The organism is Aminipila terrae, assembly GCF_010120715.1.
In the GTDB taxonomy this organism is placed as follows: Bacteria; Bacillota; Clostridia; order Peptostreptococcales; family Anaerovoracaceae; genus Aminipila; species Aminipila terrae.
The window spans coordinates 2,824,618-3,055,303 of the sequence record NZ_CP047591.1; the positions used below are offsets into that span (position 1 = coordinate 2,824,618).

The window sequence follows — 230,686 nt, forward strand, 5'->3', positions numbered from 1 at the left end:
TTTGTATATGGAAAATTTCCTACAGGTCCGTGCTACAAGAGCAAAATAATGAATTATAATGCAAATCCAAAGGCAGATGAACAGGATACTTTCCTTTCACTTGTTCTTGGATTTGCAGAAAAGCATAAAGATACCAAAATCCTTTTAATTGGTTGTGGAGACAGCTACGTACAGCTGATCAGCGAAAATAAGGACAGGCTTCCTGAAAATATTATCGCCCCTTATATTCACATTGATATGATGAATAACTTAATTCACAAAGAAAAATTCTATGACATGTGTGAAAAAATTGGTGTGGACTATCCAAACACTTTTGTGCATAAAAAGGAGCTGGGGCATAGTTTTGAACTTCCATTTGATGCACCATTCATAATAAAACCTTCCAATGGTATTGAGTACTGGAGACACCCTTTTACTACCCAGAAAAAGGTATATAAAGCAGACTCAAGAGAAGAACTGGATTCTGTTTTAGATGATATTTATGGGTCCGGTTACGAAGATTCTATTATAATCCAGGATTTTATCCCCGGAGATGACACTTTTATGCGGGTACTTACAAACTATTCCGATAAGAATGGTAAGGTTAAGATGATGTGTTTAGGACATGTTCTTCTGGAAGAGCATACACCTCATGGAATCGGTAATCATGCAGTTATCATAACTGAGCATAATGAAACGGTAGAAGCACAGTTTAAACAGCTTTTGGAAAGTATGAACTATATTGGATTTTCAAATTTTGATATAAAATATGATACAAGGGATGGCAAATATAAAGTATTTGAAATCAATACCAGACAGGGAAGAAGTAATTTTTATGTGACAGGAGCAGGGGCAAATGTGGCCAGATGCTTAGTAGAAGATTACATTGAGGACAGACCTCTTGAAGAGAACTTTGTAAGAAACAGAAATTTATGGCTGGTTGTACCGAAAAAGGTTGCCTTTACTTATATAAAGCCAGAAGAATACAAGAAAGAAATGCGGGAACTGTTTGCAGCAGGAAAATGGGTTAATCCATTATTTTATGCACCAGATAACAATTTAGGAAGAAAGCTGAAACTAATTAAGTCACAGATGGGACATTATGTTAAGTTTAAAAAATATCTTGGAAAATAAGGCAGACAGATACTTTAGGAGAATTTATACATGAGAGAAAAAGGACAAAAAGTTCTAGGTGTAATAGGCGGAATGGGGCCTCTTGCAACTCAGCTTTTTTATAAGATGATCATCGATAAAACAAAGGCCCATTGTGATCAGGACCATTTAAACATGATTATTTTAAATCATGCAAGTATGCCGGACAGAACAACAGCAATTAAAAGCGGAGATGTAGAGGAACTTTATCATAAACTTTTGCATGATGCAAAGTTTTTGGAAGTGGGTGGAGCAGATTACATAGCAATACCATGTAATACATCTCATCTTTTAGTAGACAGGCTTCAGAAGAGTTTAAAGATTCCCATTATCAATATGATAAAGGAAGCAGCTATGTCTTTATACTGCAGGCACGGTGAAAACTTTAAACTGGGGATACTTGCAACCGATGGCACTATTAAAACAAAACTATACCAAAATGAATGTAAGGCACTAGGTATAACAGCAGTGGTACCATCTGAAGAAAATCAGGCAAGGGTTATGAAAATAATTTATGATGGCATTAAAGACGGAAACCCTGTTGACATGAAAGATTTTTATGAAGTTGAAAAAGAAATGAAAGAAGCCGGATGCAAGTGTGTGCTGATGGCATGCACTGAACTTTCCTGCTTTAAAGAAATAAATAATCTTTCCGATTTTTATGTAGATGCAATGGAAGTCTTAGCAGAGAGAGCAATCGTATTGTGTGATAAAAGTTTAAAATAACTTTATAATTTGAAAAACAGAGGTGGTCAGGTGTCAAACAAAATACAGAATTTAAGAGAGTATATAAAATTATTAAAAGATCAGGATTTATTAGTTGAAACCAATGCAGAAGAAGATGCAATGGAAGAGCTGGTGAGATACGTATCCTATAACTCCATGGATGTGAAATATGGAACGCTTTTTATTTGTAAGGGTACGCATTTTACAGCAGAGTACCTGAAGAGTGCTATAAAAGAAGGAGCCTTTGCGTATATAAGCGAAGAAAAGTATGATATATCAGATTTAAAAACAGAACGCAATATACCTTATATTATTGTAAATGATATGAGAAAGACAATGGCTTATATATCAGACAAGTATTATAATCAGGTCTGGGATAAACTGAACCTTATTGGAATCACAGGAACAAAGGGGAAGTCTACCACCACTTATTTTATGAAGGCCATTCTGGATGATTATTTAAAAGACATGAAAAAACCTAAAAGTGCTGTTCTATCAGGAATTGATAATTATGACGGAGTAGTAAATGAAGAATCTCATCTGACCACTCCTGAAACTTTAGATCTCCATAGACATTTTAATAATGCGGTGAAAACAGATATAGAGTATTTATCTATGGAAGTTTCAAGCCAGGCTTTAAAATATCACAGGACCCTGGGAGTAAATTTTACAGTGGGATGCTTCCTAAACATTGGAGAGGACCATATAAGTGAGGCGGAACATTGTGACTTTGAGGATTATTTTCAGTCTAAGCTGAAACTGTTTAATCAGTGTGAAACAGCTTGTGTAAATATAGATTCTGACCATGTAGAACGTGTTCTTTATGAGGCAAAGAAATGCAAGAGAGTAGTTACATTCGGCCTGAATGAAAAGGCGGATATATATGGATACAATATTGCTACCAGTGGAAACAGTATTGTTTTTAATGTACGTTCTGACAGCTTTGACGAAGAATTTAAAATTAACATGCCTGGTTTATTTAATGTTTCCAATGCTCTGGCAGCGATTGCCATTTGTTATTCATTAAATATTCCCCTTAAAAACATACATGCAGGCTTGAAAAAAGCTCAGGTAAGCGGCAGAATGGAAGTCTATACAAATCTCAATAAAGATTTGTATGTAATTGTAGACTATGCTCACAATAAAATGAGTTTTGAGTCTTTATTTGCTTCTATGAAGAGGGAATTTCCTAACAAGAAAATAACAATTGTATTTGGCTGTCCAGGCAAAAAAGCTCTTGCAAGAAGACGTGAGCTTGGGGATATAGCGGGTAAATATTCTGATCATGTATTCATCACGGAAGAGGATGCAGGGGAAGAGCCACTGATGAAAATATGCCAGGAAATTGCAGAACATGTGGAAGAACATGAATGTAAATGTTCCATAATCCCAGACAGAAAAGAAGCTATCAGACAGGCCATTGCAGATGCAGACAGAGATACCGTAGTTCTTGTAACCGGAAAAGGCAGGGAAACAAGGCAAAAGAGGGGAACAAAGTATATTGATACTCCTTCTGATGTGGAATACGTACAGGAGTTTTTGAAGGACAAGTAGGATATGGGAAGTAAATGGACAGGCTTGATTAAAAAGGAGACCGTATTTGTAATTTCTGGGCTGGCAGCTATGCTGTCAGCCTTTTTCGTACCACCTTCTCTGTCATATAAAGGATACATAGATTTTAAAGTAATTGCATTACTATTTTCGCTGATGGTTGTAGTAGCAGGTCTCCAGAAAATCGGAACTTTTGAGATTATCTCCCAGGCACTTTTGAAAAAAGCAAGGTGTGTACGGATTGTATCCTTGATTCTGGTGACCCTGTGTTTTTTTATTGCTATGATGGTTACTAATGATGTTGCATTACTTACAATGGTTCCTTTTACATTAGCAGCCTTAGATTTTTTGAGCGAAAAAAGACTTATATTCATTGTAGTAATGGAAACCGTAGCAGCTAATCTGGGAAGTATGCTGACTCCTGTGGGTAATCCACAAAACTTATATTTGTTTTCATATTTTCATTTAACAGCAATAGAATTTTTAAAGATTACTTTTCCAATCACCCTGTTAAGTTTTATTCTGGTTGTTATAATGACATCAGTGGTACGGGGCCAGAAATTAAATATAGTATTTGATGTGGAAACTATGGTGGAGAGCAAGTTTAAACTTTGTTCCTATATTGGTTTATTTTTTATCTGTATTGCTTCTGTGGTGGGTATACTGGATTACCGGTTAATGTTTATTATAGTGCTTTTATCTATTATAGTGCTGGATTGGAAATTACTTAAAGAGGTAGATTATTTTCTACTGATAACTTTTATATTCTTCTTTATATTTGTTGGAAATGCAGGAAAGATGGATATTATAAGCCGAGTGATTTCACAGATGATACAGGGGAAGGTATTTTTTTCAGCTATAATACTGTCACAGTTTATAAGCAATGTACCCGCAGCTGTAATGCTGTCGTCTTTTACAGATAACTCCAGAGATCTGATTTTAGGAACAGATATAGGTGGATTGGGAACATTAATTGCATCTTTAGCCAGTTTAATATCCTTTAAAATTTATTCCCAGAGGAAGTCTGCAGATAAAGGACGATATCTGATTGTTTTTACGGCTATAAATTTTTTATATTTAATTATATTAATATTTGCATCAACTATTTTATGAAAAGTAAAAAGGGGGAAATGAAATGAACCACATGGAATTAACTCCAGGCGATGTAGAAAAAATTCTGGAGTATCAACGTAACTACTTTAATACTAACATTACAAAAAATACGGAATTCCGGATAAAACAGCTGAGAAATTTAAAAAAGGGAATAAAGAAACATGAAAATGAGATTTCTGAGGCATTGCACAAAGATCTGGGAAAGCATAAAAATGAAGCCTATATAACAGAAATAGGATTTGTATATGCCAGCATTTCCTATATGATCAAAAATCTTGCAAAGTGGGCAAAGCCGGAGAAAAGGCATACCCCTTTATATCTGTTACCATCCAGGAGCTATGTGCAGAGCGAACCCTATGGAACCGTGCTGATTCTGGGGCCTATAATTATCCTGTCCAGCTACTGCTGGAACCGCTTATTGGAGCTATAGCCGCAGGTAATACTGCGGTGGTAAAAACATCAGAAATGGCAGTTAACACTTCAGAAGCTATAAAAAATATGATAGAGGATACCTTTGAAAGCTGCTATATAACGTGCGTAGAAGGTACATTGGAGACTAGCACATCCTTAATAAATTCAAAATTTGATTATATTTTTTTTACAGGCAGCCCTGCAGTAGGAAAAATTGTAATGGAGGCAGCCGCAAAAAATCTGGTACCGGTTACTCTTGAACTGGGAGGGAAGAGTCCTGCAATAGTTGATGAAAGTGCAAACATTAAAGAGGCAGCGAGGAGAATTATATGGGGTAAAATGTTAAATGCAGGGCAGACCTGCGTTGCACCAGATTATGTACTAGTTCATGAATCGGTGGAAGAGGAAATGCTTCTTCAAATGAAAAAGGCTGTAAAAAGATATTATGGAAAAGACGTGGAAAAAAGCAGTGATTATGGCTGCATCATAAACGACAAACATTTTAATAGGATACTTAACTTGATGGAACAGGAGAGAGATTCTATTGTTTTCGGAGGGCATAGTAATGCTGAAACCAGGTATATAGAGCCAACAGTGCTTAGGACGAGTCAATGGAATGCTTCCATAATGCAGGAAGAGATTTTTGGACCAGTGCTTCCCGTTATAAAGTATACTGATCTAGATACAGCTCTTAAGAATATTAAAGAATTACCAAAACCTTTGGCTTTATATCTTTTTACACGAAAAAGGAAGGTTGAAAGAAGAGTACTAAGAGATGTTTCCTCTGGAAATGCGTGTATAAATGATACCATTATGCATATTGCCAATCACTGGTTACCTTTTGGCGGTGTTGGGGGAGCAGGTATGGGAAGTTATCATGGACAGCAGAGCTTTGTAGCTTTTTCTCATAAAAAGGGAGTACTAAAAAAGTCAGCAAGATTTAATAATACGCTGGTTTATCCACCATTTAGCGAGAATAAATTATGGATAGTCAAGAAATTTTTAAAATAGGAAAAATACTAAGAAAAGTACGCCTTTAAGGTTGAGATAAATTAATCTGATCCTTGAGGGTGTTTTTTTATGCCTAGTATTCATATACAGGCTGTTTTAACAAAACATCAAGACATTATATACTTTTTCTTAATGAATTGACAAGCATATATTAAGACATAGATTTTCCTCCTTTGATACTATTAATATAACAAAGTCATCAACTTATATTTTGAAGAAAGGAAATATGATGGGGAAAAAGGGATTAACTATTTATGGATGTGAAAAAGATGAAGCAATGCTTTTTCAAAAATATTCAAAGTCATATGATTTGAAACTGAAAATAGTGAGAGATGCAGTCACTCTTGAGAACGCTTCACTGGCAGGGGGAAACAAATGTATAAGTGTCAGCCATAAAACAGAGATTACACTACCTGTATTAAAAGCACTTGAAAAAAAAGGAGTAAGGTATATTTCTACCAGGAGCATTGGGTTGAACCATATAGATGTAAAGGCAGCCCAAAGGCTGGGGATTTGCATTGATAATGTGGTATATTCGCCAAACGGTGTGGCGGATTATACCCTGATGCTGATGCTGATGGGGTTAAGAAATACAGAGGATGTTTTGAGGCGTGCGGATGAACAGAACTTTAGACTGGCAGCAAGGGGAAAAGAGCTTAGTGATATGACAGTGGGGGTATTGGGAACTGGGCGGATTGGACAAGCTGTTATCAAACGTTTAACTGGGTTTGGATGTAAGGTACTGGCCTATGACCATGAGAAAACCGCAGAGGTTAATTATGCAAATTTGGATGATGTGCTGGAACAAAGTGATATTGTGACCTTACATATGCCCCTGGATGTGGAAACCAGACATATGCTGGATGACAGCAGCATTGCAAAGATGAAGAAAGATGCTTTAATTGTTAACACAGGACGAGGGGCACTGATTGATACAGAAGCGTTAGTCCAGGCCCTGGAAAGTGGCAGGCTGGGTGGAGCTGTTCTGGATGTGATAGAAGGAGAAGAAGGAATTTTTTATCACAATTGCAAGGATGAAATCATCCCAAATGAGCTTTTTCTCCGCCTCCGAAAATTAAGTAATGTGACAATTACACCACACATTGCTTTTTATACAGAACATGCGTTAAAAGATGTTGTAGAAAATACAATAAAAAACTGTTTAGAATATGAGAGGAGAATTGAGAAATGGATCGATTAAAAATTGCTGTTTTATTTGGTGGCTGTTCAGATGAATATTTTATTTCCATCAAGTCAGCTCAGGAAATTGCCCGTAATATTAATATAGAAAAATATGAACCAGTTTATGTAGGAATTAACAGAGAGGGACAATGGAAAATCTGCGAGCAACCTGAGGTAAACTGGGAAAAAGGCAGGTGTATTCCTGCAATCATTTCTCCAGATCGAAGTTTTCACGGATTATTAGCTTTGGAAGATGGCAGATATAAGTCCATAGAGATAGATGTTGTTTTTCCGGTATTGCACGGAAAAATGGGTGAAGATGGTGCAATTCAAGGTCTTTTGGAACTTTCGGGAATCCCGTATATTGGATGTGATATACAAAGTTCTGTGCTGGGTATGGATAAGTCCCTTACAAATATAATGGCTAAAGACTCAGGGGTCAGGGTACCTGAGTTCTGGGTGGTAAATTTAGATGAAGAATTTGGCAGTTTGGAGTTAAAGTACCCTGTGTTTGTAAAACCTGCACGGTCTGGCTCCTCTTTTGGAGTTAGTAAAGTTTACAATGGGGAACAGCTATCTTCAGCTGTAGAAAATGCGAGACAGTATGACACAAAGGTATTGATTGAAGAGGCTATTTCTGGTTACGAGGTAGGGTGCGCTGTAATGGGCAGTGGAAAAGAGCTGGTTGTGGGAGAAGTAGATCAAATAGAAGTATCTCACGGATTTTTCAGAATTCATCAGGAAAAAAATCCTGAAAAAGGATCTGACAATTCCACCATAAAAGTACCTGCTGATATTAGTGAAAAGGATCGCAGATGTGTGCAAGAAACGGCAAAACGTATTTATAATACATTAGGCTGCAAAGGCCTGGCACGGGTGGATATGTTTCTGCAAGAAGATGGAAGGGTAGTTTTAAATGAAGTAAACACCATGCCGGGCTGTACTTCATACAGCAGATATCCCCGAATGATGGCGGCAGCAGGATTAACCATGTCTGAACTGATTGATAATATTGTTGAACTGGCATTGAAAGGATGAATGAGTATGAGTAGGGATTTTGTTTATATGGATGAGGTAATATGTGGCATTCGATGGGAAGCAAAATATTTTACCAGTAATAATTTTACTGGGGTTCCAGTGAAAGGTTATGGTGCAAACCGTATAATGGGTACGAAGGCATTGGCAGAAGCTCTTGACAAAGTGCAGCATAAAGCCCGAGCCTTGGGATATGGGTTATTTCTCTGGGATGGATATCGGCCGCAGAGGGCAGTAGAGTGTTTCCTCAATTGGGCAAGACTACCTGATGATGGAATTCATAAGAAAAGATATTATCCTAATATTGACAGAGCAGAAATGATCCAGAAGGGGTATGTGGCTACCCAGTCAAGTCATAGTCGGGGGAGTGCCATAGACTTAACCCTGTATATATTGAAAACAGGAAAGTTACTTCCCATGGGAGGTCATTTTGATTTAATGGATAAAAAATCTCATCATGATGCAAAAAATATTAAGCCCATAGAGTCAGAAAACCGTCATTTACTCCGTTCCATAATGGAAAACTGTGGTTTTGAGGCCTATGAAAACGAATGGTGGCATTACATGTTAAAGGATGAACCTTATCCTGACACATACTTTGATTTTCCAATTTAAATAATAAATTACTGAAATCCCGATCAAAATAGCTGGTCGGGATTTGTCTGTTTTTGTCAGTAAAATGAATATTTATAAAAAAATTATCAGAAAAAATAAATTATTATGTGAAGCGAATTGAAGATTTTTGAAAAAAGTAGCTATAGTTAAAAAAATTAAAATAAGACAAAGGAGAAAGAAAAATGGCAGTTAATCTTAAAGGAAGAAGTTTTTTAACACTAATGGATTTTACTCCGGAAGAAATCAGGTATATGCTTGATTTAGCCCATGACTTGAAGGCAAAGAAACGTGCTGGAATGGAAGGTACTGCTCTGAAAGGAAAGAACATCGTTCTTCTTTTCGAGAAGACTTCAACCAGAACAAGATGTGCTTTTGAAGTTGCCTGCTTAGATGAGGGGGCCCATGTTACTTTTCTTGACTCAAACAGTTCACAATTTGGCAAAAAAGAATCGGTTGAGGATTCAGCTAAAGTTTTTGGAAGGTTTTTTGATGGTATCGAGTACAGAGGTTTTAAGCAGTCATTAGTTGAAGATCTAGCAAAATATTCAGGTATTCCAGTATGGAATGGATTAACAGATGTTGACCATCCTACGCAGATACTGGCGGATCTTTTAACCATTGAAGAACATGTAGCGAAGCCACTGAACAAAGTGAAGGTAGTTTTCTGTGGTGATGTAAGAAACAACATGAGTTATGCGTGGATGTACGGATGCGCAAAGATGGGCATGCACTATGTGGCCTATGGACCACAGGTACTGCTGGACGAAATTGATAAAGGTATGCTGGAAAAAGTAAATGAAGTAGCCAGGAAGACCGGGGCAAAGATTGAACTGTGCAGCACAGCTGAATGCCTAAAGGGTGCGGATGTATTATACACCGATGTATGGGCATCCATGGGAGAAGAAGCACAGATACCAGAGAAGGTTAAGATGCTGACTCCATATAAAGTAACAGAAGAGATGATTGAAGCAACAGGAAATGAAGACGTTATCTTCCTGCACTGTTTACCTTCATTCCACGACTTTGAAACCGTTATGGCAAAATCCCAGAAGGAATTAGGATACGACATCAGAGAAGTAACGGATGAAGTATTCAGAAGCAAATATTCCAAGGTATTTGATGAAGCAGAGAATCGTATGCACACAATTAAAGCAGTTATGGTAGCAACTATAGGCAGATAAATCCATAATTTTGAGGCAAAATGAGAGTTGATTTTTTATTTGGGGAAATTTGAAAATAAAATAATAGAATTACAAATGATTACAATTAAGTAATTTAATTGATCAACTGGAGGAAAACAATATGGAAAGTAGTGCAAAACAATTAAATGAAGTCACAGAAGCTATTGATAAATCAAAAGGTCTTGAACGTAATTTCTCCAACAGGCATATCCAGATGTATGCCATTGGTTCGACAATTGGTACAGGTATATTTCTTGCTTCTGGAAATGTTATACATAATGCAGGACCAGGGGGAGCCGTGGTTGCATATTTAATCGCTTCACTGATTATGTTCCTGATGATGTCCTGTCTGGGAGAACTTACGGCAGCAATGCCTGTAGCTGGTAATGTCCAGGCCTATGCAACAGAATTTATTGGAAACGCCATGGGCTTTACCACTGGATGGGTAAAATGGATTAACTGTGCGATTACCGTTACAGCACAGATTGTCGCTTCTGCTATTATTATGAAAAATATTTTTCCGGATGTAAACTCTTTAGTCTGGGTTGTGTCCTTTACTATTTTACTGGTTATACTCAACGTACTTCCTTCCAAGCATTATGGAGAAGTGGAATTTTGGTTTGCAAGTATCAAAGTTATCGCAGTAATTTTATTTATTATTACTGGTATCGGAATTATTACAGGTGTTATAGGTGGGGATCGCATTGGATTCACCAATTTTGTAAATGATGGCGGCGCATTCCCAAATGGGTTTACAGCAATTTTAGCATCCATGTTATCTGCAATCTTTGCTTTTGGGGGCTCAGATCTTATTGCAACAGCAGCAGGTGAAACGAAAAACCCTGGTGTAGAAATGCCTAAAGCCATCAAGGGATTTTTAATCAGCATAACTTCCTGCTATGTAGTTTGTGTTGTATTAATCGGATGTGTAATTCCTTGGAGAGAGGCTAATCTTGCTGGTAGTCCCTTTGCTTACATGTTCCAGAATGCAGGGATTCATTCAGCAGCTCTTGTTGTCAATATAATCGTGGTGACTTCTGCATTGTCTTCTGCTAACGGCTTTTTATATGCCAGCACAAGAACCCTCTGGTCCCTTTCAAAACATGGTCAGGCTCCTAAAATATTGGCAAAGACAAATGAAAGGAAGGTTCCTGTGTATTCACTTGCTATTTCTATAATGTTTGCAGCATTTGCTATAGTATCCAGCTTTATTGCTGCGGATACAGTTTACCTTTTCTTAATCTCTCTTTTGGCAAGTATAGATGTATTTGTTTATGGAGTTGACTGCATTTGCCAGATGCGTTTCAGAAAACGATATGTTGCTGCAGGAAACAAAGTAGAAGATTTACCATATAGAACTCCGTTTTACCCGGTAACACCAATAGCAGCAATTGTTATTTATTGCGTTATTATCGTTGCCATGATTATGGATCCTACAGAAAGATTAGCTATTATTTGCGGATTTCCTTTGATATTCATTTTATATGCAGGATATAAGTTATTTGCTCCTAAATTAAAAACTAGTGCAAAACAGTAATGCAAAAAGAAAATTAATTAAAAAAACGTACCAATTTAAAGGTACGTTTTTTTAATTATCAGAAAAAATGAATAATTCTGCGAAGTTTATTGAATTTTTTTGAAGCAGCCGGCTATAGTAAAAAAATAATAACTTAACTAAAAACAAGACAAAGGAGAAAGAAAAATGGCAGTTAATCTTAAAGGAAGAAGTTTTTTAACACTAATGGATTTTACTCCGGAAGAAATCAGGTATATGCTTGATTTAGCCCATGACTTGAAGGCAAAGAAACGTGCTGGAATGGAAGGTACTGCTCTGAAAGGAAAGAACATCGTTCTTCTTTTCGAGAAGACTTCAACCAGAACAAGATGTGCTTTTGAAGTTGCCTGCTTAGATGAGGGGGCCCATGTTACTTTTCTTGACTCAAACAGTTCACAATTTGGCAAAAAAGAATCGGTTGAGGATTCAGCTAAAGTTTTTGGAAGGTTTTTTGATGGTATCGAGTACAGAGGTTTTAAGCAGTCATTAGTTGAAGATCTAGCAAAATATTCAGGTATTCCAGTATGGAATGGATTAACAGATGTTGACCATCCTACGCAGATACTGGCGGATCTTTTAACCATTGAAGAACATGTAGCGAAGCCACTGAACAAAGTGAAGGTAGTTTTCTGTGGTGATGTAAGAAACAACATGAGTTATGCGTGGATGTACGGATGCGCAAAGATGGGCATGCACTATGTGGCCTATGGACCACAGGTACTGCTGGACGAAATTGATAAAGGTATGCTGGAAAAAGTAAATGAAGTAGCCAGGAAGACCGGGGCAAAGATTGAACTGTGCAGCACAGCTGAATGCCTAAAGGGTGCGGATGTATTATACACCGATGTATGGGCATCCATGGGAGAAGAAGCACAGATACCAGAGAAGGTTAAGATGCTGACTCCATATAAAGTAACAGAAGAGATGATTGAAGCAACAGGAAATGAAGACGTTATCTTCCTGCACTGTTTACCTTCATTCCACGACTTTGAAACCGTTATGGCAAAATCCCAGAAGGAATTAGGATACGACATCAGAGAAGTAACGGATGAAGTATTCAGAAGCAAATATTCCAAGGTATTTGATGAAGCAGAGAATCGTATGCACACAATTAAAGCAGTTATGGTAGCAACTATAGGCAGATAAAAAGGAGAAAACAGTCATGGAAAATGCAACGAAATTAGTCATTGCTTTAGGGGGAAATGCACTGCAGTCCGGAAAGGGACCTGCAACTGCTGAAGCCCAGCTGCAGGTGGTAAAAAAGACCTGTGAACATATAGCGGAGATAAGCTGCAGAGGTTATGAGATTGCTGTGGTTCATGGAAACGGACCACAGGTAGGAAGAATCCTGCAGGCTTATGAGACTGCAAAGGAGGTTACACCTGTAATGCCCTTTGATGTATGCGGAGCCATGTCACAGGGATATATAGGTTATCATATACAGCAGGGATTAAAGTACGCATTGAATCTCAGAAACAAAAATATTCCAGTTGTTACCCTGGCAACTCAGATGATTGTGGATGAGGCAGACCCGGCTTTTCAGAAACCTTCCAAGCCTATAGGACAATTCTATAGTGAGGAAGAGGCCAAAAACCTTGAAAAAGAAAAGGGATATGTAATGAAGGAAGATGCAGGCCGGGGATGGAGAAGAGTAGTGCCATCACCGCTTCCGAAAAAAATAGTAGAAATCGATGCTGTTAAAAAATTGTGGGATTCTACTGTTGTAATTACCTGTGGCGGCGGAGGAATTCCTGTTATTGAAAATGATACCGGATTACTGGAGGGGGTTGCTGCAGTAATCGATAAAGACTTTGCAGCAGAGCTTTTGGCAGAACAAGTGAAAGCGGACTGTCTGATGATTCTCACAGAAGTTGAAAAGGTTGCCATTAATTTTAACACCCCTCGGCAGGAGAATCTCAGCCAGATGACTTTAGAAGATGCTTCTAAATATATAGAAGAAGGACAATTTGCACCAGGCAGCATGTTGCCTAAAGTGCAGGCTGCTATGAAGTTTGTGAGAGCAAATCCTTCGAAGAAAGCAATTATAACATCCCTTGATAAATCTTTAGAAGCTTTGGAAGGAAAGACAGGTACTATCATTACTTTTGCCTGATTAAAAAGTTAATAAAAAAAAAGCTTGCGTGTTAATATCTTAAGGAGGACAGGATTATGAACTTAGTAGATATAACTAATGTCATTAATAGCTACTTATGGAGTGTGGCAATGATTGGTCTTTGTCTGGGAGTGGGGATTTTTTTCTCAATCAGACTGGGTTTTTTTCAGATAAGACTTATAAAGGATATGGTGAAACACCTTTTGGGTGGAGAAAGCTCGGATAATGGAATTTCCTCTTTTCAGGGATTTTCCATGGCTCTTGGGGGAAGAATCGGCGTAGGAAACATTGCTGGCGTTGCTACTGCCATATGTTTTGGGGGCCCCGGAGCGGTATTCTGGATGTGGGTGTATGCGTTCTTAGGTGCGGGAGCCGCTTTTGCGGAATCTGTATTGGCACAGACATGGAAACAGGAGATTGACGGAGAGTACAGAGGTGGTCCGGCATATTACATAGAAAAGGGGACCGGTATAAAAGCACTGGCTATACTTTTCGCCATTGCGGGTGTTATTGCAAATGCATTTACAGGCCCGACTATTCAGGCTTTTAATATTGCTGAGGCTACAAAAAATGCATTTGGCGTTCCTGCTCTTGCTTCAGGGATTGTGGTAGCGGCTATTTTTGCCATCATCATATTTGGCGGAGTAAAGAGAATCGGATCTTTTGCAGAAAAAGTAGTTCCTGTTATGGCAGGAGTTTATATCCTTCTTATGTTCATTATTTTAGCTGTTAATATTAAAAATGTTCCAAGTATGTTTGCATTAATTTTTAAATCTGCTTTCAATATGGAAGCGGTGTTCGGGGCTATTTGGGGCCAGACCATTATGTGGGGGGTAAAACGTGCGGTATACTCCAGTGAAGCTGGCATGGGCTCCGGTGCTCAGGCTTCTGCTGCAGCTGAGGTTTCCCATCCTGCAAAGCAAGGCCTGGCACAGTCATTTTCTGTTTACTGTGATACGCTGTTTGTATGTACAGCAACAGCCCTTATGGTTTTATCCACAGGAATGTACAATGTAGCAGGTCCAAAAGAAGGAACGTTTATTATCCAGAATTTACCTGGTGTAGATGCTGGTACCGGTTATACACAGGCAGCTATTGATACTTTGATTCCAGGGCTTGGGCCAGCATTTATAGCAGTTGCAATTTTCTTCTTTGCATTTACTACTATTTTATCCTTTGGATTTTATGCAGACTGTAATATTGCATTCTTATTTAGAAAGAATAAGCATCTGAAACAAATACAGGTGGCTATTAAACTGTTGCTGACTGCAATGATTGTATTCGGAAGTGTTAAATCTTCAGCAGTTGCATGGAACTTAGCTGATGTAGGCGTAGGCTTCATGGCATGGGTAAACTTAATTGCATTAATTCTTCTGTATAAGCCTGTTATAAAGATTCTAAAGGATTATGAATACCAGAAAAAGTTAGGTATAGACCCGGTATTTGAACCCGAAAAATTGGGAATTAAGAATGCAGAGTTATGGAGTGATATTGTAAAACGAAGATATGCTGCTTTATTAGAGCAAAAGAAAAAAATCATGGGAGAAAAAGACCAGAATGTTGCAAGCTGAAAAACATAAAGGTATAATGAATCGTGGTGGGGCTGGAAAGTTCCTCCACGATTTGTTATGTTTAAAAGAAAAGAAAAAAGCAGATCAGGAAAGGCTTTATATGAAAAAGATTAAGAGGCCCTTATTAACTGCAGTGTGCGTATCTATTGGATCGCAATTATATATCAATGTTTTAACGGATGGATTTATCATTGCTCTGGCAGTGGTAATATTTGGGGTTTGTCTTCATATATTCCCTGAACTAAATCCCATCAAGTTGTCATTTTTAACGGGATTTTGTTCTCCGGTTTTCAGGTGTATGGTGCTTTGGACCACATCAGGAAATCTGGCTCGTTCAGCGGAAGTGGCTTTGCCAGATATGATCTTCTATTTTATCTTTGGATTTATCTACTATTTTCTGTATTATAAAAACTCAAATAAAAACTATACTTCATTTTGGACAACTTTAGTGGTTTGTGATGCTCTCTCAAATACTGCGGAATTAGCTTTTATGAATGGGCTAACTTATGTAAATCCGACTGTTATCGGGACCCTGTTTACTATTGCCATGGTCCGGGCGGTGATGATATTAACGGTTTGCCTTACAGTGGATTATTATAAATCCCTGCTGAAAAAAGAAGAACACGAGTTGCGGTATAAAAAGTTAATGGTTATGGCATCTGTTTTCGACAGTGAAGTTTATTTTATGAAGAAAGGCATTGCTGAAATAGAAGATGTTATGAAAAAAGCTTATCTGCTTTATCAGAAAATGAATAATGAAGCTTTTCCAAAAGAACTTCATGTTCTTACTTTAGATATTGCTAAAGATGTACATGAAATAAAAAAGGGCTATATACGGGTAATTAAAGGCCTCCAGGATAATTTTTTAACGGATATAAAAATTACGAGTTTAAACATCAGGGATTTAATTAATATACTTGCTACGGATATAGAAGATTTAGTAAAACATAAAAATAAGCAAATTCAATTTGTTACGAAGGTCTATAGCAACTTTATAGTGCAGGAACATTATTATTTAATGTCTATTCTGAGAAATATTGTTGTTAATGCTGTGGATGCTATTCCCTATGAAAAAGAAGGTACAATTACTTTAGAATTACTTAAATTAGATGGGCAGTTTTACGATTTCAGAATTACTGATAATGGCTCTGGTATAAAGAAAGACGATATGGATATTATTTTTGCTCCAGGATATTCAACCAAGTTTGATGAGGCAACAGGAGATATTAACAGGGGTTTAGGACTGACTTTAGTAAAAGATCTGGTGGAAGAACAGTTTAATGGGAGTATTACGGTGGAATCACAGGAAAACATATATACAAGATTTGATATATTAATTCCTGTAACGTGCTTTGAGGAGAACTAAAATGAAATATTATATTATTGATGATTCTTTAAGTGTAGTTAAAGTATTGAATCGAATTGTTGAAGAACATGAAATCGGAGAAGTGGTGGGTATTTCTACAGATCCGGAAGAAGCAGCAAGCGAAATAATATTAGAAGAGCCGGATATTGTCCTGGTTGATTATCTTATGCCGCAGAAAGATGGTATTTCTTTGGTGCGTCAGGTCAGGGAAGTTAAACCTAAGATTAATTTTATAATGATTTCTCAGGTTTCGGATAAAGAAATGGTTGCAGCAGCATATAAGGAAGGTGTTCAGTTTTTTATCCATAAACCCATCAATCTTATAGAAGTGATTAGCGTACTTAAAAATGTCAATGATAAAGTCCAGTTAGAAAATACCCTGGGGGTATACGTGAAATGATTCAGGCTAAATCTATTTCCGAGGAAAAAAACAAGGTGAACAAAAAAGATAAAGGGCAAAGGTTAAAAGAAATTAAGTATCTGCTTGGAATCTTAGGAATGCTGGGAGAAAGTGGCACCGCCGATATCATTGCCGTATGTGAAGAAAGACTATTAAATAATACTACAGATATAAAAGAAGGAATCTCTCTCTATTGCAGTCAGAAAGCAGAGGACCCAAAGATGGTAAAGCAGCGAATAAGAAGAGCGGTAAAAAGAGGTCTGACGAATATTGCTTCCATGGGGGTAGAAGATTACTATAATGAAATCTTCCAGAATTATCATTACGTTGTTTTTGACTTTGAAAGTATTCGTGCTGAAATGGATTATATAAGAGGAAAGAGAAAAGATGGCGGAAAGACCAATATAGAAAAGTTTATTGAAGGATTGCTTGTATTTAGTGAAGTTAAATAATAACTATATATAAACCCACTTATAAATAAAATATATGATATACTTATAAGTGGGTATACTATTTATATTTTGTTAGTGCCTATAACAACATGACCTATGACATTGAGTCTGATTACAATTTTTATACACAAAATATAGGACAAGCCAGCAATAAGGATGACACATAACAGCACCTCCTTTTGTGGTTGTTATATGTTATGCGGAAAACAAAAAAACGTACCTGATTAAGTATAAGGAATATTTTATATTTTTGTACATTTCGACAGTAGCTGTTAAAAAATTTGTAATTTTTACAAAAATCGATATATGAGCACAATTCTCAATAAAGTATGATATAATATACCTGTATTTTTAAAAAACTGAATAAAGGAGGGGCGAGTTAATTTTTTTTTATGTAATTTTTTAATTTTTTAAAAGAATATTTCCGTAGCATAGAAAGGGAGGCCTTTAAATGAGTGAAGAAAAAGAAGGTTTAAAAAGATCGTTAAAAGCCAGACACTTAAATATGATCGCTATAGGCGGTGCAATTGGTACTGGTTTATTTGTAGCTTCTGGAGCATCAATTAGTACAGCAGGTCCAGGAGGCGCACTTGTAGCTTACGCATTAATTGGCGTTATGGTTTATTTCCTTATGACAAGCTTGGGAGAAATGGCTACTTTAATGCCTGTTTCCGGCTCTTTCGAAACATACGCAACTAGATTCGTTGACCCGGCTCTAGGATTTGCTCTTGGTTGGAATTATTGGTATAACTGGGCTATTACTGTTGCATGTGAACTTGTTGCAGGAGCTCTTGTAATGAAATTCTGGTTCCCAGATGTTCCTGGTGTAATCTGGAGTGCATTATTCTTGGTATTATTATTTGCTCTTAACTTTACTTCTGCTAAAATGTACGGTGAAGCTGAATTCTGGTTTGCTGGCATAAAAGTAGTTACAATTTTTATTTTCCTTGCAGTAGGTGTTCTGATGATCTTTGGTATCATGGGAGGACATAATACTGGATTCCAGAACTGGACAATCGAAGATGCACCTTTCAGTGGTGGATTTGCAACAATTTTCTCAATTGCAATGGTAGCAGGGTTCTCATTCCAGGGAACAGAACTTGTAGGTATTGCAGCTGGAGAATCTGAAAATCCAGAAAAGAATGTTCCAAAAGCTATCAATACTGTATTCTGGAGAATACTTATCTTCTATATTGGTGCATTAACAATAATTGGATTTGTTCTTCCTTACACAGATCCAAACCTGCTTAAGGCTGGAACTGACAACATCGCAATGAGTCCATTCACTCTTATCTTTGAAAGAGCTGGACTTGGAATTGCTGCTGCAGTTATGAATGCAGTAATTCTGACATCTGTACTTTCATGTGGTAACTCAGGACTTTATGCATCTTCAAGAATGTTATATGCTATGGCACAGGAAGGAAAAGCTCCTGCATTCTTGAAAAAGGTTAGTAAGTCAGGCGTTCCAGTTAACTGCCTATACTTTACTACTGCAATATCCTTAATTGCATTTTTAGGTTATTTGGTTGGAGAAAATACAGTTTATCTATGGCTTGTAAATGCTTCCGGTATGGCTGGATTTATTGCTTGGTTAGGAATTGCAATCAGCCATTACAGATTTAGAAAAGCATATCTGCTACAGGGTGGAGACTTAAAAGACTTAAAGTATAGATCAAAGTTGTTCCCATTAGGACCAATTATTGCTCTTGTTCTTTGTACAATTGTTATTGTTGGACAGGATTATCAGGATATAATTAAAGGAAACTTCCTTGGAGCTCTTCCAATTTATATCGGTCTAATTGTTTTCCTTGTATTCTATGTTGGTTATAAAGTTGTAAAGAAAACAAAGGTTGTTGATCTTGCTCATGCAGATTTTTCTGTTGACTACCACCACGAAGAAAAATAAAAAACTCTGCTTAAGTGAATTTAAAATCTAAATAATAAGATGTTTAATTAAGCACTTTGAGGGCTGAATCTGATAAACAGATTCAGTCCTTTTTTGCATTTTTATGCAAAGTGTCATACTCTTATTGATTATATTGATTACTATTAGTGTTTCTTGTAGATTAAATGAAAAAGAAGTATCACAAAAAATAAAAAAACATTTGTTCTTTGTGTTATACTATTGTTAGTGCTACTAGAGAAACGGTAGGCGGTTATATGCCCTTTTAGGGGGTGATGCTATGTCTACAACGGAAACAATGGCCTTATTAGCGTTACTTGTTAATGTTGTATTAGTTACATATACAATCACAAAAAAGAAATAATCGCCCCCGTCTGGAAAACTAGGCGATTATTATAATCTTCTTTTATTTCGGGCATTACCGCTTATCGGTAGCACACGTATATATTTATTATACGCTAAACAAAGGATAAAATGCAAGAGTATTTCATTTAAGTACATGAAAATGCTTCAAAGATTAGTTCCAAGCCCTATAAAAAGGATGCACCACATTTTAGTGCTTTTAAAAACTCACACAAAGAGCAAATTATTCAATCTCTAATACATCAATTAATAGTTTGCTTGTTAATTCAGCATTTGCTGCAAATACACTGGTGATTAAATCCATAAGCAATTCTTCTTTTGTTTTGCCGTTGGATGTGCCAGTTAATTTAGCTAACGCGTTACCGGAAAAATTATTGGCAATGACTTCAAAGTAAGTCTCTTTAAATACTTTATCAAATTCATCTTTTGACATGATAATACTACCTCCATTTAATTTAAGTTAATATTATAATGACGAATAGGTACCACAAATATTCACAATTTTAACAAAAGCCTGTTCCGGGAGATTATTTAATTTTCAGCAATTTCTTTTAGTCTCATTTCCAATAAGTTGCTAGCTGTTACAAGAATAAAAACAAAGAATATAGAATAGTTACAGAGAATATTGGTTAAAGTGTTAAAAATCTGAAGAAACACAAACAATGTGACAGCTATAATTCTTATAAAAAGAATATAAAGACTGATATATGCATCATCGTAAGTTTCATAATTTTTTGACTTGGTCAAAATGATGAAGTAAGAAACGGAAAATATTTCAAATAATATGTTAAATGTTATATTCAGTAAATGATTGGATGGGGTCATAACAAACCAGGTTAATAAAATAATGATTAAGTAAAGAAGTGTATACCTTATAGTTTTCATACTTATCCCCCTTGAATGCCTCTTGTCAAAATACCACTGCGTTTGCAGTGGTATTTTGCACATGGCATAAAGATAGATTCGCTGAAAAATTACAGCGTTACAAGTTATTCATTAAGCAAAATATGTATGCTTTACCTTCCATTTTTCAAGGGATATCCCAAGCCAGAAACTATATATACCAAGTGTTATAATACATAACAACCACCATTTTATCCAGTTTCCAAATAAGCCTACAGCAGTTCCGTCAAATTTTAATCTTCTTCCTTCAATGACAGTGTGATTGATTTTCCAACCATAGTACATACAAAGTGCCCAGGGATAGCAAATACCCAGGGTAAATACAGTCACTAATATACCCAGGATAGTCCAGCCTAATAATTCTAAGAGGCCTCCGTCAAAGTAAGATTTTTCTACGTTGTCCATTTCCAGTTCTCCTTCTTTTGTTATGAAATAAAGTATTTATAAATTCAGTTGTAATTATAACATATATTTATGGACAATTATGTCAAATGATGTCGAATATACTCCTTTTTTTGAAGGGTGTATTAGCAAAAGGGGATTTACTTTGGAAAAACTGCCAGACAGAGCTGGTATAAAAAAGCGCCCATATTTAATGGACGCATAAAATTTTATTTAACACCAGGTTTCATCACAATTGTTCCAAACACACCAGCGGTTGCAATGGCTGCACCAGCAACAATTGGAGCAGCACCAACAATTGCAACAGCACCAGCAGTGCCCGTGGCGGCAGTGGCATCTAGTGAGATTAATTAAATCAGTCATAATTAATACCTCCCTTCAAAAAGGTAAGTACTGTTATTATGTTATTCTTTAGAGACCAGATAGGTGATAATGTGGCTTTGCAAAACTTGCTATTCCTTTTTAAGCTATTTAAAGTTTGATACTTAGTATTTTTAAATAATTAACCCTTATCTTCCTTTGTTTTGTAGTAAATAAATGTTTCTAATAATATATTATATTAAATGAATAAAGGAGGCTACTAAATGAAATCAATTAAGACGCTTCAAGGTGCTTGCATCCCAGAAAGTCAGATGAATTTAGTTTTTGAATCCAGATTAATATGGAGAGATTTAGCCACTTGGATTGAGGTTTATCTTATAAGTGTTTTCGCCGGATTTGGTAATTATGATTCTGTAGAAGAAAAGTTAAGAACAGTTATCATAAAATTTAGTAATATTTTAAGTACGGTTTTTGGGGGAGAGGTAGCAGATCAATTTGTTACCCTGATATCAAATTATATTAGTACTTTTAAATCCCTAGTAGCATCACAGGTAAATGGTGATACGGAAGACATAAAAAAATATACAGACCAGTTGTCTGTTGACACAGGCCAGATTGCAGCCTTTTTATCTGGAATTAATCCTTTTTGGACAGAAAGAGATTGGAACGCTTTGTTTGATAAATTTAATCAAATGATAATTGATGAGTCACTTGCATTTTTAGATAAAGAATATACTGAAAATATAGAATCATTTGATAGAATTTTAAATTTAACTTCTGTAATGGGTAATTATTATTCTAAAGGTTTACTTAACTATTTGACTTATGCAAGTTAATATTAAAGGGTGAATATATATGTGTAGGGGTGCGTAAGATGATAAAAAATTGCCAAATAACTAAGGCTCAGCAAGATGTAAATAACATAGTTTATAGAGGAAGGATTATATGGAGAGATATATCTACGTGGATAAGCACATATCTAATGGTAAAAACTTTACAGGGAGACACTGAACTACTAGAGAAGATTAAAGAAAAGCTTCTCAGAATAGTAGAAGACTTTGGAGGTCTCATGAGAACGTTTTTCGGTGACAAAGCTGCTGCTGATTATATTAATTTATTTTCTGAATACATAATGCACATCACTAGTTTAATCGATGCCCTTGTGGAAGGTAATTCAAATGCAGCGGATGAAATTGTAAAGCAAATATATGAAAGTGCTGGTAAAAGGATTGAATTACTTACAGAGATTAATCCATATTGGGACAAAAATACTTTGGAGAATTATATATATACTTTTACTGATATGACCATTAAAGAAATAATTGCATTTACATCAAAACAATATGAAAGCAGCATAAATATTTACGAGAGAATTTTATCTTATTCAACAGGCCTTGGAGACTTTTTAGCACAGGGAATTAAGAATTATTTGATGTATAATTTAGAACCACCTACAAATGTAGGATCGCCACCAACTGTTGAATAAAAGGGAAATCAAAGAAGTAACATAATTACTATATATTTTTTAAAATAATAAACAAAATATTAGGACTTATGCCCCATAACCAAATAAAAATATCTGAATACAATAACAATAGGGGGTGCGTAAAATGATAGAATATTGTCAAACAACTAATCCGGAACAAGATATAGATAATATTGTATTTAGAGCAAGAATTATATGGAGAGACATAGTTACATGGTTAGGTCAATATCTGATCACAAAAACTTTAAATGCAGATGCCGAATTGGAGAAAGAGATAATAAATATGCTCTTTAGTCGTGTAGCGGATTTTGGAGGTTTAATAAGAACTTTCTTCGGTGATAAAGCTGCTGATGATTATACTAAGCTATTTTCAGAATACATTACGCAGTTGATAAGTTTAATTGACGCACTATCGGAAGGTAACTCTAGTAATGCTAATGAAATTATACAGCAAATATATCAAAATGATGGCCAAAGAATTGAATTTCTTACCCAAATAAACCCATACTGGGACAAAAGTACTTTGGAAAATTATATTTATATTTTTACCGACATGATAATCCGAGAAATAATGGCTTTTACATCAAAACAATATAAGGACAGCATTAGTATTTATGAGAGAATTTTATCCTATTCAACTAGCCTTGGGGATTTTATGGCACAAGGGATTAAAAATTATTTAATATATAATTTCCTCCCACCTGCTGGACCACCATCTGTTGAATAAAAAGGTAATCGAAGAAGTACTATTATTTCTTTGATTAATAATAAAAGGTACAAGCATTACATAAAAAATGTAACAGGACAGGCTGTGCCCCAGGAAAGGGAAAGGATTTAAGATAAGGACAGAAGAAAATAACGGAAAAGGGCACATAAAGTGCCCAGACAAATTAATTCTTTGCATATTGCATATCTCTTTCCATGATGTGTTGTAATAGCCAATCGTTTAAAAAATGCATAACCTGCATCGCAAGAGTTATATTTCCTTTTTCTAATTCGGATTCAAATTCATTAATTTTATCAGTAAAAGCTGCATGTTGTTTTTTTTGATCATTTAAAGTAGGGTGATTAATTTGTGCCAGATAGCTTTCCTCATTCTTAAAATGAGTTAGGGTATAGTTTTTTAAATTAGATATAAGCTGTGCTATCATGACTTTGCTCTGTCCAATAGACATTGCTTTGTGAAGCTGGTTAATCATTTCTAGAAGTTTTTGATGGTCAAAATCTAGTTGGGATACTCCAACACTGTAGGAGCTATTCCAAGATTTGAGAACTATATTTGACATAATATATCTCCCTTCCAAAATTTCAAATAAGACTAATTTACCTAATAAATTACAAAGATTATATAACTGTTTGAAAATTCAGTCAACTATAAATTGGCAATAAATGTGAATATTGAAAAACAGTAGCTTTATCAAGAATAATTATTTCATAGTTCTTATTCCTCAGAAAGCGGCGATTATTTTCGTTTATCTTATGTCATATAAAGCAATGTAGGTGCATCAATAATTGTAGATAAAATTATTGAAATTAGGGAGCAAGTTCCTGCTGAAACACATAACACTAATGGTTTATGTTTGTTTTCATTTGCAAATCTATAAATATTTATAATATTTATTAAGTTGAACAATATCAATAATATTATTAATTTGAATTCAAAATCAATAAAAACACTTTGAGTATATAATTGTGAATCTAACTGGTTTCGATGTAATATAGAGCAAATTAGTAGAGTAATTGATGAAAGTGCAATCAATATTGAAAAAATAGGAATTATAATTTTTTTCATTTCATGTGTTCCCTAGATAGAAAATGTCTTGGTACTGTTATTATTAATATAACTTTAATTTTAGTCAAAGTAAATTAAATCTGAAAACATAAATTTGATTGATGTTTCGAGGAAAATAATAAGACCACTGCGTTTGCAGTGGTCTTTGGCGAGGCACGAGGGACTCGAACCCCCAACCGACAGATTCGAAGTCTGCGACTCTATCCATTGAGCTAGTGCCCCATATCTGGTGAACACTAAATATTATATAACACTATTCAGTTAAAATCAAACCTTTTTTAACCAAATTTAAGTATACATGTTGCATAATGCGACATAGATTGTAGTAATTCGACAAATATGATAACATCCATATAAGGGTATGTAAAATATTTAAGGGTATGCAAATATTATAGAAAGTTGGGTTTAATGAAGAAAGGAAGTAGCATTAAATGAATAGCATCAAGAAAAAAGTTTTAGCAATTACTCTAGTTTTGTTATTATTATCGCTGTCTGTTGTCTCAATTATATTTGCAGCATTAAGTTTTAATGGAACACTTACTACAGTTGAAACAATTATGGGAGAAACAGCAAAAACTGCAGCCAAAAATGTAGCGAATAAATTAGTCTCTACAGAAAACATTATCCAGGAATTAGGTACGATTAGTAGATTGACCAATCCGGATAGCACCCTTGAAAGCAAACAGGAAATACTAAACAGTAAAATTAAAAAGTTTAATTTTATTGATTTAACCGTAACGGATGTAAAGGGAATCTCTCTTCAAAATACTGATTATTCAGGTGAAGAATATTTCCAGAAAGCCGTAAAAGGAGAAGTCTTTGCTGGTGAACCAGAGAAGAGTTCTGATGGAAATATGGTCATGCATCTGGCGGCGCCTCTATGGAAAGATGGATTATATGATACTGAAATCGCAGGAACCATTATTGTTACACTGGATGGAAAGTATCTGTCAAATATTACAAACAATATAACCGTTGGTAAATCGGGTCACTGTTATATACTAGACAAACAGGGCACAACGATTGCATATACAGATTTTGAAAGTGTAAAAGCTCAGGACAATAGTATAAATGATGCTAAAAGCGATTCATCACTAAAGGATCTGGCCAGCCTTGAACAGCGTGCCATAAAAGGTGAGGAGTGCTTTGGAACCATGGAATTTAGTGGGATTAAAAAAATAGTATTCTATACACCAGTACCTGGTACAAATGGATGGTCATTGGGTATCTCTGTTGCAAAAAATGAATTCATGAAAACTATTTATAGGGCGGTTGCTGTCAGTACGGGCATTTCAGTGATTGCGTTGATTTTAGCAGGAATTATCATGGTTGCATTTGCAACAAAGCTTGTAAGACCAATAAAAGAAATGGAAAACGTTGTTTATGAAATATCCCAGGGCAACTTTGATGTGGACATAACTTATCAATCCAATGATGAAATCGGCAAGATGGCTGAGAGCATGAGGAGCATGATATCGTCTACAAAAGAGATTATTGATGACACCGCAAGAGCTCTTGGGGAAATGGCACAGTGCAATTTTGATGTATATTCAGAGGTAGAGTATGTGGGTGTATATAAGAACATAAAATCTGCTATGCATAACATTATAACTGAATTAAATCAAACGCTTAGTAACATCAAAATATCTGCAGAGCAGGTTAATTTAGGGGCAGAGCAGGTGGCTTCAGGATCACAGTCTCTGGCTCAGGGTTCAGTAGAACAGACCAGTTCTATTGAGAAACTGTCGGAATCCGTAAGTCTGATTTCTGACCAGATAAAGCAAAATGCTCAAAATGCAGAAAGTGCCAATAGTCAGTCAGCGAAAGTAGAATCTGAATTAGAACACAGTAACATGCAGATGAATAAAATGATGGATGCAATGGGTGATATTTCCGGCAAATCAACGGAAATCAGCAAGATTATTAAGGCAATCGAAGATATTGCATTTCAGACAAACATCCTGGCGTTAAATGCTGCTGTAGAAGCGGCAAGAGCTGGTACAGCGGGTAAAGGGTTCGCTGTGGTGGCAGATGAAGTAAGAAATCTTGCTGGAAAATCTGCAGAAGCTGCGAAAAATACAACTTCTTTGATAGAGGACACCGTTAGTGCAGTTGAAGATGGAACCAGTATCGCAGCGGAGACTGCAGAGGTGATAAATACAGTTGTTCAAAGCACCAAGCAGGTTGTTTCGGCTATAACTGAAATAGCCAGAGCTTCTGCGGAGCAGGCAGATTCCATTTCACAGATAACCGTGGGATTAGATGAGATTTCTGCTGTAGTTCAGTCCAATTCTGCAACGGCAGAAGAAAGTGCGGCAGCAAGTGAAGAATTATCAGGGCAGGCTAACCTGCTTCAAGATTCAGTAAGAAAATTTAAACTTAAATAAATAAAAAATAAAAAATTTTCTAAAAAGTAGCAGAAATTATTCTGCTACTTTTTCTTTTATTGTATTTTCAAAACAGGTTTAAAATAGTATAATTAAATATGTCGATTATTGGCTTCAGATGAGAATTAAGCAAGAAAAAAGGGGAAGAAAATGAAAAAAATAATAGTTATAGTAGCAATGATAATAACGCTAATTGCATTAACCTCGGGGATGGTTTATGCTGGGACAAATATTGCACAATCAGATATAAATGAGGGACTGAAGTTTTGTGAAGCTTATCCAGTCAGCCTGGCTTTAGACGGACAGAAGATTGCATTTTCACAAAAAGATGTTCCTCCAGTCATAATAAAAGAAAAAACGTTGATACCAGCCAGGGCATTATTTGAAAAAATGGGAGGAAAAGTTACATGGCAGAATGATACCCAGACTGTACATGTTGCATATGATAACACGGAGGTAGTACTTACTATTGGATCAGATAAAGCTTTGGTTAATGGAAAAACAGAAACACTGGATGTTCCTGCACTGATAATTGATAATGACGGTGATTATTATGGAAGTACCATGATACCTGTTCGATTTACAGCCGAGGCTTTGGGTTGTGGGGTTGCGTGGCAGGATTCAACTAGAAGTGTATTAATTTCTTCACCAGCAAAGGTAGATATACCGGTCGTTGATTCAAATACAGGAAATAATAATCAAAATAACAATACAAACAATAACACAAATTCAAATCCTAACTCAAATATAACGTGGCAGTTTGAGCAGCTAAATGAAGCGGCAAAAGGCAAAATAGTTGCTATCGATATGGGACATGGAGGTCATGATAGTGGATCGATTGGTCATAAAGGTCAGCCTGATCAGTTGAACGAGAAGGATGTGAATCTTCCGATTGGACTTAGATTGAATGAATATTTAAAAAGTGCAGGAGTAAGTACATATATGATTCGTGAATCGGATGTTTATTACACTTTATTAGAAAGAGCACAAAAGGCCAATGATGCTGGTGCAACTATATTTATCTCAGTACACAATAATTCAAGCGAGACTTCTGCTGCTCATGGAACAGAAGTATTATATAATAGTAAGATAAATGCTGATGGTAAGAGTGAAATGGATCTTTATGGAATACAAAGCAAAGATATTGCAAAAAATGTAGAAAGTGAAATGGTACAATCCTTAGGGACTTTAGAAAGGGGCATAAAAAACAGCCCTGAAATGGCTGTTCTTAATAAAACTACTATGCCGGCCATAATTGTGGAGGGAGCTTTTCTTTCAAATGAAAGTGAGCTGTCCATGATGAGAAAAGATGACTATGCAGATAAATATGCTCTTGGTGTAGCAAAAGGTATAGTCAAATCTTTAAATGAAGCGTATAAATAGTAGAACTCAGAAAGCGAGCGTAACGTGAAACTTTTAATACTATACTTAGGAATGGCATTGGCAGGTTATTTTGTTGGTGCCAGATTTACTGATAAGGAAAAAAGCTATAACTGGATTAATAAAATTACCATGGGGAGTCTTATCATTTTAATCTTTACCATGGGGGCAAGAATTGGTTCAGATAAAAGGGTTATCAGTTCTCTTCAGACTATTGGAATTAAGGCAGCTGTAATTACTGTTTTTGCATTTGCAGGAAGTATTACAGCCTGTTTTATTGTAAGGAAGATATTCCGTATTGACAGAAAGGGTGTTAAAATAGATGACTAAGCTGATTATAACATTTTTGACACTTGGAGTGGTATCGGGATATTTCTTTATTCCAGATTTCATCATAACACATGTTTCAGGCAATCTTTTAATTGTGGGGCTTTGTGTTATGCTGTTTTTTGTGGGTATGGATTTGGGAAGAACGGGAACTGTAGTAGAGAATTTTAAAAAAGTTGGCATAAGAATTCTGGTATTCCCCCTTGCTTCTATTATTGGCTGCCTTACTTTTGCTGCCGTAGGATCTTTATTTTTGCCCATGACTGCAAAAGAAACCATGGCAGTTGCCTCTGGATTTGGGTGGTATACTCTGGCACCAGTAATGCTGGCTGACTGCTCTGCAGAATTAAGTGCCATATCTTTTTTACATAATGTTATGAGAGAAATGGTTGGAATTATGATTATTCCCATTGTTGCAAAATATATAGGCTATATTGAATCATGCAGTGTGCCCGGAGCCGCTGCTGCGGATGTGTGTCTGCCCATTATAGAAAAATCCACAGATAGTGATACAACAGTGTATGCTTTTGTAATGGGTGTTGTACTTAGTACGACTGTTCCAGTTTTGGTGGGTGCTTTCATATCTATGGGCTTATAATTTCTATGAATTAAAAATGAGTATCAGAGAGGTTAAAGGAAAAAAATGAAAAATAAATTAAATAAATTTACTGGCAGCAACGATTATGTAGTGTCAAAAGAACTGATGAATGCGGTAAACGTTGCCATTGCGTTAAAAAAACCTTTACTAATTAAAGGAGAACCGGGAACCGGCAAAACCATGCTGGCAGAGTCTATAGCCAAGGCTATGAACATGAAGCTGTTGGTTTGGAGTATTAAATCCACTACCAAGGCGCAGGAAGGACTTTATGTGTATGATACAGTCCAGAGACTCTATGACAGTCAATTTGGTGAGGGGGATGTCTCTGATATAAAACAGTATATTAAGCTTGGAAAAATGGGTGAGGCTTTTGATTCAGAAGAGCAGGTGGTTTTGTTAATTGATGAAATTGATAAAGCAGATTTAGAGTTTCCAAATGACCTTCTATGGGAGTTGGATAAAATGGAGTTTTATATTAATGAAACAAAAGAAACCATTAAAACTAAGAACAGACCAATCGTTATTATTACTTCAAATGCGGAAAAGGAACTGCCGGATGCTTTTTTAAGAAGGTGTATATTTCATTATATAGAATTTCCTACGAAGGATAAAATGGAAGAAATAATAAAGGTTCACTTTGGTGATATAGATAAAAATCTGGCAGAGGCAGCCATGAATGCGTTCTATCAGATCAGGGAAATGAAGGATATTCAGAAAAAACCCAGCACCTCTGAGCTTCTTGACTGGTTACAGGCTCTTATGATAAGTGGTATTTCAATAGATAAAATCACAAAGGAAATACCTTATGTTGGTGTACTATTAAAAAAGAATCAGGACATTGATATAATGTATGAGATTAAGGAAAGAGGATACTCACTAAAAAGGTGGTAATAAGATGTTTTTGGAATTTTTCTATTTATTAAGAGCAAGAGGGCTTGCAGTATCCCTGAATGAATGGATGTCTCTTGTAGAGGCATTGGATTTAGGATTAGCAGAATGCAGCCTGATGAGTTTTTACCATCTGTGCAGAAGTGTTTTGATAAAAAGTGAAGCAGATTATGACAAATTTGATGCAGTTTTCGCAGAGTATTTTAAGGGCATTGAAAGCCCAGAGGAATTGCCAGAAGAATTCTGGAGGTGGCTTCATGAAGATACAAGAGAACGGGACCTGAATGACAGGCCTGTGCCAGAGGAAGCTTTAATGGAGCTTGAAGAACTGTTAAAAAGATTCCAGGAAAGAATTCAAGAGCAAAAAGAACAGCACAATGGTGGAAACTATTGGATTGGCACTGGCGGAACCTCCCGAATGGGGCATGGAGGGTATAATAACCAGGGAATCCGCACTGGAGGCACAGGCCGGCACAAGTCCGCAGTGCAAGTGGCTGGAGAACGGAATTTTAAAGATTTCAGGCAGGATAACATTTTAGACATCAGACAGTTTCAGATGGCATTCAGAAAGCTGAGGCAGTTTTCTGCCCGGGTAGAAGGTGCTAAAACGGAACTAGATGTAGACGGAACTATTGACGAGACCTGTCATAATGCGGGAAGGTTGAAGCTGGTATTTGATAAACCAAGAAAGAACACAATAAAACTGTTACTGCTCTTTGATTCGGATGGTTCTATGATGCCTTACGGAAGATTGTGCAACAGGCTGTTTCAGGCGGTAAGTAAATCCAGTCATTTTAAGGATTTAAAAGTGTATTATTTTCATAACTGTATATATGATCAGCTCTATACTACGCCATACTGCCGAAAAGGAGAATGGGTAAATACTGACTGGGTTCTTGCTAATCTGGACAGTGAGTATAAAGTAATTCTTGTAGGTGATGGGACAATGGCGCCCTCTGAATTGTTACGGCCTGGTGGAAATTCAGTTTTTAGCCTGTATAATGAGGAACCTGGTATAGAGTGGTTAAAGAAATTTAAAAGGCGCTATAAGAAACAGATTTGGTTGAATCCAATACAAAAGGAAGATTGGGAATTTGTATATGGGAGTTATACCCTTGGAATCATAAAAGAGGTTTTTCCTATGTTTGAACTTACTATAGATGGTCTTGAAGAAGGAATCAGAAGACTTTTAGTAAGGTAGAAGAAATTTTTCACATTTTAAAATTGGAGCAATATAATGCTGCTTTGGTGCATCGCTATATTGCTTTTTATTTTATTGACTATTTACAAGATATAGAACATAATTTCAGAACACATGTTTACAGAACACAATATCTGTGCTATACTACATAAAGAATTGGTCTGAAGTTTATTGAAACTTAAATTTATAAATAATGGAGGCGGAAATATGGAACAGCTAAAAGAGAGAGAACAGCGAATACTTGAGTATATGAAAAAAGAAATCAGTCAAAAAGGATATCCACCTACAGTAAGAGAAATCTGCTCCGCCTTGAATATTAAATCAACGTCTACAGTTCACAAGGATATTGAAAACCTGGAGCTGAAAGGCTTCCTAAAAAAAGACCCATCTAAGCCCCGTGCATTGATGATAGTAGATTCGGAGTCAAGTGAAAAAATCAAATCGGATAATCATGAAATAAAAGATACAGTTTACCATGATACAGAAAGAATTGATGTTATTGATATACCGGTAGTGGGAAGGATAGCAGCAGGTACCCCCATACTGGCAGAACAAAATATCGAAGAGTCCTTTCCAATCCCCTCCAGATTTGCAGGCAAAGGCACCAATTTCATGCTGACAGTAAAGGGTGAAAGTATGATAGAAGCAGGTATTTTTGACGGAGATTATATATTGGTTGAGCAGCAAAATACTGCGAAAAATGGAGAAATCGTAGTAGCCATGATAGATGGATTTGAGAGTGAAGCCACTGTTAAAACTTTTTATAAAGAAACAGATCATATCAGGCTGCAGCCAGAGAACTCCAGTATGAGTCCTATTATTGTCAAGGAAGTGAAGATATTGGGCAAAGTAAAAGGTGTATTTCGATATTTTTAATATATTCAATTATTTTCTTGACATAGTTAAGGATAAATGGTATAGTGTTTTAGTAATAAAGAAGAAGTTATCCGCTTCTCACCTTATTGGTCTGGCTGATAGGGTTAATAAAACAACTGTAACACTTATGTGTTTTGTGGAGCGGGTACTGTAGTATCCGCTTATTTTATTTGCAGGAGGTGCAAGAACATTAGCAAGGAAAATCTGATCAACGAAGAAATTCGTGACAAGGAATTAAGAGTTATCGACAATGATGGAACGCAGCTTGGAATTATAAGTCTTGAAGAAGCCTTAGCGTTAGCTAATGAAAAAAAGCTTGACTTAGTAAATATTTCACCAAATGCTAACCCGCCAGTTTGTAAGATTCTTGATTACGGTAAGTACCGTTATGAACTTCAAAAAAGAGAAAAGGAAGCAAAGAAGAAGCAGAAGATTACTTCAGTAAAAGAAATTCGTTTAAGTACATTTATTGAGGTGCATGACATTCAGGTTAAAGCTAATACTGCGATAAAGTTCCTTAAGGACGGAGACAGGGTTAAAGTCAGTTTGAGGTTTAAAGGAAGAGAAAAGGATTATGCAAGCAAGGGTTTAGATGTTATGAACCGGTTTGCGGATTCAGTGGCTTCTGTAGGTACAATTGAGAAAAAGCCTGAGTTTGAAGGCAGAAGTTTGATTATGATTGTTGCACCTAAAACAGATAAATAGATAGTAGATAACAGAAATAAATTTTACGTAGGAGGAACATTACCATGGCTAAAAATAAGATGAAATCTCATAGAGGCGCAAGCAAGAGATTTAAATTAACAGGTACAGGAAAAGTAAAGAGAAATAAGGCATACAAGAGCCATATTCTTACTAAGAAATGTGCAAAGAGAAAAAGAGGATTAAGAAAGGCAACTCTTCTTGGTAGCGCAGATCACAAGAGAATTAAAGCTGTATTAGATAAATAGTATTAGGAGGTTTGAATAATGGCAAGAGTAAAAAAGGGCGTTAATGCTCATAAAAGACATAAGAAAATATTAAAGTTAGCAAGAGGTTTCTACGGACAGAAGAGCAAGGTATTTAGAGCTGCAAATCCTGCAGTTATGCGTTCACTTCGTTCTGCATATATTGGAAGAAAGAACAAAAAGAGAGAATACAGAAGACTTTGGATCGCAAGAATCAATGCTGGTGCAAGAATGAATGATATTTCATACAGCAGATTAATGGACGGTCTGAAGAAGTCAGGTGTTGAAATCAACAGAAAAATGCTTTCTGAAATGGCTATCTATGACGCAGCTGCATTTACACAGTTATGTGACACTGCAAAGAAGGCAGTAAAATAATTAAAATTAAATTTATTATTCGACATTTGAATATGACAATTTTTCCCCTTTGTGAGGTCTATAATCATTTATGATATAGCTTGCAAGGGGGTTTTTTATGTGGAGATATACGGAGAATACTTATTTGCCGAGAACTTTCTTATGGGAATTCTTATTTTATACTTATCAAGTAAAATAGCTAACTTACCAACTAGTAAGAAGAGGTTAATTGCAGGAGGCATGCTATGTGGTGTCTTTTCCTTTATAATATTTGTCCAAAACATAGGTATCCTGTTAGGAATCTTAGTTAAAGTTTTGTTTTCGCTGCTTTTGGCTTATGTAGCATTTGACAGGAAGATATTTAAAGGAACAATACTTATATATATCGTATCGGCTTTCATGGGTGGAATGACCATTATAATATTGTACATAATCAGAATAAGAGGAATGACTAATAATGCAGTTCTTTATGTAGGGGATATAACCTATATGAATGTTGTTTTTGGTGCAGTAGTATCGTACATCATTATCATGGCATTTTCTAAAATTATTACGGCAAAACAACTTAAAGAACGAATATTTACTGATATTACAATAGAAATAGAGGGACATACCGTAACCCATAGAGCACTTATTGATTCCGGAAATTTTCTGAAAGAGCCGTTATCAGGGAAAGCAGTTGCTATTATCAGCAAGTCTGCGGCAGCAAAGCTTAAAAGTATGGAAAACATTGATTTCAGTAAAAGATATTGCTTAGTACCGTATAACAGCATTGGCATGAAAAACGGAATTTTGGAGGGATACAGAGTGGATAATGCATATGTAAACAACAAAGCTCTGGGGAGTATTATAGTAGCTGTATATAATATGGAATTTTGTAAGCTGGGAGAAGAAGAATATCAGATGCTGTTAAGTAAAGACTTTTTATTGGGAGGAGTAGCATAATGAACTGGAATATAAAACAATGGGTGTTAGAACAAATTTCGACACTGATTAAAAGACTGAGTATCACTAAGTCGGACGAAATTTTCTATATTGGAGGGACTGAGGTATTACCGCCACCACTCAACAGTGATGAAGAGAAGAACCTGTTGGAAGAGTTTTCTAAGGGCAGTGAGGATGCAAGAGCCATACTGATTGAAAGAAATTTAAGATTAGTGGTTTATATAGCAAAGAAATTTGAAGGGTCCAAGATAAATATTGAAGATCTCATATCAATTGGCACAATTGGTCTGATAAAAGCTGTTAATACATTTAACGCTGATAAAAATATAAAGCTGGCTACATATGCTTCAAGATGCATCGAAAATGAAATACTGATGTATATCAGAAGGAATAATAAAATAAAAAGTGAAGTATCCTTTGATGAACCTTTAAATGTGGACTGGGATGGAAACGAATTACTTTTATCCGATATTTTAGGAACAGAGAATGATGTAGTATATGGACATATAGAAGAGGAAGTTAACCGTAAGCTTTTAATATATGCACTGAAAAAGTTAAATAACAGGGAGAAACAGATTATGGAAATGAGGTTTGGGCTGATTAGCGGCAGGGAAATGACCCAGAAAGAAGTAGCTGATAAAATGGGAATTTCCCAATCCTATATATCCAGGCTTGAAAAAAAGATAATTAACAGGCTGAGAAGGGAAATAAAGAAATTAGGTTAAATATGAATTTCGCATAAAGTCATAAAGGTGATTAATCATACATAAAGTGCCTTTATGACTTTCCTTTTAATGTTCATACATTTTTAAAATTTTTTCGGCTATTTTTTTCTTTGACATTCGTCTTTCCATTGCCTGCTGTTCAATGTATTTGTGGGCCTGGCCTTCGGTCATATTAAGATATTGGATTAAAACCCATTTTGCTCTGTTTACCAGTTTCATCTGGACAATTTTATCCTGAAGCTTCAGGTTTTCTTCATTTAGGGTCATTACTCTGTTTTTAGAGAGTTCAGCGAATTTTATCGCCTGATTAAGAACTACTTTTAAAACAGGTTTATTAATAACAATGATTCCGTGTTTTTCCAGACGTTCAGACAGTGCATCGATTTCCCTACTTTTTAAAAGTGCTATAACTCCAGCAGAAGTACTTTGGGCGCAGTAGATAGAAAAAGAAGCATCGGTGTTGGAATCAAGAGGATAATTTACTATGATTAAATCAAAGGTGGACTCAGACAGTTTCTGCTTTCCAGATTCAACACTATCGGCAGTTTCTACAGTTTGATTTAAATCATTTACCAGATAATCTAATAGGGCATCTTTACTTTTGGTATTTCTTGTAACAAGCAATATTTTTTCCAATACTGGCACCACCTTTCTTATAATATAGTGTTTGAAAAAATAATTCTAGCATACATTTAACCGGCCAGCAATTAAAATTTCAAGATTTAAATGAAAGAATCTATGCATTTGCATAGATTCTTTCATTCTTTTCTTAAGTTGAGTTATATATTAAGTAAAAAGAAGCGAACCATAAGTTGGCATAGGCCAGTATTTTGCTGCAGTAATTGTTTCAAGTTCGTCAGTTATAGCACGTAACTCGTTCATGGCCGGAAGTACTTTAGCACAGAAATAATTTGCAGCATCACTTATTTCTTCAATAGTATTTACTTCAAGTAAATACTGGTCCAGAGTGCCGGCTTTTGCATATAAACAGTCACAGGCTGAGGACAGATTAACAATCAGGTTTTTTTCCATTTCGCATGGAACATCTTCTGAAATAGCCTTTTTACTCATTACTACATCAGATAAATCTTTTACATAAGATGAAACAGCAGGAAGAATATCTTTGTTAATCATGTCAAGCATGGTAAGTGCTTCGATGTTAACTAATTTACAGTATTCTTCATATAAGATTTCCTGTCTGGCTGTAGCTTCAATTTCGTTGAAAATGTGGTGCCTTTTAAATAATTCAAGATTCTTTTTGTCAGTAAAATGTGGGTATGCTTCAACTGCTGATTTTAAGTTTAGAAGGCCTCTGCTCTCAGCTTCTTTAACCCACTCGTCAGAATAGTTATTACCATTGAAGACAATCCGTTTATGTTTTATATATATTTCCTTGACAAGATTAATAGCATCCGTTTTAATATCGGAAGAATCAGCAAGCTTGTTGGCTATTTCCATCAGGGCATCTGCTACAATCGTGTTTAACATATAAGAAGGGCACGCAACAGATGTGGTGGAACCTGGCATACGGAACTCAAAACGACTGCCTGTAAAGGCAAAAGGAGAAGTTCTGTTCCTGTCTGTAGTGTCTTTTTTAAAGTCAGGAAGAACCTGAACACCAATACCCATTTTACGGTTTCTTGCAGGTACTTCTGATTTTCCTTCAGTTATTGCATCCAGAACCTCTTTCAAATCATCCCCCAGGAACATGGAAATAATAGCAGGAGGAGCTTCATGCCCCCAAGACGGTGGTCGTTACTTGGACTGGCCACAGACACTCTTAGTAGATCCTGATATTCATCCACGGCTTTAATCACGGCACTTAGGAATAGTAAAAACTGGATATTTTCAATAGGATTTTTTCCCGGTTTTAACAGGTTTTCGCCCATGTCTGTTGCAAGTGACCAGTTAATATGCTTACCGCTGCCATTGATCCCTGCAAAAGGCTTTTCATGTAATAAACACACAAGACCGTGTTTGCCTGCGATTTTTTTCATTAATTCCATGGTTAACTGGTTATGGTCTGCCGCAACATTTAAACTTGAGAAGATTGGAGCCAGTTCGTGCTGTGCAGGAGCAACTTCATTATGTTCAGTATTTGCAAGAACACCAAGCTTCCAAAGCTCCTGGTCCAGCTCTTCCATAAATTCGTTTACTTTTGGTTTAATCGCTCCAAAATAATGATCTTCCAGTTCCTGTCTTTTTGGAGGTTTTGCACCAAGTAGTGTTCTGCCGCAATAGATTAAATCTTTACGTTTTTCATAAAGTTCTTTTGAAACAAGGAAATATTCCTGTTCTGGTCCTACAGTAGTAATAACTCTTCTTACAGAATTATTTCCAAGTAGCTGGAGAATTCTTAGTGCCTGCTTTTCAATAGCTTCCATGGAACGCAGCAATGGAGTTTTCTTATCCAGGGCTTCGCCACCATAAGAACAGAATGCAGTTGGTATGCAAAGGGTATTTTCTTTAATAAAAGCATATGAACTTGGATCCCAGTTTGTATAACCTCTTGCTTCAAAAGTAGCACGGATACCGCCAGAAGGGAAACTTGATGCATCCGGTTCACCTTTAATTAATTCTTTACCAGAGAAATTCATCACAATTCCTCCGCCTTCTGTAGGGGAAATAAAACTATCGTGCTTTTCAGCAGTTATGCCTGTCATGGGTTGGAACCAATGGGTAAAATGAGTGGCACCATGTTCTAAGGCCCAATCTTTCATGGCACTTGCGATAACATTAGCAGTCTCCATTGATAAAGGTGTTCCTTTATCAATATGGGACTGAAGAGCTTTATAAGTATCTTTTGGTAATTTTTCTCTCATAACAGCATCATTGAAAACCATGCTGCCAAATAGTTCTGAAATCTTATTCATATATGTCCTCCTCTGTCTATCTTTAGTAAAAACTGTACTACCTGTAGTAAAAATATTATAAAAAAAGGCACTACGAGTAAGAAAACTCATAGCGCCTTTGCTAATCAATGATGTGAGTATACTAGAAAAAATTATATCTGTCAATAACTTTTTGTATTTTTTTTTGTTTGCAAAAACAAAGCTCATTTTTAAAATAAAATCAAAAAAATTTCCAGTATCGAAACGGTATTTGAAATGATATAGTAATTTATAGTATGCAGAAATATACATGAAAGACACAATATAAAATACATTGCATTTGTTCAATAGTGGGAGTATAGATTAGAGAAATATATTTGTCAAGGTTACAATTTTCAAAATTGTTTTACAAAACAAAAATGCTTGACTAAATTGGGCATTCGGTATAAAATATCAAAGTGTTTTAAGAATTGTCTGAAAATTGTATATGCACTTTATTGCATATACAATTCTAGATATGAAAGATTATGCACTAATATGCATATAAAAGGAGGACTTTAATAAAAATGAAACATGTACATCAACCAGATTTGAAAATAACAGGAAGTTTATATGATAAAAATTTTGAACATGACAATTGCGGTATTGGAGCTGTTGTAAACATAAAGGGAATAAAATCTCATAAAACAGTAGAGGATGCACTGACAATAGTTGAAAAACTTGAGCACAGAGCAGGTAAGGATTCCACAGGAGAAACCGGAGATGGTGTGGGAATTCTGACGCAAATTCCTCACAGCTATTTTATTAAACACGTAAAGAATATTGAATTTCCTTCCAATGGAGATTTTGCTGTGGGTATGTTTTTTCTGCCACAGCAGGAGCTGCTTAGAAATCAGATAAAGAAACGATTTGAAGTTATCATAGAAAAAGAAGGATTAAATTTCCTTGGCTGGCGGGAAGTGCCTACCCGTAATGATGTCCTGGGAAATCGCGCTTTGGAGTGCAAGCCTGCCATCTATCAGGCTTTCGTAGGCAGACCAAGAAATTTAAAACCTGGCATTGAGTTTGACAGGAAATTATATGTTGCCAGAAGAATATTTGAGAATAGTAACGATAACGAGTCTAACGACACCTATGTATGTTCTCTTTCAAGCAGAACTATTGTATATAAGGGCATGTTTCTTGTAAAACAGCTAAGAATGTTTTATCTGGATTTACAGGAAAAAGATTATATCTCGGCTATTGCTATTGTTCATTCCAGATTCTCTACAAATACCATGCCTTCTTGGGAAAAGGCACATCCAAACCGTTACATTGTGCACAATGGAGAAATAAATACCATTCGTGGAAATGTAAATAAAATGCTGTCCAGAGAAGAAAATATGCATTCAGATGCCTTAGGACAGGATTTTTACAGAGTTCTTCCAGTAGTACCAAAGTGGGGTTCAGACTCCGCCATGCTAGACAATACTTTAGAATTTTTATATATGTCCGGTATGGATTTCCCAAAGGCAGTAATGCTATGCATTCCAGAGCCTTGGTGCAATGACAGAAACATGCGTCAGAAGAAGAAAGATTTTTATTTATATCATGGAACCATGATGGAGCCTTGGGATGGACCGGCTTCTATTGTCTTCAGTGATGGAGATATTGTAGGGGCTGTTCTGGACAGAAATGGATTAAGACCATCCAGATACTACATAACCAAGGATGGAAACTTAATTCTGTCTTCGGAGGTAGGGGTTTTGGATATTCTGCCGGAAGAAATCGAAGTGAAAGAGCGACTGAGACCTGGCAGAATGCTACTTGTAGACACAAAATCAGGAAAATTAATAAATGATAAAGATTTGAAAGATTATTATGCAGGAAGTCAGCCTTATGGTGAATGGCTGGAAAATAATTTAGTGCATCTAAAGGAATTACAGATTCCGAATCAGAGAGTTCCCTTTTATAAAAACCAGGAACTTGCCAAAATGCAAAAAGCTTTCGGTTATTCATACGAAGATGTTATAGATTACTTAAAGCCGATGGCTTTAACTGGAAATGAGCCTGTAATCGCCATGGGTGCAGACACCCCATTGGCTGCGTTGTCTGAAAAGCATCCTCCGCTTTTCAACTATTTTAAGCAACTTTTTGCCCAGGTTACTAATCCGCCTATTGATGCCATCAGGGAAGAAATCGTAACATCAACATACAGCTATTTAGGGAAGGACGGCAATTTGCTGAATGATGTTCCAGAGAATTGCAGGCTTCTTTCTGTGAGAAACCCTATTTTAACCAATACTGACTTACTGAAAATTAAAAATATGAAGGCAGAAGGCTTTAAAGTGGCCACGGTTTCAATAAATTATTATAAGGGAACTTCTTTGGAAAAAGCTGTGAATAATGTGTTCATACAAATCGACAGAGCTTTAAAAGATGGTGCTAATATAATCATTTTATCAGACCGAGATGTGGATGAATTCAGTGTACCAATTCCATCTCTTCTGGCTGTTTCTGCAGTACAGCAGTACTTAGTAAGAAACAGAAAGCGTATGTCTTTATCTCTGGTGCTTGAAAGTGGTGAACCTAGAGAAGTTCATCATTTCGCAACATTACTTGGTTATGGAGCAAGTGCCATTAACCCTTATCTGGCTCAGGATACAATCAAACAAATGATAGAGGATAATATCCTGGAAAAAGATTATTATGCGGCCGTGAATGATTATGCAGAAGGTATTCTTCACGGAATAGTAAAGATTGCTTCTAAAATGGGTATTTCTACTATTCAATCCTATCAGGGATCACAAATATTTGAAGCTGTAGGCATTAGTAAAGAAGTGATTAATAAATATTTTACCAATACTGTAAGCAGAGTGGGTGGAATCACCTTAAAGGAAATAGAGGAACAGATTAATACAAGACATTCCAGGGCTTTTGATCCCCTAGGATTAAACCAGGATTATGTTCTGGATAGTCTGGGGGACATAAAGTACGAAGCGGAGAAGAAGAGCACTTATATAACCCTCAAACGATTCATTTACTTCAGATGGCGACGAGAACTGGTGATTACAAGCTGTTTAAAGAATATACCAGAATGATAAATGAAGAAATGGGTGCTACTCATTTAAGAAATTTAATGGAATTTGATCCAAAGAATAAATCCATTCCTATTGAGCAGGTAGAAAGTGTTGATTCTATTGTCAGAAGATTTAAAACAGGGGCGATGTCTTATGGATCCATATCCAAAGAGGCACATGAGACTATGGCCATAGCCATGAATAAATTACAGGGAAAATCCAATAGTGGTGAAGGTGGAGAAGACTCTGAGAGATTTAAGCCAGATGCAGATGGAGTGAACAGATGCAGCAAAATAAAGCAGGTTGCGTCCGGCAGATTCGGAGTAACCTCTGAATATCTGGTAAGCGCGGAAGAAATCCAGATAAAACTGGCCCAGGGAGCCAAGCCAGGAGAAGGAGGTCAGTTACCTGCCGATAAAGTATATCCATGGATTGCTAAGACTAGACATAGCACCACAGGTGTGGGCCTGATTTCACCACCACCTCATCACGATATATATTCCATAGAAGATCTGGCACAGTTAATTTATGATTGCAAGTGTGCAAATTCAGATGCCAGAATCTCAGTGAAATTAGTTTCTGAAGCAGGTGTAGGTACGATTGCAGCGGGAGTAGCCAAAGCGGGAGCACAAGTTATCCTGATTTCCGGGTATGATGGTGGTACAGGAGCAGCTCCGAAAAATTCGGTATATAATGCAGGACTTCCATGGGAGCTGGGATTGGCAGAAGCTCATCAGACTCTACTGATGAATGGACTGAGAAGCAGAGTTATTCTGGAAACCGACGGAAAATTAATGAGCGGCAGAGAAGTGGCAATAGCAGCATTACTAGGAGCAGAAGAATTTGGATTTGCCACCGCTCCACTTATTTCCATGGGTTGCGTTATGATGAGAGTATGTAATCTGGACACTTGCCCTGTGGGAATTGCAACACAAAATCCGGAACTCAGAAAACGATTTTCAGGAAAGCCTGAATATGTAATGAACTTTATGAGATTTGTTGCAGAAGAACTGAGAGAATATATGGCTTTACTGGGCTTTAAGACTGTAGATGAAATGGTTGGCAGAACTGATGTATTAAAACCAAAGAATTTAAAAAGTGCAGAGAAAAAACTGTTAGATATCAGATGCATTTTAAACAATGGAATCGAAGATGGAATGCTCAACAGTATTCATACAAAAGGGGATGACTTTGACTTTAAACTGAGTGATAGTAAAGACATGACCATTTTATACAAAAATCTGAAAGATTCTATAGAAAAAAGTGAAAGAAAATCCATAGAAGTTCAGGTAAACAATCAGGACAGAACCTTCGGAACTGTACTGGGATCCATATTAACTAAAAAGTTTGGAAATAAACTGGGAGATGATACCTATCACATCAAATGTACTGGATACGGGGGACAGAGTTTTGGTGCCTTTATACCAAAAGGTCTGACTCTGGAACTGGAAGGGGACAGTAATGACTATATTGGAAAAGGGCTGTCTGGTGGTAAAATTATCGTTTATCCAAATAAGAAGTCAACCTTTAAACATGATGAAAACATTATCATAGGAAATGTGGCACTTTACGGGGCTACTTCAGGAAAAGCCTTTTTCAGCGGTGTGGCAGGTGAAAGATTCTGTGTAAGAAATTCAGGTGCAGATGCTGTAGTTGAAGGCGTTGGAGATCATGGGCTTGAGTATATGACAGGGGGCAGGGTAGTCATCCTTGGTTCCACAGGTAATAATTTAGCAGCTGGTATGTCTGGCGGTATAGCTTATGTTCTTGATGAAAAAGGGGATTTATACTCAAAATTAAACAAAGAAATTATTTCCCTGGAAAACGTAAGTAAAAGTGAAGATGTACTTGAATTAAACGAACTGATTAAGGAACATGTTAAAGCTACAAACTCCATTAAAGGAAAAGAAATACTGAAGAAATTTACAGAATATCTGCCTATGTTTAAGAAAATAATGCCTTATGATTATAAAAATGTTCTTAATCTGATTACGAAGTATGAAGAAATGGGTGTAGATGAGAAGACGGCACAAATAAAGGCTTTCTATGAAATAAAAGGAGGTATGCATTAATGGGAATGTCAACAGGCTTTTTAAAATATGAAAAGCGGACCAGTGAGGCACTGGAACCCTTAGAAAGAATAAAGAATTTTAATGAGTTTCATATCGCTCTTTCCAAAGAAGAGCAAATGGAACAGGGAGCACGATGTATGGACTGTGGTGTACCATTCTGCCAGTCAGGAATGATGATTGGTGGTATGGTATCTGGCTGCCCATTAAATAATTTAATACCTGAATGGAATGACCTGGTTTATCATGGAAATTACAGAGCTGCACTAACAAGGCTATTGAAACGAAATAATTTCCCTGAATTTACAGCAAGAGTATGTCCTGCACTCTGCGAAAAAGCGTGTACCTGCTCTTTACATGGTGATAGTGTCTCTGTAAGAGAAAATGAGCTGGCAATCATTGAAGAAGGTTATGATAACAGGATTATGCAGCCAAGAAAAATACTTAACCGTTCCGGTAAAAAAATTGCAGTGATTGGTTCAGGTCCCGCTGGGCTTGCAGCAGCAGACCAATTAAATTCCAGGGGACATCAGGTAACTGTTTTTGAAAAAGATGACAGGGCTGGCGGGCTTCTCATGTATGGGATTCCCAGCATGAAACTGGAAAAGCATATCATTAAAAGAAGAATAGATTTAATGAGAACTGAAGGTGTTGAATTCAGGATGAATGAAGGAATATCCGGGAAAAAACAGGCAGAAAAACTCTTAAAGGACTATGATGCTGTTGTTCTTGCATGTGGCGCAGCTCATCCACGAGATATCAACGTACCAGGCAGAAACGGAAAAGGAATCTATTATGCTGTAGATTTTTTAACTTCAACAACCAAAGCTCTTCTTGACAACTTCTTAGAGGAGGGTACGTATATTTCAGCCAAGGATAAAAATGTAATTGTACTTGGGGTGGAGACACCGGAAATGATTGTGTGGGTACAGCTATAAGACATGGTGCAAAATCTGTGATACAGCTGGAAATGATGCCAAAACCTTCTGAAGAGAGACTTGACAGTAATCCCTGGCCCAATGGCCTAAAACCCTTAAAACAGATTATGGGCAGGAAGAAGCCATTGCAGTTTTTGGAAAGGATCCTAGAGAATACCAGACGACAATAAAAGAGTTCATCTGTGATAAGGAAGGAAATGTGAAACAGGCCGTGCTTGTTAAACTGGAACAGAGAGTGGACAAAGAAACAGGAAAGATGCTCATGAAAGAGGTTCCAAAATCAGAAAAGACAGTTCCGGCGGATTTGGTTCTGATTGCTGCAGGGTTCTTAGGATGTGATATAGAAGTTGCTAAAACCTTTGGTGTTGAAGCAAATGACCAACTTAATGTCAGAACAGAGAATCAAGGGGAATATAATTATATGACCACCAGAGATAAAATCTTTGTGGCAGGAGACATGAGAAGAGGCCCCTCTTTGGTAGTATGGGCCATAAGAGAAGGCAGAGAAGTAGCAAGAGAAGTAGATAAATACCTGATGGGGTATACGAATCTGTAATATGGCAAAAATGACGTATTAAGCGTCATTTTTGTTTTTTACACATAAAAAACTAGATGAAAATAGTGAATTATCACTAAAAAATATTGCAAAATGAAATTAAAGATGATATGCTATAACGTATGTTTTTTAGGGAATATTATTATTCAGCAAATATTTAGGATGGAAGGAAAGAGGTCTAATTATGATTATTACGGATAGTCTGATTGATTATATCAGTGATTTATCCAGACTGGAACTGGAGGAAGAAGAAAAACAAAGAGCCAAAAAGGATTTGACTGATATATTAAATTACATGGACAAACTCAATGAACTTGATACAAAAGGCATGAGTGAAATGTCACATCCATTTGATAACCTAAACTGCTTTAGGGAAGATGATGTGACCAATAGGGATAAACGGGAAGAGATGCTTATGAATGCTCCTGATTGTAAAGGAGATTATTTCAAGGTACACAAAACAGTTGAGTAGAAAGAAGGTGTAGAAATGGCAGTAAAAGAGCTTAAGACTTTGTCTGCAGTTGAAATTGGCAGACTTATTAAGAACAGAGAAGTAAGTTGTAAAGAAGTAACCCATTATTATTTAGGAGAGATAAATAATAATAACAATAATATCAATGCGGTTTTAACTGTTAATGAAGAAAAAGCTGTTAAAACTGCAGAATCTATACAAAAAAGAATAAATAGCGGTGAAAATATATCCATCCTTGCAGGCGTTCCAGTAATCATAAAAGACAATATCTGTACAAAAGACATCAGAACTACGGCTGCATCAAGGATGCTTGAAAACTTTATTCCTCCATACAGTGCCGGAGTTGTAGAAAAGCTGAATCAGGCAGGTGCGGTTGTTATAGGAAAAGCGAATATGGATGAATTTGCTATGGGTGGCTCCACAGAAACTTCTTATTTTGGAATAACGAAGAATCCATGGAATGAGGCCTATGTACCGGGAGGATCCTCAGGAGGTTCTGCGGCAGCTGTTGCAGCAGATATGTCCCCTATGCTATCGGTTCTGATACCGGTGGATCTATCAGGCAGCCCTGTGCTTTTTGCAATTTAACAGGGATAAAGCCATCTTATGGAAGCGTATCCAGATATGGACTCATGGCCTATGCATCTTCCTTAGATCAGATTGGACCCATAGGAAAAAATGTTGAAGATTGCGCAGAAGCACTTGCTCTTATTTCCGGTCCGGACAACAGAGACAGTACATCTGTTATGAATAAGCCTTTTGATTTCACCGAATCTTATAAAGAAAATCTGAAAGGCATTAAAATTGGTATTCCAAAGAATTATTTTGGAAATGGATTAGATACCCAGGTAGCAGAAAAGGTTTTATCCGGGGCAGGGGTTTTAAAAGGTCTGGGTGCTGAACTGGAAGAATTTGAGATGCCGGGGATTGATTACGCTGTTCCGGCATATTACATTATAGCATGTGCTGAAGCCAGCTCCAATCTGTCAAGGTATGACGGAATAAAATATGGCTTTCGTTCAGAAAAGGCAAAGGACTTACTGGAAACCTATTATAAATCCAGAAGTGAGGGTTTTGGCTCTGAAGTGAAAAGAAGGATTATGCTGGGCTCTTTTGTTTTAAGTTCAGGATATTTTGATGCATATTATAAGAAAGCGTTACAGGTAAGAGCTATGATAAAGGAAAGCTTTAATAAAGCTTTTCAGAGATATGATATGATTTTAAGTCCTGTAAGCCCTACTACAGCTTATAAAATCGGAGAACAGATTTCAGATCCCATAGCCATGTATATGGCTGACATCTATACGGTTTCTGTAAATCTGGCAGGAGTGCCGGCTGTTGCTCTGCCCTGCGGTATTTCGGCAGATAATCATATGCCGGTGGGAATGCAGCTGATTGGTAATAGCTTTTCTGAACCTGTATTGGTAAAAGCGGCCTATGCATATCAGAAGGTAACAGATTTCCATAAGAGAGGAGGGATTTTGTAATGAATTATGAAATAGTAATGGGACTAGAAGTTCATGTAGAACTCGCTACAAAAACCAAAATCTTTTGTGGATGCAGCACTGAATTTGGAGGAGAACCGAACTCGCATGTTTGTCCTGTATGTATGGGCTTACCTGGAAGTCTTCCTGTTTTAAATAAAGAGGTTGTAAACTGTGCTATTAAGGCAGGGCTTGCATTGAACTGTAATATACAAAAAGAGAACCGGTTTGACAGAAAGAATTATTTTTATCCTGATTTACCAAAAGATTATCAGATTTCACAGCTTTATCATCCAATATGCAGAAATGGGTATATGGATATTAATGTGGATGGGGAGTCCAGCAGAATCACTCTTTGCGAGATTCACATGGAAGAAGATGCAGGTAAACTGGTTCATGATGCAGGAGGAACTTTAGTAGATTACAATCGATGCGGAGTGCCTCTTATTGAAATTGTTACCAATCCGGATTTTAGAAATGCAAAGCAAGTAGTGGCATTTCTGGAAAATCTTCAGCAAATGTTGCGGTATTTAGATGTTTCAGACTGTAAGATGCAAGAGGGTTCCATGCGTGCAGATGTGAATCTGTCAGTGCGACCTATAGGTGCGGAACAGTTTGGTACCCGGACGGAAATGAAAAACCTCAATTCCTTTAAAGCCATACAAAGAGCCATAGAATTTGAGAGTAAAAGGCAGATGGAACTTGTGGAGGCGGGTGGCATTGTTACACAGGAAACCAGAAGATGGGATGATGAAACCGGGGAAAGCTATGCTATGCGTTCCAAAGAAAATGCTCAGGATTACAGATACTTCCCTGATCCTGATTTACTTCCAGTTTTGCTTCAGGAAGAGTGGATTTGCCGCTTAAGGAATCGTATGCCTGAACTTCCTATGGAAAAAAAGGAAAGATATCAAAAACAACTGGGACTTTCTGAAGATATAGCAAAGACAATTATTGCCGTAAAGCAAATTGCAGAGCTGTTTGAATCCGCTGCAGCAAAGTCTGGGGAGGCAAAGCTTGCTGCTAACTTTATTGTAGGTGATGTACTAAGACTTCTAAAGGAAAGAGGGGTTGAACCTGAAAATATTTCCATAGATCCTAAGAAACTGGCAGCAGTAATCACTATGACTGAAGAGGGAAAAATTAACAGGAATGTTGCAAAACAAGTAATTGAAGAAGTTTTTGATCATAACACTGACCCGGTACAATACGTAAGAGAAAAAGGATTATTAGCCATTGAAAATCTGGAAATGATTCAAAAGGCCGTTGATGAAGCTATCTCAGAAAATCCTAAATCCATTGAAGATTATAAGTCAGGAAAACAAAAAGCGTTTGGCTTTTTAGTTGGGCAGGCTATGAGGAAGCTTTCTGGAAAGGCAAGCCCTCAGACTATTAATAAACTTGTCCAGGAAAAGTTGCAGAAGATACAATACGTTGCAATAGAGGAACAGGAAAAAAGGAAGAGGCAAAAAAAGCAGCTGAAGCTAAGAAATATGATGTTAAAGAATGGAATATTGCAATTGATGATAGTGAATCGGACGGATGTTACAGAACGGTAAACTGTAACCAGCTGAATGTTTCTAATGTTCATATGGAAGTTAAACTGGCAGGATGGGTAAGAAACATCAGAAATCATGGTGGCATTGCTTTTATAGACTTGCGAGATCATTATGGCGTTACACAAATTGTGGTTACGGAGAGTATGGTAGACAGACTGAATAAGGAAACGGTTATTTCTGTAACAGGTACGGTTTTAAAGAGAGATGAGGATACAGTAAATCCTAAGATTGATACTGGCGAAGTGGAAGTAAAAGCTTCTTCCATAAGAATTCTGGGTGCAGCACAGAACAATCTGCCTTTTGAAATTGATAATTCAGTGGATACGAGGGAAGATGTAAGGCTTAAGTATAGATTCCTCGACCTGAGAAATCCTAAAGTTCATGATAAAATGATATTGCGGTCACAGGTTATAAAGTATCTGCGAAATCAAATGGAAGAGCTGGGTTTTATGGAGATACAGACACCTATACTGGGAAATTCTTCACCAGAAGGAGCCAGGGACTATCTGGTACCCAGCAGAAAGCACAGAGGAACATTTTATGCATTACCTCAGGCACCTCAGCAGTTTAAACAGATGCTGATGGCGTCTGGGTTTGATAAATACTTTCAGATTGCTCCATGCTTCAGGGATGAAGATGCCAGAGCAGACCGTTCTCCGGGAGAATTTTATCAATTAGATTTTGAAATGGCCTTTGCCAACCAGGAGGATGTATTTGAAGTAGCCGAGAAGGTGCTTTACGCTACATTTAAACAATTTTCTGATTTGGAAGTGTCAAAACCCCCTTTCAGAAAGATTACCTTTGAAGAATCGATGTTGAAATACGGAAATGATAAACCAGATCTTAGAAATCCATTGATTATCACGGATTTGAGCGATTTTTTCAGGAATGTTGACTTTGCACCTTTTAAAGGGAAAACCGTAAGAGCAATCAGGGTTCCGGGAAAAGCCAGGATGCCGAAATCTTTTTTTGAGAAAATGGAGATTTATGCAAGGAGCATTGGCATGAAAGGACTGGGTTATATTACTGTGAATGAAGACATGTCCTACAAGGGACCAATAGACAAGTTCTTTACAGATGAACAGAGAATGATTCTGGCTGAAAGAGAAAAACTTCAGCCCGAAGATATCTTATATTTCATCAGTGATGAAAAAAGTGTAGTAGCCAGATATGCTGGATTAATCAGAACAGAAGTTGCAAGTCGTCTGAATCTGATTGATAAGGAAAAGTTTGAATTTTGCTATATCATAGATTTTCCTATGTATGAATTTAACGAAGAGCTGGGTAAGATAGACTTCACCCATAATCCATTTTCAATGCCTCAGGGAGAAATGAAAGCTCTGGTGGAAATGAATCCTCTGGATATTAAGGCATATCAGTATGATATTGTAGTAAATGGAGTTGAACTTTCCTCTGGAGCTGTCAGAAATCACAGACCTGATATAATGGTTAAGGCTTTTGAGATTGCAGGATATACGGAAGAAGATGTGAAAAGTAAATTTGGAGCATTGTATAAGGCATTTCAGTATGGGGCACCACCGCATGCAGGAATGGCTCCTGGTGTTGACAGAATGATTATGCTGCTTTCTCAGGAAGAAAGTATCAGGGAAGTTATACCATTTCCACTTGCTGCAAATGGACAGGATATGCTGTTTAATTCTCCAGGTTCGGTAGAAGAAACACAGCTGAGAGAAGTTCATATTAAATTAAGATAAAAAATAAAGTCGAGGATTTCAAGACACGGACTGTGAATTGAATGTTCTCGACTTTTTTTATAAACTCAATTTATAATTATAACAATTCTGCCCGGAGATCTTCAATAGACTGTGCAGACAAGTAAGCAGGAGGAATTTCTAAAACAGTTTTTGCACCATATATGCCTTCTGAAGAAAGCCTGTAAGCAGCTCTGGCATAGCATATTAAAACATTAGAAGTAAATTCCGGATTAGAATCAAGATTTAAAGAAAATTCAAATACATGATTATTTTCCTGGTTTATGCCTGTTTTTCCACTTCTTTGAACAAAACCTCCATGTGGCATGGCGTGATGATTTTTATTAATTCTTCATCACTGATAAAATGAACAGTTGTGTTATAATCAGAAAAATAATTAGGCATATTAACTATTTCTGAATATACTTTATCCATATCTGCATCTGGCTTAAGTGAAACATAGCATTCTCTGGTGTGCATTTCTCTTGCAGTATAAACGGGATGAGTCCCTTTTCTCACCTCATTGACTGCAGATTCCACGGGAATTGTATATTGTATGGCATTGGAAACCCCTTCTATACGTCTTAGTGCATCTGAATGCCCCTGACTGACTCCTTTTCCCCAGAATGTATAACTGTTGCCTTCAGGTAATATGGATTCCGCCAAAAGCCTGTTGATAGAGAATAATCCGGGATCCCAGCCAGCGGAAAGAACAGCAGCATGGTTAGTCAGCAGTGCAGAAGTGTTTACTGATTTAAAATGCTCGGAAATTTTTGCATGGGTGTCAAAACTGTCAACAATATTAAAATGTGAAGCAAATGCGGGACTCTGACTGATCAAATCCGTAGAACTGCCGCCGCAAAGTACCATAACATCAATTTCTTTTTTGTGATTTAATGCCTCTTTTACATTATATACTTTAGCCCCGTTGGTAAGAGGTTGAACGGCAGATGGATTACGGCGGGTAAAGATGGCAGCCAGTTCAAAATCAGGATTCTGATTAACAGCCAATTCTACGCCGCGTCCTAAATTCCCATATCCCAGAATACCTATTCTTATTTTTCCCATTCTTTTTTCTCCTATCAAATATAAATTTAATTATGTGCACAGCAATATTTCAATCTTATATTATATTAAATCTGTCATAAAGAATAGAACTTTATTTTTGATTCTCATAAAAGGAACTGCTTTGAGGAGACAAAGCAGCTTTAGTAACTGCACTATTATCATTCTATAGATATTATAATTTAAAAATTGTGCAAAGTAAACAAAAAATAATACAAAAAGCATATAAAATTGTTAATTTAAACAAAAAATCCTTTTCTAAAATAATGTAGTTTTTAGTAATATTTTTTTTAGAACCAGTATAAATTTAACCAATTTTGCACATAAATAATATAGGTCACAGATAGTCCTTTTAGGACATGAAACGAATTGCTAAAGGGGAGCAAGCAGGGATTCGGAGGACCTTATTTATGACGAACAAGGTTGAAATCTGCGGTGTAAACACAGCAAAGCTGCCAGTTTATAAAGATGCAGAAATGATGAAAATGATAGAGGCTGTCAAAGGGGAGATAAAGAGGTTAGAGAAGAATTCATTAAAGGGAATCTCAGATTAGTGCTTAGTGTAATACAGAGATTCAATAACCGGGGAGAGAACCCCGATGATCTATTTCAGGTAGGATGTATTGGATTGATTAAGGCATTAGAGAATTTTGATACTTCACATGGAGTGAAATTTTCCACTTATGCAGTGCCAATGATTATTGGAGAAATCAGAAGATATCTCAGAGATAATAATCCTATCAGAGTTTCCAGATCGCTGAGGGACACGGCGTATAAAGCATTACAGGCCAGAGAAAAGCTTTCAAGGGACCTCCAGAGAGAGCCAACTATAGCTGAAATTGCAAAGGAAACGGAAATGGAAAGAGAAGATGTAGTACTTGCGCTTGAGTCCATTCAAGAGCCTATTTCTTTATTTGAACCAGTATTTCATGATGACGGTGATGCCATTTATGTAATGGATCAGGTAAAGGATACAAAAAATACGGACACAAGGTGGATTGAAAATTTATCGCTTTCCGAAGCAATGAAAAAATTATCCCCGAGAGAGCGTCATATTCTGACCATGAGGTTTTTTGAAGGCAAAACTCAAATGGAAGTTGCAGAAGAAATTTCTATTAGTCAGGCACAAGTAAGCAGATTAGAGAAAAATGCTCTTAAGTATATGCGAAAATATGTTTAAGTGAGTATCCACAAAGCATATACAAATTATGAAAAATATAAATTTAAATTGAGCCCGGTTAGTAAACCGGGCTTTTGAATTAAATGACTTTTATTTTAGTACATTATGTAATATAATTATCAGATACGGGCTATGTATTAGTCAATAAATTTAAGAAAGGCATGGATGAAATGATTAAAAGAAACAACGGTAAAACAAAAATTGTGGCTTTACTGCTAGTATCATGTTTAACTCTATCGCTTGCAGCATGTGGTAACAAGTATGTGGTACCATATTCGAACTACGATTTATCAGAATATGTAAAACTGGGGGATTACAAGGGTATTGAGGTTACAGAAACAAAAGTCAGCGTGACTGACGATGAAGTTCAGGCAGAAATACAGAGCAGAATTAAAGCGGCCAGCAAGCAGGTTGAAAAGAAAGAAGGTACCGCTGCAAAGGGCGACAGCGTAAAGATTGTTTATGCTGGCAAGATGAATGGAAAAGCCTTTGAGGGAGGAAGCACCGGTCCGGAAGGAACTACTATAACCTTGGGCAGCAGCGGATATATCCCAGGTTTTGATGATGGTGTAATCGGCATGAAAGTCGGAGAAATGAAGACTCTGAACCTGAAATTCCCAAAGGATTATGGTAAGGAAGATTTAAATGGTAAGGATGTTGCTTTTGATGTGACTTTAGGTGCTATCATGGTTACGGAAACTCCTAAGTATGATTTGGCTTTTGTAAAAGCACATAGTAAGGAAACCACTTTAAATGGATATGAAAAAAGCGTAAAAAAGGAGCTGTATGCTAAGAAGAAGTCTTCTGCTGAAGAAGAAATGAGAAATAAGCTCTGGTCCAAAATAATGGACAATTCTAAAGTGCTAAAATATCCGGATAAAGAGATTCAGGCTTGTAAAGAAACAAATGAAAAGTATTATGAATCTTATGCAAAACAGTATGGTATGGAGTTAAAAGACTTTGTTAAGCAATATGCAGGAATGGATGATAAAGCTTACCAAGAATACCTGGAGAAGTATGCAAAGGCAATCGTATCACAGGAAATGGTGATGTATTCCATAGCAAAGAAAGAAAATATTACGGTATCCGATAAAGAATATAAAGAGAAGCTTGAAAAGTTTAAGAAGGAACAGGGCGTTACTGATGACGCTGCTTTCAAAAAACAGTATGGAAAGTCTTTTGAGGAATATGCTGGAAAAGATAATCTTATGAAGAGCTTCTTACTTGAAAAGGTCATCCAGTTTGCTTTAGATAATGCTAAAATAGTACCTGCAGATAAAGTTGCAGAGAAAAAGGCTTAAATTTAACAGTTTAGAAGGATAATTTAATAACTAACTGTAAAAAGATATCATCAAAATGCTATGGAATAATTCCATAGCATTTTTCATATATTGTAAAAGTACAGGCCTGGTGGTCTTAAATTACATGTATGAAGGGGGAAATAAAAGTGACAAGTACTGAAGATATTAAGAATAAAGAAGTAATAAACATCTTTGATGGCAGGAGTATGGGCTACGTAAGCGATATAGAAATAAACCTGGAAGAAGGGACTATTGAGGGCATTATTATTCCTTCACCAAAGAACTTTTTTAATATATTCGGCAGGAGTGAAGATGATTATGTAATCAAATGGGAAAACATTAAAACCATAGGTGATGATGTAATCTTAGTTAATATTGAAACTTTTATTGAATAATTGTATGAAATTACAGTCTCATGCAATAATTTCTTTTCAAAATACACAATATATAGTAAAATATACAATATGGCTATGTTGATTTGGTTGCAAGAATAATACTAGTATGAGTTTTTATATTGATGGGGGTGACATGATGAGATGTCCATTTTGCGAAAATCCAGATACAAAAGTTATTGACTCACGACCTACAGAAGAAGGACATGCTATTAGAAGAAGAAGAGAATGTGAGAATTGTAATAAGAGATTTACTACTTATGAAAAAGTTGAAGAAATGCTTCTTATGGTAGTCAAGAAAGATGGAAGAAGGGAAGCCTTTGACCGGAATAAGGTTTTGAATGGTATTATCAAGGCCTGTGAAAAAAGACCAGTGCCAATGTTGGAAATTGAAAAAGTTGTAAATGAAATTGAACGTGGCCTGAACAACCTGATGGAAAAGGAAGTTCAAAGTGAATTTATAGGGGAGCTTATCATGGAACAATTGAAGAAACTAGATGAAGTGGCTTATGTCAGATTTGCATCTGTATATAGGCAGTTTACCGATGTAAATACTTTTGTTTCAGAAATAGAAAAATTACTTGAGAACGGGAAGAGGCCTAAATAAACCAATGATAAATATAAACACTGCTAATGACAAATTTAATATTGCAATTGACGGCCCCAGTGGAGCCGGTAAAAGTACTATTGCAAAAGAAGTAGCAAGAATTCTGGCTATTGATTATATAGACACAGGTGCTATGTACAGAGCTATAGGCTACAAATTGGAACGAGAAGGAATAAATCTGTCGGATAGAGACAGACTTAAACAGATTCTTGACAGCACAGAAATTGATTTTGAAGAAGGAAATACCATTTTAGATGGAGTTGTGGTTAATGATCAAATTCGGACCCCGGAGGCTTCAAAAATGGCATCCGTCTGTTCTGCTTTGCCTGAGGTAAGGGAAAAGCTGGTGGCCCTTCAGAGAAAAATGGCACATACAAAGAGTGTTGTTATGGATGGCAGAGATATTGGAACCAATGTCCTGACTGATGCAAATTTTAAGATATTTATGACTGCTTCTGCAGAAGAGAGGGCTGAACGAAGACATAAAGAACTTATACAGAGAGGCCAGCAGATAACTTATGATCAGGTCCTCCAGGATATTATTCAAAGAGATTATAGCGACACAACAAGAAAATTAAATCCTCTCAGAAAAGCACAAGATGCTGTAGAACTTGATACTACAGGTATGAACATTTCAGAAGTTACAGAGAAAATAATTAATTTAGTAAGGTGTGGAAGATAATTTCACACCTTAAATATATATTTAAACTGGAGGTAAAAAGGTGGCAATTGTTAGACCATTTAAGGCGATAAGACCAGATAAAAAATATGCAGATAAGGTAGTATCATTACCCTATGATGTGATGAACAGAGAAGAAGCCGCTAATATGGCGGATGGAAATCCTTATAGTTTTTTACACATCTGCAGATCAGAAATTGATATGCCAGAACAGGACAACCCCTATGAGCTTTGTGTTTATGAAAGAGCAAAGGAAAATATTTCACAAAATTTGGAGGATGGTGTATTCGTTCAGGAAAGCAAACCTGTACTATATTTATATAAACAGGTTATGGATGGCAGAGCACAGGTGGGAATTGTAGGATGTGTTGCTGTAGATGATTATATTAATAATGTTATAAAGAAACATGAATTTACAAGAGTAGAAAAAGAAATCGACAGGATTAATCATTTTGATATTTGTAATGCAAATACAGAACCTGTTTTTCTCACTTACAGAGACAATAAAAAGGTGAGAAGCATTGTAGAAGGATGGATTTCAAACCATGATTCTCTTTATGACATTAAGACTTCTGATGGGATAGAACATGTACTTTGGACTGTGGATGATGATAAAACTATTCAGGCACTAACTGAAATCTTTGGAGAGATTCCTGCATTATATATTGCAGATGGTCATCATCGAAGTGCATCCGCATGTAAAGTGGGTTTAAAAAGAAGAGAGGAAAACCCAGACTATACAGGAGAGGAAGAGTTTAACTTCTTTATGGCGGTTATATTTCCAGACAATGACTTAAAAATCTTTGACTATAACAGAGTTGTAAAAGATTTGAATGGAAATACTCCGGAACAATTTATAGAAAAAGTAAAGAATGCAGGTTTTGATGTAGCTGAAAAAGGTAAGGAAGTCTATAAACCTGCCGGAAAGCATATCTTTGGCATGTATCTGGAAGAAAAGTGGTATGAAATTACTGCTAAACCAGAAATTATACCAGACCATGTGATCGATTCTCTTGATGTATCCATTCTTCAAAATAATCTGCTTGGACCTGTTCTGGGGATAGAAGATCCTAGAACGGATAAGAGAATAGATTTCGTAGGAGGCATCAGAGGTTTAAAAGAGTTAGAAAGAAGGGTAAAAACAGATATGACGGTTGCTTTTGCAGTGTACCCAGTAGAAATATCTGATTTACTTTCTGTATCTGACAATGACATGGTCATGCCGCCTAAGTCCACCTGGTTTGAACCAAAGCTGGGAAGCGGATTATTTATGCACAAGCTATAAATTTCACATCAGAATAAAATAAACACTCCTCCATTTTAGCAGATGCTTTTGGAGGAGTGCTTTTAATTAGGGCTTGAGGTAATCTCTAAGTTTACCGACAGCCTTTTTCTCTATGCGGCTCACATAGGAACGGCTGATACCCAGCTTTTTGGCAAGCTCACGCTGGGTAAGGGCTCTTCACCTGATATGCCATATCGTTTCATGACTATTAATTGTTCCCGCTTGGTTAATATGTGTGAAATTGCATTGTAAAGAGATTTTACCTGCAATTTTAAATGTATGTCATTTAAAATTGCATCTGGATCAGAACCAAGTATATCATTGAAATTAATTTCATTACCGTCCTTATCTGTACCAATAGGCTCTGTTAAGGGGATAATAAAGATAACAATATAGATTATAATAGATAACAAAAAATCGGAGAAACAAATTTAGCTTATTTAGGAGGCAGAAAAATGAATTATGTAACACATGGGTTAGGAGGCGTGGCTGCAGGGTTAGCTATGATTTCAGCTGTAAATGCAACAGATCATATTCAGCAGACTACTATTATGACAGGAGCAGTGCTTGGATCTCTCTTTCCGGACATAGACCATAGAAAAAGTTGGATAAGTCATAAGATTCCTATAGCATCAAATATAATATCAGGACTGTTTAAGCATAGAGGAGTAATACATACACCAGTATTTGTATTGGCAATCAGTGTGGTTTTAAGCATGTTGAATTGGGGGTGGCTCCATGAATTTAATAGTCAGGCGATTTATTTTATATGGGGATTTATACCTGGAATGTTTTCACATTTGATTTTAGATACTTTAAATGTACAGGGAATCATGTGGTTCTGGCCTCTATCGGCTAAGAGATTTCATATATTAAAAATCAGGACAAACAGTGCAATGGAAGCAGTGGTCTGCCTTGTGCTGGGAGCATGCCTGTATGGACAATATAGCGCATGGTTTTAACTTCAGGTTGAGTATAGGATAAAATAAAAGAAGAGGCAAACTTTGTTTTGCCTCTTCTTTTATTTTATCTTTTATTCTATTCTATTCATTCATTTAACGGACTAATTAATCCAGGTACTTTTTTATCAGTTGGATAGTTTCATTTGTACTAAGAACATCACAATATATAATATTCATTATTTTCAGTTCTGCATCATGAAGTTCCTGACTACCAGATGCGCATGCATCTTCAACACAGATTACTTTTAACCCCTCATCAGCGAGTCCTCTGACGGTTGAAGCAACGCATTGATCTGTTACGATACCTGTAACCACTACAGTTTCTATACCCATGAATCTTAAAAGCTGAAGGTAATTGGTTCCAGTAGTAACGCTGTCTGTTGTTTTGTTAACAACAATTTCATTTTTTTCAGGAGTCAATGGTTCAACCATTTGAGCAGCAAAGCTATCTGTATGAATGAGCATATTATTCCAACCTTCTGATTTCTGAACGGGAGACCGATCTTCACCATCTTCCCTTTGGCATGCAATTCTTCCGAAACTAACTGTCATATTATTTTCACGGAAAAAATCCAACAGTTTCTTGTTGTTCGGAATAACTATGTCATCTAATCTGTCATGGAAAGGAATCCATCTTTCCCATTCACCTGCTTTCTTAAAGGCAAGAGCTTCTCCAAAATCCCGCAAAACAAATTCGTTTTGAAGGTCGACAATACATAGAGCGGTCTTCTTTGGATCCAGACTGATATCTGGAAATTCTTCAGTTGTCTCATAATAAAAAGACAAATATTTTCTATCGCGTTTCATGATAGAACCTCCTCACTTTGTTTTAGTAACCAATGGTTTGATAAATGTAATAGCACGATTTATGCCAACAAAACTGAGATTCACTATGACAAATAAAAGAAAACACTAAAAAATATAATAAAATTTGACCAATTTTTAAAATAATTTTTACTTGGAATTAAAAAAGTGTAATTTACAGACTTAATACATTTATAATTGTTACCCTGTGGTAACAAAGGGATAGAAAAGTAACAAGGTACTATAAGGTATTGCTGGGATTTTGTTACCAAAAGGTAAATGAAGAAAAGAATCATAATCGTGTTGGACGAGGAAAGCCTGCATTTTTAAAAGTTTTATAGGAAAATCAGGTTGGTACACTATTTGCAGAATATTCGTATAAAGGAAGAAATCCTTAAAACTATAAAAGAAAGTGAGGATATAAAAATGTCTCAACAAATGGAAACAGCAGCTCATACCCTGGAGGATTTTGGGTACAAGCAGGAATTGAAAAGGAGTTTAAAGCCTTGGCAGATGGCTATATTTGGTCTGGTGTTTATGATTCCTATAGCACCATTCGGAATCTATGGCTTTTTAGCAGAAGCATCCAATAATATGGTACCTTTGGTTTATGCTATTGGGATGTTCGCAATGATTTTTACAGCTTTCAGTTACGGAAGGATGGCAGAGGCTTTCCCAATCGCAGGCTCCGTATATGCTTATACTTCAAGAGGAATCAATAAACATCTGGGCTTTATGACTGGATGGGCAATTTTACTGGATTATATTCTGATGCCTACTTTGATTTATGTAGTATGCGGAGCCTCTATGAATGCCATTTTTCCGGAAGTCTCTATTCTTGTATGGGCTTTCATTTTTCTCGCAATCGTTACTTTTTTTAATATTAAAGGTATTGAAGCATCTGCCAAGTTAAGTGTCGTTGCACTTGCTTTTGAAATGGTTGTTTATGTTGCCTTTGTTATTTTTGCTGTTATGGCCATACTAAAAGGAACAAATGATACACATTTTACGGTGGATCCAATTTTCAATGCAAAGAATTTTAGTCTTGCAATGGTTATGAATGGAGTATCTATCGCGGTTCTAAGCTTTTTAGGGTTTGATGCAATCAGTACACTTGCAGAAGAAACTAAGGGGGGAGGAAAAGCAGTTGGACGAGCTACCATATCTGCCCTTCTGATACTGGGAGGTCTCTTTATTTTCCTGACCTGGATTGCAGGATGTCTGTGGCCGGATTTTAAGGCATTTAATAGTATTGATACTGCCTTTTATGAAATTGCCAATCTTGCTGGAGGAAAGACTCTGTTAACTCTGTGTTCAACAGCCACAGCACTTTCCTGGGGATTTGCAGCCTTAACAGCGCAAGTTGCAGTTTCTCGTGTGCTGTTTAGCATGTCTCGTGACGGAAATTTTCCAAAAGCCTTTTCTAAAGTGCACCCCAAGTATCAAACACCTTACGTGGCCACTTGGTTTATTGCAGGGGTTTCCCTTATAATGTGTGTTCTATTTCAAAGTAAAATCAACGAGCTTACGATACTGGTTAATTTTGGTGCATTAACCTCCTTCTTTATTCTTAACCTGGCCGTAATCTATTACTATAAAATCAGAATAAAAGCAGAAGGAATCTTTAAATATGTTATTACGCCGTTGATTGGAGCTGTTATAGTGGGATACGTATGGTTCAGTCTGAGTAACCAGGCTAAAGTGCTTGGATTGGTTTGGCTGGCCTGTGGGATTGTTTACTATATTATATTAATTAAAATTTTTAAAAAATCTGCAGAGCTTGAACTATAAATAATCTGGATTAATAAGTACATTGTGGCATTTAAATTAGATGCCACAATATTACTTTTTAGAGACTACTGGCATTTTTCGACAAAAAATGATAAAGTGATAAAAAGAACTATGTAAAGGATTTGGATTTATGAAATTACTTGACAGAAAATCCCTTGTATCACAAATAATGATTATATTCTTACTGTTTAACATTGTTGTGGTCACAGTGTTTACAGCGTATATTACAAATCAGGACAGAAGAGAAACGGTAAAGAATGTACAAGATTCCATGCAGGCAATTGCTTCTGAAAAGGCAAATACCTTATCTTTAATCATAGGCCAAATTCAACAAGAGACAGAAGGATTTGCAGACTTTGCAACAGAATATATCGGAAAAGAAACTAATACGAAGCTTTCTGATGATTATGTCAGGGAAAGTGATAATACACTCCACAGAAATCTTAATGATAGTGACAATTCTGATATGTCCTCTTCTATTTTTTTCCCTGCCATTGATGAGCTAAGTCTTAATACCATAAGGACAATTAATGCCACTGAAAAACTAGACAAGATGATGGGGTATATGATAAAACGAAATCCTTATATTCAATGGGTTTACATAGCCACGGAAGATGGATTCCTAAGGTTGTTTCCTTATTCTTCAATCGATATATATGATCCTGGTCATCTTCAAAAAAATGATCCTTTTTATCTGGCTGCAAATCAAAAGAATAATCCCCAAAGAAAAACCGTATGGACCAATCCTTATATGGATTATTTCGGGAAAGGATGGGTAATTACATGTTCGGTGCCATTATATCAGGGAGACAATTTTATAGGAGTGGCTTGCGTTGATGTATGTCTTGATACATTAAATGATCAGTTCCTGAAAGATTTCAGGCTTGGGGAGGGTGGAATTGTATATTTACTTCAGGATAATGGAAATGTAATTTATCATCCCGGCATAGTACCTAAAAACGGAACAAGAGGAAAAACGTTTTTAACAAATATAGTAAATCATAAGAATTTATTTTCACAATATCGAAATGCTTTAAAAAAAATACTTTGTAAAGAGAATGGCGTTATATCCTATAGAGATGAGAACGATAAGAATCATATGATTGCACATGCTAAAGTTGTAGGGCAGCCATGGATAGTGGGGGTAGAGATTGTTCAAAACCAGTATTTTGAGATTAATAATCTGGGGAAAAATAATTTATGGCACTTCAGTTTAACCCTTTTACTTGTTTATATTATCATTGCCGTATTTTTATACCGGCAGTATTCCAGACCATTTGACACTCTCGTTAGCCGTGCCAAAACCATAGCGGAAGGTAATTTTGAATATAAAGAGCCTATTTATAATTATACAGAAATTAAAATTCTTTCGGAGGCCTTCAATACTATGAGTGCTAAGATGAAAGACTATACGGAGAATTTAATCCATAAAAACATTGAAATACAAAGTGTGATTGACAGTATAGGGGGGATGCTGATGTTTGTGAGTCCCAACATGAGTATAACTAATATAAATAAGAAGGCTATGGTTGCGCTTGGTAAATCAAAAGAAGAATTGCAGGGGAAAAAATGTCATGAAATCTTAATGGGATGCGACAGAATATGTAATGCTTGTGCAATACAAAAAACAATCCGTACCAAATCAACACAATTTTCAAGAATTGTCCTTGGTGAAGATATTTTACAAAACATGTATTATCCAGTTATGAATGCCGACGGACAGGTAACTGAAATAATTGTGCAGAGCCAGAAAGTTACAAAACAGGTTCTTTTAGAAAAAGAACTTGCGCAAAAAGAGAAAATGTCAGAAATAGGACAGCTTACGGCAGCAATAGCTCATGAATTGAAGAATCCACTGGCCATTATCAAAGGGTCTTCTTATCTTATATCCGCATATGCCAAGGAGTATGAAAACAGAGAACTGGATGAAAGTGTGAATACTGTCATACAGTCAACACAAAATGCTGAAGATGTCATCTATAACCTGTTGAATTTCTCAAGCTCAGCACTAACGAAAACCACCCAGGGGAATATTACGAAAATAGTGGAGCAAGTTATATTACTGACAAAACGAAACAGCATTGCAAAAAATATTAAGTATATAACAGAATTCCAGCCAGATCCACTTATTTATGAAGGTAATGCAGAACCATTTAAGAGTATTATTATGAACCTCGTATCCAATGCTATTAATGCTATTGGTGAAGGAGGGACTATAACAATTCAGGGATATTATTATGAAGACCAAATGATTATATCTGTGAAGGATGATGGAAAAGGGGTTGAAGATAAATTTAAAACAAGGATTTTCGAACCATTTGTGACGGCGGATACATCTGGCTCCGGAACAGGTATGGGGCTTTGGATTACTAAAATAATGGTTGAGAAGATGCATGGCACTATCAAATTAAACAGTGAATTAGGAGAGAAAACCGAATTTATTATTTCAGTACCACTTAAGAATATGAAAGGAAGATAGTGTATGGCAGAATTCATGGATCATCTGCTTGTCGTTGATGATGATAAGGAATTACTAAGAGTCTACGAAAAAATATTCAAGTTGAATCATTTTGATGTGATAACTGCCAGTGATGGGCCCAGTGCGTTGGAACTTATTAAGAGAAAGCCTACAGGCGTTGTCATTGCTGATATCATTATGCCCAAAATGAATGGAATCCTTTTACTGCAGAAAATCAAAGAGATTAATCCTTCTATCCAGTTATTATGCTGACGGCAGAAGGCTCTGTAGCGGGGGCAGTGGAGGCTGTTAAATCAGGGGCTTTCACATATATATTAAAGCCTGCCGATATTGATAATCTCATACTGAACATTCAAAAAGCCTTTGAAATTTTCTTAATTAGTAATCAAAACAGGATTTTTAAAGATCAGATGCTTGAAAAAGCAGGAATGATGCAGTTGATTGGTCAAAACGGTAAGATAAAAGAAATTCGTCAAAAAATTGATACGTTTGCGGGATCAGATGCTACGGTTCTGATTACAGGGGAAAGTGGTACAGGAAAAGAGATTATTGCCAGCCAGATTCATTACAAAAGTAATCGGGCGGACCAGGTCTTCGTTAAAGTCAATTGTGCAGCTTTGACAGAAAATTTGTTAGAGAGTGAACTATTTGGACATGAGAAGGGCTCTTTTACGGGTGCTGACAAACTGCATCGGGGTAAATTTGAAATTGCTAATCAGGGTACTATCTTGTTAGATGAAATCGGAGAATTGCCCCTGGGTACTCAGGCCAAACTTTTAAGAGTCCTGCAGGAAAGAGAATTTGAACGGGTTGGCGGTAGTGGAACAATCAAGACAAATTTCAGACTTATTACATCTACCAATAAAAATTTAGCGGAGGAAGTCATAAAGGGAAGATTTAGAAATGATCTTTATTATCGTGTTAATGTTCTGCCAATTCATTTGCCTCCATTGCGTGAACGGAAAGATGATATAGAAATACTTGTAGATTACTTTGTCCATCAATTGTCTAAAGAGACCAATAAATGTATTTCTCCATTATCATCCGAGATAATCAATATACTGACTGCGTATAATTGGCCTGGAAATGTCAGAGAGCTGCGTAATATCATTGAACGTTTAGTAGTTATGGCAAATAATTCTGAAATCAGTCCGTGTGATTTGCCTGATGAGTTAAAGCAACACATGGGTTCTGATGTTATAAAAGAAAATGTTCTAAAAAGCCAAGTTCCTTTACTTGAGGCAAAAAAAGAATTTGAGAAGCAGTACATTACAAAAGTACTTTCACAATATCAGGGTAATGTGGGGAAGGCTGCCACTGAGCTACAATTAGCCAGAAAAAATTTATACAGAAAGATTAAAGAATACAACATTAATTTAGAATAAGGTAGTATACTGTAAGCTAGATATTTTTTTAAGGATTTGACGAGTAAAGGAGTAAGGATTTTGGAAAATAGATACAGAAACAGAAAATATATTTCCAGTATGGTTTTATCATCCATTATTTTTATTCTTTTACTTTCGTTTAATTTTAAATTATATAATGAACCATGTAATCCAGGAGATTTTAAAGAAATCTGGGTGGATCAGACAAAAGTATTAAATCACTGTATCCTTACAAATAGTTATAGTGGTGAAAATATTACAGAGTCCAGTTCCACAAACCATTTGCTGGAGGTCGTCTTTATCGGCATAACTGCTGATTTATTTTTATTATCTTTTAAACATTCCATTTTTTACAGGGGGAAAATGCTTTCCAGAGAAAAGCGTACTCTTGTGTCGCTATGCGTTCGCATGGATGAATAACTCCGTTTTAATCTGATTTTTATAGTAAGCCAGTGTTACTGGCTTTGTTTTAGTATGCAGATTTTCATAAGAAATGGAGAGGAAATATGAATAATTTAGAAATGAAAGACGTATGGAAAAGTTATAAACAAAGAAACAAAGAAGAAGTTACGGTGTTAAAAGGTATTAATATGCTGGTTAAGCAGGGAGATATGGTGGCCATCATGGGACCATCTGGAAGTGGCAAAACTACATTACTGAATATAGTAAGTGGAATTGATTGCTATGATAAAGGAGAAATCTACATTGAAGATAGTGATTTATCGGACTTGAATAAAGAAGAAGTGGCACTATTTCGAAGAAGAAGATTAGGAATGGTTTTCCAGGATTTTAATTTAATAGAAAGTCTTTCAGCTAAGGAAAACATTCTGCTCCCTATGATATTAGAAAAAAGGTTTGCGGATGAACAGGAAGAACAGGCTGAAAGAATATTAAAAATACTTAATATCCAGGATATACAGAATAAAAATATAGCGGAAATATCAGGAGGACAGAAACAGCGTGTAGCAATCGGCAGAGCATTAATTAACAATCCTGCCATTATATTGGCTGATGAGCCCACGGGAAATCTGGATTCCAGATCTACCAAAGAGGTTATGGATTACTTTACACTAATAAATCAAGAACTTACCACCAGTATTTTATTGGTTACCCATGACACCTTTGCGGCAAGCTATTGCAATAAAGTAGTTTTATTAAAAGATGGAGTATTTAAAAATGAAATAGACAAAAAAGGTTCCAGAAAACAATTTATTGATTCTATAACAGAGATGCTGGCAATCATTGGGGGTGAACAGGATGACATTCTTTGATATTTCCAGAAAAATGCTGATTGCCAATTTTCAACGTTACAGATTATATTTTTTATGTAATGTACTTTCAGTATCCCTTTTTTACTGTTTTGCTGCATTATTTACCAATAAATTATTTATGAATCCGGAAATAGTTCATAGTATGATTTCCAGTAACATTTACGCTCCCAGCGTTTTTGCTGGTGTTTTCCTGATGTTATTTATTCCATATTCAAACCAGGCTTTTTTAAAAAAGAGAAAATACGAATATGGTATTTTAATGACATTGGGAATGAATGAAAAGGAAGTACTGAAAAATATGCTTCTGGAAAATAGTTTTATGGCAGTACTGTCACTGGTTAGTGGCCTTCTGCTGGGAACCATACTTTCTTTTGTGTTCTATTTTGTAATCCAGCAGGTAATCGGTATAGCTGGTTTAACGTGGTACTTTAATACGGATTCTTATAAAGTGACAGCTATTCTTTATATCATTACAATATTTATTACATTAACAGTTGCTATTATTGGTTTCCTGAAGATGCAGATTGTTGAACTAATCAGAGAAAAATATAGAGCAGAGGGCATCAGACAGCATTAGTTGCTATATTAATAGTGGGGATAATGTCTATAATCTTTTCCATTATAATTATGATTAAGGGATATGGACAAAAAACCGAATATATTTGGTATGTAAGTTTATTCTTTATGTTTTCAGGGCTTTATATGCTTTTTTCCCAGTCAGAAAGGATAAAGTATTATTTTGGTAGACTATTTCCCTGTTACAGAAAGAAGCATATAATTGAAACTGCATTTATAAGACAGCATGACTCTTCACGGAAAAGAATTACACTGATAGCCGCCTGGTTAACAGGATTTTCAATATTTTTTGGAGGGCTATGTGGAACCCTGTATCCAACCATGCTACAAAATGCAGCCAGCTATAGCCCCTATGATTTAGTGTATTCTCAAATATTTGGAATGAACCAGGCAGAGGATTATAAAATCCAGAATTTATTAAAGCAGAATGGAATAGTGGTTAAAGAAGTAAAACAGGTGAATTATTTAAGAGATAGAGCTTTCAATATGCTTCCCGCATCTCAAGTTAATAAAGAATTTGGGTGTAATTATCAAATTGATCCAGGTCAATTCCTGAATATATTCCAATATGAGCTGGATGATGGCTACAATCATGAGATGATTCCAATGAAGCAGCTAAATTTTAATTGTGGCAGAGAAAATTTAAAACTGAAATCTGCGGGTAGTGATATAAGGATTTTATTTAATGGCAATCCCACTTTCGCTGATTATACTTTGGTTCTTAATGATACGGATTATAATAAGCTGGCTATTGACTATCATGAATGTTGGAAAGGCACCATAAAGTTATATGCATTTGACGAATGGAAGAATTCAGGTAAAGGTATACAAGCAGTTCAGAGATATTTATTTCAAAATAACCATATAAAGCAGCAAGAACAGAACCATTATTATAAAGCTTCATCGAAGATTGAGACCTTTACCATTGAAAAACAGTCAGCACAATTCCTGATTTTTTTAATGTCATTTATTATGGCCTTATTCTGTGGAGCTTCAAGCACCATGGTTTATTTTAAAATTAAGGGTGAAGCAGAAGAAGAGCAAAGAATGTTGTTCGGGCTATATAGAATTGGAATCACTCCAGAAGAAATGCTTAACATCATCCAGTATAAAAATATCTGTTATTTTATGCCCCAGAGTATTCTGGGAATTTGCATAGGGGTATTTTATAATTATACGGTTAGCAGGATTTATGGATACCAAATGACAGCGGTTGCTTTCAGTCTGATTATAGGTTTTGTACTGGCTGCAGTGCAATTGGCAGGAACGATAACATACTCTAGAAAGGAACTATACAGCTTTGGATTTTTAATTTAATACCGATGCAGATAAGTCTGTTCAATTATACGTTTATAAGGTATAATAATGAATATTTAAAGAAGTAAAGTACAATTAATTAGAAAAATGCTAATGATGCGCCAGGAGTTGGTATATGGAAAAACTTTTGTATACTCAGATTAATATAACAGGGATAATAATACTGGTTATTTTACTTTGTAATCAGAAGAAATCTGTAGGGATTACTATACAACAGCGGCTGTTTAATACAATAATTATTTCTGTTGTATGGATACTTGTACTGGATACTGGTATGTGGGTGGTGGATGGTAAAAGATTTTTATTAGCCAGAGAGGCTAATATTTTAATATCAATGGCGTATTACTTTTTTAATGTTTTTATACCATTTCTATGGCTGTTATATTGTGACTGTATATTAAATAATAGTACTCAATCTCTTAGAAAGCGAATGTGGCTATACTTCCTTCCAGTATTGGCAAATACCCTTATGATAATTATTAACTTATGGTATGGCTTTATATTTTACGTTGACACAAATAACATTTATCACAGAGGAAAAATCTTTTTACTCCCTGTGATGACGGCTTTTTCGTATCTGCTACTTTCGTCATATATGGCATTACATAAGGCACATAAAACAAAAATTGAAAGCGAAAAGGGTCAGTTATATTTAATGGCTTCTTTTATTCTTCCTCCATTGGTAGGAGGAATTCTACAAGCTCTGTTTTATGGACTGTCCCTGATCTGGGTAAATGTAGTTATTTCCCTTTTAATGATATTTGTTAATATTCAGAACCAGCAAATAAATACAGATTCTTTAACGGGATTAAATAACAGATTGCAGTTCGATAAATATCTTTTCTTCAAAACAAAGAGTGATAATGACAGAGATGTCATAGCACTGATTATGATTGACGTAGATAAGTTTAAGCAGATTAATGACTCCTATGGACATCTTTGCGGAGATAAAGCTTTGATTTCTGTAGCAAATGTATTGAAAAAGTCCTGCAAAAATAAAAATGCTTTTTTATCACGTTATGGTGGTGATGAATTCACTATTATTTATGAGACACGGAAGCTGACCAATATACAGAAATTAATAACTCAGATTGAGCAAAATGTAAATATATTTAATTCTGTAAGCAAAGAAAAGTTCTCCATATCTCTTAGTATAGGATATGCTGTGTGGGAAAAAAATTCTTCTGTTGATACTCTTATTGCACAGGCTGATTATAATATGTATCGGATAAAATACGCAAAAAAATTTTTTTGATTTTATTAATACCCTAACATATAAAAGAGAGACCATAGAAATTCTATGGTCTCTTTTTTAAAATGTATATGTAAAGTACACTTGACATATACGGATTTAAACAGTATACTAATAATGTAAAGCGTACTTTACATATGCTGCACAGAAAGGAGTTTTTCCAGTTGAAAAATAAAATAAAAGAACTCAGAGAACATTCTGGTTTTACACAGCAGGATTTAGCAGAGAAAGTAAACGTATCAAGGCAAACCATTATTTCTCTTGAAAACGGAAAATATAATCCATCAATTTTTTTAGCATTTAAAATAGCAAAGGTATTTAATCTTTCTATTGAAGAAATTTTTATGTTTGAGGAGGAATTGTTATGAATTTAAATAAGTATCTAAAAAAGGAATTACTGTATTCAAAAATTTTTATTTTAATCGGGGTAATTGCAGCGGTAACTGGACTTATTTTTGATTATCATAAAGAGGCTATGCTTGGGCTGACGGCAGGTTTTCTTCCAACCGGTATAGGAACAATGTTTATTTATAAACATGCGGGAAAAAGTCCAAAGATGGTAAAGAACATAGAACTTGAAAATGAGGAGAGAAATATATTTATCAATACGAAAGCAGGCTATACGGCTTTCTGGGTTTCCTATTGGTATATATTTGTGGCGGTTATTTTAAACTCTATAGTAAATATATCATCTCAGAATTTTCTGATTGCTACCCTGTTTTTTATGCCTACAGTATATTTCTTATTTGTATTTATATATCATAAAAAATACTGATGATTAGTTAAAAGCTGATATCTTCTTTTTAGTAAAAACTTTGATTCTTATTCGATGTCAAAAAATGTCGAAAATGAAAGGATGATGACCTAAAGAATATGCATAAAAAAATAGTATAATAAGAATAAATCTAATTAATTATTAATCTTTATGTTTTGTGTATCAAATTACGGAGGAGAATTATGAAAAGAAAGATAACAGTTGTACTTAGCTTAATATTTATTATAAGTTGTTTAGTTTTTACTGGATGCACCAGTGAAGTAAAAGATAAGAACATATCTATTAAATTCCAGGACAAGGACTATGCGGGCACATATACTGGAACATGTGAAAATGGTATACCAAATGGGCAAGGGAGCTTTAAATATAAAAAAGATAAAGAATATTTGAATTATAAAGGGAACTTTAAAGATGGACAGATTTCAGATAAAGGAACTTTAAAAACAAATCTTTTGTTGGTAAAATTTAAAGAAGTTAATAGAGTTGGAGAATACAAAGGTGATGTAATTAATGGAATACCAAATGGAAATGGTAATTTTGTAGCGACAAATGATGCAAAAGTAAAATACACATATGAGGGACAATGGAAAAATGGTATTTTTAATGGTATTGGAACACAGACGTTTGATGATGATAGTCTTACATATATAGGACAATGGAAAAATGGAAAATTTATACCAGATTTTAGAAATTTAATTATTACTTTTGGGACAGATACAAATATGCCATATACTATATCGGATAAAGCAAACGGTTTTCTGAAAAAACATCTTGAATTATTCCCTGCTGATAATTATGAACAATTGGCTCCATTTGTCAATAAAACTATAGAATATAAGCATATAAGTAAATCACCTAGTCAATATGGAGATCAGATCATGGTGATATCAGGAACAGTAAGTCAAATTTTTGAAGATGTGGTAGATGATGATGATTTCAAATATTCTGCTACAGAAATTTATGTGTATGATAATAATGATAATTATTATTGGATTTGCTATCCTGGCACATGTAACATCTATGAAGGGGACAATGTGACCATCTATGGACTACCACTTGATTCCAGCAGCTATGAAAATAATGGAGGCGGAACCACATTAGTTCAGGTCATAGCAGGATGCTATATTGAAAACAAATAAAAAGATTTTTACAAAGAAGGCATTTTGCAGATTTGCCTTCTTTGTTTTTGTAGTATTGGATATTATTACAAGATTATATGAAAGTTTAACGTATGATTTATAAAATAGAAAATATAATGATAAAAAAGTGAAAAGGAAGGTGGTGATTCAGAGTAAAAGGGGAAAAAGTACAAATCCAGAGAAAGCCTTGTAAGTCCAGACCGTTTGAAAAGTTATTTAAACTGGGCATATATAAGCAGTTATATACAGACGGTATTATCACGGAAAAGCAATATAAATCAATTCTCCAGAAAAATCAATGAAAGAATTTAAAAACCAGCTTCGCATAAGATAAAATGTCAGGCTGGTTTTATTGTGGAAAAGGGGAGATGAAATGTTGACTGTAGTTGGATATGGCAGAGTATCAACAGATGATGATGATCAATTAAACTCTTTACAAAATCAGACCACATTTTTTAAAGAATATATTCAAAGAAATCACGAATGGACGTTTGGGGGTATCTATGCGGATGAAGGAATAACAGGTACCAGTGTAAGAAAAAGAGAACAGTTTAAAGAAATGATTGGAGAGGCCCTGGAAGGCAGTATTGACTTGATTATAACCAAAGAGGTATCCAGATTTGCAAGAAATACAGTTGATACTTTGTATTATGTAAGATTATTAAAGTCAAAAAACGTAGGCGTAATTTTTATTAATGACAATATCGACTCCAGAGACAAGGATGGGGAATTTCGCCTTACTATTATGGCATCCGTAGCCCAGGAAGAAAGCCGGAAAACTTCTGAACGCGTAAAATGGGGACAGAAAAGACAAATGGAAAAGGGATTTGTCTTTGGTAGGGGACCATTCGGATATAAATGCAAGAAGGGTGTATTAGAAATAGTGGAAGAAGAAGCAGACATTGTAAGGGATATATTTAACCGGTATGTATACGAAAAAAAAGGAATCAGTGTTATTGCAAAAGAATTAATCGATGAAAAGGTAATGGTAGGGGGAGAATTGAAAGGTGGAGGCCCCAGACTATTGCCCGGATACTGTGCAATGAAAAATATGCAGGAGATTTAATAACTCAAAAAACAGTGATAACAGACTTTTTAGAGCATAAGCAGCAAAAGAATAAGGGACAGGAGAAACAATTATATTTCATGGATCATCATGAGCCTATTATAAACAGGGAAACCTGGGATATGGCAAGAGAAGAATATTCAAGACGTTCCATAATCGTTGATGAAAAATCAAAGTATTCAAACCGATATTGGTGCTCCGGTAAAGTCAAATGTGGCGTATGTGGAGCAAATTGTGTGACTAGGACATCTTTAACAAAAAACTACAGATGGCGAGCCTGGCAGTGCAGTCAGGCATACACTTACGGAAAACCGAAAACAGATGATACTGGGAATAAAAAGGGCTGCACAAATAAACTGATAAATGAAAAGAACCTGATTTCATGTGTTCATTTCGCTTTACAGCATATAACCTTTTTAAAAGAAGAAATATATGAAGAAATGCAGGAAGAAATTAATGGGTTTCAGGGTTACAACTGTAAAGAATTAATAAGCTCATTAAAAAAAGAGATAAAAGTTTTAGACGGGAAAAAAGAAAAACTTATTGATTTATACTTAGAAAAAAGAATAACACAAGAAGAGTTCGAAAAAATGAAAAGAAAATATACGAGTAGCATTGGAGAAAAGCAACATAATCTAAAAAAAATAGAAAAGAATAATGATATTAAATTTAATTCTGCTAATATTATGGAACAAATTAAAAAAATATTATTTTTGAATATGCCAGCACCAGAACTATATGCAGAAATAGTTGAAAAAATAATATTATATGAAAACCGTAATCTGGATATTTTTTTTATGTATATACCTGATCCGGTTTGTATACACTACGAGACAACAGGAAAAGGAGAAAGTTATAAAACAGAGTGTAATATACGAAATTAGAAATTAAATTATAAATTTTATCATAGTAGGCTCGTTAAGTGAAATTTCCAACTTACGTTTTTTGTCAGAACGAATTGACATTAGTATTTCATTCTCAATACATTTTGCTGCATATGTTGCCAGCCTGGTGGCACGTTTACTGCTATAGGTATTGATGGCCTTGATGAGCCCTATGGTGCCGATGGAAATTAAATCATCTGGATTGGTATTTCCACCGGAATATTTTTTGACTATATGCGCAACTAAACGGAGGTTACGCACAATTAATGTATTTTTTGCTTCTGAATCGCCTTCTTCAAAACGTTTAAGGTAATATTCCTCTTCCTTGCATGTAAGTGGTTTTGGAAAGGAACTGCCCATTTATGTAACCCCCTCTGTAGATTTTTACTATATGCAGAAAAGGGGCTTAAAGTGCATGACCTTATAAAAAAAGCATGAACTTATTTAACCTGGAAAGATTTACAATCTGTACATTGGTCTTGTGTTGGACTGTTTTCATGTGTTCCTACTGTTATGGAATCAAGGGAGCAATAATTTTTGCTCTGTGCATGGTTTTTACACTGATCTACTGTACATCTGATGCTTTCATTTACAAAAGAACTGTTCATAGTATTACCTCCTAAGTTTTATTTACTATTTTAGTATGCTTAAAATTTAAAAATTTATTAATAAAATTTAGCGGGTTTTTCTCTTGTATAAGCTTAATTAAAATGCTAAAATATAAGATACGAATAATTGGGGGTTAATAAATAAGGAGGCGAGATTTGGCACCATTAAGGGTGCAAGGGGGAAAATACATGATAATAAGGGAACTTCCAATAGATGAAAGACCTCAGGAGAAGCTGGTCATTTATGGCACTTCTGCATTGTCAAATGCAGAACTTTTGGCTGTTATTATCCGAACTGGTACGAGCAATAAGTCAGCAGTAGCTCTTGCAAATGAAGTTCTGACTTTTAAGGAAAATGGAATCAGATTTCTTGCAGAGTGTTTGCCTGAGGAATTAGCTGAAATACAAGGAATTGGGCAGGCAAAAGCCTGTCAGATTGTAGCGGCTATAGAACTTGGGAAAAGAATTGCTACAAAGCCAAAACAAATGAGAATCAATGTAAATAATCCGGAAGTTATCGCAGACCTTTTTATGGAAAAAATGAGATACTATAAAAAGGAATTTTTTAATGTTGTAATACTTAATACAAAAGGTGAAGTGATATCGGTAGAAAATGTTGCAGTTGGTGACTTGAACTGCACGATTATTCACCCAAGGGAAATATTTTGCAAAGCAGTTAAAAAGAGTGCATCAGCTGTTATTTTTGTACATAATCATCCAAGCGGAAATCCTGCTCCAAGCAGGGAAGATATTGATATTACAGAAAGACTTATTAAAGCTGGTGAGGTATTAGGAATCAGAGTAATCGATCACATAATAATTGGTGATGGCACTTTTTTGAGCTTTAAAAATAAAAATCTAATGTAATTGTCCAAGCTTATTTGAGGACAGTAGAACAATACGTAGTGGAGGATTTAGTATGTTTTTTAGAAATGATATGGGTATAGATTTAGGCACGGCTAATACTTTAATATATATGAAAGAAAAGGGAATAGTATTAAATGAGCCATCTGTAATAGCCATGGATAAGCTTACCAACTCTGTAATGGCAACAGGAACAGAAGCTAAGCGAATGATTGGTAAAACACCAGCGACCATTGAAGTTGTCAGACCACTCAGAGAAGGCGTTATATCCGACTTTGATATGACCGCAGAAATGATCAGAGTTTTTATAAGAAGAGCACTTGGAAATAAAAACTCAAGCAATTTACGTATTTCCATTGGTGTACCAAGTGGGGTTACGGAAGTAGAAAAAAGAGCTGTAGAAGAAGTTGTGCGTCAGATGGGTGCCAAGGAAGTTTATATTCTTGAAGAACCTATGGCGGCGGCAATTGGTTCAAATCTTGCTATTGATGATGCAGAAGGATGCATGATTTGTGATATTGGCGGTGGAACTACTGACATTGCTATTATTGCTTTAGGAGGCATTGTAACAAGTATTTCACTGAGATATGCGGGAGATAAATTAAATGATGCTATTGTGGCATATATGAGAAAAACGTTTAACCTGGCAATTGGAGATAAGACAGCAGAGGAATTAAAGATTAAAGTCGGCTGTGCTATGATGGAGACCGATGAACATGGTAATGAAGTTACAAGGACAGAACTGGCAAGGGGCAGAGACATCATATCCGGATTACCTGCAACTGTTGAAGTAACCAATAGAGACATGTTACTTGCCTTGGAGGAATCTGTAGAAATAATTATTGATGGTATAAAATCAACACTTGAGAAAGCACCTCCGGAAATAGCAGCAGATATTGTAAATAATGGGCTGGTATTATCTGGTGGTGGTGGTATGCTTTCACAACTGGATAAATTAATTTCCCAGAAAACCGGAATGAGCGTAGCAGTTGAAGAAAATGCCTTTGAAGCAGTTGCCTTAGGAACAGGTAAGAGCCTTGAAAATTTAGATAAACTAAAGAGATACGCTTGCGTTTCAAGAAGATAGGGAAATATTTAAAATGAGGTTTATTAGAGAACACAAATTATTTAGTCTTTTAATAACGGTGGTGCTTATTTTAAGCATTATAATGATAGTTTCATATAAAATGGGCGGGGCCCATAGTTTTATTGGAAATTTATTACAGACAGGGACTACATCTATTGAAAAACCTTTATCTAGCGGGAGTACTTCCGTTAAAAGTAATTTAAGAGGAATTTTTAAGTTCAGGCAGGTAGTAGATGAAAATGAACAACTAAGAAAAGAAGTAAGTGATTTACAGCAAAAAGTTATTAAACTTACACTAAAGAAAAATGAGCTGAAACAGTTAAAGGAATTGTCTAATGCACTTAATTATGAGAGTGTTAATGACAATCACAACCTGGTGTCAGCAAATATTATATCATTAGACGGTTCCAACTGGTTTAATCTTTTTACCATTGACAGGGGAACTGAAAGCGGTATTAAAAAAGACTGTATCGTTGTAAACGGAGACGGTCTTGTTGGTAAAGTAACTGAAACAGGTAAGGGCTGGTCTAAGGTTGTTTCCATTATTGACGAATCAAACAATGTAAGCTTTATGGTACTTAGAGATATGAGTTTAATCGGTGTAGTATCAGGAGACAGTAAGGGCTCATTATCAGGATTTATGCTTGACAATAAGGCAAGTGTAATTGAAGGTGATGTTTTGGTTACGTCAAATATGGGGTTATATCCTGCAGGAATTAAGATTGGTAAAATACGGTCTGTAGAATATAATAGCGATACACAGCTTAAAACAGTAAAGATTGAACCAAGTGTTTCCTTTAAAAGTTTACAGAAGGTGGCGGTCATAATATGAAAATGAGATTTGCTGTCATCATTTTTTTCGTTGCTTTTTTATTGCAGGGGACCGTGTTGAATTTATTTGCAATTAACGGAGCTACTCCAAATTTAATCTTATGCCTTGTTGTAGTTTTTTCATTTTTATATGAAGATTTCAACGGACTTATTTTAGGAGTAGTTTTTGGCCTGCTTACAGATTCATGTATGGCACAGTATGTAGGAGTAGCAGCCTTTTCTTATCTGATAGTTTGTTTAATCGTGATTAATATGAGAGAAACTATCAATAAAGAAAATATAGCTTCAATTATAATTGTTTCGGTAGGGTCAACGCTGATATATAATTTTATATATTATTTAATAAATGCTGGCTTTGGCAGTATTTATTCGTTAACTTATTGGCTAAAGTTGCAGCCAATATATATCCTCTACAATTCGGCAATTGTATTCCTATTGTACTTAATTTTCATAAAAAAAGTAATTAAATATAGAAATGACAGGTATCTAATATGGAAAAAGTACTAAAATCGAGATATGGTCAGATTGTTCTTGTTATAATTGTGCTGATGGTAATACTATTTCTCAGATTATTTATTCTGACAGTAATGCAGAATGAAGAATGGAAGGAGCAGGCTACAAATATCAGTACGAAAAGTATCTATACAAAAGCTCCGAGAGGAGAGATTCTTGACCGGTACGGAAGAGTTATAGCTGGAAATAAACAGGCCTTTACCCTGCAGATTAATGCAGGAGAATCAACGGATAAAGAATTAAACAGAGTATGTAGTGAAGTCGTTAAAATATTAGAAAAAAATAATGAAAAATATTTTGATAATCTTCCCATTATTATGCAGGGAAATAAATTCTCGTATACGTATGATAATGACGTAAAGGAATGGTTGTCTGAGCAGGAAATGCCAACTAATTTTACAGCTCAGGAAGCTTTTGATGAATTGAAGATTAGATACGAAATTGATGAATCTTTAGATAAATATGAAGCTCAGTCAGAACTTCAAAATGTGTATAAAATATATCCACCAATATCCGTAAAAAATATGGCGTTTTTAAAGGAACTGGATAAACAAAGTTTTCTGGGAAGATATAGTCTGGATAAAGAGACACTGACAGAAAAAAAAGAAAAGAAGACAGATCTTTCGGCCAAAGAAGCTTTCTATAGATTAAGAACATATTTTAAGATAGATCCTATGATTTCTAATGAACAGGCAAGAAAAATCATGGTGGTACGAAATGAGATTAAATCCATGGGATTCAGAAAGTATCTGCCTGCAGACATTGCTAAGGGCATATCTGATAAGACAATTGTTGAAATTGAAGAAAGAAGTGCTGAAATGCCACAGGTAAAGGTGGTTTCAGAAACCATGAGATTTTATCCAAATGCCAATACTGCAGCACATATCATCGGTTATCTCGGACAGATATCTGAAAGTGACAAAGAGTATTATGTAGACAAGTTAGGTTACAATTCCAATGACTTGATTGGTAAAGAGGGAATTGAAAGTGCTTATGAGACTACACTAAAAGGAAAAGATGGTATAAAAAATGTGCAGGTAAATGCAGTTGGAGAACTGGTAAGGACCATTAGTGAAACAGAACCAGAAAAAGGTAAAGATGTTTATCTGACTATAGATTTAGAATTACAAAAAACAGCTGAGGATGCTTTGGAACAGGCTCTGAAACAAATTCAGGTTGGTGGTACATTTAAAAGTCAGTATGGAAATTTTCATTATTCTAAAGCGTTTAAAAATGCTAATGTGGGAGCCGTAGTAGCAATTGAGGTTGAAACCGGAGATGTGCTTGCGATGGCCAGTGCTCCTGATTTTGATCCAAATTTATTTGCAACAGGTATCAGTAAAGAAGCATGGAATTCTCTTCAGAGCCAAAATCCCAGAGATTACATGGCTCCTGCCCCTTTATATAATGTGGCTACCATGACACCTGTTCAGCCGGGATCTACCTTTAAAATGGTAACTGCTACGGCAGCTCTGGAAAGTGGATTGGATCCAAACAGAAGACTTCACGATGGTGGACGCATAATGGTAGGAAACAGACCATACGCCTGTCTGATCTGGCATAAGAATGGTGGATCCCATGGAAACATCAATTTAGCTGAAGCACTGGAAGTGTCCTGCAACTACTATTTCTATGATGTAGCTACAGGGAAGGATTATTATAAGGGTGTAAGTCTGGGTTATCGTACACCTATAAGTATTGATATCATTACATCTTATGCTGAACAATATGGACTTGGCAAGCCAACTGGCATTGAAATTCCAGAGAGGGTTGTAGGGGTTCCAACTGCAGAGAAGAAGATGGAACAAATGAAATCAACCCTGAGGCTAGATTTAAAAAGTAAATCTGAAAAATTTTTCCGTAAGGACGTTGTTAAAAATGAAACCAAGCTGTCAAGAAGTATTGACACCATAGTAGGCTGGACAGAAGAAAATCCTACTAAAAATCAGATTGTTGACAGATTGACCAATATGAATCTGGGCGTAAAGGAAAATATGATTGATTCTTTGGCGGATTTATGTAAATATACTTACTTTAATTATGCAAATTGGACTTTAGGAGATGAATTTAATATTGCAATCGGTCAGGGTGAAAATTCTTATACACCGCTTCAAATGGCTAATTATCTTGCAACCATAGGAAATAAGGGTGTTCATAATAAGGTAAGTCTGATTCGAGCAATTGAGGGAACGAAACCGATTGAAAAAGAACCTGGAACCAAGGTTAAATTAAGTGATGACAGACATCTGAATGAGATAATTGCGGGAATGAAAATGGTAGCTACAGGACCTAAGGGAAGTCTGAAAGGTGTATTTGGAAATTTCCCTGTTCAAGTTGCTGGTAAATCAGGTACAGCTGAGAGGTCGGGTAAAATGCATCCCCCTGATGAAGTGGCTTATATAAAACAGCATCTGAGGCAGATTAATTCCAGACTTTCATTTGATCAGGTAGAAGCAGAAATGAATCGCTTGATGAAAGAAGAACCTGATACTTACAGAACTAAAGATGGAGCCATAAGGCAGGCTGTGATAAATTTAAGCAATGGCAGTGTTAATTATGAAAAGATAGATGCATATAAGAGTAATTATGATAACTTTGCCTGGGTTCTGGCAATGGCACCTGCGGATCATCCGAAAATTGCCGTAGCTGTTATGATTGTTCAGGGAGGTACTGCAGGATATGCTGGTCCTGTGGCTCGTGAAGTTATAGGCAAATATTTGCAATTAGATAAGACTTACGAGGATTTTAACTTAAATACAACAATACAATAAACTAGGAGGCAATAGGATATGGGCAAAGTTATTTTGATAGCATCAGGAAAAGGCGGTGTAGGAAAAACTGTTTTTACTACAAATGCTGGTGCTGCATTAGCACAAAAAGGATATAAAGTAGTTCTGATCGATATGGATATGGGACTACGTAATCTTGACTTGTGCCTGGGCCTTGAAAATAAAGTTGTCTATGATATAGCCGATGCCTTAACTGGGTTATGCCGGATTAAACAGGCACTGATAAGAGACCGCAGATTTGAGGAATTATATCTCATTTCAGCGGCTCACCATAAGGATAAGGGGGATTTAACCCCTTTACATATGAAAATACTTTGTGAAAAGCTAAAAGAAAGATTTGATTATATTCTCATTGATTCACCTGCGGGTATAGGTGATGGCTTGAAGCTAGCTGCTGCAGGAGCAGATATAGGTGTGATTATTACTGCTCCTGAGCATGTGGCTGTAAGGGATGCAGATACTCTGGACAGGATGTTGCTGGAACTGGGAATTAAGGAAAGAATGTATATTGTAAATAAAGTAAAAGCAGATTTAATGAGTTTGGGGGTTGTGCCTAATATCAGTGAAATAAATGATATACTGAAGCCACCTATGGCCGGAATTATTCAATATGATGATAATATTCATATTGCTGCCAATAACGGTATACCAGTAGTATTGAAAAAAGGAACCTACATAGAAGAAAATTTTAATAACATAGTAGAAAGAATTATTCACTTAGAACAATGCTAACTAAACAGCCATGCGTTAAATCGCATGGCTGTTTTTATATAATAAAAAACAGGGCTGTTTTACCCTGTTTTTTCATTCATGAAACTGTTATTTATCTGTTCAATCTTTTAGAAGTTAATGATTTTACTTCTGATTCCTACATTCAGAATTAAACCTAAGGCTATCATATTGGCTAATACTGATGAACCGCCATAGCTTATAAACGGAAGCGTAATACCTGTAACAGGCATAATGCCCATGGTCATAGCCATATTTTCAAAGACCTGAAAACCAAACATTCCAATAAATCCAACGGCAATAAGTGCTCCGAAATTATCTTTTGCATTATAGGCAATTTTTGCAATTCGGTATAAGAACAGAGTGTAGAGTATAACAATAACAGCGCCTCCAATCATGCCCAGTTCTTCTACTATTACTGAAAAGATAAAGTCCGATTTTTGTACCGGTAAAAACTTAAGTTCTTTTTGTGTACCCTGAAAGAGGCCTTTCCCCCAGAATCCCCCAGAACCAATAGCAACTTTAGACTGCCATACCTGATAATTTCCTCCAAGAGCAAGATTGGTAGGGTGTAAAAATGCATCAATTCTTTCCTTTTGATGGGAGGCCATAAACCTGTAGACAAGAGGAAGGGAAATGGCGAAAATGCATGCAAATTTGCCCAGTATTCGGTAATCAATCCCTGCATAAAATACCATGGCCAGCCAGATAAAGCAAAGAACAATAGCACCACCCAAGTCCTCTTTTAAAACGATAACGATAAAAGGTGAAGCATAAAGAGCTGACATTATAACTCCTTTATAACTCCATAAGGAATCATGGTTCCGGCAAAAATACAGTGCTAAAAGTATAACGAAGGTAATCTTTACAAATTCTGAAGGCTGTAAATACATGACTTTTAAGTCAATCCAGGCACGGGATCCATACTGTTCAACACCTAAACCAGGGACATATACCGTCAGCAAAAAAAATAACGAAAAAATATAGAGCGGTTGTTCCCAGTTCTCAAAGACTTTATAATCAATGAGAAGGATAAATCCGACTGCAATAAAACCTAGGAAATAGGCTAAAAGCTGTATCGTTACATATTTATCAAATACAAAATGCCCCTGGGATGCTGTGCTGCTGACCATAACCATGCTGATGGCACCAAAACACAAGGGTAAAAGTAGTAAAGTTTTGTCTATGTTCTTAAATAAATTCCAAAAATACTTCATAGTTTGCCTTTCATTAATCTTGACATTGAGTTGCATTAAACATTATAATAGTATTGTGTAATTATATCAATAATTAATTAATAGTAATGCAAAGATTTATTTCGCTGTTGGCATTGCCACAGCATAATTTTTTGTAGATCCGGGTAATTTATTCGGATTATGTTTTTACCCTGATTTTGTGTAAAATATGCAGAATGGGGACAAGTTGAAGTTATGTGTGAAATGATAGATATGATAAGAGGAGGTGTTTTATATTACAGAGATACTGATTACTGTATTAGTTGGGTTTATTGCCTTAGCCCTAGGGTTATTGGTTGGATATATAGTCAGAAAAACTGTTGGAGAGAAAGCCATTGGAAGTGCCGAACAGAAAGCAAGAAATCTGATTCTTGATGCTGAAAATAAATCAGAGACAATCAAGAAGGAAATCACTATAGAAGCCAAAGAAGAAGCTCACAAAATGAGAAATGAAATTGAGCGTGAGGTTCGTGAAAGAAGAGCAGAAATCCAGAGATCAGAAAAAAGATTAATTCAAAAAGAGGAAACTCTAGATAGAAAGATAGATAATCTGGAGAAGAAAGAAGAAGGCATTACACAAAAAGAGCAATCATTAATTGAAAAACAGACAGAACTGGATGGGTTTATTGAAAAACAAATGCAGGAACTGGAAAGGATTTCAGGATATACTGCTGATGATGCAAAAGAAATATTACTTGCTAACGTAGAAAAGGATATTCGAGTTGAAGCATCCATGATGATTAAAGACATTGAGTCAAAGGCAAAAGAAGAAGCAGATAAAAAAGCCAAAGAAATTATCACGGGAGCCATTCAGAGATGTGCTGCCGATCACGTAGCAGAGAGTACAGTCTCTGTAGTTGCACTGCCAAATGACGAAATGAAGGGAAGAATTATCGGCAGAGAAGGTAGAAATATCAGAGCAATTGAGACTTTAACGGGAATTGACCTAATTATTGATGATACACCGGAAGCCGTTATTTTATCAGGTTTTGATCCAGTTAAGAGAGAAGTTGCGAGAATCGCATTAGAAAAATTGATTGTAGATGGCAGGATACATCCAGCCAGAATTGAGGAAATGGTTGAAAAGGCTGAAAAAGAAGTTAATGCTATTATAAAAGAAGCAGGAGAACAGGCAACCTTTGAAATCGGTATTCATAATTTCCATCCAGAACTTATAAAATTATTAGGTAGATTAAAGTATAGAACTTCTTATGGACAAAATGTTTTAAACCACTCCATTGAGGTTGCCCATCTGGCAGGGTTAATGGCAAGTGAACTTGGAATGGATTCTAAGCTTGCAAAGAGAGCAGGTCTGTTGCATGACATTGGCAAAGCTCTTGACCATGAAATTGAAGGTACCCATGTAGACATTGGTATCGATGTTCTTAGAAAGTACAAAGAATCAGAAGCAGTTGTAAATGGAATGGCAGCTCATCATGGAGACTATGAACCAAAAAGTCTGGAAGCTGTACTTATTGCAGCAGCTGATGCACTTTCTGCAGCAAGACCTGGTGCAAGAAGAGAAACATTGGAATCATATATAAAAAGGCTTCAGAAGCTTGAAGAAATTGCAACAACTACTCCTGGAGTTGATAAAGCTTATGCTATTCAGGCAGGGCGTGAAATCAGGATTGTGGCAAAACCAGATGAGATAAAAGATGAAGAAATCGTATTTTTGGCTCGTGAGATATCCAAGAAAATCGAAAGTGAACTTGAATATCCTGGACAGATTAAAGTTAATGTAGTCCGAGAGACAAGAGCGATTGATTATGCAAAATAATTATTGAAAAGAACTTTAACTTAGACCCTGCAGAATTGACTGCGGGGTCTTTTGATGATTAAATACAAAAAGGTGATAGTTTGGAAAATTTATTAAACGCAGATAAAGCACAAAATTTAAATCATAAAAAGTCTTTTTATAAGAAGATGTGGTTAGTGGCAGTGCCAGTAGTAATACAGAATGTTATCAGTATCGGTCTGAATCTGGTAGATATTCTGATGATTGGCAGGCTGGGGGAGAAAGAATTGGCCGCGGTAGGTTCCGCTACACAGATTTTTTTTATTTTCAGTATGATTTGTTTTGGTTTATATAGTGGCGCAGCAGTATATGTAGCTCAATACTGGGGGATAAGAAATACCACCAATATAAAAAAAGTTATAGGAATAGATCTTACAGTTGGCGTTTCATTAGCTACTGCCACTTTTATTATCGCTCTGTTATTTGCACCTCAATTGATATGGATATTCTCAAGAGACAGAGAAGTGATTGCTCTAGGTGCTAAATTTCTGAGAACAGTTTGTTTTTCTTATATTTTAACCAGCATAACTTTTGCTATGGTATATAATTCCAGAGCAGTGCAAAGACTAAAGGCTGCAACCATAATAAATGGCACAGCTATCCTTATCAATACCCTTTTAAATTACTGCCTGATTTATGGGAAATGGGGTATGCCAGCCATGGGAGTAAGGGGTTCTGCTTTAGCCACTGTTATAGCAAGAATAGTAGAGCTTACCAGTATTATGGTTTATATCTATATAAATAAGGAACATCCATTCCATGGTCCTATTAAAGAGTTTTTATCCTTTGATAAAACAATGTTTAAACAGGTGATGAAAACAGCAGTACCGGTTATTTTTACTGAGGGAGGATGGGCAGCTGTGACTTCATTGACCTTCGTAGCTTATGGCATGTTGGGGGCTACTGCATTAGCAGTTATACAGATAGCAGAGGTAGTTGCAGACTTATCCCAGGCGGTTTATTTCGGACTGGGCAACGCTACAGCTGTTATTATAGGAGAATCCCTTGGGCAGAAAAATACTGAAGCGGCCTTTAATTATGGTGGTATGGCTATGAAAATAACCTGGGGACTGAACATTATAGTAACCTTATTTTTAATTGCTATCAGCAGACCTATAGCGGATGTTTATCATTTTAACAGCGAAACAACTCATTTACTCATACTGGTATTGACTGCATGGGCATTTACAATAACTCCTAAGATGCTTGCCTATGTTCTGATATGTGGTATTTTAAGAGCTGGAGGAGATACTTTATATAGTCTTGTTATAGACTTATCCTGCAATGTGATGATACAGCTTTCCATAGCATTTTTCAGTGTGCTTGTTCTTCATTTACCAATTTACTTTGTAGTTATTTTTGTATCTATAAGTGATATAGTAAAGACAATAATCTGCTATAGAAGGTATTACAGTAAAAAATGGATGAATATAGTTACCTGATATGATATACTAATATGATGCAGAATTATAAAGACCTGCCCACATCAATAATGTGGACCAGGCTTTATACAGAAATTTCAGCGGCTTTAGCTGTCGGAAATTTTCAGTTAACTATTTGACAGGTACATTTGATTTGAGAGGATTATGTAAGATGTTTGTATATTTGGACAACAGTGCAACCACTAAACAGTATGATGCTGTAACAGATAAAATGGTGGTATATATGAAAGAGGATTTTGGAAATCCATCTTCCCTGCATAAACTTGGGTTAACGGCAGAGAAAGCTGTAAAAAATGCCAGAAAGAACGTAGCGGAAGCAATTGGTGTCCGTGATGATGAAATTATTTTTACATCTGGAGGTACGGAGGCAGATAATACAGCGTTGCTCGGAGCAGCCTCTGCAAGAAAAAGGCGTGGTAAAAAAATTATTACATCTACAATAGAGCATCCGGCAGTTTTAGAAACAGCCAGCAAATTAGAGAATCTGGGTTTTACAGTAGAGTACCTTGATGTAGATGAAAATGGTTCAGTGAATCCTGAAGCATTACAGGAGGCCATGACAGAAGATACTATATTGATTTCGGTAATGGGTGTGAACAATGAAGTGGGTACCATTGAGCCGGTAAAGGAAATGGTTCAGATTAAAGATAAGTATAATAAAGAACATGGTACAGACATCCTGTTTCACATGGACGGGGTACAGTCTTTTGGAAAACTATCCCATATGATAAATGGTATAGATATGATTTCTGTTAGTGGTCATAAAATACACGGACCCAAAGGAATAGGGGCGTTATATGTCAGAAAAGGACTTATGATAGAACCTTATTTAATTGGTGGGGGCCAGGAAAAACACATGAGATCTGGGACAGAAAATGTTCCGGCTATTGCAGGATTTGGACAGGCAGCTAAATTAACAGATGATAATCTGGAATGCCGGATTAAAAATATGTCTGCTGCAAGGAATTATTTGATGGAAGGCATTAAAGCAGAAATTAAAGATATCAAAATAAACAGTGTGGAAAAAGACAGTTTTGTCTGGGATAGCGGAATGTGCTGTCCTTCCGTTTTAAATATATCCTTTTTGGGAACAAGAGGTGAAGTACTTCTTCATACACTTGAGCAGGAAGAAATATATGTGTCTACTGGTTCTGCATGTTCTTCCAATAAGAAAGGTCAGAGCCATGTACTTAAGGCAATGGGACTGAAAGACAAAGAAATTGAAGGTGCCATCCGGTTCAGTTTCAGTGAATTTAATACCATTGAGGAAATGGATTATGTATTGGGACATTTAAAAGATGCCGTCGCCAGATTTAGAAGGCTGGGTAGTTTCAGATAGTAAGATTAAAAAATTAACAGTGCAGAAAGGAACAGGATTAATGACTGATGACAGAAATATCTTTATAGTAAGATGTGGTGAAGTAGCTTTAAAAGGTATGAATAAGCCATATTTTGAGAGGATGCTCGTTGAAAGAATTAAAAAGATGTTAAAAAAATATGACGGGATTGAAGTAAAAAGGCACGAAGGTCTGATTTTTGTCAGAGCGGATAAGTCGATTCCTAAAGATGAAGTTATCAAACAGATATCCAAAGTCTTTGGGGTAGCTTCTATCAGCCCTGCAGTTGAAATTGAATCAGATATGGATAAAATAGGTGAAGCTGCAGTACAGGTAATGCTTGAACTGATTAAAGAAAAGGGAGTTCAGACCTTTAAAGTTGAAGCAAAGCGCGCAGATAAGACTTTCCCGATTACATCACCAGAGATTGGAAGAGTCATAGGAGCAAAGATTCTGATTGGATGTAAGGTACTGAAAGTGGATGTACATCACCCGGATTGTTTATTGTTTATTGATGTAAGAAGAGAAAAGTCTTATATTTATGAACAAAAGATTTCTGGATTTGGAGGGCTTCCACTTGGAACAAATGGTAAAGGCATGGTCCTGTTGTCAGGAGGTATTGATTCACCAGTAGCAGCCTGGATGATGGCTAAGAGGGGGATGCTTATTGAAGCAGTGCATTTCCATTCATATCCTTATACCAGCGAAAGGGCCCAGGAAAAGGTAGAACAGCTGGCAGGCATTGTTGCATCCTATTGCGGAAGATTTAAGATGCATGTGATTAATCTGCTTCCTATTCAGGAACAAATCGTACAACATTGTCCAGAAGAAGAAACAACTATCCTGGTAAGGCGTTTCATGATGAGGATAGCGGAGAGGGTTGCAGAAGAAAAGGGCTGTACAATGCTTATAACAGGTGAAAACTTAGGACAGGTTGCAAGTCAGACAGCAGAATCTCTTGTGGTAACGGATGCGTCTGTAAAAATGCCTGTGATGAGACCTCTTATTGCTATGGATAAAGTTGACATCATGGACAAAGCACAGGAAATAGGTACATTTGAGACTTCTATACAGCCATACGAAGATTGCTGCACTGTATTCCTTCCCAAGCATCCAACTACGAAACCGAAGCTGGAGAAAATATTAGAATCAGAAAGTCGTCTGGATGTAGAAAACCTGATTGAAACAGCAGTAGCATCAAAAGAAACCGTCAATATATTCCCACAAGATTAGTTTCGACAAAAATAGAATCAAACCCCCTTATTCTCTTAAGGACAAGTCATTTCACAAGTAATATAATGAAATTGTTGGAAATGCTTGCAGAGTGTGAGGGGGTTTTGTAATGCAGACATATTTGGATTTTCAAATGAAGGATGACGTTTTAATAGTAAGTATTGTAGGCGACCTGGATCATCACCAGGCAACGCAGGCCAGAGAGGAAATTGATAGAACTATTGAGGCATTTAGAAGTAAGAATCTTATTCTGGATTTTTCAAAAGTTGAATTTATGGACAGCTCTGGTATAGGGGTTGTGATGGGAAGATATAACAAAGTAAAAGAAAAGGGAGGAGAAATCCTCATAATCGGATGCTCTAAATATGTAAAACTTATACTTGAAATGGCCGGAATTTTTACTATTATAGGGTGTTACGAGGAACTCGGGGAAGCACTGGAAAAGTTTCAATTAATTGATGAGCAGATGGAGGTGTCAGGCAATGGTAAATAAGATAAAGATAGAATTTTTAAGCCTGTCTGTAAATGAAAGCTTTGCAAGAACTGCTGTAGCAGGGTTCTTTTCTGAGCTTGATCCAACGATTGAAGAAATTGCAGAAATAAAGACCAGTGTATCAGAGGCAGTTAGCAATGCAATTATACACGGATATAAAAACCAGCCTACAGGTATCGTTACATTGGAATGCAGTTATGATGAAGAGAGGAAAATCACTATTTCTGTTGAAGATACCGGGGTTGGCATAGAAGATATAGAAAAGGCAAGAGAGCCACTATTTACCACAGGAAGCCCTGAGGAGCGAGCAGGGATGGGGTTCACTGTGATGGAAAGCTTTACGGACCATGTCGAAGTAACATCAAATCTGGGGGAAGGAACCAGAGTTCTGATGATAAAGAAGTTGGATGCAGGGTATGAGTTATAGTTATACTGCAATAAAAAAAGAAGATACATACGCCCTGATAGAAAAAGCAAAATCAGGTGATGAAACTGCCAGGGAACTTTTGGTTTCACAAAATACCGGTCTGGTAAAAAGCCTGGCTTTAAAATATGCAGGGGCGGGATATGAGCTGGAAGATTTAATCCAGATAGGGTATATGGGTCTGCTTAAATCTATAGAACGTTTTGATTCAACGTATGATGTGATGTTTTCTACATACGCTGTACCAATGATTCTGGGAGAGATAAAAAGATATATCCGGGACGATGGGAGAATAAAAATAAGCAGACAGATGAAGATGGATATAAAAAGACTCAAGCAGGCCAGAGATGAACTTTATTATAAAATTGGCAGTTCACCTAAATTGAGTGAGCTTGCGGAAGAAATGGATATGCCAGTGGAAAGAGTCTTAGAGATAATGGAAGCAGATGATGCTTTATGCAATCTGCAAAGTATAGATGATCCAGAAAGTGTCCGGCAATATAGCTCGGAGAGCAGTGATAATTATGAATCGGCGGAAGAGAATATTGTAGATGTAATTTGTTTAAAAAATATCATAGGAAAACTTGAAGATAAGGAGAGGAAAATTATAGTTCTGAGATATTTCCGGGATATGACACAACAGCAAATTGCGAACTTATTAGGAATATCACAAGTACAGGTTTCTCGCATAGAAAAAAGGGTTCTGGAAAATATACGGTTAGTTTGTGAAAAATAGATATATTTAGCAGGGTAAACAAGATTTACCCTGTTATTTTTATGGTGATTTGTCAGAATTTTTAAATTATTATACAAAAATATATGAATTTGTATAAAAGCCATGAAAAGTGCTAAAAAGTGCTTGCAAATATAGACGAAGTGGTGTTAAATATATAGTATATGCTGTTATATATTTAACTAACATTAGCTTATGAAAAAAACGTATAGAACTAGAGTACATAAGCGAACGAAAGGTCACTTTTTCATATTAAAGTGCGCCATTATTATAATTTAAGGAGGCATTTACATGAACTTTCAACTAACGAAAGAACAAGAATTTGTAAGAAAAATGGTAAGAGAGTTTGCTGTTAATGAAGTTGAACCGTTAGCTGCTGAAATTGATCAGGAGCACAGATTCCCGGTTGAAACTGTTGAAAAAATGGCAAAGTATGGTCTGCTTGGTATTCCGTTCCCTACTGAATACGGTGGAGCGGGTGGAGACCACATCTCATATGCTATTACAGTAGAAGAATTATCAAGAGTATGCGCATCAACAGGTGTTATCTGTTCCGCTCATACTTCACTTTGTTGTTGGCCTATCTTTGCATGGGGTACAGAAGAACAGAAGAAAAAGTATTTACCTGACCTGTTATCAGGAAAGAAGTTAGGTGCTTTCGGTTTAACTGAACCAAATGCAGGTACAGATGCTGCTGGCCAGCAGACAAGAGCTGTAAAAGACGGCGACCATTATATTCTAAATGGAGCTAAAGTATTTATTACAAACGGTGGATATGCTGAAACATTTGTAGTAATGGCTATGACTGATAAATCAAAGGGAACCAGAGGCGGTATTTCTGCATTTATCGTAGAAAAAGACGATGAAGGTTTCTCAATTGGTAAGACTGAAGATAAGATGGGTATCTGCGCATCTTCAACTACAGAACTTATTATGCAGAATTGCAGAATTCCTGCTGACAGAATGTTAGGTGGTATTGGTGACGGATTTAAGGTTGCTATGTCCACTCTTGATGGCGGCCGTATCGGTATCGCTTCACAGGCTTTAGGTATTGCACAGGGAGCTTTTGATGTTACTGTTGAATACATGAAGGCTAGAAAACAGTTTGGTAAAAAATTATCTCAGATGGAAGCTCTTCAGTTTGAAATTGCTGATATGAAGACTCGTATTGAAGCTTCCAGACTTCTGATTTACCAGGCAGCAGACATGAAGGACAAACATCTTGCTTACGGACCTAAGTCTGCTATGGCTAAGTTATTTGCTGCAGAAACTGCTATGTACGTAACAACTAAGGCTGTTCAGTTACACGGTGGTTATGGTTACACGAAGGATTACCCAGTTGAAAGAATGATGAGAGACGCTAAGATTACTGAGATCTATGAAGGAACATCAGAAGTTCAGAAGATTGTAATCGCTGCATCAGTATTTGGTAAATAAAGAAGAGGGAGGAAATAGAAATGGCATTTAAGATTATCGTATGCGCAAAACAGGTTCCTGATACAAACGTTATTAAGATTAACCCTAAGACAGGAACTCTTATCAGAGACGGCGTACCTAGCATTTTAAATCATGACGATGCTAACGCTTTAGAAGAGGCTTTAAAAATTAAGGATCAATATCCTGATACACATATTACCGTTATCACTATGGGACCTCCACAGGCTAATGATCTTTTATTTGAATGTTTAGCTAAGGGAGCTGATGAAGGTATTCTGATTTCAGACAGAGCTGTTGGCGGTTCTGATACTTGGGCTACTTCAAATACGCTTGAAGCAGCAATCAAGAAAATTGGACATTTTGACCTTATGTTCGCTGGACGTCAGGCTATCGATGGAGATACAGCTCAGGTTGGACCTCAGCTTGCTGAAAAGTTAGGAATTCCTCAGGTAACTTATGTAGAAGAATTCAATATGGACAAGAACATGAAGGATATCACTGTTAAAAGACAGATGGAAGATGGTTATGAACTAATTAAGCTTCAGACTCCTTGCATGCTTACAACAATTAAAGAACTTAACAAGCCTAGATACATGTCAATGAAGGGTATCTTTGGACAAAAGGAAATGAAGGTTTGGAATGCAAAGGATATCGAAGTAGACTTAACTACAGTTGGTCTTGAAGCTTCTCCTACAAACGTATTCCGATCATTTACTCCTGCTCCAAAGGGCAAGGGTGTTACACTTGAAGGTGACACAAATAATGATATTGCAAAGAAGCTTTTAGTAAATCTAAAAGGCAAGCATGTAATCTAAAAGGAGGAGGAATTATATAATGGCTATTCGAGTAATTAATGATAAATGTAAAGGCTGCAAGCTTTGTATCAAAGCATGTCCGTTTGATGCTATTGACATGGACGGAAAGCTGGCTGTAATTAATGAAAAGTGTACAGCTTGTAAAGCTTGTATTTCAAAATGCCCATTCGATGCTATTGAAAATACAGGCGGTGATGAAGTCGTTGATTTAAGTGCTTACAAGCATATCTGGGTATTTGCTGAACAAAGAGAAGGCAAGTTAATGAACGTTGCTCTTGAACTAATTGGCGAAGGTTACAGACTTGCTAAGGAAATCAGCGAAGATACTAAAGTATGTGCTGTTTTAGTTGGTGACGGAGTGGGTCACTTGGCTGACGAATGCTATGCTTATGGTGCTGACGAAGTTGTTCTTATCGAACACCCACTTCTAAAGCAGTATACAACAGATGCTTATACAAAGGCTATTACAGACGCTATTGAAGTGTATAAGCCAGAAATCGTTCTTTATGGTGCTACTCACATTGGTAGAGACCTGGCTCCAAGAATTGCAGCTAGATGCAACACAGGTCTTACTGCTGACTGTACTAGACTTGATGTTAAAGTATCAAGCTATATTGATTACGCTAACAAGAACACTACATTAGATACATCCACATTAGACCCTAATGATACATCCACAGGAATCAAGCAGACTCGTCCTGCTTTCGGTGGTAACCTGATGGCTACAATCATTTGCCCAAGAACAAGACCTCAGATGTCAACTGTAAGACCTGGTGTAATGCAGAAGAGAGATAAGGTTGCTGGTGCAAAGGGTGTATTAACTGTATTCAAGCCTGAAATTGCTAAAGATGATATTCATGTTCAGATTGTAGAAATTGTTAAATCTGCTAAAGAAATGGTATCATTAACAGATGCTGATATTATCTGTTCAGGTGGTAGAGGTCTTGGTGACGCTTCCGGTTTCGAACTTATTAAAAAGTTTGCTGATAAAGTTGGCGGTGTTGTTGGTTCTTCAAGAGCTGCCGTTGACGCTGGATGGATTGATCATTCACATCAGGTTGGACAGACTGGTACTACTGTAAAGCCTAAGATTTACTTTGCTTGCGGTATTTCTGGAGCTATTCAGCATTTAGCTGGTATGCAGACTTCAGACATCATTGTTGCTATCAACAAAGATGCAGATGCTCCTATGATGGAAATGGCAGACTATGCAATTTGTGGAGACCTTTATAAGGTAATTCCTGAAATCATAGCTGAATGGGATAATGCTGAAGCTCTTTATGATGCATCAACAAAATAAATTTTCAGATTTATACCATATTTAAATAAAAAATCCGACAGTTCTCTGTCGGATTTTTTTTGTGTAAAAAGTCGATTGTCATTATTCTGGAAGGGTATATAATATAAAATAATAAATAGTAGGAGGAAAAAATATGGATATAAAAGAGACAGAAGGAAAAGCCAAAAACAAGCACATTGCAAACATAGATGGAAAAAAATGTATAGGATGTGGAGGATGCAAAAGGAACTGTAAATTTGATGCTATTTTCAGAGGAAAAGAATACTATATTGTAGATAGGGAAAAGTGTACAGGATGTAAAGTGTGCGTGGAAGTCTGTCCGGCAGAAGCCATCTCCTATGAGACAAAATAAACATAAAAAATAAAAAGGCTGTTTGGTCAGCCTTTTTATAAGTCAAATGAGCCTGATAGGGGCTTTTTTTATTTAAAAATATGATTAAATTCTAATTCGATTCTATCCCAGGGAAATCCTATTACATTATTTAAATCACCCTCAATGTGATCCACATATTGACCGAACTTTCCCTGTATAGCATAAGAACCTGCCTTATCATAAGGTTCCGATGTATCCAGATAGGCATTTAATTCCTGATCTGTAAAGTCTTTAAAAAAAACTTTTGTAATTTCGTAAAAGCAGTGTCGAATACTGGTTTCTGCCTGTAAGATACATACGCCTGTAGCAACAAAATGCTCTTTTGCTCTTAAAGACCACAAAGTATCATAGGCGTCTTGCCTGTCCTTTGGTTTCCCGATGATTTTATCTTTATAAACCACAGTATCTGCGGCAATAATAACGGGATGTTCATGATTTTCTTTTAAAACCATTTGCTCAACAAATAAAGCTTTTTTAAGTGCAAGATACATAACAGCATCTTCCATTCCTGCTCCTTCAGGAATGGTTTCATCAACATCTGCAGGGAATATGGCAGGATTGATACCATGTTGATGCATGATATCGATGCGTCTTTGTGATGAAGATGCTAAGATTATATTTTTTTTGTTCATTATTTAAATTCTCCTTAAAAGGTATATTACAGCAAAAATGCATTAATTATAATTATTATTATACCATAAAATGTGAAAGGTTCATCTATGTGTAAATTAAAAAATATGGGAAATACTATAACAGATAGTAAGGATTGTGGAGGAAAAATACATGGAGAACAAAGATGAACAAAAGAAGAAAGTAGCAAAAGCTTATGAAAAATATGCAGATCAATTCACACCTAAACCAAAATACTTTGGGAATTGTGTCAGAGCTTTTTTCTCAGGAGGAGCAGTCTGTCTCATAGCACTTTTTTTAAATAACTCTTTTTTAGGAAGTGGTATGAGTAAAGTGGCGGCAGGAAGTTTTGTTACAATTATCCTGGTATGTACGGCGCAGCTTTTAACAGGAATAGGAGTATTTGATACAATTGCAAAATTTGCTGGGGCTGGAGTAATTGTACCAATTACAGGGTTTGCAAACTCTATGGTTGCACCTGCCATTGAATATAAAAAAGAAGGTCTGGTTTTGGGCGTAGGTGCAAAACTTTTCAGTCTGGCGGGACCAGTTCTTGTAAGTGGAATAAGCACAGCTACCCTTATTGGATTAATATATTGGTTAATTGGTAGATTTTTTTAAGGAGATAAAATTAATGACAGGGAATAAAGCAAAAAATAAGTTAGGAAAACAGACTCTGGTTTTTCCCAATAAGCCTATTATTGCAAGTGGCGGAGCTATAGTTGGCGTTAAAGAAGGACAGGGCCCCCTTGGAAAATGGTTTGACACGGTTTTGGAGGAGGATACCTTCGGAGAGAAGACTTGGGAAAAATCAGAAAGTAAGATGCTGAAAGAAGCCGTGAAAATGGCTATAACTCGTGGGGGAAAAGCAGAATCTGAGATTGAGGCAATACTTACTGGAGATTTGTTAAATCAATTAATGTCATCTGCTTTTATGGCCCGTGATATGCAAATACCCTTTATAGGACTTTATGGTGCTTGTTCTACTATGGCGGAAAGCTTATTAGTAGGTAGTGTCTTAATTGATGGAGAGTATGGTAATAACATAATTGCAGGGGCATCCAGCCATTATTGTACTGCAGAAAGACAATTCCGGATGCCTCTTGAACACGGGAACCAGAGGCCACCTTCCGCACAGTGGACAGCTACCGCAGCAGGAGCAATTTTACTTGCTGCTAATGATAATCAGACGGCGAATGAACCAAAAACATTGATAGTAGACAACAGTACGGCTAATCCAATCACAGAAAAAACAGTATGTATTACTCATGGAACTTTTGGTAAAATCATAGACACAGGGCTTAAAGATGTAAATCAGATGGGTGCAGCCATGGCACCTGCCTTTGTAGATACTGTGCTTAATCATTTGGAGGATACTGGCAGAAAGTTTTCAGATTATGATATGATTTTAAGTGGTGATTTGGGACATATAGGAAAACAGATAGCCATGGATTTGTTAGCAGATGCCGGCATACCAGTTAAAGATCTGGTAAACTGTTATGATGATTGTGGAGCCATGATTTATGAAAAAGAACAGGATACCCATGCAGGTGGAAGCGGATGTGGGTGTTCAGCAAGTGTATTTACAGGGTATATATACAAAAGAATGAAGAAAGGCGAACTTAAAAGGGTACTTTTGATTTCTACAGGAGCTTTGCTTTCTACAATCAGCCCTGGACAGGGAGAATCGATACCAGGTATTGCCCATGCTGTGTGCATTGAGACCTGCTAGAAAGGAGATAAAGTATGGAATACTTTTATTGTTTTTGTATTGGCGGCATTATATGTGTTGTAGGTCAGATTTTACTGGATACAACTAAATTGACGGCTCCCAGAATATTAGTCATTTTTGTTGTTACTGGTGCAGTACTGCAGGCACTGAATTTATATCAGCCGCTAGTTGATTTAGCTGGGAATGGTGCTACGGTACCACTACCAGGATTCGGATATGCCCTGGCCAAGGGGCCATGGATGGAGCGAAAGACGGGTTCCTGGGCGCTTTGACCGGGGCTGTGAAAGACACTGCAGCTGGAGTTACTGTAGCAATAGTGTTTGGATATATTATAGCGGTAATATTTAATCCCAAATCGATTAGATAGATTTTGTACAAAAGACTGCTTCATAATAAATAATCTGACTTAAATGCTGATTTATTTATTTTGGGGCAGCTTTTTATTGAGATAAAATCTGGCTGCTCTCTAAAATTAATATAGTTACAAAGTCAACATATGGTGGTAATATATAACTAAATAAAAAGAATGAATTGAGGGATACAATGTTTGGATTTAAAAATGAGGAAGAAAGATTAAAAGCAGTAGAAAGTATCATAAAAGATGAATGGGAAATGTTTCAGAAAGTTAATAACATAGGGGAAGGGCATCCTGTCAGAATGACTTTAAAACCTTTCATATAATGCGCTTCAGCCAATATAGCGCATGGAATGATTTCATGATAAAAAGCTATGGACAAGACATAGAAGAGGCCATAAAACAGGGCAGAAACCTAGTTATGGAAAAATATGCGTTTATGATGGAATTTACAAATCCCCAATATTATAAAAGTGAGCTTGAGCCCCATTTGCCTGTTATAGACTTAGAAACCATGAATATGGTAGAAGAAATAGCATGGTATATGGTGGACTGTGAAAAAGAAATCGCCGCTAAATATCCTAAATTGGCTAATTCTGGAAGACCCATTGAAGCCAGAGGTGACATCACAGGATTTACGTCAGTTGAAACTTATGCAAAGGGTGAATTAAAAACTTATTCAAAAAATACTCTTAGGCTTTATTTAGATTATGTCAGAGAAAACAGAGCTGCAGGAAAAAACCTTGCTTTAAAGGTGCAGGAGGAAATGGTAAAAATGTATGGATATGCATCCATAGAAGATGCAGAAAATAAGTTGTAGATTTGATTAATGGATTGGATGATGATATGGATTTAAATTTGTTTTTTCAGGAACTGGATTTGATTTTTAAAACAGGGAACATTAAAGAAGCTGAGCAACTTGTATTAAGGTGGATGGAAAAGGCCCAGAAGGAAGGTAATATCCCTGCAATCCTTGCTATTTCTAATGAATTAGGTGGAATATACAGAGTAACAAGCAGGTTTGAAGAAGGTAAAAATGCGTATTCCATTGCTGTTCAAGCGGTTAAGCTGTTAAATTTGGAAAATACGGAGCAACATGGAACTACTCTGCTAAACCTGGCCAGTGTATATGCAGCTTCTAAAAACAATCATGAGGCCCTGAGGTTATACGAGCAGGCGGCAGGAATCTTTGAAAAATGTGGATTAAGCAATGATTACAGGCTGGCAGCATTATATAATAATATAAGCCATGTTTACGATGAGTTAAATGAATTGGATAAAGCAGAGCTTAATGCAGAAAAGTCTTTAAGAATTATAGAAACCCTGCCTGATTTTCCTGTGGAGATGGCTACTACGTGCACCTCACTAGCCTGTATATATTTAAAGCAGAAGCGATATCAGGAAGCTGAGCGCAACCTGTTTACCGCAGAGCAGATATTTAAAAAGCAGCAGGGAAAGTTAGATCCCCATTATGCAGCAACCTTAAGTGCTATGGGTGAGTTATATTATTATACCGGCAATTATGTTCTGTCAATTGATTATTTTGAGAAGGCCCTGGAAATGATACGGGTTAATTACGGAGAAAATATATCGTATGCTTCAACTTGCAGGAATATAGCACAAATATATGAGGCCATAGGTAATCCGTCCAAAAAAGATGAATATAACCTGCTTGCAGCACAGGTGGAAGAAAGGATAAATAAAATATGAGGATGACAGGATTGGAATTATCAAAGGCTTACTATGAGGCTTTTGGCAGAAGTATGATACACAATCAATTTCCTGAATATGAAAAGTATGCAGCGGTAGGACTCATTGGTGAGGGCTCTGAATGCCTGGGTTTTGATGATGAAGTGTCAGAGGACCATGATTTTGGACCTGGATTTTGTATTTGGCTTCCAGAAGAAATATATAAAGTCGTAGGCACTCAGATGCAGAAAGCATACGAAAATCTACCTAAAACTTTTGAAAACAAATATCGAATGGAAACCTTTGAGGGGAAAGGACGAGTTGGAGTATTCAGTATAAATGAATTTTATAAAAAATACACTGGCTGCTCTGGAACTCCTCAAAATAATGTTGAGTGGATGCTTATTCCTGAAACCAGTTTATGTACAGCAGTAAATGGAAAAGTCTTTGAAGATCCATTAGGACAGTTTTCAGTTATTAGAAATGAGTTATTGAACTTTTATCCAAAAGATATATTCCTGAAGAAAATTGTTGCCAGAATGGCAGTGATGTCTCAGGCAGGGCAGTATAATTATGGCCGCTGTATGAAGAGAGGGGAATTTGCTGCTGCTTATCTGGCTTGCAGCGAATTTATAAAGGCTGCAGTTTCAGCCGTTTATCTATTAAACAGGAAGTATATGCCCTTTTATAAATGGATGTTCAGAGGTATGATTAATCTTGAAAATCTTAGAGATGTAAAAGAAATGTCTGAACAACTCATATTGATTCCTGATGTCCCAGAGAATACTCTGAAGAAGCTGGAACTCATTGAAGATATATGTATTAAAATCAGAGAAGAATTAAACAGACAGGAAATTGTAAGAGGTACAGATAATTTCCTGCAGAATCACTGTTATGAAGTTATGAATTCAATTTCTGATGCTAAAATCAGAAGCTTACCTGTTATTTATGACTGCAGGTAATAGGTTCAGTTGATATACTAATTGTTAAAGTGAAATAATAATTATATAAAAAACGAGTCTTTTAAAATAAAGACTCGTTTTTGATTGTATTTTTTAATGAGGAATCAACCAGTCTGGAACTGTGCTGTTTCCATTTTCATCGGTATTTCCGTTGCCATTACCATTACCATTACCATTATTTCCATTACCGTTTCCTGGAGAGGTATTATTTGCAGGTGGTGTGGTAGTGCCATCCGGATTATTACCATTATTGCCTGTGTTGTCAGGTATTGTACCGTTTGAATCCGGATTATCCTGCGATGGCTGACCACCGTTAAAGTTGTAGTTCTTGCCACTGGAACTTACCGGGTATTTCGAAGGATCCGGATTATGAACAGGGCAATAGCTATGAGGTACTTCATAACTAATATCACCTACAACTGGATTAACTGTATAAGGACGTTTAACTCCTACTACTTTTCTGGTTGAAGGACAGGATGGTGTTGCCAGATATCCTGTGTCTGAGCATACTGTTACATAAGTATGAACGTTATCTGTAGATTTCGGCTCAGTTCCCTTAATGAAATATTCCGACCTTACCGTACCCCTAGGATCCAGTGAACTCAGGGAAGAAGGTAACTTGCCACTCTTTGTATCAATTGTAACACTGATTACATTGCTTGGTTTGGAGTGATATGTTCCTCTTGGAATATGTGCACATACCTTACCCATGATATTGCTCCAGAGTTTCGCAGCAGCTGCACTTCCCTGACTGAGCTCAATGTTCACATCATTACCAATCCACAATGCAGCAGAATACTGAGGAGTAAATCCAACAAACCAGGCATCGTAATTATCCGTTGTAGTACCGGTTTTACCGCCAACAGGCTGATTTGAAATAGCAGCTTTGGAACCAATACCATGGGTTACAACACTTTGCAGAAGATCACGCATGATAAAGGCTACACCTGGATCCATGACCTGCTTGGTCTTTGGAGAATTTTCTATCAGAACTTCACCTTTGTTATTGGTAACCTTTGTGAAGGCCATTGGTTCTGAGTATTTACCATCGTTTACAAAAGTGCTGTAAGCAGCTGACATTTCAAGAGGAGAAATACCCTTTGTCATACCACCAAGGGCCAGTGCTGCTGCATTTAAGTCATTGGCACCTCCAGATTCTACCACCGTGGAAATGCCGACATTCTTAAGGAAGGCCAGACTTTTTTGAACACCGAGCTGCTGGAATATCCTTACTGCATTGACGTTTATAGATTGCTCTATAGAAGTCCTTAATGTACATAAACCTTTGTAACCGGAATACCAGTTCTTCGGCCACTGCTTACCCTGAATCATAAGTGGAGAATCATCGATAACACTGGCGGCTGTGAAATAATCGCCAAATAGTTTCGAAACCCCCACACTATCACTGAACTTCATAGTTGTACCGTTTTTTACTGCATCGGCAGAAGCCTGAAGAGCAGGCCCATAAACGGATATAGGTTTAATAGAAGATCCAGGCTGTCTGGTGCCGGTTGTTGCTCTGTTAAACAGTAGTCTTCCAAGATTATTTCGCCCTCCTACCATAGCTTTAATCGCTCCATTGGATGGATCGGATATAACCATTGCTGACTGAGGCTGCACCACTTTTTCTCCTAGGGAATTGTAGTCGCTGGATATAACTAAACCCTTTGATGTGGATTTAAACACCTTTGGCATTTCTTCGAATAATTTACTGGAGATAACCAGATTACCGTCCTCATCTCTGGTTTTATATTTGGAAGGAATGGATACAACGCCACCTTTTATAATATAAAATACTCCGTCGTCAATAGTGTACATATTTTTAAACTGCAGGCTATGATCTGTCTTTCCCTGAGCTTCTATGTTACAGATAATTAATCGTTTGCCTTTATATATGGTTAAAGACCCATCTGAATTTCTTTTATATTCATCTGAATTAAGTACAAAACTGCCATCTGGCTTAATATAATTATTATAATTGTACAGCAGGATGTTTCTTGCATCATTTATGATATTTCCGCTGTTATCCTTTTTTAGATGGGCAACTCCTGGGAAATTGCTGTTTTTAGAGAATTCATTTTCTGCAATTTTCTGCATATCGGAATTCATGGTGGTATAAATCTGCAGACCGCCTGTATAAATCATCTGGTTTGCTTCTTCTTCTGATTTACCGGATTCATTAACAAGAGAATCTACTACCTGCTTAACAACATAATCCGCAAAATAAGAAGAAATATCTGATCCTGAACTTGGATTTGGTTTCAGGTGGTCTTTCAGATTTTCCGCTAAGGCATCTGAAAGTTCGGAATCTGAAATACGATCCTGTTCTTTCATAAGATCCAGACAAGTTTCTCGTCTGTTTTCCGATATGTCATTGTATACATAGTAAAAGACATCGCCTTTAAGCAGAATATCCTTGTCATTAGGATTAGCAATGTTTTCAGGATATATTTTCTTTATAAGTGCATAGGAATCTGGTGCCTGTGGCAGTGATGCCAGAGCAGCGCATTCTAATAAATCCAGATCGCTTACATCTTTTCCAAAATAGGCCTGTGAAGCTGCCTGAACTCCATAAGAATTATATCCCAGATATATTGTATTAAGGTATGCTTCAATAATCTCTTCCTTAGTTAAGTGCTTCTCTAATAATATGGTGTAATAGGCTTCTTTAATTTTTCGTGTCAAAGTACGTTCTGACTTTGTCTCCGATAAGTACAAATTTCTTGCCAGCTGTTGTGTAATAGTACTGGTTCCGCTTATTTTCCCTGTAGTGAAACTATCTTTAATAGCTCCGATTATACGAACAAAGTTAAAGCCATGATGGTCCCAGAAGGTTTTATCTTCAAGAGCTACAAAGGCATCTACCAAGTTCTTTGGTAGTTCACTGTACTCAACATTTGTTCTGGTACCCTCTGCAGAAAATGACGTCAGGTTATCGATGACTTTTCCCTGATCATCATACAGTGTGGAACTTTCACTCAGTAGGGAATAAATGTTGTTGGGATTAATTTTAGGGGCATCAATAATGATTGTAACTGTTAGAACACCTAAAACAATCGTACCTAATAAACATAATCCGGCTAAAAACAAAAAAAACTTTTTAAGATTCAGTCTATGTTTATGTTTCGTTTTTTTAACACCTGTATTTTTTCCATTATGTTTTCCTCATTATTTACATCGGATGAGGTCTTACGACTAAACGGAAACTCTTTTTCTTTTTAGATTTTTTTTCGTTCAGCCTGTCCATCCGGGTTTGCCGTCTGGCCTCAATCTCTGCTTTCTCTGCTTGTTGTTGTTTTTCCATTTCGTTAAATTTTGAAAGGAACTCTTCAATATTTGCAGAACCATCATTGGTTTTTTCTTCAAATTGATTAAAGAATTCATCTATTTTTCGTAATTTATCTTCATTGGTTTCATTGTTATTTTTAGATTCGTCTGACAAAATATCACCTGCCTTACATACAAAAACTCTATTATATTATAGCATAGATAGGATAAAAGGCAAAAGAATTAATATGTTCAGGGGCATTTTTAAGAATTTGTTTATAATTCTTAAATAAGATTTTTGCCATTTTTGCTGACATTATAATATATTTATGGCAATATATAAAATAGGTTTAGATGAGGAGGAGAAGAAAATGTATGACAGTGTAGACGTTGCCAGGGCTGCTATAGCATTAGCTATTACGCCAAACCGTACAGAAGAAGAAAAAATGATTGAAGAACTGGCTCAAAAGAATATTAAGGCTGCCGCTGTAGATATTGGTGGTGATATTATAAATGCTACACATATTGTTATAGAAAGAGCGATATTTATAGCAAGAAAATCAGGGATTATAAAAGAAGAGCATGTACAGGACGGTGCTGTTGCAGGAGCTGCAAGAGAAGCACAGGCACAAATTATTGCCAAGGCTGTGGGACTGAATGGCGGAGGAAAAATAGCCATATGCAGAAGTGACGAGCATGTTACAGTTTGTATATTTATGAGTATTGGAATGATGTATTTAAATGAAGTTGTAGTGGGGCTTGGTCATAGGACTATTCCTGCTATAAAAAATTGAAAAAAATTCTACCATTGACTATATGTAAAAATATGGTAAAATAATGTTGGGATTATAAATAATGGCTTTTACTTGGAGGTTAAACTTTGAGAAGGCCAGTAGCTTTTCTTTGTGGTGCTTACGTATCAGGCATTACAGTAGAATTTTTTTTAAAATTAAATAATGGTATGCTTTTTATTATGGGAGTCTGTGCTACAGGTACCATAATAGTTTCTGCGTATTTTTACAGGAATAACAGACTTAGATTGAATAAAAGACAACTATGTCTGTATTTTATTGCAATTATATTGGGAATATCGGGAGCAATACAATTTAGCTATCAGATGCATCAAGAAGGTGTATTAGAAAAAAATCAGGGAGAATATTTGCAAATCAGAGGGAAAGTAATTTCCATTACTGAGAAGGACGAGGAGAATCATAAAATGATTGTTCTGGTACGGAATCTTGAAGGAACAGGAAAACTAAGTGAAGAAGAACGTATATTGGTCAACATATATGGTGAGTGTCCGGAATATTATAAATATCAGGGGAAAATGGTACAAACTGCCGGCTTTATTGAACTGCCAACACCACGGAGGAACCCAAAAACCTTTGATTACAAAATGTATTTAAAGACAAAGAAGATTGCAGTACTTATGTCAGTAAAACCTGAGAATATCCAGGTCTCTGATAAGAGATACAATTATTATTTAAATTACATATCCAGGATTAAATATATTTTTAAGTGCAATATATCTGGTATATTGGAGGACAAAATCGCTGGACTGTTAATGGGCATGCTGTTTGGAGATAACAGCGGTGTAGAAGAAGAACTTTATGAAACTTTTCAGAAGAATGGAATCTGTCACGTTTTATCCGTAAGTGGTCTTCACGTAGGGTGTTTATATGCATGTATGAATGCTTTGCTGGGGGGGAAGCGCAATCTGAGATTCTACACAATAATTATTTTTGTGCTGTTTTTTTATGCATCTTTAGCTAATTTTTCACCTACTGTTATGAGAGCGCTCATAATGATTATTTTACATATTATTTCAAAGTATATGTATTGCAGATATGATATGTTTACATCTGGTGCAGTTACTATGGCAGTCATGCTGTTTTTTAACCCAATGTCCCTTTTAAATCTGGGATTTCAGTTATCATTTCTGGCTATATTTTCTTTGGCTGTTATTATCCCAGCGGCAGAAAGAATATGTAATAAAAGTGTGGCAGGGGTATTATCCATTCAGGCAGGCATGGCACCAATCTCAGCATTTGCCTTTAATTATTTTTCATTCAGCTCTTTTATAGCAAATATACCAGTAATTTTTGTATCAGGAATACTAATTCCATTAGGCATTTTATTATTGTTCCTTTCAACTATTGCCATGATTATACCTGAATTTTGGGGTTTTTATGATTTCCTCAGAAGTATTTTTCAGATAACAGGAATTTTAATAGAGTTTTTCTCAAAGCTGCTGCTTTTTATAAATGATTTGTCTTTTATTGATAAAGTCTCATATAAATATACTGTGAGTCCACCTTTATGGGCAATGATTTTATATTATTGTATATTATTTTTTATATCATCAGAAGCATTCAGAATTATGTGGCAGAGAAAGCATTATAAGAATATTATTAAGATTCTTATGGTAATAGTGTTTATCGCCCTTGTTTTTAGTAACGCTTTAAAAGATGGATTTGAACAGGTTCAGCTTACCTTCGTTGATGTTGGACAGGGAGATTGTTTATTAATTAAAACCAAGGAAGGAAAGACTGTTCTCATAGACAGTGGAGGCAGCAGTCAGTATGATGTGGGCAAAAAAGTGCTTCTTCCTTATCTATTAAAAAATGGTATAAAGCAAATTGATTTTGCTATTGTAACACATTTACATACGGATCACGTGGGAGGGCTTTATACATTAGCCAGAGAACTTCCAGTTAAAAAGTTGGGGGTATACGAAGGAAACAAGTTAATCGCTGATCGGATAAAAGAAAAATCAGGTATAGCAGAAAAAGATTTTGTCTATCTGACAAAAGGGCAGAATCTCAAAATTGGGAAAAGCCTTAAAATACAAATCTTATTTCCTGAGAAAAAGACCATGGAAGAATATTCAGAGTTTTTAAGCAATCAAAGAGATGAAAATGCCGGATGTTTAGTAATGAAAATAACCCTGGAAGGTGTTTCTGTCATCATGACTGGAGACATAGATACAACAGGGGAAAAACAAATAATAGAAAGCAATTCTGTTAACAACCTGAAAGCAGATGTACTGAAAGTTGCCCACCATGGAAGCAGATACGGAAGTTCTGCAGCATTCCTGCAAGCGGTCAGACCTCACATTGCAGTTATACAAGTAGGAAAAAACACCTATGGACATCCTAATGAGAAGACTTTACAAAACTTAAAGCAGCGTGTGCAGGGGTCTATAGAAATGATACAGATGGAGCTGTGGGCATAGAGATAAGTAAAGGTTCTAATATTAAAATACATACTATGATTCAGCATAAAAAAATGATATAATAGACATAAAAATTTATTATTTTATATGACCATTTCATTATAAATTAAATATATTCTGGGAGTTCTCAATGGCATATCAATATAAACAGACAGAAAAAGAACATGCATTTCAAACTATATCTAAAGACTTGAAATCAGATAAGGTGGGGCCAGTGGCTGCACTTTTTGGACGAGAACAGTATTTAGTCAGCTGGTCTTGTGAGCAGATTATTGATAAATATATTAATCCTGCATGTAAGGAGCTGGATTTATCTGTGCTGGAAGAAGAAAAAATCAGCGTGGATACTATAAAAGAAGCCTGCGAAACTTTTACGATGATGTCCGAAAAAAGGGTAGTGATCGTTAAAAACTTTCCTTTGCTGGAAGGAGTAAAAATGAAAGGCTTTACTGAAAGTCAGGAAGCAGAACTGGCTGAATATGTAAAAGGTATTCCAGAAAGCTGTATATTGATTTTTACGGGAAACAGCGCAGACAAAAGAAAAAAACTTTTTAAATCAATCAATGATAATGGACAGACTTATGAGTTTGAGGCTTTAAATGAAAAAGCACTAAAGTCCTTTGTGGAAAAGAGATTCAGGTCAGCGGGAAAAGTAACAAAGCCATCCATTATTAATGAATTTATACAAAATACCGGGTATTTTCATAAGGAAGCTGATTATACATTATACAATCTTGAAAATGATATTCGGAAAATAATTGCCTATAGTGAAGGGCAGGAAATCTTACTGTCAGATGTATTGGCTACCGTTTCAGGAAATCTTGAAACCAGCGTATTTGCTATGCTTGATGCCATCAGCATAGGAAGAAAAGATGAGGCTTACATTTTACTTAATGCCCTGTTAAGCGCAGGGGAGAATCTGTATATGATTCTTTCATTAATTGCTTCTCAGTTTGAAACTATTTTAGAAGTAAAGGAAATGCTGGAAGAAGGAAAAAATCAGAAACAGATACAGGGAATATTGAAAATTCATGAATTCAGAATTAAAAAAGCCATGTCTTTTGCTGGCAGATATTCTGTTAACAATCTGAGAAAAATATTGACAAAGGTTTATGAAATAGACCGGAATATCAAGACTGGAATACTTGAACAAAATTTAGCACTTGAACTTTTTATAGCACAGATTTAGGAGGAATGATGTAAATGTCAAAGCAGGTAAAAGCAGATTCGATGTTAATGTTGGTTACGTTATGCTGGGGTGTATCCTATTTAATGATGGATATCTGTCTGAAAGAAATAGGCCCGCTAACATTAAATGCCTATAGATTCTTGATTGCATTTTTTGCAGCCATTATATTGGTTTTTCCAAAGATGAAAACAGTAAATAAACATACGATAAAATATAGCGCATTGATTGGGCTTGCTTTAACAGTAGTTTATATTGGGGCAACCTATGGGTTATGTATACCACTTTATCCAATGCTGGATTTTTGTGTGCTTTAACAGTAGTTATTACCCCAATTCTGACATTTTTCATTAAAAAAGAAGCACCGAATAAAAAATTAATTCTGGTATTTATTTTATGTCTCGTTGGAATCGGATTAATGACTTTAAATGGGCAGTTTAAACCAGCTCTGGGGGATATACTCTGTATCATGGGTGCTTTTGCCTATGCTGTAGATTTAGTCATTACTGACAAAGCAGTACATAAGGAAGAAGTTAATGCTTTTCAGCTGGGGGTTTATCAGTTAGGGTTTACAGGTTTATATATGCTTGTTTTAGCTTTACTGCTGGAAAAACCCGTATTGCCAAGCAGCCCGGGGGTATGGGAATCTATGTTGTTTCTTTCTGTATTTTGCACAGGGGTTGCCTTTATTGTCCAGGTTGTGGCCCAGCAGTATACATCAGCCACCCACGTGGGGGTAATTTTTGCTATTGAACCTGTGTTTGCGGCTATAGCTGCCTTCCTTTTTGCAGGGGAAGTATTACTGCCAAGAGGATATTTAGGAGCAGCGCTGATGATGGCAGGTATTCTTATAATGGAAGTTGACTTTAAAAGTATTTTTACTAAAAAAGATACTCCGGAGGAGTTGAAATTGGAAAATTCTAAAGAGTGACTTCGTATTGCTATAAGGCCTTTTTTTAATTATAATTAGTTAAAACTAGTTATTGATATTGCAATATTAAATAGGAGGGTTATTATGTGTGAAAAGTGTGGTTCACAAGACCAAAACTATACTGCCGACTTTAAGGAGTTAGCTCCCGTGTTGGAGAAGTATGGTAAAGTGCCAGGAAGCTTGATAACAATCTTGCAGAAAGCACAGGACATTTACGGATATTTATCCATAGATGCAATCAATTATATCTCACAGCAGACTGGAATAAAGCCAGCCAAAATTTATGGGGTTGCGACATTCTATGCACAGTTCAGGCTGCAGCCAATTGGTAAGTATTTAATTATGCTTTGCAAGGGTACAGCATGTCATGTAAATGGTGCAGATCTAATAGAGGAAGCAATTTGTGAATACTTAAACATTCACGATGGAGAAACAACCGAAGATGGGTTGTTTACTTTAAATAATGTGGCATGTTTAGGCTGCTGCTCACTTGCACCTGTTATGATGGTTAAGAGTGCCGATGGGGATGAAACCTATGGTAACCTGACAAAGGACAGTGTAAAAAAAGTTCTTGCGGATATCCAGGCAAGGGCATAGGAGGATTTAACGATGAAGGTAATAGTTGGACAGGGAAGCTGTGGTGTAGCTACAGGAGCTAAAAAAACAGCTGATGAATTCGAAAGGCAGATTGCTGATAAGAATTTAAATATTAAAGTAGGAATCACGGGTTGTGTTGGTACTTGCTACTTGGAACCTATTGTTGATGTTTATGATGACAATGGAAACATGACAAGATACGTAAAGGTTCAGCCTGAAATTGTTGGTGAAATTGTAGAAAAGCACTTGCTAGGAGGAAAGCCGGCTTTAGAGTATACAATTTCAGATGTAGACAATCAGTTTATTGATAAGCAGAAAAGAGTCGTTCTAAGAAATTGTGGATTAATTGATCCTGAAAATATAGAAGAATATCTTGCAGTAGGCGGATATGAAGCAACCAGGAAGGTTGTTACTTCCATGAAGCCGGAAGAAGTAATTGAAGAAATAAAAATATCTGGGCTCAGAGGAAGAGGTGGTGCTGGATTTCCTACATGGTTTAAATGGAATGCAGCTAAAGGTAATCCAGGAAAAAATAAATATATAGTGTGCAATGCCGATGAAGGAGATCCAGGTGCATTTATGGACAGATCTGTTCTGGAAGGAGATCCGCATTCACTCATTGAAGGTATGATTATTGGTGGATTTGCTATGGGTGCTACAGAGGGTATCATCTATTGTCGTGCAGAATATCCACTTGCTATACATAGATTGGAAATTGCCATGTCCCAGGCCCGGGAAAAGGGCTATCTGGGTAAAAACATTTTTGGAAGCGGTTATGACTTTGATATAAGAATTAAAGCGGGTGCAGGAGCCTTTGTCTGTGGTGAAGAAACTGCATTGATTGCTTCCCTTGAAGGTGAAAGAGGAATGCCTAGATTAAAGCCTCCTTTCCCTGCACAAAAAGGATACTGGCAACAGCCAACAAATATTAATAACGTAGAGACTTTTGCAAATGTTGCGTGGATTATAGTAAACGGCGGTGCAGCATTTGGATCTATGGGAACAGAGCAGAGCAAAGGTACCAAGGTATTTGCTCTGGCAGGTAAGATAAAAAAGGGTGGACTTGTAGAAGTACCTATGGGTTTGCCGCTTAAAGACGTTATATTCGGTATTGGAGAAGGTATCAAAAAGGATAAGCAGTTCAAGGCGGTTCAGATGGGAGGCCCTTCCGGGGATGTATACCAGCAGAACTGATTGATACTCCTGTAACATATGAAGATATTAATAAAACTGGGGCTATTGTGGGATCTGGCGGTATGATTGTAATGGATGAAGAAACCTGTATGGTGGACATGGCAAGATATTTTCTGGATTTTACAAGGAAAGAATCCTGTGGTAAATGTAATTACTGTCGTGTGGGAACAAAGCGAATGCTTGAAATCCTTGAAAGGATTACTGCCGGCCAGGGGAAAGATGGAGATATTGAACTCTTGGAAGAGCTGGCTTATAAAATTAAAGACGGTTCTTTATGCGGACTTGGCCAGACAGCACCAAATCCTGTACTGACAACAATCAGATACTTCAGGAATGAATATGAAGACCATATTTACAATAAGAAATGTACTGCTAAATCCTGTAAGGCATTACTTACATTTACCATTACAGATGAGTGTAAGGGTTGTACTTTATGTTCGAAAAAATGTCCTGTAGAGGCCATTTCAGGTGAAGTGAAAAGCAAACACGTTATTGATCAGGATAAATGCATTAAATGTGGAAAGTGCCTTGAAACATGTAAATTTGGTGCTATAGAGAAAAACTAAGAGAGGGGGAGAAAGATATGAAAAAGTTTAGACTGAACATTGATGGAAAAGAAGTTTATGCCGTTCCTGGGCAGACTATTTTAGAAGTTGCCAAGGAAAACGATATTTTTATTCCAACTCTATGTTATGATGAAAGAACGGAAATTTATGGCTCATGCGGGCTTTGTGTTTGTGAGGTGGAGGGAAATCCTAAACTGGTCAAGGCTTGTGCAACTGAAATTGCACCGAATATGGTTATCAGAACAAATTCTGAAAGAGTACTGGAATCAAGAAAAACCAATCTGGAATTACTTATTTCAAATCACGTAGGAGACTGCAGACCACCATGCGCACTTGCATGTCCTGCCGGAACAGACTGTCAGGGATATGTAGGGCTGATTGCCAACGGGGAATTTGAGGCAGCTATTGAGCTAATTAAAAATAATATACCTTTGCCAGGTGCTATCGGAAGAGTATGTCCTCATCCTTGTGAGGATAACTGCAGAAGAAAACTTATTGATGGTCCGGAAAATGCTATCTCCATTCAGTGGCTGAAGAGGTTTGCGGCAGATCAGGATATGTCTTCTGAAGATCCGTTTATGCCGGAGATTGCCCCTGAAACAGGAAAAAGCGTGGCCATTATTGGTGGAGGTCCTATGGGACTATCAGCTGCTTATTTCTTAAGACAGCAGGGACATGAAGTGACAATTTATGAAGCAATGCCTAAAATGGGTGGTATGCTTCGTTATGGAATCCCAGAGTACCGGCTTCCCAAAGAAGTGCTGGATGAAGAAATTTTCATGATTGAAAAGATGGGCGTTGACATGATTACAGACACTAAGGTTGGCGTGGATATTCCATTTGAAACAATCAGATCAGACTATGATGCCGTACTACTTGGTATAGGTGCATGGGTTTCAACCGGAGTAGGCTGTAAAGGTGAAGATTTACCTGGAGTAATTGGCGGAATTGATTTCTTAAGGAAAGTTGTTAGAAATGAAGAAATCAGACTGGGAGACAGTGTGGCAATCGTTGGCGGCGGTAATACGGCTATGGATGCCTGCAGAACTGCTGTAAGGCTTGGTGCAAAGAAAGTTTACAACATTTACAGAAGAACAAAAGATGAAATGCCTGCAGACAGAATTGAAATCATTGAAGGGGAAGAAGAAGGCGTAATCTTTAAGAATCTGACAAATCCAATTGAGTTTGTAGCAGGAGAAGATGGCAGGGTAAAACAGGTGATTCTTCAGGTTATGGAACTTGGTGAACCTGATGCATCAGGACGAAGAGCTCCGAAGCCGGTAGAAGGAAAAACAGAAACGCTTGATATAGATACGGCAATTCTTGCTATTGGTCAGGCGGTAGATGCTGCTCCGTTTAATGTAGATAAGACAAGAAAAAGTGCTATTGCATACGATAAGGATACTTTCATGACCAGCATGGAGGGTGTGTTTGCAGGAGGGGACTGTGGAAATGACAAAATCTCCATTGCTATTGAAGCTATTGCAGATGCAAGAAAGGCAGCGGTTGTAATAGATGCCTATTTAAATGGGGAATCCGTTCAATATGTGAAACCTTTTGTTGTTGAAAGAGATGACATAAACGAAAAGACTTTCGAAGACAGAGAACGACTTTGCAGACCGGCTATGGAACAGCTTGAAGCGGATGAAAGAAAAGATAATTTTACTGAAGTTGTTTTTGGTTATGATGAAGAACAGGCAATTGCCGATGCTTCCAGATGTCTTGAGTGCGGATGTCATGATTATTTTGAGTGTAAACTGATTGATTTCGCCAACAGGTATGATGTTCATCCTGAAAGATTTGCAGGCGATAAAAACAAAATTGACTTTGAAGATGACCATCCATTTATTTTAAGAGATCCGAATAAATGTATTCTTTGCGGGCTATGTGTAAGAGCCTGTGATGAAGTGATGGGTGTTGGAGCTTTAGGACTGGTACATAGAGGGTTTGATACGGTGATTAAACCTACTCTTGAAAAGCCTCTTGTTGAATCTGGTTGTGTATCCTGCGGACAGTGTGTAAGCGTTTGTCCAACCGGAGCATTACAGGAAAGAACTACCATAACCAAAGCTGTACCTCTTGATACAGAATGCACTGAAACTACCTGTGCATATTGCTCAGTGGGTTGCACTTTGGATTTCGAAACATATGGTGATTTACTGGTTAAAGCAAACCCATGCAAGGAAGGCATAGTAAATGAAGGTCTTGCCTGCGGTAAAGGTAAATGGGGCTTTGACTGTACAATGCTTGAAGATAAGCTTCTTGAACCGATGATAAAAGAGGGAGAAGGCTTTGTTGAAACGGATTACCATGAGGCTATGGTTCTGATTGCAAAGAAAACACAGGCCATAGCTGCAAGGTATGGAAGTGATGCAGTTGCAGTGGCTATTTCAGACAGATATACAAATGAAGAAGCTTATGCCATAAAGAAGATGGCAAAAGTTATGGGAGCTAAAACTTTATGCTTTAATAACAGAGCCAGTGGTATTGCACCAGTAATCGGACATGATGCATCTCCGAATACAATTAATGAACTGCTGTCAACGGATGTAATTCTGGTGGCTGGATTTGATACGGTGCTTAACCCTGTTATCCAGTTAAAGATCAGGCAGGCTGCTAAGAATGGTGCCAAGGTTGTATTAATTAATCCTGCAGAATATGAACAGCATGGATTTGATTTCGCTGAAAAAGTTTTATACACGGAAAACAATACTGATACTTTGAAGGGTATAGCAAAAGCTCTTCTGGATATGGGGAAGGCCTCAGCAATTGAAGGATTTGATGCTTTTTCAAAGGATTTGAAGGATGTAAAGGTTCCGGAAGATGTGGCAGAGGTTGCTGCAATGTATGGTAAAGCAAAAAAAGCTATGATTGTGTTCCAGCAGAATTTAGTAACAACGGAAGCAGCAACACTCCTTGCTGATATTGCACTGCTTTCAGGCCACATTGGTACGCCTAGAGATGGTATACTTCAGGTAAAAGCTAAGAACAACTCTCAGGGTATTGTCGATCTGGGAATTAAAGCTGGAGCTGAAGCCATGGAAGGTGTTAAGGCATTGCTGATTTTCGGAGAAGATCCAGATGTGGATTTAAGCGGGCTTGAATTCTTAATGGTTAGTGATATTTATATGACTGCTACTGCTGCTAAAGCAGATGTAATTATTCCTGGTACAGGATTTACAAGCGAAGACGGTACATTTACCAACACTGAAAGAAGACTAATGCCAGTTGAGGGGACTATTTTTGAAGGAGTTGACCTGACAAACTGGGAAATTGCTGCTGAAATTGCACATGTGTATGAAGTCGACTTTGGATTTGATGATACTATTGACATTTCTGATGAAATGGATGACCTTCTTCCAAGGTATAAGTATGCAGAAATTGGAGAAGTGTTTGGAGGTACTTTAGAACCAGTAGATCCAAAATTCGTTATAGTAAAAGATGCTGCATTTACACAGTTGTTAAGATGCACAGATGATTTGATGAATATTATCGGGGCACGATTACCAAAACCTGCACATTAAGGTTTAGTCGTAGATAAATGCTTATAGAAAGACTTTCTCATGTTTGAGAAAGTCTTTCTTATTTTTCAAGAAGAAAATTTTATACTTTTCTTAGGTAAAATATTACTTTATTTTTAGATTATCCGATGTAAATAATAGTGTGTATTTTATATATAAAGGGGAAGGGTGTAAATAATGGAAATTTCAAACGTTTCAGGGGTATGCATTAATTTGCATAACAGCGTGTCAAAGATTGATAAAACAGCAGCAAAAAAGTTTACTGAGTATTTTCAGTCCGGAAGTTTAAATTTGAAAGCCATGGAAAACGGAGGAGATATCATTGAACTTTCAAATACTGGCAACATAAATTCTAAAATGAAGGATTTGCAAAAACAAGTGCAGGAAAAGAACTTCAGTGCTATGAGTGAAACTGAAGTATTTAACTTTATTGAAGGTGCTTATAACAGGACATTTCCAAATTTCAGGGCCAACGAGAGCTTAAACAAAGAGTTATATGAAAAAGTGGCTAATCAAAGAGATGAACAACTAAAGGCTGTATTAAACATTCAGGATGACGAGACCATTAACAGGAAAATCATTGAACTCTATAAGAAAAGTAATGGCTATGAAGGGATGAATCCTGATCAGATAGTAGAGAAGATAAAAAGTAGTTATTCTGATAACCGGACTCATTTAGGCAGGGCACAGATTGTATGTGAAAAATTAAATACAGGCTTAATTTCCAAACAAGAGGCAAAAGATGCGATTAAAGGCCTGCAGTACAATTTAGAAATGGTGTACTGCAGGATGCAGAAAATTCCCAGGATTGAGGACGCAAAGCCTGAAGATTTCGGAAACTGGAAAGCCAGATATTATGATGGTGAATTTTTACCCGAAAAAATTGTGCTTCCCAGCTCTCAGGAAAAACGAATGGAAATGATGACAAGTTTTGGGGAATATTTATCAGAGTTGAAGCCGCTCATTGATGATTTTATGAAAATAACAGAAGGAAAACCTGGAGGAGATTTAACCCAGAAAAAAGATGAGGAACAAGAAAAAAAAACGATGGAGAAAGTTGATGCAGACCCTACTGTAGTAAAGGGCAGCGAGTTAAAACATAACTAAAAACAGTTCAATAAATGATGGAACACATAAGCTTTAAAAAGTGTTCCATCATTTATTTTTTCTGGCTTATACAATTATAGCGTAAGCAGGAGATATATCTTACTATGAATAATCTTCTATTTTTTTTGGCATTTAATAGTTAAGTCGCTTAAAATTTTAATAGCTTTAGAAAAATCTTCCGGTTTTGCATAAGCGTAAGATAACCGCAAAGAATTATTATCTGAAAAATCATAGATATTTCCCGGATTTAATAAAATATTGTTTTCTAAGGACATTTGAAATAGTTTGTCCATAGAGACTGGTTTCTTAAATCTGAGCCATACATAAAAGCCACCTTCCGGGGTCTTCCAATCAGCCAAGTCTTTAAAGTATTTGTCCAGCAAAGAGAGTGCAAGATCACGGCGGGCTTTAAGTTCTATACGGAGAAAGGTCAGATAATCATCATAATATCCACTGTCAAAGAATTCCGTAAGAGCCCATTGAGATACGGAGCTTGCCCCATAATCTACCTGCATTTTTACATCTCCAACTCTATACACCACTGACTCAGGACCCACCAGCCAGCCAATTCTTAGACCAGGTGCCAGAGTTTTGGATACTGTGCCCAAATATAAGATCATACCGTTTTTATCCATAGATTTAATAGGTTTGGGGGAGTTTTATCAAACCACAAGTCTCCATAAGCATCATCCTCTATCACGGGAAGTCGGTTCCCGCTACAGAAATTGAATAAGTCACGCCTTCGTTCTTCGGACATAATAATGCCTGTTGGATTCTGATGAGTAGGTATAGTATATAGCAGGGACTGGCTTACTTCTTTATTTATCTGCCAGTACATCATGCCATTTTTATCCATGGGGATTCCAGATAAATGCATTCCTGCAGATTGGAAAACCTGTAGAGATTTTAAATAAGTAGGGGCCTCCGTAAATACTGTAGAACCGGGTTTTAACATACATACCGATATCAGCTGCAATCCCTGCAATGAACCGGAAGTGATTACAATAGAAGAATCCGTCGCATCAATACCTTTCAGTGCCATTCTTTCCTGCAGACTTCTTCGAAGCTCGGGTAGCCCCAAAGGGCCCAGATAATTAAGGGAAGGTATTTTCGAAGGCAGCTTTTTAAAGACCTTGTTCATAAGGGCATGGGGAAACAAATCTGGACAAAGTTCACCAGTCCCTAAACGGATATATTTTTCATCAAACTCTAATTTATTAATGATTTGAATGGTTTGCATATTAGATTTAAATGGCCCTGAATGAATATATTTATTCCAGTCAGGTGGAGTAGACATAAAAAGAGACCAGGTATTACTGGCTATTTTTGTGCCTCCTCCGTGTTCACTTTCTAACATACCATAAGAAGTTAATTCTTCCATGGCAGTAACAATAGTACTTCTGTTTACTTGGAATATTTCAGAAAGTTTACGCTGTGAAGGAAGTTTACTGCCAACCAGCCAGTCTCCACAAGACACTTTTCCACTTATATATTCTGAAATCTGTTTATAAACAGGTACTCTGGAAGTTTTATCGGGTTTCCAGTCAATATTTACATATTCCTCCATCAAACTTTCCTTTCGCATATATAAATTATCTTATTTTGGCTTATATAAAACACTTTAAGCTTGGTTGGGTAAAAAGTCAATAGTTGGATGGTTACAAAATTAGAAGATCAAGGTATATTAATTATTAGAAAAAATAATTTGGTTGGTATATCAGCTGAAAACAAAGGAGTATTTATGATTTATTATTTGCAAGGATTAACCATGGGGCTGGCATACGTTGCACCTATAGGATTACAGAACCTGTTTGTTATTAACACGGCATTAACCCAGAGAAAACACCGGGTTTTTTTGACTGCTCTGATTGTAATATTTTTTGATGTTACATTGGCTCTGGCTTGTTTTTTTGGTGTGGGAGCTATAATGAAACAATCTGAATTACTGGAAATGGCAGTACTTCTAATTGGTAGTATTATTGTGATTATGATTGGGTTGAGTCTGGTAAAATCTAAAGATACCGTTGATAATAGTACCAATGTCAATGTATCCATATTAAAAGTTATATCTACGGCTTGTGTCGTAACCTGGTTTAACCCTCAGGCCCTTATCGATGGAAGTATGATGCTTGGGGCATTTAAAGCCACTTTGCCAGCAGGGCAGGACTTAAGCTTTATTTTAGGTGTGGCTTCTGCTTCCTGTGGATGGTTCCTTGGAATATCAGCGATTATATCCTTATTCAGTACAAAGCTTACAGACAAAGTATTAAGGGTTATTAATATAGTTTGCGGAGTAGTAATCATTATATATGGTGCAAAACTGGGTTATAGTTTTATAACAATGCTTCTGAAGTAAAAAAAATATAGTTGTTCTTGTTTTATTTTTTATGAAAATGTGGTATGATATAATGTAAATTTAAAAAAGGAACTAAGAGGATCTATCATGTTTGACGGAAATATTGACAGGAGTTTTGTAACTACATATTATAAAAGAAAGTTTAATCCAACACGAGCAGCAGAGCAAGATATAACAATTGGAGATGTGGCCCATGCCTTATCATTAATATGCAGGGCAAATGGGCATTTAAAGATATTTTTTTCTGTAGCACAGCATTCTATAAATTGTGCACTGGAGGCCAGAGAACGGGGACATTCAGAAAAAATCCAGCTTCACTGCCTGTTGCATGATGCATCAGAAGCCTATATAGGAGATGTGATTACACCGCTAAAAATCCAGTTAAATGCGTATAAAGATTATGAAAACGCATTACAGGCTACAGTCTTAAAAGCCTTGGATGTGGAAACACCAGATGAAGAAGAGGCTGCAATTATAAAGGAAATAGACAGTTGCATGTTATATCATGAATTTAAGCTGCTGCACGGAGACCTGCTTTTTAAGAAGGAACCTGAAATGCATATTTCCATTGCTGAAGATGAAGTGCCCCATAGTCAGATTGAAGCGCAATTTATACAATTATATAGAGAGTTAAAAACATATTAGAGGCCTATAAAAACGCTGACAATTTATGATAAAAAAGATTACTTATAGCATAATAAAGTTTTATAAGTAATTTTTTTATTGAGCTTGTAAATATTATGTTTAATTTTCATTATTATAAAAAAGGAAAGACAACAATGAAATCAAATAATAACTTTGGGGAAAAAGGGAATAACAGGAATCTTCTATCAGACAGAAATGCTCTACGACTGATTGATCTGTACTCTCATAAAAATATAATAGACGTAGAGGCAACCATAAACCAAGTGGAGCCTGCTCACTTGATTCCAAAGCTTACTATAGGCAGAAATACAGTTGAACTGTCCTTTACCGTAGGAAGAAAAAAGCAGTATGTAGTTAAAAATATTAAGAACTTTTGCGAAAATATGTACAGAGAAGAAACCGTATCTTATGGAAAAGAGCTTACACTGACACATCATCTATCCATGTTTGATGATGTGTCTAAACCCTTGGTATCTTATATTATGGATAGATATAATGAAATTGAGAGCTACCGGAGTGACAGCTATTATGACAGTAATTTTGGATATGATAATACCAAAAGATACATGAGAATAGGCCCTAAAAACTTAGATATACTGATAGATATTTTAAAAGACCAGGAAATAAATATAACAGGTTATGAGTATATGAAGGGAAGGTATACTTATAGCGAAGATAAAGATACATGGAAAAAGAAACGGGAAGCTTCTTATAAAATAATTGAATATACCCCTAAAATACAGATTTCTGTTGAACAGACTTCTTTAAAAGAATATCTTGTTAAAAGCCCCCAGTTTGACTTTATGGTGGGAAAAGAGCACCTTTATATTGCAGATGATTGTGAACTCTGGCAGACAAACAATGAATTTACAGAGAAAATGAAAAGTTTTATAGAAATTTTAAATGCAGGGGATGGTAAAATATGTCTGGCAGAAAAAGATATGAATTCTTTTTTTTCTAATGTGATGGGGCAGATTCGAGAATATGTAGAAATTTTTTCTGGTGAAGAAATTCTTAAGAGCTTTATGCCAGATAAAGGCAGAATAAAAATTTATCTGGATTGTCCAAGTAATGATACCATAACTTCAAAACTGTTATGTGAATACGGAGAAGGGGTGGTTTTTGATATTATGTCTAATGAGCAGGTCTTTGAAACCTGGGCAGGAGGGCAGACGGAAAAAGCCCTTGAAGGGGCCAGAACGGTCAGAGATCTGATATTGGAAGACAGGGCTAAAATAGTACTTACTAAATATTTTGATGGATATGAAAGAAAATCCGGAATTTTATATTTTGCAGGGAATGATGAGAGAATTTATGAATTTGTACATGTTGCTGCCAAAGGACTTACTAAAATAGGAAGTGTTTTCACTACCGAAAAATACAGAAGGATAGGGAATGCAGTTCTCCCGAAGGCATCTGTTGGAGTAAAACTTGAAAGTGACTTATTAAAACTGGATTTTGATTTAGAGCAGTTCCCCATAGCAGAACTTATGGGAGCGCTGGAACACTACAGGCATAAAAAGAAATATTACCGGATGAAAGACGGAGGATTTGTAGACTTAAATAACAATGAATTTGCTGAATTGCTTTCATTTGTAGATGATTTCGGAATTATAAAAAGTGATCTGGAAAAGGGTAGTTTTGAATTACCAAAATATAAATCGTTACTTTTAAACAGTACATTGAAAAATTCCAAGAGTATAAAGTTTGACAGAGATGGCCATTTTAAAAGCCTTATACGGGGGATGAGTGCTATTGAGGACAGTGATCATCCTATTCCGGAAAGTCTCCTGGGTGTTTTAAGAGATTATCAAAAGGAAGGTTTTCAATGGCTCAAAACCATGACGAAATATGGATTTTGCGGTATACTGGCTGATGAAATGGGTCTGGGAAAAACCTTGCAGGTGATTTCCCTTTTAGAAGACGCACGTGAGACGATTTATTCTGAGATGCGTGATAGTTTATGCAATGATATAAATAGTGAAAATCAGATCCAAATCCTTGCTGTAATTATTTCACCGGCCTCACTGGTTTTAAACTGGCAAAGAGAAATTTATAAATTTGCCTCACAAATTAACGTACTGTCCGTTATAGGTACTGCCAGTGAAAGAAAAAAACTTATAAAAAGTGCCAGCAGGGAAACCGTACTATTGACCTCTTATGATTTGCTTAGAAGAGATTTGGAACATTATCAGAAAATGCAGTTTGATTTCTGTATAATTGATGAAGCCCAGTATATTAAGAATTCATCTACGCAAAATGCCAAAGCAGTTAAATTAATAAAAAGCATACAAAGATTTGCACTGACTGGAACTCCAATCGAAAATCGGTTAAGTGAGCTTTGGAGTATCTTTGATTTCCTTATGCCTCAATACCTGTATTCATACAATAAATTTAAAGAAAATATGAAATGGCCATAGTTAGGGACAGGGATGAAGAAAAAATGGAATCCCTCAGGAGACAGGTGGCTCCTTTTATGTTAAGGCGTTTAAAACGAAATGTATTGAAGGAACTTCCAGAAAAAACAGAAACTGTTATATATGCAAAGCTTGAAGGGGAACAACAAAAGTTATATAAGGCAAATCTGGCAAGAGCTAAACTGGAAATTGGTAAAGAAATAAAAGAAGGTGGGTTTGAATCAAATAAGATCGCTATTCTGGCACTATTAACCAGGTTAAGACAAGTATGCTGTCATCCTTCCTTATGTTATGAAGAGTATAAGATGGGGAGCAGCAAGCTGGATGCCTGCATGGAAATAATAGAAGAAGCTGTATCTGGAGAGCATAAAGTGCTAGTGTTTTCACAGTTTACATCCATGTTGGAAATTATTGAATATGAACTGAAAAAAAACAAAATACTATATTATAAGCTTACTGGCAGCACTACAAAGGAAAAACGTGCACAGTTGGCGGAGGCATTTAATAATGAGTCCAATGAAATAGAAGACAATGAGGATGACCCTGTAAAAGTATTTTTGATTTCTCTTAAGGCAGGAGGAACAGGATTAAATCTGACTGCTGCTGATGTGGTGATTCATTATGATCCATGGTGGAACTTTGCGGCGCAGAACCAGGCAACAGACAGAGCTCACAGAATAGGACAGCAGAAAAATCTTCAGGTATATAAGATTATTGCAGAAGATACCATTGAAGAAAAAATATTAAAACTTCAGGAAAGTAAAAAGGATTTAGCAGAAGCAGTGATTACTGAAAATGAGAATCTGATAGCCCATCTATCTGGAAAATATTTGATGGAGTTATTAGAGTAGTTATGGTATAATAAGTAAAATGCTGCATCGAAGGGGGAAAAATGACGTTATGTTTGGGATAGAATTTATTGCAGGAAACTGGCCTTTAATATGGGTAATTGTTGCTATAGTGCTTGGAATTATAGAAGCTTTGACTATGGGACTTACTACGATTTGGTTTTGCGGCGGTGCTGTAGTCGCAGCATTAGTAGCTATGATCGGTGCTCCGCTGGGAGTTCAGTTTGCATTGTTTTTTATCGTTTCCGTTGTACTTTTGTATTTTACAAGACCAATCGTACAAAGAAAACTGAATGTTGGGGTTGAAAAGACAAATTCCGATGCCCTGATTGGAAAAATAGGATTTGTCACAAAACAAATAGAGGCTTTTTCCACGGGACAGGTAAAGCTAGAGGGAAACGAGTGGACTGCTATTGCGGAAAACAGAGAACTTGTAATTTATCAGAACACGAAGGTCATTGTAAGCAGAATTGAAGGTGTGAAATTGGTGGTTACGCCTGCAGAGCAGCATACAGAAAATAAATAAAAATCTGGTTAAGGGTTTAAATTAGGGAGGAAAATTATGTTTAGTTATATCGCAGGGTTATTATTAATCATTATCATTATTTTTTTGTTGGTAACCAATATTCGGGTTGTACCCCAGGCAAGGGCGTATGTAGTGGAAAGGCTGGGAGCATACAGTGCTACATGGCAGGTAGGACTTCATTTTAAAATACCTCTGATCGATAAGATTTCAAGAAAAGTATCTTTAAAAGAGCATGTTATTGATTTCCCGCCTCAGCCGGTTATCACAAAAGATAATGTTACCATGGAAATAGATACGGTTGTATATTATCAGATTACTGATCCTAAACTTTATACTTATGGTGTTGAAAATCCAATGGCTGCTATTGAAAATTTAACAGCAACCACGCTTCGAAACATCATTGGTGAACTTGAGCTTGACGGAACACTTACAAGCCGTGAACATATTAACGGAAAAATCAGATTAGTACTAGATGAAGCAACAGATGCATGGGGCATTAAGATTAATCGTGTGGAAGTAAAGAACATTACTCCACCAAAAGATATTCAGGTAGCTATGGAAAAGCAGATGAGGGCAGAAAGAGAAAGAAGAGAAGCCATTCTTCGTGCAGAAGGTGAAAAGAAGTCTGCGGTTCTTATAGCAGAGGGTCACAAAGAATCTGTTATTTTGGAAGCAGAAGCACAAAAGCAGGCAGTAATTTTAGATGCAGAGGCTAAAAAACAGGCAGCTATCAGGGCAGCGGAAGGTGAAGCAGAAGCAATTCGTATGGTTCAGCAGGCAACGGCTGATGGAATTAAAATGTTAGTAGAATCCGCTCCTAGTAAAGAAGTTCTGGCTATTAAGAGTATGGATGCTTTCGCAGCAGCTGCTGATGGAAGGGCAACAAAAATTATTATCCCGTCCGATATTCAGGGCATTGCCGGAATGGCAACCTCTTTTGCAGAGCTGGTGAAGGATGATAAAAACGGAGAAAAGAATAAGTTAATAAATAAATAATTTATTAATGGTAAATAGGCGGTATAGCGTAAAGCTATACCGTTTTTTTATAAATAAAACCTATATGCGGGATATTGAAAAAATATGGAAGACAATGTCGAATTTTGTTGTGGAAATGTTTGGATTATGCTATTGTAAGAATATTAATTGATAGTAAATTTTTTACTGAAGTTTGGAGGTAGCCTATGAAAAGCATAAAATGCAAAATACTTACGGCAATCATACTTTTGGTGTCAGTTTCTCTTATACTAGTTGGAGGAACTTCTGTATTTTTGAATTATAACAGTACGATGAGTTTGCTGGAACAGATTATGAAGGAATCTGCTGGTCTGGCATCTGACCGTGTATCAAAAGAACTGGTTGCATATCAGAATATCGCAACGGAAGCTGGTAGTATTGCCAGACTGGCTAAGCCTGAAACTCCCATTGCAGACAAGAAAAGTATTATTGATCAGAGAACTAAAACCTATGGATTTCAGCGAGGAAATATACTGGATAGTAGTGGTAAGAGTATTTTTGATGGAAATGATTATAGCGATAGAGAATATTTTAAAGTGGCCATGGAGGGGAGTCCCTTTATTTCCAAGCCTATTGTAAGTAAAATAACAGGAGAGCTTACAGTTATAATAGCTGCACCTCTTTGGGAGTCCGGGGTTCCAGGAACAAAAGTAGTAGGTGTTGTTTATTTTGTTCCTAAAGAAACCTTTTTAAATGACATTATGGCATCCATAAATATAAGCAAAAATTCTCAAGCGTACATTATTGATGACTCAGGGGATACGGTAGCGGATGTTAGTTTAGAAGCCATTAAAAATAATGAAAACATAGAAAAAATGGCTAAAACAGATAAAAGCCTTCAGGAACTGGCAGACTTACATGTAAAAATGAAAGAAGGAAAGGCTGGTTTTGATACATATAAAATTCATGGAGTAAAGCAGATTCTGGCTTATGAACCAATAAAGAGTCGTGAAGGCTGGACTTTAGGAATTACAGCTCCGGTGAAAGATTTTATGGCAGCAACCACGCAGTCTGTTATAGCTACAGTTATTTTATTAACCCTTGCAATGCTTGTATCAGTATTGATAGCATTGAAAGTAGCCAATAAAATTTCAAATCCGATTATGGCTTGTACAAAGCGTTTAACACAACTGGCTGAAGGAGATCTTAAGTCTGATATACCTGAAATAACTACCAGTGATGAAACCGGTATATTAGCTGGGGCAACCGGGAAGATCGTAAAAGACTTAAATGATATTATTTCAGATTTGGCAAGACAGCTTGCGGGAATTGCCAATGGTGATTTAACCATGGTATCTATGGTAACATATCCTGGCGACTTTGCCCAATTACAACGGTCATTGGAAAGCGTATTTAATGACCTGAATCAAACTTTAGACCAAATCAATCAGGCGGCGGAACAGGTGGCTGCAGGAGCTGAACAAATGTCGGCAGGCGCTCAGGCACTTTCTCAGGGAACTATGGAACAGGCAAGCAGTATCGAGGAATTATCAGCCACTATTACAGAGATTTCAGATAAGGTGGCTGGCAACGCTGACATTTCAAAGTTCGCAAACCAGATTTCAAAAGAAACTGGAAGTGAGGTTCAGAATGGTAACCATCATATGTTGGAAATGGTCCGTGCTATGAATGAAATATCTGAAACCTCCGGAGAAATTGGAAAAATAATAAAAACAATAGAAGATATTGCTTTCCAGACTAATATACTGGCTTTAAATGCTGCTGTTGAAGCCGCTCGTGCGGGACAGGCAGGGAAAGGGTTCGCAGTAGTTGCAGACGAAGTACGTAATCTGGCTCAGAAGTCGGCAGAGGCTGCTCAGAATACAACAGCCTTAATAGAAAGCGCTGTGTCAGCAGTTAAAAATGGTATGGAAACTGCAGATGATACAGCTAAATCTCTTGAAGTCATTGTGGAAAAGGTAGGGGGAGTCACTGAACAGATAAATAAAATCACGGATGGATCTGTGGAACAGGCTGATTCAATAAATCAGGTAACCCAGGGGGTTGATCAGATTGCTTCCGTAGTACAGACTAACTCAGCAACAGCAGAAGAAAGTGCAGCTACAAGCGAAGAACTCAATGCACAGGCACAGATGCTAAAAAGTCTGGTAGAAAAATTTCAATTAAGATAATACTATCAAATCACATTAAAATACCATGGAGTACTCCATGGTATTTTAATGCATAAATGCCCTTATCCCAGTATTTCAATATAGCCTTCTGTACCGTTAATCCGGATTTTTTGTCCGTCTTTGATTAATTTTGTAGCGTTATCTATTCCTACAATAGCAGGAAGACCATATTCACGTGCTACAACGGCACCATGGGTCATCATTCCACCAACTTCAGTTACTAATCCCTTAATAGATACAAAAACCGGGGTCCAGCTAGGATCAGTAAATGTGGTAACAAGAATATCCCCTTCTTCAATATGGGCATCTTCAAGCTTTAATAAAACTCTTGCACGGCCTTCTACTGTGCCCGAGGATACGGGAACACCTGCTATGGCACCTTTTGGAATATTTCCGGTATCATATTCCCCGGATATGATTTCCCCATCTGATGTTATCAGTCGCGGGGGCGTAAGTTTAGAGAATAGTTCATAGTCTTCTTTTCTTCTTTTAATCTGTTCATAATCTACAGAATTTGTTTTTATAACTTGACGTAATTCATCATAAGTTAAATAGTGAATATCATCACGGTTTTTTATTGTATGATTTTGCACCAATCTATCAGCCTCTTGCATGAAGGCCTGTTTAATAATCCAAAAATACCATACCATAATGTACTTATTGTATTCACGATAACCAACGAAATTACGTAAAACACTGATCATCTTCCTTGTTTTCCTTATTTTGCTTTTTCCTCCGGATATCTTTTCAAGTCTCAATAAAATTTCTTTTTCCTTTCTTAGGGCTTCATTTAGTCCTTCCTGGAATTTTAAGGTATGAGCACCCGGTTCAAAAGATTTTATATTACTGAGAATGATTGGAATAAGTATGGCAGGGTTTTCATTCCATCTTGTTCTGGTTATATCAATTTCTGCAGAGCATCTCATGCCGTATTTTCTTAAAAAGGCTTTAATTGCGTTTGCTGATTCTTTTCCACCCTTTAATTTATCCAGATCTTCAAAGAGATTTTCATTGTTTGCAGTGGTAAGGCATTCCTGAACTTCAGGATATTGTCGAATCACATCAGCCACATCCAGAAGAGCCAGACCCATTTCAGAGGTCACATTATTGGAAACCGATTGGGCAAGAGTATCAGCCACATTTTTTTCTCCCAGCCATTTTAAAATATTTCTATTCAGCCAGCTGGAAGCATAGGCACCAGCAAAAGAATATCGATAGCTTTTAAAGATCATATTTTTCATATCCTTAAAATCTTTCTCTAAGAATTGAAACAACTCATCCCCGGATAACTTTTTCATAATGTTCTCTTTATTTTCTAAAACAGCTGCATATTGTGCCATTAATTTTTCCATGTCACCAGGGTCATTTTTCATGTATGTTTTAAATGTATCAATACCCCAGCTTAACCAGACTGCAGGTTCCAACATCATGGTTTTTCCTTTATGAAGGGATTTAACATAATCCTTTCTTGTTAATAGATTCTGGAAAGCCTTCTGCATTAATACATCAACAACACCAAGACTTTTGCAGAATGATTTACTCATGAAAGGGGATTTCATTTCGTGAGAAACATCCATAAATAATCTATCCCCGGCTTCTGTCATGGGCGTGCCAGAGACCAGAACAAAAAAGGCGTTAAAGAAGGAATGTCCTAATGGCTTCATTGCTTCCGTCATCATCTGTCTGTGCCCAAAGGACAAGTAAACATGATTATCCTTGTCATTGGCTTTAGGAACCGGATATAAAGTAGTAATTGGACGGCTTTGAACAATGTAAAACTCTTCCTTATAAAGGCACCATTCGATATCCTGAGGGCAACCAAAATATGCTTCAATGTTTCTTCCAAGGTATTCAAGTTTTAATATCTGGTGGTCGCTAAGTGTCTGTGCATTCTGTTTATGACTTTCAATTTCTTTTTCTTCAGTTCCTCCGCCGGGTAAACTGTATATGGACAGTTTCTTATGGGATATCTTTTTGTGGAGGATAGTGTGTTCCCGTACTTTATAGATGTCGGCATTAACAAGACCGGATACTAAAGCCTCACCAAGTCCAAAACTTGCATCGATTGATAATACTTTTCTGTTAGATGTTACAGGATCCGCAGTAAACATGATTCCAGATGCTTCTGGAAAAATCATTTTCTGAATAACAACAGCCAGAAAAACTTTACGATGGTCAAACTTATTTTGAATACGATAAGTTACAGCACGGTCAGTAAAAAGAGAGGCCCAGCACTTACTGATATGATGCATAAGAGCATCTTTTCCTTTAATGTTTAAAAAGGTGTCCTGTTGCCCCGCAAAAGATGCAGTAGGCAAATCTTCTGCTGTGGCGCTGGAACGAACAGCGTAAGCATTATTTTCTCCATATATGGAAAGGATTTCTGTAAGTTCCTGTTCCATGTCTGGGGGGATGGCTATTCCCTCAATGATGGAACGAATCTTCATGCTTATATTGCTGATTTTCTCTCTGTCGTCAGCTTTGAGAGTATACAACTGACTAATCAGTGGGTCCAACTCCTGGTTATTGTTAACAACATTTTTATAGGCTTCAGTTGTAACACAAAATCCGGGGGGAACCCTTATGCCTTTTAGCTTTGACAGTTCTCCAAGATTTGAGCCTTTTCCTCCTGCTACAGGAAGTTGGTTTTTATCAATTTCCTGGAAAGTTAATACATATGGCTTCATAAAAAGACCTCCATTCATTCATTGGCCAAGCCAGCAAACAGAGTTTATTCACATGATATAGTAACTCCATTTTTTAATATTTCTATAACTCCTTTAAGTTTGCTAAAGTACTTTTCTTCATCAAGCCCAGCAAAGAAGCTTTCATTTAAAATGAGCGTAATAAGCATATCAGAAATCAAATCCGAGTCAGCTTCCTGCTTAATAAGACCGGATTTCTTATCCCTGTCTATATATTTTTTCAATGTCTCAATGGTTTTAGAACGGAATTTTATGAGAAATTCGCTGTCATCACGCCACATAAGTATACCAATGCGTCCATAATCAGGTCTGAGCATTGCCCATTGAAAAGAAACTTTTATCTGCTCCGTAAGAATTTCAAAGATATCTGCATCCCGATTGATGGCTGCATGTTCAATGATATCCCGCTTTTCTGCCTCAATTCTTTTCATCATATACAGATAGAGATCCTCTTTATCTTCAAAATACTGGTAAAAGCTACCCTTAGGTATTTGTGCTTTTTTAATAATCTGGTTGATGGATGCATCTTTGAAAGGTTTAGATGAAAATTCTAAAACCGCAGCATCAAAGATCCTTTGTTTTTTGTCCGTACTTAAGTTGTTAAATGTGAGTTTTGGCATTTTGTCCTCCTATTTACATACGTGACCAGCTGGTCATATTTATATTATATGACCGGGTAGTCATAATTTCAAGAGAAATTTTTAAGGGGATGTTGCAGATATGGCACAACTCCAATAAAAAATGCTATGTGATTTCATAATAAATCCATAGCATTTTAATTTATCTGATTTTATTGTCTGTTCTATTTCTTCTGGAATTTTGCTTCTCTCTTTTCAAGGAAAGCACTCATACCTTCTGTTTTATCCTGGGATGCAAAAGGAGCTGTAAAGGCTTCAATTTCCATAGCACTGGCAGTTTTCATATCAAGACCGTAACCATTATTTATGGCAGTCTTTGCAGCTGCAATCGCTATAGGGGCTTTTGACATAATCGTTTTAGCAATTTTTTCTGCAGTTGCCATCAGTTCTTCCGGTGGAACCATTTTTTCAACAAGGCCAATTCTGTAAGCTTCGTCAGCAGTAATCATTTCTGCAGTCATAATCAAATATTTTCCCATGCTTTTTCCAACAAGTCTTGGAAGTCTCTGTGTTCCGCCAAAACCAGGAATGATACCAAGGTTTACTTCAGGCTGACCAAATTTAGCTTTTTCTGAAGCAATTCGGATGTCACAAGCCATGGCAAGTTCGCATCCTCCGCCAAGAGCAAAACCATTTACCGCAGCGATAATTGGTTTTTCAATGCTTTCCATGTAATTCATGAGCTTATGACCTAAAATCATCATGTTTCTGCCTTCAATGGCATCAAGAGAATGCATCTGGGCAATATCTGCTCCAGCTACAAAGGCTTTTCCTTCACCAGTTAAAATAGCTGAACAAATATCATTGTTTGTTTCAACTTCAGTAAATGCAGCATAAAGTTCGTTCAAAACATCCATATTCAATGCATTCATTGCCTGAGGACGGTTAATCGTAATAAATGCAATTTTATCTTTTACCTCAAATTTTAAGCTTTCGTACATAGTAAAAACTCCCTTTCATCTGTGATATATTTTATACAACCATCATAACACTTTGGTTGTATTATGGCAATATTAACAAGATAGATAATATTTTCCCAAGGATTAGTGACATAATTATACACAAAAACCAGACAGAAATACAAATGATTTTCTTTTCATGTTTGAATAAAATAATCATTGAGGCCAGGCAGGGCACAAATAAAGTAAGCATTACTGTACATATAAATATCTGGGGTTCTGTGAAACCTCCATTGGAAAATAAGGCTAAAAGGCTGGCTGCCCCTAAATCTTTTTTTATAATACTTAGAATAAATATAGCTGCTGATTCTGCTGGTAGTTTTAAAAAGTTACAAAACACAGGTGCTGTAAAAATACAAAGCTTATGTATCAGTCCAAAATAATAAAGAATGGAAACAATTATATTTCCAACAGCAAAGGGTACTGCGGTTTCCACTAAAAAACTGATACTGCTGCGAACAGACTGACAGAGTAGGGGCAGAAGCTTGGGAACCATAAAATAATAACGACACTTATATTTATGAGAGCAATTGCGTTGAGAATGACAATCTCCAGGAAACAGTAAATTCAACAGGTAACTTATTATTAAAAATATAAGAGAGATGATTACAATATAAGCCAATAAATACTTTTTACTGGTCTGAAAAACTAATACTGTATTGATGACTAACTGGGCAGAACATGGAATAATCAGGCAAAGAAGGATTTGAGCAATTCTTCTTTCACGGGCATTACCTGTCAGCTGTAAAGCACCTAATGCCACAGTAACACAACCGAATCCCAGAAGAAGGGGCAGTAATGTATTTGAGGAAAGACCTAATTTATTTAACCTTCTGTCCATTTTAAAGGATAAAATTTTTAATAAATTCGATTCCACCAGAAATAATTGCAAAAGATAAAAAGATGTTATAATTGGAAATAAAATTTTAAATAAAAAATACGGTACGATTGTAAACAATCCAAAATCACCATAAAGAATGTATGAAATAAGAGAATACACGTCATTTGTCATATTCATTTTAGGTTTTTAAACCTCCCATATTGTGGTATACTTATATAGAAAATATGCACAATGTGCTGATTGCAGAATAAGAAGGGCGGATATATTTATGAATTCCATGACAATTTTTGCACTGATTGTATTTATGAGCCTGTGTATAATAGGGGTAAATATAATATTATATTTATCAATGAAAGGACAAACCTTACATATAAAAGAAAAATCAGATAAAGATATAAACCAGATCAGGATGGAACTGTTAAACGAAATAAAATCCACCAGACAGGAGACTCTGCAGTTTATTCAAAGCAGCTTTAAAGCCATGGGAGACATGGTGGCAGGAAACCAGAAGGAGTCTGCAGAAGCGCAGGATATGAGACTGGCACAGCTGAACAGACAGTTTAATGACATGACTATGCTAAATGAACATAAACTTGAAAACATCCGTAAAACCATGGAAACAAGACTGGCTGCATTACAGGAAGAAAATAACAGACAACTGGAAAAGATGAGAAATACTGTGGATGAAAAATTGCAGAAAACTCTGGAAGACCGGATAAGTCAATCTTTTAAACTGGTAAGTGAGAGGCTGGAACAGGTATATAAAGGTCTGGGAGAAATGCAGACCTTAGCTTCTGGAGTAGGAGACCTGAAGAAAGTTTTATCAAATGTTAAGACCAGAGGAATTCTGGGAGAGATTCAACTGGGAGCCATATTAGAGCAGATTTTATCTAAAGACCAGTATGAAGAAAATATAAGAACGAAAAGCAGCGGGACGGAAAGAGTAGAGTTTGCCATTAAGCTTCCAGGAGATCAGGATGGGGTGGTTTACTTACCTATTGATGCTAAATTTCCAGCAGATGCATATAATAAACTTGTTGATGCCTATGATTCGGGAAATACTCTGGAAATTGACGAAGCAGCAAAGGGTCTGGAAAGAGCAATAAAAAAGGCTGCAAAAGATATTCATGAAAAATATGTTGAGCCTCCAGCAACCACTGATTTTGCTATCATGTTTTTACCTTTTGAAGGCCTTTATGCAGAAGTGGTCAGAAGAGGGCTTGTGGAGGTACTTCAGAGAGAGTATAAAATTAATATTGCAGGACCTACTACTATGGCAGCACTTCTTAACAGTCTGCAGATGGGATTCAAGACTCTGGCTATACAAAAACATTCCAGTCAGGTCTGGGATATTTTAGGGGCTGTAAAAACAGAATTTGATAAATTTGGTAGCGTTTTAGAAGCAACACAGCAGAGAATAAATCAGGCAAATGCTGAATTAGATAAACTGATTGGAACCAGAACCAGAAGCATTCAGAGAAAACTCAGAGGAATTACTGGTTTAAATGAACTGGAGAGCACTTCAATATTGGATTTAGAATCTGGCAATTTAATCGGATATTTAAATAATGAAGAAGAGGAATAAACGTAGATGAGAATTTTTGCTATTGCGGATTTACATTTATCCTTTGATGAACGTGTGGAGAAACCCATGGACATTTATGGAGGGCAGTGGGTGAATCATACGGATAAGTTAAAGGAAAACTGGGAAGAAACAATTACAATGGACGACATAGTCCTGATACCAGGGGATATTTCATGGGCCTTGAAAAAGGAAGAAGCTCTGGCAGACTTGGACTGGATTCATAATTTGCCTGGGAAAAAAATAATCACAAAGGGAAACCATGATCTTTGGTGGACTGGGATAGGCAAGTTAAATAAGCTTTATGAAGATATAACTTTCCTTCAAAATGATTTTTATGCTGCAGGGGAAATAGCTATTTGTGGCAGTCGCGGCTGGGTATGTCCCGGCAGTGATGAATTTGGCCCTCATGACAATAAAATTTATGAAAGAGAGCTGTTAAGGCTGGAATTCTCTTTATCAGCAGCAGAAAAATCCGGGTTTAAAAAAATAATGGGAATGCTTCATTATCCTCCTACCAATGATAGGATGCAGAACTCAGGATTTACGGAATTATTCTCAAAATATGGAGCAGAGAAAGTCGTTTATGGACATCTGCATGGAAAAGAAGGATATAAAAACGGGTATAAAGGTGTTATGAATGGAGTGGAGTATAATCTGGTATCCCTGGATTATCTGCAATGTAAGCCGCTTCAAATAATATAAAAAGGAGAGTGCGAAAATGAAAAGAGTAACATTAATCGTCTTAGATAGTCTCGGTGTAGGTGAACTTGCAGATGCAGAAAGCTACGGAGATAAGGGCGCAGATACACTGGGACACATTGCGGACAATATGGAAAGCTTTAATATCCCCCATTTAAGAAAACTGGGATTTGGAAACATTCAGGGTGCAGCAGGGGGACGGCTGACTGTGGAAGCACCAGCAGGGGCTTTTGGTAAGCTAAGAGAGAAATCCAAGGGCAAAGATACCATTACAGGACATTGGGAAATAGCGGGACTCTATACTGAAATACCGTTTAAAACATATCCAGACGGCTTTCCTGAAGAATTTATGAAGGCGTATGAAAAGGCTATCGGAATCGAAACTCTGGGAAATTATGCTGCATCGGGTACGGAAATTATTGAAGACTTAGGACCTGAACATGAGTCTACTGGAAAACCTATCGTCTATACTTCTGCTGACAGTGTGTTTCAGATTGCAGCCAATACAGCGGTTATTCCACTTAACAGGCTATATGAAATTTGTGAAATCGCAAGAAAAATGCTGGTTGGTGACGTGGCTTGCGGAAGAGTTATAGCAAGACCTTATATTATTGATAGTGAAGGAAAGCGGACCAGGACTTCTGAAAGAAGAGATTATGCAGTTTCACCAAGTGGAAAGACTGTTCTGGATAAAGTAAAGGCCACAGGAAAAACCGTTTATACAGTGGGAAAAATCAGCGACATTTTTAATGGGCAGGGTGTGACCACTTCTGTACATACAGAAGATAACATGGATGGAGTAGATAAAACCATACAGGCATTAGAGAAGGATTTTGATGGTTTTATATTTACTAATCTTGTGGATTTCGATTCAAAGTTTGGACATAGAAGGGATGTAAAAGGATATGGTAAGGCCATTGAGGCTTTTGACGCAAGGCTGCCGGAAATTATGGCAGCTATGGGGGATGAAGATGTACTGATTCTCTGTGCGGACCATGGAAATGATCCGGTACATACTGGCTGGGATCATACAAGAGAACATATACCTGTTGTTATTTATGGAAAAGAAATTAAAGAAGGAATAGATTTGGGCGTAAGAGAATCTTTTGCCGATATTGGTGCTACTATTGCCGAAATCTTAGAAGCGGAAAAGACTGAAATTGGAGAGAGCTTTCTGTCTTTAATAAAAGCATAAATACGTTTAGTAAAGGGGGTCCAGAAAATGAATATGAATGATATTATTGGTAAGAAAAGGGATGGCGGAAAGCTTAGTCAGGAAGAAATAGAGTATATTGTAAAAGGGTATACGGAAGGAAGTATACCTGATTATCAAATGTCAGCTCTGCTGATGGCTATATATTTTCAAAAAATGGATAAAGAAGAGACTTTTAATCTGACCCGGGCCATGAAGTACTCTGGCGATGTAGTTGATTTGTCTGAGATAGATGGCATTAAGGTTGATAAACACAGTACAGGCGGAGTTGGTGACAAAACTACACTGGTTGTGGCACCTCTGGCTGCAGCATGTGGAGTACCTATTGCAAAAATGAGCGGAAGAGGACTGGGTTTTACTGGGGGTACAGTTGATAAAATGGAATCTATCCCCGGCTTCCAGACTTCAATTGATGCAGATAAATTCATGGGACAGGTAAATAACATTGGGCTCTCTGTTATAGGACAGACTGGTCATATTGCACCGGCTGACAAGAAAATTTACGCCTTAAGAGATGTAACGGCTACAGTTGGAAACATGAGCCTGATTGCCTCCAGCATAATGAGTAAAAAACTGGCTTCCGGAAGTGATGCAATCGTTTTAGACGTAAAATGCGGGGATGGAGCTTTTATGGAAAGCTTTGAGGATGCCTGCATTTTAGGAGAGATGATGGTTGAAATTGGTAATGCAGACAAAAAGAAAACGATTGCCGTTATAACTGATATGAACCAGCCTCTGGGTCAGGCTGTGGGAAACAGCTTAGAAGTAATAGAAGCAATAGATACACTGAAAGGCAAAGGCCCTGGGGATATAACGGAACTTTCACTCATGCTGGCAGGAATCATGATTTATGCGGGAAATAAGGCTGAAAGCAAGGAGCAGGGTTATTTAATGGCTCAAAAAGCACTTGAGAGTGGAGAGGCGTTAAAAAAACTGACTGAATTTATTGAAGGGCAGGGAGGAAATCCTGAAGTAATAAATGATTACAGCTTATTCCCACAGCATACCTGTACGAAGCAAATCATTTGTAATAAATCTGGTTATGTGAGCAAAATTGCAGCTAAAGCTATTGGTCTGGCTTCACAGCACTCGGGAGCGGGAAGAGCTACAAAAGAAGATACAATAGATTTATCAGCAGGTATTTATCTTTATAAAAAGGTTGGAGACAAAGTATCTTCCGGTGATATTCTGGCAGAAATTTACGGGAATGATGTAGAAAAAGTTGCCAGAAGTGAAGAAGAAGCGGAAAGAGCTTTTATCATTTCTGAAAGTGCTCCGACAAAAGAGAAACTAATCAAGAAAATCATCATTTAATAGATTTTTAATCCATTTTTTATGAAAGAGATAAAGTGATGTATAAAGGACAAACTGTAGAATGGTTAAGACTTGATAATGCAGGAAAGATTTTCCCTTCTACCAGTGGAAAACGAAATACTAGTGTATTTCGTTTTTCCTGCGAGCTTTATGAGAATGTAGAACCTGAAAAATTGCAAAAAGCTCTAGAAATAACAACAGAAGAATTTCCGCATTTTTTAAGTGTTTTAAGAAGTGGGGTATTTTGGCATTATCTGGAGATAAGCAGCTTAGTACCAAAAGTGCACATAGAAGACAGAGAAATCTGCAGTCCCATTTTCAGCAGGTATAACCGGGGACTACTTTTTGATGTCTCTTATTATGGGAACAGAATTAACCTGGAGGTTTATCATGTACTGGCAGACGGAACAGGTACTCTTCATTTTTTAAAAGCTTTGATTTATAATTATATCATTTTGATTCATAATAAGCTTAAAGAAAATCCAGCCCTGAAGCCGCCGTACACAGCACCATATTCTTCAAGAATGGAGGATGGATTCAGAAAATATTATAGAAAAGAAATTAGAAAACGTTCTTTAAAACCTCAAAAAGCCTACAAAATTAAAGGAAATAAAACTATTCCAGGTACTTATGTATGCATTGAAGGAGTTATGGACTGTACTCAGGTTATACAGCTTGCAAAGCAATATGGCGCCTCACTGACAATTTTTCTAACAGCACTTTTGGTTAAGTCAATACATAAGGAAAGGCAGAGGTCCAAAGAGGATCAGGATATTGTAGTCACAGTTCCTGTAGACTTAAGAAAATATTTTCCCTCAGACACAGTTAGAAATTTTTTTGGAAATATTCGTGTTTCTCATAATTTTGAAAAAAACGGTGGAGAAATAACGGACATAATAAAATCTATAAAAAATGGATTTAAGGAAGAACTAACGGAAGACAAGCTAAGCAAAAGATTGAGTCGGCTGATGTATTTCGAAAGGCATAAAGCCATACGCATGATACCTTTATTTTTTAAAAATTGGATACTTAAAAGTATTAGGAGAGTTTCTGACTCGGAAGAGACCACAGTGATTTCCAATGTGGGAAAAGTGGAACTTCCAGATGTTTTAAAGCCGTATGTTAAACTGATAAATGTATTTGTAGGGACAAGCGGGATTCAACTTTGTGCCTGTACTTACGAAAATTATTTAAGTGTAACCTTTTCGTCCGTTTTTTTAGAAACAGATATACAACGTAATTTCTACAGAAGTCTTACTGAACAGGGGCTGGAAGTTGAAATTAGAAGTAATTTAGTGGAATAACAAGGGAGGAAAATTTTATGCTATACTGTGAGTATTGTAAAGTTAAGGTTGCAGGCCTTCACAAAAAATGCCCCCTGTGTCACTGTAATCTGTCGGGAGAATCTCAGGATGATTTACCACAGTACCCTATGATAAAAAGTGAGATTAGTAAAGTTTATTTTATTTTCAAATTAATGAAGTTGGCAGCCATATCTGCCTGTGTAGTCAGTGTTCTTATAAATTATATTTCATATAAGCAGACTATGTGGTCAGCATTTGTAATAGCGGGACTTGCCTGCGGATGGCTCTTGATGACTATAGGTATAAAAAGAAAAGCTAATTTGATTAAACTATTACAATGGGAACTTTATATAACCTGTGGCCTGGCTGCCCTATGGGACTATTTTACGGGCTGGCACCGATGGTCCATAGAATTTGTATTACCCTGTAGCTGTATAGCATGCATGGTTTCCATTGCTATTTTATCTGCTATTTTAAAAAAGCAGCCTAGTGAATACCTGATTTATCTAAATTTAGTGAACATACTGGGATTTGTTCCTATTGTTTTTTTTATGTTGGGCTGGTTACAAATTGAGCTCCCGTCAGCAATTTGTGTAGGATGCAGTTTTTTGTTTTTAACGGGAATTGTTTTGTTTAAAAGGCATGCTGCCTATGGTGAAATAAAAAAAAGACTTCATGTATAGCAGCAATTTAGTATAGATTAAAGATTATTTTTAGAAAGGGAGATGTAACTGATAATGAATACGATTTTTAATGACTTCCCAAATCATGACAGATTTAAGTTCCCAGAGGGTTTGTCCAGAGTAACTGCAGGAAAGGGTGGAGAGGCTATCCTGGTGTTTGGCAGTGATAAGACCTTTTTAGTAGATTGTGGTATGGCATATTGCGGTGACAGAGTTGTGAGAAATATTGAGTTTGCATTAGCTATGAATGACCGCCATACTCTGGATGGAATTTTGCTGTCTCATTCCCATTACGACCATATAGGAGCATTACCTTATGTTAAAAAAAGATGGCCAGAGGCTGTGGTATATGGCGCGGCCAAGGCTAAAAAAGTATTTTCAAGACCTGGTGCAAGAGCTCTAATGAAAGAACTTGGAACAGCGGCAAGGGATTTGTATTCAGAAACCCAAAATGAAATTTTAACAGATGGGCTTGAAGTAAATGTAGTAGTAGGAGACGGTGATGAAATTTCCATTGGTGATGAGTACTTTAAGGTGCTTGAAACAAAAGGTCATACAGATTGTTCACTGACTTACGTTCTGGAACCAAGAAAAATTATGTTTGCAAGTGAAAGTACCGGAGTTTTAGAAAATCCTCAGTTTGTGCACACTGCTATATTAAAAAGTTATAAGGACAGTATTTATTCTGCACTAAAATGTAAAGCTTACGGACCAAAGTATATCATATGTCCACACTTTGGTATTTTGCCGGAGTATTTTACGGATGAATATTTTGACCTGTATATTAAAAGTGCGGAATATAAAAAGGATTTTCTGCTGGATTTATACAAAAGGGGATTTAGTGATGAACAGATACTGGCAGAATACACAAAATACCATTGGTCAGAGGGAAGGGCAAATGAACAGCCAAAGGAAGCTTTTACAATTAATGCCAAGCACATGATAGATGTTATTCTGAAAGAATTTAACTAGGAAAAAACAAAAGACCACCAGCATTATACACTGGGGGTCTTTTATGTTGTTATAGTTCGTACTTCTTCTATGGCCTCTGCTCCATCTTTTAAAACAGATAAAGTGGCAAGAGTATCAGCCAATTGAACGAACATAGCTGATAAAACCGCAATTTCTTTTTCTGATTTATCCTCTGCAATTATGTTTGCGACAGCAGTTATAAACACTGTCACCTGGCATGGAGTCATAGTATACGCACCTCATTATAGTATACGCCCGTCAGTCGATATGGTTACTACCTGCCAAGGAATCATTTTTCCACTGTTAACCAGGGCCTGCTTTACAGCACCTTCAATACCGCCGCAGCAAGGAACTTCCATACGAACTACCTTTATACTTTTAATGTCATTGTTTTTTATGATTTCTGTAAGTTTTTCACTGTAATCTACAGAATCAAGTTTCGGGCATCCTACAATTGTCACATGGTTTCTGATAAATTCCTGGTGGAAGTTACCATAGGCAAAAGCTGTGCAATCTGCTGCCACTAATAAGTTGGCACCATCAAAATATGGAGCATTTACCGGAACCAGTTTAATCTGAATCGGCCATTGAGAAAGCTGTGAATCCATAGATGGATAATTTTCCGCTACCTGATGGGAAATACTCTGGTTTCTGTTGATTGCTCTTGACTGGGTACCAGGGCATCCACAAGGCAGTGGCTTCTGATTTGCAGATTTACTTGCCATTACAGCCTGTTCATCATAGGCAGAAGCTTCACGTTCTTCAAAAGAAATTGCATTGGTAGGGCATACAGGCAGACAATCTCCCAGACCATCACAATAGTCATCCCGGATTAATTTAGCTTTGCCATCTACCATTGCTATAGCACCTTCGTGGCAGGCTTCTGCACACAGACCACATCCATTACATTTTTCTGTATCAATTTTTATTATTTTTCTGATCATAATTATATCCTCCATCTTGTTTTTTTATAATTAATTGTTTTATGCGATTTAATTTATTGTCATTGACTTTATATGCTTATACTACTATACTACAAGAATAGAATCTGTTGTTTTTACAACAAAGAGGTGAAAAATGAAAAAATATTTATACATTTTAAAAAATAATCCTTTGTTTGCAAGAATTGATGAAAATGATCTGGAGAGTATGCTGGTATGTCTTTCGGCAACGGTAAAAGATTATAGTAAAAATGAAATTATTCTTATGGCAGGAGATAAAATAAGCAAAGTTGGAATCGTAGTAGAGGGAAGTGTGCAGATTGTTAAAGAAGATATATTAGGAAATCGTAACATTATTGCACAAATTGATACAGGACAAATTTTTGCTGAGGCGTTTTCCTGTGCTGTTACAGAAAAATTACCTGTAAGTGTTATTGCCAGCGCCAACTGTACAGTTATGTTTATTGATTACAAAAGAATTATTTACACCTGCAATAATTCTTGTATTTTCCATCATAAATTATTGGAAAATATGCTGGGTATATTAGCAAGGAAAAATATCCTCTTAAACAATAAAATAGAACATATTTCAAAACGTACTACCCGGGAAAAAGCATTGTCTTTTTTGTTTTCACAAGCCCAGCAGCAGGAGAAAAGAGCCTTCAGAATTCCGTTTAACAGACAGGAACTGGCCGATTATCTTTGCGTTGACAGAAGTGCACTTTCCAATGAACTGAGCAAACTCAGAGAGGAAGGTATAATTGAATTTAACCGGAATGAATTTCAACTTTTGATTGACGAATTTAATTAAATCTGGGGGAAATAAAGTGTTAATAAATAAAAATATAAAAAATATGTTTGCGTTTAGGGTTTTAATAATCTTTGTGATGTTATCAGTGGCCTCTGTGGTAGGATACATATTTACATATATGGGATTATCAGAGACTAATGTGGCTCTGGTTTATATCCTGGCTATTCTGCTCATAACCTGGGCAGCCACTGGATATATCACTGGGATTGTGGCTTCTGTTATAGCTACCTTTACTTTTAATTATTTCTTTGCAAAACCATATTTTTCATTTTCTGAAGATAATGTTAATTATTTGATGACATTTATCATTATGATAATCACTTCATACATTACAAGTACATTAACCTCGAAAATGAAAAATAATGCCTTTGAAGCCAGACAAAAGGAGGCGGAAGCCACTGCTCTTTACAGCCTTAACACCAGATTAACCTGCGCCAGTGATATAAATGATATGGCTCAGATTTCTGCCAGCGCCGTTAGCCTTAGTTTTGATTGTGAAGCAGAGTGCTTATGTTTCTATAAATCGGATAAATATAAAAAAATCAGAGAAAAAATTGAAAATTTAGAGACGATATATGATGAGGGAGAAAAATTTTGGGATTGGCCTATTTATGGAAATGAAAATCCTCTGGGGGTTATTCGTATTCCATCTGGTAAAGCTAAAACCATGAATGAAGATCAGAAAAGCCTTTTGAAAGTGATGATTGAGAGTATAGCTTTGGCCATGGATCGCTGGCAGGCTTCTCAGAAACAGATGGAAGCGGATGCAGAGATTGTTCAGGAAAGGTACCGAACAAATCTGCTAAGATCTATTTCTCACGATTTAAGAACACCTTTATCTGGTATAATCGGGACTTCTGAAATGCTTCTGGATATGATTAATGAAACCGATGAGAAATATCAAATGATCAGAGGAATCTATAATGAAGCTGACTGGTTACACGGACTTATGGAAAACATATTAAGTCTTACCAAATTAGATGATGGAAGGCTGACCATAGAAAAACAAAATGAAGCGGTAGAAGAAATTGTTGGAGGGGCGGTATCTCATATAAGCAGGAGATTTCCTGACTATGAGATTAAGGTAAAGGTCCCGGAGGAATTGCTGCTGGTACCTATGGATGCAAAACTTATTCAGCAAGTCTTAATGAATTTACTTGATAATGCAGTGAAACATACTCCTAAAGAAAAAGAAATAAGTGTTTCTGTCATAGAAGATAAGGAGGAAAGCAGTGCAGTATTTACTGTAAAAGACCAGGGGAATGGTATAAAAAACGAGGACGTATCCATTATTTTTAAGCCATTTTATACTTCCAGAGGAAAGCTGGCAGATGCTCACAGGGGAACCGGATTAGGTCTTACCATCTGTGAAGCCATTGTGAAGGCTCATGGGGGGCAGATAGAAGCACGTAACAGTTCAGATGGAAAAGGCGCAGAATTTATTTTTACACTGCCAATGGAGGTAAAGAAAAATGAAAAACATGAATATAAATATTCTGATAGTAGAAGATGACCCGCAGATTAGAAACTTTATCGCATATGCATTGAATGGTGAGGGCTTTGCTCATAAGGCTGCAAATAATGGGAATAATGCTCTAAGTTTACTTGTATCAGAAAAATTTGATTTGCTGCTTTTAGACCTGGGGCTTCCGGATATTGATGGAACCACAATTATAGAAAAGGTGAGAGAATGGTCCGATATGCCAATTATTGTTGTGTCTGCCAGAGATCAGGACCGAGAAAAAGTATCTGCCTTAGATATCGGTGCAGATGATTATCTGACAAAGCCTTTTTCTTCAGCTGAACTAATGGCAAGAATCAGAGTTGCTCTGAGACATGTGAGTAAATTAAATAAGGAAAAAGAAAATTCTGTATTTAAGGTGGGAGAATTGCAAATGGATTTGAATAAAAGGATTGTAGAACTGGAAGGCAGTCAGATTCATGTAACTCCTATGGAATATAATCTGCTAGCATTATTCTTTAAAAATATTGGTAAGGTACTCACCACAGGTTATATTTTAAAAGAGGTGTGGGGGGTTGATTATAATAGTGATACACAGGCACTTCGGGCATTAATGGCAGCCCTTAGAAGAAAAATTGAGAAGAACCCTGCTAAGCCAAGGTACATAATGACTGAAGTCGGAGTGGGATACAGAATGATTGATGAATAATGAATTAAAAAACCGTTTTATTAAAGACGGTTTTTTTAATTCTCACAGGTTTCTCACAGGAATAGTATTTATCTCACACCATCCTCACAGCAAAAGTGCTATAATTAGCATAAAGTAATTTAGGTAGTTGAAATTGTATTAATTTTGATTGCATTATTTTAAAATATGGATATAATATAATTCATGCTATGCAGACATAGATAAAACAATTTTTCTATGCTTGGATAGTTTATATTTTTGTTTGATAAAAAGAAGGAAAAAAGACTGTTATGTTATCTAAAATGGAAAAATTGTTTACACCGATACAGATTATAGCTTATGGCTTTTTAGCCGCCATTTTACTGGGTTCATTTTTACTGGTTTTACCAGTTTCAGCAAAAGCGGGGCAGCAAACCGCTTATATTGACGCATTGTTTACAGCCACCACTTCTATATGTGTAACTGGCCTTACTACTGTGACAACAGCTGAACATTGGAGTTTGTTTGGACAGATTGTTATTTTATGCCTGATTCAGTTTGGAGGTCTGGGTGTTATAACCGTTACAACTTCCATCCTGCTTCTGTTGCATAAAAGAATCACACTGACAGAGAGAATTCTGATACAGGATGCCTATAATCTGAATACATTGGGGGGCTTGTTAAGCTGACCATCCGTGTACTGAGGGGAACTTTCATTATTGAAGGGATAGGTGCTATCTGCTTTGCGTTTCATTTTATACCGGAGTTTGGCCTGATATCGGGCATTTGGAAATCCATATTTCACTCCATATCGGCGTTTTGTAATGCTGGTATTGATTTAATCGGTTCCAACAGTTTTGCACCATACGCAGATAATGTTCTTATAAATCTAACTACGATGACTTTAATTGTAGTAGGAGGTATCGGCTTTCCAGTCTGGTGGGACGTGGTAAGAGTAACGAGAAAATTAGTAGAAGAAAAATTAAGTTTAAGAGTGTTTTTTAAAAAACTGGAACTTCATTCTAAAGTAGCTATTGCGTCAACACTTACACTTATTATCGGTGGAGCCATTCTGATTTTTGCTTTGGAATATTCTAATAATAGTACAATTGGGACAATGCCCGCATGGGAAAAAATCATGGCATCATTCTTCCAATCTATCACCACGAGAACCGCTGGATATTTCACGATTTCACAAAGCGGCTTGCGGGAATCAACAGCTTTTGTGTGCATCCTATTGATGTTTATTGGTGGATCTCCTTCTGGAACCGCAGGTGGTATTAAAACAGTTACCATGGCAACTATTTTGATTTCTACATGGGCGGTTATTAAGGGAAATCAGGATGCAGAATTGTTCCATAGAAAAGTTAGTGCTGCTTACTGCAGGAAAGCCCTGGCAGTTTCCTGCTTTAGTTTGCTGGTACTGATTTCTTCAACATTATTATTGTCTGTAGTAGAAAATGCAGATTTTCTGGATATAATGTACGAAACCACATCAGCAATAGGAACGGTAGGACTTACACGGGATTTGACACCCACATTGTCTGTGTTAGGTAAAATAATTATCATAATGACCATGTATTTAGGACGTATTGGTCCTATTACGCTGGCATTGATATTGAATCCACAAAAGACCAATAAGCGAAAATTGACATTACCAGAAGAGGCAGTTTTAATTGGTTAAATTCATGGAAATCATATGAATATGGAAACATTGAAATTTAGTAATAGTATTATAAAAAAATATGAGCCGTTTCTTTCGGCAGCAGGAGGAAGATAAATGAATAAAAAACAGTTTGTGATATTTGGCTTAGGGCGTTTTGGAAAAAGTGTGGCCACAACATTGTCAGATAATGGCTGTGATGTTTTGGTAATAGATGCAGATGAAAATTCTGTGAATGAGATGGCCGATTATGTAACTTATGCTGTTAAAGCAGATGCTACAGATACAGAGGCACTAAAATCTTTAGGAATCAGCAATTTTGATGTTGCAATTATTGCAATGGGCGAAAACCTTGAAGCCAGTGTAATGGCTACTATATTCGTAAAAGAAGTAGGCGTACCCTACGTTCTTGCAAAAGCACAGAATGATCTACAGGGCCGTATTTTGAAGAAGCTGGGAGCAGATATGGTAGTATATCCTGAAAAGGAAACCGGGGTTAGAATTGCTAACAGCCTTCTCATTAATACCTTGTTTGATGCGGTAGAATTACCTTCTAATTATAGTATGATGGAATTAGATGCATTGCCTGAATGGATTGGAAAGAGCTTCCACGAATTAGATTTAAGAGCAAGGCTGAAGATTAATGTAATTGGTATCAAGTCCAAAAAACAGTTGAATATTAATCCCGATCCCGATGAAGCAATTGCAGAGGGCGATGTTCTTATTCTGATTGGCAAAAATGAAGTACTTAATAAGCTGGCTTTAATGCATAAAAAAGTAGAAATAAAATAAATTAACAAAATAATGGATATAGCCTTTAAATTTTGTTATGCTGTAAATAAATAACTTTAAGGAGTGAAGAGCATGACAAAGAAGCCTAAGATTATAATAAAAATGATAGACAAAGTAGGAAGTGGCGCTTGCCATTATGGACATAAAATTGGTGATACTTTTGACTTTGATAAAGACAGAGGCAGTATGTGCCCTATGATGGTACATACTGCTTTTCCGTATATAGATATACTGAGGTATGGTGGCAGCATACCGGGAGGCGAAAATCCAGATAAATGTAAATTTTGCTGCCCAGATGCAGATGTGATAAATATATTTGAGATAGAAAGAGTATAAACTTAATAAGTTATGTAACCATAATGGTAATAATATAGAATTTATCCATTTTTTCGAGAGAATCTAAGAATAATAATAACGGATTAAAAATATCATAATAATAGTGTAACTGACTTGAACACATGAGCAGGGCAGGGAGGGAAATTATGAGTATTTTTAATAGAAATTCTGATAAAAGAAAATTTGTAAAAAAGTTCGACCGGCTAAAAAAGAGGGCAATAGTAGCAAAAACTATGCATAAGGTCACCATAATAAGGATTATGTCTATATTTATGGTAGGACTGCTCGTTGTCGGTGGTGGTGCTATTGGTATTAGTACAATCATCCCAGATGATATAAACAATACAGCCAGCAGCAACGGTAATGAAATGTTGTCTGTAGATAAAGCGGCAAGTGCTAAAACCGTTGACAATGGTAGTGCCGCTACTTCGGGCAGTGCTGCAAAAGTTGACCCAAAATCTAAGAATTCAGGAGATATAAATGATTCGGGGTTAGTTGTGGATGCAAAGGCAGCAGTACTAATGGATGCAGGCAGCGGTACTGTTTTATTTTCACAAAATGGTGCCGACCGTCTTCCTCCGGCCTCTGTTACCAAAGTAATGACTATGCTGCTTGCCATGGAAGCAATAGACCGGGGGCAGGTTAAGCTGACAGATATGGTTACCATCTCCGAACGGGCGGCTTCCATGGGTGGATCACAAATGTATATGGAGCCAGGAGAGCAGCATCCATTGGAGGACTTGATGAAAGGCATCTCTATGGTGTCGGCTAATGATGCATGTGTTGCTGTTGCAGAATATCTTTCTGGAAGTGTTGAAATCTTTGTGGAGAATATGAATGCAAAAGCAAAAGAGCTGGGCATGGAAAATACTCATTTTGCAAATACAAATGGACTCCCTGTAGCAGATCACTATACAAGTGCTCACGATATTGCCATAATGTCCTGCCAGCTGATTAAACACCAAAAAACCCATGACTGGTTTACAAAATGGCAGGATAAAATGATGGTAGGGCTGCCAGGAAAGCAGACAGAATTTGGGCTGACCAATACAAACAGACTGATAAAACAGTATACAGGTGCAAACGGAATAAAAACAGGATTCACTCAGGAAGCAGGCTATTGTTTATCCGGTTCTGCTACCCGGGATGACATGACATTGATAGCAGTTGTACTGGGATGTCCGAGTTCTAAAGTCCGTTTCGCTGAAGCTGGAAAACTTCTTGATTATGGTTTTGCTACTTATGACACCGTGAAACTGGCAGAAAAAGGAGAACCCAATGGGTTGATTGAAATAGAAAAAGGAGAACCGAGTCAAATCAATGCAGTGGCAGGTGAAGATATTTCAATACTAGTTAAAAAGGGAGAAAAAGATTCTGTAACTTTTAAAGTAGAGCAGGATAAGAAAATTAAAGCACCTGTTAAAAAAGGTGATAAGGTTGGAGAGATAGTAGTTTATCAAGACAAGAAAGAACTTGGCAGGTATCCTCTGGTAGCAGAAGAGTCATCCCAAAAGGCAAGTCTGGCACAGTTATATCAGAGACTGATAAAAAATCTGGCACAATAAGTATTTTAAAAGCAGTTGGAATTTCCAACTGCTTTCATTATTTTCTAGTGATATGGTTACAATACTTTTATTATCCTTTGAAGAATTATGTTATACTTTTATTATAATATGCGAATGGCAAAGTAAACGGGAATAAATAAGAAGTTTAAGGAGGCGGTGAAAATGAATTATAAGAGTACTTTGATTGTTGTGGAAGATATTGAAAAATCCAAAAGATTTTATCAGGACGTATTGGGTTTGAATGTTGTAGAAGATTTTGGTTCCAATGTGGTTTTAAAGGGAGGCATTGCCTTGCAGACAGTTAAGACATGGGAAGACTTTATCCATATGAAGGAAAACAGAATCAAATTTGGAAATAATGCCGGGGAACTATATTTTGAAGAAGATAATCTGGATGATTTTTTAAAAAAGCTTAAAACTATTAAGGACATTGATTATGTACATCCCTTGAAAGAACATTCATGGGGCAGAGGGTGATAAGATTTTATGATCCGGATAAACATATTATCGAAGTGGGAGAAAACATGAATATCGTTGTCAAACGGTTTTTAGAAAGTGGTTTATCCATTGAAGACACTGCTTTAAGGATGGATGTGTCCATTTCTTATATTAAATCCCATTTAGAGTAAATGGAGATAGAAAATGATTTATGATAACATAAAACCGGCCCGATTTATTTCCAGGCCCAACAGGTTCATAGCAAATATTGAGATTGATGGGAAAAGGGAAATATCTCATGTGAAAAATACAGGCAGATGCAGAGAATTTTTAATTGAAGGAGCAGAAATTTATGTGCAGAAAGCAGAGAGTGTTACCCGCAAAACCAAATATGATCTTATTTCTGTATATAAAGGAAAACGTCTGATAAATATGGATAGCCAGGTTACTAACAAAGTGGTACAGGAGCGCCTGCAGGAAGGTTTTTTGTTTGATAATATTACATTAATAAGACCTGAGAGTAAATATAAGAATTCCCGTTTTGATTTTTATGTTGAAGCAGAAGAACGGAAAATTTATATTGAGGTAAAGGGTGTAACTTTAGAAGAAAATGGAGTGGTTATGTTTCCTGATGCACCCACAGAAAGGGGAGTAAAGCATCTTAGGGAATTAGCAGAATGCATACAGGATGGATTTGAAGCCTATGTGATTTTTGTGGTTCAAATGGCGGATGTTAAGATATTTAAGGCCAATGAAAAAACCCATAAGGCTTTTGCTGAAATGCTTACTAAGGTTCACAATGAGGGCGTAAATGTTTTGGCATATGAATGCGCCGTTACAAAAAATAGTATAAGAATGACCAGACAACTACCTGTTATTGTTTAAACTTCATTAATTTTTCACAAAACTCTTATGAGATTTTCGTATTTATGTTCTATTGTTTATATAACACATAAATTAAAATCAACTTGATTGTGTTATAAAAGAAAGGAACATTCTATGAAAAAAATTTTTGCAATGGCTTTGGCGGTATCTCTAATTATCTCCTCTTTTGCAGGATGTAGTAATACTTCAGCCCAGAAATCGATTAAAGAAGCGAAAGTGGAATACCAGGAAAAATTATTAGATGATACCAGGGTACATAATATCAACGTAGAAATACCTCAAGATGACTGGAATGAATTGTTGAAAAATCCATTGGATAAAACTAAATATAAAGTTAATGTTACTGTTGACGGTGAAAAATTTTCTGATGTTTCCTTTGCAACAAAAGGAAATACTTCATTAAGTCAGATTGCCAGTGATGATTCTTCAAACAGGTATAGTTTTAAGATTAACTTTGGTAAATATGTAGATGGGCAGAATTATTACGGTCTGGATAAATTAAATCTGAATAATATTATGTCTGATGCTACTTACATGAAAGATTATCTGAGTTATGATATCATGAGGGAAACTGGGGCAGCAGCTCCATTGACCAGCTTTGTGAACATTACTGTAAACGGAAAAGCCTGGGGCTGTATCTGGCTGTGGAAGATGTAAGCGATTCATTTATCACGAGAAATTATGGAGAAAATCAGGGAGAGCTATACAAGCCAGAGAGTGAACAATTAAATAATCTTGGAAAAGGGCAGAAAGGAATGATTCCTCCGCAGGAACTATCGCCAAAAGGACCAGAGGGGATAAAGGATTTGCTGGTGGATTAAGCAATGGTGCAAGTTTGGCTTATACGGATGATAAGCTGGAAAGTTACAGTGATATATTTGATAACGCAGAGACGGATGCAACGGACAAGGATAAACAGAGAGTGATAAAGGATTTGAAGCAGCTGAGCACCGGTCAAAATCTGGATACTTGTATAGATGTAGACTCTGTTATAAAGTATTTTGTTGCTCATAACTTTGTGGATAATTATGACAGTTATACGGGAAATATGCTTCACAATTACTATCTATACGAGAATAAAGGTAAGCTGTCTGTTATTCCATGGGATTACAATTTAGCCTTTGGTGCCTTTGGTGGAGCGGGAATGAAGAAACCAGAGAATCAAACTGCACAAGGAAGCAGCCCTACTGCAGACAATGCCACTGCATTGGTAAATTATGCAATAGATACACCCCTTTCAGGAGTCAGTGAGAAAGACAGACCACTATGGAGTGCTATCATTAATAACGGGGAATATAAGGAACGTTATCATAAATATTTTGACCAATTGATAGCGGATTATTTTGAATCAGGAAAGTTCCAGAAAAAAATCACATCCGTATATGAAATGATTCGTCCTTATGTGAAAAATGATGCTACTGCTTTTTATACAGTGGATGAATTTGATAAAGCATACAACACATTACAGAAATTTTGCAGCCTGAGAGCAGAAAGCATCAGGAAGCAGCTAAATGGAGAAATTCCAGCTACTACGGAAGGGCAACAGGCAGAAGGTGTTCAACTGGTTGATGCAGGTACACTGAAAATCTCGGATATGGGTTCTCAAAAGGGTGGAGGGCCTGTGCCTAATCAGGATGATGATAATATAAAATCCATGAAAGAACAAAAAAGTAAAGGATAATTAACCAAAACGGTTTTGGGTGCTGTTGTACTTGGAACCGTTTTGTCATATAATAAATATAATAAAACCAATCATTATTGATAAATGAATAATAGCTGAAAGGGAGGACGAGAAGATGAAAAAGTTTTTAAGCATTATGGTTGTACTATTATTATCAGTAGTTGTTTTTACAGGGTGTCATGATAAAAGTGATCAGAATCAGGTAAAAACCAAACAAAAACCTCTGGTGGTTGCTATGGAACTGACTCACCCCCCATTTGAAAGAAAAGATGACAAAGGAAATCCCGATGGAATCAGTGTGGAGTTTATCAAAGCATTTGGTGAATATGTGGGGAGAGATGTTAAGATTGAAAGTGTTTCTTATGACAGTCTGATTCCTGCTCTGCAAAAGAAAAAAGCGGATATGGTTATATCCTCCATGACAATTACAGACGAAGGAAAACAACTGGTTGATTTTTCCGAGCCATATGCCAATGTTATGTCAGCGGTACTGGTGGATAAAGATTCAGATATTACATCCATTGAGAGTCTCAATCAAAAAGAAAAAAAAGTTGTTGTTATAGCCAATTCAACAGGATATATTTTTGCACAGAAAAATCTGCCCAATGCTGAAATTATAATACTCCCAGATAAAAAATCATGCACTTCAGAACTAATAAATGGAAATGCAGATGGCTTTATTGACAATCAATTAACTATTTATGACGGCTGGCAGGAAAACCCTGAAACAACAAAGCTGATACCCATAGAAAATCAAACTGCTTCAGAGTGGGGAATTGCTATTCAGAAGGGAACACAGAATTACTAGCCCAGATAAATGAGTTTATTGACACCTATAGGATAAATGGTGGATTTATTAAATTAACTAATAAATATTTATTAGAAGAAAAAGAAGGCTTTGATAAATTAGGATTTAAATGGATTTTTACCATGGATTAATAATTCATGGCAGTTGTCTCCGTTTCAGCTAATTCCAGTAAGAAGAATAATATGTGAAATAAAGATAAAGATAATATAATAAAAAAGCATCATTTATGATGCTTTTTTATTGGCAGGATTTCTATTTGAACTAAAACGCATTTATAGTATAATATATTCAGGAAGCTAAAAAACAGAAATGAGGAGAGCTGTCATGAAAAAAACAGTGATTTTTTTAGGGGCAGGAGCATCTAAGGCTGATGGTGCACCCTTGCAAAGAGAACTTTTTAAGTCATATTTCAAGGCATGTGATGATGAGAAATTAAATAAAAGCTTTGATATAAAGCATAGCAATGTGAAAGAACTCCTTGACCGTTATTTTAAAAATTTTTTTGAGTTCAGTGATAATTTTAATTACAGAGATGCAGTCTTTCCAACTTTTGAAGAAGCTCTTGGTATCCTGGATTTAGCCATTGAACGAAATGAGAAATACAGAAGCGAATTGGGAAATCTGTATAAATACAGAACTGCATTAATTTTTTCAATGGCGCAGGCTATTCAGTATAAAATTGAAGCCTCTCAAAATTGTATTCAGGGAGAAAGCCATTCAAAATTAATTGAAAATTTAACGAAAGAAATCCCGAAAGGGAATATTGCATTTATTTCTACTAACTATGATATTATTTTAGATAATGCACTTGGGAGTAAATTTGATCTGGATTATGGGTTTTATCATTCAGAGGATTTCCATAATATTGAAAATGGTGTAAAGCTTTTGAAAGTTCATGGCTCCTTAAACTGGAAATACTGTCCGGTTTGTAAACACATAGATGCCAAAATAGAACCAAAGGGTACCTTGTCTATTGTGGATAATCCTGGTGCTGCAAAGTGCGATTATTGTAATGCTGATGCAGAGTATATCATTATACCCCCAACATATTATAAAGATATGCGCAATGTTTATCTGGCAAATATCTGGGACAATGCAGAAAAACTTCTAAGAGAGGCTGAGCATGTGGTTTTTTCAGGATATTCTCTGCCTAGTGCAGATATGCATATAAAGTACCTGTTAAAGAGAGCAGAACTAAACCGGGATAAAGATAGCAGATTTAAAGCTACTGTGATTAATTATTATCCAAATAAAATACTGGGTGCCATACAAAAAGAAGAAAACCGATATAACCGTTTTTTCAAAAATACCAGTGATATAAATTATATTAGAGAAATGTCTTTTCAGGATTTTGCACAAAATCCTTTTGAGGTTCTTGAATAAGTAAAAGATAAGGAATAAAAAATGAGAAAGAAACAGATAAATGCAGTAGGTCTTACCTGCCCGCAGCCTGTGATACAGACGAAGAATGCATTAGAGAGCATGGAAAACTGCGGGTTGCTTGAAGTACTTGTTGACAATGATATAGCAGTGAAAAATGTAATGAAGTTTGCCAACAGCAGAAATCTGAAGGCATCCTGTCAGAAACAGAATGAACACCAGTATAGCATTCAAATTCTGGTTTCTGAAAAGGAAAAACCCCAAGACTCTGCTGCAAATGGAGAATGTGCCATTACATATGAAAATAGTTTAAATAATATAGTGGTACTTTCATCCAGCAAAATGGGTGAGGGGGATTCTGAGCTGGGGAACGTTTTAATGAAGGGCTTTATATTTGCTCTGACACAACTTGAAAAACTCCCAGAGACGGTAATTATGTATAATGGAGGAGCTAAACTTGCTATAGAGAATTCCCCTTGTCTAGAAGATCTGAAGACACTTGAAAAGTTAAATGTAGAGATTTTAATCTGTGGTACATGCTTAAAGCATTATGGGATTGAAGACAGCCTCGCAGTGGGTAATGTAACAAATATGTATACAATAGCAGAAAAAATGATGAATGCCGGTAGCATTATTAAGCCATAAAAGAAGGAAAAGGTATGAAGACAGATAAATCAGCAAAGGAAATCAAACTGACAGAACTTTCAAAATCAGCAGGATGTGCAGCTAAACTGGAACCGGGAATACTATCCAGAATATTAAATAAACTGCCAAAGAATACAGATGAAAATTTAATAGTAGGTACAGAAACTTCTGATGATGCCGCAGTATACAAAATCTCAGAAGACCTGGCTATTGTGCAGACTTTAGATTTTTTCCCTCCCATGGTAGATGAGCCTTACCTCTTTGGGCAGATTGCAGCTGCCAATGCTTTAAGTGATATTTATGCCATGGGTGGAACTCCCATTACAGCTTTAAATATTGTAGCTTATCCAAATTGTCTGGGAGAAGAAGTTTTAGGAGAGATACTAAGAGGCGGTGCAGATAAAGTAAGAGAAGCTGGTGCTGTTATTGCAGGGGGCCACTCCATTAACGATGAAGAACCGAAATATGGTCTAAGTGTAACCGGTGTGGTAAATCCTAAAAACATAAGAAAAAACTGGGGGCAGTATCTGGTGATGTGCTTATATTAACAAAGCCCCTTGGATGTGGTCTGGTAAATACAGCAATTAAAGCTGGAATGGCTTCTGATGAAGCTTTAAAAGAAGCCGTCACAAGTATGGTAACCCTGAATAAAAAAGCAAAGGAAATCTTTGATCAGTTTGATATTCATGCCTGCACTGATGTGACCGGGTTTGGCCTTGCAGGTCATGCACTGGAAATGGCTTCAGCAAGCGATGTGACTTTTGAAATAGATATGAAAAATCTTCCCATCATTTCTGAGGCATTATGTTATGCAGAAATGGGATTAGTGCCAGAAGGTACCTACAGAAACAATCAGTTCGTAAGTTCAGAAGTTGATTTTGGCCTTCTGACAGAATCGTACAAAGATGTAGTCTGTGATCCTCAAACCTCAGGGGGCCTGCTAGTAAGTGTGGCAAAAGAACAAAGTAATGAGATAATGAAAAGACTGCACCAGGCAATACCAGATATAAAAATGGGGGTTATTGGAAGAGTATTAAACAAAGAAGAAAAGAACATTATTTTTTGTAATGATTAATATATAAGGAGCAAAGATGCATGATATATTTTGATAATGCAGCAACTACATATAAAAAACCGGACTGCGTAGTGGAAGCTGTAGCACAGGCTATGAAATATTGTGGAAACTCAGGTCGGGGAGGTCATGGAATTGCCCTTGAAAGCAGCAGGAAAATTTACGATGCCAGAGAAAAACTGGCTGATTTTTTTTGCTTTGAAGATGCTTCCTGCATTGTCTTTACAGCCAATGCCACAGAAAGTTTAAATATGGCACTTCAGGGAGTTTTAAAACCAGGAGATCATGTAATAACGACTATGTTAGAACACAATTCCGTGCTTCGTCCCCTTTATATGCTTGAAAGCAAGGGGGTAGAGCTTTCTTTTGTACCATGTGAAAAAATGGGAGTGCCTGAATATGGGATGATTCAGTCTCTTATTAAGTCTAATACCAAAGCCATCGTGGTTACCCATGCCTCTAATGTTACAGGAAATATCACAGACATTGGGAGGATTGGAAAAATTGCAAGAGAACATAATCTGATTTTTATGGTAGATGCTTCCCAAACTTCTGGAAGTATAGATATCAATGCCCGGGAAATGGGAATTAATATCCTGTGCACCACAGGGCATAAGGGATTAATGGGCCCCCAGGGAGTTGGTGTTTTAGCAGTGGAAAAGAAGATAGATATAGCCCCTCTTTTAGCTGGAGGGACTGGTATTCATTCTTTTAACAGGAAACAACCAGAAGCTATGCCGGAAAGACTGGAAGCTGGGACACTAAACGGACCGGGCATAGCAGGGCTTTATGCCGCTATAGATTTTATAGAACAAACAGAGAAAAAAACATATTAGAAAAAGAACTGCAACTCATGTGGCATTTTTATGAAGGTGTAAAAAGCCAGAAAAGTGTGAGACTGTATGGGAATTTTCAATCAAAATACAGAGCTCCCATTGTTTCGTTAAATATTGGAGATTCAGATTCAGCCGAAGTAGCTGATATATTAGATCAGGATTATGGTATAGCAGTAAGAGCGGGTGCGCATTGTGCACCACTTATGCATCAGTTTTTTGAAACAGAAAAGCAGGGTATGGTAAGGTTTAGTTTTGGATATTTTAATACTTTTAAGGAAGTGGAGCTGGCTGTACAAGCAGTAAAATCTATTGGGGAAGATTTAAATAAATAAAGAGGGTAATATGCGAAAAAAGGTGCTAAGACTAATTGTAACATTTGAAAATACACAACAGGCATTAGCCTGTGAAAAAAGGTGTAGGGAACAGGGAATAGGTGAACGGTTAATCCCTGTACCTGGACAGATTTCTGCAGGATGTGGGCTGGCTTGGAAAGGCGAACTTCAACATAGAAGAAAGATTGAAAAGCTTCTTCTGAAAAATCAGATAGCATATGAGGGGTTTTATGAAACTTACCTGTTGGAAAGTTATACCTGTGAAGAACATAAACTGGTGGACTTACTGGAACCTCACATAAAGTGCGTTGCTTTTGTTGGTGCAGGAGGAAAGACTACTACCATTTACAATCTGGCAGAACAGTTGGCTAGTCTGGGAAAACGTGTTATTATAACCACCACCACTCACATCTATCAGCCTTTAGAGCTGGAGACTGCATCCGATATTGTAAGTTTAGAGCAAATATTACAAAATAATAAAATAGCAGTAGCAGGAATTCCATTGAAAGAAGGAAAATTGACTGGTCTTGAATCAGAAAGTGCAGCCCAGTTAAAAAAATATGCTGACTATGTACTTATTGAAGCTGACGGGGCCAGAAACCTCCCTGTTAAGGTGCCGGCAGAACATGAGCCTGTCATACCGGAGTATGCGGATATGGTTATTGGTGTTGTAGGGATGGATTGTATGGGAAGAAGCATTGAAAGTGCATGTTTTCGAAAAGAAAAAGCAACAGAACTATTAAATGCAGTCCCAAATAAGACCGTTACAGAAGACCACTTAATTACGGAAGAGGATATAATGCAGATTGTCATAAGTGAAAGAGGATTAAGAAAAGATGTGGGACAAAAACCTTTTAAATTAATATTGAATAAAGTTCATGACCAGAATACCAGACAGTCAGCTGAGACAATCATAAAACTGTTAAAATCCAGAGGAATAGAAGAATGCCTTATAACCTCATATAATGAGAAGGAGAGGGCTTAAAGAGTGAAAAAGATTTATATCAGAGGGGCTGGAGATCTGGCCACGGGTATAGCCTGCCGGCTTTATGAAAGTGGTTTCCAGCTATTAATGACGGATTTGAAGGTGCCTACAACTGTAAGAAGAACAGTAGCTTTTTCTCCAGCCATCTATGAACAAAAAGCGGTGGTAGAGGGAAAAACAGCAGCATATTGCTGTTCAATGAAAGAAGTTCAAGAGTCTTTATTAAGAAAAGAAATTCCTGTTGTGGTAGATATGGAGCAAACATTTTTTCATGCCTATCAGCCGGATATAGTAGTAGATGCTATTATTGCAAAGAAAAATATAGCTACCAGGATAACAGATGCTGGGATAGTAATTGCAGTAGGCCCAGGATTTACGGCGGGTAAAGACTGTCATTGTGTTATTGAATCTATGAGGGGCCATAACCTGGGCAGATGCATTTATACAGGACAGGCAGAACCGAATACAGGGATTCCTGGAAATATTGAAGGCTTCACTTATGAAAGAATTATTCGTGCTGAAAATGAGGGTACGTTCAAAGGAGCTGTGACCATTGGAGAGAAAGTTACTACAGGGCAGGTGGTTGCCTATGTAGGAGAGAAACCGGTTTTAGCTTCAGTAAACGGTATTGTCAGAGGTCTTCTGCAAGACGGGTTATGGTGCATAAGAACATGAAGGCTGGGGATATTGATCCCAGAGCTAAAAAAGAAAATTGTCATACTGTTTCAGATAAGGCACGGGCCATTGGAGGGGGCGTTCTTGAAGCTATTATGCATTTAATTTATTTTCAATAACCGAAAGATGGTGTTTCGCATATTATGAATGTATACAGATAAGTCTCATAGGATGGGAGGCACACAATATGAAAAAGGAGTATTTGCTTACTTTCTCATCATTTTATAAAGCAAAGTATGCTCAGGAGAAGATAACAGAGTTAGGCGTAAGATGCACAGTAAAACGGGCACCTTCAGAGTTGGTTACGTCCTGCGGATATGCTATATATTTAAAAACCGATGATTTAAATAAGGTGTTAAGTGTTTTTGATGGTGAAATACTTGCTGTCAAAAACATATTTCTTATAGATAACTCTTTAGGTAATACCCAATATAGAAGAATATCTTTTTAAGTAATATTTAAACCATAAAAGGGCTTATTTGAAGTTGTATTTTAATTTCAAATAAGCTTTTTAAAATACTTATTGTTAATTTTAACAAATATTTTTTAAATTATTTGTTAAAAAATATAAAAACATCTTGACAATTTCCTTTTATTATACTAAAATTCAACTATGCTTAATGAAGCGATAAATTAAATAAGATTAAAGACTAAGACGGAGAGAGTAAGTGTTCAAATGAAAGTCGGAGCGAGTCAAGGATGGTGTGAGCTTGATACAAGTAGTAGGACGACTGAAAATCACTCCTGAGTTGCAGGCTGAAAAAAGAAATGTTGGATATATACTTAAGTAAGCTTTGACGGTTTTTCCCCCGTAACAGGGAACGCGTATGTTAGTATGTTGTATAAGGTGGTATAGCAAAATGCTTTAGGCTTTTGTCCTTTTACAGGGATAAAAGTCTTTTTTTATATCTTGCCTGCACATACGGAATGATTTTAACATTTATGGAGGTATAGAAAAATGGAAAAGAATACTGTGGAAATTCGTTGGCACGGACGTGGTGGTCAGGGTGCAAAGACAGCTTGCTTTCTGCTTGCAGATGTGGCTTTTAATTCAGGAAAACATGTACAGGGGTTCCCTGAATATGGACCAGAAAGAATGGGGGCACCAATCACTGCTTATAACAGAATAACGGATAAAAGATGTACAGTTCATTCCAATATTTATACTCCTGATTATGTGATCGTAGTAGATGAAACATTGCTGGGAAGTGTAGATGTAACAAAAGGACTAAAAGAAGATGGTGCTATCATTGTAAACAGTGAAAAAGATCCAGAAGAACTGAGAAGTATGCTGGGGGATTTTAAAGGAAAAGTTTGTTCTATAGATGCAAGAAAAATATCGGAAGAGACTATAGGTAAGAATATGCCCAATACTCCCATGCTTGCAGCAGCTGTAAAAATCAGCAAGGTTGTTGAACAGGAACAGTTTATAAAAGATATGGAAAGTTCACTACGTCATAAGTTTGCAACAAAGCCTCAGGTAGTTTCAGGCAACATGGAGGCCCTTAGAAAGTCTATGGAGGAGGTTAAAGTAGGTTAATGAAAAAGGCAGCAGAAATAAATGAACATACATCCTGGCAGGAGTTGACTCCAGGAGCTGAAATATATGAACCAGCCACTTCAAAGCTGGTAAACACAGGGGACTGGAGAACCATGATCCCAGTTTTTTTAGAAGATAAATGCAGGCATTGCCTGCTTTGTGTTCCATTTTGCCCAGACAGTTCAATACCTGTAAAGAATGGTAGACGGGAAGAGTTTGATTTTATGCATTGCAAGGGATGTGGTATATGCTATAAAGTGTGTCCTTTTGGTGCAATTGAATTTGTAAGGGAGGAGAAGTAATGGCTATCAGAGACAGATTATCAGGTAACGAAGCAGTGGCTACAGCCATGAGACAAATCAACCCTGATGTAATGGGAGCGTTCCCAATCACACCATCAACAGAAATCCCTCAGTATTTTTCTTCTTATGTGGCAAATGGCCTTGTAGATACTGAATTTGTAGCAGTGGAATCAGAACATAGTGCAATGTCTACCTGTATTGCAGCAGAGGCAGCAGGAGCCAGAGCTATTACTGCAACATCTTCCTGTGGCATGGCGTTAATGTGGGAGCTTTTATATGTAGCTTCCTCCTCAAGACTGCCAGTAACCATGGCCCTTGTAAACAGAGCGCTAACGGGACCTATAAACATTAATAATGACCATTCTGATTCTATGGGAGCAAGAGATGCAGGATGGATTCAGATTTATTCAGAAACCAATCAGGAAGCTTATGATAACTTTATTCAGGCCATGCCTATAGGTGAAAACAAAGAAGTAAGACTGCCTGTCATGGTTTGCCAGGACGGCTTTATAACGAGCCATGCAATAGAAAATATGGAACTCATTGAAGATGAAAAGGTAAGAGCTTTCGTAGGAGAATATGAACCTGAAAATTATCTGCTAAAGAAAGAAAATCCCATGGCTGTAGGACCTTATGGAATCTCTGCTTATTATATGGAATTTAAAAAGCAACAGGCAGAAGCAATGAAAAATGCAAAAAAGGTAATTTTAGATGTGGCTGCAGAGTTTGAAGAACTAACTGGTCGGAAATATGGATTTTTCGAGGAATTCATGATGGAAGATGCAGAAACAGCTGTTGTTATTATCGGTTCCAGTGCTGGCACTGGTAAAGCTGCAGTAGACATGCTGAGGCAACAGGGGAAGAAAGCAGGCCTTATTAAAATCCGTGTGTTCAGACCTTTCCCAATGGAGGAATTAGCTGAGGCACTGTCTCATGTGAAAGCTGTTGCTGTGATGGATAAAGCAGAGAGCTTTTCTGCAGCAGGGGGACCATTGTTTGCTGAAGCCCGTTCCGCACTTTATGATTTAGAAGACCGGCCTAAAACCATCAATTATGTATACGGACTCGGTGGCAGAGACATCACAGTAGAAGATTTTGAACATATATTTGAAGAAATATTCAGGATAGCAGAGTCGGGAAACACGGGAGAGGTGTACAGACATATCGGACAAAGAGAAGCAGATGAAACTAGAAAAGATGTAGAATATAAAAGGTATCAGCTGGAGAACAATAACTGGAGGTGGCAGAGCAATGGTTTATAATTTTAAAGAAGAGATGGAAAAACCGGAAAGGCTCGCCGGAGGCCATCGGCTATGTGCAGGATGTGGGGCCTCCATTGCAGTCAGAGGTGTTTTAAGAGCTTTGGAACCAGAAGATCGTGCAGTTGTTACAAATGCTACCAGTTGCCTTGAGGTATCCACATACTTATATCCTTATACTGCCTATGAAGACAGTTATATCCACAGTGCTTTTGAAAATGCTGCAGCAACCTGCGGAGGTGTTGAAACCGCTTATCGGGTATTAAAGAAAAAAGGTAAGATAAAGGAAAACTTTAAGTTTATTACTTTTGGCGGTGATGGAGGCACATATGATATAGGGCTACAATCTTTATCAGGAGCTATGGAACGAGGCCACGATATGGTTTACGTGTGTTATGATAACGAAGCTTATATGAATACAGGTATCCAGCGTTCATCTGCAACACCAAGGTTTGCAGATGCTACAACTACACCTGTAGGGAGCCGCTCTTATGGTAAAATCCAGAATAAAAAGAATCTGACAGAAATTATTGCAGCTCACAATGTACCTTATGCTGCACAAACTACGTTTATGGGAAATTTTAAGGATCTTCATGAAAAATCACGAAAAGCCATTTACACAGAAGGACCATGTTTCTTAAATATTCTGTCTCCATGTCCCAGAGGCTGGAGATATGAAATGGAGAATCTGGCAGAAATCTGCCAATTGGCGGTGGACACCTGCGTCTGGCCTTTGTATGAGATTGAGGAAGGTGTCTGGAAGCTTAATTATGAACCTAAGAAAAAGGTTCCTCTTGAGGAATTTTTGAAAAAGCAGGGCAGGTTTAAGCATATGTTTGCAAAAGGCAATGAATGGATGATTGAGGATGCCCAGAAATATGTGGATGACCAGTGGGAACGGCTGCTTAAAAAATGTAAATAGTAATAATAAAAACCTTCTTAAATTTAAAAGACCCCTTTTGGTGAATATCAAAAGGGGTCAATAATTTTAGTTAACTGATTATTTTAAAGCATCAGGATTCAGGCAATGAAGTTCAGGAGGTACAAATAACCCATCTTTTCTGATAAGCACGTCATCAAAATAGATTTCGCCACCACCATACTCAGGCCTTTGAATCATTACAAGATCCCAGTGAACCGCAGAATTGTTTCCATTAGGAGCATCTTCATAGGATTGCCCTGGTGTCAGATGGAAGGAACCTGCTATTTTTTCATCGAACAGGGTGTCTTTCATTGGATACAGAACATATGGATTTACACCAATAGCAAATTCTCCGAAGAATCTTGCCCCTTCATCTGTATCAAGAAGTTCATTGATTTTTTTATCGCTGTTTGCAGTGGATTTGATAATTTTACCATCTTTCACTTCAAATACAATGTTTTCAAAAGTGAATCCCATTTCCTCTGAAGGAGTGTTGTAAGAAATAATACCATTCATAGAATCCTTTACAGGAGCTGTATAAACTTCTCCATCTGGAATATTTCTTTCTCCAGAACACTTAATAGCTGGTATTCCTTTTATAGAAAAAGTCAGGTCTGTACCAGGTCCCACAATGTGAACTTTATCTGTCTTATTCATTAACTCAACAAGTGGAGTCATGGCATCTGCCATCTTTTTATAGTCTAAGGTGCATACGTCAAAGTAAAAATCTTCAAAAGCTTCAAGACTTGTAGTGGCTAATTGAGCCATACTATGATTAGGATAACGAAGAACCACCCATTTAGTATGGTTTACTCTCTCTTCTAATACCGGATGCAGAATTCTGTTGTACATATTCATTTTTTCAGAAGGTACATCTGACATTTCTGAGGTGTTCAGTCCTGCCCTGATAGAAATATAGGCATCCATACCTTCCATTTGCTTCATCTGATATTCTTCCATAAATTTTATCTGTTCTTCGGTACAGTTCATCAGGATTTCTCGGTTTACTTCGGCATCCCTTATTTCAAAATAAGGAAGACCGCCTTTTGCATAAACATCCTTAATCAGCTGTTTTACCAGAGGTTTAGTGCATTCTCCTTCGTAATGGATAAAGACTTTTTCACCTGGCTTAACGTCACAGGAATAGTCTACCAGTACATTTGACAACTTTTTTACGCGTGGATCCATTTATTTAATCTCCTTTACTCTTTAGGTGGTTATTTCCAACCATTATTATACCCCAAACCATGTGATTATAAAAGTTGTTTATATTATTACAGATTGTACCTCACTTAAAGCTACTTTCCCGTCGACAGTTAATCTTTTTATTTTATTTTTATTTTTTTCAACGGATGCTATTAATTCGCCTGCAGGCTGAGATACTCTGTACATGTAAGTTCCATCTGTGTATTTCTGTGAAAGGGAAATACACAGGGCCGTTGTTCCCGATGCACAACTGCCTTCAAAATAGGTAGTATCTATGTCTCTTACATATACAACAGGAACCATATGTTTGAGTTTGGTATTATAAAACATTACCCCAAATACAGATGGGTTTCTTGTTTTCATAACATATGTTTTAATTTCATTGAAAATCTTCTCACTTGCAGGAATATCATTTAAAATAATATGTAAAATACCATCAAATTCAACAAGTCCCGCCGAGTTTAGGTAACTGAGTTTTTGATCCTTTAGATATTTGATTTTTTTAGGATGAGGCATGGATACTTCAGCCCGGTTAAGACTGGTGTTGACTAATACATCAAGAGGTTCCCGAATACCACTGACAGAGATTTTAATATTATTCAGACCTGTCAGACCCTGCTGCTTCGCGATAAAAAGGGCAAAGCTTCTTGAGGCATTGCCGCAGAACTCCAGCCCGCTCATATTCATGGAGCCCTGTATATTATGGTGAAAATCAATATTCTTTATGAAACATACTTGTTCAGCATTAAAACAGTTTATATTTAATAGTTTATCTGATATGACAGCATATTGGGATTCGGGAACAGGGGTTAATACAAATATTATTTTATTTCCAGAGGGATTAGCTATTACTACAGACAGTTCTTGTTTTCCCATAATATATCCTCCTACCTAAATTAAAAAACTAAAATAAATATATCAGAAAATTTTGTCAAAATCAAATCTTATAGAAAATTAAAATTTATTGCGGAAGATTAAGTTCTATGATATAATTTCATTCGTTGTAAACTGTGGATAGCAGATTAAAGGCACTAAAAGAATATTAATATGGAAGCGTATCGAAGTGGTCATAACGAGCCGCACTCGAAATGCGGTTGCCTGCAAGGGCACGTGGGTTCGAATCCCACCGCTTCCGCCATAAAAAACGCCGCAAATCAAGGATTCTTGATTTGCGGCGTTCTTTTTTTCTTTAAAATCGATTAGCCATGTGCCCCTTGGCGGTCGCGACGCTGACCTTATGATTTTAACATATTGACTAGCATTTTCATTGGGAGTGAAAAGCTTTTTTTCTGGTGGCTCAAAAGCTGTAGCCACACATAAATTTGGCAATCAGGTACATCTATCTCTTTGATTTTTCCTAACTTTATTTTTTTATCCAAAGCACATTTTGGAAGAAAAGATATGTGCTCTCCCAATTCAATGATTTGCTGTATCAGCTCCATATTATTTGTTTCCAGGTATGGATGAATTTCTTGTAACTTAGAGGCAAGAAAAATCTCCAGATGTTCCCTGTAACTCAAACTATGCTTTGTAAGGACAAAATCAGCAGATAGCAATTCTTTTATCGAAACAGTTTTTTCAGCCAGTGGATTTTGAGCAGAGCAAAAAAATACCATTGGCATTTTCTTTTCAAATGCAATCAGAATATTGGAATCATAATGCCTCCGGTCTAAGGTAAATATGAAATCTACTTCATTTTTGTTCAATAACTGAAATAGTGTTTTTGTATCCCCTGTCTCAACATTGAATTTGACATTTGGATATTTCGCATGATATTTAGAAAATATTTCAGGAAGCAGTGATGAGCATAATGAAATGTCCGTACCTATCCGTAGTTCTCCGCTTACTTCCGACTGATTTAAAAGTTGTTCTTTGGCTTCATTTTTTAGGGCTAACATTTTTTGGGCATAGTCCAAAAACTCAGTTCCCTTTGGCGTTAATCGAATAGACTTATACAATCGGTCAAACAAAGTTACACCAAGTTCTTCTTCCAAATGATGTATTTGTGTAGTCACGGTTGATTGCGAATATCCAAGCTCCACAGATGCCTTAGAAAAACTCGCCAATTCTGCAACCTTTGTAAATGTTACTAATTGCCTTAATTCCATGGAATTCTCCCATCTAAATAAATGAATTGTATTATAAAATATTTCAATTTTACAAATATAACTTTAAGATTTATTATATACATGTGAAGGAAAAAATCAAGAGATTACTTTGGAGGATTGTCAATGAAAGAATTAACTGAGAGGTATCAAGGCAGCTTTTTCAATGCCTATACGATAACACGAATGAAACTATATAAACATGAGCTACCCATAGAAAATGACAAAGAAAAAATTTCCCGATTATATGGATATGATAAGCAAAAAACTGACCTTGTTTTTGAAATGTTGGATAAAGAAATGGCACAATCATTACAAGTATTGAAAAGTCAATGCCAGAAAAATCTGGATCTGTGTGGCAAAAAAATAAAGGGAAACATTTTCTTTATTGGAGATCAACTCACATGTGATTATCTGGGATATTTTCAAATATTGCAGCACGCCTTTTCAGATTACAGCGATATTCATCTGCACTCATGCGCGGTTCATGGAATTACTACCAATCAAATTATTCCATTTGTCCATGATAATATCCTTTCCCACAGTCCTGTTGTAGTATGTATATTGATCGGAACAAATGATTGTTTAAGAATTAGCAATGACAGATATCATAAAAATGTATGCTCTCCCGAAGAATTCAAAAAGAATCTCGAATATTTAATTTTGCTGTTTAATCACTATGGAAGCAAAATCATTTTGAACACATTGCCGCCAGTAAATGAATCATTAGTAAAAAAGCATTATAGTCCAGATAAGCTAATCGCTGACAAAAATGACTGGAAATTATATAACCAGATAATAGCTAATGCTGCAAAAACACATGGTTGTATGCTCAATCGTCCAGATTGTACCTTTTCGTTAAATGATATAACGGAAAACGGGGACGGAATCCTTTTGACAAGCGAAGCCCAATGTGTTCTTGCCGGACAAATTTTAAATTTAATGGGAAGTACGGGTGAAATTCATGCATGAGCAAATCGAAAATACTTTAAAAGAAGCATATCAGACAATACGTTTCAAAACATATCAAATGGGGGCTGACTTTATGGAAAATGATGCGGCGAAGATATGCTGTGCTTTCAATTTTGAACCTGAAACTGTCCGATGTGTTTTGGAGGAGCTGGATAAAGAATTGCAGCCACATATAGAATACTTGAATCAAAAATATGGAGATATGATACGAGAGAAATTTAGAAAAAAGCAGCTTACAATATGCTGTCTCGGTGATTCTTTTGTAAGCGATTATCAGAGTTTTTTTCAGATGCTTCGTGTTTTATTAAAGCCTTATCCCAATATTAAGCTGATTGATGCCGCTGTTACAAGTGAAACTTCGACACAGTTAATCACACATATCCATAAACGGGCGATTGTATATAAACCGGATATTACTTTTGTTTTAATTGGTACAAACGATATGCGCCAGAACAATGACATCTATGCTCAGCCCTATGTAAGGCTTTCAGAATACAGGGAAAATCTTGACTTTATGTCACTATTGCTGCACCAATGTGGCAGCAAAGTAGTTCTAAATACCCTGCCGCCATATGACACTGTAAGAATGGAACATTCTGTTTCGGAAAAACGTTGGACATACAAATTATATATTGATAAAGAGTACAATGATGTGATTAGAGACATTGCATTGAAACATCAATTTTATTTAAACGATATTGCAGAACATTTTAAAATTTTCCACGAGCAAATCAATATTCCGAATAATGGATTACATTTGACGGCATCTGCTCACTGTTATTTTGCAGATAAATTATTAGATTTACTATTAAACAACATTTTGGAATGTTGACCAAAGAGTCTACTTCAAAACACCCATAACTTTAAGTGCAGTACCGAATTGCGTTAACACCAGATGGAAATGCCTACTGGCATAGCTGCATATTGTTACTTTGTTTTAGCTAAAGGCTATTTTTATCAGTATAACAAGAATACCAAGCACAATTCTATACCAGCCAAATATCTTAAAATCGTGTTTTTTGATATATTCCATGAGAAACTTTATGACCAGAACAGACACTGCAAATGCAGAGGCCATACCAATTCCCAGGATAAGCAATTCTGATCTTGTAAAGCAAAAACCAAACTTCACTATTTTAACGGCACTTAGACCGAACATAACAGGAACCGCAAGGAAAAATGTAAATTCAGCTGCTGCAACTCTTGATACCCCAATCAGCAACGCACCTATGATTGTGGCTCCAGAACGTGAAGTGCCGGGAATAATGGAAAGTACTTGAAATAGACCAATCAAAAAAGCCATTTTATAGGTAATGTCGTCTAACTTTGTGGTAGTTGGAGATCTCCTGTTATTCCACTTTTCAATGATAATAAATGCAATGCCATAGAAAATGAGGGCTGTGGCAATCACCACTGGAGTATGCAAATTGGCCTCAATATAATCATCAAAAAGGATAGTGATGACAGTTCCTGGAATACAGGCAACAACTACCTTAAACCATAGGGAAAAAGTATCTCTTTTAATGCCATACTTAGTTTTTTCTCCAAATTTAAAGGGAAACATTTTCTTCCAAAATATAAGGACTACTGCAAGTATTGCTCCAAGTTGGATCACAACAAAAAACATTTCTTTAAATGATTCGCTCGTATTAAGAGTAATAAACTCATCCACCAGAAGCATATGCCCCGTACTGCTGATGGGCAGCCATTCCGTAATGCCCTCTACAATACCAAGAAATACAACTTTCAATATTTCTATAAAATTAAATAACATTATTTCAAATCCTCCTTTTGAAAATAGTGAAAGGTTATAAAAAAAACCACTGCTGATAACAAATTTATTATCTGTTCCAATGCGGTAAAAGCCAAGAAACTTATCGTCACCATAGAAAAAAACTCCGACACTTATGGTGTCAGAGCCTATTTTCAAGGAATTGATGGAAATTTTTATTTTGTTTTGCTTTGCTGCAACAATAGAAATATCTTCACACCAAAAAACATGAAGAGCAGTATTGTTGCATATGGTTCCCTTGCAGCAGCATATAAACAGATTGCTACTGCGCCTGTTGCGATAGAAACTTTCGAGGTAATGCTATACAATGACTCTTTATCGAAGCAAATAAAAGAAAGTCTGGCAATTCCAAGTCCTATTATAAATAGAAAGATAGCCCAATGTATTCCAATATCTATATTTGGCATATGAGTATTTGACAGAAGATTTACGTGGTAAACATGGTTGCCTTGAGGTTCTCCATAGATTGGTAATACAATAAATGCAACTGCCAATACATCTATTATTCCGCTGATAATGTTATAAATTCGGTTAACATTAGAGTGGTTTTCAGTTTCAGCAAGGGTAATCAGCTCTTCCCCCGATAGTAGTTCATCTATGGTCACGGAAAAGAATTTTGAGATACATTTGAGGGATTCAATGTTAGGATACCCCTTGCCGCTTTCCCATTTTGAAATGGCTGTTCTTGATACATATAGTTGCTCTGCAAGCTGCTCCTGTGTTAAACTTTTTTGGGTTCTAAGCTGTTGTAGTTTTTCATTAAACTCCATTCACTTTATTCCTCTCTCGTTGGATTTTCAGGCATCTGTCGATCGGATTTTTAGTATCTTTTAGATATCAACGCTAATATTATATACGGACAGCCGAATAATAACAATACAACTAGTTATTGAAATAATAAAATGACTTGTTGATTAGAAGGGAGCACCTGAAATCTTTTATCCTGTTAATGCTACCGTGATTATCATTTCTACTTTAATCTCGGTAGCTTTTTGCATCTATACTCATTAGTTTTGACACATAATTAGCTTTTTTATTAAAATGGCTACCATAAAGTTTCAACTTTCATAAAATACGGTAGATTTTGACAAAAATGCTACCGTGGGTTTTATTTTTTTATAATTATAAGAGCAAAAAACTTATTCCCTTATCATTTCGTTGTTGCACTTTGTAAAGCTAACATCTTAGTCATTAAATCTCAGCAAATTGGCATTTGTTAAATACAATAGGACATATTTATTTTTTCACTCGCCTATTCGGAATTTGGTGGCCTGAGTTTGACTGTCTAATCATCCTAATTTGCATAAAAAAGGGGCTGTTGCAAAATATAAATCATTTTGAGACGCCCCTTGTATACCTTTAGAGCAAACACCATATAGGTGTTTGCCGTCTTATTAAGGAATATATTTTATTGTTGCAGGATTATATTCGATAGGACAACCGCTACATTCTAAAATTAAGCCACTTCTGATGTGACGGTTCCCTTCTTCGTCAACAGCATGCCACCGTTTCATTAATTCATCATATGGGAGATAGGAGTAGTTACCCAGTATGTTTGGGTCCATTACATATATCCCATCATTATAATAGCCGCAGGCAACAATATAGTGTGCATTTTTCCAGTCTAAAGAATATTCTATATCATCTTCCAGCCGCCATGCCTGGATAATAAGAAGGGGAGTGATCCCAGCATCAATATGATCTTTTATACCTTGAAAATCCATGTGTTCTTTCATTGACGTTTTAAGTCCAAGCAGTCTGGCAAAGTATAAAATACTTCTATAGTCTGTCCCTAAAACAGGTTGAGAATGCAGAATCTCGGCTAAAGCACTTTGTCTGTAGTACATGCCGTAGCGGGCTAAAATAGATTGAAAACACGCTACCCCACAAGTGTACTCTGTATCCTGATAGCAAAGGGGAGTATAGATAAAGTTACTTCCACATTGTATGGTTGGTGGTACATCATAAACATTTTTTGAATTGGACATTACTAACACTCCTTATCAAAATTTGCAGAAGAAATCCAATCAATCATATATATGATTTAAACCATGCAGGTGTGAATAAGCATGTCAGTCATTTACTAATAGAACTATTTATAATTTTTATTGCAATTTCTTTTGCAGTCTGTCCAGAAACTTGTGCGTTTTTATCATCAAGGTAGACAGCAAAATAATATTTGGCTGAATTATTCTCACAAAATCCTACAAACCAGGCATTACCACTTGTACCAGTGCCGGTTTTACCATAGACAGAGAGATCAGTATCTTTTTCAGCCAGCATTATATTTTTAAGAGTGGATATGTTTTCCTGTGAATATTCCGTGTTGCCCTGAAAAATACTTCTTAAAATATTGACCTGCTCTATAGGAGAAATTTTTAAGGAGGAATCAAGCCAGAATCCATTTAAATCAGGCAGGGGGTTAACATTGCTTCCTTCCCATTGGCTTATATCACAGTTCCCGTATTGCAGCTCATTTAATTCTTTTTGGACTTCTTCTTTGCCCACCTGATCGATTATCTGCCTGTAATACCATACACAGGAGTTTTGAAAGGCATCTTTTAAAGTTAAATTTTCATTCCATGATTTAACTGGGTAAGTCGTTCCATTGTAGTTCATAGTAGAATTTTCAGATGAGATTATACCGTTTTTTAATCCCATAAGAGTGGATATAATTTTAAAGGTAGAGCAAGGGGAACTCTGTATATTGCAGAGGTCTTCATTGTATAAAGAGTAAACCTTATCCTGCGCATTGTAAAATACAGCACATCCATTGATGCCATTGAAGTACTGGCTATAATCAACAATTTCCTGGGAGGTCTTTTCCCCAAGGGGAGGAGGGGAGGTTTTGTCTGGGTGTACAGGCTTGGTATTACCACAGCCTATCAGACTGACAATTAAAACTATTAATAATAATGAACAAATTATTCTTTTCATTCCAGAGACTCCTATAATAAATTTTTTAGTATTTATAAAAATTCAATTACTTTATCAATGAAAACTTCGCCATCTAAATGTTCAATTTCATGACAGAGACATTTAGCCATTTCATCTTCCATGGTAAAAAGCATCTCTTTACCGTTTTCATCTAAAGCCTGTACAGTTACTTTCTGAGGGCGGATTGTTTTCCCTACTATATCGGGGAAACTCAGACACCCTTCTATACATTCCTGAACACCACTCTGGCCTATTATTTTAGGGTTGACTAATTTCAAATAGTAGGATTCATAATCAATAACCACAAGACGTTTTAAAAGTCCTACCTGGTTAGCCGCCAGAGCAGCACCATTTGGAGTTTCATGTAATGTATCCATCATATCCTCTAATATCTGGCGTATTTTATCATCTACAGCTGTAACAGGCTTACATTTTTTTCTCAGAATACTATCATCATTATAACGAAGTTGTCGTGTTGCCATGATTTTCCCTCCTGCTGCTTTCTGCCCTTGATTTTTTCGTACTTTCTTTAAATAAAAAAACTTCTTCAATAGAACAATTAAAAACCTTGGAAATATCATAGGCAAGCCATATAGAAGGCTCAAATTTTTCAGTTTCAATAGCATTTATTGCCTGTCTGGAAGTGCCTACAAGTTCACCAAGCTGCTCCTGAGTTAATCCTTTTTTTTCTCTCAGTTCTCTGATTCTGTTTTTCATTATCTATATTCCTTTTCTACTTAGATGTAATGTTGACATGACAAAATTATAGAATAAATATATGAAGGTGTCAAGTTGACATGACAAAACATTTCTTTTATGTGATTGTGATTATTTAGTGCTTGAAGATAAGTAGAGATAAGAGTATAATCTAAGCAAATATATATAATATGAACAGGGGAGCTTGTATGCAGGCTGAGAGGAAGTAATCAACTTCGACCCTTACACCTGATTTGGATAATGCCAACGTAGGAAGAGACTGCTTTTTTAAGTTTTACGGGATATACCATGGGTGTATCCCGTTTTTGTTTGCCCTGTTCGTAAAAGGAAGGAAGGCTTATGAGTGAAACAAAAACCTCAACATTTTCAAATGCTTTAATCTGGTTTGGGGCAGGTATGTCTATTGCAGAAATTTTAACAGGAACTTTAATAGCACCTCTTGGATTTCAAAAAGGTATTCTGGCAATTATTTTTGGACATGTAACAGGCTGCATACTGCTTTATTTTGCAGGGCTTATCGGTGCACAAACAGGGAAAAGCGCCATGGAGACAGTAAAAATATCTTTTGGGAAAAAAGGTTCCTTAATCTTTTCATGTCTCAATGTTATGCAGCTTGCTGGATGGACTGCCGTAATGATTGTCAGCGGAGCAGCAGCATCTCAATTCATTGTGGACTTAGGCGGCACATGGGTATGGAGTATTATTATAGGCATCTTGATTGTTCTGTGGGTAGCAATAGACATTAAGAATTTAAATAAGCTAAATATAGTTGCCATGAGTGCGTTATTTATACTTGCTATCTTATTAAGCAGTATGGTCTTTAAAGGAAATTCGACATCTGTACCAGAGGGTATGATCAGTTTCGGAGGGGCAGTGGAATTGTCTGCCGCTATGCCTCTTTCATGGCTTCCTCTTATTTCTGATTATACCAGACGTGCTAAAAATCCAGAAAAAGCTACTTTAGTCAGTACAGTGACCTATTTTGCAGTCAGCTGCTGGATGTATATAATCGGGTTGGGAGCATCAATATTTACAGGACAGTGTGACATAGCAAAAATTATGGTGAGTGCAGGTCTTGGAACAGCAGGATTAGTTATTGTTATTTTTTCTACTGTAACCACTACTTTTCTAGATGCTTATTCTGCAGGAGTAAGCAGTGAAAGTATTTCAGGAATATTTAAGGAAAAACCAGCCGCAATCAGTATTTGTGCCATAGGTACGATACTTGCTATATTTACGCCTATAACTGAATATGAAGGGTTTCTATATTTAATAGGCTCCGTATTTGCCCCCATGATCTCCATTTTGATTGTTAACTTCTATATTTTAAAAGTGGATTATTCGGAGAAAAGATTCAGTGGTACTAATTTATTAGTATGGGCGGTTGGATTTATCCTATATCGCATTTTTATGCAAATGAATACCGTAGTAGGAAATACATTGCCTGTTATGGTCATAACGGCTTTTTTATGTTTTATTGCAAATAAGGTTCTAGTAGGAGGTAAGGTTAATGTTTAAAGAAATTCTTGAAAATGTACGAAAGGCAAGTCCCCTGATTCACAATATAACCAATTATGTTACTGTAAATGACTGCGCCAATATTTTGCTGGCATGCGGCGCTTCCCCTATTATGGCAGATGACTGGGAAGAGGTTGAAGAAATCACCAGTATCTGTGGTGGGTTAAATATAAACATAGGGACCCTTAATCAGCGTATCATTTGTTCCATGATTCTGGCAGGAAAAAAGTCTAATGAATTAGATCATCCGGTTATTCTGGATCCAGTGGGTGCTGGTGCTTCTAAATTAAGGACAGAAACATCAGGTAAACTGCTTGATCAGGTAAAGTTGACAGTAGTTCGGGGAAATATATCGGAAATCAGAACTCTTGCGCTTGGTAAGGGAACTACCAAAGGCGTAGATGCAGATATAGCAGACAGGATAACTGAAGAAAACATAGATAATGCAGTCAGGTTTGCAAAGGATTTTTCAGGAAAAATAAAAGCAGTTGTAGCCATAACAGGAGCCATTGATATTGTGGCAGATTCGGAAAAAGCCTATATAATCCGTAATGGTCACCCAATGATGAGTAAGATAACAGGGACTGGCTGTATGCTGACCGCCATGACAGCGGCTTATCTTGTAGCCAATAGGGGCTGCTCCTTAGAAGCAACGGCTGCCGCTACTTGCGCTATGGGGTTGTGCGGAGAACTGGCACTAGACCGGCTAAGCAAGAATGATGGCAATTCTACTTATAGAAATTATATTATTGACGAAGTTTTTAATCTGGATGGAGAAAAATTGGAAAAAGGAGCAAAATATGAAGTGCGATGAAAAACATCTGATATTATATGCAGTAACCGACAGAAGCTGGCTTGGAGAAAAAAAGCTGGTAACCCAGGTAGAAGAAACACTGAAAGGGGAGCTACCTGTGTTCAGCTTAGGGAAAAGGAACTGGACTTTGAAGAATTTTTACAGGAGGCTTTAAAGATTAAGCAGCTATGTTCAGCCTATAATGTGCCTTTTATCGTGAATGACAATGTATCCGTTGCTATAAAATGTAACGCAGACGGCATACACGTGGGGCAAAGTGATATGGAAGCTTCTCATGTTCGAGATTTAATTGGTGAAAATATGATTCTGGGTGTATCCGTTCAAACCGTGGAACAGGCCCTGGCAGCAGAGAAAAGAGGTGCGGATTATCTGGGTGTAGGCACTATTTTTACTACATCAACCAAACCAGATGCTGATTTTGTAAGTCTTGATACCTTAAAAGCAATTTGTAAACAAGTTTCAATACCAGTAGTTGCCATTGGGGGCATTGGTGCTGACAATATTTCACAGCTGCAGGGAACAGCCATTGCAGGTGTAGCGTTAGTTTCAGCCATATTTGCCAGTGAAAATATCCAGTCCCAGTCAGAAAAATTACGGGAGTTATCAGAAAGGGTGGTAAAAAAATGAATATAGAAGGCGCGATTTTTGATCTGGATGGGACTTTATTAGATTCCATGCCCGTATGGGACACTCTAGCAGAAGATTACATTCAATCCATTGGAAAGAACCCCAAGGCGGGATTAAGAGAAAAGGTTTCAGATATGAGCCTTGTACAGGCGGCAGATTACTTTATTTCTGAATATGGCATATCTGCCAGCCAGGAAGAGATTTTAAATCAATTTAATGAAATGTTATCTGACTTTTATATAAAAAAGGCAAAAGTAAAAAAAGGTGTAAAGGAGTTTTTAGGACTCTTGAAAAATAGAAATGTTAAAATGTGTGTTGTTACTGCTACAGAAAAAATACTGGCTGAAAAAGCGCTTAAAAACAATGAAATGGAGGAATATTTTCAGTATATTTTCACCTGTACTGAAATGGGATACGGAAAAGACAGTGTAGAAATATTTAACCAAGCATTAAATGCACTGGATACCTGCAAAGACAAAACATATGTTTTTGAAGATGCATTATATGCAATTGAAACAGCAAAAAAGGCAGGAATGAAAGTTGTCGCAGTATTTGATAAAAGTTCTGCGGAAAAAAAGCAACAGATTGAGGGTAAAGCAGATATATATATTAATTCATTTTTAGAGATGGAGGATTATTTTGATTAAGAAGGTATTAACTATTGCAGGCTCTGACTGCAGTGGAGGTGCAGGAATACAGGCAGATATCAAAACCATAACTGCGCATAAAATGTATGCTATGAGTGCCATTACTGCATTAACTGCGCAAAATACAACAGGAGTTTATGGGATTTTAGACGCGGATCCAGAGTTCATAGGAAAGCAGATTGACTGCATATTTCAGGATATAAGGCCAGATGCAGTAAAAATAGGTATGGTTTCCAACAGTAGAACAATTGAAATCATAGTGGAAAAACTAATACAATATCAGGCAGAAAATATCGTTATTGATCCAGTTATGGTCTCTACAAGTGGAAGTGAACTGTTATGCTATGAGGCGAGAAAAACTTTAATAGATAAGTTATTACCTCTGGGAACCCTTATAACGCCAAACATTCCAGAGGCTCAGGTGATTTGTGGATTTAAGATTGAAAGTGAAGAGGATATGGTCAGGGCTGCTGTATGCATATGGGAAAAGATTCATGGTGCAGTACTTATAAAGGGTGGGCATTTAGTTCATGAAGCGGCAGATTTACTTTATGCAAATAACCAGAGACACTGGTTTAGAGAAGAAAGAGTTCACACAGTCAATACTCATGGTACAGGCTGTACATTGTCCTCTGCTATTGCCTGCAATTTAGCAGATGGTAACAGCCTGGATGAAAGCATAAAAAAAGCAAAAAAATATTTAACAGGAGCATTAAAAACAGGACTGAATATAGGAAAAGGTTCGGGCCCTTTAGAACATACCTATTGCCTGCAATTGCTGTAATTATGTGGGCTTCCAGTTATCCCCAAATCTTAATAAATCTTAAGATTTATTAAAGGATTTGTTAATATTGTCAGCTTAAAATGAGAATACTAGGGTTAATTGGAGGAGTATTTATGAATATTTTAATTTTAACAGGACACTTTGGCATGGGACATTTTTCAGCAGCAGAGGCATTGAAACAGGAAATCCTTTCAAAAGAACCTGAAGCAAACGTGGATGTAGTTGATATTTTAGATTACATGTTACCGAATTTAAGTCGCATCATTTATGGAACATTTAACTTTATGGTGAGCAAATGTTCCGGTATATATAACTTTTTTTATGAAGAATCTGCAAAATACGTTCAGGCCCCATTTAAAAGGGCATTCATTAAAAAGGTAGATCGATTATTAAACCGATATCAACCAGAACTCATTATTTCTACGCTGCCAGTCTGCTCACAGTATATTTCCGCATACAAAGGCATGAGATTCTGCAATGTACCTCTTCATACTTATATCACCGATATAAAAGCACATGAAGAGTGGATAGCAAAAAACACCGATATGTATTTTGTAGGGAGCAAAAGTACCAAAAATACGCTTATTTCAAAGGGTATTCCTTCAGAAAAAATTGTCATTTCAGGTATTCCGGTTAAACCCGTATTTAAAGAAGGCAATGGGAGTAAAAAGGCAGCAGATACAAAAAAAGTTCTGATTATGGGAGGAGGACTTGGGTTAATACCCTCTTCAGGAAAGCTTCTGGAAAAGCTGGGTGAAAACAAATCCATCCACGTTACAGTTATTACTGGCAAAAATGAAAAATTATATTTAAAATTGAAAAGAAAGTATCCGGATATTGAGGTTATCGGATACACAGATAAAGTGCATGAATACATGAGAAAAGCTGATATCATTATAACAAAATCAGGAGGCATTACTACCTTTGAGGCTATTAACTGTGAGACACCATTATATATAATAAAACCATTTTTATCTCAGGAATTGGGAAATGCAGAATTTATTGAAAGCTTAAATATAGGAAGAGTTTTATGGTCCAAAAATATAGATGCAGCAGATGATTTTCTTTCATTAATGGAGAATGAGCATCTTTTATGTAATATGCGGGATAATATGAGAAGGATAAAAAAGCATTTAGATTTACGCTCACCTTTGATATTTTCAGGTTTAAAGGGGGACAATCCATGCTTTTAAAAGCCTTAGGTATTTTTGTTTTCTGCATAGCAATAGGTTATGGGGTTCTTCCTACCTGTTGGTATAAATCTCAGCAGAAGATGGAACGAATAAGAACAAAGGAAAAAAAGTTATATCTTACATTTGATGACGGGCCCATAGTAAATTTACAGGAGAACTTCTGGATTTATTGGATAAACATAAGATAAAAGCCACCTTTTTTGTAGTGGCAAAGTTTGCAGAGGATAATCCGCAGCTGATTGAAAGAATGAAAAGAGAGGGGCACTTAATTGGGTTTCACTCTTTAGAACATAGAAATGCATTATGTCAGACACCTGGTTACACAAAAAACGATTTTAATCAGAGTGAACATATATTCAGACATCTGGGACTGAATATCCGGTTTTTCAGACCCCCCTGGGGTCACTTAAATACAGAAACCTTAGCCTGTGTTAAACAGTATGGATATAAAACGGTATTATGGAATGTTATGGCTGAGGACTGGAGGGGAAATACCACCTGGCAGGAGATTGCAGAAAAATTAAAAAGAAGAACCAGAAATGGGGATATAATATGCCTTCATGACGGGAGAGGAAAGAATGATGCCCCAGGGAGAACCATAAAGGCTTTGGAAGATGTGCTGCCCCTTTGGATTTCTGAAGGTTATCATTTTGCAAGAATGGATGAAAAATATGAGTAAATTAAATTATTTGAAAAAAATCTTTATAAACGGTGGATTTTTTATCCTGCTGCTTGTCATTACATTCTATTTAATATTCCGTCATCAGAATATTGGAGAAATCATACATACAGTAACAAAGGTAAATCCAGTTTGTATCATAATTGCAGTGGGCTGTATGTGTATGTTTGTCTTTTGTGAGGCCGTAAATATCGGTCGTACCCTTAGAATATACAGCTATAATACTTCTTTGGCCAAATGCATTAAATATGCCCTGGCAGGTTTCTTTTTCAGTGCCATTACACCCATGGCTTCAGGAAGTCAGCCTGCCCAGATCTATTATATGTACAGAGATGGCATTGAAATTTCCCATTCTGCACTGGCATTGATGATGGAGCTGGGAAGTTTCCAGCTGATTACAGTTGTTATGGCAGTGCTGGCTTATATAGCAAAATTTTCTTTCTTTAGTGCTGCAGGATATCAGATAAAATATATTCTTCTGGTGGGAGTTATACTAAATACTCTGATACTGATAATCATTTTAATGGCCTTTTTTTCAAAAACCCTTTTGCAAAAGTGTATTAATGGAATTTTGCTGCTGCTTAAGAAATTACATTTTAAGAAAATTGAACAAAAGAGAGCAAAAATTAATAATCAGGTTGAACTATATCATGAAGGGGCTGCAGCTTTTAAGAATAATAAAATAACCGTGTTAAAGATTATACTGACTACCTTTCTGCAGGTGGTAGCCTTTCACAGCATTCCATTTTGGATTTACAAGGCATTTGGATATAATGAATATCATTTTCTGACAGTACTGGCCATACAGGCTGTTTTGTATATTACTGCATCGGCAATCCCTGTACCTGGATCTGTTGGGGCAAGCGAGAGTGGATTTATACTGGTTTACCGGACTTTATTTCCTGCACAGGTGCTTAATTCAGCCATGCTGCTTAGCAGAGGAATCAGCTTTTATCTTTTCGTATGTATAAGTGGTACTTTCCTTTTAATTTTCCATATTGTAAACAGAGGTTCACATATGGATTATAAAAAGGCAGCAATTTTAAAAAACAAAGAGACTGTCTGAAACAGGAATAACCTGTTCCAAACAGTCTTTTCAGTTTATAATATAAAATTTTTCTGCCTTTTTATTTAATGCACATTTCTAAGGCAAGCTTCATCATATCTGTAAAAGAATGTTGTCTTTCTTCACTGGTAGAATGTTCACCCGTAATAAAGTGGTCACTGATTGTCATCATAGCAAGTGCGTTTACTTTGTTATATGCAGCGTTCATATAAAGGGCAGCAGCTTCCATCTCTACAGCAAGTACGTTCATATTTGCCCATCTTTTCCACCAGTCTCCAAATTCATAGAAGACATCACAGGAAACGATATTTCCGGCTTTCAGGGAAACTCCTAAGTCTTTATTTGCTTCATGGGCCTTTAACAGTAAATCCCAGCTGGCATTTGGCGCATAGTTTCCTGGAACATCGAAAGCATGAATATAGTTTGAGTCAGTTGATGCAGCAATACCAAGAACCACATCACCAATTTTCACATCCTGGTGGAAAGAACCAGCAGTACCGATTCTGATCAGATTCTGAACACCGTACTCAGTGATTAATTCCCAGGAATAAATACCCATGGATGGCATACCCATGCCAGTACCCTGAACAGAAACGGGAACTCCTTTATAGGTTCCGGTATAACCGTACATGCCACGGATTTCATTATATAATTTTGGACTATTTAAAAAATTTTCTGCAATAAATTTAGCTCGAAGAGGATCTCCTGGAAGTAATATGGATTCAGCAATGTCACCTTTTTTAGCAGCATTAATATGTGTACTCATAATAATATTTCCTTTCCTTTTTCTCAAATATAGTGTAATATGATATTGGAAATTATGTCATGTAACATTGAAATAAATATCGATTTTACACTTTATATGTGATATACTGACATTATATCACAAATAATTAGTTAAGAGAATAACAATTGGAGGACTCTGTATGATATATGAAAATATATACAAGAACAAACTTTATCCGGTTAGAGCAATAGATACTCTTAAAGAAATGCTGACTACCAGCAAAGAATTATTTGGCAAAAAACCGGCATTTTTATATAAGGAAGAAAAAGGTGGTGCGTACAAAGAAGTAAATTATATTACTTTAAAAGATGATGTAGATGCCTTGGGAACAAAACTGATTGATATGGGGCTGGAAGGTGAAAACATTGCAGTTATCGGTGAAAATTGTTATGCATGGATGGTTTCTTATTTTGCTATTGTAAATGGAGTGGGCAAGGTAGTGCCCTTGACAAGGAATTAAGTAAGGAAGAAATCATCAACCTGCTTACCACTGCAGACTGTAAAGCTATTTTCTATACTTCCTCCTATAAAAATACATTTAAAGATGTGGATATTCCCCATAAATTCCAAATGGAAGTTTACTCAAAAAAAGCGCAGCATGATCAGGAAAATACGTGGGAGTATCTGATGGAAGAGGGCAGAAAAATGCTGGGCAAGGGGGACAGACGATATGTGGATATGATACTGGACCCTATGGAAGTAAGAATGCTTTTATTTACTTCAGGCACAACCGATGTCCCAAAAGCAGTTATGCTCTGTCATAAAAATATTGTGAGCAACGTTCAGGACATCAGCCGAATAGTAAAGCTTAAAGAAGATGACAGGGCACTGTCCATATTACCCATACATCATACCTTTGAATCTTCTGTAGGCATAATGGTTGTATTGTTTCAGGGAGGCTCTGTTGCTTTTTACGAGGGATTGAAATATGTAGTTAAGAATCTGGCAGAAGCGCAGGCAACTTTGCTGGTAGGCGTACCGCTGATTTTTGAATCTATGTACAATAAGATATGGAAACAGGCAGAAAAGTCTGATATGACAAAAGCCTTAAATATGGCAGTAAAACTTCATAAAACCTTGAAAAAAGTCGGGATTGATGCCCGCAAAAAGATTTTTAAATCGGTTTATTCAAATTTTGGGGGCAGGTTAAGAATGATTGTTACGGGAGCAGCTGCCATAAGTCCAAATGTTGTCAGAGGTTTTCAGGATCTTGGTATAGAGATTGTTATGGGATATGGGCTGACGGAAGCAGCTCCACTGGTTTCAGGAACCCCGGATTTTACTGACCGTTATGGGAAAGCGGGATCTGTTGGACAGGTAGTTCCCAGTGGACAGCTACAGATTATAGATAAAAATGAAGATGGCATCGGTGAAATCATTTTCAAGGGACCCAATGTTATGCTGGGTTATTATAATATGCCGGAAAAAACAGCAGAAGTCTTAAAGGATGGGTGGTTCCATACAGGTGATTTAGGTTTTGTAGACGAAAATGGATGTCTCTACCTAACAGGAAGAAAAAAGAATGTTATCGTAACCAAGACTGGTAAAAATATTTATCCGGAGGAGATAGAAGAGTATCTGACCAAAATACCTTATATAGAAGAATGTATGGTATATGGCACAGACAATGATGAAACGGGTGAAACTATTGTAAGCGTTCAGATAAGACCAGCCTATGAGACAATAAATGACGATTTTGGATGCAGTGACGATCAGGACGAAGTATATAAGCTTTTAAAAGGCAAAATTGCAGATTTGAACCAGACACTGCCAAATTATAAGAGAATAAGGCATATTGTAATCCGAAATGCCGAATTTGTAAAAACAACTACTCATAAGATAAAGAGACAGGAAAATGTCATAGAGTAACTATAAAGCAAAATAAAAAAGCAGGAAATATATTTAAGTATGTTTCCTGCTTTCATTTTATCTATTAGAAAGGTTGTTTGGCTTTTATAGTATAGCTCATTTTGCGGGCAGCATATACAAAAGGTGTATCGGCAATTGATGTTACTACAAATATAACATAACTGGACAGTATGATACTGATCAGCGTATGAAGGGGGTAGGTGCCCCAGAAGGCACCCAGAGAGAAAAGCACCGTATTCAGCAGTTGTGAAAGTAAGGTAGACGCATTATTTCTGAGCCACAGGTACTTTTTAGTATCATTACATATCTTGTTTGTTGCAGCCCATACCTTGTTATATGCCCACACGTCAAAACGCTGAACGATGGCATATACTCCCAGGCTCACAAACATAAGTCTTGGGGTATTTGAGAAAATGGCCTTAATGCTGGGAAATGCCCAGTCATTGACAGAAGGCGTATACATAAGCCAGGCCTGGCTTACTGCTATAAAAGTTATAGAGGTAAGAATACCGATATTTACAGCCTTTTTAGCTACTTTTTTCCCTTCTGTTTCACTGAGAATATCTGTTACCATAAAGGTTGTTGCAAACATTACGTTTCCCAGTGTCTGTTCGATACCGAAAGCATCCACCAGAATAAGCACCTCGATGTTCGCCGCAATAGTTGCGAATACAATCCAGCATAAAAGTCCAGTTCTGCCAAAGAGCCGGTACCATATAAGTACGACGGAATATAATACAATCAAAGTAGTAATTAATAAAATCTCGTTATTCATTTTTCCCTCCTACGCCAAAATCGGTATTGTTTATAAGAATATCCACTCTGGGATTGTTAATGTATTTTGGATAAATTTTATCCATGAAAATAGAGATAACCTGTTGGTCAGGTTTAATTTTTGTACTGTTTTCTACCATTATGTTAATGCATACACGGTTAAAGTATTTCAGACCGGTTTCCAGATCCTGTTCCATAGAAGACAGTGTCTGTCCAGCTACACCAAATAAGAGGCATATCTGGTCATAATATGCAGCAATTTCCAGAGGATTATCCGTATCAATGCCTTTACTGAAAACGGATTCCCGGTATTCCATGTCAAAGGTTTCCACCCCACCTTTTATCTGGACATTTACACCTAAAGATTGAAACTCATTTTTAAGAGCCTGTATATGATGCCTGTCCATCCAATGGCACTCAAAATAAAGATGTGTTATTCCTTTGTTTACACAGATATTTTTTATCTGGTTCATGGTATCCTTATCCAAGTCAGAAAAACTGCCGGAATTTATAACTTCAAGGTGTTTGAACTGTCCAGTAACCTGGTCCAGAACTGCTGAATTCAGCTGGAAATTTAACTGAGGATTTAAATCAAAATCAAGATGATAGTCACAAAAGCAGCAGCGGCGCCATTTACAGCCATTTCCACGAAGCAGTACTATCTCTCTGGGATTCTTTTCCGTGATGACGGAGTATCTGATAAGTTGAGTTGTGTCTGACATAAGAGTTCCTTTCTGTATCTGAAGAAAGTCATAACCAGTCACAATCAAAAAAAGAACACAAAAAATAAAAAGGGTGCCAATAGCACCACAAATAATCCTGCTGAACAACCAAGCAGGCGGGTCCTAGTTTTGTTTATGGACAGGATGGTTACGAACTGTCCTATTTAGTTTTAAAGGTAAAACGAGGTTGTAAGTATATTAACAACCTCGTTATATTAACATATGCGTAGCAGATTGTCTAGGCTTTAGCTAAAACTTCCTTAACATAGTTTGGAAGAGCGAAAGCACCTGTATGGATATCGGTATTATAATATTTAGTTTTCAAACCGAATTCTTCCCATTTTGCAGCTTTTAAATCTGCAATAGGGTCATATTTTTTTGAAGCAAACCCGAAGTACCAATAGCCCGTTGCATACGTTGGGATATTAAATCCATAAACTTTTGCAATAGGGAATACTTTTTTTATTTTGCTGTGTGCCTTTTGCATTTGTTCTGCATCAAGAGCATGGAATGCACATTCATGCTGGTTAATTAAGATGCCGTCTTCTTTTAATGCACGGTAGCAGTTCTCATAGAATTTAACCGTAAAAAGGCCTTCACCAGGGCCGGCAGGATCTGTAGAGTCAACTAATATCAAATCATAAGTGTTATCAGCTGATTCCTCCACAAATTTAAGACCATCACCAATAATCAGGTTTAGTCTTGGCTCATCAGAGAGAACAGAAGCGGTGGAAGGCATATACTTTTTACAGGCTTCTACCACAGCACCATCTATCTCAACCATGTCAATAGCTTCAATATGGTGGTATCTGGCCACTTCTCTGGCAGTACCTCCATCGCCGCCACCGATAATTAATACTTTTTTATATTTGGATTTACTGCAAGTGCAGGGTGGCAAATCATATCATGATATACAAATTCATCTTTTTCTGTAACCTGAATAAAACCGTCTAAAGTCATAAATACTCCAAAGGTGTCATTTCTATACATCTCCAGCTGTTGAAAAGGTGTTTTTTCTGTATGAAGAATTTCCTGTATATTTAATCCAAATTTAACGGAATTTAAAACATGGTGTTCATTGAACCATAGGTCTGCCATTTCATGCATCATAATAAGGTTTCTCCTTTGACTTCTATAATTAATTAGTATAATGTAGGTAAATTTCTTCCATAGAAGATTTCATCAATTTCATTTTTCAGACGGTTAGTAATTTTTTTTGTGTCCTTTTCATTTAAATTTTCTTCTTTTAAATTGAATAAGTAATCTTCTAACTGGAAATTTCTTACCTTGCATTTGGTATGGAAAGTGTTTTCCTGATAAACATTTACATCAATCATCTGATAAACGTTTAAAAATTCCTGTTCAATATAATTTTGTATAGAGGTAATGTCGTGGTCGATAAATAACTTATTTCCTTTAATGTCACGAGTAAAACCTCTGACTTTATAATCTATAGTCATAATGTCAGCATCAAAGCTGTCAATTAAATAATTTAAAGCCATTAGTGGGGAAATCTCACCGCAGGTAGAGACATCAATATCTGCCCTGAAAGTACATACCCCGTTATCCGGATGATATTCGGGATAAGTGTGAACAGTTATATGACTCTTGTCCAAATGTCCAACCACTGAGGGGTTTAAGTTATATGGATGATGAGCAGGAGGCTGACTTTCCTCACAAATTAATATAGTAACACTTGCACCCTGAGGATCGTAATCCTGTACAGCAATATTTAAAATATTTGCACCAATGATCTGGGTAACATTTTCAAGTATGCTCGTAAGCTTAGGGGCATTGTATTCTTCATCAATGTACTCAATATAAGCTTTTCTGTCTGATACTGTTTTAGTATAGCTTACATCATAAAGATTGAAGCTTAAAGTTTTTGTCAGATTATTGAATCCGTGTAATTTGATTTTTTCCAACTAAATTGTCACAACCCTTCTTTATATAATATATCAGTATATAAGATAACACAAACCAGGATAATTTCAATAGATTTATGTATGAAAAACGCAATATCCATCAATAACCAAAGAAAAAAGTAAATAAATTGTATAAATTTGTAAACAATGATAAAATTTGATTGGCGAAGTACAGGACATATTTAAATATTTTGCCACAAAATGACAGAATAATGGTTCTATTCTGAAAATGGTTATGTTAAAATATAACTATGCTTTCCCTATGTACTAGTTATTATAACCAGGACTACTTTGTATGCGAGATTTATTTGTTAAAATTTATTGAGGAACCTATTGTTCAGGAGGTAATTGATTATGAGTATGTTTTGTTATCAATGTCAGGAAACCGCAAAAGGTACAGGCTGTGAAGTCAGAGGAGTCTGTGGCAAAAACGAAGAAGTAGCTAAATTTCAGGATTTGCTGATTTATGTCTGTAAGGGCATTTCTGAGATAGTAATAAAAAGCAAGGCTGATGTAAAATCAATTAGTGAGATAAATCATCAGATGATAAAAAGTCTTTTTATAACCATTACCAATGCTAATTTTGATGAAAATGCAATAAAGGATCAAATCATTAAAATGATTGGTCTGAGAAATGAATTCAGAGAACAGGCAGCTGGCTTAAAACTCAGTGATGCTGCAGTGTTTGAAATTACTGACGAAGTTTCAATGCTGGATAAAGCCACTGAGAATGGAGTGCTGTCCACAGACAATGAAGATATTCGTTCCCTGAAAGAAATGGTAACGTATGGTTTAAAAGGTATGGCAGCTTATACTTATCATGCCCTTAACATAGGCAAAGAAAATATTGAGATATATGGTTTTATATATGAAGCTCTTGCTGCAGAACTGGATGATTCACTGTCTGCTGATGATCTGGTAGCTCTTACGCTTAAAACTGGAGAGTTTGGGGTGAAAGCAATGGCCCTTCTGGATGAAGCCAATACTTCCAGATATGGTAATCCGGAAATTACAAGCGTTAACATTGGCGTAAGAAGTAATCCGGCTATTTTGATTTCAGGCCATGACCTTACAGATTTAGAGCAGTTGCTGGAACAGACCAAAGATACTGGGGTAGATGTATATACTCACAGTGAAATGCTGCCAGCCCATTATTACCCTGAATTGAAAAAATATGAAAACCTGGTGGGCAATTATGGTGGTTCATGGTGGAACCAAATAACAGAATTTGAGACTTTTAATGGACCTGTTCTGTTTACTACAAATTGTATCGTCCCACCAAAGAGTGAAGAAATCAGAGCAAGGATATTTACTTCAGGAGCTGCAGGATATCCTGGATGTATTCATATCGAAGAAGATGAAAACGGTAAAAAAGATTTTTCACCGATTATTGAAATGGCTAAAAAATGCAAGCCACCAACAGAAATTGAAACAGGAAATATAGTTGGTGGATTTGCGCATAATCAGGTATTAGCTCTGGCAGATAAAGTAGTGGAGGCAGTCAAATCCGGTTCTATAAAGAAGTTTTTTGTTATGGCAGGATGTGATGGCAGAATGAAATCCCGTGAATATTATACTGAATTTGCTGAAAAGCTGCCTAAAGATACCATTATTTTGACGGCAGGATGTGCAAAGTTCCGATATAATAAACTGAACCTTGGAGATATAGGTGGGATACCAAGAGTACTGGATGCCGGTCAGTGCAATGATTCATATTCTCTGGCAGTAATAGCAATGAAACTTAAAGAAGTGTTTGGTCTCAGTGACATCAATGAACTTCCAATTGCTTTTAATATAGCCTGGTATGAACAAAAAGCAGTGATTGTGTTGCTTGCACTGCTTTACCTGGGCTTTAAAAATATTCATCTGGGACCGACATTACCGGGCTTCCTGTCCCCTGCGGTAGCAGGTGTCCTGGTAGAAAAATTTGGTATTGCAGGGATTGGTTCTGTAGAAGATGATATAAACTTATTTATGAATAAGTAATTTTCCATAAAATAAAAAAACGGAGGGGCAGATCTTCAGATGATTTAGTCTGACAGATTTGCTCCTTTGATTGTTGTGCAAATATATTTTTTTTGCAGTTAAATAATTTACATTTTTTGAAATAGGACAGCACCAAAAAAGATGATAGAGAATAAAAATTAGTGGTATATATTAATGCAGTATATGTTGTTTATGAATTTGATAAAAAATAAAATCTTATAAATTAACGAGGAGGAAGTTAATGAATAACTGTTTTGGATGTAATACATGTAAAAGTGCAGATAAACCGTTGGAGGAATTTATAGCAAACCTGCCAATGGAAACTTCTCATCACAGGGTTGAATCACAGAGTACAAAATGTAATTTTGGACTTCAAGGTGTCTGTTGCAGATTATGTTCCAATGGACCATGTCGCATTACACCGGATGCACCCCGAGGCATCTGCGGTGCAAATGCAGATACCATTGTAACAAGGAATTTTTTGAGAGCAGTGGCAGCTGGTTCAGGATGCTATATCCACGTAGTGGAGAATACCGCCTTGAATCTTAAAAATACCGCACTGGTAAAAGGCAAAATCAAGGGAGAAAGAGCCCTTGAACGTCTATGCAGTATTTTTGGCATTACATCAGGGGATTTATATGAAAAGGCAGAAAAGGTTGCAGATGCAGTGCTAAGTGATTTATATAAACCAGAATATGTAAAGATGGAACTGGTTGAAAAGCTTTCTTATAAGCCTAGATTTGATAAATGGAAAGAACTTGGTATCTTACCGGGAGGAGCCAAGTCAGAAGTATTCAAGGGTGTTGTAAAATGTTCAACGAACTTAAATTCTGATCCAGTGGACATGCTGATAGATTGTTTAAGATTAGGTATTTCTACAGGGCTTTACGGACTGGTTTTAACGAATCTTTTAAATGATGTTCTCTTAGGTGAACCTGAACTGAGAACAGCTCCTGTGGGCCTCCGGGTCATAGATCCGGACTATATCAATATCATGATTACGGGACATCAGCATTCTATGTTTGTGGACTTACAGGAAAGGCTGATTCAGCCAGATGCGGTGGCGAAAGCAAAAGCTGCCGGCGCAAAAGGATTCAAGCTGGTTGGATGTACATGCGTAGGTCAGGACCTGCAATTGAGAGGAAGTCATTATAAGGAAGTCTTTAATGGGCATGCAGGAAACAATTATACCAGTGAAGCCATTCTGGCAACCGGTGCCATAGATGCAGTTTTATCTGAATTTAACTGTACACTTCCAGGAATAGAACCAATCTGTGAAGAGCTTAAGATTAAGCAGATCTGCCTTGACAGTGTTGCAAAAAAAGCAAACGCAGAAATAATGGAATTTGATTTTGCCAAAAGAGAGCAGCAGAGCAATGAAATCATAGATAAAATCGTGGGAGCATATATCTTAAGACGAGGTAAAATTAATGTAGATTTTTCTAATGCGGATAAAGAGTGGAAACCATTGATTGATATGTTAGTGGGAGCATACAACTCTATCCATCAAGATGTGAACCTTAACCTGATGCCAGAGCATGGAAATGACCATACGCTTACCGGTGTAAGTGAAGTGTCTTTGAAGGAGTTTTTAGGAGGGAAATGGAAACCACTGATTGACTTGATTGTGGCAGGAGATATAAAAGGCATTGCAGGTGTAGTTGGATGCTCAAATCTTACAGCAGGTGGTCACGACGTACTAAGTGTGGAACTTACAAAAGAGCTTATTGCCAAGGATATCCTTGTTCTTACAGCAGGATGTTCTTCCGGAGGTATTGAAAACTGCGGACTGATGACACCAGAGGCCGCTAAACTGGCAGGACCTAAATTAAGAGCTGTATGCGAGAAACTGGGCATTCCACCAGTACTTAATTTCGGACCATGTCTTGCCATAGGACGGTTGGAAATCGTTGCAACGGAAATAGCAGAAGAACTAGGTGTGGACTTGCCACAGCTTCCCCTTGTTCTTTCCGCAGCCCAATGGCTGGAAGAGCAGGCACTGGCCGATGGAGCTTATGGACTGGCTCTGGGACTGCCATTGCATCTGGGGCTGCCTCCATTTATCACAGGAAGTAAAGTAGCGGTTAAAGTTTTGACAGAAGATATGAAGCAGCTGACAGGCGGACAGGTTATCATCAATCCGGATGCAAAAGAATCGGCTGATATATTGGAGAAAATCATTATGGAAAAACGCTCAGCTTTAAATATATAGGGGGGCGTCAGAATGAAAAGAATAATGATTGATTATATGAAATGCGATGGTTGCAAGAACTGCACCGCTGCCTGCATGCAGGCACATAGAGAGGAGCAGGGAACCATTTATGACTTGGATCTGACAGATCCTAAAAATGAATCAAGGAATCATATCCTTTCAGATGGAAGAGGAGGATATCGTCCTATCTTTTGCAGGCATTGTGATTTACCGGAATGTGTCATGTCCTGCATGAGTGGAGCTTTAAGCAAGGATTCTGTGACAGGGGTTGTATCCTATGATGTGAATAAGTGTGGTTCGTGTTTTATGTGTGTTATGAACTGCCCCTATGGAGTTTTAAAACCAGATACTCTGACCCGTACAAAAGTGATAAAGTGTGACTTTTGTATGGAGAAAGGCGGAGAACCCAGCTGTGTAAAAAATTGTCCTAAAAAAGCAATCTGGGTTGAGGAGGTGCAGGCATGAGGCATGTAATAATAGGCGCAGGTGCTGCAGGTTTGACTGCTGCCAGAAGAATCAGGGAATTGGACAGTACTGCAGAAATTGTAGTAATTTCCCGGGATGAACATGTGCATTCAAGGTGCATGCTTCATAAATATTTAAGTGGAGAAAGAGATGAAAGAACCCTGAACTTTGTATCTCCTGATTTCTTTGAAAAAAACAGAATCACATGGATTAAATCTGCAGAAGTACAAGCCATTGTACCAGACAGAAAAAATGTTGTGTTAGGAGATAATCAGATGGTATGTTATGATAAACTTCTGATTGCTACGGGTGCAGATAGTTTTATACCGCCAGTGGGAGATTTCAGAACTGCAGGTAACGTTTTCGGACTTAGAAATCTGAGCGATGCACAGGAAATTGTAAAACATATAAAGCCCCAGGGAAAAGTTATTATTGTTGGTTCTGGATTGGTAGGTATGGACGCTGCCTATGGCCTCCTGGAAAAGAAAATGGATGTTACAGTTGTGGAAATGGCTGACAGAATTCTCCCTATCCAGCTTGATGAAGCAGCAGGAAATGAATACAAAAAATTGTTTGAAAAGGCAGGATGTAAATTTATTCTGAATAGAAAAGCATCTGAAACCATTTTAGACAGTCAGAACAATGTAAGTCAGCTTATTTTGGATGATAAAACTGTTCTGGACTGTGATGTGATTATAGTAGCTGCTGGAGTCCGTCCAGCTATTGCCTGTACAATTGAATCAGGTATCGATGTGGAGAAAAACATAAAGGTAAATGAATATATGGAAACCAGTGTGAGGGACATCTATGCAGCGGGAGATGTGGCAGGAATGTCAGGAATCTGGCCAAATGCAATGAAGCAGGGCTGTACGGCTGCAGAAAATATGTGTGGGAACAGAACGGCCTATGAAGACACGTATGCAATGAAAAATACCATTAACTTTTTTGGATTAGTCACTTTGTCACTGGGAAGAGGGCAGGTTCAGGAAGGTGATAAAGTTGTTATCCGAGAGGACAGCAAATGTTATAAGCGTGCTATAATCCGAGAGGATAAGCTTGACAGTGTTCTTCTCCAGGGTAATATGGATTATGCTGGGGTTTATCAATATCTCATTAAGAACAATATTAAATTAAAGGCAGAGGATGATATATTTAAAAAATCTTTTGCAGATTATTATAAAGTCAGAACAGATGGACAGTATGAGTATAATCTGTAATCTTGCTTAAAAAGATAACCGCGATAGTACGCAATAAAAAAGGTGCCTTTGTTGAAAGGCATCTTTTTTACTTGTATATGTGTAAATTTTAATTTAAATAGCGTATAGATATATTGCACTGTATTGAAATACTGTCCCCAGTATAACGAAGATATGAAATATTTCATGAAAACCAAAAATGCTGCTGAAATTTGGTTTTTTAGCAATATAGAAGCCGGCTCCGATGGAATACATAATACCGCCCATTCCAATCAGAACAATTGCGCCCACAGGAATCTGTTTGAGAAAATCCAGGTCAAAAACAATGGCCCAGCCCATTAAAAGATAAAGGGATGTATAAAGCCATCTTGGAGCATTAAGCCAGCATACTTTGATGAGTATACCAACAAGGGCAACAATCCAGATTGCTGACATAAAAACTGCAGCTCGTTTTAGTTCCATAAAACCGATAACAATAGGAGTATAAGTTCCTGCTATTAAAACATATATCATGGAATGATCCAGTTTCCTTATCCTAACAAGAATATTGGAAGGTACTTTAACAAAGTGATAAATAGAACTGGTACTATAAAGAGCAATCATGGATAATCCGAATATAATGACACTGGCTATAGTAATGCTGCTGGTCCCTTCCAGGTACAGACATTTTCCTACAAGCAACAAGGTGGCCAGAGTTGCCAGACAGGCTCCGATAAAATGAGTATAGCTGCTAAGAGGATCTCTTGCATTCATAAATTGTTTATATATTGACATTTTCATTCTCCTTTTCAAATAATATTTATACAACGTAATGTAATTTTGAAAACCATATGTTATAATTATTATAACAATTTCCGAAAATTATGCAACAAAAATTTAAATATTAAAAAATAAAATTTAAATGGTACAGTAAAAAAGATACTACTTTATAGTAGTATCTTTTTTGAATCTATATATTTCCAAATGGAATAACGACTTTTACCTAAATGTTTTGATTCATAAAGGGCTACATCTGCTCTTTTAAATAAATCTTTAAATTCCAATGTTTCATTTTCATTGATGGCTATTCCAATGCTGACAGATGCATTTTGAAGTGAAGTGGTACCGCTTATCTTAGCTTTAAACTGATTTATTATAGTCTGGGCATATTCTTCTATAATATTACGATCTGAAATATCCAGAAGTATAACCAGAAATTCATCCCCTCCTAAACGAAAGATATTATTTCCTGGGAAAAGCTCTAAGAGAATACTTGAAAAGGCAATAAGAATTTGATCTCCTTCTGCGTGTCCATACTGGTCATTAATGGTTTTAAAATTATCAAAATCTATAAGTATTAACGTGGTCTGATGTTGGAAGGTATGCTGTGTCAAAAAGTTGGCTAACCCACGCCGGTTATTTAATTTGGTAAGATAGTCTGTATTTGCAGCCTGTATCAGTTTGTTTTCATAGTTATCTTCAAAAGTAACGTCAATATGCAGAAAAAGGTAGCCTGAAACTTCACCGAATATATCAATTAATTTTTCTTTTTGTATCCGGAAGATTTTGTTGTCACCATGTAAGAATAGCCCTCTTTTTGTCTTATGAAGACTCCAGTTTTTTCCTCCAGCTATGGATCCATATTTCTGCTGGAAAGAAGATATAGTTTCTCCAATTAAATCAGATTTTTTAAGGGAAAATATATCTAAGTATCTGTTGTTGACATTGAGAATGTTACGGTTTTTATCTGTAATAAGCATGGCAAAAGGCATATTCTGGATCAGAATATCCAGCTCCATCTGGATATTTTTTAAAGCAGTAACATCACGAGCTATACCAACCGTTCCAATGGCAGTACCTGAGTTATTCAAAATAGGTGATTTATACGTTTTAAACTGACGCATTTCATTTTTGCATTTCACTTTCTCGTCAAAAAGAAACGTTTTTTTCTCCCTTAAGACGATTTCATCTGTTTCCATGCATACATACTCGCCTTTTTCATATTCTTCAGGTTCGAGACCCCAGATATAATAATGCCCCCGGCCAGTTATGTCTTCTTTGGTTTTTCCCACTGTATCGCAAAAACTCTGGTTTACTTTTAAGTGAGAACCTCTGACATCTTTAAACCAGATTAAGTCAGGAACACTGTCGATAAGGGTATCCAGATAATTCTGTGTCAGTTGAAAATCCTTAGTCAGCTTTAACTGCTTTTGCAAACGGGTGAAATTGAACCGGATTAAGCCGTCACTCAGAGGCTTTGGCCATAACTCATAAATCAGGTTGTAATCCTTGCTGCCCAATGATGCTATATCCTGATTTTCTGTACACACTATAAGCAGGGCATTGCTTTTTTCAGTGAATATAATTGTTGTAAATATTTGGCTGGACAAGGAAGGTCAAGTATAATAATGTCACTGTCCTCAAAATCAGATTCTGATATTTCGTTACGCTGGTGAAGAGCATGTTCAAACCGATTCAAAGGAGAAATATCATTTATTACATTAAATATTAAGTCATTATTACTATAAATAGTTATCTTTAAGGAACACTTATACATAAAAATCAGCCCCTCACTTTTAAAGTGTATCTTGTTAATGGGTTAAATTTATTTGATGATTATTATACCATATTTTCCGAAATATTTGGACAATAATTATACAGATTGAAGTAAATATTTCAATGTGATAGACTATAACAGCCAAATAATTACAAAAAAACAGGAATTTTTATGAATTTAGACAAAGCAATGTAAGGAGAGCACATGACGATAGAAGAGATTTTTAAGCAGCATGATTTAGAAGAAAAGATAAAAAATACCATTGAAGGAGTCAGCAAAAAGCCGGGACGTTTTAATGAAATGCTGGACATTCAGTTTGTAGAATATAATAGTCAGGAGAGAAGTGTAATATTTGAGCTTCCAGTGAATGAATGGGAACTGAATCCTGTTGATGTTCTTCATGGAGGCATTACCGCTGCCATGATGGACTTATCTTTAGGACTTTTTGCCAATACGATTGGCTGGTTGCTGGGGGGAGTTTTTTCTCCCACAGTAAATCTGAACGTAAATTATTTACTGCCAGTTTCTTTGAAAGACAAGGTTCTGGTAAAAGCTCAGCTGGTATCTTCAGGTCGTTCGCTGCTTACCGTGAACGGGCAGGCTATGATAAAGGAAAGCGGACAGATAGTAGCTACAGCTTCCGGAACTTATAAAGTTATACGAAAATAAGATTTTGTGATATACTAAGAATATATAGATCTTTAAATGATAAAACTAATCATATATGGGAGGGATATAGTATGTTAGAGCAGATTAAAAATGAAGCAAAGGCTGCGGCAGAACAGTTGTGTGAAGGTGCAAAACTGCACAAAGGGTCAATTGTAGTAGTGGGCTGTTCTTCAAGTGAAGTTGAAGGCTGCAAAATAGGAAGCAACTCAAATCCGGAAGTTGCAAAGGCTATTTTTAATGGTATATATGAGGTTTTAAATCCTAAGGGAATATATTTGGCGGCCCAGTGCTGTGAGCATTTAAACAGAGCGATTATCATTGAACGGGAAATTGCAAATGAGGATGCTATGGTAAATGTTATACCACAGCCAAAAGCCGGAGGGTCCTTTGCAACTGCTGCATATATGGGCTTTAAAGATCCTGTGGCTGTAGAAGAAATTAAAGCGGATGCAGGCTTGGATATAGGTGGTACTCTTATTGGTATGCATCTGAAAAAGGTTGCAGTACCTCTTCGGATAGAAACAAAACATATTGGAAATGCTATCGTTCTTGCAGCAAGGACCAGACGTAAGTTTGTGGGCGGACAAAGAGCAATATACGACGAAAATCTCATGTAGTTTTACAAAAAGATAGAAGGCAGTTTTATAGCTGCCTTTTTTTATGATAAAAATTCTAACTGGTACTATTAAAAAGAATAAAACTGGTACTTTCGTACATGACAATTACGCTGTATAATTGGGATAATTATTATCTTAGTTTAAAAATTCAGGAGGAGAAAATTTATGGATACAAAGTATGTGATGATTATTCAGTGTGATATTGCGAGACAGAGATGCAGTGGATTTGCCTGTACAAACGGGTTTTATAACCGAGATGATGTTTTTAAGGATTATGATGATCAGGTAAAATATATTGCTTTAACCTGTGGGGGATGCTGTGGAGCAAGTCTGGCTTCTAAATTAGAGCATTTTTCAAACAAGCTGGCAAAAAAAACGGATGTAACAAAGAACGAAGTCGCCGTACATTTGTCTTCCTGCATGGTAACGGATAACTACCACCATGATCGATGTCCTCATGTAGATTACATTAAAGCATTAGTGGAAAAGAAAGGGTATAAAAGAATTGTAGAAGGTACATACATCAGTAAAGTATCAGAAAAGAAAAGAGAAAAAGGCGAGTATAAACGATATTAGGAAGTGTCAGAGTGATTGTAATTAAAAGTAATGTAAAAGAACCTATTTATTTACAGATCTATGATTATTTCAAATCACAGATAGTAAAGGGAGAACTTGTAGAAGGAAACAAAATTCCATCTACAAGAAATCTGGCGGAATCTCTGGGAATCAGCAGGAATACAGTAGAAGCCGCCTATCAGCAGCTCTGTGCGGAAGGTTTTTTAGCAGGGAAAGCCGGCAGTGGATATGTAGTGCTGCCTTTTGATGTAAACATTTATAATGATGTGTCCCGCAAACGGATAATACCAGATAACAATCCAGAAAAAAAGACTAATGAAGGACACAAAGAGAACAGCATAAAATATCAATTTCAGTATGGAAAATTAAATATTAAGGATTTTCCAATGCAGGCATGGAAAAGGGCTGTAAATGAAGCTCTAAGTTCCTGTGATATTGAATGCCTTGGGGCATATAATGATAAATTTGGCGAAAAAGGGCTACGGGTGGAAATTATGAAATATCTGCTTTATTCACGTGGAGTCCGGTGTCAGCCTGAGCAGATTATCCTGACAGCCGGCACTCTGTCAGCTTTAAGCATCATTTGTCAGCTGTATATGAATCAATGCAATGAAATAGCTTTGGAAGAGCCTTGCTATAACAGTGCCAGAGAGGCATTTAAAAATCATGGAATGAAAACAATACCAATTCCCATTGAGGAAGATGGTATCAGTTTAACAGGCCTGGCAAACTGCAATGCAAAGCTGGTCTATACCACTCCTTCTCATCAATTCCCCACAGGTAAAGTCATGGGAATTAATAAGAGGGTTAATTTAATTAAATGGGCTGATGAAAATGATGCATATTTAATTGAAGATGACTATGATAGTGAGCTCAGGTATAACAGCAGACCCATACCCTCCATGCAGTCACTGGACCGTAAGGGACATGTGATTTATATTAATACTTTTTCCAAGGCATTTGCCCCCGGGCTTAGAATGAGTTTTATAGTTTTGCCAGACACTCTGCTTGAAAAATATAAAAGGAATTTTTCAAGATACAATTGCCAGGTTTCATGGACGGAGCAGAAAGCCATGCAGTTTTTTATGCAGGAGGGAAACTGGAACAGACATTTAAGAAAAATCTGCACAACGAACAAAAGAAAGCATGATATACTGATGAGTGCTCTTCATGAGTATATGAATGACCGGGTAATCATTCACGGGAACAATGCAGGATTGCACATTTTACTTGAGGTGAACAATGGCATGAATGAGCAGGAATTGATAAACAGAGCAGGAGAAACAGGAGTACAAGTATATCCGGTTTCTGTTTATTGGGAAAACCCAGAGCATTATAAGAATAATATGGTGTTAGTTGGTTATAGCAGTCTTACTGTGGAAGAAATTGAAGATGGAGTACGGCTTCTTCAGTCCGTCTGGTTTTGAACCTATATGAGTAAATATTATTGATAAAATAAAAAGCTAATGGTGATTAAACACATTAGCTTTTTATTTTTAGTGTAACTATCTGCCATGGTTTTGTTCAAAAGAAGAACATTCCGTCCCAGTATAACCGTAACTGATGCAAACAGAATCTGCAGAACACTTTTCATTCTGGTTATAGATACATCTTTGAGCATCACAATCAATACTTAATGAATGGTTAGGAGAGTCATACTGGACCCCACTGATCATTTGATTTTGTGTCCTTTCTGCAAATGACTGGCATGCAGTGTCAGAACTGACATGAGCAGTTTCTCCGTTTACATGAATAGAAGGTCTGCAGCATTGCCCCTTGCTATTGTAAGAACATGGATTAACTTTACATTGTAGTGCAGGCATAATCTTTACCACCTTTCTTTTTCTATTATTGTATTCAGGCTCGGCCAAACTATTCAGAAAAGCCATTAAATCCTTTTAAAAATTTCTTTGCTTTATTTTGGAAAAATGTAGTAAATTGGAGAATAATGTAATATAATTATAAATATTCAGAAAATTGGACGCTGCGGATGTTGTTTTTATAATCAAAGTACACATTATAATCATAGAGGATAGTTGGAGATGAATTTATGAATTGGATTAAAAAGAGCATTATAAGAATAATAGGCATAACAATTTTGTTATTTATATTTGTACTTTTTTTATTTACTTTAGTTTTTTAGATATACAGTTAAAAAGTTATTTTGAAGAACAAAGTAAAGCACAATTAGTTAAGGATTCCCAGAATATCTCGGATGAAATTGAGATGTTTCTGCAAAAATACATTGTAATCGTTGATCAGGCTAAAAACAATCCCGACTTTATAAATATTGCAAAGACGGTAAAAGATCGAAATAAAAAGAGGGAAAATCCTTTATATAATCAGGTCACAAAAGAACTTAAAAATATATCAGATATGGATAAAAATATTGCGCTATCTTATATTGCCTTACCTGATACGGACGATTTAATTACAAATGACTACAATTTTGACATAACATCAGATTATGACCTGACAAAGAGACAATGGTACATTGATACTCTTGAGGAAGGAAAAACAACCATAACTGCTCCTTATCTGGATGTGGTTTCCGGAAAAATGGCCATAACCGTAGGAGCACCTATAGTAGATAAGGGAAAGGTTTTAGGAACTTTTGCCTTAGACATTATGATAGAAGACATTGATGCAATGATGCGTGACTATAAAATAGGTAAGCACGGATATGCAGTACTCTTATATGATAATGGACATATTATTTATCATCCGGATATTGACACTGTAAATCCTTCAAAGAAAGTTTTTATACAGGATTATCTAGGACATGATTTGTCAAAAAAACTGCTTTCCGGAAAAAAAGGGATTACCAGTTATACATATCAGGGACAAAAAAAGTTTATTGCGTATGTACCAATTGCAAATACGAATCTGATAGTTTTAACTGTTATACCAAAATCCGAGGTATTTCTACAGTTGAATAAATTTTTAAGTAGAAATTTATTTATCTTGATAGGTCTGGTCATTGCAGTAGGATTTATTTTAAATTTTTTTAAAAAATATATATCTTCTCCTGTGGTTAAGATATGTCGAGAAATCGACAATTACAGTCATCATAACAAATCCATAGCATTGCCACCTGAATATCTATTAAGAGAAGATGAAATAGGGATTTTATCTAACGGTTTAACTTATATGATTGAGAAAATTTCAAATTATCTTTGTGAAATAGAATCAAAAAACCAAGAGCTATTAGATGCAAAGGAAGAAATAAGTATAGAGAGATCATTATTTAAAACCACCATTCATTCTTTGGGAGATGGAGTGATTTCAACAGATGAATGCGGCAGGATTAGCATTATGAACAAAGTGGCTGAAGATCTTACAGGATGGACAGTGCAGGAGGCAAAAGGGCAGGATTTTAAAAAAGTATTTTACATAATAAATGAATTGTCCGGCGAACAGAGTGAATGCCCCGTTACACGGGCACTTAAAGAGGGACATGTCATTCAACTGGCAGACCATACAATTTTAATTAAAAGAAATGGTGAAAAAATAGCCATTGAAGACAGTGCTGCTCCAATAATGGACGAAACCGGCAATATAACAGGAGCCGTTATTGTTTTCAGAGATTTTACAGAAAAAAAGCAAAAACAGGAACAAATTCTGTATTTAAGTTATCATGATCACTTGACAGGGCTATATAATAGAAGATTCTTTGAGAAAGAGCTGTATCGCTTGGATCAGGAAAAAAATATGCCTTTCTCTATTGCCATGATTGATGTGAATGGCCTTAAATTAACCAACGATGCCTTTGGGCACTCGGTGGGAGATGAACTTTTAAAAAGAGTTGCCAAAGTTTTAACAGCAGAATGCAATGAGGATAATATCATCGCCAGAATCGGTGGAGACGAGTTTATTATTCTGCTTCCACATACTTCTCATGAAGAGGCAGAAAAGCAGGTTAAACGAATCTACAAAGCCACAGCAAAAGAAAGAGTTAAAGATATTGTTATTTCTATTTCTATTGGATTTGATACAAAATTGTGTATGGGGACCGGCATAGAAAATACAATAATTAAGGCAGAAGAACAAATGTATATGAAAAAGATTACTGAAAGCCAGAGTATGCGCAATAAAACCATTCAGGCAATATTCAATACATTAAATGAAAAAAATGAAAGAGAAAGAATTCATTCAGAAAAAGTCAGTAAAATCAGCAGAGAAATCGGAGAGATAATGAACCTGGATGAAGATACTGTAAATGAGCTGGAAACATCAGGCTTAATGCATGATATCGGAAAAATAATCATTTCAGAAGATATTTTAAATAAACCGGGAAAACTTACGGAATCAGAATACCGGGAAATAAAAAGACACTCTGAATGTGGATATCAGATTTTAAGATCTGTAGATGCTTATTCCCCACTGGCAGAGAATGTGCTTTATCACCATGAACGATGGGATGGAAAAGGGTATCCAAGAGGTCTGAGAGGCAGGGATATCCCGTTACTGGCACGTATTATTACTATAGCTGACGCTTATGAAGCTATGACAGCCAAAAGGCCATATAAGAAACCGCTTACAGTTGAAGCTGCGGTAAATGAATTGGTTAAAAATTCAGGGACACAGTTTGATCCACAGATTGTAGAGCTGTTTGTAAAAAAAATTTTGGGATACAGAGAACTATTTACTAAGAGAAAATAATTAATAATTATAATGAAATTTTTTATAAATAATGTGAAATATCCATAAAAATGAATATTTCACATTATTTTTTTACCAAAAGGTCTGTTAACATGCTTCAGAAAAAGAAAATATAGACCTTGAGATTATATAAAGCTTATAGTATGATGAAAAATAAATTGCAGAAATTAATTTTTACAGGAAGCTGGGGGATTTTTATGAATAAAGAGGGCCAGTCCGTAATCTCCATTAAAGATTTAAAAATGAGTTTTGGGGATAAAGAGGTTTTGAGAGGGATTAATTTAGAGGTAGAAAGTGGACAGATTATTGGCTATATTGGGCCAAATGGAGCGGGAAAAAGTACTACCGTAAAAATCCTGTTAGGTATGCTGGAAGGGTATCAGGGTCAGGTGAAGGTATTTGACAATGACATATCTTCAAAAAGTATTGAGTATAAGAAAAGAATCGGGTATGTTCCTGAAACTGCAGAGATGTATGACACGCTTACTGCCCAGGAATATCTCACTTTTATAGGAGAAATATACGGTTTGGATTATGAGGTGGTTAATAAGAAGGCAGAGAGATTGATGTCCCTGTTTGGTATTGGGGATGTGTATCATTCCAGAATTACTTCTTTTTCCAAAGGAATGAAGCAAAAAGTACTAATTATCGCAAGTCTGCTTCATAACCCGGATATTTTGTTTTTTGATGAACCATTAAGTGGTCTGGATGCGAACAGTGTAATGATTTTTAAAGAAATCATTTCTGAACTGGCAGCTCAGGGAAAAACTATCTTTTATTCATCTCATATTATGGAAGTGGTAGAAAAAATCAGTCATCGGATTATTCTTATTAATGGAGGACAGATTGTAGCGGATGGTACATTTGGGGAACTACAGAAAAAAAGTAATGAAGGCTCCCTTGAAAATATATTTAATCAATTAACGGGATTTAATCAGTATAAGGAAATTGCGTCTGATTTTATATCTGTATTAGAAGAGGGATAATATGAAAGAATTTACAGTTTTAAAACTTTTAGATAAAATACATTTGATTTTTAAGTCACTTGGAATTGATTATACAGTCATGCGAAAAATTTTGCAGATTAAATTTGTTATGGATGAAAGGAGAACCCCTACTATATTAATGGATGGAAAAAACAGGGAGAATAAGAATTCTTTTAAAACATCCCTGGGTATGTATATATTCATGGGGTTTTTATTGGACTATTTATGATTCCATCGTTTCCTATGTTCTTTAAAATGAATGTTGTTATTGGTATGATTATGTTTCTTGTTATGACAACCATGATTTCAGATTTTTCTGCTGTTCTTCTTGATGTTAAAGAAAAAAATATACTGCTTCCAAGACCTGTAGATGGAAAAACACTGAATGCTGCTAAACTAATTCATATTGTAGTATATCTTTTCTGTATAACCATAGCAATAGCGGGAGGCGCACTTATTGTAGGACTTATTCGGTATGGTATTTTATTTTTTCTTATGTTTTTAATTGAAATGGTCCTGATTTGCAGCTTTTTAATTTTAGTCACTTCCATTTTCTATTACGCAGTTATTTCAATATTTGACGGAGAAAAACTGAAAGACATTATTAATTATTTTCAGATAGCCTTAACGGTATTTATGACTTTAATGTATCAATTTACGGGACGGATATTTTCTTTTTCAAATATGAATATCAGCACTTCACTACATTTTTGGAATTTTTTATTACCTTCATCCTGGTTTGCAGCTCCATTTATGCTTATAACCAATAAGTTTGATAAAAATTATCTGGTTTTAAGTCTCATAGGCATTATTGTTCCTATTATAACCATTACTTTATATGTTAAAGTGGTTGCTACGCAATTTGAAAGTAACCTTCAGAAAATGAACAGTGCTGGCAGTTCTCAGTGTAAAAGTAGTAAGAAAGACAACTTTCAAAGAGTTCTTGCAAATGTTTTTTGCCATCATCCTCTTGAAAGAGTTTTTTTTAGATTTACACTCCAAATGCTGGATAATGAGCGGAAGTTGAAGTTAAGGATATATCCAAGTCTGGCTTTTGCAGTGATATTTCCCTTTATTTTCTTTTTTAATCTCTTTAGTGGAGAACAGTCATTTTCAGAGACACTTGCAGAGATTGCCAATGGAAAATACTATATTTATTTGTATTTATCTGTTGCATTTCTGGCATCATTATTTCCCATGATCAGTTTAAGCGAGAATTATAAAGGAGCCTGGATATATAAAGCCCTGCCAGTTGATGATCCTGTTATCGTTTTAAAAGGTGCATTTAAAGCATTTTTGCTTAAATATATAGTATCTGTCTTTTTACTTATAAGTTTAATATTTATGTTTGTGTTTGGGTTAAAAGTATTACCCGGACTGTTTTTAATCTTTTTAAATTTATTGATTGTCATGCTGGTACTTTTTCGTTTCTCTAAGAGAGAATTACCGTTTTATAAAGACTTTCAGTATGCACAGAATGGAACCAATGTAAATAAAGTCTTATCTGCATTCGGTTTATGTGCATTATTGGCAGGAATCCATTATGTAGCATTAATTATATCTTTCGGATTGATGATAAATATAGCTTTATCATCACTGTTTATTATTTTTCTGTGGCATCGCAGCTTTAGGTTTTCATGGGAAGACATGGAAAGAAACATATAAACAGAATGAGAGCAACTCCAATGTTGAAAGTACCATTTGATGGTACTTTTTCTATTTATAATTGATTGATTTGACTAATTTTGAAAAAACTAACTTTTGTTTGCTAAACTAATTTATTTTGTATCAATTTATAGAAAGAGAACATAACATAATCTAAAAGATTAAAAGTTGGAGGGTTTAAATGAGTAGCTATTACATAAAAACTAAAGATGGGTTGTTTTATGTTTTAAATGAATTCAAGGTGCCTTTAAATTTTATTAAAACAAGTTCCATGGTACCAGGTGATAATTCTATATATATAGGACAATTCATTAAAGTATTGCAAGAGACTCCGAGTCAGTTACCGGAGGTACCAGATCAATTAAACGCAATTAAGACAAATACGGATGATATGATTAAAAATTTAAATGCAGGGGATTGGGTAAAGGCTGCTAACAATTTATATGAAATCAAAACGAATATGAACGAAGAGCTTGTCCGTTCTTTACAAGATGCATTGGTTCCTGCTGACTTAATTACTAACCTGAATCTTGCAGTTAGTAACATTAACCGTTCTATAATGCAAAGGAATAAAGAAGCAATCAATTATGCAAATCAGATGAATCAATATATTACAGAAATACTTGGATATTTTAATACGCAAAATACATCTCAGACACCAGGTCAGACTCCGGCACCTAGAACCCCACAGACACCAAGTCAGACTCCGGCACCTAGAACCCCACAGACACCAAGTCAGACTCCGGCACCTAGAACCCCACAGACACCAAGTCAGACTCCGGCACCTAGAACACCGCAGACACCAGGTCAGACTCCGACCCCAGGGACACCACAGACACCAGGTCAGACTCCGGCACCTAGAACACCACAGACACCGACGCAGACCCCAATGCCTAGGTCGCCACAAACACCGACGCAGAATCCAATGCCAGGAACGCCGCAGACACCGATACAGAATCCAATGCCTAGGTCGCCACAGACACCGACACAGAATCCGATGCCAGGAACCCCACAGACACCGACACAGAATCCAATGCCTAGGACACCACAGACACCAACACAGAATCCGATGCCAGGAACCCCACAGACACCGACGCAGAATCCAATGCCTAGGTCGCCACAAACACCAATGCAGTCTCTTAGTACTAAAAACTCTCAATCTGTGTCTGTAGACCCTATTTTTGGTGTATATGATCCAAGATATTACAGATATAAATAAAGTCACAATACTTAAATGTTGGTTTTGTACTTAAAAGTACAGGTTTTGAAGTGCACCCTAAGTGTCAGATAAAAGAGCTGACATATAGAGGTGCATTTTTATTTATAGCAATGCAAATGCATTTTAGTTGCAGTTTAAGAAGGCTCACGATATAATTCCTATAGAGGTGGCATAAATGTTTAAAATTGGTGAGTTTTCTAAGTTGACGCAAGTATCAATCCGAATGTTAAGGTATTACGATGAAATGGGTTTATTAAAACCTGCTGCAGTTGATAAATTTACAAATTACAGATTATATGGGACGGAGCAAATTCCTGTGCTTAACAAGATTATATTCTTACGGGATTTGGACTTTAATGTTTCACAAATTGCGGAAGTCCTTAATCATTGGGACAATCAGTTTGTCTCAAATCAGTTAGAAAGCAAGCAGCTGGAAATTGAGAGTATGATTAAAGATGGACAGGCAAAGATAGATAAAATTCAAATGGCAAAAAAGGATATAGAACAAGAGAAAATCACTATTCACTATAATGTCTCCATTAAATCGGTTCCAAGTTATGAAGTATTTTCTTTAAGACGTATTGTTCCTGATTATTATGCTGAGGGGCAGCTATGGAAAGAAATGTCGGATTTTGCTGCTGGAAATCATGTTTCTATTTCAAGCAACACCTTTACCATATATCATGATGGCGATTATAGAGAAAAGGATGTTGATATTGAAATATGTGCACCAGTGAACCAAATGGGGGAGAATACCAATGGCTTTGTGTATCGCAGGACAGAACCTGTACCAATAATGGCTTGCACAATGGTATATGGAAGCTTCGAGAATATAGCGGATGCATACCTGGCCTTTGCAAACTGGCTACAGGAGCATAGACAGTATAAAATGACAGGGCAGAACAGACAAATTGTTCATCGGGGTCCGTGGAATGAGGAAATACCGGATAAGTATCTCACAGAAATCCAAATTCCATTGAAGAAAAAATAATTTGCAGCGCTTTGCAATTTTTTTGTAAGGCGTTTTTTTATATTGACTCTCACATGGTGTGAGAACCTACACTGGATTTACAGAAAAAACACAAGGAGGAGTGAACTTATGAAAAAATTTGAAGTAGAACCTATAGGAAAAATTAAAGTATGCGAAGGGGGGATGTTTATTGAGCTAGCGCCAAAGTATGTTCCGGCTCTGCAAGGGTTAGATGGATTTAGCCACCTTAATGTTTTATGGTGGTTCAGCGATTTTGATAATGCAGAAATGAGAAGTATCTATGAAGCCTCACAACCATATAAAACGGCGCCGTCAGTAATGGGCATATTTGCCACTAGGTCGCCGATTCGTCCAAACCCTGTTGCATTGACTGCAGCACAGGTTATTTATATTGACTATGAGAAAGGTGTTATTCAGATTGCGTATATTGATGCCAAAGATGGGACACCTGTATTAGACTTAAAACCTTATACTCCAAGTCTTGACAGGGTAGAGAATCCAGGAGTGCCAGAATGGTGCAGCCATTGGCCTAAGAGTTTAGAGGAATCCGGAGATTTCCCATGGGAAAATGAGTTTAATTTTTAGTACAAATCGGCTTCTAATTAAAAATGCTTTAAATCAGGTACTACTAGAAAAGCTGCGGAATTTCTTCATATGTCCCAACCGAAGCTAATGCGGAAAAAACAAAAATATAATATTTTTTAAAAATTTAATCAGTATAAAATACAAAATAGTAAGCTAAATGGCTTACTATTTTGTATTACTTTACTCTGATTATATTCTGTTTCTGGAATCCTGAGCTTTTCTAGCATCCTGAGCGTTTCTAGCGTCCTGAGCGTTTCTAGCGTCCTGAGCGTTTCTAGCGTCCTGAGCGTTTCTAGCGTCCTGAGCGTTTCTAGCGTCCTGAGCGTTTCTAGCGTCCTGAGCGTTTCTAGCGTCCTGAGCGTTTCTAGCATCCTGAGCATTTCTAGCGTCCTGAGCGTTTCTAGCGTCTTTATAATTATCCATGATTTAATCACCTCCACTGATTAGTATGTGTAATTATTTTTTTTTTAATTAGTAAAAGTACTGGAATTTTAAATTAATTTAGTTATTAAATTCTGGGGGATTTGCGCTGGTATTGCCAAAAGCATTTGATGGTGATGGACTTGACATATTAAAATAAAGTCTGGAGTCTTCTGTAACACCGAAATCCTTGTTTGATCCAGTATTCTCAACCTGGTTAAAGGCTTCTCTAAACAGAGCATTGTGAGCTTCTTCTCTGTTCAGTAAAAAGTCAATAGTTTCCTTAACCTTTTTATCATTAATCTGTCTGTAAAGGTATTCATAAACTACTTTGGCTCTTTGTTCAGAAGCAATATTGGATAATAAGTCTGCACACAAATCTCCGGTAACGGTTACATAGTCAGCATTCCAGGAATATCCGGAAGAGTTGATTAAGCCAGGATTTAATCCTAGTATAACGTGAGTCTGGATTTCACCAGCGTCAACAGTCTGATAATCAACATCATGACCATTCAGCAAGTTAATAGTAGTCGCTACCATCTCCATGTGGCTTAATTCTTCTGCAGCAATATCCATAAATAAATCTTTTATTTTAGGATCTTTTATACGAAAACTCTGTGACATATACTGCATAGCTGCTTTTAATTCTCCATTTCCTCCACCCAGCTGTTCCTGTAATAAAACAGCATATTGAGGATTGGGTTTTTCAATCGCTACAGGATGAAATAATTGCTTTTCATGTTTAAACATTTTTAACACCTCCAAGTATAGTTTGAAAAAATAAATCAAAACTATACCTTTTGGATGTATTTCTAAAAACCAAGAATGCATATTAATTTCTAAAATTAGCTAAGATATCAAATAATTACATAGATTATAATTATCTTCTTGGGTTAAATTAATAGAAACAGGAGGTGATTATCATGACATTACAAGATAAAATGAATAAAAGTTATAAACCAGCTTTAGACAGCTTAAAGACAGAAATAGCTTCTGAACTTGGACTATCTAATTATGATAGTATTGACAAGGGAAATCTTACAGCACGTCAGAATGGTTATGTAGGCGGCTACATGACAAAAACACTTGTGGATATGGCTGAAAAAAGTTTATCAGGCAATATGTCAAGCATGTCAGGCAATATGTCAAGCATGTCAGGCAATATGTCAAGCATGTCAGGCAAATAAGTTTAAAATGTGTAAACTTAAGGGGCATGAATCTTTTTTGTAAGAGAGTCATGCCCCTTAGTTTTATTTTTTCTCTGATTTCCATTTCTCTTTATACATTTCATATTGTTTTAATGTCTTAGGATTATTATTAAAAAAATCATTTAACATATTAATATTTGTTAAACTATTAAGGCTGATGTCATGTTCTATCATTTCAGTATCTTTAAATGCATCTTCTACTCCAATTAAATTTAAAAAATTTTCTATTGTAATATGTCTGTTTAAAAGAAAAGAACCAACATCAATTCCTTCTTTGGTCAGGGTTATGTAACCATATTTTTGGTAATATACAAAGCCAAGTATTTTTAATTTCTGAACTATTTTAGTAGCTGATGAAGGACGCACGTTCAGTTTATTGGCTAATTCATTAATTCTGATAAATTCTTCATCCAGGCAAATTCGATATATCATTTCCAGATAATCTTCCATACTTGGTGTTAGTAAATTCTGATTTAATAGCTGATAACCTCTAACTGTATAAAAGTCTTGTTTATTCATCAGATTTTATTCTCCTTAATTATGTTTTTATGTAACAAAAATATGAAATCATTCATAACTATAAATTAGTCGTGGGAAAATTTGTTTCATACAACTAACTTATTACTTAATTAAAAAAAAATTAATAAAAGGAGTATTTTTTATGTATCAAAATTTAATTTCATTAAATCAGTTGCCATTAGGTACATTTGGCAAAGTTAAAATATTAAGTTCAGAAGGAAATGAACGCAGAAGAATGTTAGATCTGGGATTGATTCAGGATACTATAGTAGAGTCCATAAGAAAAAGTCCCGCAGGGGATCCTATTGCATATGAAATAAGGGGGCGGTAATAGCTTTACGCTCAGAAGAAGCATCTAAAATTTATGTTCAGGCAATTCATTAATTAAAATAGAGAGGAGTTTATAATGGGGCTAACAAAACAGTCTATGGGTACCAGCGCTTTAAATGAAATGTTTCAGGTTCAATTGGAATCACCAGATGATATAGTAGTGGCGCTTGCAGGTAATCCTAACACTGGTAAGAGCACTGTATTTAACAGCTTTACAGGCCTTAATCAACACACTGGCAATTGGCCTGGAAAAACGGTTACTAATGCACAAGGCAAATATATACATAAAGATAAAAGATATATTTTAGTTGATCTTCCAGGAACATATTCACTGTTATCAAATTCGGTAGAGGAACAAGTTGCCAGAGATTTTATCTGCTTTGGCAATCCACACGTAACAGTAATTGTTGCGGACGCTACCTGTTTAGAGAGAAACCTGAATTTAGTTCTTCAGATAATGGAAATCACTGATAAAGTTGTCGTATGTATAAACCTTTTGGATGAAGCCAAAAAGAAAACTATAGAGATTAATCTGAATAAATTGTCTGATATACTGGGGGTACCTGTAGTTGGTACATCAGCAAGAACTGGTATGGGATTAGAAAATTTAAAGGAGGTTATAGAAAAAGTTGCGAAGGGACAAATCACAACTAAACCTTTAAAAATATCTTATGACCAAGATATTGAAGAAATTATTACAGAGGTGGATACCTGTATTCAGAATCTCACTGAAGGCAGGCTGAACAGTAAATGGGCAGCCTTACGCCTCATCGATTCAGATAGTCAGTTACTTGAATCTATGGACCGTTATCTTCAAATGGATAATTTATCAAATAATGAAATATTGCAAGTAAAATTAGAGAATGCCCGTAAAGAATTAAACAATCTAAATATCACAATGAAGGATTTACAAGACCGTATTGTGTCAACCTTAGTAAAGAACGCTGAAAATATATGTAAACAGGTTGTGAGTATAGAGAAAAAAGTTCATAATCAACGTGACCGTAATATTGATCGTGTATTAACATCAAGAGTTTTTGGTATCCCAATAATGATTGGTCTCTTAGGCCTTGTTTTCTGGATAACTATAATCGGAGCAAACTATCCTTCCTCCATGCTGACCCAACTTTTTGCAATGCTTGAAAAACAGCTAACAGGATTCTTTATTTGGGCAGATACGCCATATTGGGTATATGATATAGTGGTATCGGGAGTTTATCGTACAGTAGCATGGGTTGTTTCAGTCATGCTTCCTCCAATGGCCATTTTCTTTCCATTATTTACTTTAATGGAAGATCTGGGTTATCTGCCCAGAGTTGCTTTTAATCTAGATCACTATTTTAAGAAAGCATGTGCACATGGGAAACAGGCTCTGACTATGTGCATGGGATTTGGATGTAATGCAGCGGGTATTATAGCCTGTAGAATTATTGATTCTCCAAGAGAACGATTGATTGCTATTATAACCAACAATTTTGTTCCCTGCAACGGAAGATTCCCTACTTTAATTGCTCTTGCAAGTCTTTTCATTGCCAGTGGGGCTGGTCATCTGAGTTCTTTGGTGGCAACATTCACTATATTAGCTGTTATTGTGCTGGGTGTGATTATTACACTCGTTATATCCAGACTATTGTCAAAGACAATATTAAAAGGTCTGCCATCTTCCTTTACATTGGAATTACCACCTTACAGAAAGCCACAGGTGGGGCAGATTATCATCCGTTCTATTTTTGACAGAACATTATTCGTATTGGCCCGTGCTGTTACAGTTGCTGCACCTGCGGGCCTGGTTATCTGGATTATGGCCAATATAACAATTGGAAATACAAGTTTACTAACCTATTGTGCATTATTTTTAGACCCTTTTGGAAAGTTACTTGGAATGGATGGCTATATAATGATGGCATTTATATTGGGGCTGCCTGCCAATGAAATTGTGATTCCAATTTTAGTTATGAGTTATATGTCCAAAGGATCTATGTTAGAGTTACAGAGTTTAAGTGAAATGAAACAATTATTTATAGATAATGGGTGGACCTGGCTTACCGCTGTTTGTATGATGCTATTTTCGCTGAATCACTGGCCTTGTGCAACAACTCTTTTGACAATTCATAAAGAAACTCAAAGTTGGAAATGGACCGGAATCTCTTTTTTAGTCCCAACTATAACCGGAATTGTAATATGCTTTGTGGTAGCTCAGGGAGTAACTCTTCTTGGTTTAGTATAGAGAGAAGTAAGAAATATTTATCTAAAGGGAGTATAGAATCAACTATACTCCCCAAAAATTAAATAGGGGCAAAATTTAAATTTTTAATAAAAAAATTTCAAATATAAGTTAGGATATGAAATAATTACATAGATTATAATTTTCTTCTTGGGTTAAATTAATAGCAACAGGAGGTGATTATAATGACATTACAAGATAAAATGAATAAGAGCTATAAGCCAGGTTTAAATAGCTTAAAGACAGAAATAGCTTCTGAACTTGGACTATCAAATTATGACAGTATTGACAAAGGAAATCTTACAGCACGTCAGAATGGTTATGTAGGTGGCTACATGACAAAAACACTTGTAGATATGGCTGAAAAAAGTTTGTCAGGCAAATAGTTTAAATAAAAAAACTTCAAGGCATGAATCTTCGTTTCGAGAGTCATGTCTTTTAGTTTGGATGTGAAGCGGAAGAATCTAAATACAAAAAATATTTGTAAATATTAAAAATAGTGACAGACATAAAAAAATATGCTAATATTCTAAATAGTTTGTTTTATACCAGATTAGAAAACATTGGGGTAGAGATTTATTAAAAAGTGAAACTGCCGAAGTGAATATTATTTTGCAGTATTAATTAAAGTAAAAACAGGGGTAATATTAAAATATAAGTTTAGGCTTATACTATTTTCTATTGAATAAGATAAAGAAATATACGGAGTTTAGAAGAAGAATGAGAAAATTTATTATCCTATTTGTTTGTTTACTTTCAGTAAGTTTTTCTGTTGATTATGTTTTTGCTACCCCTCGGGATGTTCAATTTCATTGGGCTGGAACAGCAATTAATACTTTAATTGAAAATAAGGTTATGCTTGGGTATGAAGATGGCAGATTTAAGCCAAGCAAATCAATCACAAGAGAAGAAGCCTGTTGTTTGCTTGTTTCATTTGCCAAAGAGCAGGGACTGATTCAAGAGAATGATTTATATGTTGATAATGCCATTAACTTTCCAGATGTAAGCAGTACATGGTCATTATCTGCGATTCAATTTATGTATAAAAATCACATTATTGAAACTGATAAAGATGGCAAATTCCAACCTAATACACTTTTAACCAGGGAGTCTATGGCAAATCTGCTTTATGGATTTTATAAATATTTTGGATTACTGCCAGAAGGGGACGGGTCTTTAAGTTGTCCTTTTACAGATATTGAAAGTAGCTCTGCTAAAGTACCTATCACACTCTTATATCAGAAAGGAATACTTCATGGTTATGAAGATAGTACATATCGGCCCGCTAATTTAGTATCCAGAGCAGAAATTGCATCTGTTATTTTTGCAATTTCAAATTTAGAGCCTGTTAGGCCAACTATTTCACTGCCAGATTATAGGGTGATTAATGTCCCTTATATTAGTCAGCTTTATCCGGTAAATGCTCCAGTAGGATGCGAGGGGACTTCTCTACTCATGGGAATGAAAGCGAAAGGGTATGCACAAGGTATTGGATTATATGATTTTTTAAATAATATGCCAAGGCATGAATCGAATCCTGAAAAGGGTTTTGTGGGTTCACCATTTAAAGCGGATCTCACAAAAAAAACAAGAACCACAATCAATCCCCCTGTATTAGTTGCTTACGCAAAGAATTATGGAAATGTTGCCGATTTCTCAGGAAGCTCTGTTGATGAGTTACAAGCAGAGATATTAGATGGTAATCCTGTAGTAGTATATGAAACCATGAATTGGGAAAAGCCATTTTATAGATACTATAACATTGAAGGAAAGCAAAAAAGATTACTGTCCAATAATCACGTTATTTTAGCATGTGGATATGACAAAAAAACTAACATGTATTATATTGCTGACCCGTATAATATTAAAAATCTTAAAGGAGAGGACAAGTATTGGATTAATGGAACTACTTTTGAACAGATATATAATGAGAGAAGGTATGCTATAGTAATTCAATAATTTATTGCTTAATTTACAGAAGATAAGTGCTTATAAGAACGGGGCAAAAATCGGACAAAAAAGAACGGTTTTTGCCCTTTTAAAATAGGCGAAAGTAAGTTTTTCATATGTTCTATATACAAAAACGGAGCAGCCTGACAGGGGCTGCTCCAAATTAATTGTTTAGTCGTTAAACCCAATGATTGAAAGAGTTGCATTGTTCACGGTTAAACCCGGAGTTATATCGATAATAGAGTTAGTGGAAATTTCAACGGAGTACGTGTAATTACCCGGTCTAAGATTACTATCGGCAAACTGAAATGCAAATGATTCTGATTCCAATGCAGTTGCCAGAGTTGAGAACGTATAGGTTGGGCCAACCTTTATAGTTGAGCCATCTGTATTGGTTCTTGTTATCTGGAAATTTAGCGTTACGGAAATTCCAAGAGGCAGACTAATTATACTTGTAAAAATAAGAAGATTAGTTACATCTCTCAGCCCAGCAGTTTCTATTGCAGTTGAAACTACGTTGATGGGATCAGCCAATAACGTTGTAATTATGGGCAAGGGACCTGCGCCACCTGTTGAGCTCCCAAAAGCAACGGATCTTTCTATTCTATGATTACTTTCAGGATATTGAAATCCATCATTGTAACCCATTACACTATTCATAAGAGTCTCCTTTTTAGGCTATAATGCGATCTGTTAGATCAAGCTTCATTGCCCAGTTTATTCATAGCGAAGAATTGAGGTTCTTCGCTATGTACACTGGTATCTGCATTTTTTTATCTGAGACTTAATGTTGAATAGCTTAAGTTAGTATATGATGGAAATATCAGCAATGCTACTGTACTTACATTCATACCGCCTTAAACTATTAAATCATTTTATATAGTTTAAGGCGGTATTTTTTCAAATTTATAATAGATGTAAATAATAATTAAAAAAAAGGTTATTTAATTCCCACTAAAACAGTATAAAAAATTTTTACATATTATTATCAGAATAGTGAGAATTTTGAAAAAGTATGTTATAATAGGAAAATATTAAAAATAAATGGGTACTTTTGTCAAATTATTACTTATAACTGCTGGTATAAATGAATGGGTGAGGTGAATGAATAGCATTATATAAAATAAAGAAGAAGAATAATAATAAAAATATGATGTAAGTGATAATATCAAAAATGGAGGAATTTTATTATGATGAAAAATCTGAAAATTAATCTAAAATTGTTGGTAAATTTCGGGCTTGTATTATTAATGTTATTTATTTGTGTGGGTGTAGCGTTTTGGGGTTTAAATATAGTTAACAAACAAGTTACCCAGTATTCAGACAAAACCCTTCCCAACACTACAAAAGTATGGGAAATGCGCAGAAATATGGTCGCAGCGGAAAGAGATTTACTTAAGGCTATGAGTTTCAAAGATCAAAATAAAATAAGTGAGAGTCTTGATAATGCAGATAAAGATATTGAGAATCTGCTTACAGCCTTTGATGCTTTCAGCAGTAATACCAGAACCTCTAAAGAAAAGGTCAAATCATTAGAAGATAGTTTTAATAGTATAATGCCAGTTAAACAGGAAATAGCAACTTATATAAAAAATGGTGAAATTGATAAGGCAAGAGATTTATACCTTACTCAATGTGCTCCATTATTTGAAAAAAGTTGCAGTATTTTAATCAGTATATCAGAAGAACAAAATCAGCGAGCTGTAGCACAGAATGAAATTGCCAAAAAAGGTTTATTAGAAGCAAGAATTTTTTTGCTGGTTACAGCAGTTTTTGCAATTATAATTACGTTAATAGCTATGGCAGTTTTAAGAAAATCCATATTAACACCAGTCCAGGAAATTAATCGCGCAGCAAAATTAATTTCAGAAGGCGATCTTAGTGCTACTATTAATTATGATGGTAAAGATGAACTAGGGGAGTTAGCAGATTCAATGAAAAAACTAGTTTACATAGTAGTTGGTATTATAAAAGATTTGGATTATGGACTGGAAGAGATTGGAAAAGGAAATTTCAGGGTTAAAAGCAGGGCAGATGAGTTATATATAGGTGATTTTGCTAATTTGCTGATAGCAATGAAGCAAATTATAACTCAATTATCATCAACTCTTCATCAAATTAATCAAGCATCGCAACAGATAGCAATTGGTTCAGAGCAAGTTTCCGGTGGCGCACAAAATCTTGCTCAAGGCTCATTAGAACAGGCAAGCTCAATTGAACAACTTTCAGCCGCTATCAATGAAATTTCAGTACATATTAAAGAAAGTGCAAATAGTGCAAATATAGCCAATGAAAAAACTATAAAAGTTGGCGAAAATTTACAGCATAGTAATGCGCAAATGGATAAAATGATGCTGGCTATGGAAGACATTTCATCAAAATCAACAGAGATAAGCAGAATAATTAAAGCAATTGAAGATATAGCTTTTCAGACCAATATACTTGCTTTAAATGCAGCAGTGGAAGCTGCCAGAGCAGGGGAGGCTGGCAAAGGATTTGCAGTTGTAGCGGATGAAGTGAGAAATCTTGCAGGGAAATCTGCAGAAGCTGCTAAGGATACCACAGGTCTCATTGAAGATACAGTAAGAGCTGTATCTGAAGGAAGCAGTATTGCCAAAGAAACAGCTGATGTAATTAAAATGGTAGTTGAAAATGCAGATGAAGTAGTAGTATCCATTACTGAAATATCAAAAGCATTCAGAGAGCAGGCAGACTCCATTAATCAGGTAACTGTTGGGCTTGATCAGATTTCCGCAGTTGTACAGACCAACTCAGCAACAGCAGAAGAAAGTGCCACAATCAGCGAAGAATTTTCTGGACAGGCTTCCGCATTGCGGGAGGAGGTTGCTAAGTTTATTTTTAAATAGACTTACCCAAATAGCCCTGAAAAGGGGCTATTTTTAATAAAGAAGGGGAAAACATTTCATTTTAAAGGGCATTAGGATACTGGCCTAATTTTTTTAGTTATAATACCCATACTGCCGTTTACATTTACTAAATCACCAGTTTTTAGTTTGGTTGTTGCAATTCCACATCCTACAACCGCAGGAATCCCTAACTCTCGTGCCACAATTGCAGCATGAGATAAAGGTGCACCAAGATCTGTAATAATTGCAGCAGCTTTTGGAAACAACGGTGTCCAGCCAATGTTTGTGGCGGTAGTTACAAGTATTTCACCCTTTTGAAAATCTTTTGCTTCATCAAAACTATGCAAAACACGAATCCTTCCTTCAACAATACCCGGGGCCCCTGCAAAACCTTTGATGATGCTTTCGTTCATTGGGGAAACTTGGTGGGCATTGGGATCGTAGTAGTCCTGTCGTTTATTTATGGAATTAATCCACTCGTTAGGATTAAATCTGCCTCTGATTAATTGCGGGAAGACAGGCATTTCCTGATATTTTTCAAAATTTTCACGTCTTTTAGGAATCTTGTGAAGCATTTCAATGTTTCCTTGCAAAAAATCTGGGATTTCAAAACAATACATCATAAATATATCATTTCCAACCCCTGTAACAGATCCAATTTTAAGCAATAAATGCCTCATGACTCTAAACACTTTTACAAATTCATTTCGCAGTGACTCGCGGTTATTTGCATCCTTAGAAACTGTATCCAGCTTTTTTTCCAGCCATTTTTGTTTAGCAGGAAGTTTTTGTAAAAAAGTATTTTTAGCTTTTGTAAATTGGACCAATTGTTTTTTTCTGAGTTCAGCCGGACTGAGATTAGCACTTTTGTATTCTTGAATCTGCTTGTCAATATATGAGGGATCATCAGCAGGGTATTCATAATAAACCTCGAACTCGTGAGGACTTCTGTGACCGTAGAGTTCCAGATACTTTTCACTTGTTAAGCTGCCATTCATCACTTGCTCTATTGCAAGAATAGGCTTCATGCTCACAAGTGATTGCTCACCGCTGAAATTAGAACATAACAAATTAGCCAATTCTTCATCTGTCATTTTGGCAAGCTTTTTTCTAAGGGTTATCAAGGTTGCGCTTCCTGCGCCGCCAAACCAGATATACCATAATGCTGATAGAAATGGGCGCACATCGGACGTCCACAGTTCAAGTAACTCCTGCTTTGTGTCTGCAGTTTCTATACGCTTTAGTGTTTCTACATACCAGACAGGAGTATATTTTAAATAGTAATCCTTTTGTTTCCTGGAATCCCTCATACGTTTTATGCTCTTTTTTACCCGATTAAACATTTCCTTAATTAATTGATTTGTTTTAAACGGATAAATAGGTACTTCTATGTTCTCTGGAATATATCCAAACACATCGCTGATAAGTTCTTTAGCCTTTTGAATATTATATCCAAGCACTTTTAATAAAGAAATCATAATGCTGATATTTGAATATGTCCTCCCACAGATATTGCCAAACATAAAAAATCCCGGAATTTTCTGACACTCTAAATCCATCTCATGCAGTATACTCCATGTAAATGGGCTCATTACGTCAGGAACAGCCTCCCCTACGTTATTACTGCTCCAAAGTGCATCAGTATCAAGGCTTTGGTTGATTTCATAGGTATCGTAGTCTATTGTTTTAAGAGTTGTGATTGGGCGTGCCTGAACAATATAAATCTTTCTGCTCTCAACAACCCATTCAATATCTAATTTGCAGCCGAAAAGCGCCTCTGCTCTTAATGTGGAATGATATAAAGCTTTTGAATATGGAGCAAATGGTTTATTGCCTCGGTATTTTCCTCCTAGCCTTGATATTGTGAATGGATACGCATTCTCTTCGCCAGACACAAGCTGTTCACCGGCACCAAAAACAAAGTTACCTACCATATTTAAATGGCTGCCGGTAATGGGATCTGCAGAAAAGAGTACCCCTGCTATATTTGCTTTTTTCATAATTTGAACTACAACTGCAATTTGGTTATCTTGATGAATACAATGAAACTTGCTGTATGCACTCACACGTTCTGATTTTGCCGAAGCAGCAACATTTTCTATTGCCGTGAATAGCTCATCCCGCTTCACATTAAGCACAGATTCAAATTCACCTGCAAATGAAGCTTTAGCACTGTCCTCTGAAAGAGCAGATGATCGGACTGCAAAAGTATTGCCAGGTAACTTTTCAAAACACTTTTCAATATCATAGCGTGCTTCATCTTTTAATTTGTTATTTCCAAAGGCCATAGACAAAATAACAAATCCATTTGGAACGGCAAGTCCGGCGTTGTACATTTTACAAAGAGAACTGCCTTTACCTCCTGTATGACCAAGGGCCTCATGAGGAATTTCTCTAAAGTCATAAGCAAATTTCATACTACCTGTCCTCCTTATAAAATGCGGTACGCAGCATGGATATATATACATCAATTTCTTTGGAATACCTTGAAATCTCCTTGTTGTAATCTTCTATTCTTTTATTGGGAGAAGTCTGAGAATCACTGTAACCTCTAAGTGTAAAGAGTATAATATTTAGCGCCTTTTCTGTATTAACATTTTTCTTAAACAGAGATAAATCAATATTTTTTAGTATTTCATTCTGTACATCAAAATACAATAGCTTTGTGTACTCACTAATTTCATGGACTACCACAGGGTCTCTTTCAAAAAAGGCAGAAGCTATGAAATCAAAAATAGCAGGATATTTATTGGTTAGTTGAAACTTCAATAAAAATGAATTTCGCAATCTTTTTAAAATATCTCTTTCCTGTAAATCGATTTGTGTATAGTATTCCTGCATGACAGTATTGATAGAATATTTGAACAGAAATACATATAAATCCTTTTTTGTACCGAAATAATGAAAAAGCAGCCCCTTTGATATATCTGCTTCTAAAATGATTTCATCTGTAGTAGTCTTTTTATAACCGTTCTTTGCGAACTTGCTTATGGCTACAGTAATAAGAGTGTTGCGCTTTATATCTTCCATTGTAAATATCTTGTGATTCCTCAATTCTTCCATTTCATTATCTCCTCACATGTATTGACTGGTTCAGTCAAAAGTATTGTAGTCTTATTGACTGGATTGGTCAATATGTTTTTGAATATTTTTAAATGGAATTCCATGGATAAAATACTTCTCATTCAATAAAGCAGTTGTAGTAAACTATTTTTTAGATTAAAATATGGACATAATCAGATTAATCAAAAACTGAAAACCCATAAAAAAAGCTGAAAGTTACAGAAAATGGAGAGTAATAAATGAAAAGTGGGCAATATATTTATAACGTAAACTACAATGAGCAGGACTATAATTTATGCGCCTTTGAAGTGAAAGCACTCTTTGATGATGAGCTTGAAAATAAAGTATTATTTACAAACAAAGAAATTGATCCATCTGTTAGTCCTTTCCTGAAGAATAGAATAAAGATTATATATAAGAAAAAGACATTCCACGAAATTCTTGATTCAATTTTGGCAGATGATTTTAGAGCCAATGATTTTATGGTTCAATATGTTGCCATGTATAAAAGAGACCCAAATATCAGCCAGGGTAAAAAGTTATCGAAAGAAGCAGGGCTTCGCATATATGGTTACCCATCTTTTCAATCACCTAAAATTATGTTAGGCATTACATATTATCAGGATTATTGGTATTTTGGATATTTAAAACAAAATAATTTTAAGTGGCGTGCTCATAAGCAAAAACCCTATTCCTTTTCCAGTGCATTAGGAGTCAATATGGCTAAAGTTCTTATAAATGTAGCAAGCAGAGGGGATACTTCAAAACGCTTAATTGACACTTGTTGTGGTGTCGGGACCGTTATTTTAGAAGGCATTTTTGCAGGATATGATATATGTGGATGGGAGATTAATCCCAAAGTTGCAGAACTTGCCCGTTTAAATTTAACTCACTATGAATATAATGCTAAAATAGTGACAGGGGATATGAAAGATATCAGAGATTTTTATGATGTGGTGATTGTTGATTTGCCATATAATAACTTCAGTCATTTTGATGGAGAAAAACAATGGAGTATCATCAGACACGCTAAAAAGATTGCAAATAGAATGATTATTGTAACGTCAGCGGATATTAGAGAAAACCTATATGCAGAACAATTAAAGATAATGGATTACTGTCGGGCAGAAAAAACTATCAAAGGAGATTTTGTTCGATACATCTGGATATGCGAGAATTAAAAAGGATACTAAGCTAATTACCAGCTGAGTAAGGCAGAATCAACATCATTATGTTTATAAAACAATTATAATTTTTATCAAGAGGCAGGTTATTTATCTAGAAGTTAGTTAAATTAATATGTTAAGAGGAGGATTATAACAATGGATGCAAGAGATTCGGAAAAAATGGTTAAGTTGGCTAAAGAGGGGAAAGAAATTTCAAAGATATTACAGGAGGATTTCCCTCAGTATACTTATTGGGATATTTATTGGGAGGTATACGGATCTGGAGAAAAGACCTCAATGGGGGTAAGGCGAATGATTACAAACAGGCTTAATAAAATTGTAAATCTTCAGCCAATGGAACAACGGGGCATTATTGACGAGATAGATGAACTGGTATGGCATTTATATGACCGATACAAAGAAAGTCAGCAAAAATTAGATGATATTCGAAGCATAATCGGAAGATAAATATTTTGTTGCTGCAATGTTTCGTGGCCGGAAATTTGCTCCAGGAAGCGAATACCAGCCAGACTATTGGCGGCGTTGCAGCAACTACTTTATTGCTTAATTGAATTATGTTATCAATCAAGAATAAATAATTCTTCAACGGGTACACCCAAAAACTTTGCTGCTTTTATGGCCAATTCAAGTGTAGGATTGTACTTATTGTTTTCAATTGCATTTATTGTCTGTCTTGTTACTCCCAGTTCTTGTGCAAACTCATCTTGTGTTAATTTTAATCGCTTTCTAAGCTCCCTGACTTTATTCTTCATTTCCCTCACATAGTTTCCTTTTATAATATCGTTCAAAGAATAAAAGTAATGAATTTTGAATGCAAAACAACGCTAATGCCACACTGTGTCTATTTCCTTTTACAAGATCTATGATAGCCCATATCAGTAAAAATGACACTGTAAACCAGTATGAAATCTTCAGGCTTTTCAAGGCAATATATTTTTCCAGTTCATCTTCTTGTCTAAAGAAACCCATAAAGCTTACCTCCTTTAAAAATGTAAAAAGTTCTTTACATTAATTATCCGAATTATTATTCAAAATGTCAAGATGTTTTTACATTTATTTATTAAATTCATTATAATATTATAAATTCTAACAGAACTCTCACATGAAAATGATTTTTCTCACACTATTCTCACAGCAAGAGTGTTATTCTATAAAATATTTTGTTTTACCAATGAAGCAGGATGTTAATGAGTAATATATTAAGATTGTGTTCTAATAATAAAGGAGAAAAAATGATAAATAAGTTTTTAGATGTTCTGATTGGAAGGCCTTTAGCCAATGAAAAAGGCAGCAAAGAAAAGTATAATGTTCCTTTTGGACTGGCAATCATGGCTAGTGATGCCATATCCTCTGTAGCTTACGGAGCCCAGGAAATACTTTTCGTCCTTATTGTCCTTGGTGCCGCTTCTTATCAGTGGCTGACATGGACTTCCTGTATGATTATAGGTCTGCTCGCCATATTGACCATTTCATATATACAGATTATCAATGCGTATCCACAAGGCGGGGGAGCTTACAAGGTAGCCAAGGAGAACTTAGGGTCCAAGGCCGGCCTCTGTGCCAGTGCGGGACTGATTATTGACTATATCCTTACAGTTGCCGTGAGCGCTAGTGCTGGTGCAGACGCCATTGTGTCTGCATTTGAAAACCTGGGATTGTACAAGGTGGAAATTGTTGTTGCTTTAATAATTATTCTGACCATACTGAACCTGAGGGGAATCAGTGAATCCTCAAAAATATTTGCACTACCTACCTACGTATTCATTTTCAGTATGATTTTTATGATTGTTTACGGCTTGTTTAAATACTTTGTACTGCACATTCATCCGGAACCTATGTATACTGTTCCAGATGGTACTGTTTCCAATATTTCAATATTTTTGATATTAAAAGCCTTTTCTTCCGGATGCTCTGCACTGACCGGAGTAGAGGCCGTGAGTAACTCTGTGCCTAATTTTCAGGAACCAAGCCCGAAAAATGCCAAGATTGTTATGGTTTTACTGGCAGCGCTGATATTTTTTATCTTTGGGGGGACTTCAGTCCTTGCGAAATTTTATACGGCTGTTCCTATTGTCAATGGACCAACAGTTGTATCCCAGATTGCTTTTGCAGTTTTCCATAAAGGGTTTATGTATTATGTGGTTCAGTTCAGTACAGCGGTTATCCTGCTCATGGCGTGCAACACCGCCTTTACAGGGTTCCCTATGCTTATGTACATTGTGGGAAAAGATGGTTATGCACCAAAACAGTTTACCATCCGTGGAAAACGACTAAGTTTTTCTGTAGGAATCGTAGCGCTATCCTTAATAGCATGCATTCTGGTTATTACATTTAAAGCAGATACCCACAGAATCATCCCCCTTTATGCCATCGGGGTATTTATCTCCTTTACGTTAAGTCAGTTTGGTATGGTAAACCATTGGAGAAAGTCAAAGGGGAAGAACTGGAAACACGGGGTTGTGATAAATGGTATCGGTTCAGTGGTGACTTTTTTTGCAACCATCATCATCTTGTTTGAAAAATTCACGGAAGGGGCTTTTATTGTATTAATCATCATTCCGATTATCATCATGGCACAGGTTAAGATTAAAGCTCATTATGATAAGATTGCCGCCGGATTAAGTGTCAGCAATGTGAGATTAAATAAAGTGGATTTTAAGATAAAGTATGATCATGTCATAGTAGTTCCAATCGCTTCCTTTAATAAGGCCGCCATAGGTGCTTTGCAGTATGCCCAGAGTCTGGGGGGCAAGGTTATTGCCCTGAACATTTCAACGGATATGGAATCTATGGATAAGTTAAAACACAGGTGGAACCAGTTAAACACGGATATGATGCTAATTTCAAAATATTCCCCATACCGTGCTGTAGTAACCCCATTGTTAGATAATATTTACCAGATAGCAGATGCTGCGGAAGAGGAAGACGAAAAGATAACGGTCATTGTACCCCAGTTTATGACCCATGGAATTTTGGGAAGTATTTTACATAATCACACTGGATTATTTATACGGGAAAGTTTATTGAAAAAGGGTAACATTATTGTAGCTACCTATCCATTTAATCTGGATAGCGAAGATGACAATGATTAATTGACATAAGTGAAATTTAAGCGTATAATCCAACCTTATGGAGGTGAAAGAAATGGAAGACAGTTGTGGTCATAGTCACATACAACAAACAATTAAATTACATAATGGCTTAGGGCTGCTGCATTCCTTTTTTTGTCACTAAAAGGCTTAGTTTGCTTGCCCTGGGCAGAAAAGGGGGCAAACGATGCTGAAAATTTACAAAACTATTGAGAACAACCTCACAAGAGTAAACTCATTGAAAGAACAAAATCTCTGGATTGATGTTACTAATCCAACAGAAAAAGAATTGAAGGTGCTTTGTAATCGTTTTAATCTGGATATTGACCTGTTAAGGGCACCTTTAGACCATGAAGAAAGGCCAAGGATAGAGGCATATGATAATCAGGTATTGATTTTAATCAGTATGCCACATTCATCTTCGGATAAATCGCCGATTATTTATAACACCATTCCACTGGGAATTGTGGTTACAGAAGAGGTGATTGTAACGGTGGCTTTAAAAGAAAGTATGCTTATTGAACAGTTTATAAAAACCAAAAGTGCTCCAGTTACTCAGAAACGGACACGATTTGTTCTTCAACTGCTTTATAGTAATGCAAGACTATTTCTGAGCTGTCTTAAAGAGATTGACAAGAAATCCACAGAAATTGAGCAGCACTTGCACAAGTCTTCAAAAAATGAAGAACTTATTAATCTGCTGAACTTAGAAAAAAGTCTGGTTTATTTTACGACTGCATTGCGTTCTAACGAAAGTGTATTTGAAAAACTGCTTCGGACTTATTTAAGAAAAGTTCACGATGAAGAAAGTCAGGTCACTGTTAAAGTCCTGAAAAAGTATGAAGAGGATGAGGAACTTCTTGAAGATGTAATCACTGAAAATAAGCAGGCTATCGATATGGCTGATATATATACAAATATTCTGGGTGGTACCATGGATGCTTTTGCATCAATCATTTCAAACAATTTAAATATTGTCATGAAGTTTCTGGCTATTATTACAATCGTAATGGCGATACCAACAATTGTTACAAGCTTTTTTGGAATGAATGTACCATTGCCTTATCAGAATTGTCCGTATGCATACATTGGAATTGTTCTGTTAACTATTATTCTAATGATATGTGGTGCCTTAATTATAACAAAGAAGAAAATGTACTAATCTTCATGTTATTATAAAAATAAATAATCATATGAAAGGGTGAGCATAGTGTTTTATATAATATTCGGGAAATTTTGTATTGAAGAAGGCTCCAAAAATGTGGATAAGATGAAGCATTGTGCGGAGCCGAATAAAATGATTTAGTTTTATTTAAGGGTAGTTTCAATTAACCAGTATGGATATGTATCTGTAATGGTTCTGTTTTGTTACCCATTACTAAATATTATTAAAATCTATCAGGCCGCAGGCAATGTTTTGTCTACGGCCTTTTGCTATGTTTATTTCATGAGAATCATAAAAAGCAGAGGTCTTGCACTTATAAGGTGCTTAATGGCCTCTGTTTTTTTGTTTGTTTTTTAGAAGGGATGTGTAATCATAATGAAAAAGAATCAACAGGATTTAACGGTGGGAAGTATAGCCGAAAAACTAATAAAGTTTTCCATACCCTTGTTTATAGCCAATTTGTTACAGTCATTTTACAGTCTTGTAGATATGTTAGTGGTTGGCCGGGTTGTTGGGAAATCTGGACTGGCGGCAGTCAGCAATGCATCCATGATTAGTTTTATTATCACCTCAATCTGTATTGGCATTACAATGGGAGGCACGGTACTAATTGCCCAGTATAAGGGGGCAAATGATGAAGTGGGGCAAAAAGAAACAATGGGAACATTGTTTAGTATATCAACAATTGCATCTGTAATTGTTACGTTAACAGGATTACTTGTATATAAACCGGTATTTGGTCTCCTTAACGTTCCTGACGGTGCAATGCAAGATGCTTGTGAGTATATGGAGATAATATGTGCTGGAACATTTTTCGTGTTCGGCTATAATGCTGTTTGTTCCATTATGAAAGGTTTTGGTGATTCAAAAAGTTCCATGTACTTTGTTGTAGTAGCTACTGTTATCAATGTTATTTTAGATTTGATTTTAGTAGGGCCTTTAGGATTTGGAACAAAGGGAGCCGCGTATGCAACGGTATTTTCACAAGCAGTTTCTTTTATACTTTCAATTCTCTATTTACGTCGTAACAGCTTTATTTTTGACTTTACATTTAAAAGTTTTAAAATAAATATGGATAAAGCCTTCCCCATATTAAAAATTGGCATGCCCACTGCAATTCAGATGGTAATTGTGAATATGTCTTACCTCCTTATTACTGGCATGCTGAATAATTTTGGCATTTCTGTGGCAGCAGCTTCTGGCATTGGATTAAAAGTAAGTACTTTTGCAGGTATGCCTTGCTGGGCAATTGGACAGGCTATTACAGCCATGGTGGGACAAAACATGGGTGCAAAAAATATTGGACGTGTAAAGAAAACCACAATAGTAGGATTGCGGCTTAATTTAATGATTACTTTGTTAGTAGTAATATTGGTACAATTATTTGCAGAGCCGATTATTAGGATTTTCAATCCTGCAAGTGTGGATGTGGTAAGAGATGGTGTCTTATACTTAAGAATTTGCTGTTCTATTAACAGCCTGCTATATGCAACAATGTATACCTTTGACTCATTGGCTATTGGGGTAGGTTCTGCAAATATAGCCATGCTCAATGCGTTACTGGATGCAGTTGTAGTGCGTCTGCCAATGAGTTGGTTCCTGGCATTTTTCCTTAGCTATGGATTCGCAGGTATTTATATTGGTGAGGCTATGTCACCTGTTTTGCCTGCAATAACAGGATTGGTTTATTTTAAAAGTAAAGCATGGCAATCCAGACAAATGATAGAAATTTAAAATTTTTCTTGACATTCCTCTATAGGGCAATGGCTATAATGCAATCAGAAAAACTTATCATGATATTTTATTAAAAATAAGTGAAGGAATATAATGGATAACAAGGAATTTTGGAAGGAGAATAAAGATGAGATTGAAAATTAACGAAGGATGTATCGGTTGTGGTTTGTGTGAAGGAACATGTCCTGAAGTCTTTTCTTTAAAGGATGACGGGAAAGCTCAAATTCATAAGCAGCCAGAACAAAATGAATTAAACAAAGTAAAAGAAGCTATAGAATTATGTCCCGCTGGAGTAATTGAACTATCCAACTGGTAAAGTAAACAATTCGTTTAAATCATTTCAGAGAAGTAGGAATCAATATAATACATTCTTAGAAATAGCAGCCATAACAGGCTGCTATTTTTAGTCAGGCCATTTTAAATCTAGAACCCCATACTCATATTTTATATACTGCAAAAAGAACGTAATGAATCATTATACTGGCAACTCAAAATGATTGCAAAATAAATAAGCAACCTAAAATGGTTGCATAATAAAAAAGCAACCTGAAAGGGTTGCTTTTGAAACAAAATGGTATATAATAAATTTGAGGTGATTAAGATGAAAAAATATTCAGCATTAATTATTGATTTAAAGAAATCCAGATCTTATATGACAATGGATAGAATTGATATACAAATTTATATAAAAGACACCATTTCCATTTTGAATAAGATTTTTAACAATGCTTTGCAGCTTGATGTAGTATTTAGCGCAGGGGATGAGATACAAGGGTTATTTGATTCCCCACAATCAGCTTATTTATATTTCCGTTTATTTAATATGCTGATTTCTCCCGTTGAAATCAGAGCAGGAATAGGAGTAGGAGAATGGAATATAAAAATTGACAGTGCCATTTCAACAGAGCAGGATGGACTAGCGTATCACAATGCAAGATATGCTATAAATAGTGTTGAAGATTCATTAGGATATTCCATTCTTTTATATTCTGGCGGCAAGAATGATATATATATTAACTCAGCAATTAATACAGCCACTATATTGGCTGGTAGTCAGAGTGAATATCAAAACGAACTATACCTTATGACAGAATTAATGTATCCCCTTGATGTAAACGGAGTAATTGATCAAAACAGTATTTTGCAATTAAATAGTTTAATTAAGAAAAAAAATCAGATGGCCTATTATACAAAATGGAAATCCAATAGAAGCATAAAAAAATATCCCCTAATGATAGAATTTGATTGTGAATTGGATGTGACTCCAATGGATGTTGAGGGATGTAAAGAAAGCTTTTTTGTTTCATCTGGAAGAATCAGAGGTTTATCTAAAAGATTATCGGAAATTCTGGGAACAAGCAGGCAGAATGTGGAAAAATCCATAAAAGCAGGAAACATTTATCAAGCAAGAAATTCCACTATTGTTGCATTAAAGTTGATGAAAGAATATATTGGAGGATAAATAATGCTGGCATTTTTACTTATAATCGGGCACTTAATTGGAGATTTTGTTTTACAAACCTCCCGAATGGCCACAGAAAAACAACAAAATTTTTCGAAATTATTACAACATTGTGGCATATATATGGTTGTGATATTTATAATTTTATTGATTTCTTCAAAACCTGTGGATGCTGTATGGATCAGCCTAATTATTGGAATGTCCCATTTTATGATTGATTTCTTTAGAAATCATGCGGATAAAAAATGTAATGATCGCATTAGCGTATTTTTATTCTTTATTGATCAAATTTTACATATTAGCATTTGTGTAATAGTTGTCTGGTGTTTTAATTTAAAAATTGATCTGAATACACCTATGGGCCTTATGGTTAAGACCTTTGGTGAAACAAATACAAGAAATTCAATAATATACGTATTGCTTTATTTGTCTATGTGTCAACCAGCTGCTGTTGCAATTAAAAAAATTCTATTATACATTGAAAACCAGGAGAACATGAAACCAGACAGTAATGATGTGACAACCTATAATGCCGGGTACATTATTGGAATTCTTGAAAGAATTATTATTACTACTTTAGTGTTACAGAATGAAGTATCCACAATAGGTTTTGTCCTGGCAGCAAAGAGTTTAGCCAGATATCAACAATTGGACCAACAAAAATTTGCAGAAAAATATTTAGTAGGTACCCTAGGCAGTGTGGTAATTGCTATTATAGTGACATTGGTTTTAAAGAACATGCTGGTAAGTGTTAGCTGAGTATAATATAATAATAGATAGCGCAGCCTATCAGGTAGTGTGACACCTGAATCCGAAATTTGTTTCGGTGGAATGACCCATATGGTTGGCAGACAACGGAAAAATCAGTCACGAAAGGAGGGTTTCAACTCTGCGGAGTTGTTGCTCTCCTTTTAAATTATAATGGTTACAATTAAATTACTTTAACAAATCGAAATAGGGATGGAAATAAAAAAATGAAACATAATTGGCTAATAATCTTAACTATTTGTATTTTGGTAACGGGATGTTCACCGCAACCGCAACAGGATAAACAACAGACTTCAACTAAACAGTCAGAGATTGCTGGAAGCGCAGCAGAAGTAAAATCATCTTCTGCTAAAAATCAACAGGCATCAGAAATGGCATCGGGAATAGACCAGCCCTTTAAAGGATATGAGAAGATTGTTGTAGATGGTGGGGATATGAGTGGATATCGTAAGGCAAATGTTGCTGTCGATATTGGTTTTGGTGACAGAGAATACTGGGCATTTACCAATAAGTATGGGCAGCTAGTAAAAGTTACAGCAAAAGAAATTATTTTGCAAGACGATAGGACTGAAGCTGTGACCGCAAATGGACGCTATTACAACGATGAAGCCGATGTTCCTGGAACTGAATGCGCAGATATGGATAAGGGACACATAATTGCAGACTCTCTTGGAGGAGTATCCAATGCTTATAATATTACGCCACAAGAAAGTACATTAAATCGCCATGGAGATCAGGCATATATGGAAAGGGTTATTCGTGATGCTGGTGGCTGTACAGACTTTGAAGCAACTATAACCTATCCAGACACAACAACGGAAATCCCTAGCCATTATCATTACACTTATAGATTAAAGGGCAATGTGGTTACGGATGACTTTGATAATGTTAATCCGGATAAAGTTAATAAAACCATATCAGAAAAAACTCAGTCTAAATCAACACAAAAATCTCCATCAAAGGAAAGCCATGATATATCTTCTATAGATAAAAATGGAGATGGTCAGGTGACCATAGCAGAAGCAAAAGCTGTTGGATTTAAAATGCCCATTACAAAAGAGCACTGGCTGTATCCATATATGGATGATCGTGACGGCGATGGAATGGTTGGTGAGTAAAAGGTTAGAATAAATTAATAAAAAGGGTAAGGTTAGAAACAGGCATCTACTACGAAGTAGGTGCCTGTTTTTGTTGTTTAATAGTTTAAATAGAGCTGATACGGAATATCCAAAAAGTTATAAAAAATCTATGACATTTCATGTCTCATAAAAAGTGTAAATTTATGTCGAAAAAACGAGAACTATGACGTCACAAAAAGTAAAAATGTAAAGTTATACTAAATTGTATGTTTATTTACAAATTTGAATGTGTATTGAAAAAGGAGTGTAAAAGTGAGAAAAATTATCTGTTTAACTATTTCTTTTATTTTGTTATTTTCCGGCACACCCGTCAGCTTTGCGGGGCAGACGGTCATTTACAAAGATGATGATTTAAAGCCGGTTTCTGTATCTTTCGAAGATAAAGAGTCACTGAACCATGTGAAGGTTTATTCTGACACGTCCGGAAGCAGCATTAATCTATCAACTAAAGGTGCCATTGCATCGGTCAGCCTTACGGATGACCGTGCAGAGGGAAACTATGCGGCCAAGGTCACTGTGGGCAGCAGCAGCAATAATAATAAAAATTTTATTATTAATCTTTTAGATTTTGGAAGTGCAGGCCTTGCTACTTCAAATTTCAGTAAGGTTACACTCAAAGTTAAGCCAGCCATGGGGGCTAAATCCATAAGATTTTATGCAAATTACCTATCATCTGATGGAAGCTGGGCAGCATCTCCTTCAGCGGTATCGATTCCATATACAGTTGGAGCAAATCTTGAAAGTGGCAAATGGAACACGGTTAATCTTGACCTTTCTGCCTTAGGACTCAGTCAATCTTGCAACACGATCCAGGCGGTGGTAAATGAAAAATCCACTTGGGAGTTTGATGACATTAAGCTCAAGCGGCAGCAAGCTGGAACCCTTGCCTTTTCAGAAGAGCAGAATGTGGCAAGCGGTGGAAGCATTGAAACCAATGAGAATGTAAAGCTTATGTATTATACAAGCGGCACTTCTGATTTGTCAAAAGGAAAGATTGCAGGCTTGAATATCGCTGCAGACAGAAGTGCTGCAAGTAAAACAGACAGCAGTGTGCAGCTTCTAAAAAGCGTCAGTAACATTCAGGCAGGCAAAGTTGCAAGCAGTGCTAACGGAAGAACGATCTATTACGTAAATCACGATGGAACAAAAGACGTAGTGTATCGATATGATCGAGGTACTGGAAACTCCATGGCACTTCCTGAATTTACAGCGGCATTAAAGACGTACTGGTCAATCAGCGATGAAATGAGAATCGCCATAGAACCTTGCAATAGAACAGTAGATCGCATTGATGCCAGTCCGGATGGGAATACTGTGGCTGCTTTAAAAAAAGGCGTAAAAATGCCTGCTGAGATGAATTCCAGCGCAATGATTAAAACAGACGTAATCGCATTCAACGATGGAAAATCCATATACAGAGCAGGGATACAAAGTACCTTTGCAAGTACGGCTTCAGCAGAGCTTAAAAATCAAAACTATTGGGGAATAGACAGCTTCTCCTTTGTTTCAAATTCACAAATCATTGAGAAAGAAAAATATTATGTGCTAAACGGTGGAACTTATCAGGCAACGGGAGCGGTAAGGTACAAAAGCTTTACTTTAAGCAATGATTCATACACTACGGCAACCATTGATGAAACAACATACCTGAATCTTTTGTCACGCCAAAGCCTGTCAAGTGATAACCAGTGCTTTGTATATAAGGTGGAAGCAGACAATGACACGAATAACTATGTAGTAAATAAGTATGGAGATGACAGAACCATCGGATATGATGCCAATAAAGTCACTGTAAGCTACACCGATACCACTGGAACTTCTCAGAACTCCACCGCTGTCACCCTCAAGTCTCAGATTGTGGGTATGTCTCCAGTGAACGCAGATAAAAACTTTGTGGTCGTTAAGACAAAGCCCAATACGTCCACAACGACGACGGAAAGCAACGCGGGTAACACAACCATCACAGGGGGAAGCATTTCAAAATCAACCTCCACAAATAACGGAACAACAACGACCAATACTAACAGCTCGACCACTACCACTGGCAGCAGCATTGGAAATACGACGACAAATGCAACCACCAACACAACGGAAGTGGCAGGCATGAGTAATTTGATTATAAACGGGAACTTTGAAAATGGGACTACTGGATGGGTGGCAAACGCTAAAGCCTCCTTATTATCTAATGGCATCGCAAGATTTACTGTTGGGTATAAATGGGGCAGTATTGGTAGCACAGCTCGAATCTCATCAAATGAGGGTGATAGGATTTATTTTCGAGCAAAAATAAAAGCTCCATATAGTGGTGTTTGTACAGGGCTTTCAGCACAATCTGGTGGAAACGGTCTGATAACCGGAATCTCTTCCCCATTGGTAACGGGTAACTTTGAATTAACAAGTGGAATATATGTCTCAGGCACAATTGGACATATAACTGATTTTTATTTCCTAATATGTGATAACAATGAATCAAATTGGAAAGAAATTCAAGCCAAAGAATGTATAGCTGTTAACTTAACGCGGGTATTTGGTGTGGGCAACGAACCAACAAAAGAATGGTGTGATGAACATCTTTCATATAACAATTTAATTAATAGCGTGAATGGAACGGCAACAACCAGTTCGGCTGTAACGAGTGGAACGCAGGATACTTCTGTAAATTCCAGCACCTCCTCCTCAACGACACAGTCGGACCAGCAAAAAAACAACTCCAGTGTAACGTCCTCCAATAACCTGAGCCAGTCGGCTTCAGAAAATGAATGGCGAAGTACAGAAACCACCTCCAGCACTACCAACACATCAACCGTGGCTCGATACGACTGGTATGCTATTGACATCAATAAGGGAACGGCAGTACCCCTTGACTTTGACTATGACAACGGCATCATAACAGAGGTCAGTCAGGCGGGAACGGTGATGGTGATTACTTATGTAGCAAACGGCACCACGTATACCTATCGTTATGACACACTTACAAAGAAGCTGTATAACGATGCAGACGGACTTGAAAGCATGAAATTCAACCTTTATTTATCTACCAAGCAGCCGGATGGAAGATATACGGACAAGAAGATTGTAAGCTTGAAATCAAATATTACCGATATCAAAACTAATGGCAAAGCAGAGGTTGCCTTTGTTAAGCTTCAGGATAACAAATGGTATATGGTAAACACCAAGACCGGCTCGGTAGCGGAGCTAAAGCTAGACCTGAACAATGCCCAGGTACTTTATGTAACAGAAGACAATAAACTATTCCTTTATGATACCAATTCCAGATATGCCGTTTATGATCCGGCAACGGATTCGTTAAAAGAAGTGAGGCCTGCAGATGCAGCAAATGACAAATTCCTGGTTGTTGATAGTGGTAGGCAGATTCTTTATCGCACAACGGCGGGAGCACTTAAAAGTAAATATCTGGAGGACGTGAAGGCGGATTCCGGTCAGTATTATCTGGTTTCCTTTGACGGAAAAAATACATGGCAGACATATAAGTATGGAAAATGGCAGACCGTTTGTAATGGGGATAAACTGACAGAAAACAGCATGAAACAGTATGGTATGAGCCTCTCAGAGGTCAATGCACTGGAAACTTCCGATTTTGAACCCCTATATGATGGAAATCGTCAGATATACAGCTTAGATTTAGCTGCAATGCTTCGTGATGGAAGCTATTACGGAAGCCAGAGTATCGACTCCGTACACTGGTTCCTGGATCAGGATTCAAACGACAATCCACTCTATGGTAAGAAAACATTCTTTGCAAAAGCGGTGGATATGACTGCAGACAATGCAAGGATTATCGATAAGATTCTGATTCATGAAACTGGACCGGCTGATTTCACAGGATATTACTTCTTTGAGAAGGACGGAAAATATTTTTACTATGACGAAAATGGATGGAAAGACGGAGAAAGTGACAACATTTCAGCCATGCTGAAAGACGTTGAAGGGCGATATGTTGATATTACTTTAAGCGGCATGACCAAAAAGGAAGTAATGGCAATTCCAGCATCTAAACTTACAGAGCGGTTTGTCAATAAAGAGACTTCAGGCGGAGCGATAAACTTCCGGTTAATTTATTGCAGCAGGATTGACGATGAAGCAATTGATAAGTACATATCAACACCGGAGCTTGCAGTGGAACAGAATGTATTTTCAAGCAAACCATACAAAATCATCATTCGTCAGACTGACGGAAAGGAAATCGTATATACGAACCTGACAAAGGATCAGGCGGAAGACTTCATGGCTTGGATTCAGCAAAGACAGGCTGGCTACGGAAATGTATTTTACCGCATGGTAACGGACAGCGTTGATGAGTTCATCAATTATTACATGATTGTTAACGTGCACGCAGAACGAGAAAAATAAAGCTCCTGCATCTGAAAAACCATGGAGGAAACTTACAAATGAAAAAACGATTCCATTTATCATATATAAGAGGGGTAGTCCTATCCCTCTTGATTCTCTCTGTGCTTTGTTATACCGCAGCAGCACTTGAGCAGCCGAAAATAGCTAAAAAAGATACCGTGTCCATGAGTGACACCCTGTCAGATATGCAAAATAAGGCTTTAAACTGTAAGTACAGCACAGAGCTGAACGCACCTTTCAATCAGGCAAGCAGCGGCATCAACGAGGATATTCGTCTTGATACGGGAGAACTTTCCATTGGAACAGAACTTGTATCTGCCCCAGGGAAAAATGGGCTTGATTTTAAGCTGTCCTTAAACTATTCTTCCGGTGATGCGTCTCTTTACGCAGAAAGCACAGCGGATGAGGGCGGAGCCAAGATTATTTTGAAAGGACAAACTCTCATTGCATACTATGACAGCTTCAGACCCGACGGCGGTTATGTAAATACGGTGGGCGTTCCCTATACCGGTAAAATCGGTCAACAAAAGACCATAGAGGGGAAATTTACTGAAAAAGAAACAGGAAACCGACTTTTGTTTACTGGTCGATACTGTTATGCTGGAAACGAAAAAAAGCTCTTTTCAACAAACGGAATGAGAAATGTCAAAAGAGCACTTTCTGAAACGGAAGCCAGCAATACCTTTGGGATAGGCTGGTCCATTGCCATGCCAAAGCTCCGAATCGATGGGGAGCATATCTATGTTACTTTAGACAGCGGACAAACCTATCAGGCGGACTTTTCCAAACAGTCCGGACTAAAGGATTATGAGCTGACCAACGTTAGCTTTTCCCACTATACCGGTGCGGAAACGGCAAAAGCAGTGTCGGCATATAAGCTTGCTTATGCCAACGGATATCGTCTCTATTTTGACAAGGCGGGTCTTCTGATTGAGGAAGAAGATCTTTACAAAAATCGGATTACCTACGACTATGATGACGAGAAAAACCTGATTAAAATGACTGACAGTGTTGGAAGGACCATAGACCTTGCCTATACAGCAGATACCGTTACCATTAAATACGGAGACAAAATCAGTAAGCTCATAAAAGAAGAAATTGCACCGGGCAAATGGGTGCTGGCAAAGTACATCGACCCCTTGGGAAACACCGTAAGCTACAGCTACAACCTCAAAGCAGCAGGCTTCGATTTGATTGGTGCAGGGCAGAAAGCAGAAAATCAATCGGCACTGCTTACCGGGGTCCATTATGAGAATGGGCTTTCCACTCACTATGAATACCTTTGTGCAACCAAAAACATGGGCAGTGGCACCTTGGACTACTACAAGGTTTCAAAACGTTATGAAACTGAAAAGACAAAGGCTATAGCGGCAGAGGGCAGGAAAAATGTCTTCACTTATTCCTACCTTCATGAGCCGGACGGATACCCCAATTACACAAAAGGAGCTGTTTTGCCGGACAGTTACACTTATACGACAAGAGAATCTGACGAGCTTGGTGCAATCAAGGATTATACATATAACAACCAGCATCAGCTTGTGCTGGAAGTAACCCAGATAAAAGGGGAGCAATCCATTCCTACGGGTAGTGCTCTTTCAATAGCACAAAGTAAGTACGGCGTTCTTCCTGAACATACCTTAAAAGAAGTAAACTGTACCTTCTACTACAAAAAACTGAACCTCCCAGAAAAGGTCTCAAAATATACCTACGGAAATGAGGGTGACGT

The 230,686-nt window shown here is 36.5% G+C and carries 223 protein-coding genes, 2 tRNA genes, 10 pseudogenes, 1 riboswitch and 1 other annotated feature (2 of these 237 running past the window's edge); of the genes and pseudogenes, 183 read left to right on the plus strand and 52 right to left on the minus strand.

Annotation, left to right across the window (positions count from 1 at the left end; all coding sequences use genetic code 11):
• The 17 genes and pseudogenes from Ami3637_RS13570 to Ami3637_RS13645 form a co-directional block, all read left to right on the plus strand.
• Positions 1-1,113: the 3' portion of a carboxylate--amine ligase gene (locus tag Ami3637_RS13570; protein WP_162363030.1), read on the plus strand. The gene continues 93 nt to the left of window position 1, outside the view; 1,113 of the gene's 1,206 nt are visible here — the last part of the coding sequence; the start codon falls outside the window, past its left edge; it ends in the stop codon at positions 1,111-1,113.
• 30 nt (positions 1,114-1,143) lie between these two features.
• Positions 1,144-1,857, plus strand: a complete 714-nt coding sequence (cuyB, locus tag Ami3637_RS13575; RefSeq protein WP_162363031.1) for a cysteate racemase — start codon at positions 1,144-1,146, stop codon at positions 1,855-1,857.
• Positions 1,858-1,887: 30 nt separating this feature from the next.
• The gene (locus Ami3637_RS13580; protein ID WP_243158022.1) at positions 1,888-3,411 is read left to right on the plus strand and encodes a Mur ligase family protein; all 1,524 of its coding nucleotides are present in this window, start codon (positions 1,888-1,890) and stop codon (positions 3,409-3,411) included.
• A gap of 3 nt (positions 3,412-3,414) precedes the next feature.
• On the plus strand, positions 3,415-4,521 hold the full coding sequence (locus Ami3637_RS13585; RefSeq protein WP_162363032.1) for an SLC13 family permease: 1,107 nt from the start codon (positions 3,415-3,417) through the stop codon (positions 4,519-4,521).
• Positions 4,522-4,552: 31 nt separating this feature from the next.
• Positions 4,553-5,943: pseudogene (locus Ami3637_RS13590) on the plus strand (aldehyde dehydrogenase).
• A gap of 226 nt (positions 5,944-6,169) precedes the next feature.
• Positions 6,170-7,144, plus strand: coding sequence for an NAD(P)-dependent oxidoreductase (locus Ami3637_RS13595; RefSeq protein ID WP_243158023.1), 975 nt, complete (start codon positions 6,170-6,172; stop codon positions 7,142-7,144).
• On the plus strand, positions 7,132-8,163 hold the full coding sequence (vanA, locus tag Ami3637_RS13600) for a D-alanine--(R)-lactate ligase (protein ID WP_162363033.1): 1,032 nt from the start codon (positions 7,132-7,134) through the stop codon (positions 8,161-8,163). Before Ami3637_RS13595 ends, vanA begins: the two co-directional genes overlap by 13 nt.
• Before the next feature lie 6 nt (positions 8,164-8,169).
• A complete protein-coding gene (gene vanX / locus Ami3637_RS13605) occupies positions 8,170-8,775 on the plus strand; it encodes a D-Ala-D-Ala dipeptidase VanX (RefSeq protein WP_162363034.1) in 606 nt (201 codons plus the stop codon).
• 182 nt (positions 8,776-8,957) lie between these two features.
• Positions 8,958-9,956, plus strand: a complete 999-nt coding sequence (gene argF / locus Ami3637_RS13610; RefSeq protein WP_162363035.1) for an ornithine carbamoyltransferase — start codon at positions 8,958-8,960, stop codon at positions 9,954-9,956.
• Between the two features lie 121 nt (positions 9,957-10,077).
• Positions 10,078-11,493: an amino acid permease gene (locus Ami3637_RS13615; protein WP_162363036.1), complete on the plus strand. Its 1,416-nt coding sequence runs from the start codon at positions 10,078-10,080 to the stop codon at positions 11,491-11,493.
• A 165-nt stretch (positions 11,494-11,658) separates the two neighbouring features.
• Positions 11,659-12,657 carry an ornithine carbamoyltransferase gene (gene argF, locus Ami3637_RS13620; protein WP_162363035.1) on the plus strand — a complete coding sequence of 333 codons (999 nt, stop codon included), beginning with the start codon at positions 11,659-11,661 and terminating at the stop codon, positions 12,655-12,657.
• A gap of 16 nt (positions 12,658-12,673) precedes the next feature.
• Complete coding sequence (arcC, locus tag Ami3637_RS13625) at positions 12,674-13,624, plus strand: carbamate kinase (protein WP_162363037.1); 951 nt, start codon at positions 12,674-12,676, stop codon at positions 13,622-13,624.
• Positions 13,625-13,680: 56 nt separating this feature from the next.
• Positions 13,681-15,195 carry an alanine/glycine:cation symporter family protein gene (locus Ami3637_RS13630; RefSeq protein ID WP_162363038.1) on the plus strand — a complete coding sequence of 505 codons (1,515 nt, stop codon included), beginning with the start codon at positions 13,681-13,683 and terminating at the stop codon, positions 15,193-15,195.
• Positions 15,182-16,561, plus strand: a complete 1,380-nt coding sequence (locus Ami3637_RS13635) for a sensor histidine kinase (protein ID WP_162363039.1) — start codon at positions 15,182-15,184, stop codon at positions 16,559-16,561. The genes Ami3637_RS13630 and Ami3637_RS13635 overlap by 14 nt, the downstream gene beginning before the upstream one ends.
• A gap of 1 nt (position 16,562) precedes the next feature.
• Positions 16,563-16,961: a response regulator gene (locus Ami3637_RS17645; protein WP_243158024.1), complete on the plus strand. Its 399-nt coding sequence runs from the start codon at positions 16,563-16,565 to the stop codon at positions 16,959-16,961.
• Positions 16,958-17,413 carry a DNA-binding domain-containing protein gene (locus tag Ami3637_RS17650; protein ID WP_243158025.1) on the plus strand — a complete coding sequence of 152 codons (456 nt, stop codon included), beginning with the start codon at positions 16,958-16,960 and terminating at the stop codon, positions 17,411-17,413. Before Ami3637_RS17645 ends, Ami3637_RS17650 begins: the two co-directional genes overlap by 4 nt.
• A 451-nt stretch (positions 17,414-17,864) precedes the next feature.
• On the plus strand, positions 17,865-19,319 hold the full coding sequence (locus Ami3637_RS13645) for an amino acid permease (protein WP_162363040.1): 1,455 nt from the start codon (positions 17,865-17,867) through the stop codon (positions 19,317-19,319).
• A gap of 583 nt (positions 19,320-19,902) precedes the next feature.
• Here Ami3637_RS13645 and Ami3637_RS13650 read toward each other — a convergent pair.
• The 3 genes from Ami3637_RS13650 to Ami3637_RS13660 form a co-directional block, all read right to left on the minus strand.
• The gene (locus Ami3637_RS13650; RefSeq protein WP_162363041.1) at positions 19,903-20,112 is read right to left on the minus strand and encodes a hypothetical protein; all 210 of its coding nucleotides are present in this window, start codon (positions 20,110-20,112) and stop codon (positions 19,903-19,905) included.
• 98 nt (positions 20,113-20,210) lie between these two features.
• A complete protein-coding gene (locus tag Ami3637_RS13655) occupies positions 20,211-20,564 on the minus strand; it encodes a hypothetical protein (RefSeq protein ID WP_162363042.1) in 354 nt (117 codons plus the stop codon).
• Positions 20,565-20,675: 111 nt separating this feature from the next.
• On the minus strand, positions 20,676-20,987 hold the full coding sequence (locus Ami3637_RS13660) for a DUF898 family protein (RefSeq protein WP_162363043.1): 312 nt from the start codon (positions 20,985-20,987) through the stop codon (positions 20,676-20,678).
• A 581-nt stretch (positions 20,988-21,568) separates the two neighbouring features.
• Between Ami3637_RS13660 and Ami3637_RS13665 the strand changes: the two genes are divergently transcribed.
• From Ami3637_RS13665 to Ami3637_RS13675, 3 genes are all read left to right on the plus strand, one after another.
• On the plus strand, positions 21,569-22,141 hold the full coding sequence (locus Ami3637_RS13665; RefSeq protein ID WP_162363044.1) for a hypothetical protein: 573 nt from the start codon (positions 21,569-21,571) through the stop codon (positions 22,139-22,141).
• Between the two features lie 38 nt (positions 22,142-22,179).
• Positions 22,180-22,791, plus strand: coding sequence for a hypothetical protein (locus Ami3637_RS13670; RefSeq protein WP_162363045.1), 612 nt, complete (start codon positions 22,180-22,182; stop codon positions 22,789-22,791).
• A gap of 124 nt (positions 22,792-22,915) precedes the next feature.
• Entirely contained in the window at positions 22,916-23,518 is a 603-nt protein-coding gene (locus tag Ami3637_RS13675) for a hypothetical protein (protein ID WP_162363046.1), read from the plus strand.
• A gap of 163 nt (positions 23,519-23,681) precedes the next feature.
• Here the strand turns inward: Ami3637_RS13675 and Ami3637_RS13680 are convergent, their stop codons facing one another.
• Both Ami3637_RS13680 and Ami3637_RS13685 read right to left on the minus strand, forming a co-directional pair.
• Complete coding sequence (locus tag Ami3637_RS13680) at positions 23,682-24,077, minus strand: bacteriohemerythrin (RefSeq protein ID WP_162363047.1); 396 nt, start codon at positions 24,075-24,077, stop codon at positions 23,682-23,684.
• A 652-nt stretch (positions 24,078-24,729) separates the two neighbouring features.
• Positions 24,730-24,805: transfer RNA gene (locus Ami3637_RS13685), tRNA-Arg, on the minus strand.
• 209 nt (positions 24,806-25,014) lie between these two features.
• Between Ami3637_RS13685 and Ami3637_RS13690 the strand changes: the two genes are divergently transcribed.
• The 12 genes from Ami3637_RS13690 to sigE all read left to right on the plus strand — a co-directional run bounded on the left by Ami3637_RS13690 (position 25,015) and on the right by sigE (position 35,214).
• Positions 25,015-26,970, plus strand: coding sequence for a methyl-accepting chemotaxis protein (locus Ami3637_RS13690; RefSeq protein ID WP_162363048.1), 1,956 nt, complete (start codon positions 25,015-25,017; stop codon positions 26,968-26,970).
• Between the two features lie 150 nt (positions 26,971-27,120).
• Positions 27,121-28,353, plus strand: a complete 1,233-nt coding sequence (locus Ami3637_RS13695; protein WP_162363049.1) for an N-acetylmuramoyl-L-alanine amidase — start codon at positions 27,121-27,123, stop codon at positions 28,351-28,353.
• Between the two features lie 51 nt (positions 28,354-28,404).
• Positions 28,405-28,680 carry a LysO family transporter gene (locus Ami3637_RS13700; RefSeq protein ID WP_162363050.1) on the plus strand — a complete coding sequence of 92 codons (276 nt, stop codon included), beginning with the start codon at positions 28,405-28,407 and terminating at the stop codon, positions 28,678-28,680.
• Positions 28,673-29,275 (plus strand): lysine exporter LysO family protein, encoded by a 603-nt coding sequence (locus tag Ami3637_RS13705; RefSeq protein WP_162363051.1) that lies wholly within the window; start codon positions 28,673-28,675, stop codon positions 29,273-29,275. The genes Ami3637_RS13700 and Ami3637_RS13705 overlap by 8 nt, the downstream gene beginning before the upstream one ends.
• 45 nt (positions 29,276-29,320) lie before the next feature.
• On the plus strand, positions 29,321-30,166 hold the full coding sequence (locus Ami3637_RS13710; protein ID WP_162363052.1) for an AAA family ATPase: 846 nt from the start codon (positions 29,321-29,323) through the stop codon (positions 30,164-30,166).
• A 4-nt stretch (positions 30,167-30,170) separates the two neighbouring features.
• Positions 30,171-31,364, plus strand: a complete 1,194-nt coding sequence (locus Ami3637_RS13715; protein ID WP_162363053.1) for a vWA domain-containing protein — start codon at positions 30,171-30,173, stop codon at positions 31,362-31,364.
• A 207-nt stretch (positions 31,365-31,571) separates the two neighbouring features.
• Positions 31,572-32,240, plus strand: coding sequence for a transcriptional repressor LexA (gene lexA, locus Ami3637_RS13720; RefSeq protein WP_162363054.1), 669 nt, complete (start codon positions 31,572-31,574; stop codon positions 32,238-32,240).
• Between the two features lie 52 nt (positions 32,241-32,292).
• Positions 32,293-32,415, plus strand: a sequence feature (ribosomal protein L20 leader region).
• Positions 32,370-32,945, plus strand: coding sequence for a translation initiation factor IF-3 (infC, locus tag Ami3637_RS13725; RefSeq protein WP_162363055.1), 576 nt, complete (start codon positions 32,370-32,372; stop codon positions 32,943-32,945). Its footprint overlaps the feature before it by 46 nt.
• Positions 32,946-32,989: 44 nt before the next feature.
• Positions 32,990-33,190: a 50S ribosomal protein L35 gene (gene rpmI, locus Ami3637_RS13730; protein ID WP_162363056.1), complete on the plus strand. Its 201-nt coding sequence runs from the start codon at positions 32,990-32,992 to the stop codon at positions 33,188-33,190.
• Between the two features lie 18 nt (positions 33,191-33,208).
• Positions 33,209-33,565, plus strand: a complete 357-nt coding sequence (gene rplT / locus Ami3637_RS13735; protein ID WP_162363057.1) for a 50S ribosomal protein L20 — start codon at positions 33,209-33,211, stop codon at positions 33,563-33,565.
• Positions 33,566-33,664: 99 nt separating this feature from the next.
• Entirely contained in the window at positions 33,665-34,489 is an 825-nt protein-coding gene (locus tag Ami3637_RS13740) for a sigma-E processing peptidase SpoIIGA (RefSeq protein WP_162363058.1), read from the plus strand.
• Complete coding sequence (sigE, locus tag Ami3637_RS13745; protein WP_162363059.1) at positions 34,489-35,214, plus strand: RNA polymerase sporulation sigma factor SigE; 726 nt, start codon at positions 34,489-34,491, stop codon at positions 35,212-35,214. Before Ami3637_RS13740 ends, sigE begins: the two co-directional genes overlap by 1 nt.
• 66 nt (positions 35,215-35,280) lie before the next feature.
• Here the strand turns inward: sigE and Ami3637_RS13750 are convergent, their stop codons facing one another.
• From Ami3637_RS13750 to Ami3637_RS18725, 3 genes are all read right to left on the minus strand, one after another.
• The gene (locus Ami3637_RS13750; RefSeq protein ID WP_162363060.1) at positions 35,281-35,850 is read right to left on the minus strand and encodes an ANTAR domain-containing response regulator; all 570 of its coding nucleotides are present in this window, start codon (positions 35,848-35,850) and stop codon (positions 35,281-35,283) included.
• Between the two features lie 150 nt (positions 35,851-36,000).
• A complete protein-coding gene (locus Ami3637_RS18720) occupies positions 36,001-36,906 on the minus strand; it encodes a glutamine synthetase III family protein (RefSeq protein WP_330586642.1) in 906 nt (301 codons plus the stop codon).
• Positions 36,903-38,087, minus strand: a complete 1,185-nt coding sequence (locus Ami3637_RS18725) for a glutamine synthetase III (RefSeq protein ID WP_330586643.1) — start codon at positions 38,085-38,087, stop codon at positions 36,903-36,905. The genes Ami3637_RS18720 and Ami3637_RS18725 overlap by 4 nt, the downstream gene beginning before the upstream one ends.
• Before the next feature lie 524 nt (positions 38,088-38,611).
• On the opposite strand from Ami3637_RS18725, the gene Ami3637_RS18730 reads away from it, so the two are divergent.
• From Ami3637_RS18730 to aspS, 9 genes and pseudogenes are all read left to right on the plus strand, one after another.
• Positions 38,612-41,125: a glutamate synthase central domain-containing protein gene (locus Ami3637_RS18730; RefSeq protein ID WP_330586644.1), complete on the plus strand. Its 2,514-nt coding sequence runs from the start codon at positions 38,612-38,614 to the stop codon at positions 41,123-41,125.
• On the plus strand, positions 41,074-43,176 hold the full coding sequence (locus Ami3637_RS18735) for a glutamate synthase-related protein (RefSeq protein WP_330586645.1): 2,103 nt from the start codon (positions 41,074-41,076) through the stop codon (positions 43,174-43,176). The genes Ami3637_RS18730 and Ami3637_RS18735 overlap by 52 nt, the downstream gene beginning before the upstream one ends.
• Positions 43,176-44,111, plus strand: a complete 936-nt coding sequence (locus tag Ami3637_RS18740; RefSeq protein WP_330586646.1) for a glutamate synthase subunit beta — start codon at positions 43,176-43,178, stop codon at positions 44,109-44,111. Before Ami3637_RS18735 ends, Ami3637_RS18740 begins: the two co-directional genes overlap by 1 nt.
• Positions 44,096-44,281: a hypothetical protein gene (locus tag Ami3637_RS18745; RefSeq protein WP_330586647.1), complete on the plus strand. Its 186-nt coding sequence runs from the start codon at positions 44,096-44,098 to the stop codon at positions 44,279-44,281. The genes Ami3637_RS18740 and Ami3637_RS18745 overlap by 16 nt, the downstream gene beginning before the upstream one ends.
• A gap of 29 nt (positions 44,282-44,310) precedes the next feature.
• Positions 44,311-44,667 carry an FAD-dependent oxidoreductase gene (locus Ami3637_RS18750; RefSeq protein ID WP_330586649.1) on the plus strand — a complete coding sequence of 119 codons (357 nt, stop codon included), beginning with the start codon at positions 44,311-44,313 and terminating at the stop codon, positions 44,665-44,667.
• 184 nt (positions 44,668-44,851) lie between these two features.
• Entirely contained in the window at positions 44,852-45,139 is a 288-nt protein-coding gene (gene gatC, locus Ami3637_RS13770) for an Asp-tRNA(Asn)/Glu-tRNA(Gln) amidotransferase subunit GatC (RefSeq protein ID WP_162363061.1), read from the plus strand.
• Positions 45,140-45,154: 15 nt separating this feature from the next.
• Positions 45,155-46,626, plus strand: a pseudogene (gatA, locus tag Ami3637_RS13775) (Asp-tRNA(Asn)/Glu-tRNA(Gln) amidotransferase subunit GatA).
• Positions 46,626-48,182: an Asp-tRNA(Asn)/Glu-tRNA(Gln) amidotransferase subunit GatB gene (gene gatB, locus Ami3637_RS13780; RefSeq protein ID WP_162363062.1), complete on the plus strand. Its 1,557-nt coding sequence runs from the start codon at positions 46,626-46,628 to the stop codon at positions 48,180-48,182. The pseudogene gatA and the gene gatB overlap by 1 nt, the downstream one beginning before the upstream one ends.
• 32 nt (positions 48,183-48,214) lie before the next feature.
• Positions 48,215-49,897, plus strand: coding sequence for an aspartate--tRNA ligase (gene aspS / locus Ami3637_RS13785; protein WP_243158026.1), 1,683 nt, complete (start codon positions 48,215-48,217; stop codon positions 49,895-49,897).
• Positions 49,898-49,973: 76 nt separating this feature from the next.
• On the opposite strand, the pseudogene Ami3637_RS13790 reads toward aspS, so the two are convergent.
• Positions 49,974-50,962, minus strand: a pseudogene (locus tag Ami3637_RS13790) (diaminopimelate dehydrogenase).
• A gap of 407 nt (positions 50,963-51,369) precedes the next feature.
• Here Ami3637_RS13790 and Ami3637_RS19260 point away from each other — a divergent pair.
• From Ami3637_RS19260 to Ami3637_RS13820, 7 genes are all read left to right on the plus strand, one after another.
• Positions 51,370-51,513 (plus strand): hypothetical protein, encoded by a 144-nt coding sequence (locus tag Ami3637_RS19260; RefSeq protein ID WP_330586652.1) that lies wholly within the window; start codon positions 51,370-51,372, stop codon positions 51,511-51,513.
• Complete coding sequence (gene sigG, locus Ami3637_RS13795; protein WP_330586653.1) at positions 51,513-52,139, plus strand: RNA polymerase sporulation sigma factor SigG; 627 nt, start codon at positions 51,513-51,515, stop codon at positions 52,137-52,139. Before Ami3637_RS19260 ends, sigG begins: the two co-directional genes overlap by 1 nt.
• Before the next feature lie 161 nt (positions 52,140-52,300).
• A complete protein-coding gene (tig, locus tag Ami3637_RS13800; RefSeq protein WP_162363063.1) occupies positions 52,301-53,440 on the plus strand; it encodes a trigger factor in 1,140 nt (379 codons plus the stop codon).
• A gap of 146 nt (positions 53,441-53,586) precedes the next feature.
• Positions 53,587-53,835: a PRC-barrel domain-containing protein gene (locus tag Ami3637_RS13805; protein ID WP_202931056.1), complete on the plus strand. Its 249-nt coding sequence runs from the start codon at positions 53,587-53,589 to the stop codon at positions 53,833-53,835.
• 136 nt (positions 53,836-53,971) lie between these two features.
• Positions 53,972-54,439 (plus strand): transcriptional regulator NrdR, encoded by a 468-nt coding sequence (nrdR, locus tag Ami3637_RS13810; protein WP_162363773.1) that lies wholly within the window; start codon positions 53,972-53,974, stop codon positions 54,437-54,439.
• A gap of 4 nt (positions 54,440-54,443) precedes the next feature.
• Positions 54,444-55,121 carry a (d)CMP kinase gene (gene cmk / locus Ami3637_RS13815; RefSeq protein ID WP_162363065.1) on the plus strand — a complete coding sequence of 226 codons (678 nt, stop codon included), beginning with the start codon at positions 54,444-54,446 and terminating at the stop codon, positions 55,119-55,121.
• 40 nt (positions 55,122-55,161) lie between these two features.
• The gene (locus Ami3637_RS13820) at positions 55,162-56,403 is read left to right on the plus strand and encodes a DUF1015 domain-containing protein (RefSeq protein ID WP_162363066.1); all 1,242 of its coding nucleotides are present in this window, start codon (positions 55,162-55,164) and stop codon (positions 56,401-56,403) included.
• Positions 56,404-56,469: 66 nt separating this feature from the next.
• Here Ami3637_RS13820 and Ami3637_RS18985 read toward each other — a convergent pair whose 3' ends face one another.
• Together Ami3637_RS18985 and Ami3637_RS13825 are read right to left on the minus strand one after the other, a co-directional pair.
• A complete protein-coding gene (locus Ami3637_RS18985) occupies positions 56,470-56,547 on the minus strand; it encodes a sigma factor-like helix-turn-helix DNA-binding protein (protein ID WP_202931134.1) in 78 nt (25 codons plus the stop codon).
• On the minus strand, positions 56,523-56,816 hold the full coding sequence (locus tag Ami3637_RS13825; RefSeq protein WP_202931057.1) for a hypothetical protein: 294 nt from the start codon (positions 56,814-56,816) through the stop codon (positions 56,523-56,525). Before Ami3637_RS13825 ends, Ami3637_RS18985 begins: the two co-directional genes overlap by 25 nt.
• 42 nt (positions 56,817-56,858) lie before the next feature.
• Between Ami3637_RS13825 and Ami3637_RS13830 the strand changes: the two genes are divergently transcribed.
• Entirely contained in the window at positions 56,859-57,365 is a 507-nt protein-coding gene (locus Ami3637_RS13830) for a metal-dependent hydrolase (RefSeq protein ID WP_162363067.1), read from the plus strand.
• A 105-nt stretch (positions 57,366-57,470) separates the two neighbouring features.
• Here the strand turns inward: Ami3637_RS13830 and Ami3637_RS13835 are convergent, their stop codons facing one another.
• Positions 57,471-58,172: a cysteine hydrolase family protein gene (locus Ami3637_RS13835; RefSeq protein ID WP_162363068.1), complete on the minus strand. Its 702-nt coding sequence runs from the start codon at positions 58,170-58,172 to the stop codon at positions 57,471-57,473.
• Positions 58,173-58,607: 435 nt separating this feature from the next.
• Here Ami3637_RS13835 and Ami3637_RS13840 point away from each other — a divergent pair, with 435 nt between their 5' ends.
• From Ami3637_RS13840 to Ami3637_RS13905, 14 genes are all read left to right on the plus strand, one after another.
• Positions 58,608-59,960 carry an APC family permease gene (locus tag Ami3637_RS13840; RefSeq protein WP_202931058.1) on the plus strand — a complete coding sequence of 451 codons (1,353 nt, stop codon included), beginning with the start codon at positions 58,608-58,610 and terminating at the stop codon, positions 59,958-59,960.
• A 130-nt stretch (positions 59,961-60,090) separates the two neighbouring features.
• A complete protein-coding gene (locus Ami3637_RS13845) occupies positions 60,091-62,439 on the plus strand; it encodes an ATP-binding protein (RefSeq protein WP_162363070.1) in 2,349 nt (782 codons plus the stop codon).
• Between the two features lie 3 nt (positions 62,440-62,442).
• Positions 62,443-62,691 (plus strand): response regulator, encoded by a 249-nt coding sequence (locus Ami3637_RS13850; RefSeq protein WP_162363071.1) that lies wholly within the window; start codon positions 62,443-62,445, stop codon positions 62,689-62,691.
• Positions 62,685-63,824 carry a sigma-54 dependent transcriptional regulator gene (locus Ami3637_RS13855; protein ID WP_162363072.1) on the plus strand — a complete coding sequence of 380 codons (1,140 nt, stop codon included), beginning with the start codon at positions 62,685-62,687 and terminating at the stop codon, positions 63,822-63,824. The genes Ami3637_RS13850 and Ami3637_RS13855 overlap by 7 nt, the downstream gene beginning before the upstream one ends.
• 60 nt (positions 63,825-63,884) lie before the next feature.
• The gene (locus tag Ami3637_RS13860; protein WP_162363073.1) at positions 63,885-64,244 is read left to right on the plus strand and encodes a hypothetical protein; all 360 of its coding nucleotides are present in this window, start codon (positions 63,885-63,887) and stop codon (positions 64,242-64,244) included.
• 86 nt (positions 64,245-64,330) lie between these two features.
• A complete protein-coding gene (locus Ami3637_RS13865; RefSeq protein ID WP_162363074.1) occupies positions 64,331-65,095 on the plus strand; it encodes an ABC transporter ATP-binding protein in 765 nt (254 codons plus the stop codon).
• Positions 65,082-65,672, plus strand: coding sequence for an FtsX-like permease family protein (locus tag Ami3637_RS13870; protein WP_162363075.1), 591 nt, complete (start codon positions 65,082-65,084; stop codon positions 65,670-65,672). The genes Ami3637_RS13865 and Ami3637_RS13870 overlap by 14 nt, the downstream gene beginning before the upstream one ends.
• Before the next feature lie 50 nt (positions 65,673-65,722).
• A complete protein-coding gene (locus Ami3637_RS13875; protein ID WP_162363076.1) occupies positions 65,723-66,988 on the plus strand; it encodes a hypothetical protein in 1,266 nt (421 codons plus the stop codon).
• 115 nt (positions 66,989-67,103) lie between these two features.
• Positions 67,104-68,243 (plus strand): GGDEF domain-containing protein, encoded by a 1,140-nt coding sequence (locus tag Ami3637_RS13880; RefSeq protein ID WP_162363077.1) that lies wholly within the window; start codon positions 67,104-67,106, stop codon positions 68,241-68,243.
• A gap of 161 nt (positions 68,244-68,404) precedes the next feature.
• The gene (locus Ami3637_RS13885) at positions 68,405-68,608 is read left to right on the plus strand and encodes a helix-turn-helix transcriptional regulator (RefSeq protein WP_162363078.1); all 204 of its coding nucleotides are present in this window, start codon (positions 68,405-68,407) and stop codon (positions 68,606-68,608) included.
• Positions 68,605-69,015: a hypothetical protein gene (locus Ami3637_RS13890; RefSeq protein WP_162363079.1), complete on the plus strand. Its 411-nt coding sequence runs from the start codon at positions 68,605-68,607 to the stop codon at positions 69,013-69,015. Before Ami3637_RS13885 ends, Ami3637_RS13890 begins: the two co-directional genes overlap by 4 nt.
• A gap of 182 nt (positions 69,016-69,197) precedes the next feature.
• The gene (locus Ami3637_RS13895; RefSeq protein WP_162363080.1) at positions 69,198-70,154 is read left to right on the plus strand and encodes an MORN repeat-containing protein; all 957 of its coding nucleotides are present in this window, start codon (positions 69,198-69,200) and stop codon (positions 70,152-70,154) included.
• Between the two features lie 373 nt (positions 70,155-70,527).
• On the plus strand, positions 70,528-71,220 hold the full coding sequence (locus tag Ami3637_RS13900; protein WP_162363081.1) for a recombinase family protein: 693 nt from the start codon (positions 70,528-70,530) through the stop codon (positions 71,218-71,220).
• On the plus strand, positions 71,190-72,104 hold the full coding sequence (locus tag Ami3637_RS13905) for a recombinase family protein (RefSeq protein WP_243158185.1): 915 nt from the start codon (positions 71,190-71,192) through the stop codon (positions 72,102-72,104). Before Ami3637_RS13900 ends, Ami3637_RS13905 begins: the two co-directional genes overlap by 31 nt.
• Positions 72,105-72,107: 3 nt before the next feature.
• Here the strand turns inward: Ami3637_RS13905 and Ami3637_RS13910 are convergent, their stop codons facing one another.
• Positions 72,108-72,464, minus strand: a complete 357-nt coding sequence (locus tag Ami3637_RS13910; RefSeq protein ID WP_162363083.1) for a sigma-70 family RNA polymerase sigma factor — start codon at positions 72,462-72,464, stop codon at positions 72,108-72,110.
• An 80-nt stretch (positions 72,465-72,544) separates the two neighbouring features.
• Positions 72,545-72,712: a DUF1540 domain-containing protein gene (locus Ami3637_RS13915; protein ID WP_162363084.1), complete on the minus strand. Its 168-nt coding sequence runs from the start codon at positions 72,710-72,712 to the stop codon at positions 72,545-72,547.
• A gap of 189 nt (positions 72,713-72,901) precedes the next feature.
• Here Ami3637_RS13915 and radC point away from each other — a divergent pair, with 189 nt between their 5' ends.
• From radC to minD, 6 genes are read left to right on the plus strand one after another with little or no spacing between them, the layout of a single operon-like run.
• Positions 72,902-73,579, plus strand: a complete 678-nt coding sequence (gene radC, locus Ami3637_RS13920) for a RadC family protein (protein WP_162363085.1) — start codon at positions 72,902-72,904, stop codon at positions 73,577-73,579.
• Between the two features lie 52 nt (positions 73,580-73,631).
• Positions 73,632-74,663 (plus strand): rod shape-determining protein, encoded by a 1,032-nt coding sequence (gene mreB / locus Ami3637_RS13925; protein ID WP_162363086.1) that lies wholly within the window; start codon positions 73,632-73,634, stop codon positions 74,661-74,663.
• A gap of 13 nt (positions 74,664-74,676) precedes the next feature.
• Positions 74,677-75,495: a rod shape-determining protein MreC gene (gene mreC / locus Ami3637_RS13930; protein WP_162363087.1), complete on the plus strand. Its 819-nt coding sequence runs from the start codon at positions 74,677-74,679 to the stop codon at positions 75,493-75,495.
• Positions 75,492-76,001, plus strand: coding sequence for a rod shape-determining protein MreD (gene mreD, locus Ami3637_RS13935; RefSeq protein WP_162363088.1), 510 nt, complete (start codon positions 75,492-75,494; stop codon positions 75,999-76,001). Before mreC ends, mreD begins: the two co-directional genes overlap by 4 nt.
• Positions 75,986-78,778 carry a penicillin-binding transpeptidase domain-containing protein gene (locus Ami3637_RS13940; protein WP_162363089.1) on the plus strand — a complete coding sequence of 931 codons (2,793 nt, stop codon included), beginning with the start codon at positions 75,986-75,988 and terminating at the stop codon, positions 78,776-78,778. The genes mreD and Ami3637_RS13940 overlap by 16 nt, the downstream gene beginning before the upstream one ends.
• Before the next feature lie 18 nt (positions 78,779-78,796).
• Positions 78,797-79,528 (plus strand): septum site-determining protein MinD, encoded by a 732-nt coding sequence (minD, locus tag Ami3637_RS13945; protein ID WP_162363090.1) that lies wholly within the window; start codon positions 78,797-78,799, stop codon positions 79,526-79,528.
• A 107-nt stretch (positions 79,529-79,635) separates the two neighbouring features.
• Here the strand turns inward: minD and rodA are convergent, their stop codons facing one another.
• Positions 79,636-80,742 carry a rod shape-determining protein RodA gene (rodA, locus tag Ami3637_RS13950; protein WP_162363091.1) on the minus strand — a complete coding sequence of 369 codons (1,107 nt, stop codon included), beginning with the start codon at positions 80,740-80,742 and terminating at the stop codon, positions 79,636-79,638.
• 253 nt (positions 80,743-80,995) lie between these two features.
• On the opposite strand from rodA, the gene rny reads away from it, so the two are divergent.
• The 11 genes from rny to Ami3637_RS14005 all read left to right on the plus strand — a co-directional run bounded on the left by rny (position 80,996) and on the right by Ami3637_RS14005 (position 92,124).
• Positions 80,996-82,540 carry a ribonuclease Y gene (gene rny / locus Ami3637_RS13955; protein WP_162363774.1) on the plus strand — a complete coding sequence of 515 codons (1,545 nt, stop codon included), beginning with the start codon at positions 80,996-80,998 and terminating at the stop codon, positions 82,538-82,540.
• A gap of 80 nt (positions 82,541-82,620) precedes the next feature.
• The gene (locus Ami3637_RS13960) at positions 82,621-84,000 is read left to right on the plus strand and encodes an MATE family efflux transporter (protein WP_162363092.1); all 1,380 of its coding nucleotides are present in this window, start codon (positions 82,621-82,623) and stop codon (positions 83,998-84,000) included.
• 151 nt (positions 84,001-84,151) lie between these two features.
• On the plus strand, positions 84,152-85,339 hold the full coding sequence (locus Ami3637_RS13965) for a cysteine desulfurase family protein (protein ID WP_162363093.1): 1,188 nt from the start codon (positions 84,152-84,154) through the stop codon (positions 85,337-85,339).
• Positions 85,340-85,379: 40 nt separating this feature from the next.
• On the plus strand, positions 85,380-86,570 hold the full coding sequence (thiI, locus tag Ami3637_RS13970; protein ID WP_162363775.1) for a tRNA uracil 4-sulfurtransferase ThiI: 1,191 nt from the start codon (positions 85,380-85,382) through the stop codon (positions 86,568-86,570).
• Between the two features lie 109 nt (positions 86,571-86,679).
• The gene (gene spoIIAA / locus Ami3637_RS13975; protein ID WP_162363094.1) at positions 86,680-87,063 is read left to right on the plus strand and encodes an anti-sigma F factor antagonist; all 384 of its coding nucleotides are present in this window, start codon (positions 86,680-86,682) and stop codon (positions 87,061-87,063) included.
• Complete coding sequence (spoIIAB, locus tag Ami3637_RS13980) at positions 87,053-87,490, plus strand: anti-sigma F factor (protein ID WP_162363095.1); 438 nt, start codon at positions 87,053-87,055, stop codon at positions 87,488-87,490. The genes spoIIAA and spoIIAB overlap by 11 nt, the downstream gene beginning before the upstream one ends.
• Positions 87,480-88,223: a sigma-70 family RNA polymerase sigma factor gene (locus Ami3637_RS13985; RefSeq protein WP_162363096.1), complete on the plus strand. Its 744-nt coding sequence runs from the start codon at positions 87,480-87,482 to the stop codon at positions 88,221-88,223. Before spoIIAB ends, Ami3637_RS13985 begins: the two co-directional genes overlap by 11 nt.
• 288 nt (positions 88,224-88,511) lie before the next feature.
• A complete protein-coding gene (locus Ami3637_RS13990) occupies positions 88,512-89,657 on the plus strand; it encodes an acyl-CoA dehydrogenase (RefSeq protein WP_162363097.1) in 1,146 nt (381 codons plus the stop codon).
• A gap of 20 nt (positions 89,658-89,677) precedes the next feature.
• Entirely contained in the window at positions 89,678-90,472 is a 795-nt protein-coding gene (locus tag Ami3637_RS13995; protein WP_162363098.1) for an electron transfer flavoprotein subunit beta/FixA family protein, read from the plus strand.
• Between the two features lie 19 nt (positions 90,473-90,491).
• The gene (locus Ami3637_RS14000) at positions 90,492-91,772 is read left to right on the plus strand and encodes an electron transfer flavoprotein subunit alpha/FixB family protein (RefSeq protein WP_162363099.1); all 1,281 of its coding nucleotides are present in this window, start codon (positions 90,492-90,494) and stop codon (positions 91,770-91,772) included.
• 133 nt (positions 91,773-91,905) lie between these two features.
• Positions 91,906-92,124 carry an ATP-binding protein gene (locus Ami3637_RS14005; protein WP_162363100.1) on the plus strand — a complete coding sequence of 73 codons (219 nt, stop codon included), beginning with the start codon at positions 91,906-91,908 and terminating at the stop codon, positions 92,122-92,124.
• A 68-nt stretch (positions 92,125-92,192) separates the two neighbouring features.
• Here Ami3637_RS14005 and Ami3637_RS14010 read toward each other — a convergent pair whose 3' ends face one another.
• Entirely contained in the window at positions 92,193-92,777 is a 585-nt protein-coding gene (locus tag Ami3637_RS14010; RefSeq protein WP_162363101.1) for a Maf family protein, read from the minus strand.
• 151 nt (positions 92,778-92,928) lie between these two features.
• Here Ami3637_RS14010 and spoVAC point away from each other — a divergent pair, with 151 nt between their 5' ends.
• The 7 genes from spoVAC to Ami3637_RS14045 all read left to right on the plus strand — a co-directional run bounded on the left by spoVAC (position 92,929) and on the right by Ami3637_RS14045 (position 97,513).
• On the plus strand, positions 92,929-93,396 hold the full coding sequence (spoVAC, locus tag Ami3637_RS14015) for a stage V sporulation protein AC (RefSeq protein WP_162363102.1): 468 nt from the start codon (positions 92,929-92,931) through the stop codon (positions 93,394-93,396).
• 13 nt (positions 93,397-93,409) lie between these two features.
• Positions 93,410-94,507: a stage V sporulation protein AD gene (locus tag Ami3637_RS14020; RefSeq protein WP_162363103.1), complete on the plus strand. Its 1,098-nt coding sequence runs from the start codon at positions 93,410-93,412 to the stop codon at positions 94,505-94,507.
• 14 nt (positions 94,508-94,521) lie between these two features.
• Entirely contained in the window at positions 94,522-94,779 is a 258-nt protein-coding gene (locus Ami3637_RS14025) for a SpoVA/SpoVAEb family sporulation membrane protein (protein ID WP_330586659.1), read from the plus strand.
• A gap of 271 nt (positions 94,780-95,050) precedes the next feature.
• Positions 95,051-95,188 (plus strand): hypothetical protein, encoded by a 138-nt coding sequence (locus Ami3637_RS14030; protein WP_162363104.1) that lies wholly within the window; start codon positions 95,051-95,053, stop codon positions 95,186-95,188.
• Positions 95,188-95,682: a DUF4125 family protein gene (locus tag Ami3637_RS14035; protein WP_162363776.1), complete on the plus strand. Its 495-nt coding sequence runs from the start codon at positions 95,188-95,190 to the stop codon at positions 95,680-95,682. Before Ami3637_RS14030 ends, Ami3637_RS14035 begins: the two co-directional genes overlap by 1 nt.
• A 14-nt stretch (positions 95,683-95,696) precedes the next feature.
• Positions 95,697-96,572 (plus strand): tetratricopeptide repeat protein, encoded by an 876-nt coding sequence (locus Ami3637_RS14040; RefSeq protein WP_162363105.1) that lies wholly within the window; start codon positions 95,697-95,699, stop codon positions 96,570-96,572.
• Between the two features lie 2 nt (positions 96,573-96,574).
• Positions 96,575-97,513, plus strand: a complete 939-nt coding sequence (locus Ami3637_RS14045) for a DUF4037 domain-containing protein (protein ID WP_162363106.1) — start codon at positions 96,575-96,577, stop codon at positions 97,511-97,513.
• Between the two features lie 93 nt (positions 97,514-97,606).
• Here Ami3637_RS14045 and Ami3637_RS14050 read toward each other — a convergent pair whose 3' ends face one another.
• Both Ami3637_RS14050 and Ami3637_RS14055 read right to left on the minus strand, forming a co-directional pair.
• Entirely contained in the window at positions 97,607-100,603 is a 2,997-nt protein-coding gene (locus tag Ami3637_RS14050; RefSeq protein ID WP_162363107.1) for a transglycosylase domain-containing protein, read from the minus strand.
• A gap of 82 nt (positions 100,604-100,685) precedes the next feature.
• Complete coding sequence (locus tag Ami3637_RS14055; RefSeq protein WP_162363108.1) at positions 100,686-100,955, minus strand: hypothetical protein; 270 nt, start codon at positions 100,953-100,955, stop codon at positions 100,686-100,688.
• 196 nt (positions 100,956-101,151) lie between these two features.
• Here Ami3637_RS14055 and Ami3637_RS14060 point away from each other — a divergent pair, with 196 nt between their 5' ends.
• From Ami3637_RS14060 to Ami3637_RS14100, 9 genes and pseudogenes are all read left to right on the plus strand, one after another.
• Positions 101,152-101,574 carry a HutP family protein gene (locus Ami3637_RS14060; RefSeq protein WP_162363109.1) on the plus strand — a complete coding sequence of 141 codons (423 nt, stop codon included), beginning with the start codon at positions 101,152-101,154 and terminating at the stop codon, positions 101,572-101,574.
• An 86-nt stretch (positions 101,575-101,660) separates the two neighbouring features.
• A complete protein-coding gene (locus tag Ami3637_RS14065) occupies positions 101,661-104,015 on the plus strand; it encodes a DNA internalization-related competence protein ComEC/Rec2 (protein ID WP_162363110.1) in 2,355 nt (784 codons plus the stop codon).
• Positions 104,016-104,145: 130 nt separating this feature from the next.
• A complete protein-coding gene (gene holA / locus Ami3637_RS14070) occupies positions 104,146-105,204 on the plus strand; it encodes a DNA polymerase III subunit delta (protein ID WP_162363111.1) in 1,059 nt (352 codons plus the stop codon).
• A 14-nt stretch (positions 105,205-105,218) separates the two neighbouring features.
• Positions 105,219-105,518 (plus strand): EamA family transporter, encoded by a 300-nt coding sequence (locus Ami3637_RS14075; protein ID WP_162363112.1) that lies wholly within the window; start codon positions 105,219-105,221, stop codon positions 105,516-105,518.
• Positions 105,506-106,132: a DMT family transporter gene (locus Ami3637_RS14080; protein WP_162363113.1), complete on the plus strand. Its 627-nt coding sequence runs from the start codon at positions 105,506-105,508 to the stop codon at positions 106,130-106,132. The genes Ami3637_RS14075 and Ami3637_RS14080 overlap by 13 nt, the downstream gene beginning before the upstream one ends.
• Positions 106,133-106,216: 84 nt before the next feature.
• Complete coding sequence (gene nuoE, locus Ami3637_RS14085; protein ID WP_162363114.1) at positions 106,217-106,729, plus strand: NADH-quinone oxidoreductase subunit NuoE; 513 nt, start codon at positions 106,217-106,219, stop codon at positions 106,727-106,729.
• Positions 106,730-106,741: 12 nt separating this feature from the next.
• A pseudogene (locus Ami3637_RS14090) lies at positions 106,742-108,489 on the plus strand (NADH-ubiquinone oxidoreductase-F iron-sulfur binding region domain-containing protein).
• Positions 108,490-108,506: 17 nt separating this feature from the next.
• Entirely contained in the window at positions 108,507-112,013 is a 3,507-nt protein-coding gene (locus Ami3637_RS14095; RefSeq protein ID WP_162363115.1) for an FAD-dependent oxidoreductase, read from the plus strand.
• A gap of 174 nt (positions 112,014-112,187) precedes the next feature.
• Positions 112,188-113,117: a hypothetical protein gene (locus Ami3637_RS14100; protein WP_162363116.1), complete on the plus strand. Its 930-nt coding sequence runs from the start codon at positions 112,188-112,190 to the stop codon at positions 113,115-113,117.
• Between the two features lie 116 nt (positions 113,118-113,233).
• Here the strand turns inward: Ami3637_RS14100 and Ami3637_RS18000 are convergent, their stop codons facing one another.
• Both Ami3637_RS18000 and Ami3637_RS18005 read right to left on the minus strand, forming a co-directional pair.
• A complete protein-coding gene (locus Ami3637_RS18000; RefSeq protein WP_279286672.1) occupies positions 113,234-113,737 on the minus strand; it encodes a PLP-dependent aminotransferase family protein in 504 nt (167 codons plus the stop codon).
• Positions 113,734-114,702, minus strand: a complete 969-nt coding sequence (locus tag Ami3637_RS18005) for an aminotransferase-like domain-containing protein (protein ID WP_279286673.1) — start codon at positions 114,700-114,702, stop codon at positions 113,734-113,736. The genes Ami3637_RS18000 and Ami3637_RS18005 overlap by 4 nt, the downstream gene beginning before the upstream one ends.
• 156 nt (positions 114,703-114,858) lie before the next feature.
• Between Ami3637_RS18005 and Ami3637_RS14110 the strand changes: the two genes are divergently transcribed.
• The 7 genes and pseudogenes from Ami3637_RS14110 (at position 114,859) to Ami3637_RS14140 (ending at position 123,055) form a co-directional block, all read left to right on the plus strand.
• Positions 114,859-115,473, plus strand: a complete 615-nt coding sequence (locus Ami3637_RS14110) for a LysE/ArgO family amino acid transporter (protein ID WP_162363117.1) — start codon at positions 114,859-114,861, stop codon at positions 115,471-115,473.
• Between the two features lie 87 nt (positions 115,474-115,560).
• Positions 115,561-116,118, plus strand: coding sequence for an HD domain-containing protein (locus Ami3637_RS14115; RefSeq protein ID WP_162363118.1), 558 nt, complete (start codon positions 115,561-115,563; stop codon positions 116,116-116,118).
• Between the two features lie 566 nt (positions 116,119-116,684).
• Positions 116,685-118,762 (plus strand): annotated as a pseudogene (locus Ami3637_RS14120) (DEAD/DEAH box helicase); the annotation flags it as partial.
• 78 nt (positions 118,763-118,840) lie between these two features.
• A complete protein-coding gene (locus Ami3637_RS17655; protein WP_456298131.1) occupies positions 118,841-119,386 on the plus strand; it encodes a DEAD/DEAH box helicase in 546 nt (181 codons plus the stop codon).
• Positions 119,387-119,405: 19 nt separating this feature from the next.
• Positions 119,406-119,909, plus strand: coding sequence for an NfeD family protein (locus Ami3637_RS14130; RefSeq protein WP_243158027.1), 504 nt, complete (start codon positions 119,406-119,408; stop codon positions 119,907-119,909).
• Positions 119,910-119,945: 36 nt separating this feature from the next.
• Positions 119,946-120,905, plus strand: a complete 960-nt coding sequence (locus Ami3637_RS14135) for an SPFH domain-containing protein (protein WP_162363121.1) — start codon at positions 119,946-119,948, stop codon at positions 120,903-120,905.
• A gap of 185 nt (positions 120,906-121,090) precedes the next feature.
• Positions 121,091-123,055: a methyl-accepting chemotaxis protein gene (locus Ami3637_RS14140; protein ID WP_162363122.1), complete on the plus strand. Its 1,965-nt coding sequence runs from the start codon at positions 121,091-121,093 to the stop codon at positions 123,053-123,055.
• A 62-nt stretch (positions 123,056-123,117) separates the two neighbouring features.
• On the opposite strand, the gene ppsA is transcribed toward Ami3637_RS14140, so the two are convergent.
• The 4 genes from ppsA to Ami3637_RS14160 form a co-directional block, all read right to left on the minus strand.
• Positions 123,118-125,742, minus strand: coding sequence for a phosphoenolpyruvate synthase (gene ppsA, locus Ami3637_RS14145; RefSeq protein WP_162363123.1), 2,625 nt, complete (start codon positions 125,740-125,742; stop codon positions 123,118-123,120).
• Between the two features lie 44 nt (positions 125,743-125,786).
• Positions 125,787-126,380: a TetR/AcrR family transcriptional regulator gene (locus Ami3637_RS14150; protein WP_162363124.1), complete on the minus strand. Its 594-nt coding sequence runs from the start codon at positions 126,378-126,380 to the stop codon at positions 125,787-125,789.
• Between the two features lie 182 nt (positions 126,381-126,562).
• On the minus strand, positions 126,563-127,339 hold the full coding sequence (locus tag Ami3637_RS14155; RefSeq protein ID WP_162363125.1) for an enoyl-CoA hydratase-related protein: 777 nt from the start codon (positions 127,337-127,339) through the stop codon (positions 126,563-126,565).
• A 61-nt stretch (positions 127,340-127,400) separates the two neighbouring features.
• Entirely contained in the window at positions 127,401-128,375 is a 975-nt protein-coding gene (locus Ami3637_RS14160; RefSeq protein WP_162363126.1) for a nucleoside recognition domain-containing protein, read from the minus strand.
• A 100-nt stretch (positions 128,376-128,475) separates the two neighbouring features.
• Here Ami3637_RS14160 and Ami3637_RS14165 point away from each other — a divergent pair, with 100 nt between their 5' ends.
• From Ami3637_RS14165 to Ami3637_RS14195, 7 genes are read left to right on the plus strand one after another with little or no spacing between them, the layout of a single operon-like run.
• On the plus strand, positions 128,476-129,783 hold the full coding sequence (locus Ami3637_RS14165; RefSeq protein ID WP_330586665.1) for a DNA recombination protein RmuC: 1,308 nt from the start codon (positions 128,476-128,478) through the stop codon (positions 129,781-129,783).
• A gap of 6 nt (positions 129,784-129,789) precedes the next feature.
• Positions 129,790-130,485, plus strand: coding sequence for a metallophosphoesterase (locus tag Ami3637_RS14170; protein ID WP_162363128.1), 696 nt, complete (start codon positions 129,790-129,792; stop codon positions 130,483-130,485).
• 16 nt (positions 130,486-130,501) lie between these two features.
• Positions 130,502-131,677, plus strand: coding sequence for a phosphopentomutase (locus tag Ami3637_RS14175; protein WP_162363129.1), 1,176 nt, complete (start codon positions 130,502-130,504; stop codon positions 131,675-131,677).
• A gap of 27 nt (positions 131,678-131,704) precedes the next feature.
• Entirely contained in the window at positions 131,705-133,009 is a 1,305-nt protein-coding gene (locus tag Ami3637_RS14180; RefSeq protein WP_162363130.1) for a pyrimidine-nucleoside phosphorylase, read from the plus strand.
• A 38-nt stretch (positions 133,010-133,047) separates the two neighbouring features.
• Positions 133,048-134,313: a condensation domain-containing protein gene (locus Ami3637_RS14185; protein ID WP_162363131.1), complete on the plus strand. Its 1,266-nt coding sequence runs from the start codon at positions 133,048-133,050 to the stop codon at positions 134,311-134,313.
• Positions 134,314-134,330: 17 nt separating this feature from the next.
• Entirely contained in the window at positions 134,331-134,996 is a 666-nt protein-coding gene (locus Ami3637_RS14190; RefSeq protein WP_162363132.1) for a DUF6320 domain-containing protein, read from the plus strand.
• Positions 134,997-135,050: 54 nt separating this feature from the next.
• Positions 135,051-135,968, plus strand: a complete 918-nt coding sequence (locus Ami3637_RS14195; RefSeq protein ID WP_162363133.1) for an MBL fold metallo-hydrolase — start codon at positions 135,051-135,053, stop codon at positions 135,966-135,968.
• A 41-nt stretch (positions 135,969-136,009) separates the two neighbouring features.
• On the opposite strand, the gene Ami3637_RS14200 is transcribed toward Ami3637_RS14195, so the two are convergent.
• Together Ami3637_RS14200 and Ami3637_RS14205 are read right to left on the minus strand one after the other, a co-directional pair.
• Entirely contained in the window at positions 136,010-136,180 is a 171-nt protein-coding gene (locus Ami3637_RS14200; protein ID WP_162363134.1) for a DUF6774 domain-containing protein, read from the minus strand.
• Positions 136,181-136,210: 30 nt separating this feature from the next.
• Positions 136,211-136,912, minus strand: coding sequence for an ATP-binding protein (locus Ami3637_RS14205; RefSeq protein WP_162363135.1), 702 nt, complete (start codon positions 136,910-136,912; stop codon positions 136,211-136,213).
• A 133-nt stretch (positions 136,913-137,045) separates the two neighbouring features.
• Between Ami3637_RS14205 and Ami3637_RS14210 the strand changes: the two genes are divergently transcribed.
• The 26 genes and pseudogenes from Ami3637_RS14210 (at position 137,046) to Ami3637_RS14325 (ending at position 157,965) form a co-directional block, all read left to right on the plus strand.
• Entirely contained in the window at positions 137,046-137,720 is a 675-nt protein-coding gene (locus tag Ami3637_RS14210) for a Crp/Fnr family transcriptional regulator (RefSeq protein WP_162363136.1), read from the plus strand.
• Between the two features lie 16 nt (positions 137,721-137,736).
• Positions 137,737-139,233 (plus strand): sensor histidine kinase, encoded by a 1,497-nt coding sequence (locus Ami3637_RS14215; RefSeq protein WP_243158028.1) that lies wholly within the window; start codon positions 137,737-137,739, stop codon positions 139,231-139,233.
• Positions 139,193-139,891 carry a response regulator gene (locus Ami3637_RS14220; protein WP_162363137.1) on the plus strand — a complete coding sequence of 233 codons (699 nt, stop codon included), beginning with the start codon at positions 139,193-139,195 and terminating at the stop codon, positions 139,889-139,891. Before Ami3637_RS14215 ends, Ami3637_RS14220 begins: the two co-directional genes overlap by 41 nt.
• A 281-nt stretch (positions 139,892-140,172) precedes the next feature.
• Positions 140,173-140,538, plus strand: a complete 366-nt coding sequence (locus Ami3637_RS18010; protein ID WP_279286675.1) for a potassium transporter TrkG — start codon at positions 140,173-140,175, stop codon at positions 140,536-140,538.
• A 29-nt stretch (positions 140,539-140,567) separates the two neighbouring features.
• Positions 140,568-141,533 (plus strand): potassium transporter TrkG, encoded by a 966-nt coding sequence (locus Ami3637_RS14225; protein ID WP_330586939.1) that lies wholly within the window; start codon positions 140,568-140,570, stop codon positions 141,531-141,533.
• A gap of 96 nt (positions 141,534-141,629) precedes the next feature.
• Entirely contained in the window at positions 141,630-142,304 is a 675-nt protein-coding gene (locus tag Ami3637_RS14230; RefSeq protein WP_162363138.1) for a potassium channel family protein, read from the plus strand.
• Positions 142,305-142,376: 72 nt separating this feature from the next.
• Positions 142,377-142,640: a TIGR04076 family protein gene (locus Ami3637_RS14235; protein ID WP_162363139.1), complete on the plus strand. Its 264-nt coding sequence runs from the start codon at positions 142,377-142,379 to the stop codon at positions 142,638-142,640.
• 146 nt (positions 142,641-142,786) lie between these two features.
• Positions 142,787-144,205, plus strand: a complete 1,419-nt coding sequence (locus Ami3637_RS14240) for a D-alanyl-D-alanine carboxypeptidase family protein (RefSeq protein WP_162363140.1) — start codon at positions 142,787-142,789, stop codon at positions 144,203-144,205.
• 162 nt (positions 144,206-144,367) lie between these two features.
• Positions 144,368-144,675: pseudogene (locus Ami3637_RS14245) on the plus strand (VOC family protein); the annotation flags it as partial.
• 3 nt (positions 144,676-144,678) lie between these two features.
• Positions 144,679-144,834 (plus strand): hypothetical protein, encoded by a 156-nt coding sequence (locus Ami3637_RS18770; RefSeq protein ID WP_330586669.1) that lies wholly within the window; start codon positions 144,679-144,681, stop codon positions 144,832-144,834.
• Positions 144,835-144,847: 13 nt separating this feature from the next.
• Positions 144,848-145,528, plus strand: a complete 681-nt coding sequence (gene sfsA, locus Ami3637_RS14250; RefSeq protein WP_162363141.1) for a DNA/RNA nuclease SfsA — start codon at positions 144,848-144,850, stop codon at positions 145,526-145,528.
• Positions 145,529-145,660: 132 nt separating this feature from the next.
• Positions 145,661-146,349, plus strand: a pseudogene (locus Ami3637_RS18015) (CotH kinase family protein).
• A gap of 14 nt (positions 146,350-146,363) precedes the next feature.
• Entirely contained in the window at positions 146,364-147,209 is an 846-nt protein-coding gene (locus Ami3637_RS18020; RefSeq protein ID WP_162363143.1) for a CotH kinase family protein, read from the plus strand.
• 115 nt (positions 147,210-147,324) lie between these two features.
• Positions 147,325-148,017, plus strand: coding sequence for a transporter substrate-binding domain-containing protein (locus Ami3637_RS14270; protein WP_243158029.1), 693 nt, complete (start codon positions 147,325-147,327; stop codon positions 148,015-148,017).
• 324 nt (positions 148,018-148,341) lie between these two features.
• Positions 148,342-149,400, plus strand: a complete 1,059-nt coding sequence (locus Ami3637_RS14275) for an SIR2 family protein (protein WP_162363144.1) — start codon at positions 148,342-148,344, stop codon at positions 149,398-149,400.
• 21 nt (positions 149,401-149,421) lie between these two features.
• Positions 149,422-150,042, plus strand: a complete 621-nt coding sequence (gene yedF / locus Ami3637_RS14280; protein ID WP_162363145.1) for a sulfurtransferase-like selenium metabolism protein YedF — start codon at positions 149,422-149,424, stop codon at positions 150,040-150,042.
• Between the two features lie 14 nt (positions 150,043-150,056).
• A pseudogene (gene selD, locus Ami3637_RS14285) lies at positions 150,057-151,117 on the plus strand (selenide, water dikinase SelD).
• Positions 151,118-151,137: 20 nt separating this feature from the next.
• Positions 151,138-152,282, plus strand: a pseudogene (locus Ami3637_RS14290) (aminotransferase class V-fold PLP-dependent enzyme).
• Positions 152,283-152,292: 10 nt separating this feature from the next.
• The gene (yqeC, locus tag Ami3637_RS14295; RefSeq protein ID WP_162363146.1) at positions 152,293-153,267 is read left to right on the plus strand and encodes a selenium cofactor biosynthesis protein YqeC; all 975 of its coding nucleotides are present in this window, start codon (positions 152,293-152,295) and stop codon (positions 153,265-153,267) included.
• 3 nt (positions 153,268-153,270) lie between these two features.
• Positions 153,271-153,942 (plus strand): selenium-dependent molybdenum cofactor biosynthesis protein YqeB, encoded by a 672-nt coding sequence (gene yqeB, locus Ami3637_RS14300; RefSeq protein WP_330586670.1) that lies wholly within the window; start codon positions 153,271-153,273, stop codon positions 153,940-153,942.
• Positions 153,939-154,061, plus strand: a complete 123-nt coding sequence (locus Ami3637_RS18775; RefSeq protein WP_330586671.1) for a hypothetical protein — start codon at positions 153,939-153,941, stop codon at positions 154,059-154,061. Before yqeB ends, Ami3637_RS18775 begins: the two co-directional genes overlap by 4 nt.
• A 68-nt stretch (positions 154,062-154,129) precedes the next feature.
• Positions 154,130-154,393: a DUF3343 domain-containing protein gene (locus tag Ami3637_RS14305; RefSeq protein ID WP_162363147.1), complete on the plus strand. Its 264-nt coding sequence runs from the start codon at positions 154,130-154,132 to the stop codon at positions 154,391-154,393.
• Positions 154,394-154,900: 507 nt separating this feature from the next.
• A complete protein-coding gene (locus tag Ami3637_RS14310; protein ID WP_162363148.1) occupies positions 154,901-155,482 on the plus strand; it encodes a 2-oxoacid:acceptor oxidoreductase family protein in 582 nt (193 codons plus the stop codon).
• Positions 155,482-155,784: a 4Fe-4S binding protein gene (locus Ami3637_RS14315; RefSeq protein ID WP_162363149.1), complete on the plus strand. Its 303-nt coding sequence runs from the start codon at positions 155,482-155,484 to the stop codon at positions 155,782-155,784. The genes Ami3637_RS14310 and Ami3637_RS14315 overlap by 1 nt, the downstream gene beginning before the upstream one ends.
• Positions 155,784-157,046: a pyruvate ferredoxin oxidoreductase gene (locus Ami3637_RS14320; protein ID WP_162363150.1), complete on the plus strand. Its 1,263-nt coding sequence runs from the start codon at positions 155,784-155,786 to the stop codon at positions 157,044-157,046. The genes Ami3637_RS14315 and Ami3637_RS14320 overlap by 1 nt, the downstream gene beginning before the upstream one ends.
• Positions 157,036-157,965 carry a thiamine pyrophosphate-dependent enzyme gene (locus Ami3637_RS14325; protein WP_162363151.1) on the plus strand — a complete coding sequence of 310 codons (930 nt, stop codon included), beginning with the start codon at positions 157,036-157,038 and terminating at the stop codon, positions 157,963-157,965. The genes Ami3637_RS14320 and Ami3637_RS14325 overlap by 11 nt, the downstream gene beginning before the upstream one ends.
• A gap of 78 nt (positions 157,966-158,043) precedes the next feature.
• On the opposite strand, the gene Ami3637_RS14330 is transcribed toward Ami3637_RS14325, so the two are convergent.
• Both Ami3637_RS14330 and Ami3637_RS14335 read right to left on the minus strand, forming a co-directional pair.
• On the minus strand, positions 158,044-159,153 hold the full coding sequence (locus Ami3637_RS14330) for an aminopeptidase (RefSeq protein WP_162363152.1): 1,110 nt from the start codon (positions 159,151-159,153) through the stop codon (positions 158,044-158,046).
• A gap of 78 nt (positions 159,154-159,231) precedes the next feature.
• The gene (locus tag Ami3637_RS14335) at positions 159,232-160,047 is read right to left on the minus strand and encodes a hypothetical protein (protein WP_162363153.1); all 816 of its coding nucleotides are present in this window, start codon (positions 160,045-160,047) and stop codon (positions 159,232-159,234) included.
• A 173-nt stretch (positions 160,048-160,220) separates the two neighbouring features.
• Here Ami3637_RS14335 and Ami3637_RS14340 point away from each other — a divergent pair.
• Positions 160,221-160,309 (plus strand) — tRNA-Ser (locus Ami3637_RS14340).
• A gap of 97 nt (positions 160,310-160,406) precedes the next feature.
• Here the strand turns inward: Ami3637_RS14340 and Ami3637_RS14345 are convergent.
• Positions 160,407-161,279, minus strand: a complete 873-nt coding sequence (locus Ami3637_RS14345; RefSeq protein WP_162363154.1) for a LysR family transcriptional regulator — start codon at positions 161,277-161,279, stop codon at positions 160,407-160,409.
• Between the two features lie 123 nt (positions 161,280-161,402).
• On the opposite strand from Ami3637_RS14345, the gene Ami3637_RS14350 reads away from it, so the two are divergent.
• Both Ami3637_RS14350 and Ami3637_RS14355 read left to right on the plus strand, forming a co-directional pair.
• Entirely contained in the window at positions 161,403-162,248 is an 846-nt protein-coding gene (locus tag Ami3637_RS14350; RefSeq protein WP_162363155.1) for an SGNH/GDSL hydrolase family protein, read from the plus strand.
• Positions 162,241-163,080, plus strand: a complete 840-nt coding sequence (locus tag Ami3637_RS14355; RefSeq protein WP_162363156.1) for an SGNH/GDSL hydrolase family protein — start codon at positions 162,241-162,243, stop codon at positions 163,078-163,080. The genes Ami3637_RS14350 and Ami3637_RS14355 overlap by 8 nt, the downstream gene beginning before the upstream one ends.
• Before the next feature lie 105 nt (positions 163,081-163,185).
• Here the strand turns inward: Ami3637_RS14355 and Ami3637_RS14360 are convergent, their stop codons facing one another.
• The 6 genes from Ami3637_RS14360 to Ami3637_RS14385 all read right to left on the minus strand — a co-directional run bounded on the left by Ami3637_RS14360 (position 163,186) and on the right by Ami3637_RS14385 (position 167,694).
• The gene (locus Ami3637_RS14360; RefSeq protein ID WP_162363157.1) at positions 163,186-164,022 is read right to left on the minus strand and encodes an undecaprenyl-diphosphate phosphatase; all 837 of its coding nucleotides are present in this window, start codon (positions 164,020-164,022) and stop codon (positions 163,186-163,188) included.
• 173 nt (positions 164,023-164,195) lie between these two features.
• Entirely contained in the window at positions 164,196-164,810 is a 615-nt protein-coding gene (locus tag Ami3637_RS14365; protein ID WP_162363158.1) for a helix-turn-helix domain-containing protein, read from the minus strand.
• 624 nt (positions 164,811-165,434) lie between these two features.
• Positions 165,435-166,028, minus strand: a complete 594-nt coding sequence (locus Ami3637_RS14370; protein WP_162363159.1) for a C39 family peptidase — start codon at positions 166,026-166,028, stop codon at positions 165,435-165,437.
• Positions 166,029-166,116: 88 nt separating this feature from the next.
• A complete protein-coding gene (locus Ami3637_RS14375; protein ID WP_162363160.1) occupies positions 166,117-166,977 on the minus strand; it encodes a penicillin-binding transpeptidase domain-containing protein in 861 nt (286 codons plus the stop codon).
• A 32-nt stretch (positions 166,978-167,009) separates the two neighbouring features.
• Positions 167,010-167,459 (minus strand): peptide deformylase, encoded by a 450-nt coding sequence (gene def / locus Ami3637_RS14380; RefSeq protein WP_162363161.1) that lies wholly within the window; start codon positions 167,457-167,459, stop codon positions 167,010-167,012.
• On the minus strand, positions 167,434-167,694 hold the full coding sequence (locus Ami3637_RS14385) for a helix-turn-helix transcriptional regulator (protein ID WP_162363162.1): 261 nt from the start codon (positions 167,692-167,694) through the stop codon (positions 167,434-167,436). The genes def and Ami3637_RS14385 overlap by 26 nt, the downstream gene beginning before the upstream one ends.
• 166 nt (positions 167,695-167,860) lie before the next feature.
• Positions 167,861-167,966: riboswitch (TPP riboswitch) on the plus strand.
• Positions 167,967-168,033: 67 nt separating this feature from the next.
• Here Ami3637_RS14385 and cytX point away from each other — a divergent pair.
• The 10 genes from cytX to Ami3637_RS14425 all read left to right on the plus strand — a co-directional run bounded on the left by cytX (position 168,034) and on the right by Ami3637_RS14425 (position 175,022).
• Positions 168,034-169,212 (plus strand): putative hydroxymethylpyrimidine transporter CytX, encoded by a 1,179-nt coding sequence (gene cytX, locus Ami3637_RS14390; RefSeq protein WP_162363163.1) that lies wholly within the window; start codon positions 168,034-168,036, stop codon positions 169,210-169,212.
• Positions 169,205-170,026, plus strand: a complete 822-nt coding sequence (gene thiM / locus Ami3637_RS14395) for a hydroxyethylthiazole kinase (protein WP_162363164.1) — start codon at positions 169,205-169,207, stop codon at positions 170,024-170,026. Before cytX ends, thiM begins: the two co-directional genes overlap by 8 nt.
• Positions 170,013-170,180, plus strand: coding sequence for a hypothetical protein (locus Ami3637_RS18780; RefSeq protein WP_330586675.1), 168 nt, complete (start codon positions 170,013-170,015; stop codon positions 170,178-170,180). Before thiM ends, Ami3637_RS18780 begins: the two co-directional genes overlap by 14 nt.
• Entirely contained in the window at positions 170,147-170,653 is a 507-nt protein-coding gene (gene thiE / locus Ami3637_RS14400) for a thiamine phosphate synthase (RefSeq protein WP_330586940.1), read from the plus strand. The genes Ami3637_RS18780 and thiE overlap by 34 nt, the downstream gene beginning before the upstream one ends.
• A complete protein-coding gene (locus tag Ami3637_RS14405; protein WP_162363165.1) occupies positions 170,650-171,300 on the plus strand; it encodes an HAD family hydrolase in 651 nt (216 codons plus the stop codon). Before thiE ends, Ami3637_RS14405 begins: the two co-directional genes overlap by 4 nt.
• The gene (thiD, locus tag Ami3637_RS14410; RefSeq protein ID WP_330586676.1) at positions 171,293-172,084 is read left to right on the plus strand and encodes a bifunctional hydroxymethylpyrimidine kinase/phosphomethylpyrimidine kinase; all 792 of its coding nucleotides are present in this window, start codon (positions 171,293-171,295) and stop codon (positions 172,082-172,084) included. Before Ami3637_RS14405 ends, thiD begins: the two co-directional genes overlap by 8 nt.
• A 113-nt stretch (positions 172,085-172,197) precedes the next feature.
• The gene (locus tag Ami3637_RS14415) at positions 172,198-173,277 is read left to right on the plus strand and encodes an MGDG synthase family glycosyltransferase (protein WP_243158030.1); all 1,080 of its coding nucleotides are present in this window, start codon (positions 172,198-172,200) and stop codon (positions 173,275-173,277) included.
• Positions 173,268-173,465: a hypothetical protein gene (locus tag Ami3637_RS17130; RefSeq protein WP_202931059.1), complete on the plus strand. Its 198-nt coding sequence runs from the start codon at positions 173,268-173,270 to the stop codon at positions 173,463-173,465. The genes Ami3637_RS14415 and Ami3637_RS17130 overlap by 10 nt, the downstream gene beginning before the upstream one ends.
• Complete coding sequence (locus Ami3637_RS14420) at positions 173,447-173,956, plus strand: polysaccharide deacetylase family protein (RefSeq protein ID WP_202931060.1); 510 nt, start codon at positions 173,447-173,449, stop codon at positions 173,954-173,956. Before Ami3637_RS17130 ends, Ami3637_RS14420 begins: the two co-directional genes overlap by 19 nt.
• On the plus strand, positions 173,949-175,022 hold the full coding sequence (locus tag Ami3637_RS14425; protein ID WP_162363166.1) for a lysylphosphatidylglycerol synthase transmembrane domain-containing protein: 1,074 nt from the start codon (positions 173,949-173,951) through the stop codon (positions 175,020-175,022). Before Ami3637_RS14420 ends, Ami3637_RS14425 begins: the two co-directional genes overlap by 8 nt.
• A 61-nt stretch (positions 175,023-175,083) precedes the next feature.
• On the opposite strand, the gene deoD is transcribed toward Ami3637_RS14425, so the two are convergent.
• The gene (gene deoD / locus Ami3637_RS14430) at positions 175,084-175,788 is read right to left on the minus strand and encodes a purine-nucleoside phosphorylase (RefSeq protein ID WP_162363167.1); all 705 of its coding nucleotides are present in this window, start codon (positions 175,786-175,788) and stop codon (positions 175,084-175,086) included.
• Positions 175,789-175,948: 160 nt separating this feature from the next.
• On the opposite strand from deoD, the gene Ami3637_RS14435 reads away from it, so the two are divergent.
• Complete coding sequence (locus Ami3637_RS14435; RefSeq protein ID WP_162363168.1) at positions 175,949-176,269, plus strand: hypothetical protein; 321 nt, start codon at positions 175,949-175,951, stop codon at positions 176,267-176,269.
• Positions 176,203-177,678 (plus strand): AMP-binding protein, encoded by a 1,476-nt coding sequence (locus Ami3637_RS14440; RefSeq protein ID WP_162363169.1) that lies wholly within the window; start codon positions 176,203-176,205, stop codon positions 177,676-177,678. Before Ami3637_RS14435 ends, Ami3637_RS14440 begins: the two co-directional genes overlap by 67 nt.
• Before the next feature lie 64 nt (positions 177,679-177,742).
• Here Ami3637_RS14440 and Ami3637_RS14445 read toward each other — a convergent pair whose 3' ends face one another.
• The 5 genes from Ami3637_RS14445 to speD all read right to left on the minus strand — a co-directional run bounded on the left by Ami3637_RS14445 (position 177,743) and on the right by speD (position 181,099).
• A complete protein-coding gene (locus Ami3637_RS14445; RefSeq protein WP_162363170.1) occupies positions 177,743-178,453 on the minus strand; it encodes a queuosine precursor transporter in 711 nt (236 codons plus the stop codon).
• Entirely contained in the window at positions 178,446-179,174 is a 729-nt protein-coding gene (locus tag Ami3637_RS14450) for a radical SAM protein (RefSeq protein WP_162363171.1), read from the minus strand. Before Ami3637_RS14450 ends, Ami3637_RS14445 begins: the two co-directional genes overlap by 8 nt.
• Before the next feature lie 238 nt (positions 179,175-179,412).
• Entirely contained in the window at positions 179,413-180,072 is a 660-nt protein-coding gene (speE, locus tag Ami3637_RS14455) for a polyamine aminopropyltransferase (protein WP_330586677.1), read from the minus strand.
• The gene (locus tag Ami3637_RS18785) at positions 180,027-180,284 is read right to left on the minus strand and encodes a class I SAM-dependent methyltransferase (protein WP_330586678.1); all 258 of its coding nucleotides are present in this window, start codon (positions 180,282-180,284) and stop codon (positions 180,027-180,029) included. The genes speE and Ami3637_RS18785 overlap by 46 nt, the downstream gene beginning before the upstream one ends.
• 32 nt (positions 180,285-180,316) lie before the next feature.
• Positions 180,317-181,099: an adenosylmethionine decarboxylase gene (speD, locus tag Ami3637_RS14460; protein WP_162363172.1), complete on the minus strand. Its 783-nt coding sequence runs from the start codon at positions 181,097-181,099 to the stop codon at positions 180,317-180,319.
• Positions 181,100-181,453: 354 nt separating this feature from the next.
• On the opposite strand from speD, the gene hcp reads away from it, so the two are divergent.
• The 4 genes from hcp to Ami3637_RS14480 all read left to right on the plus strand — a co-directional run bounded on the left by hcp (position 181,454) and on the right by Ami3637_RS14480 (position 186,979).
• Positions 181,454-183,085 carry a hydroxylamine reductase gene (gene hcp, locus Ami3637_RS14465; protein WP_162363173.1) on the plus strand — a complete coding sequence of 544 codons (1,632 nt, stop codon included), beginning with the start codon at positions 181,454-181,456 and terminating at the stop codon, positions 183,083-183,085.
• Between the two features lie 241 nt (positions 183,086-183,326).
• Positions 183,327-185,297, plus strand: a complete 1,971-nt coding sequence (locus Ami3637_RS14470) for a carbon monoxide dehydrogenase (RefSeq protein ID WP_162363174.1) — start codon at positions 183,327-183,329, stop codon at positions 185,295-185,297.
• Between the two features lie 12 nt (positions 185,298-185,309).
• Positions 185,310-185,762 (plus strand): 4Fe-4S dicluster domain-containing protein, encoded by a 453-nt coding sequence (locus Ami3637_RS14475; RefSeq protein WP_162363175.1) that lies wholly within the window; start codon positions 185,310-185,312, stop codon positions 185,760-185,762.
• Positions 185,759-186,979, plus strand: coding sequence for an NAD(P)/FAD-dependent oxidoreductase (locus Ami3637_RS14480; protein WP_162363176.1), 1,221 nt, complete (start codon positions 185,759-185,761; stop codon positions 186,977-186,979). Before Ami3637_RS14475 ends, Ami3637_RS14480 begins: the two co-directional genes overlap by 4 nt.
• A 93-nt stretch (positions 186,980-187,072) precedes the next feature.
• Here the strand turns inward: Ami3637_RS14480 and trhA are convergent, their stop codons facing one another.
• Together trhA and Ami3637_RS14490 are read right to left on the minus strand one after the other, a co-directional pair.
• Entirely contained in the window at positions 187,073-187,732 is a 660-nt protein-coding gene (gene trhA, locus Ami3637_RS14485) for a PAQR family membrane homeostasis protein TrhA (protein ID WP_243158031.1), read from the minus strand.
• A gap of 152 nt (positions 187,733-187,884) precedes the next feature.
• On the minus strand, positions 187,885-189,267 hold the full coding sequence (locus Ami3637_RS14490; RefSeq protein WP_162363177.1) for a sensor domain-containing diguanylate cyclase: 1,383 nt from the start codon (positions 189,265-189,267) through the stop codon (positions 187,885-187,887).
• 431 nt (positions 189,268-189,698) lie between these two features.
• On the opposite strand from Ami3637_RS14490, the gene Ami3637_RS14495 reads away from it, so the two are divergent.
• From Ami3637_RS14495 to pdxR, 4 genes are all read left to right on the plus strand, one after another.
• A complete protein-coding gene (locus Ami3637_RS14495; protein ID WP_162363178.1) occupies positions 189,699-190,163 on the plus strand; it encodes a PaaI family thioesterase in 465 nt (154 codons plus the stop codon).
• 71 nt (positions 190,164-190,234) lie between these two features.
• Complete coding sequence (locus Ami3637_RS14500; protein ID WP_162363179.1) at positions 190,235-190,780, plus strand: TIGR01440 family protein; 546 nt, start codon at positions 190,235-190,237, stop codon at positions 190,778-190,780.
• A gap of 165 nt (positions 190,781-190,945) precedes the next feature.
• Complete coding sequence (locus Ami3637_RS14505; RefSeq protein ID WP_162363180.1) at positions 190,946-191,356, plus strand: CGGC domain-containing protein; 411 nt, start codon at positions 190,946-190,948, stop codon at positions 191,354-191,356.
• A gap of 11 nt (positions 191,357-191,367) precedes the next feature.
• Positions 191,368-192,783 carry a MocR-like pyridoxine biosynthesis transcription factor PdxR gene (gene pdxR, locus Ami3637_RS14510; protein ID WP_162363181.1) on the plus strand — a complete coding sequence of 472 codons (1,416 nt, stop codon included), beginning with the start codon at positions 191,368-191,370 and terminating at the stop codon, positions 192,781-192,783.
• A 78-nt stretch (positions 192,784-192,861) separates the two neighbouring features.
• Here pdxR and Ami3637_RS14515 read toward each other — a convergent pair whose 3' ends face one another.
• Positions 192,862-193,179, minus strand: coding sequence for a DUF1540 domain-containing protein (locus Ami3637_RS14515; RefSeq protein WP_162363182.1), 318 nt, complete (start codon positions 193,177-193,179; stop codon positions 192,862-192,864).
• 322 nt (positions 193,180-193,501) lie between these two features.
• On the opposite strand from Ami3637_RS14515, the gene Ami3637_RS14520 reads away from it, so the two are divergent.
• From Ami3637_RS14520 to Ami3637_RS14550, 7 genes are all read left to right on the plus strand, one after another.
• Positions 193,502-196,018: an HD domain-containing phosphohydrolase gene (locus Ami3637_RS14520; protein ID WP_330586941.1), complete on the plus strand. Its 2,517-nt coding sequence runs from the start codon at positions 193,502-193,504 to the stop codon at positions 196,016-196,018.
• A gap of 197 nt (positions 196,019-196,215) precedes the next feature.
• Positions 196,216-197,004: an ABC transporter ATP-binding protein gene (locus Ami3637_RS14525; RefSeq protein ID WP_162363184.1), complete on the plus strand. Its 789-nt coding sequence runs from the start codon at positions 196,216-196,218 to the stop codon at positions 197,002-197,004.
• A gap of 1 nt (position 197,005) precedes the next feature.
• A complete protein-coding gene (locus tag Ami3637_RS14530; protein WP_162363185.1) occupies positions 197,006-197,233 on the plus strand; it encodes a hypothetical protein in 228 nt (75 codons plus the stop codon).
• A complete protein-coding gene (locus Ami3637_RS14535; RefSeq protein ID WP_162363186.1) occupies positions 197,230-198,669 on the plus strand; it encodes an ABC transporter permease in 1,440 nt (479 codons plus the stop codon). Before Ami3637_RS14530 ends, Ami3637_RS14535 begins: the two co-directional genes overlap by 4 nt.
• A 181-nt stretch (positions 198,670-198,850) precedes the next feature.
• Complete coding sequence (locus tag Ami3637_RS14540) at positions 198,851-199,888, plus strand: hypothetical protein (RefSeq protein WP_162363187.1); 1,038 nt, start codon at positions 198,851-198,853, stop codon at positions 199,886-199,888.
• Between the two features lie 175 nt (positions 199,889-200,063).
• A complete protein-coding gene (locus tag Ami3637_RS14545; protein ID WP_162363188.1) occupies positions 200,064-200,879 on the plus strand; it encodes a MerR family transcriptional regulator in 816 nt (271 codons plus the stop codon).
• A gap of 108 nt (positions 200,880-200,987) precedes the next feature.
• Positions 200,988-201,464 (plus strand): SAM-dependent methyltransferase, encoded by a 477-nt coding sequence (locus tag Ami3637_RS14550; protein WP_162363189.1) that lies wholly within the window; start codon positions 200,988-200,990, stop codon positions 201,462-201,464.
• Positions 201,465-201,653: 189 nt separating this feature from the next.
• Here the strand turns inward: Ami3637_RS14550 and Ami3637_RS14555 are convergent, their stop codons facing one another.
• Together Ami3637_RS14555 and Ami3637_RS14560 are read right to left on the minus strand one after the other, a co-directional pair.
• A complete protein-coding gene (locus Ami3637_RS14555; protein WP_162363190.1) occupies positions 201,654-201,887 on the minus strand; it encodes a hypothetical protein in 234 nt (77 codons plus the stop codon).
• A gap of 78 nt (positions 201,888-201,965) precedes the next feature.
• Positions 201,966-202,634, minus strand: a complete 669-nt coding sequence (locus tag Ami3637_RS14560; RefSeq protein WP_162363191.1) for a manganese catalase family protein — start codon at positions 202,632-202,634, stop codon at positions 201,966-201,968.
• Positions 202,635-202,807: 173 nt separating this feature from the next.
• Here Ami3637_RS14560 and Ami3637_RS14565 point away from each other — a divergent pair.
• Positions 202,808-203,002 (plus strand): annotated as a pseudogene (locus Ami3637_RS14565) (small, acid-soluble spore protein, alpha/beta type); the annotation flags it as partial.
• Positions 203,003-203,134: 132 nt separating this feature from the next.
• On the opposite strand, the gene Ami3637_RS14570 reads toward Ami3637_RS14565, so the two are convergent.
• Positions 203,135-203,611 (minus strand): metal-dependent transcriptional regulator, encoded by a 477-nt coding sequence (locus tag Ami3637_RS14570; protein WP_162363193.1) that lies wholly within the window; start codon positions 203,609-203,611, stop codon positions 203,135-203,137.
• Positions 203,612-203,753: 142 nt separating this feature from the next.
• Between Ami3637_RS14570 and Ami3637_RS14575 the strand changes: the two genes are divergently transcribed.
• From Ami3637_RS14575 to Ami3637_RS14590, 4 genes are all read left to right on the plus strand, one after another.
• The gene (locus Ami3637_RS14575; RefSeq protein ID WP_330586680.1) at positions 203,754-203,942 is read left to right on the plus strand and encodes a FeoA family protein; all 189 of its coding nucleotides are present in this window, start codon (positions 203,754-203,756) and stop codon (positions 203,940-203,942) included.
• A gap of 75 nt (positions 203,943-204,017) precedes the next feature.
• Entirely contained in the window at positions 204,018-206,168 is a 2,151-nt protein-coding gene (feoB, locus tag Ami3637_RS14580) for a ferrous iron transport protein B (RefSeq protein ID WP_162363194.1), read from the plus strand.
• A gap of 182 nt (positions 206,169-206,350) precedes the next feature.
• On the plus strand, positions 206,351-206,551 hold the full coding sequence (locus tag Ami3637_RS14585; protein WP_162363195.1) for an alpha/beta-type small acid-soluble spore protein: 201 nt from the start codon (positions 206,351-206,353) through the stop codon (positions 206,549-206,551).
• A 334-nt stretch (positions 206,552-206,885) separates the two neighbouring features.
• Positions 206,886-208,124, plus strand: a complete 1,239-nt coding sequence (locus Ami3637_RS14590; RefSeq protein ID WP_162363196.1) for an S-layer homology domain-containing protein — start codon at positions 206,886-206,888, stop codon at positions 208,122-208,124.
• A 162-nt stretch (positions 208,125-208,286) separates the two neighbouring features.
• Here the strand turns inward: Ami3637_RS14590 and Ami3637_RS14595 are convergent, their stop codons facing one another.
• The gene (locus Ami3637_RS14595) at positions 208,287-208,775 is read right to left on the minus strand and encodes a DUF4489 domain-containing protein (RefSeq protein ID WP_162363197.1); all 489 of its coding nucleotides are present in this window, start codon (positions 208,773-208,775) and stop codon (positions 208,287-208,289) included.
• A gap of 530 nt (positions 208,776-209,305) precedes the next feature.
• On the opposite strand from Ami3637_RS14595, the gene Ami3637_RS14600 reads away from it, so the two are divergent.
• Positions 209,306-210,982 (plus strand): methyl-accepting chemotaxis protein, encoded by a 1,677-nt coding sequence (locus Ami3637_RS14600; protein ID WP_162363198.1) that lies wholly within the window; start codon positions 209,306-209,308, stop codon positions 210,980-210,982.
• 71 nt (positions 210,983-211,053) lie between these two features.
• Here Ami3637_RS14600 and Ami3637_RS14605 read toward each other — a convergent pair whose 3' ends face one another.
• Both Ami3637_RS14605 and Ami3637_RS14610 read right to left on the minus strand, forming a co-directional pair.
• Positions 211,054-213,399, minus strand: a complete 2,346-nt coding sequence (locus Ami3637_RS14605; RefSeq protein ID WP_162363199.1) for a PEP/pyruvate-binding domain-containing protein — start codon at positions 213,397-213,399, stop codon at positions 211,054-211,056.
• A 1-nt stretch (position 213,400) separates the two neighbouring features.
• Entirely contained in the window at positions 213,401-214,045 is a 645-nt protein-coding gene (locus tag Ami3637_RS14610) for a TetR/AcrR family transcriptional regulator (protein WP_162363200.1), read from the minus strand.
• 239 nt (positions 214,046-214,284) lie between these two features.
• Here Ami3637_RS14610 and Ami3637_RS14615 point away from each other — a divergent pair, with 239 nt between their 5' ends.
• Both Ami3637_RS14615 and Ami3637_RS14620 read left to right on the plus strand, forming a co-directional pair.
• Positions 214,285-215,226 (plus strand): TRM11 family SAM-dependent methyltransferase, encoded by a 942-nt coding sequence (locus Ami3637_RS14615; protein WP_162363201.1) that lies wholly within the window; start codon positions 214,285-214,287, stop codon positions 215,224-215,226.
• 141 nt (positions 215,227-215,367) lie between these two features.
• Positions 215,368-215,679, plus strand: coding sequence for a hypothetical protein (locus Ami3637_RS14620; RefSeq protein ID WP_162363202.1), 312 nt, complete (start codon positions 215,368-215,370; stop codon positions 215,677-215,679).
• 113 nt (positions 215,680-215,792) lie between these two features.
• Here the strand turns inward: Ami3637_RS14620 and Ami3637_RS14625 are convergent, their stop codons facing one another.
• The gene (locus tag Ami3637_RS14625; RefSeq protein WP_162363203.1) at positions 215,793-215,984 is read right to left on the minus strand and encodes a helix-turn-helix transcriptional regulator; all 192 of its coding nucleotides are present in this window, start codon (positions 215,982-215,984) and stop codon (positions 215,793-215,795) included.
• A complete protein-coding gene (locus Ami3637_RS14630) occupies positions 215,974-216,201 on the minus strand; it encodes a hypothetical protein (RefSeq protein WP_162363204.1) in 228 nt (75 codons plus the stop codon). Before Ami3637_RS14630 ends, Ami3637_RS14625 begins: the two co-directional genes overlap by 11 nt.
• 263 nt (positions 216,202-216,464) lie before the next feature.
• On the opposite strand from Ami3637_RS14630, the gene Ami3637_RS14635 reads away from it, so the two are divergent.
• From Ami3637_RS14635 to Ami3637_RS14675, 9 genes are all read left to right on the plus strand, one after another.
• Entirely contained in the window at positions 216,465-218,324 is a 1,860-nt protein-coding gene (locus Ami3637_RS14635; RefSeq protein ID WP_162363205.1) for an APC family permease, read from the plus strand.
• Positions 218,325-218,508: 184 nt separating this feature from the next.
• Entirely contained in the window at positions 218,509-219,483 is a 975-nt protein-coding gene (locus Ami3637_RS14640; RefSeq protein WP_162363206.1) for a magnesium transporter CorA family protein, read from the plus strand.
• A gap of 378 nt (positions 219,484-219,861) precedes the next feature.
• Positions 219,862-221,220 carry an MATE family efflux transporter gene (locus tag Ami3637_RS14645; protein ID WP_162363207.1) on the plus strand — a complete coding sequence of 453 codons (1,359 nt, stop codon included), beginning with the start codon at positions 219,862-219,864 and terminating at the stop codon, positions 221,218-221,220.
• Between the two features lie 127 nt (positions 221,221-221,347).
• Positions 221,348-221,536, plus strand: a complete 189-nt coding sequence (locus Ami3637_RS14650) for a ferredoxin (protein WP_162363208.1) — start codon at positions 221,348-221,350, stop codon at positions 221,534-221,536.
• Between the two features lie 285 nt (positions 221,537-221,821).
• Entirely contained in the window at positions 221,822-222,682 is an 861-nt protein-coding gene (locus tag Ami3637_RS14655) for a SatD family protein (protein WP_162363209.1), read from the plus strand.
• Positions 222,683-222,685: 3 nt separating this feature from the next.
• A complete protein-coding gene (locus tag Ami3637_RS14660) occupies positions 222,686-223,441 on the plus strand; it encodes a DUF3307 domain-containing protein (protein WP_162363210.1) in 756 nt (251 codons plus the stop codon).
• Between the two features lie 215 nt (positions 223,442-223,656).
• Positions 223,657-224,568, plus strand: a complete 912-nt coding sequence (locus tag Ami3637_RS14665; RefSeq protein WP_162363211.1) for a DNA/RNA non-specific endonuclease — start codon at positions 223,657-223,659, stop codon at positions 224,566-224,568.
• Positions 224,569-224,841: 273 nt separating this feature from the next.
• Positions 224,842-228,960: a hypothetical protein gene (locus tag Ami3637_RS14670; protein ID WP_162363212.1), complete on the plus strand. Its 4,119-nt coding sequence runs from the start codon at positions 224,842-224,844 to the stop codon at positions 228,958-228,960.
• A gap of 38 nt (positions 228,961-228,998) precedes the next feature.
• On the plus strand, positions 228,999-230,686 hold the start of the coding sequence (locus Ami3637_RS14675; RefSeq protein WP_162363213.1) for an RHS repeat-associated core domain-containing protein. It continues 4,240 nt past the right edge of the window; 1,688 of the gene's 5,928 nt are visible here — the first part of the coding sequence; it begins with the start codon at positions 228,999-229,001; its stop codon lies off the right edge, out of view.

Bases quoted from the DNA above. Each gene is read 5' to 3' on its own strand.
- Ami3637_RS14535 (WP_162363186.1), top strand. From the start codon at position 197,230: ATGATTCCATCGTTTCCTATGTTCTTTAAAATGAATGTTGTTATTGGT.
- Ami3637_RS14020 (WP_162363103.1), top strand. From the start codon at position 93,410: ATGACAGGGAATAAAGCAAAAAATAAGTTAGGAAAACAGACTCTGGTT.
- mreB (WP_162363086.1), top strand. From the start codon at position 73,632: ATGTTTTTTAGAAATGATATGGGTATAGATTTAGGCACGGCTAATACT.
- Ami3637_RS18005 (WP_279286673.1), bottom strand. From the start codon at position 114,702: ATGCGAAAGGAAAGTTTGATGGAGGAATATGTAAATATTGACTGGAAA.
- Ami3637_RS14310 (WP_162363148.1), top strand. From the start codon at position 154,901: ATGGAAAAGAATACTGTGGAAATTCGTTGGCACGGACGTGGTGGTCAG.
- Ami3637_RS14030 (WP_162363104.1), top strand. From the start codon at position 95,051: ATGTTTGGATTTAAAAATGAGGAAGAAAGATTAAAAGCAGTAGAAAGT.
- mreD (WP_162363088.1), top strand. From the start codon at position 75,492: ATGAAAATGAGATTTGCTGTCATCATTTTTTTCGTTGCTTTTTTATTG.
- Ami3637_RS14315 (WP_162363149.1), top strand. From the start codon at position 155,482: ATGAAAAAGGCAGCAGAAATAAATGAACATACATCCTGGCAGGAGTTG.
- gatC (WP_162363061.1), top strand. From the start codon at position 44,852: ATGATTATTACGGATAGTCTGATTGATTATATCAGTGATTTATCCAGA.
- Ami3637_RS13650 (WP_162363041.1), bottom strand. From the start codon at position 20,112: ATGTCAAAAGATGAATTTGATAAAGTATTTAAAGAGACTTACTTTGAA.
- hcp (WP_162363173.1), top strand. From the start codon at position 181,454: ATGAGTATGTTTTGTTATCAATGTCAGGAAACCGCAAAAGGTACAGGC.
- Ami3637_RS13695 (WP_162363049.1), top strand. From the start codon at position 27,121: ATGAAAAAAATAATAGTTATAGTAGCAATGATAATAACGCTAATTGCA.
- Ami3637_RS14625 (WP_162363203.1), bottom strand. From the start codon at position 215,984: ATGAAGAATAAAGTCAGGGAGCTTAGAAAGCGATTAAAATTAACACAA.
- Ami3637_RS14230 (WP_162363138.1), top strand. From the start codon at position 141,630: ATGAATAAAAAACAGTTTGTGATATTTGGCTTAGGGCGTTTTGGAAAA.
- Ami3637_RS13880 (WP_162363077.1), top strand. From the start codon at position 67,104: ATGGAAAAACTTTTGTATACTCAGATTAATATAACAGGGATAATAATA.
- Ami3637_RS14555 (WP_162363190.1), bottom strand. From the start codon at position 201,887: ATGGATAATTATAAAGACGCTAGAAACGCTCAGGACGCTAGAAATGCT.
- Ami3637_RS13655 (WP_162363042.1), bottom strand. From the start codon at position 20,564: ATGAAAACTATAAGGTATACACTTCTTTACTTAATCATTATTTTATTA.
- Ami3637_RS14645 (WP_162363207.1), top strand. From the start codon at position 219,862: ATGAAAAAGAATCAACAGGATTTAACGGTGGGAAGTATAGCCGAAAAA.
- Ami3637_RS14415 (WP_243158030.1), top strand. From the start codon at position 172,198: ATGAATATTTTAATTTTAACAGGACACTTTGGCATGGGACATTTTTCA.
- Ami3637_RS14205 (WP_162363135.1), bottom strand. From the start codon at position 136,912: ATGATCAGAAAAATAATAAAAATTGATACAGAAAAATGTAATGGATGT.
- yedF (WP_162363145.1), top strand. From the start codon at position 149,422: ATGAGAAAGAAACAGATAAATGCAGTAGGTCTTACCTGCCCGCAGCCT.
- Ami3637_RS14525 (WP_162363184.1), top strand. From the start codon at position 196,216: ATGAATAAAGAGGGCCAGTCCGTAATCTCCATTAAAGATTTAAAAATG.
- Ami3637_RS14375 (WP_162363160.1), bottom strand. From the start codon at position 166,977: ATGAAAAGAATAATTTGTTCATTATTATTAATAGTTTTAATTGTCAGT.
- vanX (WP_162363034.1), top strand. From the start codon at position 8,170: ATGAGTAGGGATTTTGTTTATATGGATGAGGTAATATGTGGCATTCGA.
- rplT (WP_162363057.1), top strand. From the start codon at position 33,209: ATGGCAAGAGTAAAAAAGGGCGTTAATGCTCATAAAAGACATAAGAAA.
- Ami3637_RS14575 (WP_330586680.1), top strand. From the start codon at position 203,754: ATGTATCAAAATTTAATTTCATTAAATCAGTTGCCATTAGGTACATTT.
- aspS (WP_243158026.1), top strand. From the start codon at position 48,215: ATGGAAGTTAAACTGGCAGGATGGGTAAGAAACATCAGAAATCATGGT.
- Ami3637_RS14515 (WP_162363182.1), bottom strand. From the start codon at position 193,179: ATGCCTGCACTACAATGTAAAGTTAATCCATGTTCTTACAATAGCAAG.
- Ami3637_RS13615 (WP_162363036.1), top strand. From the start codon at position 10,078: ATGGAAAGTAGTGCAAAACAATTAAATGAAGTCACAGAAGCTATTGAT.
- Ami3637_RS13910 (WP_162363083.1), bottom strand. From the start codon at position 72,464: ATGGGCAGTTCCTTTCCAAAACCACTTACATGCAAGGAAGAGGAATAT.
- radC (WP_162363085.1), top strand. From the start codon at position 72,902: ATGATAATAAGGGAACTTCCAATAGATGAAAGACCTCAGGAGAAGCTG.
- ppsA (WP_162363123.1), bottom strand. From the start codon at position 125,742: ATGAAGCCATATGTATTAACTTTCCAGGAAATTGATAAAAACCAACTT.
- holA (WP_162363111.1), top strand. From the start codon at position 104,146: ATGGCATATCAATATAAACAGACAGAAAAAGAACATGCATTTCAAACT.
- Ami3637_RS17650 (WP_243158025.1), top strand. From the start codon at position 16,958: ATGATTCAGGCTAAATCTATTTCCGAGGAAAAAAACAAGGTGAACAAA.
- Ami3637_RS13890 (WP_162363079.1), top strand. From the start codon at position 68,605: ATGAATTTAAATAAGTATCTAAAAAAGGAATTACTGTATTCAAAAATT.
- tig (WP_162363063.1), top strand. From the start codon at position 52,301: ATGGATGAAATGATTAAAAGAAACAACGGTAAAACAAAAATTGTGGCT.
- Ami3637_RS13670 (WP_162363045.1), top strand. From the start codon at position 22,180: ATGATAAAAAATTGCCAAATAACTAAGGCTCAGCAAGATGTAAATAAC.
- Ami3637_RS14095 (WP_162363115.1), top strand. From the start codon at position 108,507: ATGAAAAAGTTTAGACTGAACATTGATGGAAAAGAAGTTTATGCCGTT.
- Ami3637_RS13895 (WP_162363080.1), top strand. From the start codon at position 69,198: ATGAAAAGAAAGATAACAGTTGTACTTAGCTTAATATTTATTATAAGT.
- Ami3637_RS13990 (WP_162363097.1), top strand. From the start codon at position 88,512: ATGAACTTTCAACTAACGAAAGAACAAGAATTTGTAAGAAAAATGGTA.
- spoIIAA (WP_162363094.1), top strand. From the start codon at position 86,680: ATGCAGACATATTTGGATTTTCAAATGAAGGATGACGTTTTAATAGTA.
- Ami3637_RS14570 (WP_162363193.1), bottom strand. From the start codon at position 203,611: ATGAATAAACAAGACTTTTATACAGTTAGAGGTTATCAGCTATTAAAT.
- Ami3637_RS14010 (WP_162363101.1), bottom strand. From the start codon at position 92,777: ATGAACAAAAAAAATATAATCTTAGCATCTTCATCACAAAGACGCATC.
- Ami3637_RS14190 (WP_162363132.1), top strand. From the start codon at position 134,331: ATGCTATACTGTGAGTATTGTAAAGTTAAGGTTGCAGGCCTTCACAAA.
- Ami3637_RS13985 (WP_162363096.1), top strand. From the start codon at position 87,480: ATGAGTTATAGTTATACTGCAATAAAAAAAGAAGATACATACGCCCTG.
- yqeC (WP_162363146.1), top strand. From the start codon at position 152,293: ATGCGAAAAAAGGTGCTAAGACTAATTGTAACATTTGAAAATACACAA.
- Ami3637_RS14195 (WP_162363133.1), top strand. From the start codon at position 135,051: ATGAATACGATTTTTAATGACTTCCCAAATCATGACAGATTTAAGTTC.
- Ami3637_RS13665 (WP_162363044.1), top strand. From the start codon at position 21,569: ATGAAATCAATTAAGACGCTTCAAGGTGCTTGCATCCCAGAAAGTCAG.
- arcC (WP_162363037.1), top strand. From the start codon at position 12,674: ATGGAAAATGCAACGAAATTAGTCATTGCTTTAGGGGGAAATGCACTG.
- Ami3637_RS18740 (WP_330586646.1), top strand. From the start codon at position 43,176: ATGGGAATGTCAACAGGCTTTTTAAAATATGAAAAGCGGACCAGTGAG.
- Ami3637_RS14175 (WP_162363129.1), top strand. From the start codon at position 130,502: ATGAAAAGAGTAACATTAATCGTCTTAGATAGTCTCGGTGTAGGTGAA.
- Ami3637_RS13635 (WP_162363039.1), top strand. From the start codon at position 15,182: ATGTTGCAAGCTGAAAAACATAAAGGTATAATGAATCGTGGTGGGGCT.
- Ami3637_RS14320 (WP_162363150.1), top strand. From the start codon at position 155,784: ATGGCTATCAGAGACAGATTATCAGGTAACGAAGCAGTGGCTACAGCC.
- Ami3637_RS13870 (WP_162363075.1), top strand. From the start codon at position 65,082: ATGACATTCTTTGATATTTCCAGAAAAATGCTGATTGCCAATTTTCAA.
- Ami3637_RS14600 (WP_162363198.1), top strand. From the start codon at position 209,306: ATGATGAAAAATCTGAAAATTAATCTAAAATTGTTGGTAAATTTCGGG.
- Ami3637_RS14270 (WP_243158029.1), top strand. From the start codon at position 147,325: ATGAAAAAGTTTTTAAGCATTATGGTTGTACTATTATTATCAGTAGTT.
- Ami3637_RS14060 (WP_162363109.1), top strand. From the start codon at position 101,152: ATGTATGACAGTGTAGACGTTGCCAGGGCTGCTATAGCATTAGCTATT.
- Ami3637_RS14435 (WP_162363168.1), top strand. From the start codon at position 175,949: ATGATATATGAAAATATATACAAGAACAAACTTTATCCGGTTAGAGCA.
- Ami3637_RS14135 (WP_162363121.1), top strand. From the start codon at position 119,946: ATGTTTAGTTATATCGCAGGGTTATTATTAATCATTATCATTATTTTT.
- Ami3637_RS13940 (WP_162363089.1), top strand. From the start codon at position 75,986: ATGGAAAAAGTACTAAAATCGAGATATGGTCAGATTGTTCTTGTTATA.
- Ami3637_RS14650 (WP_162363208.1), top strand. From the start codon at position 221,348: ATGAGATTGAAAATTAACGAAGGATGTATCGGTTGTGGTTTGTGTGAA.
- Ami3637_RS14655 (WP_162363209.1), top strand. From the start codon at position 221,822: ATGAAAAAATATTCAGCATTAATTATTGATTTAAAGAAATCCAGATCT.
- Ami3637_RS14450 (WP_162363171.1), bottom strand. From the start codon at position 179,174: ATGTCAGACACAACTCAACTTATCAGATACTCCGTCATCACGGAAAAG.
- Ami3637_RS14425 (WP_162363166.1), top strand. From the start codon at position 173,949: ATGAGTAAATTAAATTATTTGAAAAAAATCTTTATAAACGGTGGATTT.
- Ami3637_RS14530 (WP_162363185.1), top strand. From the start codon at position 197,006: ATGAAAGAATTTACAGTTTTAAAACTTTTAGATAAAATACATTTGATT.
- Ami3637_RS18735 (WP_330586645.1), top strand. From the start codon at position 41,074: ATGGCGACGAGAACTGGTGATTACAAGCTGTTTAAAGAATATACCAGA.
- Ami3637_RS14370 (WP_162363159.1), bottom strand. From the start codon at position 166,028: ATGTCCAATTCAAAAAATGTTTATGATGTACCACCAACCATACAATGT.
- vanA (WP_162363033.1), top strand. From the start codon at position 7,132: ATGGATCGATTAAAAATTGCTGTTTTATTTGGTGGCTGTTCAGATGAA.
- lexA (WP_162363054.1), top strand. From the start codon at position 31,572: ATGGAACAGCTAAAAGAGAGAGAACAGCGAATACTTGAGTATATGAAA.
- cmk (WP_162363065.1), top strand. From the start codon at position 54,444: ATGATAAATATAAACACTGCTAATGACAAATTTAATATTGCAATTGAC.
- Ami3637_RS14365 (WP_162363158.1), bottom strand. From the start codon at position 164,810: ATGGAGTTTAATGAAAAACTACAACAGCTTAGAACCCAAAAAAGTTTA.
- Ami3637_RS13855 (WP_162363072.1), top strand. From the start codon at position 62,685: ATGCTGACGGCAGAAGGCTCTGTAGCGGGGGCAGTGGAGGCTGTTAAA.
- Ami3637_RS14385 (WP_162363162.1), bottom strand. From the start codon at position 167,694: ATGAAAAACAGAATCAGAGAACTGAGAGAAAAAAAAGGATTAACTCAG.
- Ami3637_RS14110 (WP_162363117.1), top strand. From the start codon at position 114,859: ATGATTTATTATTTGCAAGGATTAACCATGGGGCTGGCATACGTTGCA.
- Ami3637_RS14275 (WP_162363144.1), top strand. From the start codon at position 148,342: ATGAAAAAAACAGTGATTTTTTTAGGGGCAGGAGCATCTAAGGCTGAT.
- thiI (WP_162363775.1), top strand. From the start codon at position 85,380: ATGACTGATGACAGAAATATCTTTATAGTAAGATGTGGTGAAGTAGCT.
- Ami3637_RS13680 (WP_162363047.1), bottom strand. From the start codon at position 24,077: ATGTCAAATATAGTTCTCAAATCTTGGAATAGCTCCTACAGTGTTGGA.
- Ami3637_RS13595 (WP_243158023.1), top strand. From the start codon at position 6,170: ATGATGGGGAAAAAGGGATTAACTATTTATGGATGTGAAAAAGATGAA.
- spoIIAB (WP_162363095.1), top strand. From the start codon at position 87,053: ATGGTAAATAAGATAAAGATAGAATTTTTAAGCCTGTCTGTAAATGAA.
- rodA (WP_162363091.1), bottom strand. From the start codon at position 80,742: ATGAAGTATTTTTGGAATTTATTTAAGAACATAGACAAAACTTTACTA.
- Ami3637_RS14495 (WP_162363178.1), top strand. From the start codon at position 189,699: ATGACGATAGAAGAGATTTTTAAGCAGCATGATTTAGAAGAAAAGATA.
- rpmI (WP_162363056.1), top strand. From the start codon at position 32,990: ATGGCTAAAAATAAGATGAAATCTCATAGAGGCGCAAGCAAGAGATTT.
- Ami3637_RS14045 (WP_162363106.1), top strand. From the start codon at position 96,575: ATGACAGGATTGGAATTATCAAAGGCTTACTATGAGGCTTTTGGCAGA.
- mreC (WP_162363087.1), top strand. From the start codon at position 74,677: ATGAGGTTTATTAGAGAACACAAATTATTTAGTCTTTTAATAACGGTG.
- Ami3637_RS13645 (WP_162363040.1), top strand. From the start codon at position 17,865: ATGAGTGAAGAAAAAGAAGGTTTAAAAAGATCGTTAAAAGCCAGACAC.
- Ami3637_RS14470 (WP_162363174.1), top strand. From the start codon at position 183,327: ATGAATAACTGTTTTGGATGTAATACATGTAAAAGTGCAGATAAACCG.
- deoD (WP_162363167.1), bottom strand. From the start codon at position 175,788: ATGAGTACACATATTAATGCTGCTAAAAAAGGTGACATTGCTGAATCC.
- Ami3637_RS13965 (WP_162363093.1), top strand. From the start codon at position 84,152: ATGTTTGTATATTTGGACAACAGTGCAACCACTAAACAGTATGATGCT.
- Ami3637_RS14615 (WP_162363201.1), top strand. From the start codon at position 214,285: ATGAAAAGTGGGCAATATATTTATAACGTAAACTACAATGAGCAGGAC.
- Ami3637_RS13915 (WP_162363084.1), bottom strand. From the start codon at position 72,712: ATGAACAGTTCTTTTGTAAATGAAAGCATCAGATGTACAGTAGATCAG.
- Ami3637_RS14610 (WP_162363200.1), bottom strand. From the start codon at position 214,045: ATGGAAGAATTGAGGAATCACAAGATATTTACAATGGAAGATATAAAG.
- gatB (WP_162363062.1), top strand. From the start codon at position 46,626: ATGAATTATGAAATAGTAATGGGACTAGAAGTTCATGTAGAACTCGCT.
- feoB (WP_162363194.1), top strand. From the start codon at position 204,018: ATGGGGCTAACAAAACAGTCTATGGGTACCAGCGCTTTAAATGAAATG.
- minD (WP_162363090.1), top strand. From the start codon at position 78,797: ATGGGCAAAGTTATTTTGATAGCATCAGGAAAAGGCGGTGTAGGAAAA.
- Ami3637_RS14640 (WP_162363206.1), top strand. From the start codon at position 218,509: ATGCTGAAAATTTACAAAACTATTGAGAACAACCTCACAAGAGTAAAC.
- Ami3637_RS13830 (WP_162363067.1), top strand. From the start codon at position 56,859: ATGAATTATGTAACACATGGGTTAGGAGGCGTGGCTGCAGGGTTAGCT.
- Ami3637_RS14115 (WP_162363118.1), top strand. From the start codon at position 115,561: ATGTTTGACGGAAATATTGACAGGAGTTTTGTAACTACATATTATAAA.
- Ami3637_RS18785 (WP_330586678.1), bottom strand. From the start codon at position 180,284: ATGATGCATGAAATGGCAGACCTATGGTTCAATGAACACCATGTTTTA.
- Ami3637_RS13675 (WP_162363046.1), top strand. From the start codon at position 22,916: ATGATAGAATATTGTCAAACAACTAATCCGGAACAAGATATAGATAAT.
- Ami3637_RS14325 (WP_162363151.1), top strand. From the start codon at position 157,036: ATGGTTTATAATTTTAAAGAAGAGATGGAAAAACCGGAAAGGCTCGCC.
- Ami3637_RS14545 (WP_162363188.1), top strand. From the start codon at position 200,064: ATGTTTAAAATTGGTGAGTTTTCTAAGTTGACGCAAGTATCAATCCGA.
- Ami3637_RS18000 (WP_279286672.1), bottom strand. From the start codon at position 113,737: ATGATCTTATATTTGGGCACAGTATCCAAAACTCTGGCACCTGGTCTA.
- Ami3637_RS18010 (WP_279286675.1), top strand. From the start codon at position 140,173: ATGGAAAAATTGTTTACACCGATACAGATTATAGCTTATGGCTTTTTA.
- Ami3637_RS14130 (WP_243158027.1), top strand. From the start codon at position 119,406: ATGCTGCATCGAAGGGGGAAAAATGACGTTATGTTTGGGATAGAATTT.
- sigE (WP_162363059.1), top strand. From the start codon at position 34,489: ATGAACTGGAATATAAAACAATGGGTGTTAGAACAAATTTCGACACTG.
- Ami3637_RS14630 (WP_162363204.1), bottom strand. From the start codon at position 216,201: ATGGGTTTCTTTAGACAAGAAGATGAACTGGAAAAATATATTGCCTTG.
- Ami3637_RS14185 (WP_162363131.1), top strand. From the start codon at position 133,048: ATGTATAAAGGACAAACTGTAGAATGGTTAAGACTTGATAATGCAGGA.
- Ami3637_RS13630 (WP_162363038.1), top strand. From the start codon at position 13,681: ATGAACTTAGTAGATATAACTAATGTCATTAATAGCTACTTATGGAGT.
- Ami3637_RS14550 (WP_162363189.1), top strand. From the start codon at position 200,988: ATGAAAAAATTTGAAGTAGAACCTATAGGAAAAATTAAAGTATGCGAA.
- Ami3637_RS17130 (WP_202931059.1), top strand. From the start codon at position 173,268: ATGCTTTTAAAAGCCTTAGGTATTTTTGTTTTCTGCATAGCAATAGGT.
- Ami3637_RS14155 (WP_162363125.1), bottom strand. From the start codon at position 127,339: ATGTACGAAAGCTTAAAATTTGAGGTAAAAGATAAAATTGCATTTATT.
- Ami3637_RS13865 (WP_162363074.1), top strand. From the start codon at position 64,331: ATGAATAATTTAGAAATGAAAGACGTATGGAAAAGTTATAAACAAAGA.
- argF (WP_162363035.1), top strand. From the start codon at position 8,958: ATGGCAGTTAATCTTAAAGGAAGAAGTTTTTTAACACTAATGGATTTT.
- Ami3637_RS17655 (WP_456298131.1), top strand. From the start codon at position 118,841: ATGGGGAGCAGCAAGCTGGATGCCTGCATGGAAATAATAGAAGAAGCT.
- Ami3637_RS14150 (WP_162363124.1), bottom strand. From the start codon at position 126,380: ATGCCAAAACTCACATTTAACAACTTAAGTACGGACAAAAAACAAAGG.
- cuyB (WP_162363031.1), top strand. From the start codon at position 1,144: ATGAGAGAAAAAGGACAAAAAGTTCTAGGTGTAATAGGCGGAATGGGG.
- Ami3637_RS14170 (WP_162363128.1), top strand. From the start codon at position 129,790: ATGAGAATTTTTGCTATTGCGGATTTACATTTATCCTTTGATGAACGT.
- Ami3637_RS14350 (WP_162363155.1), top strand. From the start codon at position 161,403: ATGAAAGAATTAACTGAGAGGTATCAAGGCAGCTTTTTCAATGCCTAT.
- Ami3637_RS13900 (WP_162363081.1), top strand. From the start codon at position 70,528: ATGTTGACTGTAGTTGGATATGGCAGAGTATCAACAGATGATGATGAT.
- Ami3637_RS14160 (WP_162363126.1), bottom strand. From the start codon at position 128,375: ATGAATATGACAAATGACGTGTATTCTCTTATTTCATACATTCTTTAT.
- Ami3637_RS14590 (WP_162363196.1), top strand. From the start codon at position 206,886: ATGAGAAAATTTATTATCCTATTTGTTTGTTTACTTTCAGTAAGTTTT.
- Ami3637_RS14505 (WP_162363180.1), top strand. From the start codon at position 190,946: ATGGATACAAAGTATGTGATGATTATTCAGTGTGATATTGCGAGACAG.
- Ami3637_RS13875 (WP_162363076.1), top strand. From the start codon at position 65,723: ATGATTAAGGGATATGGACAAAAAACCGAATATATTTGGTATGTAAGT.
- Ami3637_RS14665 (WP_162363211.1), top strand. From the start codon at position 223,657: ATGAAACATAATTGGCTAATAATCTTAACTATTTGTATTTTGGTAACG.
- Ami3637_RS14100 (WP_162363116.1), top strand. From the start codon at position 112,188: ATGGAAATTTCAAACGTTTCAGGGGTATGCATTAATTTGCATAACAGC.
- Ami3637_RS18775 (WP_330586671.1), top strand. From the start codon at position 153,939: ATGAAGGCTGGGGATATTGATCCCAGAGCTAAAAAAGAAAATTGTCAT.
- Ami3637_RS14335 (WP_162363153.1), bottom strand. From the start codon at position 160,047: ATGGGAAAACAAGAACTGTCTGTAGTAATAGCTAATCCCTCTGGAAAT.
- Ami3637_RS14480 (WP_162363176.1), top strand. From the start codon at position 185,759: ATGAGGCATGTAATAATAGGCGCAGGTGCTGCAGGTTTGACTGCTGCC.
- Ami3637_RS13585 (WP_162363032.1), top strand. From the start codon at position 3,415: ATGGGAAGTAAATGGACAGGCTTGATTAAAAAGGAGACCGTATTTGTA.
- nuoE (WP_162363114.1), top strand. From the start codon at position 106,217: ATGTGTGAAAAGTGTGGTTCACAAGACCAAAACTATACTGCCGACTTT.
- thiM (WP_162363164.1), top strand. From the start codon at position 169,205: ATGTTTAAAGAAATTCTTGAAAATGTACGAAAGGCAAGTCCCCTGATT.
- Ami3637_RS14345 (WP_162363154.1), bottom strand. From the start codon at position 161,279: ATGGAATTAAGGCAATTAGTAACATTTACAAAGGTTGCAGAATTGGCG.
- Ami3637_RS14240 (WP_162363140.1), top strand. From the start codon at position 142,787: ATGAGTATTTTTAATAGAAATTCTGATAAAAGAAAATTTGTAAAAAAG.
- sfsA (WP_162363141.1), top strand. From the start codon at position 144,848: ATGATTTATGATAACATAAAACCGGCCCGATTTATTTCCAGGCCCAAC.
- Ami3637_RS14540 (WP_162363187.1), top strand. From the start codon at position 198,851: ATGAGTAGCTATTACATAAAAACTAAAGATGGGTTGTTTTATGTTTTA.
- Ami3637_RS14165 (WP_330586665.1), top strand. From the start codon at position 128,476: ATGACAATTTTTGCACTGATTGTATTTATGAGCCTGTGTATAATAGGG.
- spoVAC (WP_162363102.1), top strand. From the start codon at position 92,929: ATGGAGAACAAAGATGAACAAAAGAAGAAAGTAGCAAAAGCTTATGAA.
- Ami3637_RS13845 (WP_162363070.1), top strand. From the start codon at position 60,091: ATGAAATTACTTGACAGAAAATCCCTTGTATCACAAATAATGATTATA.
- Ami3637_RS13705 (WP_162363051.1), top strand. From the start codon at position 28,673: ATGACTAAGCTGATTATAACATTTTTGACACTTGGAGTGGTATCGGGA.
- Ami3637_RS14355 (WP_162363156.1), top strand. From the start codon at position 162,241: ATGCATGAGCAAATCGAAAATACTTTAAAAGAAGCATATCAGACAATA.
- Ami3637_RS13710 (WP_162363052.1), top strand. From the start codon at position 29,321: ATGAAAAATAAATTAAATAAATTTACTGGCAGCAACGATTATGTAGTG.
- Ami3637_RS14210 (WP_162363136.1), top strand. From the start codon at position 137,046: ATGAAAAAATATTTATACATTTTAAAAAATAATCCTTTGTTTGCAAGA.
- Ami3637_RS14595 (WP_162363197.1), bottom strand. From the start codon at position 208,775: ATGAATAGTGTAATGGGTTACAATGATGGATTTCAATATCCTGAAAGT.
- cytX (WP_162363163.1), top strand. From the start codon at position 168,034: ATGAGTGAAACAAAAACCTCAACATTTTCAAATGCTTTAATCTGGTTT.
- Ami3637_RS14500 (WP_162363179.1), top strand. From the start codon at position 190,235: ATGTTAGAGCAGATTAAAAATGAAGCAAAGGCTGCGGCAGAACAGTTG.
- trhA (WP_243158031.1), bottom strand. From the start codon at position 187,732: ATGTCAATATATAAACAATTTATGAATGCAAGAGATCCTCTTAGCAGC.
- Ami3637_RS14025 (WP_330586659.1), top strand. From the start codon at position 94,522: ATGGAATACTTTTATTGTTTTTGTATTGGCGGCATTATATGTGTTGTA.
- Ami3637_RS14035 (WP_162363776.1), top strand. From the start codon at position 95,188: ATGCGCTTCAGCCAATATAGCGCATGGAATGATTTCATGATAAAAAGC.
- Ami3637_RS13690 (WP_162363048.1), top strand. From the start codon at position 25,015: ATGAATAGCATCAAGAAAAAAGTTTTAGCAATTACTCTAGTTTTGTTA.
- Ami3637_RS14475 (WP_162363175.1), top strand. From the start codon at position 185,310: ATGAAAAGAATAATGATTGATTATATGAAATGCGATGGTTGCAAGAAC.
- Ami3637_RS14075 (WP_162363112.1), top strand. From the start codon at position 105,219: ATGTCAAAGCAGGTAAAAGCAGATTCGATGTTAATGTTGGTTACGTTA.
- Ami3637_RS13700 (WP_162363050.1), top strand. From the start codon at position 28,405: ATGGCATTGGCAGGTTATTTTGTTGGTGCCAGATTTACTGATAAGGAA.
- Ami3637_RS14180 (WP_162363130.1), top strand. From the start codon at position 131,705: ATGAATATGAATGATATTATTGGTAAGAAAAGGGATGGCGGAAAGCTT.
- Ami3637_RS18725 (WP_330586643.1), bottom strand. From the start codon at position 38,087: ATGAATAAGATTTCAGAACTATTTGGCAGCATGGTTTTCAATGATGCT.
- Ami3637_RS18730 (WP_330586644.1), top strand. From the start codon at position 38,612: ATGAAACATGTACATCAACCAGATTTGAAAATAACAGGAAGTTTATAT.
- Ami3637_RS14360 (WP_162363157.1), bottom strand. From the start codon at position 164,022: ATGTTATTTAATTTTATAGAAATATTGAAAGTTGTATTTCTTGGTATT.
- Ami3637_RS14440 (WP_162363169.1), top strand. From the start codon at position 176,203: ATGGATGGTTTCTTATTTTGCTATTGTAAATGGAGTGGGCAAGGTAGT.
- Ami3637_RS14605 (WP_162363199.1), bottom strand. From the start codon at position 213,399: ATGAAATTTGCTTATGACTTTAGAGAAATTCCTCATGAGGCCCTTGGT.
- Ami3637_RS14305 (WP_162363147.1), top strand. From the start codon at position 154,130: ATGAAAAAGGAGTATTTGCTTACTTTCTCATCATTTTATAAAGCAAAG.
- argF (WP_162363035.1), top strand. From the start codon at position 11,659: ATGGCAGTTAATCTTAAAGGAAGAAGTTTTTTAACACTAATGGATTTT.
- def (WP_162363161.1), bottom strand. From the start codon at position 167,459: ATGGCAACACGACAACTTCGTTATAATGATGATAGTATTCTGAGAAAA.
- Ami3637_RS14235 (WP_162363139.1), top strand. From the start codon at position 142,377: ATGACAAAGAAGCCTAAGATTATAATAAAAATGATAGACAAAGTAGGA.
- Ami3637_RS13850 (WP_162363071.1), top strand. From the start codon at position 62,443: ATGGCAGAATTCATGGATCATCTGCTTGTCGTTGATGATGATAAGGAA.
- Ami3637_RS14620 (WP_162363202.1), top strand. From the start codon at position 215,368: ATGGATGCAAGAGATTCGGAAAAAATGGTTAAGTTGGCTAAAGAGGGG.
- Ami3637_RS13835 (WP_162363068.1), bottom strand. From the start codon at position 58,172: ATGAAACGCGATAGAAAATATTTGTCTTTTTATTATGAGACAACTGAA.
- Ami3637_RS14560 (WP_162363191.1), bottom strand. From the start codon at position 202,634: ATGTTTAAACATGAAAAGCAATTATTTCATCCTGTAGCGATTGAAAAA.
- Ami3637_RS19260 (WP_330586652.1), top strand. From the start codon at position 51,370: ATGACGAACAAGGTTGAAATCTGCGGTGTAAACACAGCAAAGCTGCCA.
- Ami3637_RS17645 (WP_243158024.1), top strand. From the start codon at position 16,563: ATGAAATATTATATTATTGATGATTCTTTAAGTGTAGTTAAAGTATTG.
- Ami3637_RS14330 (WP_162363152.1), bottom strand. From the start codon at position 159,153: ATGGATCCACGCGTAAAAAAGTTGTCAAATGTACTGGTAGACTATTCC.
- Ami3637_RS13995 (WP_162363098.1), top strand. From the start codon at position 89,678: ATGGCATTTAAGATTATCGTATGCGCAAAACAGGTTCCTGATACAAAC.
- Ami3637_RS14005 (WP_162363100.1), top strand. From the start codon at position 91,906: ATGGATATAAAAGAGACAGAAGGAAAAGCCAAAAACAAGCACATTGCA.
- Ami3637_RS14140 (WP_162363122.1), top strand. From the start codon at position 121,091: ATGAAAAGCATAAAATGCAAAATACTTACGGCAATCATACTTTTGGTG.
- Ami3637_RS14660 (WP_162363210.1), top strand. From the start codon at position 222,686: ATGCTGGCATTTTTACTTATAATCGGGCACTTAATTGGAGATTTTGTT.
- Ami3637_RS18780 (WP_330586675.1), top strand. From the start codon at position 170,013: ATGAAGTGCGATGAAAAACATCTGATATTATATGCAGTAACCGACAGA.
- nrdR (WP_162363773.1), top strand. From the start codon at position 53,972: ATGAGATGTCCATTTTGCGAAAATCCAGATACAAAAGTTATTGACTCA.
- Ami3637_RS14445 (WP_162363170.1), bottom strand. From the start codon at position 178,453: ATGAATAACGAGATTTTATTAATTACTACTTTGATTGTATTATATTCC.
- Ami3637_RS13715 (WP_162363053.1), top strand. From the start codon at position 30,171: ATGTTTTTGGAATTTTTCTATTTATTAAGAGCAAGAGGGCTTGCAGTA.
- Ami3637_RS14000 (WP_162363099.1), top strand. From the start codon at position 90,492: ATGGCTATTCGAGTAATTAATGATAAATGTAAAGGCTGCAAGCTTTGT.
- Ami3637_RS14585 (WP_162363195.1), top strand. From the start codon at position 206,351: ATGACATTACAAGATAAAATGAATAAGAGCTATAAGCCAGGTTTAAAT.
- Ami3637_RS14405 (WP_162363165.1), top strand. From the start codon at position 170,650: ATGAATATAGAAGGCGCGATTTTTGATCTGGATGGGACTTTATTAGAT.
- Ami3637_RS13660 (WP_162363043.1), bottom strand. From the start codon at position 20,987: ATGGACAACGTAGAAAAATCTTACTTTGACGGAGGCCTCTTAGAATTA.
- Ami3637_RS13840 (WP_202931058.1), top strand. From the start codon at position 58,608: ATGGAAACAGCAGCTCATACCCTGGAGGATTTTGGGTACAAGCAGGAA.
- Ami3637_RS14635 (WP_162363205.1), top strand. From the start codon at position 216,465: ATGATAAATAAGTTTTTAGATGTTCTGATTGGAAGGCCTTTAGCCAAT.
- Ami3637_RS14220 (WP_162363137.1), top strand. From the start codon at position 139,193: ATGAAAAACATGAATATAAATATTCTGATAGTAGAAGATGACCCGCAG.